The 226,027-nt window shown below is 73.3% G+C and carries 186 protein-coding genes, 1 tRNA gene, 1 rRNA gene, 4 pseudogenes and 4 riboswitches; of the genes and pseudogenes, 105 read left to right on the top strand and 87 right to left on the bottom strand.

Annotated elements, in window-relative coordinates; all coding sequences use genetic code 11:
• The first annotated feature begins 266 nt into the window (after nt 1-266).
• Nucleotides 267-390, top strand: a riboswitch (cyclic di-AMP (ydaO/yuaA leader).
• A gap of 1 nt (nt 391) precedes the next feature.
• A complete protein-coding gene (locus ACZ3TI_RS03595; RefSeq protein ID WP_465722852.1) occupies nt 392-1,636 on the top strand; it encodes a glycoside hydrolase family 16 protein in 1,245 nt (414 codons plus the stop codon).
• A gap of 88 nt (nt 1,637-1,724) precedes the next feature.
• Here ACZ3TI_RS03595 and ACZ3TI_RS03590 read toward each other — a convergent pair whose 3' ends face one another.
• Both ACZ3TI_RS03590 and ACZ3TI_RS03585 read right to left on the bottom strand, forming a co-directional pair.
• Entirely contained in the window at nt 1,725-2,315 is a 591-nt protein-coding gene (locus tag ACZ3TI_RS03590) for a hypothetical protein (protein WP_465722850.1), read from the bottom strand.
• Between the two features lie 283 nt (nt 2,316-2,598).
• Complete coding sequence (locus tag ACZ3TI_RS03585; protein ID WP_465722848.1) at nt 2,599-3,396, bottom strand: IclR family transcriptional regulator; 798 nt, start codon at nt 3,394-3,396, stop codon at nt 2,599-2,601.
• A gap of 213 nt (nt 3,397-3,609) precedes the next feature.
• On the opposite strand from ACZ3TI_RS03585, the gene aceB reads away from it, so the two are divergent.
• Together aceB and ACZ3TI_RS03575 are read left to right on the top strand one after the other, a co-directional pair.
• A complete protein-coding gene (gene aceB / locus ACZ3TI_RS03580; RefSeq protein WP_465722846.1) occupies nt 3,610-5,262 on the top strand; it encodes a malate synthase A in 1,653 nt (550 codons plus the stop codon).
• Between the two features lie 144 nt (nt 5,263-5,406).
• Nucleotides 5,407-5,808 (top strand): allophanate hydrolase-related protein, encoded by a 402-nt coding sequence (locus tag ACZ3TI_RS03575; RefSeq protein WP_465722844.1) that lies wholly within the window; start codon nt 5,407-5,409, stop codon nt 5,806-5,808.
• Between the two features lie 274 nt (nt 5,809-6,082).
• On the opposite strand, the gene ACZ3TI_RS03570 is transcribed toward ACZ3TI_RS03575, so the two are convergent.
• The 7 genes from ACZ3TI_RS03570 to ACZ3TI_RS03540 form a co-directional block, all read right to left on the bottom strand.
• Nucleotides 6,083-7,468 carry an 8-oxoguanine deaminase gene (locus ACZ3TI_RS03570; protein ID WP_465722842.1) on the bottom strand — a complete coding sequence of 462 codons (1,386 nt, stop codon included), beginning with the start codon at nt 7,466-7,468 and terminating at the stop codon, nt 6,083-6,085.
• A 69-nt stretch (nt 7,469-7,537) separates the two neighbouring features.
• A complete protein-coding gene (locus ACZ3TI_RS03565; protein ID WP_465722840.1) occupies nt 7,538-8,998 on the bottom strand; it encodes a nucleobase:cation symporter-2 family protein in 1,461 nt (486 codons plus the stop codon).
• A 329-nt stretch (nt 8,999-9,327) separates the two neighbouring features.
• Nucleotides 9,328-10,248, bottom strand: coding sequence for a factor-independent urate hydroxylase (gene pucL, locus ACZ3TI_RS03560; protein WP_465722838.1), 921 nt, complete (start codon nt 10,246-10,248; stop codon nt 9,328-9,330).
• Nucleotides 10,249-10,280: 32 nt separating this feature from the next.
• Nucleotides 10,281-10,616 carry a hydroxyisourate hydrolase gene (gene uraH, locus ACZ3TI_RS03555; protein WP_465722837.1) on the bottom strand — a complete coding sequence of 112 codons (336 nt, stop codon included), beginning with the start codon at nt 10,614-10,616 and terminating at the stop codon, nt 10,281-10,283.
• A gap of 133 nt (nt 10,617-10,749) precedes the next feature.
• Nucleotides 10,750-11,253 (bottom strand): 2-oxo-4-hydroxy-4-carboxy-5-ureidoimidazoline decarboxylase, encoded by a 504-nt coding sequence (gene uraD, locus ACZ3TI_RS03550; protein WP_465722836.1) that lies wholly within the window; start codon nt 11,251-11,253, stop codon nt 10,750-10,752.
• Nucleotides 11,254-11,481: 228 nt separating this feature from the next.
• Nucleotides 11,482-11,862, bottom strand: coding sequence for a helix-turn-helix domain-containing protein (locus ACZ3TI_RS03545; RefSeq protein ID WP_465722835.1), 381 nt, complete (start codon nt 11,860-11,862; stop codon nt 11,482-11,484).
• Nucleotides 11,859-12,104, bottom strand: a complete 246-nt coding sequence (locus ACZ3TI_RS03540) for a thiamine-binding protein (protein ID WP_465723328.1) — start codon at nt 12,102-12,104, stop codon at nt 11,859-11,861. The genes ACZ3TI_RS03545 and ACZ3TI_RS03540 overlap by 4 nt, the downstream gene beginning before the upstream one ends.
• Nucleotides 12,105-12,319: 215 nt before the next feature.
• Here ACZ3TI_RS03540 and ACZ3TI_RS03535 point away from each other — a divergent pair, with 215 nt between their 5' ends.
• The 11 genes and pseudogenes from ACZ3TI_RS03535 to ACZ3TI_RS03485 all read left to right on the top strand — a co-directional run bounded on the left by ACZ3TI_RS03535 (nt 12,320) and on the right by ACZ3TI_RS03485 (nt 26,155).
• Nucleotides 12,320-13,165 carry a TIM barrel protein gene (locus ACZ3TI_RS03535; protein WP_465722834.1) on the top strand — a complete coding sequence of 282 codons (846 nt, stop codon included), beginning with the start codon at nt 12,320-12,322 and terminating at the stop codon, nt 13,163-13,165.
• Between the two features lie 51 nt (nt 13,166-13,216).
• Entirely contained in the window at nt 13,217-14,104 is an 888-nt protein-coding gene (locus tag ACZ3TI_RS03530) for a 2-hydroxy-3-oxopropionate reductase (protein ID WP_465722833.1), read from the top strand.
• Nucleotides 14,105-14,454: 350 nt separating this feature from the next.
• Nucleotides 14,455-15,597: a glycerate kinase gene (locus ACZ3TI_RS03525; protein WP_465722832.1), complete on the top strand. Its 1,143-nt coding sequence runs from the start codon at nt 14,455-14,457 to the stop codon at nt 15,595-15,597.
• A 134-nt stretch (nt 15,598-15,731) separates the two neighbouring features.
• Nucleotides 15,732-17,111, top strand: coding sequence for an allantoinase AllB (gene allB / locus ACZ3TI_RS03520; RefSeq protein WP_465722830.1), 1,380 nt, complete (start codon nt 15,732-15,734; stop codon nt 17,109-17,111).
• A gap of 9 nt (nt 17,112-17,120) precedes the next feature.
• Nucleotides 17,121-18,167, top strand: a pseudogene (gene alc, locus ACZ3TI_RS03515) (allantoicase); the annotation flags it as partial.
• A 266-nt stretch (nt 18,168-18,433) separates the two neighbouring features.
• Nucleotides 18,434-19,894, top strand: a complete 1,461-nt coding sequence (locus ACZ3TI_RS03510; protein ID WP_465722828.1) for a catalase — start codon at nt 18,434-18,436, stop codon at nt 19,892-19,894.
• Between the two features lie 344 nt (nt 19,895-20,238).
• The gene (locus ACZ3TI_RS03505; RefSeq protein WP_465722826.1) at nt 20,239-21,018 is read left to right on the top strand and encodes an IclR family transcriptional regulator; all 780 of its coding nucleotides are present in this window, start codon (nt 20,239-20,241) and stop codon (nt 21,016-21,018) included.
• Nucleotides 21,019-21,224: 206 nt separating this feature from the next.
• Nucleotides 21,225-22,139 (top strand): metal-dependent hydrolase, encoded by a 915-nt coding sequence (locus ACZ3TI_RS03500; protein ID WP_465722824.1) that lies wholly within the window; start codon nt 21,225-21,227, stop codon nt 22,137-22,139.
• Nucleotides 22,140-22,176: 37 nt separating this feature from the next.
• Nucleotides 22,177-23,283: a PDR/VanB family oxidoreductase gene (locus tag ACZ3TI_RS03495; RefSeq protein ID WP_465722822.1), complete on the top strand. Its 1,107-nt coding sequence runs from the start codon at nt 22,177-22,179 to the stop codon at nt 23,281-23,283.
• Between the two features lie 191 nt (nt 23,284-23,474).
• Entirely contained in the window at nt 23,475-24,380 is a 906-nt protein-coding gene (locus tag ACZ3TI_RS03490) for a M24 family metallopeptidase (protein WP_465722820.1), read from the top strand.
• On the top strand, nt 24,377-26,155 hold the full coding sequence (locus tag ACZ3TI_RS03485) for an SDR family oxidoreductase (RefSeq protein WP_465722818.1): 1,779 nt from the start codon (nt 24,377-24,379) through the stop codon (nt 26,153-26,155). Before ACZ3TI_RS03490 ends, ACZ3TI_RS03485 begins: the two co-directional genes overlap by 4 nt.
• Before the next feature lie 19 nt (nt 26,156-26,174).
• On the opposite strand, the gene ACZ3TI_RS03480 is transcribed toward ACZ3TI_RS03485, so the two are convergent.
• The 6 genes from ACZ3TI_RS03480 to ACZ3TI_RS03455 form a co-directional block, all read right to left on the bottom strand.
• Nucleotides 26,175-26,468 (bottom strand): hypothetical protein, encoded by a 294-nt coding sequence (locus tag ACZ3TI_RS03480; RefSeq protein WP_465722816.1) that lies wholly within the window; start codon nt 26,466-26,468, stop codon nt 26,175-26,177.
• A gap of 89 nt (nt 26,469-26,557) precedes the next feature.
• Entirely contained in the window at nt 26,558-27,766 is a 1,209-nt protein-coding gene (locus ACZ3TI_RS03475) for an XdhC family protein (RefSeq protein ID WP_465722814.1), read from the bottom strand.
• 101 nt (nt 27,767-27,867) lie between these two features.
• Nucleotides 27,868-29,349: an NCS2 family permease gene (locus ACZ3TI_RS03470; RefSeq protein ID WP_465722812.1), complete on the bottom strand. Its 1,482-nt coding sequence runs from the start codon at nt 29,347-29,349 to the stop codon at nt 27,868-27,870.
• Nucleotides 29,350-29,634: 285 nt separating this feature from the next.
• Nucleotides 29,635-32,001, bottom strand: coding sequence for a xanthine dehydrogenase subunit D (pucD, locus tag ACZ3TI_RS03465; RefSeq protein ID WP_465722810.1), 2,367 nt, complete (start codon nt 31,999-32,001; stop codon nt 29,635-29,637).
• 100 nt (nt 32,002-32,101) lie between these two features.
• A complete protein-coding gene (locus tag ACZ3TI_RS03460; RefSeq protein ID WP_465722808.1) occupies nt 32,102-32,587 on the bottom strand; it encodes a (2Fe-2S)-binding protein in 486 nt (161 codons plus the stop codon).
• Nucleotides 32,584-33,471, bottom strand: a complete 888-nt coding sequence (locus ACZ3TI_RS03455) for an FAD binding domain-containing protein (RefSeq protein ID WP_465722806.1) — start codon at nt 33,469-33,471, stop codon at nt 32,584-32,586. Before ACZ3TI_RS03455 ends, ACZ3TI_RS03460 begins: the two co-directional genes overlap by 4 nt.
• 374 nt (nt 33,472-33,845) lie before the next feature.
• Between ACZ3TI_RS03455 and ACZ3TI_RS03450 the strand changes: the two genes are divergently transcribed.
• Nucleotides 33,846-35,438: a helix-turn-helix domain-containing protein gene (locus ACZ3TI_RS03450; protein ID WP_465722804.1), complete on the top strand. Its 1,593-nt coding sequence runs from the start codon at nt 33,846-33,848 to the stop codon at nt 35,436-35,438.
• A 166-nt stretch (nt 35,439-35,604) separates the two neighbouring features.
• On the opposite strand, the gene ACZ3TI_RS03445 is transcribed toward ACZ3TI_RS03450, so the two are convergent.
• Nucleotides 35,605-36,684: an alpha/beta hydrolase gene (locus ACZ3TI_RS03445; protein WP_465722802.1), complete on the bottom strand. Its 1,080-nt coding sequence runs from the start codon at nt 36,682-36,684 to the stop codon at nt 35,605-35,607.
• A gap of 361 nt (nt 36,685-37,045) precedes the next feature.
• Here ACZ3TI_RS03445 and ACZ3TI_RS03440 point away from each other — a divergent pair, with 361 nt between their 5' ends.
• The 8 genes from ACZ3TI_RS03440 to ACZ3TI_RS03405 all read left to right on the top strand — a co-directional run bounded on the left by ACZ3TI_RS03440 (nt 37,046) and on the right by ACZ3TI_RS03405 (nt 46,119).
• Nucleotides 37,046-38,065, top strand: coding sequence for a sugar ABC transporter substrate-binding protein (locus ACZ3TI_RS03440; protein WP_465722800.1), 1,020 nt, complete (start codon nt 37,046-37,048; stop codon nt 38,063-38,065).
• On the top strand, nt 38,062-39,108 hold the full coding sequence (locus ACZ3TI_RS03435; protein WP_465722798.1) for an ABC transporter permease: 1,047 nt from the start codon (nt 38,062-38,064) through the stop codon (nt 39,106-39,108). The genes ACZ3TI_RS03440 and ACZ3TI_RS03435 overlap by 4 nt, the downstream gene beginning before the upstream one ends.
• An 11-nt stretch (nt 39,109-39,119) precedes the next feature.
• Nucleotides 39,120-40,010 carry an ATP-binding cassette domain-containing protein gene (locus ACZ3TI_RS03430; RefSeq protein ID WP_465722796.1) on the top strand — a complete coding sequence of 297 codons (891 nt, stop codon included), beginning with the start codon at nt 39,120-39,122 and terminating at the stop codon, nt 40,008-40,010.
• A complete protein-coding gene (locus ACZ3TI_RS03425) occupies nt 40,007-41,113 on the top strand; it encodes an ROK family glucokinase (protein WP_465722794.1) in 1,107 nt (368 codons plus the stop codon). Before ACZ3TI_RS03430 ends, ACZ3TI_RS03425 begins: the two co-directional genes overlap by 4 nt.
• Nucleotides 41,114-41,338: 225 nt before the next feature.
• Nucleotides 41,339-42,352, top strand: a complete 1,014-nt coding sequence (locus tag ACZ3TI_RS03420; protein WP_465722792.1) for a hypothetical protein — start codon at nt 41,339-41,341, stop codon at nt 42,350-42,352.
• A gap of 256 nt (nt 42,353-42,608) precedes the next feature.
• Nucleotides 42,609-44,399: a gamma-glutamyltransferase gene (gene ggt / locus ACZ3TI_RS03415; RefSeq protein ID WP_465722790.1), complete on the top strand. Its 1,791-nt coding sequence runs from the start codon at nt 42,609-42,611 to the stop codon at nt 44,397-44,399.
• A gap of 147 nt (nt 44,400-44,546) precedes the next feature.
• Nucleotides 44,547-45,350, top strand: a complete 804-nt coding sequence (locus tag ACZ3TI_RS03410) for an exodeoxyribonuclease III (RefSeq protein ID WP_465722788.1) — start codon at nt 44,547-44,549, stop codon at nt 45,348-45,350.
• Between the two features lie 181 nt (nt 45,351-45,531).
• Complete coding sequence (locus ACZ3TI_RS03405; protein ID WP_465722786.1) at nt 45,532-46,119, top strand: hypothetical protein; 588 nt, start codon at nt 45,532-45,534, stop codon at nt 46,117-46,119.
• Between the two features lie 73 nt (nt 46,120-46,192).
• Here the strand turns inward: ACZ3TI_RS03405 and ACZ3TI_RS03400 are convergent, their stop codons facing one another.
• Nucleotides 46,193-46,906, bottom strand: coding sequence for a lysoplasmalogenase (locus ACZ3TI_RS03400; protein WP_465722784.1), 714 nt, complete (start codon nt 46,904-46,906; stop codon nt 46,193-46,195).
• Between the two features lie 246 nt (nt 46,907-47,152).
• Here ACZ3TI_RS03400 and ACZ3TI_RS03395 point away from each other — a divergent pair, with 246 nt between their 5' ends.
• Nucleotides 47,153-48,970 carry a DUF2398 family protein gene (locus ACZ3TI_RS03395; protein ID WP_465722783.1) on the top strand — a complete coding sequence of 606 codons (1,818 nt, stop codon included), beginning with the start codon at nt 47,153-47,155 and terminating at the stop codon, nt 48,968-48,970.
• Between the two features lie 89 nt (nt 48,971-49,059).
• On the opposite strand, the gene ACZ3TI_RS03390 is transcribed toward ACZ3TI_RS03395, so the two are convergent.
• From ACZ3TI_RS03390 to ACZ3TI_RS03380, 3 genes are all read right to left on the bottom strand, one after another.
• Nucleotides 49,060-49,239 (bottom strand): hypothetical protein, encoded by a 180-nt coding sequence (locus ACZ3TI_RS03390; RefSeq protein ID WP_465722782.1) that lies wholly within the window; start codon nt 49,237-49,239, stop codon nt 49,060-49,062.
• A gap of 219 nt (nt 49,240-49,458) precedes the next feature.
• A complete protein-coding gene (locus ACZ3TI_RS03385; protein ID WP_465722781.1) occupies nt 49,459-49,830 on the bottom strand; it encodes a MerR family transcriptional regulator in 372 nt (123 codons plus the stop codon).
• Nucleotides 49,831-49,873: 43 nt separating this feature from the next.
• Nucleotides 49,874-50,650 (bottom strand): alpha/beta fold hydrolase, encoded by a 777-nt coding sequence (locus ACZ3TI_RS03380; RefSeq protein WP_465722780.1) that lies wholly within the window; start codon nt 50,648-50,650, stop codon nt 49,874-49,876.
• Nucleotides 50,651-50,938: 288 nt separating this feature from the next.
• On the opposite strand from ACZ3TI_RS03380, the gene ACZ3TI_RS03375 reads away from it, so the two are divergent.
• Nucleotides 50,939-52,144, top strand: coding sequence for a sulfite oxidase (locus tag ACZ3TI_RS03375; RefSeq protein ID WP_465723326.1), 1,206 nt, complete (start codon nt 50,939-50,941; stop codon nt 52,142-52,144).
• Between the two features lie 116 nt (nt 52,145-52,260).
• On the opposite strand, the gene ACZ3TI_RS03370 is transcribed toward ACZ3TI_RS03375, so the two are convergent.
• From ACZ3TI_RS03370 to ACZ3TI_RS03350, 5 genes are all read right to left on the bottom strand, one after another.
• A complete protein-coding gene (locus tag ACZ3TI_RS03370; RefSeq protein WP_465722778.1) occupies nt 52,261-52,911 on the bottom strand; it encodes a TetR/AcrR family transcriptional regulator in 651 nt (216 codons plus the stop codon).
• Between the two features lie 90 nt (nt 52,912-53,001).
• Complete coding sequence (locus ACZ3TI_RS03365; RefSeq protein WP_465722776.1) at nt 53,002-53,910, bottom strand: acyl-CoA thioesterase; 909 nt, start codon at nt 53,908-53,910, stop codon at nt 53,002-53,004.
• A gap of 220 nt (nt 53,911-54,130) precedes the next feature.
• Entirely contained in the window at nt 54,131-55,315 is a 1,185-nt protein-coding gene (locus ACZ3TI_RS03360; protein ID WP_465723324.1) for an MBL fold metallo-hydrolase, read from the bottom strand.
• Between the two features lie 307 nt (nt 55,316-55,622).
• Nucleotides 55,623-56,075, bottom strand: coding sequence for a MaoC family dehydratase (locus ACZ3TI_RS03355; protein WP_465722774.1), 453 nt, complete (start codon nt 56,073-56,075; stop codon nt 55,623-55,625).
• 176 nt (nt 56,076-56,251) lie between these two features.
• A complete protein-coding gene (locus tag ACZ3TI_RS03350) occupies nt 56,252-56,695 on the bottom strand; it encodes a pyridoxamine 5'-phosphate oxidase family protein (protein ID WP_465722772.1) in 444 nt (147 codons plus the stop codon).
• Nucleotides 56,696-56,959: 264 nt separating this feature from the next.
• Between ACZ3TI_RS03350 and ACZ3TI_RS03345 the strand changes: the two genes are divergently transcribed.
• The 14 genes from ACZ3TI_RS03345 (at nt 56,960) to ACZ3TI_RS03280 (ending at nt 71,371) form a co-directional block, all read left to right on the top strand.
• The gene (locus ACZ3TI_RS03345) at nt 56,960-57,811 is read left to right on the top strand and encodes a hypothetical protein (RefSeq protein ID WP_465722770.1); all 852 of its coding nucleotides are present in this window, start codon (nt 56,960-56,962) and stop codon (nt 57,809-57,811) included.
• A gap of 137 nt (nt 57,812-57,948) precedes the next feature.
• A complete protein-coding gene (locus ACZ3TI_RS03340) occupies nt 57,949-58,572 on the top strand; it encodes a hypothetical protein (RefSeq protein WP_465722768.1) in 624 nt (207 codons plus the stop codon).
• A gap of 68 nt (nt 58,573-58,640) precedes the next feature.
• On the top strand, nt 58,641-59,537 hold the full coding sequence (locus tag ACZ3TI_RS03335) for a hypothetical protein (protein WP_465722766.1): 897 nt from the start codon (nt 58,641-58,643) through the stop codon (nt 59,535-59,537).
• A 64-nt stretch (nt 59,538-59,601) separates the two neighbouring features.
• Nucleotides 59,602-60,465 (top strand): SAF domain-containing protein, encoded by an 864-nt coding sequence (locus tag ACZ3TI_RS03330; RefSeq protein ID WP_465722764.1) that lies wholly within the window; start codon nt 59,602-59,604, stop codon nt 60,463-60,465.
• Nucleotides 60,465-61,832, top strand: a complete 1,368-nt coding sequence (locus ACZ3TI_RS03325) for a CpaE-like family protein (protein ID WP_465722762.1) — start codon at nt 60,465-60,467, stop codon at nt 61,830-61,832. The genes ACZ3TI_RS03330 and ACZ3TI_RS03325 overlap by 1 nt, the downstream gene beginning before the upstream one ends.
• Nucleotides 61,822-63,435 (top strand): CpaF family protein, encoded by a 1,614-nt coding sequence (locus tag ACZ3TI_RS03320; RefSeq protein ID WP_465722760.1) that lies wholly within the window; start codon nt 61,822-61,824, stop codon nt 63,433-63,435. The genes ACZ3TI_RS03325 and ACZ3TI_RS03320 overlap by 11 nt, the downstream gene beginning before the upstream one ends.
• The gene (locus ACZ3TI_RS03315) at nt 63,435-64,397 is read left to right on the top strand and encodes a type II secretion system F family protein (RefSeq protein ID WP_465722758.1); all 963 of its coding nucleotides are present in this window, start codon (nt 63,435-63,437) and stop codon (nt 64,395-64,397) included. The genes ACZ3TI_RS03320 and ACZ3TI_RS03315 overlap by 1 nt, the downstream gene beginning before the upstream one ends.
• On the top strand, nt 64,394-65,272 hold the full coding sequence (locus tag ACZ3TI_RS03310; RefSeq protein ID WP_465722756.1) for a hypothetical protein: 879 nt from the start codon (nt 64,394-64,396) through the stop codon (nt 65,270-65,272). The genes ACZ3TI_RS03315 and ACZ3TI_RS03310 overlap by 4 nt, the downstream gene beginning before the upstream one ends.
• 88 nt (nt 65,273-65,360) lie before the next feature.
• A complete protein-coding gene (locus ACZ3TI_RS03305; RefSeq protein WP_465722754.1) occupies nt 65,361-65,648 on the top strand; it encodes a hypothetical protein in 288 nt (95 codons plus the stop codon).
• Nucleotides 65,649-65,683: 35 nt separating this feature from the next.
• On the top strand, nt 65,684-66,058 hold the full coding sequence (locus ACZ3TI_RS03300) for a TadE/TadG family type IV pilus assembly protein (protein WP_465722747.1): 375 nt from the start codon (nt 65,684-65,686) through the stop codon (nt 66,056-66,058).
• The gene (locus ACZ3TI_RS03295; protein ID WP_465722745.1) at nt 66,055-66,537 is read left to right on the top strand and encodes a TadE/TadG family type IV pilus assembly protein; all 483 of its coding nucleotides are present in this window, start codon (nt 66,055-66,057) and stop codon (nt 66,535-66,537) included. Before ACZ3TI_RS03300 ends, ACZ3TI_RS03295 begins: the two co-directional genes overlap by 4 nt.
• A 228-nt stretch (nt 66,538-66,765) precedes the next feature.
• Nucleotides 66,766-67,161 (top strand): hypothetical protein, encoded by a 396-nt coding sequence (locus ACZ3TI_RS03290; protein WP_465722743.1) that lies wholly within the window; start codon nt 66,766-66,768, stop codon nt 67,159-67,161.
• Nucleotides 67,161-71,090: a LysM peptidoglycan-binding domain-containing protein gene (locus ACZ3TI_RS03285; protein ID WP_465722741.1), complete on the top strand. Its 3,930-nt coding sequence runs from the start codon at nt 67,161-67,163 to the stop codon at nt 71,088-71,090. The genes ACZ3TI_RS03290 and ACZ3TI_RS03285 overlap by 1 nt, the downstream gene beginning before the upstream one ends.
• A 38-nt stretch (nt 71,091-71,128) precedes the next feature.
• Nucleotides 71,129-71,371: a hypothetical protein gene (locus tag ACZ3TI_RS03280; RefSeq protein ID WP_465722739.1), complete on the top strand. Its 243-nt coding sequence runs from the start codon at nt 71,129-71,131 to the stop codon at nt 71,369-71,371.
• A gap of 19 nt (nt 71,372-71,390) precedes the next feature.
• Here the strand turns inward: ACZ3TI_RS03280 and ACZ3TI_RS03275 are convergent, their stop codons facing one another.
• Entirely contained in the window at nt 71,391-71,903 is a 513-nt protein-coding gene (locus ACZ3TI_RS03275) for an HAD domain-containing protein (RefSeq protein ID WP_465722737.1), read from the bottom strand.
• Between the two features lie 172 nt (nt 71,904-72,075).
• Here ACZ3TI_RS03275 and ACZ3TI_RS03270 point away from each other — a divergent pair, with 172 nt between their 5' ends.
• Nucleotides 72,076-74,142 carry a hypothetical protein gene (locus ACZ3TI_RS03270; RefSeq protein WP_465722735.1) on the top strand — a complete coding sequence of 689 codons (2,067 nt, stop codon included), beginning with the start codon at nt 72,076-72,078 and terminating at the stop codon, nt 74,140-74,142.
• A 187-nt stretch (nt 74,143-74,329) separates the two neighbouring features.
• Here the strand turns inward: ACZ3TI_RS03270 and ACZ3TI_RS03265 are convergent, their stop codons facing one another.
• From ACZ3TI_RS03265 to ACZ3TI_RS03250, 4 genes are all read right to left on the bottom strand, one after another.
• Nucleotides 74,330-75,700, bottom strand: coding sequence for a S53 family peptidase (locus tag ACZ3TI_RS03265; RefSeq protein WP_465722733.1), 1,371 nt, complete (start codon nt 75,698-75,700; stop codon nt 74,330-74,332).
• A gap of 252 nt (nt 75,701-75,952) precedes the next feature.
• Nucleotides 75,953-76,711: a 3-oxoacyl-ACP reductase FabG gene (fabG, locus tag ACZ3TI_RS03260; RefSeq protein WP_465722730.1), complete on the bottom strand. Its 759-nt coding sequence runs from the start codon at nt 76,709-76,711 to the stop codon at nt 75,953-75,955.
• 100 nt (nt 76,712-76,811) lie between these two features.
• Complete coding sequence (locus ACZ3TI_RS03255; protein WP_465722728.1) at nt 76,812-78,011, bottom strand: thiolase family protein; 1,200 nt, start codon at nt 78,009-78,011, stop codon at nt 76,812-76,814.
• Nucleotides 78,012-78,040: 29 nt separating this feature from the next.
• Nucleotides 78,041-79,201, bottom strand: coding sequence for an acyl-CoA dehydrogenase family protein (locus tag ACZ3TI_RS03250; RefSeq protein WP_465722726.1), 1,161 nt, complete (start codon nt 79,199-79,201; stop codon nt 78,041-78,043).
• A 137-nt stretch (nt 79,202-79,338) separates the two neighbouring features.
• Here ACZ3TI_RS03250 and ACZ3TI_RS03245 point away from each other — a divergent pair, with 137 nt between their 5' ends.
• Entirely contained in the window at nt 79,339-80,004 is a 666-nt protein-coding gene (locus tag ACZ3TI_RS03245) for a TetR/AcrR family transcriptional regulator (RefSeq protein WP_465722724.1), read from the top strand.
• Nucleotides 80,005-80,148: 144 nt separating this feature from the next.
• Here ACZ3TI_RS03245 and ACZ3TI_RS03240 read toward each other — a convergent pair whose 3' ends face one another.
• From ACZ3TI_RS03240 to ACZ3TI_RS03200, 9 genes are all read right to left on the bottom strand, one after another.
• Complete coding sequence (locus ACZ3TI_RS03240; protein ID WP_465723322.1) at nt 80,149-81,249, bottom strand: nitric oxide synthase oxygenase; 1,101 nt, start codon at nt 81,247-81,249, stop codon at nt 80,149-80,151.
• A 347-nt stretch (nt 81,250-81,596) separates the two neighbouring features.
• Nucleotides 81,597-83,021 (bottom strand): sugar porter family MFS transporter, encoded by a 1,425-nt coding sequence (locus ACZ3TI_RS03235; protein WP_465722722.1) that lies wholly within the window; start codon nt 83,019-83,021, stop codon nt 81,597-81,599.
• Nucleotides 83,022-83,217: 196 nt separating this feature from the next.
• Entirely contained in the window at nt 83,218-84,189 is a 972-nt protein-coding gene (gene egtD, locus ACZ3TI_RS03230) for an L-histidine N(alpha)-methyltransferase (protein ID WP_465722720.1), read from the bottom strand.
• 45 nt (nt 84,190-84,234) lie between these two features.
• Nucleotides 84,235-84,984 (bottom strand): ergothioneine biosynthesis protein EgtC, encoded by a 750-nt coding sequence (egtC, locus tag ACZ3TI_RS03225; RefSeq protein WP_465722718.1) that lies wholly within the window; start codon nt 84,982-84,984, stop codon nt 84,235-84,237.
• The gene (gene egtB / locus ACZ3TI_RS03220; protein ID WP_465722716.1) at nt 84,984-86,444 is read right to left on the bottom strand and encodes an ergothioneine biosynthesis protein EgtB; all 1,461 of its coding nucleotides are present in this window, start codon (nt 86,442-86,444) and stop codon (nt 84,984-84,986) included. Before egtB ends, egtC begins: the two co-directional genes overlap by 1 nt.
• Complete coding sequence (gene egtA / locus ACZ3TI_RS03215; protein ID WP_465723320.1) at nt 86,441-87,730, bottom strand: ergothioneine biosynthesis glutamate--cysteine ligase EgtA; 1,290 nt, start codon at nt 87,728-87,730, stop codon at nt 86,441-86,443. Before egtA ends, egtB begins: the two co-directional genes overlap by 4 nt.
• A 266-nt stretch (nt 87,731-87,996) precedes the next feature.
• Nucleotides 87,997-89,190: an aminotransferase class I/II-fold pyridoxal phosphate-dependent enzyme gene (locus ACZ3TI_RS03210; protein ID WP_465722714.1), complete on the bottom strand. Its 1,194-nt coding sequence runs from the start codon at nt 89,188-89,190 to the stop codon at nt 87,997-87,999.
• Between the two features lie 200 nt (nt 89,191-89,390).
• Nucleotides 89,391-89,870: an SRPBCC family protein gene (locus tag ACZ3TI_RS03205; protein ID WP_465722712.1), complete on the bottom strand. Its 480-nt coding sequence runs from the start codon at nt 89,868-89,870 to the stop codon at nt 89,391-89,393.
• A 106-nt stretch (nt 89,871-89,976) separates the two neighbouring features.
• Nucleotides 89,977-91,758 carry a glycoside hydrolase family 15 protein gene (locus ACZ3TI_RS03200; protein ID WP_465722710.1) on the bottom strand — a complete coding sequence of 594 codons (1,782 nt, stop codon included), beginning with the start codon at nt 91,756-91,758 and terminating at the stop codon, nt 89,977-89,979.
• A 348-nt stretch (nt 91,759-92,106) separates the two neighbouring features.
• On the opposite strand from ACZ3TI_RS03200, the gene ACZ3TI_RS03195 reads away from it, so the two are divergent.
• The 7 genes from ACZ3TI_RS03195 (at nt 92,107) to ACZ3TI_RS03165 (ending at nt 100,833) form a co-directional block, all read left to right on the top strand.
• Nucleotides 92,107-92,913, top strand: coding sequence for an SAM-dependent methyltransferase (locus ACZ3TI_RS03195; protein WP_465722708.1), 807 nt, complete (start codon nt 92,107-92,109; stop codon nt 92,911-92,913).
• A gap of 37 nt (nt 92,914-92,950) precedes the next feature.
• Nucleotides 92,951-95,056 (top strand): putative bifunctional diguanylate cyclase/phosphodiesterase, encoded by a 2,106-nt coding sequence (locus tag ACZ3TI_RS03190; protein ID WP_465722706.1) that lies wholly within the window; start codon nt 92,951-92,953, stop codon nt 95,054-95,056.
• A gap of 374 nt (nt 95,057-95,430) precedes the next feature.
• Entirely contained in the window at nt 95,431-96,285 is an 855-nt protein-coding gene (locus ACZ3TI_RS03185; RefSeq protein ID WP_465722704.1) for a glycosyltransferase family 2 protein, read from the top strand.
• Nucleotides 96,285-97,601, top strand: coding sequence for a glycosyltransferase family 2 protein (locus tag ACZ3TI_RS03180; RefSeq protein ID WP_465722702.1), 1,317 nt, complete (start codon nt 96,285-96,287; stop codon nt 97,599-97,601). Before ACZ3TI_RS03185 ends, ACZ3TI_RS03180 begins: the two co-directional genes overlap by 1 nt.
• 6 nt (nt 97,602-97,607) lie before the next feature.
• The gene (locus tag ACZ3TI_RS03175) at nt 97,608-98,966 is read left to right on the top strand and encodes a lipopolysaccharide biosynthesis protein (RefSeq protein ID WP_465722700.1); all 1,359 of its coding nucleotides are present in this window, start codon (nt 97,608-97,610) and stop codon (nt 98,964-98,966) included.
• Nucleotides 98,963-100,030, top strand: coding sequence for a glycosyltransferase family 2 protein (locus ACZ3TI_RS03170; protein ID WP_465722698.1), 1,068 nt, complete (start codon nt 98,963-98,965; stop codon nt 100,028-100,030). Before ACZ3TI_RS03175 ends, ACZ3TI_RS03170 begins: the two co-directional genes overlap by 4 nt.
• Nucleotides 100,027-100,833, top strand: a complete 807-nt coding sequence (locus tag ACZ3TI_RS03165) for a polysaccharide deacetylase family protein (RefSeq protein ID WP_465722696.1) — start codon at nt 100,027-100,029, stop codon at nt 100,831-100,833. The genes ACZ3TI_RS03170 and ACZ3TI_RS03165 overlap by 4 nt, the downstream gene beginning before the upstream one ends.
• A gap of 64 nt (nt 100,834-100,897) precedes the next feature.
• On the opposite strand, the gene ACZ3TI_RS03160 is transcribed toward ACZ3TI_RS03165, so the two are convergent.
• The 4 genes from ACZ3TI_RS03160 to ACZ3TI_RS03145 are packed head-to-tail and all read right to left on the bottom strand — an operon-like array spanning nt 100,898 to nt 108,232.
• Nucleotides 100,898-102,301 (bottom strand): glycoside hydrolase family 16 protein, encoded by a 1,404-nt coding sequence (locus ACZ3TI_RS03160; RefSeq protein WP_465722694.1) that lies wholly within the window; start codon nt 102,299-102,301, stop codon nt 100,898-100,900.
• Entirely contained in the window at nt 102,298-104,244 is a 1,947-nt protein-coding gene (locus ACZ3TI_RS03155) for a glycosyltransferase (protein WP_465722692.1), read from the bottom strand. The genes ACZ3TI_RS03160 and ACZ3TI_RS03155 overlap by 4 nt, the downstream gene beginning before the upstream one ends.
• On the bottom strand, nt 104,223-105,410 hold the full coding sequence (locus ACZ3TI_RS03150; RefSeq protein WP_465722690.1) for a phosphotransferase family protein: 1,188 nt from the start codon (nt 105,408-105,410) through the stop codon (nt 104,223-104,225). The genes ACZ3TI_RS03155 and ACZ3TI_RS03150 overlap by 22 nt, the downstream gene beginning before the upstream one ends.
• Nucleotides 105,407-108,232 (bottom strand): hypothetical protein, encoded by a 2,826-nt coding sequence (locus tag ACZ3TI_RS03145; protein ID WP_465722688.1) that lies wholly within the window; start codon nt 108,230-108,232, stop codon nt 105,407-105,409. The genes ACZ3TI_RS03150 and ACZ3TI_RS03145 overlap by 4 nt, the downstream gene beginning before the upstream one ends.
• A gap of 427 nt (nt 108,233-108,659) precedes the next feature.
• On the opposite strand from ACZ3TI_RS03145, the gene ACZ3TI_RS03140 reads away from it, so the two are divergent.
• Nucleotides 108,660-111,812 carry a protein kinase domain-containing protein gene (locus tag ACZ3TI_RS03140; RefSeq protein ID WP_465722686.1) on the top strand — a complete coding sequence of 1,051 codons (3,153 nt, stop codon included), beginning with the start codon at nt 108,660-108,662 and terminating at the stop codon, nt 111,810-111,812.
• A gap of 103 nt (nt 111,813-111,915) precedes the next feature.
• Here the strand turns inward: ACZ3TI_RS03140 and ACZ3TI_RS03135 are convergent, their stop codons facing one another.
• Nucleotides 111,916-113,238, bottom strand: coding sequence for a lipopolysaccharide biosynthesis protein (locus ACZ3TI_RS03135; protein WP_465722684.1), 1,323 nt, complete (start codon nt 113,236-113,238; stop codon nt 111,916-111,918).
• A 222-nt stretch (nt 113,239-113,460) separates the two neighbouring features.
• On the opposite strand from ACZ3TI_RS03135, the gene ACZ3TI_RS03130 reads away from it, so the two are divergent.
• Nucleotides 113,461-114,525, top strand: a complete 1,065-nt coding sequence (locus ACZ3TI_RS03130) for a GNAT family N-acetyltransferase (RefSeq protein WP_465722682.1) — start codon at nt 113,461-113,463, stop codon at nt 114,523-114,525.
• 51 nt (nt 114,526-114,576) lie between these two features.
• On the opposite strand, the gene ACZ3TI_RS03125 is transcribed toward ACZ3TI_RS03130, so the two are convergent.
• Nucleotides 114,577-115,206 (bottom strand): GTP cyclohydrolase II, encoded by a 630-nt coding sequence (locus tag ACZ3TI_RS03125; protein ID WP_465722680.1) that lies wholly within the window; start codon nt 115,204-115,206, stop codon nt 114,577-114,579.
• A gap of 194 nt (nt 115,207-115,400) precedes the next feature.
• Here ACZ3TI_RS03125 and ACZ3TI_RS03120 point away from each other — a divergent pair, with 194 nt between their 5' ends.
• The gene (locus tag ACZ3TI_RS03120) at nt 115,401-116,276 is read left to right on the top strand and encodes an AraC family transcriptional regulator (RefSeq protein ID WP_465722679.1); all 876 of its coding nucleotides are present in this window, start codon (nt 115,401-115,403) and stop codon (nt 116,274-116,276) included.
• Nucleotides 116,277-116,531: 255 nt separating this feature from the next.
• The gene (locus ACZ3TI_RS03115) at nt 116,532-117,296 is read left to right on the top strand and encodes a VOC family protein (protein ID WP_465722678.1); all 765 of its coding nucleotides are present in this window, start codon (nt 116,532-116,534) and stop codon (nt 117,294-117,296) included.
• On the opposite strand, the gene lnt is transcribed toward ACZ3TI_RS03115, so the two are convergent.
• The gene (lnt, locus tag ACZ3TI_RS03110; protein WP_465722676.1) at nt 117,272-118,879 is read right to left on the bottom strand and encodes an apolipoprotein N-acyltransferase; all 1,608 of its coding nucleotides are present in this window, start codon (nt 118,877-118,879) and stop codon (nt 117,272-117,274) included. The genes ACZ3TI_RS03115 and lnt overlap by 25 nt on opposite strands.
• 170 nt (nt 118,880-119,049) lie before the next feature.
• On the bottom strand, nt 119,050-122,688 hold the full coding sequence (gene cobN / locus ACZ3TI_RS03105; RefSeq protein ID WP_465722674.1) for a cobaltochelatase subunit CobN: 3,639 nt from the start codon (nt 122,686-122,688) through the stop codon (nt 119,050-119,052).
• Nucleotides 122,689-122,911: 223 nt separating this feature from the next.
• Nucleotides 122,912-122,997, bottom strand: a riboswitch (cobalamin riboswitch).
• Nucleotides 122,998-123,210: 213 nt separating this feature from the next.
• On the opposite strand from cobN, the gene ACZ3TI_RS03100 reads away from it, so the two are divergent.
• The 3 genes from ACZ3TI_RS03100 to ACZ3TI_RS03090 are packed head-to-tail and all read left to right on the top strand — an operon-like array spanning nt 123,211 to nt 126,715.
• The gene (locus tag ACZ3TI_RS03100; RefSeq protein WP_465722672.1) at nt 123,211-124,575 is read left to right on the top strand and encodes a hypothetical protein; all 1,365 of its coding nucleotides are present in this window, start codon (nt 123,211-123,213) and stop codon (nt 124,573-124,575) included.
• Nucleotides 124,572-125,198: a precorrin-8X methylmutase gene (locus ACZ3TI_RS03095; RefSeq protein ID WP_465722670.1), complete on the top strand. Its 627-nt coding sequence runs from the start codon at nt 124,572-124,574 to the stop codon at nt 125,196-125,198. The genes ACZ3TI_RS03100 and ACZ3TI_RS03095 overlap by 4 nt, the downstream gene beginning before the upstream one ends.
• Nucleotides 125,195-126,715, top strand: coding sequence for a precorrin-2 C(20)-methyltransferase (locus tag ACZ3TI_RS03090; protein WP_465722668.1), 1,521 nt, complete (start codon nt 125,195-125,197; stop codon nt 126,713-126,715). Before ACZ3TI_RS03095 ends, ACZ3TI_RS03090 begins: the two co-directional genes overlap by 4 nt.
• A 181-nt stretch (nt 126,716-126,896) precedes the next feature.
• Here ACZ3TI_RS03090 and ACZ3TI_RS03085 read toward each other — a convergent pair whose 3' ends face one another.
• Nucleotides 126,897-128,636 carry a TIGR03767 family metallophosphoesterase gene (locus tag ACZ3TI_RS03085; RefSeq protein WP_465722666.1) on the bottom strand — a complete coding sequence of 580 codons (1,740 nt, stop codon included), beginning with the start codon at nt 128,634-128,636 and terminating at the stop codon, nt 126,897-126,899.
• A 297-nt stretch (nt 128,637-128,933) separates the two neighbouring features.
• Between ACZ3TI_RS03085 and ACZ3TI_RS03080 the strand changes: the two genes are divergently transcribed.
• A complete protein-coding gene (locus tag ACZ3TI_RS03080) occupies nt 128,934-130,124 on the top strand; it encodes a cobalt-precorrin-5B (C(1))-methyltransferase (protein WP_465722664.1) in 1,191 nt (396 codons plus the stop codon).
• Nucleotides 130,125-130,304: 180 nt separating this feature from the next.
• Nucleotides 130,305-131,834: a UDP-N-acetylglucosamine 1-carboxyvinyltransferase gene (locus ACZ3TI_RS03075; protein WP_465722662.1), complete on the top strand. Its 1,530-nt coding sequence runs from the start codon at nt 130,305-130,307 to the stop codon at nt 131,832-131,834.
• Nucleotides 131,835-131,879: 45 nt separating this feature from the next.
• Here the strand turns inward: ACZ3TI_RS03075 and ACZ3TI_RS03070 are convergent, their stop codons facing one another.
• The 6 genes from ACZ3TI_RS03070 to ACZ3TI_RS03045 all read right to left on the bottom strand — a co-directional run bounded on the left by ACZ3TI_RS03070 (nt 131,880) and on the right by ACZ3TI_RS03045 (nt 136,234).
• Nucleotides 131,880-132,386: a protein-tyrosine phosphatase family protein gene (locus ACZ3TI_RS03070; protein WP_465722658.1), complete on the bottom strand. Its 507-nt coding sequence runs from the start codon at nt 132,384-132,386 to the stop codon at nt 131,880-131,882.
• Nucleotides 132,387-132,523: 137 nt separating this feature from the next.
• A complete protein-coding gene (locus tag ACZ3TI_RS03065) occupies nt 132,524-132,829 on the bottom strand; it encodes a mycothiol transferase (RefSeq protein WP_465722656.1) in 306 nt (101 codons plus the stop codon).
• A gap of 47 nt (nt 132,830-132,876) precedes the next feature.
• Nucleotides 132,877-133,617 (bottom strand): cobalt-precorrin-6A reductase, encoded by a 741-nt coding sequence (locus ACZ3TI_RS03060; protein ID WP_465723318.1) that lies wholly within the window; start codon nt 133,615-133,617, stop codon nt 132,877-132,879.
• The gene (gene cobM / locus ACZ3TI_RS03055; RefSeq protein ID WP_465722654.1) at nt 133,617-134,378 is read right to left on the bottom strand and encodes a precorrin-4 C(11)-methyltransferase; all 762 of its coding nucleotides are present in this window, start codon (nt 134,376-134,378) and stop codon (nt 133,617-133,619) included. Before cobM ends, ACZ3TI_RS03060 begins: the two co-directional genes overlap by 1 nt.
• Nucleotides 134,375-135,613, bottom strand: coding sequence for a precorrin-6y C5,15-methyltransferase (decarboxylating) subunit CbiE (gene cbiE / locus ACZ3TI_RS03050; protein ID WP_465722652.1), 1,239 nt, complete (start codon nt 135,611-135,613; stop codon nt 134,375-134,377). The genes cobM and cbiE overlap by 4 nt, the downstream gene beginning before the upstream one ends.
• A gap of 192 nt (nt 135,614-135,805) precedes the next feature.
• Nucleotides 135,806-136,234, bottom strand: coding sequence for a gamma-glutamylcyclotransferase family protein (locus ACZ3TI_RS03045; protein WP_465722650.1), 429 nt, complete (start codon nt 136,232-136,234; stop codon nt 135,806-135,808).
• Nucleotides 136,235-136,366: 132 nt separating this feature from the next.
• Between ACZ3TI_RS03045 and ACZ3TI_RS03040 the strand changes: the two genes are divergently transcribed.
• On the top strand, nt 136,367-137,416 hold the full coding sequence (locus ACZ3TI_RS03040) for an EamA family transporter (protein ID WP_465722648.1): 1,050 nt from the start codon (nt 136,367-136,369) through the stop codon (nt 137,414-137,416).
• Here ACZ3TI_RS03040 and ACZ3TI_RS03035 read toward each other — a convergent pair.
• A complete protein-coding gene (locus tag ACZ3TI_RS03035) occupies nt 137,331-137,975 on the bottom strand; it encodes a dihydrofolate reductase family protein (RefSeq protein WP_465722646.1) in 645 nt (214 codons plus the stop codon). The two genes, ACZ3TI_RS03040 and ACZ3TI_RS03035, sit on opposite strands and share 86 nt — an antisense overlap.
• Before the next feature lie 178 nt (nt 137,976-138,153).
• On the opposite strand from ACZ3TI_RS03035, the gene ACZ3TI_RS03030 reads away from it, so the two are divergent.
• Complete coding sequence (locus ACZ3TI_RS03030; protein WP_465722644.1) at nt 138,154-138,729, top strand: TetR/AcrR family transcriptional regulator; 576 nt, start codon at nt 138,154-138,156, stop codon at nt 138,727-138,729.
• Here the strand turns inward: ACZ3TI_RS03030 and ACZ3TI_RS03025 are convergent.
• The 6 genes from ACZ3TI_RS03025 to ACZ3TI_RS03000 form a co-directional block, all read right to left on the bottom strand.
• Nucleotides 138,647-139,459, bottom strand: a complete 813-nt coding sequence (locus ACZ3TI_RS03025) for an EF-hand domain-containing protein (RefSeq protein ID WP_465722642.1) — start codon at nt 139,457-139,459, stop codon at nt 138,647-138,649. The genes ACZ3TI_RS03030 and ACZ3TI_RS03025 overlap by 83 nt on opposite strands.
• Before the next feature lie 133 nt (nt 139,460-139,592).
• Nucleotides 139,593-140,003 (bottom strand): cytidine deaminase family protein, encoded by a 411-nt coding sequence (locus ACZ3TI_RS03020; RefSeq protein WP_465722640.1) that lies wholly within the window; start codon nt 140,001-140,003, stop codon nt 139,593-139,595.
• Nucleotides 140,004-140,108: 105 nt separating this feature from the next.
• Entirely contained in the window at nt 140,109-141,749 is a 1,641-nt protein-coding gene (locus tag ACZ3TI_RS03015) for a dipeptide ABC transporter ATP-binding protein (protein WP_465722638.1), read from the bottom strand.
• Between the two features lie 91 nt (nt 141,750-141,840).
• Nucleotides 141,841-142,833, bottom strand: a complete 993-nt coding sequence (locus ACZ3TI_RS03010; RefSeq protein WP_465722636.1) for an ABC transporter permease — start codon at nt 142,831-142,833, stop codon at nt 141,841-141,843.
• A gap of 127 nt (nt 142,834-142,960) precedes the next feature.
• A complete protein-coding gene (locus tag ACZ3TI_RS03005; protein ID WP_465722634.1) occupies nt 142,961-144,715 on the bottom strand; it encodes an ABC transporter substrate-binding protein in 1,755 nt (584 codons plus the stop codon).
• Between the two features lie 90 nt (nt 144,716-144,805).
• The gene (locus tag ACZ3TI_RS03000; RefSeq protein WP_465722632.1) at nt 144,806-145,783 is read right to left on the bottom strand and encodes an ABC transporter permease; all 978 of its coding nucleotides are present in this window, start codon (nt 145,781-145,783) and stop codon (nt 144,806-144,808) included.
• Nucleotides 145,784-146,084: 301 nt separating this feature from the next.
• Nucleotides 146,085-146,181: riboswitch (ZMP/ZTP riboswitch) on the top strand.
• Nucleotides 146,182-146,201: 20 nt separating this feature from the next.
• Here ACZ3TI_RS03000 and ACZ3TI_RS02995 point away from each other — a divergent pair.
• Nucleotides 146,202-147,665, top strand: coding sequence for a glycine hydroxymethyltransferase (locus tag ACZ3TI_RS02995; protein WP_465722630.1), 1,464 nt, complete (start codon nt 146,202-146,204; stop codon nt 147,663-147,665).
• A 111-nt stretch (nt 147,666-147,776) separates the two neighbouring features.
• Here ACZ3TI_RS02995 and ACZ3TI_RS02990 read toward each other — a convergent pair whose 3' ends face one another.
• Entirely contained in the window at nt 147,777-149,204 is a 1,428-nt protein-coding gene (locus ACZ3TI_RS02990; RefSeq protein ID WP_465722628.1) for an aldehyde dehydrogenase family protein, read from the bottom strand.
• Between the two features lie 446 nt (nt 149,205-149,650).
• Between ACZ3TI_RS02990 and ACZ3TI_RS02985 the strand changes: the two genes are divergently transcribed.
• Complete coding sequence (locus tag ACZ3TI_RS02985; RefSeq protein ID WP_465722626.1) at nt 149,651-150,640, top strand: class I SAM-dependent methyltransferase; 990 nt, start codon at nt 149,651-149,653, stop codon at nt 150,638-150,640.
• A gap of 132 nt (nt 150,641-150,772) precedes the next feature.
• Here ACZ3TI_RS02985 and ACZ3TI_RS02980 read toward each other — a convergent pair whose 3' ends face one another.
• Both ACZ3TI_RS02980 and ACZ3TI_RS02975 read right to left on the bottom strand, forming a co-directional pair.
• Nucleotides 150,773-152,431, bottom strand: a complete 1,659-nt coding sequence (locus ACZ3TI_RS02980) for an APC family permease (RefSeq protein WP_465722624.1) — start codon at nt 152,429-152,431, stop codon at nt 150,773-150,775.
• Between the two features lie 276 nt (nt 152,432-152,707).
• Nucleotides 152,708-152,792, bottom strand: a tRNA-Leu gene (locus ACZ3TI_RS02975).
• Nucleotides 152,793-153,137: 345 nt separating this feature from the next.
• Here ACZ3TI_RS02975 and ACZ3TI_RS02970 point away from each other — a divergent pair.
• Nucleotides 153,138-153,776 (top strand): ATP-binding protein, encoded by a 639-nt coding sequence (locus tag ACZ3TI_RS02970; protein WP_465722622.1) that lies wholly within the window; start codon nt 153,138-153,140, stop codon nt 153,774-153,776.
• 16 nt (nt 153,777-153,792) lie between these two features.
• Here ACZ3TI_RS02970 and idi read toward each other — a convergent pair whose 3' ends face one another.
• On the bottom strand, nt 153,793-154,365 hold the full coding sequence (idi, locus tag ACZ3TI_RS02965; RefSeq protein WP_465723316.1) for an isopentenyl-diphosphate Delta-isomerase: 573 nt from the start codon (nt 154,363-154,365) through the stop codon (nt 153,793-153,795).
• A gap of 618 nt (nt 154,366-154,983) precedes the next feature.
• Between idi and ACZ3TI_RS02960 the strand changes: the two genes are divergently transcribed.
• From ACZ3TI_RS02960 to ACZ3TI_RS02890, 15 genes are all read left to right on the top strand, one after another.
• Nucleotides 154,984-155,739 (top strand): phosphocholine cytidylyltransferase family protein, encoded by a 756-nt coding sequence (locus ACZ3TI_RS02960; protein WP_465722620.1) that lies wholly within the window; start codon nt 154,984-154,986, stop codon nt 155,737-155,739.
• On the top strand, nt 155,727-156,788 hold the full coding sequence (locus tag ACZ3TI_RS02955) for an iron-containing alcohol dehydrogenase family protein (protein ID WP_465722618.1): 1,062 nt from the start codon (nt 155,727-155,729) through the stop codon (nt 156,786-156,788). The genes ACZ3TI_RS02960 and ACZ3TI_RS02955 overlap by 13 nt, the downstream gene beginning before the upstream one ends.
• Nucleotides 156,789-156,879: 91 nt before the next feature.
• On the top strand, nt 156,880-157,617 hold the full coding sequence (locus tag ACZ3TI_RS02950) for a CDP-alcohol phosphatidyltransferase family protein (RefSeq protein WP_465723314.1): 738 nt from the start codon (nt 156,880-156,882) through the stop codon (nt 157,615-157,617).
• The gene (locus tag ACZ3TI_RS02945; RefSeq protein WP_465722616.1) at nt 157,614-158,513 is read left to right on the top strand and encodes a glycosyltransferase family 2 protein; all 900 of its coding nucleotides are present in this window, start codon (nt 157,614-157,616) and stop codon (nt 158,511-158,513) included. Before ACZ3TI_RS02950 ends, ACZ3TI_RS02945 begins: the two co-directional genes overlap by 4 nt.
• 141 nt (nt 158,514-158,654) lie before the next feature.
• The gene (locus tag ACZ3TI_RS02940) at nt 158,655-159,596 is read left to right on the top strand and encodes an ABC transporter permease (protein ID WP_465722614.1); all 942 of its coding nucleotides are present in this window, start codon (nt 158,655-158,657) and stop codon (nt 159,594-159,596) included.
• Entirely contained in the window at nt 159,589-160,398 is an 810-nt protein-coding gene (locus ACZ3TI_RS02935; RefSeq protein WP_465722612.1) for an ABC transporter ATP-binding protein, read from the top strand. The genes ACZ3TI_RS02940 and ACZ3TI_RS02935 overlap by 8 nt, the downstream gene beginning before the upstream one ends.
• Before the next feature lie 284 nt (nt 160,399-160,682).
• The gene (gene hpnC, locus ACZ3TI_RS02930) at nt 160,683-161,630 is read left to right on the top strand and encodes a squalene synthase HpnC (protein ID WP_465722610.1); all 948 of its coding nucleotides are present in this window, start codon (nt 160,683-160,685) and stop codon (nt 161,628-161,630) included.
• A 41-nt stretch (nt 161,631-161,671) separates the two neighbouring features.
• Nucleotides 161,672-162,529: a presqualene diphosphate synthase HpnD gene (hpnD, locus tag ACZ3TI_RS02925; RefSeq protein WP_465723312.1), complete on the top strand. Its 858-nt coding sequence runs from the start codon at nt 161,672-161,674 to the stop codon at nt 162,527-162,529.
• A gap of 127 nt (nt 162,530-162,656) precedes the next feature.
• Nucleotides 162,657-164,090 (top strand): hydroxysqualene dehydroxylase HpnE, encoded by a 1,434-nt coding sequence (hpnE, locus tag ACZ3TI_RS02920; RefSeq protein WP_465722608.1) that lies wholly within the window; start codon nt 162,657-162,659, stop codon nt 164,088-164,090.
• 203 nt (nt 164,091-164,293) lie between these two features.
• On the top strand, nt 164,294-165,382 hold the full coding sequence (locus ACZ3TI_RS02915; RefSeq protein ID WP_465723310.1) for a polyprenyl synthetase family protein: 1,089 nt from the start codon (nt 164,294-164,296) through the stop codon (nt 165,380-165,382).
• 7 nt (nt 165,383-165,389) lie between these two features.
• Complete coding sequence (shc, locus tag ACZ3TI_RS02910; protein ID WP_465722606.1) at nt 165,390-167,468, top strand: squalene--hopene cyclase; 2,079 nt, start codon at nt 165,390-165,392, stop codon at nt 167,466-167,468.
• Nucleotides 167,465-168,145 (top strand): phosphorylase family protein, encoded by a 681-nt coding sequence (locus ACZ3TI_RS02905; RefSeq protein ID WP_465722604.1) that lies wholly within the window; start codon nt 167,465-167,467, stop codon nt 168,143-168,145. Before shc ends, ACZ3TI_RS02905 begins: the two co-directional genes overlap by 4 nt.
• A gap of 2 nt (nt 168,146-168,147) precedes the next feature.
• On the top strand, nt 168,148-169,176 hold the full coding sequence (gene hpnH / locus ACZ3TI_RS02900) for an adenosyl-hopene transferase HpnH (protein ID WP_465722602.1): 1,029 nt from the start codon (nt 168,148-168,150) through the stop codon (nt 169,174-169,176).
• Nucleotides 169,177-169,288: 112 nt separating this feature from the next.
• On the top strand, nt 169,289-171,199 hold the full coding sequence (gene dxs, locus ACZ3TI_RS02895; RefSeq protein WP_465722600.1) for a 1-deoxy-D-xylulose-5-phosphate synthase: 1,911 nt from the start codon (nt 169,289-169,291) through the stop codon (nt 171,197-171,199).
• The gene (locus ACZ3TI_RS02890; protein ID WP_465722598.1) at nt 171,189-172,634 is read left to right on the top strand and encodes an aspartate aminotransferase family protein; all 1,446 of its coding nucleotides are present in this window, start codon (nt 171,189-171,191) and stop codon (nt 172,632-172,634) included. Before dxs ends, ACZ3TI_RS02890 begins: the two co-directional genes overlap by 11 nt.
• Nucleotides 172,635-172,728: 94 nt before the next feature.
• Here the strand turns inward: ACZ3TI_RS02890 and ACZ3TI_RS02885 are convergent, their stop codons facing one another.
• A complete protein-coding gene (locus tag ACZ3TI_RS02885; protein WP_465722596.1) occupies nt 172,729-173,001 on the bottom strand; it encodes a DUF6343 family protein in 273 nt (90 codons plus the stop codon).
• A gap of 75 nt (nt 173,002-173,076) precedes the next feature.
• On the opposite strand from ACZ3TI_RS02885, the gene ACZ3TI_RS02880 reads away from it, so the two are divergent.
• Nucleotides 173,077-173,295 carry an I78 family peptidase inhibitor gene (locus tag ACZ3TI_RS02880; RefSeq protein ID WP_465722594.1) on the top strand — a complete coding sequence of 73 codons (219 nt, stop codon included), beginning with the start codon at nt 173,077-173,079 and terminating at the stop codon, nt 173,293-173,295.
• Here ACZ3TI_RS02880 and ACZ3TI_RS02875 read toward each other — a convergent pair.
• Complete coding sequence (locus ACZ3TI_RS02875) at nt 173,246-173,992, bottom strand: phosphatase PAP2 family protein (RefSeq protein ID WP_465722592.1); 747 nt, start codon at nt 173,990-173,992, stop codon at nt 173,246-173,248. The genes ACZ3TI_RS02880 and ACZ3TI_RS02875 overlap by 50 nt on opposite strands.
• Nucleotides 173,993-174,389: 397 nt before the next feature.
• Entirely contained in the window at nt 174,390-175,157 is a 768-nt protein-coding gene (gene fabG, locus ACZ3TI_RS02870) for a 3-oxoacyl-ACP reductase FabG (RefSeq protein ID WP_465722590.1), read from the bottom strand.
• A gap of 374 nt (nt 175,158-175,531) precedes the next feature.
• Between fabG (ACZ3TI_RS02870) and ACZ3TI_RS02865 the strand changes: the two genes are divergently transcribed.
• A complete protein-coding gene (locus ACZ3TI_RS02865) occupies nt 175,532-176,428 on the top strand; it encodes a MarR family winged helix-turn-helix transcriptional regulator (RefSeq protein ID WP_465722588.1) in 897 nt (298 codons plus the stop codon).
• A gap of 162 nt (nt 176,429-176,590) precedes the next feature.
• On the opposite strand, the gene ACZ3TI_RS02860 is transcribed toward ACZ3TI_RS02865, so the two are convergent.
• Entirely contained in the window at nt 176,591-177,454 is an 864-nt protein-coding gene (locus ACZ3TI_RS02860; RefSeq protein WP_465722586.1) for an aldo/keto reductase, read from the bottom strand.
• A 466-nt stretch (nt 177,455-177,920) separates the two neighbouring features.
• On the opposite strand from ACZ3TI_RS02860, the gene ACZ3TI_RS02855 reads away from it, so the two are divergent.
• From ACZ3TI_RS02855 to ACZ3TI_RS02810, 10 genes and pseudogenes are all read left to right on the top strand, one after another.
• Nucleotides 177,921-179,696 carry an ABC transporter transmembrane domain-containing protein gene (locus ACZ3TI_RS02855; RefSeq protein ID WP_465722584.1) on the top strand — a complete coding sequence of 592 codons (1,776 nt, stop codon included), beginning with the start codon at nt 177,921-177,923 and terminating at the stop codon, nt 179,694-179,696.
• Between the two features lie 55 nt (nt 179,697-179,751).
• On the top strand, nt 179,752-181,524 hold the full coding sequence (locus ACZ3TI_RS02850; protein ID WP_465722582.1) for an ABC transporter ATP-binding protein: 1,773 nt from the start codon (nt 179,752-179,754) through the stop codon (nt 181,522-181,524).
• A gap of 135 nt (nt 181,525-181,659) precedes the next feature.
• On the top strand, nt 181,660-181,905 hold the full coding sequence (locus ACZ3TI_RS02845; protein ID WP_465722580.1) for a lipopolysaccharide assembly protein LapA domain-containing protein: 246 nt from the start codon (nt 181,660-181,662) through the stop codon (nt 181,903-181,905).
• Nucleotides 181,906-181,928: 23 nt separating this feature from the next.
• Nucleotides 181,929-182,213 (top strand): annotated as a pseudogene (locus ACZ3TI_RS02840) (ATP-binding cassette domain-containing protein); the annotation flags it as partial.
• A 150-nt stretch (nt 182,214-182,363) separates the two neighbouring features.
• The gene (locus ACZ3TI_RS02835) at nt 182,364-183,113 is read left to right on the top strand and encodes an amino acid ABC transporter permease (RefSeq protein WP_465722578.1); all 750 of its coding nucleotides are present in this window, start codon (nt 182,364-182,366) and stop codon (nt 183,111-183,113) included.
• A gap of 133 nt (nt 183,114-183,246) precedes the next feature.
• Nucleotides 183,247-184,161 carry a LysR family transcriptional regulator gene (locus tag ACZ3TI_RS02830; protein WP_465722576.1) on the top strand — a complete coding sequence of 305 codons (915 nt, stop codon included), beginning with the start codon at nt 183,247-183,249 and terminating at the stop codon, nt 184,159-184,161.
• Nucleotides 184,162-184,237: 76 nt separating this feature from the next.
• On the top strand, nt 184,238-184,819 hold the full coding sequence (locus ACZ3TI_RS02825) for a cysteine dioxygenase family protein (RefSeq protein WP_465722574.1): 582 nt from the start codon (nt 184,238-184,240) through the stop codon (nt 184,817-184,819).
• A 59-nt stretch (nt 184,820-184,878) separates the two neighbouring features.
• A complete protein-coding gene (locus tag ACZ3TI_RS02820) occupies nt 184,879-186,000 on the top strand; it encodes a YeiH family protein (RefSeq protein ID WP_465723308.1) in 1,122 nt (373 codons plus the stop codon).
• 159 nt (nt 186,001-186,159) lie between these two features.
• Nucleotides 186,160-186,870 (top strand): spermidine synthase family protein, encoded by a 711-nt coding sequence (locus tag ACZ3TI_RS02815; protein WP_465722572.1) that lies wholly within the window; start codon nt 186,160-186,162, stop codon nt 186,868-186,870.
• Between the two features lie 105 nt (nt 186,871-186,975).
• Nucleotides 186,976-187,344 (top strand): GntR family transcriptional regulator, encoded by a 369-nt coding sequence (locus ACZ3TI_RS02810; RefSeq protein ID WP_465722570.1) that lies wholly within the window; start codon nt 186,976-186,978, stop codon nt 187,342-187,344.
• Between the two features lie 114 nt (nt 187,345-187,458).
• Here the strand turns inward: ACZ3TI_RS02810 and ACZ3TI_RS02805 are convergent, their stop codons facing one another.
• The 3 genes and pseudogenes from ACZ3TI_RS02805 to ACZ3TI_RS02795 all read right to left on the bottom strand — a co-directional run.
• Nucleotides 187,459-189,318 carry a hypothetical protein gene (locus ACZ3TI_RS02805; protein ID WP_465722568.1) on the bottom strand — a complete coding sequence of 620 codons (1,860 nt, stop codon included), beginning with the start codon at nt 189,316-189,318 and terminating at the stop codon, nt 187,459-187,461.
• A gap of 228 nt (nt 189,319-189,546) precedes the next feature.
• On the bottom strand, nt 189,547-190,383 hold the full coding sequence (locus ACZ3TI_RS02800; protein WP_465722566.1) for a TetR/AcrR family transcriptional regulator: 837 nt from the start codon (nt 190,381-190,383) through the stop codon (nt 189,547-189,549).
• 128 nt (nt 190,384-190,511) lie between these two features.
• Nucleotides 190,512-191,000, bottom strand: a pseudogene (locus ACZ3TI_RS02795) (NUDIX hydrolase); the annotation flags it as partial.
• Nucleotides 191,001-191,102: 102 nt separating this feature from the next.
• On the opposite strand from ACZ3TI_RS02795, the gene ACZ3TI_RS02790 reads away from it, so the two are divergent.
• Complete coding sequence (locus ACZ3TI_RS02790) at nt 191,103-192,323, top strand: serine hydrolase domain-containing protein (protein WP_465722564.1); 1,221 nt, start codon at nt 191,103-191,105, stop codon at nt 192,321-192,323.
• A 68-nt stretch (nt 192,324-192,391) separates the two neighbouring features.
• Here the strand turns inward: ACZ3TI_RS02790 and ACZ3TI_RS02785 are convergent, their stop codons facing one another.
• The 3 genes from ACZ3TI_RS02785 to ACZ3TI_RS02775 form a co-directional block, all read right to left on the bottom strand.
• Nucleotides 192,392-192,715, bottom strand: a complete 324-nt coding sequence (locus ACZ3TI_RS02785) for a nuclear transport factor 2-like protein (protein ID WP_465722562.1) — start codon at nt 192,713-192,715, stop codon at nt 192,392-192,394.
• A 214-nt stretch (nt 192,716-192,929) separates the two neighbouring features.
• Nucleotides 192,930-194,453 carry an acetaldehyde dehydrogenase ExaC gene (gene exaC, locus ACZ3TI_RS02780; RefSeq protein WP_465722560.1) on the bottom strand — a complete coding sequence of 508 codons (1,524 nt, stop codon included), beginning with the start codon at nt 194,451-194,453 and terminating at the stop codon, nt 192,930-192,932.
• A 353-nt stretch (nt 194,454-194,806) separates the two neighbouring features.
• Complete coding sequence (locus ACZ3TI_RS02775) at nt 194,807-195,754, bottom strand: terpene synthase family protein (RefSeq protein WP_465722558.1); 948 nt, start codon at nt 195,752-195,754, stop codon at nt 194,807-194,809.
• Between the two features lie 309 nt (nt 195,755-196,063).
• On the opposite strand from ACZ3TI_RS02775, the gene ACZ3TI_RS02770 reads away from it, so the two are divergent.
• The 3 genes from ACZ3TI_RS02770 to ACZ3TI_RS02760 all read left to right on the top strand — a co-directional run bounded on the left by ACZ3TI_RS02770 (nt 196,064) and on the right by ACZ3TI_RS02760 (nt 200,424).
• On the top strand, nt 196,064-196,801 hold the full coding sequence (locus ACZ3TI_RS02770) for an AAA family ATPase (RefSeq protein ID WP_465722556.1): 738 nt from the start codon (nt 196,064-196,066) through the stop codon (nt 196,799-196,801).
• The gene (locus ACZ3TI_RS02765; protein ID WP_465722554.1) at nt 196,798-199,074 is read left to right on the top strand and encodes an ATP-binding protein; all 2,277 of its coding nucleotides are present in this window, start codon (nt 196,798-196,800) and stop codon (nt 199,072-199,074) included. The genes ACZ3TI_RS02770 and ACZ3TI_RS02765 overlap by 4 nt, the downstream gene beginning before the upstream one ends.
• A gap of 285 nt (nt 199,075-199,359) precedes the next feature.
• On the top strand, nt 199,360-200,424 hold the full coding sequence (locus tag ACZ3TI_RS02760) for an aldose epimerase family protein (protein ID WP_465722552.1): 1,065 nt from the start codon (nt 199,360-199,362) through the stop codon (nt 200,422-200,424).
• Between the two features lie 18 nt (nt 200,425-200,442).
• Here the strand turns inward: ACZ3TI_RS02760 and ACZ3TI_RS02755 are convergent, their stop codons facing one another.
• Nucleotides 200,443-200,946, bottom strand: coding sequence for a GNAT family N-acetyltransferase (locus ACZ3TI_RS02755; protein WP_465722550.1), 504 nt, complete (start codon nt 200,944-200,946; stop codon nt 200,443-200,445).
• Nucleotides 200,947-201,253: 307 nt separating this feature from the next.
• On the opposite strand from ACZ3TI_RS02755, the gene ACZ3TI_RS02750 reads away from it, so the two are divergent.
• The 5 genes from ACZ3TI_RS02750 (at nt 201,254) to ACZ3TI_RS02730 (ending at nt 207,385) form a co-directional block, all read left to right on the top strand.
• Nucleotides 201,254-202,531, top strand: a complete 1,278-nt coding sequence (locus tag ACZ3TI_RS02750) for an extracellular solute-binding protein (RefSeq protein WP_465722548.1) — start codon at nt 201,254-201,256, stop codon at nt 202,529-202,531.
• 80 nt (nt 202,532-202,611) lie between these two features.
• Nucleotides 202,612-203,613 (top strand): carbohydrate ABC transporter permease, encoded by a 1,002-nt coding sequence (locus ACZ3TI_RS02745; RefSeq protein ID WP_465722546.1) that lies wholly within the window; start codon nt 202,612-202,614, stop codon nt 203,611-203,613.
• Nucleotides 203,614-203,653: 40 nt separating this feature from the next.
• Entirely contained in the window at nt 203,654-204,559 is a 906-nt protein-coding gene (locus ACZ3TI_RS02740) for a sugar ABC transporter permease (protein ID WP_465722544.1), read from the top strand.
• Between the two features lie 65 nt (nt 204,560-204,624).
• Nucleotides 204,625-206,340 (top strand): glycoside hydrolase family 13 protein, encoded by a 1,716-nt coding sequence (locus tag ACZ3TI_RS02735; protein WP_465722542.1) that lies wholly within the window; start codon nt 204,625-204,627, stop codon nt 206,338-206,340.
• Nucleotides 206,341-206,365: 25 nt separating this feature from the next.
• Nucleotides 206,366-207,385 (top strand): LacI family DNA-binding transcriptional regulator, encoded by a 1,020-nt coding sequence (locus tag ACZ3TI_RS02730; RefSeq protein WP_465722540.1) that lies wholly within the window; start codon nt 206,366-206,368, stop codon nt 207,383-207,385.
• A 178-nt stretch (nt 207,386-207,563) separates the two neighbouring features.
• Here the strand turns inward: ACZ3TI_RS02730 and ACZ3TI_RS02725 are convergent, their stop codons facing one another.
• The 3 genes from ACZ3TI_RS02725 to ACZ3TI_RS02715 all read right to left on the bottom strand — a co-directional run bounded on the left by ACZ3TI_RS02725 (nt 207,564) and on the right by ACZ3TI_RS02715 (nt 210,862).
• Complete coding sequence (locus tag ACZ3TI_RS02725; RefSeq protein ID WP_465722538.1) at nt 207,564-207,764, bottom strand: hypothetical protein; 201 nt, start codon at nt 207,762-207,764, stop codon at nt 207,564-207,566.
• A 194-nt stretch (nt 207,765-207,958) separates the two neighbouring features.
• Nucleotides 207,959-209,227: a transglycosylase family protein gene (locus tag ACZ3TI_RS02720; RefSeq protein ID WP_465723306.1), complete on the bottom strand. Its 1,269-nt coding sequence runs from the start codon at nt 209,225-209,227 to the stop codon at nt 207,959-207,961.
• A gap of 7 nt (nt 209,228-209,234) precedes the next feature.
• A riboswitch (cyclic di-AMP (ydaO/yuaA leader) is annotated at nt 209,235-209,404 on the bottom strand.
• A gap of 498 nt (nt 209,405-209,902) precedes the next feature.
• Complete coding sequence (locus ACZ3TI_RS02715; protein WP_465722536.1) at nt 209,903-210,862, bottom strand: sirohydrochlorin chelatase family protein; 960 nt, start codon at nt 210,860-210,862, stop codon at nt 209,903-209,905.
• A 558-nt stretch (nt 210,863-211,420) separates the two neighbouring features.
• On the opposite strand from ACZ3TI_RS02715, the gene ACZ3TI_RS02710 reads away from it, so the two are divergent.
• Entirely contained in the window at nt 211,421-211,684 is a 264-nt protein-coding gene (locus tag ACZ3TI_RS02710; RefSeq protein WP_465722534.1) for a DUF397 domain-containing protein, read from the top strand.
• Between the two features lie 490 nt (nt 211,685-212,174).
• Here ACZ3TI_RS02710 and ACZ3TI_RS02705 read toward each other — a convergent pair.
• Nucleotides 212,175-212,645: pseudogene (locus ACZ3TI_RS02705) on the bottom strand (ATP-binding protein); the annotation flags it as partial.
• Between the two features lie 416 nt (nt 212,646-213,061).
• Between ACZ3TI_RS02705 and ACZ3TI_RS02700 the strand changes: the two are divergent.
• Nucleotides 213,062-213,928, top strand: coding sequence for a helix-turn-helix domain-containing protein (locus ACZ3TI_RS02700; RefSeq protein WP_465722532.1), 867 nt, complete (start codon nt 213,062-213,064; stop codon nt 213,926-213,928).
• 184 nt (nt 213,929-214,112) lie between these two features.
• On the opposite strand, the gene ACZ3TI_RS02695 is transcribed toward ACZ3TI_RS02700, so the two are convergent.
• Both ACZ3TI_RS02695 and ACZ3TI_RS02690 read right to left on the bottom strand, forming a co-directional pair.
• Nucleotides 214,113-214,718 carry a TetR/AcrR family transcriptional regulator gene (locus ACZ3TI_RS02695; protein ID WP_465722530.1) on the bottom strand — a complete coding sequence of 202 codons (606 nt, stop codon included), beginning with the start codon at nt 214,716-214,718 and terminating at the stop codon, nt 214,113-214,115.
• A gap of 231 nt (nt 214,719-214,949) precedes the next feature.
• Nucleotides 214,950-216,464 carry an MFS transporter gene (locus tag ACZ3TI_RS02690; RefSeq protein ID WP_465722528.1) on the bottom strand — a complete coding sequence of 505 codons (1,515 nt, stop codon included), beginning with the start codon at nt 216,462-216,464 and terminating at the stop codon, nt 214,950-214,952.
• An 87-nt stretch (nt 216,465-216,551) separates the two neighbouring features.
• On the opposite strand from ACZ3TI_RS02690, the gene ACZ3TI_RS02685 reads away from it, so the two are divergent.
• Nucleotides 216,552-216,989 (top strand): MarR family winged helix-turn-helix transcriptional regulator, encoded by a 438-nt coding sequence (locus ACZ3TI_RS02685; RefSeq protein WP_465722526.1) that lies wholly within the window; start codon nt 216,552-216,554, stop codon nt 216,987-216,989.
• 94 nt (nt 216,990-217,083) lie between these two features.
• Here ACZ3TI_RS02685 and ACZ3TI_RS02680 read toward each other — a convergent pair whose 3' ends face one another.
• From ACZ3TI_RS02680 to ACZ3TI_RS02660, 5 genes are all read right to left on the bottom strand, one after another.
• Nucleotides 217,084-218,031: a M56 family metallopeptidase gene (locus ACZ3TI_RS02680; RefSeq protein ID WP_465722524.1), complete on the bottom strand. Its 948-nt coding sequence runs from the start codon at nt 218,029-218,031 to the stop codon at nt 217,084-217,086.
• Nucleotides 218,032-218,246: 215 nt separating this feature from the next.
• The gene (locus tag ACZ3TI_RS02675) at nt 218,247-218,801 is read right to left on the bottom strand and encodes a DUF5134 domain-containing protein (RefSeq protein WP_465722522.1); all 555 of its coding nucleotides are present in this window, start codon (nt 218,799-218,801) and stop codon (nt 218,247-218,249) included.
• A 287-nt stretch (nt 218,802-219,088) separates the two neighbouring features.
• The gene (locus ACZ3TI_RS02670; protein ID WP_465722520.1) at nt 219,089-219,844 is read right to left on the bottom strand and encodes an amino acid ABC transporter ATP-binding protein; all 756 of its coding nucleotides are present in this window, start codon (nt 219,842-219,844) and stop codon (nt 219,089-219,091) included.
• On the bottom strand, nt 219,841-220,809 hold the full coding sequence (locus ACZ3TI_RS02665; RefSeq protein ID WP_465722518.1) for an amino acid ABC transporter permease: 969 nt from the start codon (nt 220,807-220,809) through the stop codon (nt 219,841-219,843). The genes ACZ3TI_RS02670 and ACZ3TI_RS02665 overlap by 4 nt, the downstream gene beginning before the upstream one ends.
• Nucleotides 220,810-220,817: 8 nt before the next feature.
• Nucleotides 220,818-221,717 (bottom strand): ABC transporter substrate-binding protein, encoded by a 900-nt coding sequence (locus tag ACZ3TI_RS02660; RefSeq protein ID WP_465722516.1) that lies wholly within the window; start codon nt 221,715-221,717, stop codon nt 220,818-220,820.
• Nucleotides 221,718-222,283: 566 nt separating this feature from the next.
• Here ACZ3TI_RS02660 and ACZ3TI_RS02655 point away from each other — a divergent pair.
• The 4 genes from ACZ3TI_RS02655 to ACZ3TI_RS02640 form a co-directional block, all read left to right on the top strand.
• The gene (locus tag ACZ3TI_RS02655) at nt 222,284-223,684 is read left to right on the top strand and encodes a DUF6421 family protein (protein ID WP_465722514.1); all 1,401 of its coding nucleotides are present in this window, start codon (nt 222,284-222,286) and stop codon (nt 223,682-223,684) included.
• The gene (locus tag ACZ3TI_RS02650; RefSeq protein ID WP_465722512.1) at nt 223,681-224,439 is read left to right on the top strand and encodes an SDR family NAD(P)-dependent oxidoreductase; all 759 of its coding nucleotides are present in this window, start codon (nt 223,681-223,683) and stop codon (nt 224,437-224,439) included. Before ACZ3TI_RS02655 ends, ACZ3TI_RS02650 begins: the two co-directional genes overlap by 4 nt.
• A complete protein-coding gene (locus ACZ3TI_RS02645; RefSeq protein WP_465723304.1) occupies nt 224,436-225,512 on the top strand; it encodes a threonine aldolase family protein in 1,077 nt (358 codons plus the stop codon). Before ACZ3TI_RS02650 ends, ACZ3TI_RS02645 begins: the two co-directional genes overlap by 4 nt.
• A 422-nt stretch (nt 225,513-225,934) precedes the next feature.
• A 16S ribosomal RNA gene (locus ACZ3TI_RS02640) occupies nt 225,935-226,027 on the top strand; the annotation flags it as partial.

The raw sequence follows: 226,027 nt of genomic DNA, 5'->3' as shown, positions 1-226,027 counted from the left end.
GACACCCCGCACACCCCTCGCGGGACACCCGGCCGGGCATCCTGCCAAGCCACGTGAGTGATCAACTCGACCACCACACAGCGTCGTTGATCGACACCACTGTGAGCTACACGACAACCGGCCCGGGGGAGTTGTCCGTTCACGCACAGCCTGCCTAGCCTGCAACGGTCGTCCGCCGACGCGGACCCCGCCGCCGGGACGCCGAGTCCTGTCCACCCGCCGGCGGGTCACCGAGCACCACAGCGGACAGGAGCGGGGGATCCAAGGTCGGCGCCCGGCCCGTGCGCTCGCGCGTACGGGGCTGGGCTAGGGGTGAAGCCGCTCCACAGCGGCCGGGCAACTGCAGCCCGAACCCGACAGCTAACCTCGCAGGCGTCGCAGAGGTCACCTCATGCCCAAGCCTGCTGCCCAGCGTCGCGCGCCGCGCCACGCCCGCCCGTCCCGCCGCGGCCGCAACGCCGCCTTCGCCGCCACCGGGGCGCTCGCCATCAGCGGGGCCGGCCTGCTCGGACTGCCGGCCGTCGCCGGTGCCCAGGCCGCCACCCTCCCGACCGTCACCCAGGACCGCCTCGCCCCCGCCACCATGGTCGCGGGCAAGGCCACCACCGCCTCGCTCAGCCTGCACTCCTCGGCCTGCTTCACCGCGAAGACCGTGGGCGTGGGCGTGCGCGACGCGCGCGGTACCAACCTGGACTTCCCCGGCAACGCCTCCAACGTGCAGATCTGCCCGAGCGGCGTGAACTTCACCAGCGCGGCGCGCACCCTGCCCGCCGGGACGTACACCCAGTTCGGCTTCTGGCAGGACCTCGGCGGCGCCTGGCACAACCTGCCCTCGCAGCAGCTGGTCGTCTCGACCACCGCGACCGCCACCCCCACCCCGGCGCCGACCGCCACCTCGACCCCCACCGCCACGTCGAGCGCGACCACCCCCGCGCCGTCCTCCCCGGTCGCCGGCAAGTCGCTGACCTGGTCCGACGAGTTCAACGGCTCGATCTCCTGGGGCCAGCGCTGGGTCGGCGACAAGAGCACCGCCTACAAGTACGGGAACCGCAACCCGGACGACAACAAGCTGGACTGGCTGAACAAGAACAACGTCAGCGTCGCGAACGGGGTCGCCACCTTCACCGCCACCGCCGGCGGTCCGGCCCTGGAGAACGGCAAGCAGTCCTGGAACACCGGTTTCCTGACCACCGAGGGCTCCAGCGAGGGCTTCCAGGTCAAGACCGGCGACTACGCCGAGACCCGGGTCAAGCTGCCCGCGGGCACCGGCGCCTGGCCGGCCCTGTGGACCTGGAAGAACGGCAACGGGGAGATCGACTCCTTCGAGTACCACCCCGACAACCCGAACCTGCTGGAGCTGACCAACCACGTCAACCCCGGCAACCCAAAGTACTACACCGACGCGAGCGCCATCGCGAAGGACCAGTGGGTGACCATCGGCACCTACTACGGCGCCACCTCGGTGGACTGGTACGTCAACGGTGTCAAGGTCTTCTCGGACGGCAAGGGCGTCGGCGCCAACTGGTCGGCGTACCTGATCCTCAACCTCTCGGTGTGCGCCGGGCAGTACCACCCCGCGCCGCAGGGGACCGCCCCGATCACCATGGCGGCGGACTACGTCCGCGTCTACCGGTAAACGGGTAGGACGTCCCACCGGCGGCCGGACGCCGACAGCCGCTCGTCGGCGCCCGGCACCCGGTGGGACGGACGTGGTTCAGGAACCGTCAGGTCGTCTCGACCACCTCGAGGTCGAAGGGCTCCCGGTTGTTGCCCTCGTGCCGGTCGTCCGCGCTGCGCACCGCGACCCACCCCTGGTACGTGCCCAGCGGCAGGTCGGGGGAGAGCCGCACCCGGATGAGCGCGGTCGCGCTGCGCTCCTCCGGCAGCCCGGCGCCGAAGACGCAGCGCACCCGGTGGCCGTTCTGGAGGACCTCGCAGTCCGTGGGGAAGGTCAGGCCCTCCGGTGTGACGCCCTCCGGCAGCGTGACCACGACCGTGAACGGGGAGGCGGTGGTGTCCGGGCCGCGGTTGGCGACGAAGGCGTGGATGGTCGTGGTGCCGCCGGGCGTCGCCGGGTCCGGGTCGAGCCGGACCACCTCGAGGTCGGAGTTCGACAGTTGGGCGACCACGGCGGGCAGGGTGGACACCTCGGGGACGGCGGACGCGCTCGGCGCGCCGGGAGCGACGACCTCCACCGCCGGACGGGGCTCCGGTCGGCGCAGCGCCCAGGACGGACTGGTGGCCAGCGTCGCCACCGCGCAGCCCGCCGCCACGGTCGCGACCAGCCCCGTCCGGCTGAGAACCCTGCGCCCCACGCCACCGCGCGGCTCCGCGCCACCCCGTACATCCCGGTGCTTCATCCCGGTCACCCTGCTCTCGCGCTCCGGCGCCCCGCGCCGTCGCGGGCCGCGTCCGCACCAGGGTGGCCGAGCCGCCGTCGCGACCGGGGAGTAACCCGACCCGCCCCGCTCGCCGTCCGCCCGAATGGAGGACGTCCGGTCTCCCGTACCGAGGACGTCCGGTCGCCCGTTCCAAGGGCGTCCGGTCTCCCGTACCGGGCCGGGGTGTGGGGTTGACGAGGCGTCGGGTCGAGGCCGGTCAGGGGGCGAGGACCTGCCCGAGCCGGGTCGCGATCTGCTGCATCACCGGTACCAGCGAGGCGGCCCCGGCCTGTTCCTCCAGGGCGCGGATGCGGGCCTCCGGTCCGGAGACCGAGAGCGCGGTGGGCGTCGGCGCGCCCGGGACGGCGAGGGCGATGCAGCGGACGCCGATCTCCTGCTCCTGGTCGTCGACCACGTAGCCGCGCTCGCGCGCCTCGGCGAGCTGGCGCATCAGCTCCTGCGGGTCGGTGACCGTGAACTCCGTGTGCGCGGGCAGCGGGTTGGGGCCGAGGACGGCGCGCGCCTCGTCTTCGGGGAGCTGGGCGAGCAGTGCCTTGCCGACGCCGGTGCAGTGCGGCTGCACCCGCCGCCCGACCTCGGTGAACATCCGCATCGAGCGCCGCGACTGCACCTGCCCGACGTAGACCACCTCGCCGCCCTCCAGCACCGCCAGGTTGGCGGTCTCGCCGGTGGCCTCCATGAGTTCGGCCAGGTAGGGGCGGGCCCAGCTGCCGAGCAGGCGGCCGGCGGTCTCGCCGAGGCGGATCAGCCGGGGGCCGAGGGTGTAGCGGCGCGCCGTGTCCTGGCGGACATAGCCCTGCTGGACGAGGGTACGAACCAGTCGGTGGATGGTCGGCATCGGGAGGCCGGAACTGGTGGAGAGCTCGCTGAGCGTGGCCACGCCGCCGGAGTCGGCCAGCGCCTCCAGGAGTTGGAAGGCCCGCTCGACGGACTGCACACCGCCGCTCGCGCGGTCGGCGCCTGTCGTCGATGCTGTGTCGGGGGTCGCAACCACCGGCGTTCCCTTCGCTGTCGGGGAGGAGTAGAGTCCCGGCGACCTCTTCAACAAGCCGTTGAAATTCTGTATCGCGGAAACTAGTCTCCACTTTACAGAATCGAACTCGCCGACAGGCGGGTAACGATCGAGGAAGTTCCAGAGGAAGTTCCCGAGGAGGCTCCCATCGGAGCTCCCTTCGCCAGGCTCAACCGTCTTAGGAGTGTCCTGCTCATGGCTGCAGATCAGGGGCCCGTCGGCGCCTCCCCCGCCGCTCCGGTCGTCACTGTCGCCGGTCCGCGCGTCCACCGGGCGGAGGAGGTGCTCACTCCGGAGGCGGTCGCCTTCGTCGTCGGCCTCCATCGCGCCTTCGAGGACCGCAGGCAGGAGCTCCTGGCCAGGCGGAAGGTCCGCCGCGCCGAGATCGCGGCGGCCGGCACGCTGGACTTCCTCCCCGAGACCGCCGACATCCGGGCCGGTGACTGGAAGGTCGCCGAGGCGCCCCGCGCCCTCCGGGACCGCCGGGTCGAGATCACCGGACCCACCGACCGCAAGATGGTCATCAACGCCCTCAACTCCGGGGCGAAGGTCTGGCTCGCCGACTTCGAGGACGCCACCTCCCCGACCTGGGAGAACGTGGTCAGCGGCCAGGTCAACCTGATCGACGCCTTCGAGGGCCGGATCGACTTCACCAGCTCGGCCGGCAAGGCCTACACCCTCAAGCCCGCCGCCGAACTCGCCACCGTCGTGGTCCGCCCGCGCGGCTGGCACCTGGACGAGAACCACCTGCTGGTCGACGGCACCCCGGTGGCCGGCGCCTTCGTCGACTTCGGCCTCTACTTCTTCCACAACGCCGCCCGGCTGCTCGCCAAGGGCGCCGAGGACCCCAACTCGGGGCCGTACTTCTACCTCCCGAAGACCGAGAGCCACCTCGAGGCCCGGCTCTGGAACGACGTGTTCACCCACACCCAGGACCGCCTCGGCATCCCGCGCGGCACCATCCGCGCCACCGTCCTGATCGAGACCATCACCGCCGCGTTCGAGATGGACGAGATCCTGTACGAGCTGCGGGACCACGCGGCCGGACTCAACGCCGGACGCTGGGACTACCTGTTCTCGATCGTCAAGAACTTCCGCGACGCCGGTGAGCACTACATCCTGCCGGACCGCAACAGCGTCACCATGGCCTCGCCCTTCATGGCCGCCTACACCCGCCTGCTGGTGCAGACCTGCCACCGGCGCGGCGCCCACGCGATCGGCGGCATGGCCGCGTTCATCCCCAGCCGCAAGGACCCGGAGGTCAACGCTGCCGCGCTGGAGAAGGTCAAGGCCGACAAGGACCGCGAGGCCGGCAACGGCTTCGACGGCTCCTGGGTCGCCCACCCGGACCTGGTGCCGGTCGCCCGGGCGTCCTTCGACGCGGTGCTCGGCGAGCGGCCCAACCAGAAGGACAACCCCGGCCCGTCCGAGCCGGTCACCGCAGCCCAGCTGCTCGACATCGCCGGCGCCGGCGGCACCTGCACCCACGCGGGGCTGCACAACGCCGTCCAGGTCGGCATCCGCTACATCGAGGCCTGGCTGCGCGGCTTGGGCGCGGTCGGCATCTTCAACATGATGGAGGACGCCGCCACCGCCGAGATCTCGCGCTCGCAGATCTGGCAGTGGATCCACAACGGGGTCGTGCTCTCCGACACCGGGGAGAAGGCCACCGCCGAGCTGGTCCGCACCCTCGTCGCCACCGAACTCGCCGAACTCCTCGCCGAGTCGGGCGAGGAGGCCTACAACGCCGGCCGCTGGCGCGAGGCCGCCCAACTCTTCGAACAGGTCGCCCTGGCCGAGGAGTTCGCGGACTTCCTGACCCTCCCCGCGCTTCCCCTGCTGGGCTGAGCCCAATCTATCCGCCGGCGCCACCGCTGACGCCTGCCAGGCTGTAGCACTCCGGCGGCCCGTTACTCCGTTCCGTACGGCGACGAATCCACCTGTCCTCTCGTCGCCGTGCGGAACGGTCTTTTTCCCGTAAGGAGTTCACCCATGCCGCGCATCTTCTTCAACGGCCAGGCGATGGTCGGCGGTCCCTTCCACGCCAAGGTCGCCGACGCACTGGTCGGGCCCGCCCGGACCGCCCCCGGCTACCGCTTCTTCTCCATCGACCACAGCGGCGGGACGGACGTCTGCCCCGGACTGCTGCCCGACCCGGGCGCCGACACGGCCATCGAGGGCGAGCTGTACGACATCAGCCTGGAGCTGCTGCGGGACGAGATCCTGCCCGGCGAGCCGCGCGAGCTGGAGCTGGGCGTGATCGAGCTGGAGGACGGCTCCGCCTGCCTCTCCATGCTGCTCGCCCGGGGCGAGGTCGAGCGCGGCGTCCACCGCGAAATCACCCACCACGGCGGCTGGCGCGCATACCTGGCGACGCTGGGGCGCGAGGCCTGACGGCCGGCGGCCGACACCCGGCAGCCGGCCGCTGTCAACGAACAACCGACAGAGAACAGATAACAGCGAACAGATGACAGATGACAACTTTCGTCATCTGTCATCTGTTCGCTGTCGTCCGTCGTCCGTAGTCCGTCCGCTGAAAGCTGCCCGCTGAACGCCGCGGCCCCGAACCCTCGCCGTGGGTTCGGGACCGCAGTCCGTGGGCCCTGCCGGGCCCGCGGGGTCCGGGGCGCGCACCGTCCCTGGGCGCGCCCCGGAGTCCGAGGAGGCGTCAGACTGGTCGGGCTGCCAGCTCCCTGGCGGCGCGGGCACAGTCGCGCGCGATCCGGTCCTCGTTGACGGTGGTCAGCTGCCCCTTCTCGACCACCGCGTTGCCGTTGACGAACAGCACCGACAGCGGCGGCAGCGCGCCGAAGGTGAGCGCGGCGACCGGGTCGGCGATGGAGGAGTGCATGACCCCGTCGATCTTCCACAGGGCCAGGTCGGCGAGCTTGCCGACCTCGATCGAGCCGATCTCGTCCTGCCGGCCGAGCACCCGGGCGCCGCCCATGGTGCCGAGGCGCAGCGCCTGCCGTCCGGTGAGGGCGGTCGGGGAGCCGTGCAGCCGGTTGATCAGCAGGGCGTTGCGCAGCTCGGTGCCGAGCTCGCCGGACTCGTTGGAGGCGGTGCCGTCCACGCCGAGGCCGACCGGGACGCCGGCCCGGAGCATGTCGGGTACCCGGGCGATGCCGGCGGCCAGGCGGGCGTTGGAGGACGGGCAGTGGGCGACGCCGGTGCCGGTCTCGGCGAACTTGGCGATGTCGGAGTCGTTCATGTGGACGCAGTGCGCCATCCAGACGTCCTCGCCGAGCCAGCCCACCGACTCGAAGTAGTCGGTCGGGCCCATGCCGAACAGCTCCTTGCAGAACTGCTCCTCCTCGGCGGTCTCCGAGCCGTGGGTGTGCAGCCGGACGCCCTTGCGGCGGGCGAGTTCGGCGGACTGGCGGAGCAGGTCGGTGGAGACCGAGAAGGGCGAGCAGGGCGCGATGGCGACGTGCAGCATCGAGCCGAAGGAGGAGTCGTGGTAGCGGTCGACGGCGGCCTCGGAGGCGGCCAGGATGTCGTCCAGCTCCTCGACGGCGTGGTCCGGCGGCAGTCCGCCGTCCTTCTTGCTGCGGTCCATCGAGCCGCGCAGCGCGGTGAAGCGCAGCCCGAGCTCCTGGACGGCCTCGATGGAGGCCCCGAGGACGTCGCCGCCGTCCTCGGGGAAGACGTAGTGGTGGTCCGAGGCAGTGGTGCAGCCGGACTTGAGCAGTGCGGCGGCGGAGCCCTGGCTGGCGGCGTGGACGAGCTTCTCGTCGATCCGGGCCCAGGTCGGGTAGAGGGCGACCAGCCAGTCGAAGAGGATGTCGTCCTGGGCGAGGCCGCGGGTGATCCACTGGTAGAAGTGGTGGTGGGTGTTGACCAGGCCGGGGGTGATCAGGTGGCCCTCGCCGTTGATCCGGCGCACCACGTTGTCCAGCCACGCGGGGGCCGGGCCGTCGCCGACCGCCTCGATCGTGTTGCCGAGGATGACCACGTGCCCGCGGGCGTACTCGGTGTCGTTCGCGTCCACGGTGGCGATCGCGACGTTCTCGATCACGATCCGCTGGTCGGCGGGTGGGGGCTGGACTGCCATGGTGTCACTCCTATGGGGGAGGGCCGGGAGGAGAGCACGTCAGGGCGAGGTGCGCTCCTCCCGGGCCGGTCAGGACGGTGTCGCCGTCGGCACCGTCGCGCCGGAGCCCTGGCCGGATCGGCGCCGGCGGGGGGCTCTGACGTGGTGGAAGAGCAGGTTGAGCAGGACGGCCATCACGCAGCCGGCCGAGATCCCCGAGTGCATCAGGGTCCGGACGGCCTCCGGGAAGGCGTCGTAGAACGTCGGCACGGCGATCGGGATGATGCCGACACCGAGTGAGACCGACACCAGGATGGTGTGGGAGCTGGATTCCATGCCGGCCTCCGCGAGGGTGCGGATGCCGCTCGCCGCGACCGTGCCGAAGAGCACGATCCCGGCGCCGCCGAGGACGGACTGCGGTACCAGGGAGACGACCGAGCCCAGCACGGGGAACAGCCCCAGCAGGACCAGGATGCCTCCGCCGGCCGCGACCACGTAGCGGCTGCGGATCTTCGTCAGCGCCACCAGCCCGATGTTCTGGGCGAAGGCGCTGGCGGCGAAGCCGTTGAAGACGGGGCTGAGCGCGGTGGCCAGGCCGTCGGCGCGCAGGCCGGCGGCGAGCGTGGGCTCGTCGGCCTCGCGGTCGACGATCTTGCCGAGCGCGAGCATGTCGGCGGTGGACTCGGTCATCGAGACCACCATGACGATGCAGAGCGAGACGATCGCGGCCGCGTCGAACTCGGGCGCGCCGAAGTGGAACGGGGAGGGGAGCGCGAAGACCTTCGCGTCCCGGACCGCGCCGAAGTCGGCCAGCCCCAGCGGAAAGGCGATCAGGGCGCCGAACGCCAGGCCGACGAGCAGGGACAGCTGCTGCCAGAAGCCGCGCAGCAGCCGGTTGCAGAGCACCACCGCGACGAGGGTGATCGCGGCGAGGCCGATGGCCCGCATGGAGCCGTACCCGGGGGCGCTCGGCGAGCCGCCGCGCGCCCAGTTGACCGCCACCGGGAGCAGGGACACCCCGATGAGGGTGATCACGGTGCCCTGGACGACCGGGGGGAAGAACCGGATGAGCTTGCAGAAGTACGGCGCCGCGAGGAAGCACAGGAGCCCCGCGACGATCACCGCTCCGAAGATCACCGGGAGGGCGTGCTTCGGACCGTGCTCCTTGGCGATGGCGATCATGGGCGCGACCCCCGCGAAGGAGACGCCGTTGACGAACGGCAGTCGCGCGCCGATCTTCCAGACGCCGAGGGTCTGGAGGAGGGTGGCCAGTCCGGCGGTGAACAGGCTGGCCGATATGAGCAGGGCGAGTTCGGCGGGGGAGAGCCCGACGCCGGCGCCGACGATGAGCGGGGGTGCGACGACTCCCGCGTACATCGCGGCGACGTGCTGGAGGCCGGTGGAGAACAGCTTCACCGGGGGCAGCAACTCGTCCACGGGGTGGATTCCCGGCCCGGACGCGGTGCCGGGGAGGCTGGTGGACGTGTCCGGGCCAGGAGGTCTTGCTTGGGTGGAACCGCCGTCTGTACTGCTGGTGTTGCTGGGTGCCATGTCGAGCCCCTCTTGTGCCCGTGGCTCCCGGCGCGCCCGTGGCGCTGGAGACCCCCCGAGGACGGGACGGCGGAGCAAGGATTCCTCGGAGCGCTTCTCCAGTGCCCCGGGCCGGCCGCCGTGAGGCAGACACGAACTCCGGTTGGTGGGGGTGGAGAAACAGGTGGTGCGGGTGGAGACACAGGTGGTGCGGGTGGAGACACAGGTGGTGCGGGTGGTGAAAGAGGTGGTGCGGGTGGTGCGGATGGACCGGCCCGCCCGGACTCGACCGGCCGACGAGGGCCGGAGGGTGCGGCGATTCCGGGCGCAGTCCACGGATGCGGGGGAGGTCAGACGACCGGGATGACCGGGACGACGCCCTCGCGGTGCACGGTGCCCTCGATCAGGCCGTACATGCGGTCCGCGGCGTAGTAGACCTCGTTGTCGTTCTTGAGGCCGAAGGGCTCGAGGTCGACGAGGAAGTGGTGCTTGTTGGGCAGTTCGAGGCGTACCTCGTCCACCTCGGCGCGGTTGTTGAGGACCCGGGTGCCCATCGCGTGCAGGGTCTGCTGCAGCGAGTAGGAGTAGGTCTCGGCGAACGCCTCCAGCAGGTGCCGCTTCACGTGGGCGTAGGAGCGGTTCCAGTTGGGCTGGGCCTCGCCGTCCTTGCCGCTGTAGCCGTACTTCCAGCGGGCGGTCACCTGGGTGGCGAGGATGCGGTCGTACGCCTCCTGCAGGGTGGTGTACTTGTCCTTGATGTAGCCCCAGAACTCCGAGTTGGTGGAGTTCATCACCACGAGGTCCTTCAGGCCGGAGATGACCTGGACGGTCTCGCCGTCGTAGAAGACCTCGGTGGTGCGGGTCTCCTGGCCGTTGCGGACGAACGAGTGGCCGACCTCCTCCGAGCCGATGAAGCGGGCCGAGCTGTCCGGCGTCCTGATCCGGTCCCAGGCGTACTCCTCGATCCGGATCCGGGCGCCGTGCACGACGCCGCGCTCGGTGTCGTCGACGAAGTGGCGGGCCAGGACGATGCCGAAGGCCTCGGCCGACTCGATGCCGTACTCCTTGGCGAAGGCGTACACGGTGTTCTTGGTGGTGTCGGTGGGGAGGCAGTTGGCGTTGGACCCGGTGAGGTGGACGTCCTCGAACTCACCCTGGAGGGAGACCGAGACGTTCAGGTCCTTGATCTCGTGCCGGGTGGAGTCGCGGTAGATCCGGACGATCCGGTTCTCCGCCTTGCCGTACTGGTTCTGACCGAGCACGTGGGCCATGACGTGGCTCCTAGAGCTTCCAGGTCGGTCTACTAGCTTCCGCGGTAGACCGAGTATCCGAACGGGTTGAGCAGCAGCGGCACGTGGTAGTGGTGCTGTTCGGGCGCGACCGTGAAGACGATCGAGACCTCGGGGAAGAACGGCGGCTCGGTCGACTTGAGCGCGTAGTGGGCGCCGGTGTCGAAGAGCAGCCGGACGACCGAGCCCGCCTCCACGGCCGGCAGGTCCTTGACCCGGCCGTCGGAGTCCGTGGCGGAGGTGCCGAGCACCTGCCAGCCACCCTCGGTGTGCAGTGCGAGCTCGACCGGGACACCCTCGGCCGGGCGGCCGAGGCTGGTGTCGAGCACGTGGGTGGAGATGCCAGTCATGGGTGAAGTGACCTTACTGATGGCAGATGTGATGGAGCGTCATGTTTCGAGCGACATGCATGCCCGGTGCGCGAGCGCGGCGAACCCGACACGAACAAATCTGACAGTACGTCAGGAATGTTTCGGTGCTGGGTCAGGAGCCGTCGAGCAGGCGCCCGAGGCGAATGTCGTTGATCTTGCGCAGCTCCTCGCGGACGATCTCCGCCTCGGTGGCGGCGTCGTTGGGGTGACGCTCGCGCAGGGCGGCGAGCATGCCGACCGCGGTGCGGCCGGTCGCGCAGATCAGGAACACGTGGCCGAACTTCGCCTCGTAGGCGGCGTTGGCCTCGCGCAGTTCGTCGAGGACCGCTTGGTCCACGCCCTGGATCCCGGCCTGCTCGCGCTCGGAGGTGGCGTCGCCCGCCTTGGGCGTGCCGATCCGGGCGTGGCCGGCCATCGCGTCGCGCAGGTCCTCGGTCGTCAGCGACGCCATGGCGGCCGCGTTGGCGGCGAACAGGGCCTCGCGGTCGGACCAGGGCTTGGCCTCCGCGACCGCGGCGGCCCAACGGGGGCTGGAGCATACCTCCAGCAGGATCGCTTCCAGCTCCGCGGCATCGGCCGCGGCCAGGGCGTCAAGGGCGTGGGGGTGGTTGGTCACGAGTGGACCTCCTGAAGAGTGGTGCCACCCGCAAAAGCTAGATCGACCCCACCCGGCCGTCAACACTTTGTTGAACGGTTGGTGGTTACGTTTTGAACCGGCCCGGGGTGCCGGGCCCTTTCGTGTGCGATTCGCCAAGTGTGCCCCGCCGCGTGCCGGTCCAGACTGGCCGCACCGGCGGGGTCACCCGTTCGGGGGCCTCCTGCGCGAACCCCGCGCAGGGGGCTCTCAGGAGGTCTTCGAGCCGTCCTGGCGGTTCAGGTAGTTGTACACCGTGAACCGGCTGACGCCCAGGGCCGAGGCGACCGTCTCGACCCCGTGGCGGACGGTGAAGGCGCCGCGCTCCTCCAGCAGGGCGACGACCCGCTGCTTCTCCAGTCGGTCCAGCTCGGCCAGCGGGCGGCCGTCGAACTGGCGGGTCATCTCGGCCAGCAGCCGGTCCAGCGCGCTGCTCAGGTGCGGCAGCCGGACGGCCAGGGCCGGCGCGCCCTCCCACTCCAGGATGACGTCCTCGGCCCTCGCCTCGTCCAGCGGGACGGGCGTCGCGCCGACCGCGTCCAGCAGCGGCTTCACCGCCGCGGCGAGCGGGTGTTCCACGTGCTCGGTCACGGCGCACCGCCCTCCTCGTCCAGGACGCTGACCTGGACCGAGATGCGGGTCGCCCCGGCGTCCAGGGTCTCCCGGAGCAGCTTGGTCACCGCGGTGAGGACCTGATCGGCCTCGCCTTCGGCGCCGGTCCCGAAGGGGCCGACCGACACGGCCAGGCCGGCCTCGTCGACGACCTTGCGGGCCGCCGAGGCGTGCTCCGGGAACGTGTCCAGTTCGAACGGTTCTGTCGTGAACTCCACCATCAATCGCACGGGATCACTGTATCGAGCGGGCGTGCGGGCGGGCAGGGGCTGGGTGATCGAACAGGCGGATCCCCGACGTCGGAGCACCCGGCGAGCGTCTTCAACAAAATGTTGCGACTCCCTTGACGCTCGCCCCGTCGGACGGAGATGCTTCCACCACACAGAATCCCTCTTCCGGATCGTGGAAGTTGCGGATGACGGAAGAGAGATGAGAGGTGATTGACGTGACGGCTGCTGCCGAGCACCACTTCACGGTCAACCTGTCGATCCTGTTCGGCGAGCTGCCGCTCCTGGAGCGTCCCGCCGCGGCCGCCGCGGCCGGCTTCACCGCCGCCGAGCTCTGGTGGCCCTTCGGTGAGGAGCACGACCCCTCCGCGGCCGAACTGGACGCGCTGCGCAAGGCGTTCACCGACGCCGGGGTACGGCTCACCGGCCTCAACTTCCTGGACGACCTGAGCCGGGGCGCCCGCGGTACCGTCTCGGTGCCGTCCGAGCGGGACCGCTTCCGGGCGAACGTCCCGGTCGCGGCGGAGCTCGCCGCCTCGCTCGGCACCAAGGCGCTCAACGCGCTGTACGGCAACCGGGTCGAGGGCGTCGAGGCGGCCGAGCAGGACGCGCTCGCACTGGAGAACCTGGTGCTCGCCGCGAAGGCCGCGCACGAGGTCGGCGCGATCCTGCTGGTCGAGGCCCTGAACCGGGCCGAGTCCCCGGACTACCCGCTGGTCTCGGCCGCCGCCGCCGTCGAGGTGGTCGACAAGGTCAACGCCGCCACCGGCCTGGGCAACGCCCGGTTCCTGTGCGACCTGTACCACCTGGCCAAGAACGGCGAGGACCTGGCGCAGGTCATCGACTCCTACGCCGACCGCATCGGCCACGTGCAGATCGCCGACAACCCGGGCCGCAACGAGCCCGGCACCGGCGGACTGGACTTCGAGGACCTGTTCGCCCGGCTCACCGCCGCCGGCTACACCGGCCCGATCGGCCTGGAGTACCGCCCCTCCGGCGGCGTCAGCGCCGACAGCTTCGGGTGGCTGCCGCGCGAGCTGCGCGCCGCCGAGTAAGCGCCCGTCCACCAGCCTCCCCACCCCACGAACGACGTAAGGAACGACGCGATGAGCCGCAAGATCGCCTTCATCGGCCTCGGCATCATGGGCAGCCCGATGGCCGCCAACCTGGTCAAAGCCGGCCACCACGTCACCGGCTTCAACCTCACCCAGCCGCAGATCGACGCCCTGGTCGCGGTTGGCGGCCACGGTGCCGCCTCGATCGCGGACGCGGTGCGGGACGCCGAGGTCGTCATCACGATGGTCCCGGCCGACCCGCAGGTCGAGCAGGTCATCCTGGGCGAGGGCGGCGTCCTGGAGAACGCCAGGCCCGGCAGCCTGGTGATCGACATGTCCTCGATCACCCCGCAGACCTCGATCAAGGTCGAGGCGGCCGCCAGGGAGAAGGGCATCCGCACCCTGGACGCCCCGGTCTCCGGCGGCGAGGCCGGCGCCGTCGAGGCGGTCCTGTCGATCATGGTCGGCGGTGCCGCCGAGGACTTCGCCGAGGCGAAGCCGCTGTTCGACGCGCTCGGCACCACGGTCATCCACGTCGGCCCGGCCGGCGCCGGCCAGACCGTCAAGGCCGCCAACCAGCTGATCGTCGCCGTCAACATCCAGGTGCTCGCCGAGGCCGTGGTGTTCCTGGAGAACGCCGGGGTCGACCTGCAGGCCGCGCTGGACGTGCTCGGCGGCGGCCTGGCCGGCTCGACCGTGCTCAACCGCAAGAAGGCGAACATGCTGAACCGCGAGTTCGCCCCCGGCTTCCGGATCGACCTGCACCACAAGGACATGGGCATCGTCACCGACGCCGCCCGCGCGGTGGGTGCCGCGCTGCCGGTCGGCGCCGTGGTGGCCCAGCTGGTCGCCTCGGCCCGGGCCAACGGCGACGGCTCGCTCGACCACTCGGCGCTGCTGCGCGGCGTCGAGCGGCTCTCCGGCCGCGAAATCAACTGACACCCCCGGGGGCTCCCGCGCGGAGCCCCCGCCCCGAGCTCCTCCTGGCGGCGTGTACCCATCCGGTCGTGCCCGCGCCGCCAGGAGGTACGACCCGACCGGCGCGCGGGCCGGGGCTCATCCGCCCGCCCGCCGGTCGATCCAGCCGGTGATGCGCAACCCCTCCCGAGGGGGCACTTCGGTCGTGCCTGCGCGTCGCCTGGCCCCCTCCCCGCCGAGGGGAGCCCCCGTACGTCGGAAGCGGGACGGGGGAACGGCGGGGAGGGGGTCGCACCCCCGGACCTCCGGGCACATGCTGGACGCACTCCGCAAGAACCACGCCACACCCGTACGGAAGCGAGGACCGCACCATGCCCCCCACCCCCCGCCAGGGCCATGTGGTCGTCGCCCCCGACAAGTTCAAGGGCACCCTGGAGGGCGCCGAGGTGGCCGCCCGGATCGCGGCCGGCATCCGCCGCGTCGCGCCCGGCACCGAGGTGCGCGAGCTGCCCGTCGCCGACGGCGGCGAGGGCACCCTGGCCGCCGCGCTGGCAGCCGGCTTCGAGCGCGTCCCGGCGAAGGTGGCTGGCCCGACCGGCCTGCCGGTGGACGCCGCGCTCGCCGTCCGGGGCGACACCGCCGTGGTCGAGCTGGCGCAGGCCTCAGGCCTCGCCCGGCTGCCCGGAGGCAGGACCGCCCCGCTGGCGGCCGGCTCCTACGGGGTGGGCCAGCTGATCGCCCGGGCCGTCTCGCTCGGCGTCAAGCGGATCGTGCTGGGCCTGGGCGGCAGCGCCTCCACGGACGGCGGCGCGGGCATGGTGCAGGCGCTCGGGGTCCGCCTGCACGACGCCGACGGCGCCGAACTCCCGCCCGGCGGGGCGGCGTTGCGCCGGCTGGCGGAGATCGACCCGGGTCCGCCGGCGGACGTGCTGGGCGGTGTCGAGATCGTGGTCGCCTGCGACGTGGACAACCCGCTGCTCGGGCCGCGCGGCGCCACCGCCGTCTACGGCCCGCAGAAGGGCGCCGACGGCGACGACCTGGTGGTCCTGGAGGAAGGGCTGACCCGGTTCGCCGACCTGGTCGCCGAGGCCACCGGCCGGGACCTCCGCGAGGCCCCCGGCGCCGGGGCCGCGGGCGGGGTGGGCTTCGCCGCCCTCGCCCTGCTCGGCGCCACCATGCGACCCGGCATCGAGCTGCTGCTCGACCTGCTGGGTTTCGACGAGGCCGTGCGTGGGGCACGCCTCGTCGTGACCGGCGAGGGCTGCCTGGACGCGCAGACGCTCCACGGCAAGGCCCCCGCCGGAGTTGCCGCGGCAGCCGCCCGGGCGGGGGTTCGGGTGGCTGCCGTGGCGGGTCGACTGGAGCTCTCCGAGCCCGAGTGGCGGGCGGCCGGTTTCGCCGCCGCGATCGCGCTGACCGACCTGGCCGAGCAGCCGGGGGACAGCATGACCAGGGCCGCCGAGCTGGCCGAGGTCGCCGGGGAGAAGCTGGCCGGGGAGCTGCTGTCGGGCTGAGGCCCGGAGGTTCATCGTAGGTTCATCCATTGACGTTTTGTTGAAGGCGGGCCTAGGCTCCCGGCAATCCCTCGCCTCCCCCGTGCTCCGGCACCCCCAAACCAGCCCCAACTCCCAGGTTTCGGAGGTCTCCCATGCCTTTCAGCCAACCGACGGTGATCCGCTCCCGGCGGGTGGTCCTGCCCGACGGCGAGGGCCCCGCGGACGTGCTGATCCGGGACGGGAGGATCGAGCAGGTCGTCGCGCACGGCGAACTCACCGTCGGCGACCGCGAGCTCGCCGACCTCGGAGACGCCGCCCTGCTGCCCGGCCTGGTCGACACCCACGTGCACGTCAACGAACCCGGCCGCACCGAGTGGGAGGGCTTCGCCACCGCCACCCGGGCCGCCGCGGCCGGCGGCGTCACCACGATCATCGACATGCCGCTCAACTCGATCCCGCCCACCACCACGGTGGAGGGACTGGCGGTCAAGCGGAAGACCGCCGAGGGTCAGGCCTGGGTCGACCTCGGCTTCTGGGGCGGCGCCGTCCCCGGCAACGTCGCGGACCTCGAACCCCTGCACCGCGAGGGCGTGTTCGGCTTCAAGAGCTTCCTCGCCCCCTCCGGGGTGGACGAGTTCCCGCACGTCGAGGCCGCCGACCTGGAGGCCGCGCTGGCCGAGCAGGCACGGATCGGGGCGCTGGCGATCATCCACGCCGAGGACCCGACCGTCCTCGCCGCCGCCCCGCAGCAACCCGGCGTCCACTACCGGGACTTCCTGGCCTCCCGCCCCGCCGACGCGGAGACCGCGGCCGTCGCCCGGCTGCTCGACACCGCCCGGCGCACCGGCGCCCGGGTCCACATCCTGCACGTGTCCTCCGCCGCCGTCCTGCCGCTGCTGCGCCGGGCGCGCGAGGACGGCGTCCGGGTGACCGCCGAGACCTGTCCGCACTACCTGACCCTCACGGCCGAGCAGGTGCCCGACGGTGACACCGCCTTCAAGTGCTGCCCGCCGATCCGCGACGAGTCCAACCGGGACGCGCTCTGGGAGGCCCTGGCGAACGGTGAGTTCATCGCCGTCGTCTCCGACCACTCGCCGTCCACCCCCGACCTCAAGCTGCTGCCCGAGTACGGCGGCAGCGGGGACTTCGCGCAGGCCTGGGGCGGGATCGCCTCGCTGCAGCTCGGCCTGCCGGCCGTCTGGACCGAGGCCCGCCGCCGCGGCCACACCCTGTCCGACGTCGTGCGCTGGATGTCCGCCGGACCGGCCGAACTGGTCGGCCTCACCGACACCAAGGGCGCCATCGCGCCCGGCCGCGACGCCGACCTGGTCGCCTTCGACCCCGACGGCGAATTCGCCGTCCGGGCGAGCGGCCTGCACCACCGCAACCCGGTGACCCCGTACGCGGGCCGGACCCTCACCGGCGCGGTGCGCCGCACCTGGCTGCGCGGCCGCGAGGTGGACACCGCCGGCCGGCCCTTCGGCCGCCAGCTCGCCCGTCCCACCAACTCCCTTGTCAACAGCGTCTCCTGAGGAGAGTCAGTGACCACTGCCGAGACCCCGAGTGCTCCCTTCACCGAGCTGGTCAACCTGGCCTCCCGGCTGCTCGGCGCGGGCGTCGTCGCCACCAACGAGGACACCTTCGCGGACGCCGAGAACCTGCTGGTCGCCAAGCCGGCCGAGTTCCGCCCGCACACCTTCGGCCACAAGGGCCAGATCATGGACGGCTGGGAGTCCAAGCGCCGCCGCGGCGTCTCCGCCGAGCAGCCGCACCCCACCGACCAGGACCACGACTGGGCGATCGTCCGGCTCGGCGCCGCGGGCGTGATCCGCGGCGTGATCGTGGACACCGCCCACTTCACCGGCAACTACCCGGAGTCCGGCTCCGTCGAGGCCGCGTCCGTCCCCGGCCGGCCCTCGCCCGAGGAGCTGCAGACCGCCGAGTGGACCACGATCGTGCCGCGCACCCCGCTGCGGGGGGACACCGCCCACGAGTTCGCCGTCGAGGACGCCACCCGCTACACCCACGTACGGCTGAACATCTTCCCGGACGGCGGCGTCGCCCGGCTGCGCGTGCACGGCGAGGTGCTGCCCGACCCGCGCGAGCTGGACGGCCTCACCTTCGACCTGGCCGCCCAGGAGTACGGCGGCGTGGCCGAGGCGGCGTCCGACCGCTACTTCTCCTCCCCGCACAACCTGAACGCTCCCGGCCGCGCCTCCGTCATGGGCGAGGGTTGGGAGACCCGGCGTCGGCGCGACAAGGCCAACGACTGGGTACAGATCGCCCTGGCCGGGGGCGGCGAGGTCCTGGCCGCCGAGGTGGACACCACCCACTTCGTCGCCAACGCTCCCGGCTGGGCCGACCTGATCGGCTTCGACGCCTCGACCGGGACCGACCCGGCCGACGGCGAGTGGTTCGAGCTGCTGCCCCGCACCCGCCTGCAGCCCGACACCCGGCACCGCTTCCGGCTCGACACCGGCCGCCCGGTGACCCACGTGCGGATCAACGTCTATCCGGACGGCGGGCTCGCCCGCCTGCGGCTCACCGGCCGCCTCACCGAGGCCGGCCGCGCCGCCCTCGCGCTGCGCTGGTTCGACGCCGTCCCGGCCGCCGAGGCCGCCGCGGCCCTCACCGAGGCCGGACTGACCGCCGACGAGGCCGCCGCGCTCACCGCCGCCCGCCCGCTGGCGGACCCGGCCGCGGCCGGAGCCGCCGTCGCCGCGCTGCAGCCGGCCGACGGCCCCGACGGCGAGCACTCCTCCCGCCGCCGCTCGGCCGTCTGGCGCCTGCTCGGCGTCTGAACCGGTCCCACCCCCTCTCCGCACCGCCTTTTTCGACACCTGAAGGACCCTCCATGTCCAAGATCCTGACCACGGAGTCCGGCGCCCCGATCGCCGACAACCAGAACTCGGCCTCGGCCGGCGAGTACGGCCCGCTGCTGATCCAGGACCAGCAGCTGCTGGAGAAGCTGGCCCGGTTCAACCGCGAACGCATCCCGGAGCGCGTCGTGCACGCCCGCGGCTCCGGCGCGTACGGCTACTTCGAGGTCACCGACGAGGTCTCGCAGTACACCCGGGCGGCCTTCCTCTCCGAGGTCGGCAAGCGCACCGAGGTCTTCCTGCGCTTCTCCACCGTGGCCGGCAACCTGGGCGCCAGCGACGCGGTGCGCGACCCGCGCGGCTTCGCGCTGAAGTTCTACACCGAGCAGGGCAACTACGACCTGGTCGGCAACAACACCCCGGTGTTCTTCATCAAGGACCCGGTCAAGTTCCCCGACTTCATCCACTCGCAGAAGCGCGACCCGTACACCGGCGTGCAGGAGGCGGACAACGTCTGGGACTTCTGGGCCCACTCGCCCGCCTCGACCCACCAGATCACCTGGCTGTTCGGCGACCGCGGCATCCCGGCCTCCTACCGCCACATGAACGGCTACGGCTCGCACACCTACCAGTGGGTCAACGCCGAGGGCGACGCCTACTGGGTGAAGTACCACTTCAAGACCAACCAGGGCATCCGCTCCCTGGACGGCGACCAGGCCGCCGAGGTGGTCGGCGCCGACGCCGACTCGCACCAGCGCGACCTGCACCAGGCCATCGAGCGCGGGGTGTTCCCGTCCTGGACCCTCTACGTCCAGCTGATGCCGGTCGCCGAGGCCGCGGACTACCGCTTCAACCCCTTCGACCTCACCAAGGTGTGGCCGCACGCCGACTACCCGCTGGTCAAGGTCGGCCGCCTGGTGCTCAACCGGAACCCGGAGAACGTCTTCGCCGAGGTCGAGCAGTCCGCGTTCTCGCCGAACAACTTCGTGCCCGGCATCGGCCCGTCCCCGGACAAGATGCTCCAGGGCCGGCTGTTCGCCTACGCGGACGCCCAGCGCTACCGCCTCGGCGTCAACCACACCCAGCTGCCGGTGAACGCCCCGCGCGCCACCGAGGCCGCCAACTACGGCCGGGACGGCCTGATGGCCGCCAACACCGCCGGCCGCGCCAGGAACTACGAGCCCAACTCGTACGACGGCCCGGCCCAGACCGGCGACGCGCTCGCCGCGCCGGTCAAGGTCGACGGCCACACCGGCACCTACACCACCCCGGCCCACAGCAAGGACGACGACTTCTTCCAGGCCGGCGAGCTCTACCGGCTGATGTCGGCCGCGGAGAAGACCCGCCTGATCGACAACATCGCGGGCTTCCTGGCGCAGGTGACCCGCGACGACATCGTCGAGAAGAACCTCGCCCACTTCCACGCCGCGGACGAGGAGTACGGCGCCCGCCTGGCCGCCGCCGTCGCCAAGCTGCGCGCCGGCGACGAGGGCTGACGGCTCCGGCGACCCGACCGACCAACCCTCCCCGACCGACCAACCCTCCCCGACCGACCAACCCTCCCCGACCGACCAACCCTCCCCGGCCGCCGGGCCCGCACCCGGGCGGCCGCAGGACGGGCCCCTCCCCCAGGGCAGTGGGGGAGAGGCCCGCCGTGGTTCCCGCGCGGGTTCCGGTTCCGGTCCGGGCTCCGGGTTCCGTCGGGTTCCCGGCCGGTAACCGGCAGCGGCTCCACGGAATGTTCACGGATATTCACGGACAGCAGTCGCCGGAGCCGCCGGGTCGATAGGCTGACGTGTGCCCGCGGTCGCTCCGTGGGGGGACATCGGAAGGGGACGACATGTCGACACCAGCCCCGGGTCGTCACGCCGCGCTGGACCAGGGCCTGACGGGCCCGTTCACCTCCCTGCAGCACGCCCTCAGACTGCTGGAGGCGGTCGACCGCCACCCCGACGGCGCCACCCTGGTGGGCCTCGCGCGGGAGACCTCACTCGGGCTGCCCACCGTGCGGCGGCTCGCGGAGATCCTCGAGATCGAGGGCTACCTCCAGTGCCAGGACGGCGGTTGGGTGCTCGGCGGCACCTTCGCCCTGCTCGGGCAGCACAACCGGGAACAGCTGGTCAAGGCCCGGCTGGACCGCAAACTCGCCGAACTCCGGGACGAGTTGGGCGCCGCGGTGTACTTCACCCGGTACCACGACGGCGAGTTGTCGGTGGAGGCGGTCTCGGCCGCCGACTATGCGCCGGCGGTGCAGGAGTGGGTGGACTTCCGGGCCACCGCGCACGCCAGTGCGATCGGCAAGTGCCTGCTCGGCCAGCTCGACGCGGACGCCCGGCGCGACCACCTCTCCCGGCACCCGGTCGCCCGGCTCACCTCCCGTACCGTCACCGACGCCGACCAGTTGATGCACCGGCTGGAGCGGCAGCCCGCCACGGTGCCGGTGCTGGACATCCAGGAGTACGCGCTGGGCACGGTGTGCGCGGCGGTGCCGATCACGGCGGGCAGCACGGTCGGCTGCCTGGCCACCTCGATGCCGGTGGACAACATCCACAAGCTGAAGGCCGCCGCCGAGCTGCTGGCGGCCCGGGCGGCGCCGCTGATGCTGGCGATGGCGGTCTGACGGAGGCCTGCGGTCGCGTACGCGAGTTCGAGGAAGCCCCACCGGGAAGCCGGTGGGGCTTCCCGCGTTTCCCGTGGTGTCCGGCGGTGCACATCACTTATTAGACTCGATGTCGATAAGAGTCGCCGAACCCCTTGTCCCGGCCGCTACCCGCGAGTACGTTTCCCTGAGCCGAGCCGCCGCCCCCAAGGTCAGGAGGGCCTGCCATGCCCCGCCCCACTCCCGTCCCCGCCCTCGCCGCCCCCGCCGTGCGCGTGCACGAAAGCCTCGTCCTGGAGCCCCGGGACGTCCGTTTCGACTGGGCCCAGCTGCCGCTGCACTGGGTCCCGGACGAGCCGATGGCCACCCACATCCTCAACGTGCTGCACCTGCTCCTGCCCGAGGGCGAGCGCTGGTTCGTCAAGGTGTTCAAGGAGGCCGTGCCGCTCATCCGGGACGAGCAGTTGCGCGAGGAGGTCCTCGGCTTCATCGGGCAGGAGGCGATCCACGCCGAGGCCCACCAGGAGGTCCTCGACCACCTGCTCGGCCAGGGGCTGGACCCGCGGCCGTACGTGCGCCAGGTCGCCTGGGTCTTCCAGCGCGTGCTGGGGGAGCGGCCCGGGCTGTCCCCCGCGCGGCGGCGCGAGGCCCTCATCGAGCGGGTGGCCGCGATCGCGGCGATCGAGCACTTCACCGCCTTCCTCGGCAACTGGATCCTCAACTCCCCGGGACTGGACCGGGCCCAGGCCGACCCGACGATGCTCGACCTGCTGCGCTGGCACGGCGCGGAGGAGGTCGAGCACCGGAGCGTGGCCTTCGACCTGCTGGTCCACCTGGACCCGGGGTACGCCCGCAGAGTGCGCACCATGGCGATGGCCGGCCCGCTGCTGGTCCACCTCTGGGTGCGCGGCGTGCGTTTCCTGCTGGCCGCGGACCCGACCCTGGCCGGCCGGCTGCGCCCGAGCTGGCGCGAGGCCTACCGGATCACCCGGCGCGGCCTGCTGCCCGACCCGGTCAAGTCGATCCGCTCCGGCCTGCGGTACCTCAGGCCCGGCTACCACCCGACCCAGGAGGGGTCCTCCAGCCAGGCCCTCGGCTACCTCGCCACCTCCCCGGCCGCCCGTGCGGCCGCGGGACGCTGAGCCCACGCCCCCTCCCTCCCCTCAAGGACCCCGCCGGATGGACCTGCTCACCCCGCCCCCCGACCTCTACGGCCGCCCCCGCGCGGACCGCTTCCTGCGCCGCCTCACCGCGATGCAGGACCGGTACGTCGAGGCCCTCGGCGGCCCGCTGCTGCGCCGCAACCCCCGCCGCCCGTTCAGCCGCCCCACCCCGCCGCTCCAGCTGGTCGTCACCGCTCGCCGTCAACTGGCCTCTGACGTCGTCGAGTTGCGGCTCGCCGACCCCTCCGGCGGCCCGCTGCCGGCCTGGCAGCCCGGCGCCCACCTGCGCCTCGCCCTGCCCTCCGGCCGCGAACGCCACTACTCCCTCAGCGGCGACCCGGCCGACCGCACCGGCTACCGCATCGCTGTCCGGCGGCTGCCCGGGGGCGGCGGCGGGTCCGTCGAGATCCACGACACCCTGCACCCCGGAGCCCGCCTCACCGCCCGCCGCCCGCGCAACGGCTTCGCCTTCTGCGCCGAGCCCGCCGTCCTCCTGCTGGCGGGCGGCATCGGCATCACCCCCCTCCTCCCGATGGCCCGGGAGGCGCAGCGGCACGGCCTGGACTGGCGCCTGGTGCACGTCGGCCGCAGCGCCGACACCCTCCCGTACGCGCAGGAGCTGCGCGCCCTCGACCCGCACCGCGTGGTGCTGCGCACCGACGACGAGCACGGCGGCGTCCCGACCGGCGCCGAGCTGCTCGCCCACGCCCCGCGCGGCGCCGCCGTGTACTGCTGCGGCCCGGCCCCGATGCTCACCGCCGTGCAGCGGGCCCTGGACGACGGCCCGGTCGGGTCCGGCGGGGCGGCCGGCGCCCTGCACTTCGAGCGCTTCGGCGCCGTCCCGATCACCGACGGCGCGCCCTTCGCCGTCCGGCTCGGCGGCGACGGCCCGACCCTCGACGTCCCCGCCGACCGGTCCGCCCTGGACGTGCTGCGCGAGGCCCGCCCGGACCTCCCGTACTCCTGCCACCAGGGCTTCTGCGGCACCTGCGAGCTCCGGGTGCTGGCCGGCTCGCCCGACCACCGGGACCGCCGCCTCACCCCCGAGCAGCGCGCCGCCGGCGCCCTGCTGCCCTGCGTCTCCCGGGCCGCCGAGGGTGAGACCCTCGTGCTCGACGTCTAGGGCGTGTCTTGCGGATCTTTGCCGGGTCCGCAACGCCAGGGCACGCACCTCGCCGCGTTGTCGTCAGTCGCCGATGGCCCCCAGCCTTCGGCCGGGAGGTGCCCCCATCCTCCGCCTTGCGATGCACGCACCCTGACGCCGCGGCCTGATCCGACAAGATCTACAAGACACGCCCTAGAAGGAGCTCCGCCATGGCGAAAGCGACCCCCGCCTTCCGCTACACCGAGCGCGACCTCGCCCGCTTCCGCGAGACCCAGCAACTCGCCTACCACTGCGCCGAGCAGGTCGCCGGCTGGATCGAGCCCGGCGTCACCGAGCGGCAGGCCACCGCCGAGCTGCGCCGTCGCCTGGTCGCCGCCGGGGTGCAGGACTTCTTCCACGTCCCCTTCGCCTGGTTCGGCGACCGTACGGCGTTCCGGCACTTCCACACCCCGCTGCAGTTCTTCGCCGGCAACCGCCGCCTCGAGGAGGGCATGCCGTACGTGCTGGACTGCGCGCCCGTCGTGGACGGCTACACCGCCGACATCGGCTACGGTGGCAAGGTCGGCGAGAACCGGGTCTGGGACCGGCTCGCCGCCGACCTGAAGGTCTACCGGGAGCTGATCCTCGCCGAGGTGCGGGCCCGCAAGCCGCTGGACGAGGTGTACGCGGCGGTGGACGCGCAGCTCGCCGCGCACGGCTACGACAACCGCCACCAGGTCTACCCGGGTCGGGTGATCGGCCACCAGGTCACCCGCACCGTGACCCGCGGTCCGGCCGGGGTGAACGTCTTCGGCTTCGGCGTGCGCACCCTGCAGACCCTCGGCCGCGAGCTCATCTCCGAGCGCCTGCACGGCCGTTCGCCACTCTGGGCGGACGGCAGGTCGTCCCGGCACGCGCCCACCCCGGGCCTGTGGGCGGTCGAGCCGCACATCGGCTTCCGCGGTGTGGGCATCAAGTTCGAGGAGCTGCTGGTGGTCACCGAGGACGACGCCTACTGGCTGGACGACGACCTGCCCCACGTCCGCCGCTGGACCACGACCGCCGCAGCCACCGCGAGCACCGAGCGGGCTGCCGAACCGACCGCCGAGCCGACCACCCTGGAGGCCACCCGATGACGCCCCCGCTGACGCCCCCGGCACCGACCCCGGCAACGACCCCGCCCCGCCGCCGGACGGTCCACTCCGGCGGCCTGCCGCTCGCCGTCTTCGAGCAGGGCGACCCGACCGCTCCCACCGTCCTGCTCGTCCACGGCTACCCCGACACCCACGCCGTCTGGGACGACATCGCCGCCGATCTTGCCCGCGACCACCACGTGGTCCGCTACGACGTGCGCGGCGCCGGCGAGTCCGGTGTCCCCGCGGACCGCGACGGCTACCGGCTGGAGCGGCTCGCCGAGGACCTGTTCGCCGTCGCCGACGCAGTCAGCCCGGACCGCCCGGTCCACCTGGTCGCCCACGACTGGGGGTCGATCCAGTCCTGGGAGGCCGTCACCGCCCCCGGCGCCGAGCAGCGGATCGCCTCGTACACCACGATGTCCGGCCCCAGCCTGGACCACATGGGCCACTGGCTGCGCCACCGGCTGCGCCGCCCCACCCCGCGCCACCTGAAGCAGCTGCTCCACCAGGGCCTGCACTCCTGGTACATCACCGCCTTCCACCTGCCCTACCTCGCCCCCGGCGTCTGGCGCCTCGGCCTCGCCCGGGCCTGGCCGCGGGTGCTGCGCGACCTGGAGCACGTCACCCCGCGCGCCGACCACCCGCAGCGCAGCCTGCGCCGCGACGCCGTGCGCGGCATCGAGCTGTACCGGGCCAACTTCCGCCCCACCATGGGCAGTCCGCGCGAGCGGACGACGCGGGTGCCGGTGCAGCTGGTCACCCTCACCCGGGACCGCTACGTCGGCACGTACCTCTCCGAGGGCCTGGAGCGCTGGGTGCCCGATCTGACCCGCAGGACGCTGCACGCAGGCCACTGGTCGGCGCTGCTGGAGAAGGGAGTCGTCGTGGCCGGCCTGGTCCGCGAGTTCACCGCCCGCAACGAGCCCGGTCGCGCCGGTGCGGCCGCCGCCGACCGGCCCGCCCTGGACGACGGCCGGCTGGTGGTCGTCACCGGCGGCGGCAGCGGCATCGGACGGGCCACCGCGCTCGCCTTCGCCGAGGAGGGCGCCCGGGTGGTGGTCTGCGACCTTGACCTCGCGGCCGCGGAGCGCACCGCCGAACTCGCCTCCCTCATCGGCCCGCCGGCGCACGCCTACCGGGTGGACGTCTCCGACGGAGCGGCGGTGGACGCCTTCGCGCAGACCGTCGCCGCCGAGCACGGGGTGCCCGACGTGGTGGTCAACAACGCGGGCATCGGCCACTCCGGGACCTTCCTGCAGACCACCGAGAAGGAGTGGCAGCGGGTCCTGGACGTCAACCTCTGGGGCGTGATCCACGGTTGCCGCGCCTTCGGCACGCTGATGGCCGACCGCGGCCAGGGCGGCCACATCGTCAACGTCTCCTCGGCCGCCGCCTACCTGCCCTCCAAGGCACTCACGGCCTACGCCACCAGCAAGGCGGCGGTGTTCATGCTCTCCGACTGCCTGCGCGCCGAGTTCGTGGGCCACGGCATCGGCGTCTCCACCATCTGCCCCGGGATCGTCAACACCAACATCACCCGCACGTCGACCTTCTCCGCCACCTCCGCCGCCGAACAGGCGGCCAAGCAGGCCCGCGCCGCCAGGCTCTACGCCCGCCGCGGGTTCCCGCCGGAGAAGGTCGCCACCGCGATCGTCACCGCCGTCCGCACCGGAAAGCCCGTCGTCCCGGTCACCCCCGAGGCCAAGGCCGCCCGCTTCCTCTCCCGGCTCAGCCCCGGCCTCCTCCGCCTCGCCGCCCGCCTCAACGTCACCTGAGCCCCCGTGGCCTGGGGCCTCAGGAGCTCAGCCGCCCCAGGCCTTCGAGGAGCTCGTCGGCGTTCATGCAGATGTGGATGTCGACCTTGGCGTTCGTCTGCACCCAGAAGGGCTCGGCGATGGACGGCAGCGCGGCCTCGTCCCGGACGTCGACGACGATGATCATGGTGCGGCGCCCGTTGCGCGCCAGGAAGTAGGCGGCCTCCGGTTTGAGTTCGGCCAGCGACCGCTTGATGCCCTCGACCATCGATCCGTCCTTGACGGCCTGGTTGGCGGTCGGGGTGTCGAGTTCGATTTCCAGCAGGGCGCGCATGGTCCCGCTCCTTCCCCGGGCTCGGGGTGAGTCCGCAACTCCAGCGTCCCGCTGCCCCGGTGGGCACGCAACGTGACGCTCGGTCGTGCTCAGGCGGCGTCGGTGCGCCGCGGCCGCGCCTCCTGCGGATCGGCGGGTGCGCCGCTCTCCGCCGCCACCGCCGACACGTCGTGGTGGATCGGTCCGTCCCCGGCGCTCAGCGGCAGGCAGCTGCCGCCGCGCCGGTGGGCGATGATCTCCGCGGCGACCGAGACCGCCGTCTCCTCGGGGGTGCGCGAGCCCAGGTCGAGGCCGATGGGGGAGCGCAGCCGGGACAGTTCGGCGGTGGTGAGCCCCGCCTCGCGCAGCTTCGCCTCGCGGTCCCGGTGGGTGCGGCGCGAGCCCATCGCGCCGACGTAGCCGACTGGCAGCCGCAGGGCGCGCTCCAGCAGCGGGATGTCGAACTTGGCGTCGTGGGTGAGCACGCAGAGCACGGTGCGCCCGTCGATCCGGCCGAGCTGCGAGTCCAGGTAGCGGTGCGGCCAGTCGACCACGACCTCGTCGGCCTCCGGGAAGCGACGGACGGTGGCGAAGACAGGCCGGGCGTCACAGACGGTGACGTGGTAGCCGAGGAACTTGCCGATCCGCACCACCGCGGCGGCGAAGTCGATCGCCCCGAACACCAGCATCCGCGGCGCGGGCACGTAGGACTCGACGAAGCAGGTGACGGTGCCCCGCTCGTCCTCGTCGCAGGGGCGCCCGTCCAGGCCGAGGACGAGCCGGCCGGTGCGTCCGGCCTCCAGCATCGCCCGGGCCTGCGCGACGATCGCCCGCTCCAGCCCGCCGACCGTGGACGGCCCGACCGAGAGCGCCCCGCCGACCCCGTCGGCGGTGACCGCGAGGGTGGCGCCGAGCAGCCCGCCCGGCCCGGCGATCACCCGCACCAGGGCGACCGGCGTACCGGCGGCGATGTGCGCGATCCCCGCGTCCAGCCCGGCGTCGGCGCCCGGCACGACCGGCTGGACGAACACGTCCAGGACCCCGCCGCAGGTCAGCCCGACCGCGAAGGCGTCCTCGTCGCTGAACCCGAAGCGCTCCAGCACCGGCTCGCCGCTCTCGATCGCGGCCTGGCACAGCTCGTACACCGCGCCCTCGACGCACCCGCCGGAGACGCTGCCGACCGCCTCGCCGTCCGCGTCCACGGCCAGGGCCGCTCCCGGGTCGCGCGGAGCGCTGCCGGAGACCCCGACCACCGTGGCCACGGCGAAGGTCCGCCCGGCCGCGTGCCAGGCCTGCAGCTGCTCGGCGATGTCCTGCATGGCGGAGGCTCCTTACACGGTTCGACAGTAGCGGGGGACGCCGCCGTACGGGAAACGATCCCGTACGGCGGCGGTGTTTCGGGAGGGCCGTGCGGGACCGGCTAGTGCACGCCGAGCCAGGACTTGATCGGCGTGAGCGCGAAGTAGAGCACGAACACCCCGGTGAGGATCCACATCAGCACCCCGGGCTCGCGCCAGCGCCCGACCCCGGCCTTGATGACCGTGTACGAGATGACGCCGGCCGCGACGCCCGCGGTGATGCTGTACGTGAACGGCATCAGCGCGCAGGTGAGGAAGGCCGGGATGGCCACCTCGCGGTCGGACCAGTCGATGTGCCGGGCCTGGCTCATCATCATCGAACCGATCACGACCAGGGCGGCGGAGGCCACCTCGACCGGGACGACGCCGGCGATCGGCGAGAAGAACAGCATGAGTGCGAACAGTCCGCCGGTGACGGTGGAGGCGAGCCCGGTGCGGGCGCCGTCGCCGACGCCGGTGGCCGACTCGACGAAGACGGTCTGTCCGGAGGCGCCGGCCAGGCCGCCGACCGCGCCGCCGGCGCCGTCGATGAACAGGGCCTTGGAGAGCCCGGGCATCCGGCCCTGCCTGTCGGCCAGCCCGGCCTCGGTGCCGACGCCGATGATGGTGGCCATCGCGTCGAAGAAGCCGGCCAGCACCAGGGTGAACACCGCGACCGAGGCGCTGATCGCGCCCATGCCCTTGCCGCCGAAGGCGCCGAACAGGTCGACGTGGCCGAACAGTCCGAAGTCGGGGGCGGAGACCGGGCTGCCGGGCCACACCGGGACGGAGTTCTTCCAGGCGGAGGCCGGCACGTCGGCGGCCTTGTTGACGATCACCGCGAGCACGGTGCCGCCGGCGATGCCGATCAGGATCGCGCCGCGGATGCCGCGGGCCGTCAGCACGAAGATCGCCAGCAGGGTGACGCAGAAGACCAGGACCGGCCAGCCGGCCAGCTCCCCGGTCGGGCCGAGCGACAGCGGGGTGGGGCCGCCGGTGTGCATGAACCCGGCCTTGTAGAGGCCGATCACGGTGACGAACAGGCCGATGCCGATGGTGATGGCGTGCTTGAGCGGCAGCGGGATGCCGTTCATGATCTTCTCGCGCAGTCCGGAGACCACCAGCAGCACGATCAGCAGGCCGTAGATCACGCACAGGCCCATGGCCTGTGCCCAGGTGGTGTGGGGGACGACGAGCGCGGAGACCGCGCCGGAGACCGAGAGGCCGGCGGCGAGGGCGAGCGGCGCGTTGCCGACCAGGCCCATCAGGATGGTGGTGACGGCGGCCGCCAGGGCGGTGGCGGTGGTCAGCGCGGCGTGGTCCAGCTTGACGCCGGTGACGTCCGCGCCGCTCAGGATGAGCGGGTTGAGCAGGATGATGTACGCCATCGCCATGAAGGTGGTGAGACCACCGCGCAGTTCGTTGGCGAGCGTCGAGCCCCGGGCGGAGATCTTGAAGTAGGCGTCCAGTGCGCTCTGCGGGCTGGGGGCCGGGGCCGACGCGTGGGTGTCGTCCTCGGCGGGTCTTTCTTCGGTGGTGCCGGGCTCCGTGGGGATCCTGGTCATGTCCACTCCCAAGTGTCAAAGGGGGTTGGGGTGGGCGAGCCGACCTGACTGCCGGTCAACGAAGCGGCGTAGGGGGACGTATCGACTCACTTCGGGCACTCGATGAGGGGGGAGTGCCGGGCGGTGCATTTCGAGGGTGGTGCGCACCGCTGCTGTGCCCCGGCGTGGGTGGGGCAGCGGGTGTGGGGGTGGAGCCCCCGGGGCGGCGGGGAAGACTGTCGCCGCCCCGGGGAAGCGTGAACCGCCGGGATCAGTCGGCCTGTTCGGTGGATCGGCCGGCTGTCGTCAGCCGGGCTGCTCGGTGGTCAGGTGCTCCGGCCGGACGGGGATCCGGTTGAGCGCGAGACCGGTGGCGTTGCGGATGGCGGCCACGATGGACGGCGTCGCCGAGACGGTCGGCGCCTCGCCGACCCCGCGCAGCCCGTACGGCGCGTTGGGGTCGGGCAGTTCGAGGATCTCCACCGGGATCGGCGGGGTGTCCAGGATGGTGGGGATGAGGTAGTCGGTGAAGGAGGCGTTGCGGACCTTGCCGTCCCGGACGATGATCTCCTCCATCACCGCGAGGCCGAGCGCCTGCGTGCAGCCGCCCTGGATCTGGCCGACCACGGAGAGCGGGTTGAGCGCCTTGCCGACGTCCTGGACGGCGGTGAGCTCGACCACCTTGACCAGGCCCAGCTCCACGTCCACGTCCACCACCGCGCGGTTGGCGCAGAAGGTGTACTGGACGTGGCCGAAGCCCTGGCCGGTCTCCTTGTCGAAGGGCTGGGTGGGCCGGTGGTGGTGCTCGCGGGTGAGGTCGATGGCCTCGTCGCCGAGCAGGTCCACCATGGGGACCAGCACGCCGGCGCTCTCCGAGACGACCTTGCCGCCGGCCAGCGTGATGTCCTTGTGGGCCCAGCCGTAGCGGCGGCGGCCCTTCTCGATCAGCTCCCGCCGGACCGCCTCGGCGGCCAGCTTCACCGCACCGCCGGTCATGTACGTCTGGCGCGACGCGGAGGTCGAACCGGCCGACCCCACCTCGGTGTTGGCCGGGTGGATGGTGACCTGCTCGACGCCCAGCTCGGTGCGGGCGATCTGGGCGTGCACGGTGACGCCGCCCTGGCCGACCTCGGCCATCGCGGTGTGCACCATGGCGACCGGCTCGCCGCCGATGACCTCCAGCCGCACCCGGGCGGTGGAGTAGTCGTCGAAGCCCTCGGAGAAGCCGACGTTCTTGATGCCGACCGAGTAGCCGACGCCGCGCACGATCCCCTCGCCGTGCGAGGTGTTGGACAGCGCGCCGGGCAGCTGGCGCACGTCCAGGTGCTCGGTGTCCAGCGGCGGCGGCAGCGGCATGTCCTTGGCCCGCTGCAGCAGTTCGGCCACCGGCGCGGGCGAGTCGATCTGCTGGCCGGTGGGCATGAAGTCGCCCTCCGACATCGCGTTGAGCTGCCGGAACTCCACCGGGTCCATGCCCAGTTCGGCCGCCAGCTTGTCCATCTGCGACTCGTAGCCGAACGCGGCCTGCACCGCGCCGAAGCCGCGCATCGCCCCGCAGGACGGGTTGTTGCTGTAGAGCGCGATGGCGTGCATCCCGACGTTCGGGATCACGTATGGACCGTGCCCGAGCGAGGCCGCGTTGCCGACCACGGCGGGCGAGGCGGAGGCGTACGCGCCGCCGTCCAGCACGATCCGGCAGTCGGCGAAGACCAGCTTGCCGTCGCGGGTGGCGCCGTGCTCGTAGTGCATCCTCGCCGGGTGGCGGTGCACGTGGCCGTAGAAGGACTCGTCCCGGGAGTAGACGATCTTGACCGGCTTGCCGGTGTGCTGGGCCAGCAGGCAGGCGTGGATCTGCATCGAGATGTCCTCGCGGCCGCCGAAGGCGCCCCCGACGCCGGCCAGCGTGAGCCGGACCTTCTCCTCGGGCAGGTCGAGCACCGGGGCCATCTGCTCGCGGTCCACGTGCAGCCACTGGGTGGCGATGTAGAGGTCGATGCCGCCGTCCTCGGCAGGCACCGCCAGGCCGGACTCCGGGCCGAGGAAGGCCTGGTCCTGCATGCCGACCTCGTAGTCGCCGCTGACGATGACGTCCGCCAGCGCCCGCACCTCGTCGGTCACGCCGAGGCCCGAGACCAGCTTCTGCTCGTGGCAGATGTTGCCGTACGCGTGCGACTTGTACTCGTGCGGCTCGTGGACGTAGCCGTACGTCTCCGGGTCGAGGCACTGCTCCTCGGTGACGATCGGGGTGAGCACCTCGTACTCGACCGCGATCTTCTTCACCGCGCGGCGGGCCGTCTCCGGGTGGTCGGCGGCGACCAGCGCGATCGCCTCGCCGTGGTACCGAATCTTGTCGATGGCCAGGGCCGGCTGGTCCTGGATCTCCAGGCCGTAGTACTTCGAGCCGGGGATGTCCTCGTGCGTCAGCACCGCGTACACGCCGGGCACCTTGAGCGCCTCGGAGATGTCCACCGAGAGGATGTTGGCGCGGGGGTGCGGCGAGCGCAGCGCCATACCCCACAGCATGTCCTCGTGCCACATGTCGGAGGAGTACGCGAACTCGCCCTTGACCTTCAGGTTGCCGTCCGGGCGCAGCGGCGAGCCGCCGATGCCGTCCTTGGACACCTGGTTGATGTTCTGCAGGTTCTTCTGGCCCTGGATCGTCCGCGTGCTCACGCGACCGCCTCGCTTCGCTCGGCGGGCGCTCCGCACAACCCGCGCCTCTTGATGATTCTCCCCCAGCCTCCGGCCGGGGGGACCCCCATGCTCCGCTCGCTCATGCCGAACCCCTCCCGGCGCACTTGCGGGCCGAGGCGAGCCGCACCGCGTCCATGATCTTCTCGTAGCCGGTGCAGCGGCACAGGTTGCCGGACAGCGCCTCGCGGATGTCGTTGTCGCTCGGCTGGGCGTCCTGCTCCAGCAGGGCGTCGGTCTGCACCAGCAGGCCGGGGGTGCAGAAGCCGCACTGGACGGCGCCGGCGTCGATGAACGCCTGCTGGACCAGGCCCAGTTCGCCCTCCTCGCCGCTCAGGCCCTCGACCGTGCGGACCTCGCGGTCCTGCACCTGGCCGGCCGCGACCAGGCAGGAACAGACCGGGACGCCGTCCAGGTACACCGTGCAGGAGCCGCACTCGCCCTGCTCACAGGCGTTCTTCGAGCCCGGCAGGCCGACCCGCTCGCGCAGCACGTAGAGCAGGCTCTCGCCCTCCCACACGTCGTCGGCCTCGACCGGCTTGCCGTTGGCGGTGAACGTGACCCTCATGCCGCACTCCTGATCTGCTTGCTGTAGTCGTTCCAGGTCCAGGTGAGGGTGCGGCGGGCCATCACGGCGAGCGCGTGCCGGCGGTAGTCGGCGGTGCCCCGGACGTCGTCGATCGGCGAGGCCGCGGCCTTCACCAGCTCGCCGAACCGCTGGACCACCTCGGCGCCCAGCAGCTCGCCGGACTCCCAGAGCCCGCGCTCGGCCAGGACGCCCTGCAGGTACTCCTCGGCCTCGACGGCGCGGCGCGGCGTGGGGGCGGCCGAACCGATACCGGTGCCGACGGTTCCGTTCTTCGGGTGGAGGGCGAAGCCGAACGCGCAGACCGCGATCACCATCGCGTTGCGGGTGCCGATCTTCGAGAACTGCTGCGGCCCGTCCGCCACCGGAATGTGCACGGCCCGGATCAGCTCGTCGGCCTCCAGGCTGTTGCGCTTCACCCCGACGTAGAAGTCGTCGATCGGGATCAGCCGGGTGCCGCGCACCGAGGCCGCCTCCACGAACACGTCCCGTCCGGCCGCCAGCAGCGCCGGGTGGGAGTCGCCGGCCGGGGAGGCCGCGCCGAGGTTGCCGCCGACGCTGCCGCGGTTGCGGATCTGCGGCGAGCCGACGGTGTGGGCCGCCAGCGCGAGCCCGGGAAGCGGAGCGGACAGCTCCGCGATGATCCGGGCGTACGGCACCGAGGCGCCGAGCCTGACGACGCTGCCGTCGTTCGACCATTCGGTGAGCTCGGTGATGCGGTTCAGGTCGAGAATCGCGGATGGCCGATGCACGTCGAAGTTCAGCTCGACCATGACGTCCGTGCCGCCCGAGACGGGCAGCGCGGTCGGGTACTCAGCCTTCGCCGCGAGCGCCTCGTCCCAGGTGGCGGGCCGAAGGAACTCCATGCGGGTGTCTCCTCAAGTCGTCGCCAGCCGGGTGTCCGGCGGCGTGTCGCCCAGTGAACTCCTGTGACGCGGCCCACTGGCAGTCACCGATGGCATGAAGCCCCGGCTGTGGTCCCGCCCGGCATCCTGTACGTTCCTCTAAGGAGCAGAATTTCGCAGCCCAGGTGTTCGCCGGGTGCTATCTACGACCGTAATCCGGCCGTGACTGACGGTCCACGGGCCCGTAATCCGGCCGCCCGATGGTACGTAACACCGAGCACGGATGTTCGGGCACACTGTGACCCCGGCCGAAGGACCGGTCACCCCCTCCCTCTCCTCGATTCCCTTCCCCACCCCACGATCTTCCCCCGATCCCGTCCCTAAGGAGTCCGCGGATGCGTGTCCGTGACCTGCTCGCCCCCGGAGCCCCGCGACTGCGCCTGCTCGCGGCCGAGGAAGAGCTGGACCGGCAGGTCAGCGGCGTGATGACGACGGACCTGCAGGACCCCGGCCGCTACCTGCACGGCGGCGAACTGGTGCTCACCGGCATGCTGTGGCGCACCGTCCCGGCCGACTCCGAGCGCTTCGTGCGCACCCTCGCGGCCGGCGGCGCGGTCGCCCTCGCGGCCGGCGAGGCCGAGGTCGGCCCGGTGCCCGCGGACCTGGTCGAGGCCTGCAGCCGGCACCGGATGCCGCTGCTCGCCGTCCCCGACGACATCGCCTTCGGCACCGTCACCGAGTTCATCGGCCGTCAGGTCTCCGCCGACCGCGCCGCCGACCTCGCCGCCCTGGTCGACCGGCACCGGCTGCTGGTCTCGGCGGCCGGCGGCGGCGGGCTGGACGCGGTGCTGGACCTGCTCGGCGGCGACCTCGACCTGGACTGCTGGGTGCTCGCCCCCACCGGCGCGGTGATCGCCGGCCCCGCCGACCGGCTCTCCGCCGAGGACCGCGACCAGCTGGTCCGCGCCCACCTCGCCGCCCAGCGCCAGCGCCGCCGTCCCCCGCACCGGGCCCGCCTGGCGGCCGGCTCCTACTCGCTGCTGCCCGCCGCGGCCTCCGCCGAGCACGAGGTGCCGCTCGCGGACTGGATGCTCGCGGTGGCCGGCGACATCACCGAGTGGACCACCAAGCGCCAGCAGCTCGCCGAGAACCTCGCCCGCCTGGTCGCCGCCGAGCGCCAGCGCCGCGACGAGGGCCGCCGGCTGCGCCGCCGCCTCGCCGACGAGGTGCTCGCCCTGCTGCGCCGCGACGCCGACCCGGCCGAGATCAGCCGCACCCTGTTCGCCTCCTCGGCGATGGCCGCCCGCTTCGAGTCCCCCGAGCCCAAGTCCCCGGCCGAGGAAGGCTCCTGGCTGGTGCTCAGCGCCGAGGGCACCGGCCTGCCCGAGGGCACCGTCCGGGCCGTCCTGGAGGAGGCGCTCGGCGCCACCAGCGACCGCGCCCTGGTCGCCGGGACGGGCGCCGGCGCCGTGGTGGTGCTGCCCGTCCTGGACAACCCGGTGCCCGCCGACGCCCTGCGCGACCTGCTCGCCCCGCTGGAGGCCGGGCTCGGCTCCGAGGGCCGGATCACCCTCGGAGTCTCCGCCCCCGCCTCCGAGGCCGGCGGCCTGCGCGGCGCCCTGGAGGAGGCCCGGCACGCCCGCCGGATCGCCGCCTCCCGGGTCGGCCGGGTCTGCGTCGCGGGCCCCGAGGAGCTCGCCTCGCACGTCCTGCTGCTGGCCGCCGTCCCGGACGAGGTCCGCCGCGCGTTCCGCGGCCGGCTGCTGGACAAGGTCATCGCGTACGACATCGAGCACCAGGCGGACCTGGTCCGCACCCTGGAGGCCTTCCTGCGCTCGGACGGCTCCTGGACCCGCTGCGCCGCGCAGCTGCACGTCCACGTCAACACCCTGCGCTACCGGATCGGCCGGATCGAGGAGCTGACCGGGCGTGACCTCTCCCGGCTGGAGGACCGGGTGGACTTCTACCTGGCGCTCGAACTGGCCTGACGGGGCCTCGGGCAGGGACCCGGGCAGGAGCTCGGGCAGGACCTCGAGGCATGCTTCGGGCAGGTTTCGAGCAGACGGAAGGGCCCGCCGCGATGCGTTCGCGGCGGGCCCTTCGTCGTGCTCCGGTCCGTTCCTGCGCTTACTGCGCTTACTGCGCTTACTGCACCTACTGCGCCGGGATGATCGAGGTCAGCCAGGTGAAGGCCCCCGGGACCATCTTCTTCCACATCTCGGTGGTGTGCGGGCCGGTGCCCTCCTCGACCTGGACGGTGGTCGGGGCCTTGGCGAGGGCGCGGATCGCCTCGCCGTCCTCGTAGCCGTCGCCCTTGGAGCCGCTGATGAGCATCGCGACCTTCGGCGGCTGCTGGGCGGACTTCAGGATGTTGACCGGGTTGTTGGCCTCGCGCAGCTTCGGGTCCTTGCCGACCAGCGAGTCCTTCTCGGTCGCCGGGTCGTTGTAGCCGGACATCGCGATGGCGGCCCGGTACCGGTTGGGGTGGGCCAGCGACAGCTTGGCCGCGCAGTGCGCGCCCGCCGAGTAGCCGGCGATCGCCCAGCGGTCCGGGGACGGGTCGGCGCGGAAGTTGTCCAGCACCATCTGCGGGACGTCCCGGGTGATCCAGGCGTCGGCGTTGATCTTGCCGGCGATGTCGGTGCAGCCGGCGTCCTGGCTGCTGCCGAGCAGCAGGGTGCGCGGCGAGACCAGGATGAACGGGGCGACCTTGCCCTGCTGCATCAGCGGCTTGAGCTGCTCGGAGACCTTGAGCGTGCCGTACCAGGTGGAGGAGGAGCCCGGGAAGCCCGGGATCAGCTCGACCACGGGGAACTTCTTGTCCTTGTACGCCGGGTCGTTGTACTGCGGCGGCGTCCAGACCAGCACCTCGCCGTCGACGCCGGACACCTGGCCCTTGAGCTCGGTCTTCTGCACGTCGTTGGGCACCGCCGGGTCGTTCACGCCGCCGAAGCTCTGCTTCACCTTCGGCGGCTCCTTGGCGGAGTCACCGCTCCCACCCGGGTTGCCGGCCGGGTCCGCCGGCGGCACCGAGGGCACCGCGCGGACGTGGTTGCCGGTGCCGAGCAGGTCGTCCCAGTTGCCGTAGATCAGGTTGGCGTTGTTGACCATCACGAAGACCATCAGGACGGCCGTGACCTGGCAGAACATGATCATGACGATCCGGGTGAGGGTCTTCACCGGCGGGGGGCCGCCGACCTTCCCCCAGAACAGCAGCGCCACTGTGATGGACACCGGCACAAGAATGACGGTGAGGATGAAGAATGGCGTACCTGTCAGTTCCATCGAGTTCTCGTATCCGGGTCGCTCGCCGCCCGGGCCCCAGTCGCCCGAACGCACGTCAATGGCATCAGACGGCCGATAACTGATGATCGGTTGCCGTCCGAATCTGTGCGGAACCTGAGAGGAACATCACGTTAGCGTGATGAACCCCCTTCGGATCGGCGCCCAGTCTGTCACCCGGACGATTGTCGTCCGGACAGATGTTCAGCGAACTTCCAGGAAAGGTCCCCCGGGGCACCTTACCTTCCGCCGCGTTCCCGCCGCTGGGCGAGGCGGTGTGATCCCGTGCGGCGCGGCCAGGGAGACTATGGGGATGAGCATCACCCGCTTTCGCATGTCCCGCCGCTTCTGGCCCGTGTGCGCCGTCCTGGCGCTCGCGGTCACCGCGGCCGGTTGCAGCAGTACCGGAGGAAGACGTGCCGAGGAGGCGCGCGCCAAGGCCGCCGCAGCCGGCGGCAGCGCCGTCACCACCCCGCGCTGGAAGGTCGCCATGGTGACCCACTCCGGTGCCGGCGACGCCTTCTGGGACACCGTGCGCAAGGGCGCCGAGCAGGCCGCGGCCAAGGACAACATCACGTTCCTGTACTCCAACGACGCGCAGACCCAGAACCAGGTCCAGCTCGTCCAGGCCGCCATCGACCAGAAGGTCGACGGACTGCTGGTCACCCTCGCCAAGGGCGACGCCATGGCCGACGTCCTGGCCAAGGCCAAGGCGGCGGGCATCCCCGTGATCACCATCAACTCCGGCCAGGACTTCTCGCAGAAGTTCGGCGCTCTCACCCACATCGGCCAGGACGAGTCCACCGCCGGCCAGGCGGCCGGTGCCGAGCTGTCCGCCCGCGGCCGCAAGAACGTGCTCTGCGTCATCCACGAGCAGGGCAACGTCGGCCAGGAGCAGCGCTGCTCCGGCGCCCAGTCCAAGGCCGGCGGGTCCTTCCAGGTGCTCTACGTCAACGGCGTCGACATGCCCGACGCCCGCGCCGCGATCTCCGCCAAGCTCCAGGCCGACCCGGCGATCGACACCGTGCTCACCCTCTCCGGGTCGATGGCCGCCACCGGACTGCAGGCGGTCCAGGACACCCGCCGACCGGTCGAGCTGGACACCTTCGACCTGGGCCCGCAGGTGGTGGCCGGGCTCAAGTCCGGCAGCGTCGGCTTCGCCGTCGACCAGCAGCCCTACCTCCAGGGCTACGAGGGCGTCGACCTGCTCTGGCTGTACAAGTCCAACCTGGACATGCTCGGCGGCGGCAAGCCGGTCGAGACCGGCCCGCAGATCCTCACCAGGGAGAACGCCGACGCGCTCGCCGAGTACGTCGCGAGGGGGACCAGGTGAGCAGTCCCGACCTCCTCGCCCGGGACGGCCTCCTCGAGGACCGTCCGGCGGCCCTGCGGCGGCTCCTCGCCCGCCCGGAGCTGGGCTCGCTGATCGCCGCCGGCGCCGTGTTCCTGGTCTTCGCCGTCGTCGCCGAACCGTTCCTGCGGGTCTCCTCGCTGGGCACCGTGCTCTACGCGGCGTCCACCATCGGGATCATGGCGGTGCCGGTCTCGCTGCTGATGATCGGCGGCGAGTTCGACCTCTCGGCCGGTGTGATGGTCACCACCGCCGCGCTGACCTCCTCGATGGTCTCGTACCAGTTCACCGCGGTGACCTGGGTCGGCGTGCTGGTCTCGCTCGCGACCACACTGGCGATCGGCTGGTTCAACGGCTGGATGCTCGGCCGCACCAAGCTGCCCAGCTTCATCGTCACCCTCGGCACCTTCCTGATGCTGACCGGTGCCAACCTGGGCGTCACCAAGGCGATCTCCGGGACGGTCTCCACCAAGTCGATCGCCGACATGGAGGGCTTCGAGACCTGCCGCCGGCTGTTCGCCTCCGAGCTCACCGTCGGCGGGCTGACGATCAAGGCCACCGTCTGGTGGTGGCTCGGCCTGCTGGTGGTCGGCAGCTGGGTGCTGCTGCGCACCCGCTTCGGCAACTGGATCTTCGCCGTCGGCGGTGACGCGGACGCCGCCCGCGCGGTCGGCGTGCCGGTCGCCCGGACCAAGACCGTGCTCTACCTGGGCGTGGGCTTCGGCGCCTGGGTGCTCGGCCAGCACCTGCTGTTCTCCTTCGACACCGTGCAGTCCGGCGAGGGCGTCGGCAACGAGCTGATCTACATCGTCGCGGCCGTCATCGGCGGCTGCCTGATCACCGGCGGCTACGGCTCGGTGGTCGGCTCGGCGCTCGGCGCGCTGATCTTCGGCATGGCGAGCAAGGGGATCATCTACGCGCAGTGGAACCCCGACTGGTTCAAGTTCTTCCTCGGCGCGATGCTGTTGCTCGCCGCACTGCTGAACGCCTACGTCAAGCGCCGGGCCGAGCGGGGGCCGCGATGAGCGACGAACCGATGGCTGAAGAGCTGCTCTCCCTCGCGGGTGTCGGCAAAAGCTACGGCACCGTCCGGGCGCTCCAGGACGTCTCGCTGACCCTGCGGTCCGGCGAGATCAGCTGTGTGCTCGGCGACAACGGCGCCGGAAAGTCCACCCTGATCAAGATCATCGCGGGGCTGCACCGGCACGACGCGGGCAGTTACACGGTGGGCGGCGAGGAAGTCCGCTTCACCTCCCCGCGCGAGGCCCTGGACCGCGGCATCGCCACCGTCTACCAGGACCTCGCGGTCGTCCCGCTGATGCCGGTCTGGCGCAACTTCTTCCTCGGCTCCGAGCAGGGCATGCGCCGCTGGGGCGGCCTGCGCCTGGACGCCGACGGCATGCGCGCCACCACCCGCGAGGCGCTCGCGAAGCTGGGCATCGACCTCCACGACGTCGACCGGCCGATCGGCACCCTCTCCGGCGGCCAGCGCCAGTGCGTGGCGATCGCCCGCGCGGTGCACTTCGGCGCCAAGGTGCTGGTCCTGGACGAGCCCACCGCCGCGCTCGGCGTCAAGCAGTCCGGCGTGGTGCTCAAGTACGTCACCGCCGCCCGCGACGCCGGGCTCGGGGTCGTGCTGATCACCCACAACCCGCACCACGCGTACCTGGTCGGCGACCACTTCACCCTGCTCAAGCGGGGCCGGATGGCGGGCAGCCACCCGCGCGCCGAGATCGGCCTGGAACAGCTCACCACCGAGATGGCAGGCGGCTCCGACCTCGCCGAGCTGTCGCACGAGCTGGCCCGTCCCACGCTCGCCGACCCCGAATCCCGTTCCGAATCCCCTTCCGAGCCCCGTTCCGACGCCCCTTCCGAATCCCCTTCCGACTCCAGTTCCGACTCCCGTGAGGAGCGTTCGCAGCCGTGACCAGCCCTCAAGGCAGCACCCGGCCGCCCGTCCTGCCCGCGCTGCTCGGCCTCGGCCCGCGCGCCGAGCGCCGCCGCCGCGCCCTGCCCGCAGGGATACTGCGACTGCCCACCATCGGCGTCGACATCGGCGGCACCAAGGTGGTCGCCGGGGTGGTGGACGGCGAGGGCAAGGTGCTGGAGAAGCTGCGCACCGACACGCCGGACAAGAGCAAGAGCCCCAAGGTGGTCGAGGACGTCATCGTCGACCTGGTGCTGCAGCTCGCCGACCGGCACGACGTCCACGCCGTCGGCATCGGCGCGGCCGGCTGGGTCGACGCCGAACGCTCCCGGGTGCTGTTCGCCCCGCACCTCAACTGGCGCAACGAGCCGCTCCAGCAGGCGCTCAGCGAGCGGCTGCGGTTCCCGGTGATCGTGGAGAACGACGCCAACGCGGCCGCCTGGGCCGAGTGGCGCTTCGGCGCCGGGCGCGGCGAGGACCACATGGTGATGCTCACCCTGGGCACCGGCATCGGCGGCGCGGTGGTCCGCGACGGCTACGTCGACCGGGGCAAGTACGGCCTGGCGGGCGAGTTCGGGCACATGCAGGTGCTGCCCGGCGGTCACCGCTGCCCGTGCGGCAACCGCGGCTGCTGGGAGCAGTACTCCTCCGGCAACGCGCTGGTGCGTGACGCCCGCGAGCTGGTCGCCGAGGAGTCCCCGGTGGTGCAGCCGCTGCTGGCCCGGGCGGGCGGGACGGTCGAGGGCATCACCGGACCGCTGGTCACCGAGGCCGCGAAGGACGGCGACCCGACCGCCATCGAGCTGCTGTACGAGGTCGGCACCTGGCTGGGCGTCGGCATCGCCAACCTGGCCGCCGGGCTGGACCCGGGCCGCTTCGTCATCGGCGGCGGCGTCTCCGAGGCCGGCGACCTGCTGCTCGGCCCGGCCCGGGACACCTTCCGCCGCACCCTCACCGGTCGCGGCTTCCGGCCCGAGGCCGCCATCGTGCACGCCGCCCTCGGCAACGAGGCCGGCCTGGTCGGCGCCGCCGACCTCGCCCGCCAGGTGGCCCGGCGCTTCCGCACCATCAAGCGGCGGCGGGTGGAGCGCAGCGCGCTGTAACGGTGGCTTCCGCAGGGTGCCCGTCCGGCGGCTGCCGCCGGACGGGCCGCGGTCTGACGGACCTTGGTCCAACGGGCCGTGGGTCTGCCGGGCCGTGGGCCTGACGGGCCGTGGGCCGATCGGGCGGAATCCGGTGGGCCGATCGGGCAAGGTTCGTGCGTGGCTGCTTGAGGGTGGACGTGATTGGTGACTCTCGGTGCCAGGGGGCTCACGAGAGGAAACCGAATGTCGAACTCATCGCTCCGCCGTGGCGCACGGATCGCGGCCATAGCCGCGCTCGCCTGCGCGACCACCTTCACCACCGCCGGCGTCGCCACCGCCGGCGGAGACGACAGGGGGGGCCACGGGCACCACGGGCGCGGCCACGAACGCGGCCACGAACGCGGACACGAACGCGGACACCACCACCGGCACCACCAGCGGAACGTCGTCGACATCGACGTGCAGAAGGGCAAGATCGACGTCCAGGACGAGGCAGAGGGCGGTTTGGTCACCTTCGCGGTGGAGACCGACGACCCGGCTGGCCGGCAGATCCAGCTGATCCGTCCGCACGAGGGGGTCTCGCACACCACCTTGTTCGCGTCCTTGACCAAGGCCATCAGCGAGAAGGCCCCGGCGGCCGCGGCCCAGGGCATCAAGGCCATCGCGGCCGAGGCCGACGCACTGGGCGGCGCCTTCGTCTCGCCGGACGTCCCGGCGCGGTTCACCGAGGAGGTCGACGAAGGGGAGGTGTTGGTACTGGACTTCACCGCCTTCCTCAAGGACCCGGCGCACCCGCTCTTCGCGACCATCGAGTTCGAGGGACACAACGGGCGCCACCGGCACCACGGGCACAACCGGCACCATCGCGGGGCCGAGGAGCACGCCACCGTGGTCGAGGAGGAGACGCCGGCCGGCCCCCGGTTCGACGTCGAGGACCTGGACGACGCGGACGCCCCGATCGTGGTGCGCAACGAGAGCGACGAACTGCACGAGATGGTGCTCCAGCCGGTCAAACCGGGCACCACCGACGCGGAGGTCCAAGCCTTCTTCGACGCCACCGCCAAGGGTCAGCACCCGACCCCGCCGTTCACCGGCGTGCCGTCCGGCCTCAGCGCGATCTCTCCCGGGGACACCGTGAAGTTCGAGGCGGAGGACCTCAAGCCCGGCACGTACGTCCTGCTCTGCTTCATCCCGGACGAAAAGACCGGCGTCCCGCACGCCTTCCTCGGGATGCACAAGGTCGTCGAGCTGCACTGAGCGGTGGGTGGAGCGGGGGTCACCGGCGGGGCTGCGAACAGCTGACAACTTTCAGTCGACAGAGTTCAGCGAACAGATGACGAAATCTGTTCGCTGAACTCTGTCGGCTGTCGGCTCGGTTCTTCGGCTGTCGGTTGTTCCCGCCCCTCCATCTGCTTCCGCCTCGTCAACTACCCATCGGTAGCGGCTCAATGTGGTTGTCGGATCATCCCGGCTGTGGAACAACTGAGTTGACGTCGACTCAGGAGGACTCAGGATGAGGGTTCTGACCCGTCTGGCACCACCACTGCTGCTCACCACCGCACTGGTCTGGTCCACCGCGCTGCCGGCCGGGGCCGCGGCCCCGCCGCCGAAGGTGCCCGAGGCGGTGGGCTGGGGCGGAGCGGTCGCCACCGTCGACGCCGACGCCACCGCCGCCGGGATCGAGGTGCTGCGCAAGGGCGGCAACGCCGTGGACGCGGCGGTCGCCGCCGCGGCGACCCTCGGGGTCACCGAACCGTACTCGTCCGGCATCGGCGGCGGCGGGTACTTCGTCTACTACGACCACGCCTCCGGTCGGGTGCACACCATCGACGGCCGCGAGACCGCCGGCCGCGGCGCCGACGCCGGGCTGTTCCTGGAGGACGGCAAGCCGCTGGCCTTCGCCGACGCCGTCACCAGCGGCCTGTCGGTCGGCGTCCCCGGCACCCCCGCCACCTGGGGCGCGGCCCTCGACAAGTGGGGCACCCGCTCGCTCGCCCGGAACCTCGAACCCGCCATCCGGGTCGCCGACAACGGCTTCGTCGTGGACGAGACCTTCCGCCGCCAGACCGCCGACAACCAGGCCAGGTTCAAGGACTTCCCGGCCACCGCCAAGATCTACCTGCCCGACGGCAAGCCCCCCGAGGTCGGCAGCGTCCTGCGCAACCCCGACCTCGCCGCCACCTACCGGCTGCTCGGAAAGGACGGCGTCAAGGCCTTCTACCAGGGGCAGTTGGCGCAGGACCTGGTCAACACCGTGCAGCACCCGCCGGTCGACCCGGCCTCCGGCCGCAACGCCCGCCCCGGCAAGGTCGACACCGCGGACCTCGCCGCCTACCGGGTCCGCGACCAGGCGCCCACCCACGTCTCCCACGGCGCCTACGACGTCTACTCGATCGCCCCCTCCAGCTCCGGCGGCACCACCGTCGGCGAGGCGCTCAACATCCTGGAGGACGGCGGCGACGTCTCGACGTACAGCGGCACGCAGTACTACCACCACTTCCTGGAGGCCTCCCGGATCGCCTTCGCCGACCGCAACCGCTGGGTCGGCGACCCGGCCGCCGTCGACGTGCCCACCAGGCAGCTGCTCTCCGAGCGCTACGCCGCCTCCCGGGCCTGCCTGATCAGCCCTGACCACGCCCTTACCAGCCCGCTCGCCCCCGGCGACCCGAGCCACCCGGCGGACTGCGCCGACACCGGCCAGGCCGTCGCCGAGCCGTACGAGGGCCCCAACACCACCCACCTGACGGTCGCCGACCGCTGGGGCAACATCGTCTCCTACACGTTCTCCATCGAGCAGACCGGCGGCAGCGGCATCACCGTCCCCGGCCGGGGCTTCCTGCTCAACAACGAGCTGACCGACTTCGACTTCGCCCCGCTCGCCCCCGGCGTCCCCGACCCCAACCTGGCGGGCCCGGGCAAGCGGCCGCGCTCCTCGATGTCCCCGACCGTCGTGCTGCGCGACGGCGAGCCCTTCCTCGCCACCGGCAGCCCCGGCGGCGCGACCATCATCACCACCACCCTGCAGGTGCTGCTCGGACGGCTGGACCGCGGCCTGAGCCTGGAGCAGGCCATCGCCGCGCCGCGCGCCAGCCAGCGCAACACGGCCGCGACCCAGGCCGAGCCCGCCTTCCTGGCGCTGCCCGAGCGCGCCGGGCTGGAGGGGCTGGGGCACGTCTTCGCCGGTGTGGCCGAGATCGGTGCCGCCACGGGCGTGGAACGGCTGCCGGACGGGCGCTGGGTGGCCGCCGCAGAACCGGTGCGGCGCGGCGGCGGCTCGGCCGCGGTGGTCCGGCCCGCGCGCTGAGCCGTCCGGATTGTCAGTGCCGGGCGGTATGTTCGGGGTGGGTCTCCCTCGAGAGGGGCGGCCCACCCCGTCGGTACGCCGTCCGTACCGACACCCCGTCTGTACCGAAGCCCCGTCCGTACCGAACCACCGGGAAGGCCGCCCGCCGTGACCGTCCGCATCGCCACCTGGAACATCAACTCCGTCACCGCGCGGCTGCCCAAGCTCCTGGAGTGGCTGGAGAGCGCCAAGCCCGACGTGCTCTGCCTCCAGGAGCTCAAGTGCGCGGCCGACGCCTTCCCGTACGACGAGGTCCGCGAGCTCGGCTACGAGACGGCCGCGCACGGCACCGGCCGGTGGAACGGCGTCGCCATCGTCTCCCGGCTCGGCCTGGAGGACGTCGTGCGCGACCTGCCCGGCCAGCCCGGCTACCTCGCCGACGGCGCCCTGCTGCCGGACGTCGAGCCGCGCGCCATCGGCGCCACCTGCGGCCCGGTCCGGGTCTGGTCGGTGTACGTGCCCAACGGCCGCGAGGTCGGCCACGCGCACTACCACTACAAGCTGGAGTGGCTGGAGGCACTGCGCGAGGCCTCCGTCGAGGACGCCGCCGGCTCCCGCCCGTTCGCCGTCCTCGGGGACTTCAACATCGCCCCGACCGACGAGGACGTCTTCGACGTCGCCGCCTTCGAGGGCCTCACCCACGTCACCCCGGTCGAGCGCGCCGCGCTGGAGGCCCTCGGCGGGATCGGCCTGCAGGACGTGGTGCCGCGCCCGCTGAAGTACGACCGCCCCTACACCTACTGGGACTACCGCCAGCTGGCCTTCCCCAAGAACCGGGGCATGCGGATCGACCTCACCTACGCGAACAAGGCCTTCGCCGACGCCGTCACCGACAGCTACGTCGACCGCGAGGCCCGCAAGGGCAAGGGCACCTCGGACCACGCGCCGGTCGTGGTGGACCTCGACCTGTGAGATCCCGCCGGGAGCCGCCACGGCGCGGGTGACCCGGGTAGCGGGCCGTAACCCGAACGGTCCTGAGCGCTCGCTGAGCGCGGGGCGCGTGCCTACCGTCGGTGAGTGACCGGGTGCAGTCGATCGACCACGTGGACATGGGAGTCCCCCGGCTGCGCCCGAGAATCCCGGAGGTTCCGGCATGCGCACCATGCGTACGGCCGCCGCCGCTCTGATCGGCGCGACGGCGCTGACCGGCCTGACGGCCCCCCTCGCTTCCGCCAGGGACGGCGCGGCCTCGGTCAGCCCGTCCCAGGCCGCACCGGGCCAGACCGTGACGGTCACGGTCTCCTGCGAGAAGTCGGACAAGCCCGACGCCAAGACCATCACCGCCCGCTCCGCCGCCTTCGAGGGCGGTCCCGCGACCCTCACCCTGGGCTCTGACGGCAAGCACACCGGCTCCGCCCGGCTGGCCTCCCAGTACTCCGGGGACAGCAAGGTCGACGGCACCTGCCCGGACGGCGGCGCCTTCTCCACCACCGTGACGGTCACCACCGTCACCGCCACCACCCCCGAGAAGAGCCTCGGCGACTGGGGCAAGGCGGCGGGGGAGTGGGCGGGCTCGCTCGGGCAGTCGGGTGCCGGCAGCCAGCAGGTCGCCCCGCACGGTTCCGTGGAGACCGGCCTCGGCGGCTCGGTCGCGGCGAACCCGGCGGAGCTGGCGGGCGGACTCGCACTGGTCGCGGGCGGTGTCGGCGGCTTCTGGCTGCTGCGGAGGCGCGGTGCCTGACGGTCCCCGCTCCGCCGCGCCCCACGCCTCCGCGCCGCCGGACCCCTGACGGGACCGGCGGCGCGGAGGCGTGTCAGACGGTCCGGGGCTCCGGCTGGTCGAGCCCGTCCTCGTGCGCGAGCATGCCGCTGGCCAGCAGGTACTGGGCCAGCACATAGGTCGCCATGATCCAGAACTGATGCCCCGGCAGCTCCCGCCACTTCGCCAGCTGGGTGGCGATCAGCGTGTCGGAGAGCAGGAACAGCGCCCCGCCCAGCCCGGTCCGCCAGCCCAGCCCGGCCGAGGTGACGGCCGTCGAGGCGAGCAGCAGGCTGTAGCCGGCCACCGGCACCCGCAGGTCCCCGAGGTCCGGCCAGAGCCGACCGACCAGGGTCACCCAGGCCGTCGCGTACGCGGCCGCGACCACCAGGGCCCGGCGGCGGTCGGTGAGCGCCCCTCGCCGGACGAACATCGTCACGTAGCAGACGTGCGCCGCCGCGAAGGAGCCCATGCCGGCGAGGAACGCCGGGTCGTTCTTCAGCTGGAGCAGCACGTCCCCGCCCGCGCTCAGCAGCAGCGCCGGCGCCAGCAGCTTCGGCGCCTCCCGCCCCGCCGCCCTGGCCGCCGCCACGCTGTGCCCGGCCAGCAGCGGCATCAGCGCGGGCTTGGTGGCGTTCCGCAGCACCGAAGCGCCGGACAGGATCGAGCCCAGGTGCGCCGCCGAGGTGGCCGCGTACCCGCCCAGCAGACCACCGGCCGAACGCAGGCGCGAACCGAGGACGGCACGGGTGGTCGTACGAATGCTCATGCTTCCGAAGCCTCCGACGGTCGGACGGTGAGGGATCCGCACCGGCCGTGGGAGCCGAACGTGCGGTGGAAGGACAGGTTACCGGTGCGTAACCCGGGCGGGGCCCGGCGGGTGACGACGCGGCCGGGGTGAGCCTGACCGGAGAGCGGAGGGCGGGCGGCCGATTCGAGGGCTCTTGCGGAGACTTCCTCAGGAGGACGGTTGCTGCCACCGGGTGACCCGGCACCGTCTACTCTGGACCCCGACATGGATCAGCAGGAGTACGCGGTCGGTGCCACCCGGGTGGCCGCCGGCAGGCCGGACGGACGTGCGGGCGGGGCAGGTCGGGGAACCGCCGACGCCGTCCTCGCCGTACGCGAAGCCGTGCGGACCGAGGCCGTCGATGGTGCTGACGGTGTCGCCGATGCCGTTGACCCTGTCGACAGGCCGGCCGGGGTCGCTCCCGCACGTGGTGCTGACGATGCGCAGGGCGCCGAATCCGCCCAGGCCGACCTCTCGCCCGACCCGGGGCTGCTGCGGCTGGCCCGCTGGTTCGCCGCCGCCGCCCCGGGCACCGCCGACGACCTCTGCGCCGCCTCCTTCGGCCTCTACCCCGCCCGCCACCTCGGCGCGCCCGCCGAGTCCGCCGACCCCGACGTCAGCTGGTGGCACGGCCCCACCGCGCACGCCACCGCGTCCCCCCGCTCCCGTGCGGCCCGCTCCGACGGCGGACTGCGCCGTGCCCGGCGCGACTCCGCCGAACTGCCCGTCGTCCGGTCAGGCGCCAAGCCGGGCAGGCCCGGCAGGCACCGCAAGCCCGAGCGCAGCCGGGTGGCGTCGGGGGCAGCCGCGTCCGCGTCCGTACAGCTCGATCTCCCCCCGGTCACGCAGGATCGTTCCGACGAGGAGCTCCCGGCAGCCGAGCGCCGGATCGCGGCCCGGCTGCTGCTCGCCCACCCGCTGGTGACGGCCTCCGGCCCGCACGCCGACGGCTTCCCGCTGATCCGCCGTCACCGCGACTGGCTCGCCGAACGCTTCGACACCCTGCTCGGCTACCGCCTCGACGTCGGGCCCTGGCACGCCCGGCTCTGCAAGGCCGGCCTCGGCCCCGACGCCGCCCGCCGCCTCGAACACCCCGTCACCGGCGCGCCGTTCACCCCGGGCGGCTACGCCCGACTCGCCCTCGCCCTGGCCCTGCTGGTCGACGCCCCTGAGCGGCTCGAGTACCGGCGGCTGCTCGACGCGATGCACGCCGCCGCGCCCGAGCTGACCGCCGACCCGGCCGCTGAGCGGGCCGACCTCGGCATGGCGCTGGCCACGCTGGCCGAGTGGCAGGTGCTCGGGGACCTGCCGACCGACCCCGCCGACGGCGCCTTCGTCCTCACCGTGGACCGCGAGCTCGCCCGCGCCGTCCCGGCCGGCCCGCCCGCCCTCGCCGACGACGCCGCCGACCTCATCCGCCGCGCCGCCGAGGCCGAGCCCGCCACCGCCGTACGCCGCCTGCTCGCCGAGACGCCCGCCGTCCTCGCCGCCGACCTCCCCGAGGACCGCCGCGCCTGGCTGCACGAGCACCGCCTCAGCGGACCGGCCGCGCTCGCCGAGTTCCTCGGCCTGGAGACCGAACTGCGCGCCGAGGGCGTCGCCCTGCTCGACCCGGCCTCCGAACTCACCGACCTCGCCCTCCCCGGCGCCGGCACCCTCGCCCAGGCCACCCTGCTGCTGGTCGAGCGCCTCGTCGAGGAGGTCCGCCCGCTGCCCGGCGAGCCCACCGTGGGCGATGTCCCGATCGCCGACGCGCTGATAGACGGCGTCCTCGGCGACATCACCGACGAGTACGGCCTCCCGGCCCGCTACCTCTCCGACCGCACCGCCCTGCGCCGCGACGCCCTGGACCTCCTGCACCGGCTCGGCCTGATCACCCCCACCCCCCAGCCCAAGCGCCCCCCGACCTGGCACCTCCGCCCCCACGCGGCCCGCTTCGCCCCGACCCTCGACCTCCACCCCACCCCCGGCACCGGCCGCCACTCCCGCCCGACCCCCTTCACCCCACCCCCACCCGCCCCCCGCACGGAGCAGCGCGCATAGCGCCCCGCCCGCCCCGACGCCGGAAAGGCAGGAGCACCACGTCCGTAGGCGGGACGGCGGTGCCGGGGGGAGTGGAGGGCCGGGTGGGGCTATCTGCCGGCGGTGGCGCTGGTCAGGGGGCCGTGGTCGACGGTCTCCACGGTGGCGCCGACGCCGAGGGTGCCGAGGGCGACGGAGGCGAGGACGGCGATGCAGGCGAGGAGACGGCGGTGCCGCTGGGGGAGGGGGAAGCGCGGTTCCTGGTAGGGCGCCTGAGGGCTGGCGTTCATGTCAGGGAGGCTTCCAGGGCGTCATGAACGGTCGGTACGCACGGGTGAAGTCCGGGCGGGGGTTGGGCGTCGGTTGGCCGCGTACACCCCACCCGGCCTGGGGGGCGTACGCGCAGGTCAGCGCTGTGCGGTCGGGTCGGTGGCCCGGTCGCCGACGGCGACCTGCAGCGAGCGCGGCAGTTCGAACAGCGAGGCCTCCGCGACGGGACGTGCGTCGCGTCAGGCCGCCCGCTCCCCGCCCGGGGCGTGCGCGGTGGCGAGGTAGTGGGAGAGCGCCCGGCGGCTGCGGCTGAGGTCGTCGATCCGGGCGTCCAGGTCGGCGAGTTCGCCGCGCAGGGTGGCCAGCAGGTCCGGACAGGCCTCCAGGACGGGGACGGGGCCGGTGGCGCAGGGCAGCAGCTCGGCGATGATCCGGGTGCTCAGGCCGGCCGCGAGCAGGCTGCGGATCTGCCACACCCGGACGGTGTCCTCCTCGCCGTACTCGCGGTAGCCGGCCGCGGTCCGGGCAGGCCGGAGCAGGCCCTGCTCCTCGTAGTAGCGGAGCAGCCGGGTGGACACCCCGGTCAGGCGGGCGAGTTCTCCGATGCGCATGACCGGGTGAACGCGGCGGTCCGCCGGGGTGTTCCCCCGCCGGTCAGTGCGCTCCGGAGTGCTTCACGAACTCCAGCATCACGTCCCGCAGTTCGGGCAGCGCCTCGACCATCGGCAGGTGCCCGCAGGCGAGTTGGACGAAGCGCGCGCCGGGGATGCCCTCGGCCAGCAGGCGGTGCTGGGAGGGCGGCACGAGCATGTCCTCGGCGGTGCCGACCACCAGCGTCGGTACGGCGGTTCGGGCCAGTTCCGCGCGCACGTCGGCCCGGCCGGCGAGCCGGAACTGCTGCCGGAAGCCGGCCGGCTGCGGGGACCCGAGCGCCTCCCGTAGCCCCGCGAGCCGCTCGGCGGGCAGTGCGTCCACCCAGCTGCCGCCGAACACGACGGTGAGCATCAGCCGGGCGAGGTCCTCGGGCCGGGACTCCAGGTCGACCAGCAGTTCGCCGAGCATCCGCATCCGCGCCGAGCCGCCGGCCACGCCCGCGAGCAGCAGCAGCGAGCGGACCCGCTCGGGGTGGCGGGTGGCGATCCGGACGGCGACGGCCGCACCCAGTGAGTAGCCGGCCAAGTCGAAGGTGTCCAGGCCCTCCTCGTCGGCGGTGGCGACCAGCCGCTCGGCCAGCTCGTCCAGGGTGGGCTCGCCGGGCTCGTACGGGCTGTCGCCGGAGCCGGGGTAGTCCGGGGCGACCACGGTGCGGTGGACGGCGAGGTCGGGCAGCAGCGGGCCCCAGTTGTCCCGGGCGCTGCCGCCGGCGCCGTGCGCGAGCAGCAGCCCGGGGCCGGAGCCCTGGACGGTCCGGGCGAGCGGGGTGGCTGACATGGGGTGCTCCTCTGCGGGCTGGGGTTTCGCCGACAACGGGAACGGTAGGAGTTCACACCGGTGAGAAGGTCAAGCCGGCAAGGCGAGGAGCCCGTCCCGGGCAGAGCCCCGGGCCCCGGCCCTGGTCGCGCGCACCGTCGAACCGCCTACGCTGAGACGGAAGGAGTTCCGCTGATGGACGACGAGGTCCGCATCCGGAACGAGGCAGCCCCGGAGCAGGTCGCGGGGCCCGACGCCGCCGGGCCCGAGACCGGTGCCGGCGGCGTGGACCGCCGGACGCTGCTGCGGATGGCCTCCGCCGCCGGGGCGCTCGCCGCGCCCGCACTGGCCGCCCCGGTGCTCGCCCCGGGCCGGGCGGCCGCCGAGGAGGTGCCCAGGCCCGTGCCCGGAATCGTCAAACCGCTGCCCGCCGAGTGGTTCGTCCCGCGCGGCACCAACGCCGAGATGCGCTGGGACGCCTTCCGTGACGCCGACGGCGGGTCCGTCGTCGGCCGGCACGTGCCGGTGGAGCGGTTCTTCGTCCGCAACCACACCGCCACTCCGCTGGTCGACCCCGACACCTGGAGCCTCAAGCTGTTCGGCAGCGGCCTGCGCGGCGCGCCGACGGCGCAGGATCCGGTCGAGTTCGGCCTGGACGAGCTGCGGGAGCTGCCGTCCACCCGGATCAGCGCGCTGATCGAGTGCGCCGGCAACGGCCGCAACTACTACCTCAGCCAGCAGAACCAGCCCGTCCCGGGCACGCCGTGGACGCTCGGCGGCGTCGGCTCGGCCAGCTGGCGGGGCGTGCGGCTGGCCGAGGTGCTGCGGGCCGCCGGGCTGACCGCGGCGGCGGTGGACGTGCTGCCCACCGGCCTCGACCCGGACTACGTCGTGGGCGGCACCAACTACGGCCCGGTGCGCCGGCCGCTGCCGATCGCCAAGGCGCTGGACGACACCCTGCTGGCGTACGAGATGAACGGCGAGCCGCTGACGCCCGACCACGGAGCCCCGGCCCGGCTGGTGGTGCCCGGCTGGGTGGGCATCGCCTCGATCAAGTGGGTGGGCAGCATCGAGGTCGCCGACCGTCCGCTGCACTCGCCGTGGAACACCGACTTCTACCGGATGTTCGGTCCGGACTACCCGCCCGGCGGCGGCGAACCGCTCACCGCGCAGGTGGTGAAGTGCGCCTTCGAGCTCGCCGCGGGCGCGCAGCTGCAGGCGGGCCGCGAGCACCGGCTGCACGGGCGCTCGTGGTCCGGCACGGCGGCGGTGCGCCGGGTCGAGGTGAGCACCGACGGCGGCCGGAGCTGGCGTCCCGCCGAACTGCACGGCGCTTCGCACGCCGACGACTGGACGCGCTGGAGCGTCGACTGGCGGCCCGAGCGGCCCGGCCGGTACGAGCTGCGCGCCCGTGCGACGGACCGCCGGGGCAACAGCCAGCCAGAGCGGGCGGTGTTCAACCGGGAGGGCTACCTGTTCGGCGCGGTGGTGGCCCACCCGGTGACGGTGGTCTGAACCCGGGGGCGGTGCTTCGGACCCCGGGGACGGTGGTCCGAGCCCGCCCCGGCGACCGGCCGTGCGGCGGACCCGCCTGAGGGTCAGCCGACGGTCCGGCCCGGGCCGGGAGGCGTTCAGCCGGTGGACTGGACCTCGTACGGGGCCGGGTACCGCGTCTCGTACGGGGTCAGCACCAGCCGCACCACGTCCTCGAGCCGCCGCCGGGCGTCCCCGAGGGTGGTGCGGCCGGTCACCCAGGCGGTCAGCTCGCCCTGCCAGGCGTGGGCGACGATGTGCCGCACCAGCTCGCTGGACGCGGCCGGCACCTCGGCCGTCACCGCCTGCAGGGCGGTGCTGTCGGCCCGGGCCATGCCCTGCAGGGCCTCGCTGGCGAAGGGGTCGGTCGAGGCGGCCACGGCCACCCGTAGCCGGGCGAGTTCGGGCTGCCGCTGGTAGGCCCGCATCCCGCCCCGGACGAACCGGACCGCCCGGTCGGTGTCCCCCAGCCCGGCCCTGGGCCCGCGCAGCTCGGCCACCAGGTCGGCCAGCAGCAGGCGGTGCCAGTCGGCGATCGCCGCTGCCAGGAGGTGGTCCTTGGAGGAGAAGTAGCGGTACGCCGTCCCCAGGGCGACTCCGGACCGCTCGCAGACCTGCTTCATCTGCAGCCGCTCGACGCCGATCTCGTTCACCAGGGCGAGCGCGGCCGCGATCAGGCTTTCGCGGCGTTCGAGCTGACGCGGAGACATCGCCTCCACCGGCCGTGGTGACAGGTCAACCTTGGTCACCCGCACCATGATACGGGGCGGGGCCGCTCAGGAGTATGACGCCGACCGGCCCCCTTCCGTTCGCCCGGCGGTCACCGGGGTGGGGCAGCCCTACGGCTGGCGGCGGATCAGCGCCTCCTGGACGGCCGAGGCGACCAGTCGGCCGTCCCGGTCGTAGAACTCGCCGAGCGCCAGGCCGCGGCCGTCCGAGGAGGACGGGCTGCGTTGGGCGAACAGCAGCCACTCGTCGGCCCGGAAGGGGCGGTGGAACCACATCGCGTGGTCCAGCGAGGCCATCAGCAGGGTGGGCGGCTCGGTGCGCTGGAAGAAGTTCGCCTGCTCGTCCAGCCCGGCGGTGGAGGCCAAGGTGAGGTCGGACAGGTAGGCGAGCGCGGCGGCGTGCAGCAGCGGGTCGCCGTCCGGCAGCCGGGAGGCGGTGCGCATCCAGACGAACTGCTGGAGCAGCCCGGGGACGGCCGGCGGCAGCCCCGGGGTGCCCGGCGGGACGAAGCGCACGTCGAGGTCCTGGAAGCCCCCGGTCGCCGCGACCATCCGGCGGACCTCCTCGGGCGCCTGGGCGACCGCGTCGGGCAGCGACTCCGGGGCAGGCAGCGACGGCATCTCGCGGTGGCGGTCGGTGCCCGGCTCGGGGTGCTTGAGGGAGACGGAGAGCGAGAAGATCTCGTTCCGCTCCTGCACCGCCGTCACCCGGCGGGTGGTGTACGAGATGCCCTCGCGCACCCGCTCGACCACGTAGTCGATCGGCCGGGTCGGGGTGCCCGGCAGCAGGAAGTACCCGTGCAGCGAGTGCACCGGGCGACGGTCCTCGCAGGTGCGCCCGGCGGCGACGAGCGCCTGCGCGGCGACGTGGCCGCCGAAGGCGCGCATCGGGGCGCCGGCGTGGCAGCAGCCCCGGAACGTGTTCTCGTCCAGCTGCTCCAGCTGCAGCAGCTCGGCGAACGGTGAGGTCGGGCGGGCGCCCAGGACGGCCGGGGTGGGCGTTACGGTCAGGTCGGTCACGAGGTCATAGTGGCAGAAGCCAACCGTGCGGCGGTGTGACATGGGTAACTCGCCGGGCCCCGGCTGTCTGTAGAACACGTTTCAGTCCCGGCTTGGCGGCCGGGCGACCGGGCTGTGGGGCGCCGTGCAGTCGACAGGTGACAGCCGACAACTTTCAGCGAACAGATGTTGAAATCTGTTTGCTGAAATCTGTTCGCTGAAAGTTGTCGGCTGAACCCCGTCAGCTGAACTCCGTCACCTCTTCGCGCACCTCCGCCGCCCCCGCCGGATCCCCCGTCGCGGGCTCCGGCTTGCCGGCCGGTGGCTGGGTGCCGGGCGGGGCGGCGGCGACGGCGCGCCACCACAGGCGCAGGGTGGGCGGGTCGACTGGTTCGAAGGGTTTGCCGGGGCGGGGCACCGCGAGGCGGGCGCCGAGCGCCTGGGCGGCTGCGACCACCCGCTCGGCAGGCTCCTCCCACGGGTGCAGCGCCAGGTTGAAGGTGCACCAGTGGATCGGCAGCATCAACCCGCCGCCCAGGTCCAGGTGCGCCCGCACGCCCTCCTCGGGCGTCATGTGCACCTCGGGCCAGAAGTCGCTGTACGCGCCGACCTGCACCATCGTCGCGTCGAAGGGCCCGAGTCGGTGGCCGATCTCGGCGAACCCGGGGAAGTAGCCGGTGTCCCCGCTGTGGAAGATCCGGTGCCCGCCGCCGGACACCACCCAGGAGGCCCACAGGAACAGCGAGCTGGTGCGCGGGCCGCGGCTGCAGTAGTGACGGGCCGGCGTGGCGGTCAGGGTCAGCCCGGCGACCTCCGCCGACTCCCACCAGTCCAGCTCGACGATCCGCGCGGCCGGTACGCCCCAGTGCTCCAGGTGCGCCCCGACCCCGAGCGGGACCGCGAACACCGCGTCCGTCCCGAGCAGTGCCCGGACGGTGGCCATGTCCAGGTGGTCGTAGTGGTCGTGGGAGACCACGACGACGTCCACCGGTCCGAGTTCGGACAGCGGCAGCGGCACCGGGTGCAGCCGCTTGGGGCCGGTCCAGGCGAACGGGGAACAGCGCTCGCCCCAGACCGGGTCGAGCAGGACGCGCCGCCCGCCGATCTCGGCGAGCACGGTGGCGTGGCCCAGCCAGGTCAGCCGCAGCCCGGACTCCGGCGGTGCGGCCAGGTCGGCCGGGAGCAGCCGGTGCACCGGTACGGCGGCGGCCGGGAGCCGGCGGGTCTTGTCCCCGGTCAGCTGGGCGCGGGTGATCTCCAGCGGGCTGCGCTCGTACACCAGGCGGCGGGTCGGGACCGGGTTGCGGAAGGCGCCGTCGGCGAACTGCGGGGAGCGGCGGATCCGGGCCAGCCGTTCGCCGCGGGGCTCGGCGCCGAAGGCGTCGGTCCTGACCCGGTGCCAGGCGGCCCGGGGCAGCCCGGCCAGCCCGGGGACGGCGCGGTCGGCGGCGGGGCCGGCGGACGGCGGGGCGAACTGCGAGGACAGACCGACAAGGCGGGAGAACCACGAGACGGGGCGGGGCACGGCTCCTCCAAGGACGGTCACGGCTACCGGGCGTGCCGGGGCGCGCACCGCGGCTTCGGCCGAGGTCACTGCGGTACGACAACCATCTCGTCGGAGGTTACTCGCCGTGGGCCGTCCGGACCTGGTGGAGGGCTCGGTGCGGTCCAATCGGCGTACCCGGCCGGCCCCGGGTCCGGTGCGGCCCCGGGACCGGCCGGGTAGGGCCCGGTCAGGCGTAGAAGCGGGTGATCGTCTCCGCGACGCAGTGCGGCTTGGCGCTCTGCTCGCTGGTGATGGTGAACCGCACCACCGCCTGGACCCCGCCCGGCACCTCGGTGGCGGAGACCAGCACGGCGGTGGCCCGGATCGCCGTGCCCACCGGCACCGGCGCCGGGAAGCGCACCTTCTCGGAGCCGTAGTTCAGTGCCATCCGCACGCCCTCGACCGCGTAGCACTCCTTCGCCAGGACCGGGATCATCGACTGGGTCAGGTAGCCGTGCGCGATGGTCGAGCCGAACTGGCTCTCCTTGGCGCGCTCCGGGTCGACGTGGATCCACTGGTGGTCGCCGGTCGCCTCGGCGAACAGGTCGATCTGCCGCTGCTCGATGGTGTGCCACTCGCTGGTGCCCAGCTCGGTGCCGACGGCGGAGGTCAGCTCGGCGAGGGAGGCGAAGGTCGTCACGGTGCGCTCCTGGAGGGGGGGACAGGCCCGGGGAGGGGTCAGGACGCCGGAAGCGTATGCCTACCCACCGGTATCTGTCAGGAGCCCGAGTCCGTCAGGAAGCCGACACCGTCGGGAGCCGACCCGGTCGGGAGGCCGCGTCCGTCAGGAAGCCGGGGTTCGGACGGTGCGGCTGCTCAGGGCCGCAGCATCGCCCGCCCCGGGGTGCCCCGCCCGGTCGGGAACAGCCGGCGGCCGCTGACCAGCTCCGGCACCAGGGCGACGAACAGCGGCTCCGGGTCGCCCACCCACGCCCGCAGACCGGAGCGCAGCACCCGCCGCACCTGCTCGGGGTCGCGCACCGCATCGGCCCGTCCGTGCACCAGCACGCTCCACCCGGTGCGGGTGACCGGGTCCAGCAGATCGGCCTGGAAGGCCACCACCGTGCCGTCAAGCCCGCGCGCGGTGGCACTTCCCCGGCGCACGGCGAGCACCAGCCGCCCGTCCAGGACCTCGAAGGAGACCGGCAGGACGGCCGGCAGTGCGTGCTCGGTGTACACCACGCGCCCGACGGGCACGGTGCTGAGCAGCCGCAGGCACTCGGCCTCGCTCAGGGTCTCCACACGGTCCTCACGCTCCATGCGTCCGATCGTCCTCGGTCGGCGCGTGCGTCGATAGGGCCCATGGTCCCTGAGCGGACGGGCCGGGAGCCCCGTCGGCGGCCGCCCGGGGCGGTAGCCTGCCCGGCGGCAGGACGGTGCGGCGAGCGGTGCGGCGAGCGGTGGCGCGAGCGGTGACGCGAACGGCGGCGTGAACCGGCACGGCACGGCACGGCGGCGCGGCGAGCGGACCACAGCGGCGGGCGGCGGCTCCGGGGCGTCGGGGCCGACCAGGAGGGGGGAGCGATGGCGGGCGGGGTCGATCTGGTGGTGATCGGGGCGGACGGCGGCCCCGACCGGGCCTTCGGCGGTGCGGCGTCCGCGCCGGAGGGCGCCCGGTTGCTCGCCGAGGTGCTGCCCGGGATGTGCTTCGACGCCGGCGCGGCCGGCTGCCGGGTCACCACGGCCGCGCCGGACGCGGACGCCAACGCGATGCTCACCGCCGTCCGGGACGCGGCCCAGCACCCCGGCCGCTGGCTGGTGGTCTGCCTGGTCGGCCAGTTGGTCGCCGACCCGCGCGGGCGCCGGCTCGCCCTGGTCACCGGCGGCAGCACCCCCGACAACGCCTACCGCCGGGGACTGGCCTGGGACTGGGTGGTCAGCGCGATGGTGCACGGTGACCAGGAGGAGGCGCTGCTGCTGGTCGACGCGGTGGCCGACCGGGACACCTGGGCGGCCCTGGAGCGCGGCGGCGAGGATAGCGCGGGCGAACTGCTGAGCTACCCGCGCGTCCCGCTGTGGGGCCGGATCGGCCGCTACGCCCCGGGCAGACGCGGCCGGGACGCCGTACTGCCGGGCGGTGAGGGCTCGTTCAGCCGGGCCCTGACCACCGTCCTGCGCCAGGGCGTTCCGGGTGCCCCTGCGGCCGTCGCCCCGCTGGACCTCCAGCCCGCCGTGGCGGCGCTGACGGACGGTGGGGAGTCGGCGGGTAGTTCGGGTGCGCCGGGCGCGCGCCTGCTCGTTCCGCCGCACGGCGGGCGCCTGTTGATGCGCAATCGGGCCGCGGTTCGGGGCGCATTGGCCGGATTGTCGCTTTCCGAAGAACTGTTGGCCGTTCTGTGGCGGGAAAGTGCCCCGACGGAACCGCCTTCCGCGTAAGGTCAGGGGGCCTGAGGTGTTGCCGTGATGGGGTGGGTTGGCGAAGAATCGATCCCCAGCGGAAACACCGGCGGGACGGCGGAATTCTTCTGGCGGCCGTGGATCACGGATCGGTTCGGTCGCGACGAGGTGGGGCGATGCGGCAGCGCGGAAATGTGTTGCGCCCTGGGGCGGTTGGGGTCTGCGGGGCGGTTCTGGTGTTGCTGCTCGGCGCTTGTGCGAGCGGTGGCGCCGACGGTTCCGTCGATCACCTCGGGACGGCGGCGCCCACCGTTGCGGGAGTGGCCCCGGTAACTCCTTCGAGTGGTTCCGTAAACGCCTCGATCGCGCCGACCGACGGCCCGGAAGGGGCGATGGGCCGACTGGCCCTGAAGACCTATCAGGACTGGTGGCAGGCCCAGACCGAGGCTTTCGCACGCACGGATTCGGACGGATTCTCGCTGGAGTCGTACTCCTCCGGTCGCGCACTGTCGGACACCCTGGTCGGCCTGCGTCAACTCCGCGACGCCAAACTGGTGATGACCGGAACGCCGCGCAATTCCGCGGTGGTCAAGGCCATTGACCTCAAAGCCGATCCGCAGACCGCCGTGATCGAGGACTGCGTCGACGTGACCGACTGGCATCGTGTCGATGCCGTCACCCGGGCCGCGAAAGATCCGGCCCAGCGGCTGAATCGCTACCTGGCGACGGCTTCCCTGCACTGGTTCCAAGCACGTTGGCTGATCTACGACTTCAAGCGGGAGGTGGACCGGACATGCTGACCGTGCCGACAGTGTCGACCATGCCGAACAGGCGTCATCGGGCCCGGCGATTCGTGATCCTCGCACCGTTGTCCGTCGGATTGCTGCTCTCCACGGCGCTGCCGGCGTCGGCAGACGAACCACCGAGCGGGGGCGGCGCCACCCAATGCGCCCCCGACAAGATCTGCTCGGACGTCCATACCGGTGGCACCCCCAAGCCCGGGTCCACCCAGCCGGGCGGCGGCGGTGGCGGCGGGTCGGACGACGGCCCGATGGTGTGCAGCTACCACGGCGTGGAATGGGCCTGCCACGACCCGGAGCGCGGCTGGTTCAACAGCGACGTGGGCTGCTACTTCAAGGTGCAGGACCCGCAGCCCCCCGAGGGCGCGACCGAGTGGGGCGGGCACAAGCCCTCGGAGGGCGCGATCTACACCAAGGTCTGCCCGCAGACGGGCGGTGGCACGGACGGCATCGAGAGCGTGTTCGAGTCCGGTTCGCCGGCCGGGCCCCCGGTGCTCGACCTGCGGGCCGTCGGCCTCAGCCTCGCCCACGAGATGAGGTTCCCCAAGCCCGCCGCGGGCGTCGCGCCCAAGGGCACCGCCGTGGTCAAGGCGCCCGTCTGGCTCTGGCTGGACGACGTCAAGGCGCCTGAGCCGAAGACGCTGTCGGTGCCCGGCGCCTCGGTCACCGTCACGCCCGTGCTGAGGAACGTGACCTGGATCTTCGACCGGGGCGTCGAGAAGACCTGTGACAAGCCCGGGACGCCGTACGACCCGAAGTACGGCGCCGCCCAGTCCCCGGACTGCGGGTACGAGTTCGCCGTCGGCTCGGGCACCAGGAAGGACGGCGTCTTCGCCGGCACCGTGACGGCGAACTGGCAGGGCCACGTCGTCGTGACCGGACCGCAGGCCAAGGTCTTCGACGTCGACATCCCGCAGTCCTCGAAGTTCACGCTCCGGGTCGCCGAGATGCAGGTCCTCAACTGACCGCGCCACGACGGCGATTCGACTACTGACGATCCGGCAACGTACGAGGGAAGGGCGGAACCCGGTGGAGAACCGTACATTCGCGACGCCGGGATCCGGCACACCCGCGGGCGCCGGGGCCTCCGTGGCGCTCCCGGAGCAGCAGGAGCAGTCCGGCGGGCATCCGGGCAAGGGCCCGGGCAAGGGCGGGGGCCGGGGACGGGCGGTGCCGCACGCGCCCGGACGGACCATGCGGGCGAGGCGGCGGCGCCCGGCGGTGCTGGCGATGGCGGTCGCGCTGATCGCGGCCGGCGGGCTGGGCGGGGCCGTCCTCTACAACAGCACCGGCCAGCGGGTCGCGGTGCTGGCGCTCGCCCGGGACGTGCCGTGGGGTCAGGTGATCACCGAGGACGACCTGGTGGTGGCCCGGATCGCGGGCGACCCGGCGCTGCACCCGGTGTCGGCCCAGGACCGGACGAAGGCGATCGGCATGCGGGCCGCCACCGACCTCAAGCGCGGCGCGATGCTCACCAGCGGCGACCTCGCCCAGGGCCTCACCGTGCAGCCCGGGCAGATCGTGGTCGGCGTCTCCGCCAAGCGCAGCCAGCTGCCCGCCAGCCGGCTCCAGCCCGGGGTGCAGCTCGTCGTGGTCTACACGCCCGACAACGGCCGGGCCGACTCGCTGCCGGCGACGGTGATCACCGTCGGTCGGGTGGACACCGACGGCAGCCAGGTGATCGACGTCGCGGTCGGCACGGCGGACGGGCCCCGGCTGGCGCAGTGGGTGGCGAGCGGGCGGATCCAGGTGCTGCTGGCGCCGCGCGGCGCCGCGACCGGGGGAGCCGTGCCCGGCCCGGCGCCGAGCGGCGCGCCCGCGACCGGGGCGCCGTCCGCCGGTGCGTCCGCGTCCGGTGCGTCCGTGGCCCCGGCCGCGACCGGGGGCGCCTGATGGCGGTGATCGCGGTGGTCGGCGGTCCGGGCGCGCCCGGCGCGACCACGACCGCGCTGGCGCTGCTGCTGGCCTGGCCGCTCCAGCCCGGTCGGCGGATCCTGCTGGTCGAGGCCGACCCGGACGGCGGCGCGGTGCTCGCGGGCGCCCTGGAGGGCCGGGTCGAGGCGGTGTACGGGCTGCGCAACCTGGCCGTCGCCGACCGGCGCGGGCTGCTCGCGCAGACCATCTGGGAGCAGCTGATCGACCTCTCGCCGGACGGCGAGGCCGAACGCCTGCTGCTGCCCGGGCTGACCGACCCCACCCAGGCCCCCGGCCTCGCCTACACCTGGGAGCCGCTCGCCGAACTGCTGCACGGCATCGAACAGCAGGGCTACGACGTCATCGTGGACCTCGGCCGCTCCGGCGCCACCGGCGCGAGCGCGGTGCTGGCCCGCCGGGCGGACGTGGTCGCGGTGACCGTCCGGACCACGCTGCGCGGGCTGAGCGCGATCCGGCCCCGGCTGTCCGCCCTCGCCGAGGACCTGGCCTCGGCCGGCACCGGAGCGGACGCGCTCGGGCTGCTGCTGGTCGCCGAAGGACCGTACGCGCGGGCCGAGGTGTCCCGCGAGCTCGGACTGCCGGTGCTCGGGGTGCTGCCGCACGCCACCCGGACGGCGAAGGTGCTCTCCGACGGCGGCGACACCACCGACCGGCGGTTCATCCGCTCCGAGCTGATGCGGACGGCACGCTCGGCGGCGGACGAGGTGCAGCTGCTGGTCCGCCGCCGTCGGCAGCGGCTGGCGCCGGGCGCGGTGGCTGCGGCTCCGGCGGCCGTGGCTCCGGTGGCGGCAGCGGTGCCGTCGCCGGTGCCGGGCCCGACGGTGCCCGTGGTGCCCGTGCCTCCGGCGCCGAGCCGGCCGACCCCGACGCCGACGCCCGCGCCGACCGGGTACGGGCAGGTGGCCTACGGGCAATCCCCGTACGGTCAGGACGCGTATGGGCAGAGCGTGTCCGGGCAGGCGCCGTACTCGCAGACTTCGTACTCGCAGACTCCGTACGGTCAGACGGCGTACGGCTCGGCTCCGTACGGTCAGGCTCCGTACGACGCGGAGCCGCCGTCGTACACGCCGCCGCAGCCGGTCCCGCCGGTGATCGTCACCGGTCCGGTGGCGCCGCTGGCCGGGCTGGCGCCGCAGCCGGCCGCGCCGGCGCCGTTCCCGGCGCACGTGCAGTCGCCGCCGCAGGCCGACCAGGGCGGCGACCGGGCCGACCAGGGCGATCGGGACGACCAGTACCCGCTCCAGCAACCGACGGTGACGGATGGTCAGGTGCAGGTGAACGGGCAGTACCCGCACAACCCCGGGGAGGTGCTCCGTGCGCGGTAGCCCCCTGCACCAGCGGCCCGCGGCCGATCCCGCCGCGCTGCCCTGGGCCGCGTCGGCGCCCGTGCCCACGGCCGGCCCGGTCGCGCCGCAGCCCGTCGCGCCCGGTCCGGTCGCGGGTGGCCCCGTCGGGCCCGGTCCCGTCGCGCCCGGCTCGGGTTCGCCCACCGCCGTGCCCTCCCAGCTGCCCTCGCTGGACCTGCGCGGCGCCGCCACCCGGCCCGCCGTCGACCCGCAGGTCGCCCGCGAGCTCAAGCGCCAGGTCGCAGCCGAACTGCACCAGCAGATCAGCCGGTTGACGTCCGCTTCCGGCTCGGAGCCGGACCGCGCCACCCGCCGCCAGCGCGGCCGGGCGCTGATCGAGGAGTCGGTCGCCCGCTGGTCCGACGCCTACGCGCAGACCCACGGCATCCCGCCCACCCGGGAGCAGGACCGCGCCCTCGCCGAGGCCGTCTTCGACCTGCTCTTCCGGGCCGGGCGGCTCCAGCCCTACCTGGACGACCCGGAGATCGAGAACATCCTGATCAACGGCTGCGACGACGTCTGGGTCTCCAAGGTGCACCAACCCCTGCGCCAGGTCCCGCCGGTGGCCGACAGCGACGCCGAACTCATCGAACTGCTGCAGGACCTGGCCCGTCAGCACGGCGGCGGCGAGCGCAGCCTGTCCACCGCCAGCCCGACCCTCGCGCTGCGGCTCGAGGGCGGCATGCGCCTGCAGGCGCTCACCGAGGTGACGCCCCGCCCGTACGTCGCGATCCGCCGCCACCGGGTGGCCTCCGCGACGCTGCCCGAGATGGTCGAACTCGGCACCCTGGACGGCACCTTGGCCGCCTTCCTGGCCGCCGCGATCCGGGCCCGGAAGAACGTGATGATCACCGGCACGCAGGGCGTCGGCAAGACCAGCCTGCTGCGCGCGATGGCCGCCGAGATCCCGCCGGATGAGCGGATCGGCACCCTGGAGTCGGAGTTCGAGCTCTGGCTGCACACCCTCGGCCACCTGCGCCAGGTCGTCCCGATGGAGGCCCGCGAGGGCAACGGCGAGCGCGTCGAGGGGCGGCTGGCAGGGGAGTTGACGATCGGCGACCTCATTCCGGCCGCGCTGCGCATGACGCTGTCCCGGATCATCGTCGGCGAGGTCCGCTCCGGCGAGGTCGTCCCGATGCTGCGGGTGATGACCAACGGCGAGGGCGGCTCGATGTGCACCCTGCACGCCCGCGGCCCGCACATGGTGGTCGACCGCATCGCCGAACTCTGCCTGGAGTACGGCTCGCACATGACCGACTCGCTCGCCTACCGGCTCACCGCCAACGCCCTGGACCTCATCGTGCACGTCAGCATGGTCGACGAGACCGCCGTCGGCGGCCGCCGGCACCGCTTCGTCTCCCACGTCCTGGAGGTCACCGGCCTCGGCGAGAGCGGACGGCCCGCGCTGAACACCGTCTTCGGCCCCCGGCCGGAGCTCGGCGAGCCGCGGGCCGTGCCGCACACCCCGCCGCAGTGCCTGGACGACCTGCGCCGGGCCGGCTTCGACGCCGGCCTGCTCGGCTCCCGGTACGGGAGTTGGGCCAGCCCGCTGCAGCTGCGGATCGGCGGTGGCGCGCGGTGATGCTGCTGTTCGCCCTGTGCGGGCTGGCGGTCGCGGGCGGCCTGGTCGCCCTGGTGGCCTGGGCCCGCGGCAGCGAGCCCGGCGACGAGGACGAGGCGGCGCGGTCCAACCCGCTGGCCGGCCGCGCCCACGTGTTCTGGTACGGCGCCCCGGGGACGGCCGCGCCCCGGATGGTGCGGCTGCGGAGGGTCCAGCTGCCGCTCGCGCTCGCCGGCGCGCCGCTGGCCTGGCTGTTCACCGGCATCCCGCTGACCGCGCTGCTGGTGCCGCTGGCCGTCTTCGGCCTGCCCTGGCTGTTCGACACCACCCGCCCGGACACCCACCGGATCGAGCGGCTCGAAGCGCTGTCCGAATGGACCCAGCGGATCGCCGACGTGCTGCTGCTCGGCGTCGGCCTCAACCAGGCCATCGTCACCAGCCGCCGCACCGCCCCCGCCGCCCTGGAGGACGAGATCGGCGAGCTGGCCGCCCGGCTGCAGGCCCGCTGGCGGCCCGAGGAGGCGCTGCACGCCTTCGCCGACAGCCTGGCCGACGCCACCGCCGACAAGGTGCTCGCCGCGCTCGTGCTGCGGGCCGGGGACAGCGGCCCCGGCCTGGCCCGCACGCTGTCCGACATGGCCGACTCGGTGCGCGAGGAGGTCCGCCAGCGCCGCGTCATCGAGGCCGACCGGGCCAAGCACCGGACCACCATCCGCTGGCTCGTCGGCATCATCGTGCTGGTCGTCACGATCGGCTCCTTCAACACCGAGTACACCCGGCCGTACGGGACCTTCCTCGGCCAGCTGGTCCTCGCCGTGGTCGCCGCCCTGTTCGTCGCGATCATCGCCTGGATGCGGGCGCTGGCCTCCCACCCGCCGGTGCCCCGGCTGCTCACGCCGGACCGGCGCAGCAGGAACGGACGGCGGACGGGCGCGCAGGCACCCGAGGCGCAGCAGACCGAGCAGCTCGGGGAGGTCCGGTGATCTCCCCCTGGTCCGTGCTGGCCGGCGCCGTCGCGGCCGGCGGCCTCGCCCTGTTGGTCGCCGAACTGCGGCCCGCGCCCCCGGACCTACACCAGGCGCTGGACCGGCTGCACGCCGTTCCCGCCGACCGCGAGCAGGACCCGGACGAACGGCCGCGCTGGTACGACCGGATCGGCGAGCGCTCCGTCCAGCTGCGGGGGGTCTCCGTCCCGCGCCGCGAACTCGCCCTGATCGGCCGCACCCCGGCCCGGTTCATGGTGCACAAGCTGCTGTTCGCCGCGCTCGGCCTGGTGCTGCCCGCCTACCTGGGCGCGATGGCCGTGGTGATGGACATCGGCCTGCCCTTCGCCCTGCCGCTGGTCGCCGGACCGCTGCTGGCCGGGCTGCTCTGGTTCGTCCCGGACGCCATCGTGCGCGGCGAGGCCAAGGAGGCGCGCACCGAGTACCTGCACGGCATCGCCGCCTACCTGGAACTCGTCGCACTGGAGCGGGCCGCCGACTGCGGCCCCGCCGAGGCGCTGCGCCGGGCCGCCTCGGTCGGGCAGGGCGCGGTGTTCCGGCGGATCCGCGACGCGCTGGAGCGCGCGGCCACCGACCGGCTCCCGCCGTGGGCCGGACTCGACGCACTGGCCGCCGAGTTGGGCCTCAGCCCGCTGCAGGACGTGGCCGACATCATGCGGCTGTCCGGCACCGACGGCGCCGCCGTGTACGACACCCTGCGGGCCCGGGCCAAGGGCCTGCGCGGCGAACTGCTCGCCGAGGACCTTGCCCGCGCCAACGCCGACAGCGAGCGGATGGTCGCGCCGGGAGCCGCGCTGACGCTGCTGATGACCGTCCTGATCGTCTTCCCGGCGCTCCACCAGATGCTCAACTGACACCCGGATGAAGGTTGTCGCAGATGCAGAGCCCGTTCCGGAGCAGCCCGCACCACCACCACACCGCCACATCCCCCGGGAGAACCCGATGACCGTACGACTCGTCCACCTGGCCGGCCGGGCGCTGCGGCCCGTCCTGCTGCCGGTGCAGTTCGCCCTGCTGCTGTTCACGCTGCGGCTCGGCCGGCTGCGAGCCGCTCGCGCGCGCGGCGACCGCGGCGCGATCAGCATCGAACTCGCCCTCGCCATCATCGCGTTGGTGTTCGTCGCGGGAGCCGTCGCGACCGCGCTGTACCTGCTGAAGGACAAGGTCGTCCAGAAGGTGCAGCAGGACCCGAACATGCCCGGCGGCGCGGGCGGCGGCGCCACCAAGTGATGCGCCGCGTCCGTCGCCGCGGCGACCGGGGGTCGATGAGCGTCAGTCTCGCCATCGTCTTCCCGGTCGTCCTGCTGCTCCTGCTGCTCGTCGTCCAAGCCGCGCTGTGGTGGTACGACCGGCAGGTCGCGCTCAGCGCCGCCCGTGAGGGCGTGGACGCCGGGCGGGTGCAGGGCAACGCGACGGACGAGGCAAAGAACGAGGCGGCGCAGCGGCAGGCCCGGGACTTCCTCGACCGGCAGGGCGCGCACGACTACTCGGTGCGCACCGACGGCAGCACGCCCACGACCATCCGGGTCACCGTGGAGCTGCGGCCACCACTGCTGATACCCGGTCTCTCGGCGCCCGTCATCACGCAGTTCGCCGAGGCGCCGCGCGAGCGCTTCGTACCGCCGGTGGTGAAGCCGTGAGACGGGGGCTGCCCGGTGCGCGCCCGCCCGGTTCGCGCCTGCGCCGGTGGCGCCCGCGGCGGCGGGACCGGGGCGGGGTCGCGATCGAGGCGGCGATCGTGGTGCCGCCGGTGGTCGGGCTGGTCCTGGTGGCCATCGCCGCCGGGCGGGTGCAGACCACGGCCGGCAGCGTCGAGGCCGCCGCCCGGGCCGGGGCCCGCACCGCCTCGCTGCAGCGCAGCGTCGACGGGATGGACCAGCCGGCCAGGGACTCCGCCTTCGCGTCGCTGCGCCAGCAGGGCGTGTCCTGCCGGAACGGCGACGTCCAGGTGGTCAAGGGCGAGCTGAACCTACCCGGCGGCCCGGTCACCACCGTCACGGTCAGGGTGGTCTGTGACGTCGAACTGGCCGACCTGCTCGGCGGACCGTCCGGTGTCCCCGTGACGAAGCACCTCGTCGGCGAGTTCACCTCGGTGGTGGACCGCTACCGGGGCACGTGACGGCGCGCGCCGCCGCCACCGCGGCTTCCGCCACGGAGGAGCGGGGGGATTGGAGGCGGCCCGTGCGGGGGAGACGCAAGCGGAGAGCGCTCGGGGAATGACAGAACGGTACCGAGCGGCGCCCGGTGCGGCCGGTGGGGAGAGCGGCATGCGGATCGCGGGGAGGGGATGCGGGTGTTGAGTCGTCTGCGGCGACCGGCGCGGGCGCGTCGGTCCGACCGGGGCGCGGTGGCCCTCTTCGTCGCGATCTGCGCGGCCTACGTCGTGCTCGTCATCGCCCTGGTGATCGACGCGGGCGGCCGACTGCGGGTCGCCGAGCGCACCGACGCCTACGCCCAGGAAGCCGCGCGGGTCGGCGGCCAGCAGCTCGACCGGGCCGCCGTCCTGCAGGGGGCGGGCTTCAAGGTCGAGGAGAAGTACGTCCGGGACGCCGCCGACGCCTACCTCGGCCTCTACGGTCTGAGGGCCGGTGACATCGCGTTCTCCGGTGACGGCAAGGTCGTCACCGTCACCGTGCAGGCCGACTACCGGCCGGTCCTGCTGGGCGCCCTCGGGGAGCGGAAGGTAACGGGCAAGGGCAGTGCGACCCTCGTCCACGGAGTCGAGAAAGCGGAGACCGACTGATGGCCGCGCCACGTGCCAAGGACCAGGCCCGAACCGCCCAGGCCCGCAACGGCCGGGCCGGGGCCGCGCATCGCGCCGGCGGGGGCGCACGACGGCCCGCCGCCCCGGCGCCCCGACCGCCGCGCGGACGCGGCCGCGGCGGCGCCCTGATCACCGCGCTCGCCGCGCTGGTCACCCTGCTCGTCCTGCTGTTCGGCGTGCCCGCGCTGCTGCTGTACGGCACCCAGGCGGTCGCCGGGATGGGCGAGGTCGCGCCGGGCGGTGTGGGCGAGGCGCTCACCAGCCCGGACGACGGACGGCTTTTCCTGTGGGCGCTGGTGGTCGTCGGCTGGCTCGCCTGGGCGTGCTTCGCGCTCTCCGTCCTGCTGGAGATCCCCGCCCAGCTGCGCGGCCGGATCGCCCGCCGGATCCCCGCCTTCGGCTGGAGCCAGCGGCTCGCGGCCGGGCTGGTCGGCTCGGTGCTCGCCCTGCTGCCGGTGGCCGGCTCGGCCTTCGCGGCTGTCCCCGAACTGGCCCACACCCCGGCGGCCCAGGCGCAGTTGACCCCCGGCGTGCAGCGTGCCGCGCTGCCCGCCGCGCAGTCCGTGCCCGCGCCGGTGCCCGCCGCCGAGCAGCAACCCACGTACACCGTGCGGGACAGCCGGCCCGCCGACAGCCTGTGGTCCATCGCCGAGCGCCAACTGGACTCGGGCGAACGATGGGTGGAGATCGCCAAGCTCAACGACGGCCGGGTGATGGACGATTCCGGCATCCGCTTCGACGCCGACCGGCCGATCCAGCCCGGCTGGGAACTGCTGATGCCGGCCGACGCCAAGCCGGACGAGGCGAAGAGCCCGGCTTCGGCGCCTGCTCCGGCTCCGGCGCCCGCTCCGGCGCCCTCGGGCGGTGCGGCGCAGGGCGCGCCACAGGGGACTCCGCAGGGGACGACGCCGCAGGCCGGGACGGAGCCGGGTGCGGGTACAGGCGGGCAGCGGACCGTCACCGTCCAGGCCGGGGACAGCCTGTCGGCCATCGCCCAGCGGGAGTTGGGGGACGGCGAGGAATGGCCGAAGCTCTTCGAGGCGAACAAGGGGGTGCAGGCACCGGACGGGGAGCAGCTGACCGACCCGGACGTGGTGGTGCCGGGCATGGTGCTCACGGTGCCGGGGGCTGCCGCCACGCCGGCGCCGGCTCCGGCTCCCGCGCCGGCTCCCGCGCCGGCGCCTGCTCCGGCGCCCGCGCCTGCTCCCGCGCCTGTTCCGGCGCCGTCGCAGGGTGCGCCGCAGTCGGCCCCGACCCAGGCCCCGGCGACGACGCATGCGCCCGCCCCCGCCGCGCACGCCGACCCGGCTCCCAGTGACGACTACACCATCGCCCTCACGACCTCCACCGTCGGTGTCCTGCTCGCCGCCATCATGGTCGGCACCGTCGCCCACAAGCGCGGCACCCAGCAGCGCGCCCGCCGCCCCCGGCATCGCATCGCGATGCCCGCCGTCGAGGCCGCCGCCTTCGAGAACGAGCTGATGGCCCGGCAGGACCAGGCCGGGCTCGAACTGCTGGACCGCGCCCTGCGCACCCTGGCCCGCAACACCGTGCGCGGCGGCAAGCGCCTGCCCGCTATCGTCGCCGCCCGGATCACCCCCGACCACACCATCGAGCTGCACCTGTCCGGCCCGGCCACGCCGATCGCGCCGTTCCGCGCCGCGCACGCCGCCAACGTCTGGTGGTGCAGCCCCGAATCCGGCGACATGCTCAGCGCCGCCCAGGCCCGCAAGACCGCCGCGCCGTACCCCGCGCTGGTCACCCTCGGCACCTCGCCCGACGGCTCGGTGGTCCTCGCCGACCTGGAGGCCGTCCGGCTGCTCCACCTCTCCGGCCACCCGGACGACGCCCGCGACGTGCTGCGCACCCTCGCCATCGAGCTCGCCCACAGCCCGCTCGCCGACCGGCTCCACCTGCACCTGGTCGACCTCGCCGAGGAGGTGCCGATCAGCGGCCCGGCCGCCGAACGCGTCCACCGCCACGCCACCCTGGAGGCCGCGCTCGCCGCCCTCGGCCCGCGCACCGCCAAGGCCCGCGCCACCCTGGTCGCCGCCGAGGCCGCCAGCCCGCGCGACGCCCGCAGCCGGGGCCAGGCCGACGAGTCGTGGACCCCCGAAATCGTGCTCTGCGCCCAGCAGCCCGGCGGCGGCATCCCCGCCGAACTCGGCCGGCTGCTCGACGGCCGCCCGCGCACCTGCGTCGCCGTCATCACCCGCGCCCCCGAACGCGGCACCGGCCCGGTCGCCCGCTGGACCCTCCCGACCACCGGTCAGGCCGCCATCCCGGGCCTGCACCTCACCGTCGAGCTGCAGCGGCTCAGCGGGCACCAGTACGAGCAGGTCGCCGAGCTGCTCCGGGTCGCCGACGACACCACCCAGCACCCCGCCCCCGCCTGGACCCTGGACGGTCCGGAGGACACCGACACCACCGAACTGCCCGCCGCCGTACCGGTGCTGGCGGCCGTCGGCGCCTCGGGCGGCGGGGCGGAGCACGGCGCGGACTCCGCCGCAGGCCCGCGGCTGCTGGCCCGGGTCATCGGCACCGGCGCCAGCCCGTTCGCGGGCACCGACCCGGTGACACCGGCTCCGGCTCCGGTGCCGGGTGGTCCGTCCGCGGGTGGTCCGGCGGCTGTCCCGGCCGGTCCGGCGCGGTTCGCGGTCAACGGACAGGGACGGCAGGCGACGGGCGACGAGACCACCCGCGACCTGCGGCGGCCGAATGTGCCGGAGTCCGAGGAGCCCGCCGCCGGGACGGGCGAGGAGGCTGTCGAGGCGGCGGACGCTCCGACCGGGGCCGCTCCGACGGTCGTCCTCGCCGTCCAGCCGGTCGTACCGGTTGCGCCCGTCGCGCCGGTCGCGCCCGTCGTGCGGGAGCCCGCGCCGGAAACCGTCGAGGAGCCGGAGTCGTCCGTCGACCCCGCTACCGAAGCCGTCGCCGTCGCCGTCGCCGAGGCCGAAGCCGAAGCCGTACGGACCGGGGACGCCGGGGACACGGAGGCCTCAGCCTCCGAGCCCGGCCCCGCCGCCGTCGCCCAGGTGGCCCCGGTCGCCGCCGCCCCCGCTGCCGCCGTCGCTCGGACCACGTCCGGCCGCAGCGACAGCGACGACCTGCTCGCCATCCTGCGCTCCCCGGAGGCGCACGCCCCGCGCAACGCCCCCCGGATCCGGCTGCTCGGACCGGTGGACGTCGCGGGCGTCCTCGGCAGCGCCGAAACCGGCGCGCTGCCCCGGCTCACCGAGCTCGCCGTCTACCTCGCTCTGCGCCCCGGCTCCGACCACCACGCCCTCGACCACGATCTGCACCCCGGCGCCGCGCACCTCGACCCGCACCCGACCTCGGCCGAAGCGAAGAGCCCGCTGCCGGGCAAACTCGCCGATCTGGCAGCCTGGTTCGGCACCTCGCCCGAGGGCCGCGCCTTCCTGCCGACCGACACCACCGACGGCTACTCCTTCGCCCCGGCGGTCACCTGCGACTGGGACGAGTTCCGCAGCCTCTACCGGCGCGGCATGCGCAGCACCAGCGCCACCGCCGACGCCGCCCTGGCGCACGCGCTCGCCCTGGTCCGCGGCGCGCCGTTCGCCGAGGCACCGCCCGCCTCGTACGGCTGGGCCGAGGCGGAGCGCCAGGACATGATCGCGGCGATCGTCGACACCGCGCACGAACTGGCTGCCCGCCGCCTGCAGTACGGCGACCACCGCAGCGCCGAGGCCGCCGTCTTCCGCGGCCTCGCCGTCGCCCCGGACGTCGAACTCCTGCACCGGGACCTGTTCTACGCCTACGCCTCGGCCGGCGCCCGTGACCAGCTGCTGCGCGCCGTCAACCGGCTGGACGCTCTCAGCCGCCGCACCGGCCGCGACCTCGACTCCGACACCGTCACCCTGCTGCGGGACCTGCTCGCCGGCTCCTGAGCTCACCGTCCTGAACCGGGGAAGCCGTCCTCGGCCGTGTGGCATCCGACGAGGCCGACCGGCTGGGCGCGTCGGCCGAGACGGCGCGGTTCCGGCTGCAGCTGCTGTCGGGTCGGCCCGAGCCGCTCGCGGACGCCGCGTTCGCCTGCGTGGGGATGCTGCGCGATGCCGCCGACATATATGAACTCAAGGCCCGGGAAGCCGAGTTCGAGGGCGCGGTCGCGGCGTTCATCGCGGACGCCGCGGCACGCCTCGCGGTCGCGCACCGCCCGCTGCGGTAGATCGGGTCGGATCTCGCGCTCAGACGGTGCGCAGCCAGGCGCCCAGTGTGGTGAAGTCGGCCTCGGTGAGGCCGCGTTGGGGGTCCACCCGGTGGAGGAGGGTGCGGGCGGGGGAGTGGGCCGCGACCCACCGGCGGTCCGCCTCGCCGATCTCGTCGTCCACCCAGGCGAAGGGGCGGCCGGCCGCCCAGGCGACCAGCGTGCGGGTCTTCCAGTGCACGCCGTCCGTCCCGTCCTCTTCGCCCTCCAGCGGCCATGGCACGACGGGGAGTTGCGGCAGTCCGAGCCACGGCGCGAGGCACTCGTTGGCGTCCTCCAGCCAGGTGGTCGCCCACACCGGTTCGCACGGCAGGCTGAGCAGGCGCGGCCCCAGCGCCGGGTCGGCACGGGTCACCAGCGGGTTCCCGCCCGGTGCCGAGCCGGAGCCGTACGGGCTGCGGTAGGTGGGGTAGCCGCCCGGCGGAGGGGCACCGAAGGGGATGAGCGGTCCGTCGACGTCGAGGAAGAGCAAGGGGCGGTCGGCACCGGTCATGACGGCACGATAGCGGGCAGCTCGGACGGTGTGGCGCGCCGATCGGAGACCCGGCCTGGATCGGGTGCGGCGGGATCTCGTAGGGTGGCGCGCACGGAGTGTGGTGGCAGGCACCACGCAGTCAAGGGCATCAGACGCCGCGGGAGCGGCGGGGCGGGGCGGTGACCAGGAGATGACGGAGACGACAGCGGTTTCCGGAGGCCCCGACCCGGCAGCGGACTCGGGCCCCTGGGAGGCCGTACCGCCGCCCCCGCGCCTCCCGTCCGAGGAGCACCCGCCCGGGCCCGCCGCGCTCTACGAGCCGCCGCCCGCGCCCCCGGCGCCGGTCACGCCACCGGCGCCGCCCGCGGCGCCTCCTGCCGCGCCGCCCGTCCCGCCGACCGGATGGACGCTCACCGGCCTGCCCGCCGCGGGCGTGGCGTCCTCGGCCACTCCGCCGCCGTTCCCGGCCGCGGGCGGGACACCGGTCGGCGTCCCGGGTACGGCAGTCGCGACCCCGGGCGGGCTCGGTGCCGCGCCGCGCGGGCGGATCCTGGTGGTCGAGGGCGGGTACGGCAATTCCGGCCGCCGCACCTGGGGCCGGGGCGGCCCGACCCAGGCGCCGGTGCTCTCGGCGATGCTCGCCGCCGTGTCGCCGCAGGTACTGCTGGCCGCCGACGCGGTGGACGCCGTCCACCTCCCCGGCGCCAGCGACCCGCACACCGTCCTCGCCCACCTGCGGGCCGCCTCCCGGCACCCCGGTCCGCTGCTGGTGCACGTGGGAGGCCACGTCGTCGCCGACAAGCGCGGCGGCCAGCTCCAGCTGACCCTGCGCGACGCCAAGCAGGACGGCCTGCCCTGGCAGGCCATCGCCGCCGAGCTGAGCCACCGTCCGGCCGAGTGGCAGACCCTCGTCATCGCCGACCTGAGTGCCGACCAGAACGCCTGGCCGTACCTCCAGGGCACCGTTTCGCCGCTCAGCGAGGGCATCCCGCTGTGGGCGGTCGTCAGCCCGGACCCGGAGCAGATCGGCACCTTCACCCGCGCCCTGATCGAGGCGCTGCACGGCGGCCGGCCCGGCGCGGGCGAGGTGCTCGCGCCCGAGCAGCTGCGGCAGCAGGTGTACTCGGTGCTGCGGCCCGATGTGGTCATCCTGGCCACGCACGCCCCGGACCGCCCGTTCTTCCGCAACACAGCGCGGCGCGGCGACGGCCCGGTGGCCGACCTGCCGCCGGTGACGGACGCGGTGCCCGTCTCGGACGCCGTGCCCGCGGGGTTCCCGCCGCCCCCGGCGCCGCTGCTGCCGCGCCCGGCGGAGCCGCAGGAGGACGCTGCCACCCCGCCGGTGCCCACCCTGCCCGCCGCTCCGGTGACCGTCGGCGGCCCGGTGAGCCTGGTCAAGCCGGGCGTGCCGCCGACCCCGCCCCGCCCGGCGCGTCCGGTCAGCCTGCTGAAGGCGGGCGAGTTCTCCGCGTCCGCCGCGTCCGGCGAGGCCGACGAGTTCGTCGAACCCGGCGTGGCACCGGGTGTGACCCTGCGCAAGCCCGTCCCGGCCGATGCCGTGACCGAGGGCGGTGCGCCCGAGGAGAACGCCACCCCGGCGGGTGTCACGCTCCTCAAGGGCGGGCCGGAGGCTGCGAAGGTCGTGGAGGCCGCCGTGGTCGCGGAGGTCGCGGAGGTCGCCGAGGTCGCGGAGGTCGTGGAGGAGTCCCAGGACGCGGTTCCGGCCGAGGCCGAGCCGACGGGCGCGGTGCCCGCTGCCGAGGCCCCGACCGACGAAGTCCCGACCGGCCCGGCCCCTGTCGACGCTCAGCCGGCCGGCCGCCCGCGGGCGGACTACCGCGAGGTCATCGGGCGGATCGTCCGCAGCGCCGACGCGGGGGACCACGCCGCCGCGACCGACCTGGCCTTCGCCCTCGAGCTGGAGGCGATCGCCGAGCACGGCGCCGTCTCCGAACCGGTCCTCCAGGTGCGTCAGGTCCGGGCGCACGTCTGTCGGCTCGCCGGCCGACCGGCCGAGGCTGCGGACATCTACCGCGAGGTGGCCCTGACGCTGCTCCGCTCCCAGGGCCCGGACCACCCGGAGACCCAGCAGGCGGCCACCAACGCCGAGGCCTGCTGGCGCTCGATCACCGATCGCGCGGAGGCCATCCGCATCGCGCCGGAGATCATCGAGCTGCGCGCCTTCCTCCCGGGCCCCGAGGGCCGCAAGCTCCGCGCCGCCGAGCGCTACCTCGCCCAACTGGCCGCTACCGGCTGACGGCTGACGGGCAGCGGAAGACCGCCAACAGAGGTCAGCGAACAGAGGTCAGCGAACAGAAGACAGAAAACAGCGGACAGATGACAGATTTCGAAATCTGTCATCTGTCCGCTGTCGTTCGTCAGCCGTCAGCCGTCAGCCGTCAGCCGTCAGCTGCCAGTCGTGCGACCCGCTGCCCGGGCCCCGGTCACCGACCGGCGATCGCGTGGACGAACTTGGCGCCGTCGACGGTGCCCAGGCCGCTGGCGAGGTCGTAGCCCTCGGTGGCGTTGTAGCCGGTGACGCCGTTCCAGCCGTTGTCGCCCTGCTTCACGTCCTTGATGCCGCTCCACTGGCTCGGGAGCAGGCTCAGGCCGTACAGCCGCCAGTTGATCTGGCCGAGGCGGTAGCCCGCGAGCTGGTCGGCGAGGGCGACGACACCCGAGAAGATCGGGGTGGCCTCGCTGGTGCCGCCGGTGAGGTGCCAGCCGACCGCGGTCGGGTCGTAGGACTCGTAGGTCCAGGCCCCGCCGTCCACGGCCGCGCTCATGCTGATGTCCGGAGTGCCGCGGTGGTTGCCGGTGACGTTGGCGACGCCGGCCTGGTACCACGGGCGCTCGAAGATGCCGGAGACGCCACCGCCGCCGGCGCCGGACTTGTCGTGCCACACCTTGTCGTCAGCGGTGCGCTTGCCGCTGTCGTCCAGGGTGAGCTGGGTGCCGCCGATGGAGGTGACCAGCGGGTCCGAGGACGGCCAGGAGTTGACCTTGTACGGGTACAGGTCGCTGCCGTTCTCCTTCGCGTCGGTGGCGCCGTTGTCGCCGGAGGCGGCGAGCACGGTCACGTTGCGGTCGGCGGCGGCCTTGAAGGCGTAGCGCAGGTCGGTGAGCGACTTGAAGTCGCCCTTCTCGAAGCCGGGGAAGGTGTTCTCGGTGGCGCCGAAGCTCTGCGAGATGACGTCGCCCCGACCGGCCTTGATGAGGGACTTCTCGGCGTCCATCATCTCGGGCAGGCCGGTGGTGCCCTCGGTCTCGGCGACGCCGGTCTCGACCAGGATGATGTGCGCGTCGGGGGCGACCGCGTGGGCGTACTCGACGTCCAGGGTGGTCTCGCCGGCCCAGCCGGTGTGGTCGGGGTTCTTCGGGTCGAAGTCGGGGACGTTGCCCCACTTGACCACCTCGACCTGGGTGTCCGGGATGCCCCACTGCTTGTCGAAGACCTCCAGGTCGTGCTGGATGGTCGGCGAGCCGAAGGAGTCGACGATGACGATCGTGCGGCCCTTGCCGGTGATGCCCTCCTGGTACAGCGGGTTGAGGTTGTACGCCTCGCGGTACTGCAGCGGGGAGTAGCAGTGGAGGCCGATCTGGCTGACGCACTGGGTGGTGGTCAGCGGCGCGGGGCGCGCCTGGACGTTGTGGTGCCCGAAGGAGGCGGGGCGGACGTGGACGCCCGCGAGGTTGTGCGAGGGGGCGGCGGTCGCGGTGCCGGCCGCCGGTACGGCGACGGTGCCGGCCGTGAGGGCGGTGGCCCCCACGGCGAGCAGAGCCAGGGCGCGGCGGAGGGTAGCGGGGCTGCCCATGGGACTCCTTGGGACGCAGGGCCCGACCTGGTCCGGTCGGGTCGGTTCGGCCATCCCATCGAGTGCTGCATGATCATGCCATAGTCAATTGGTGGGGTCATGTGATCAAGGTCGTGGTCATGCTCGGCCACGCGAAAAGGTAAAGACCGCCCCAGGGGAAAGTAACCTCGCACCTGGGGCGGTCTTCTGATGACCCGTCAGTAGGAGTTCCCGGACCTGCCGGGAACCGCCTACTCGGGCAGCCCCTCCGGACTACCGGGCGCCGCCGTTGACGTACAGTGTCTGCCCGCTGACGTACGAGGCGTCCTCGCTCGCCAGGAAGGCGACCACCGAGGCGACCTCCTCCGGCTGCCCGACCCGGCGCAGCGGCGTACGGGCGGCGACCTCGGTCTGGTGCTCCTCGGCCGAGCTGCCGACCCGCTCGGCGGTGGCCGCGGTCATCGCGGTGGCGATGTAGCCCGGGGCAACGGCGTTGACGTTGATGTTGAACGGGCCGAGCTCGATCGCCAGGGTCGCGGTGAGGCCCTGGATGCCGGCCTTCGCGGCAGCGTAGTTGGCCTGGCCCCGGTTGCCGAGGGCGGAGCGCGAGCTGAGCGAGACGATCTTCCCGTACTTCTGCGCCACCATGTACTTCTGCGCGACGTGGCTGCAGTTGTACGCGCTGGTCAGGTTGACGGTCAGCACCGCGTCCCAGTCGGACTTGGGCATCTTGAAGAACAGGTTGTCCCGGGTGATCCCGGCGTTGTTGACCAGGATGTGCACCCCGCCGAGGTCGGCGGCGATCTGCGCGAACACCGCCTCGACGGCGTCGTAGTCGGCCACGTCGCAACCGTACGCCCGGGCGGTGCCGCCCTTGGCGGTGATCTCGGCGACCGTCCCGGCCGCCCGCTCGGCGCTGAGGTCGACCACGGCGACCGCCGCGCCCTCCTCCGCCAGCAGCCGGGCGGTGGCCGCCCCGATGCCCTGCGCAGCGCCGGTCACCACGGCGACCTTCCCGGTGAAACGGGCCATCTCATCTCCTCCGATCACGGAAAACTCAGGAACCACAGGAACCACAGGAACCACAGGAACCACAGGAACCACAGGCACCACGGAACTCACGGAAACCCCGTCAGACGTTCTCGACCAGCACGGCCGTACCCTGCCCCACGCCCACGCACATGGTGGCCAGGCCGCGCCGGGCGCCGGTACGGCGCATCCGGTGCAGCAGGGTGGTGAGGATGCGGGCGCCGGAGCCGCCCAGCGGGTGGCCGAGGGCGATCGCCCCGCCGCTGGGGTTGACCAGCTCGTCGGCCCGCTCCGGGTCGAACCCGATGCCGTCGGCGGAGGCCAGCGCCTGGGCGGCGAAGGCCTCGTTGAGCTCGGCGGTGTCCAGGTCGGCGAGCGACCAGCCGGCCCGTCCGAGCACCTTCGCCGTCGCCGGCACCGGCCCGATGCCCATGACGTCCGGGTGCACCCCGGCGGAGGCGCCCGCCACGTACCGGCCGAGCGGCTGCAGTCCGAGGTCGCGCAGGGCCTCCTCGCTGACCAGGACCAACCCGGCCGCGCCGTCGTTCATCGGCGAGGCGTTCCCGGCGGTGACGGTGCCCCCGGGGCGGAAGACCGGCTTGAGTCCGGCGAGCTTCGCCAGGCTGGTGTCCTCGCGGATGCCCTCGTCCTGGCTCACCGTCACGCCGTCCGGCCGCTCGACCGGGATCAGCTCGGCGTCGAAGTGCCCGTCCTTGCGGGCGGCGGCGGCCCGCTGGTGGCTGCGCAGCGCGAAGGCGTCCTGGCGCTCCCGGGTGATGCCGTAGCGGGTGGCGACCTCCTCGGCGGTCTCGCCCATGCTGAGCACGCCGTGCAGTTCGGCCATCCGGGGGTTGGTGAGCCGCCAGCCGAGCCGGGTGTCGTAGGTCTCCATCCGGTGCGGCAGCGCCTCGTCGGGGCGGGGCAGGACGAAGGGGGCGCGGGTCATCGACTCGCAGCCGCCGGCCAGCACCACCTCGGCCTCGCCGGAGCCGATGGCCCGGGCGGCGAGCGTGACGGCCTCCAGGCCGGAGGCGCAGAGCCGGTTGACGGTGGCTCCGGGGACGCTCTCCGGCAGGCCGGCCAGCAGGACGGCCATCCGGGCGGCGTTGCGGTTGTCCTCGCCGGCCTGGTTGGCGGCGCCCCAGTAGACGTCGTCGATCCGGGCCGGGTCGAGGGCGGGTACGTCGGCGAGCAGGGCGCGCAGCACGGTGGCCGAGAGGTCGTCCGGGCGGACGGTGGCGAACGCTCCGCGCAGGCGGCCGATGGGTGTGCGGCGGGCTGCGGCGAAGTAGACGGGACGCACGTCGTCGGGCTCCTTGTCCGAGGGGTGGTTCAGAAGGCGTTGACGCCGGTGAGGGCACGCCCGATGAGCAGTTGGTGGATCTGGCTGGTGCCCTCGTAGAGGGTCATCACCCGCGCGTCGCGCAGGTACTTGCCGACCGGGTACTCGTCGATGAACCCGTACCCGCCGAACACCTGCAGCGCGTTGTTGGCGGCGCGGACGGCGGCCTCGCTCGCGTAGAGCTTGGCGACGGAGGACTCGGTGGCGAACGGCAGGCCGCGCTCGATGTGGTCGGCGACCTTCCAGGTGAGCAGCCGGGCGGCCTCGACGTCCACGGCGATGCCGGCCAGCAGCTCCTGGACGAGCTGGTGCGAGGCGATCGGCCGGCCGAACTGCTCGCGCTCGCCCGCGTAGCGGACCGCGGCCTCCAGGCAGGCCCGGGCGATGCCGACGCAGCCCGCCGCGACCGACATCCGGCCCTTGGCGAGCGCGGCCATCGCCACCGTGAAGCCCTTGCCGACCTCGCCGAGCCGGGCGCTGTCCGGCACGCGGACGTCCTCGAAGGAGAGCTCGGCGGTGGCCTGGCCGCGCAGGCCGAGCTTGCCGTGGATCTCGGTGCGGGTGAAGCCGGGCAGGTCGGTGGGGACCAGGAAGGCGGTGATGCCCCGGTGGCCCTGCTGCTCGGGCTCGCCGCCGGTGCGGGCGAAGACCAGGGCGACGTCGGCCCAGGTGCCGTTGGTGATGAACATCTTGCTGCCGCTGATCAGCCAGTCCGCGCCGTCCCGCACCGCGCGGGTGGTGAGGTTGGCGGCGTCCGAGCCGGTGCCGGGCTCGGTGAGCGCGAAGCAGGCGAGCGCTTCGCCCGAGGTCAGCCGGGGCAGCCAGTGCCGCTTCTGCTCCTCGGTGCCGAAGCTGTTGATCGACTTGCCGACCAGGCCGAGCGAGACCGAGACGATGCCGCGCACGGCCGAGTCGCCGCGCCCGAGCTCCTCCAGGACGAGGCAGTACGCGAGGTGGTCGCCGCCGCTGCCGCCGTACTCCTCGGGGATGGTCAGGCCGAGGAAGCCGACCTTCGCCAGCTTGCCGACGATCGCGCGGTCGACGGATTCGGCGCGGTCCCACTCGGTGGCGTACGGGACGATCTCGCGGTCGGTGAAGGCGGCGGCGAGGTCCCGGACGGCGCTCTGCTCCTCCGACAACTCCAGGTCCACGGCGGCTCCTCACCAATAAACTAGCGCTGCAAGTTTTATGGTGGGACTGTAGCCCTGACCGGCCCGCGCTGGGAAGAGGCGCCTGACAGAATCGGTCCTCACCCACCCGACCGGCGGAACCGGAGGAAAACGCCACGATGGCCCGTCCACGCACCCCGTTGCTCAGCCGCGAGCGCATCGTCGCCGCTGCTTTGCGGCTGATCGACGACGAGGGGTTGGACGCCCTCTCCACCCGCCGCCTTGCCACCGAGCTGTCGGTGAGCGGGCCCTCGCTCTACAACCACTTCGCCACCAAGGACGAGCTCCTGGACGCGGTGGTGGACAGCGTCATCGGCGAAGTCGACCTGTCGATGTTCGGAGCCGTCGACGGGCAGGCCGGTACCGAGGGGACCCCCTGGCCGGAGGCGCTGCGCGACTGGGCCCGCTCCTACCGCGCCGCGCTGGCCGCGCACCCCAACATCGTCCCGGTCCTCGCCCAGGGCCCGGGGCGGCGGCCCAACGCGCTGCGCCTGGCCGACGCGGTCTTCGGCCACCTGGTCGAGTCCGGGTGGCCGCGCGGCCAGGCGACCCGGATCGGCGCGCTGATGCGCTACTTCGTCACCGGCTCCGCCCTGGCCTCCTTCGCGGCCGGCTTCCCGGCGGACGCCGGGGTCTACGACGCGGCCGACTACCCGCACCTCGGCGAGGCGCACCGGCTGGCCGGGCACCGGGGGACGGTCGACGAGGGCGCCTTCGAGACCGGCCTGGAGGCGCTGCTCGACGGGCTCGCACTGCGCTTCGAGCGACTCGCGCCGCGTTCGTGAGCGGAAGGTTCGCCATCCGGACGTTCGTTGTCGATGCTTTCGTCGCCGATGGGTTCGTCGCCGACGCGTTCGTCGCCGTGACGCCCCGCAGTCCGAGCGTTCGCAGTCCGAACGCTCGTGATCGACACGTTCGTCGGTCCGGAGCTACCAGGCCTCGCGCGGGACGAAGGCCGGCCGCTGCGCCGGGTCCACCGGGTCGTAGTACCGGTGGTAGACCGGCGTCAGCCCGCCCGAGACCGGGGGCACGATCCAGCTCCAGTCCGCCGGGGTCGGGCGGCCGAGCCGCTCCTCCTGGGCGACGTGCTTGAGGAAGCGCTCCGACTCGGTGTGGTGGTCGGCGATGGTCACCCCCGCCTCCTGGAAGGAGTGCAGCACCGCGACGTTGAGCTCGATCAGCGCGCGGTCGCGCCAGAGCGTGCGGTCGCTGGAGGTGTCCAGGCCCAGCCGTTCGGCGACGGTGCCGAGCATGTCGTAGCGGTCGGCGTCGGCGAGGTTGCGGGCGCCGATCTCGGTGCCCATGTACCAGCCGTTGAACGGCGCGGTCGGGTAGCGGACGCCGCCGATCTCCAGCGTCATGTCGCTGATCGCGGGCACCGCGTACCAGCGCAGCCCGAGCTCGGCGAACCAGTCGTGCTCGGGGTGGCTCAGCGGCACCTCCAAGGTGGTGTCGTCCGGCAGTTCGTACCAGGCGGGGGGCTCGCCCGGGCGTTCCTGGACCAGCAGCGGCAGCGCCTCGAAGCGGTCCTCGGCGCACTTCCAGCCCAGCTCGCGGGCCAAGGCGGCGAGCACGGCGCCGGCCGGGTCGCCGACGACCTCCTCGCCGACCCGGTGGCCGGCGTAGCGGACCAGCTGCTGGTTGAGGATGCGGGCGGCTGGGCGGCCCGGACGGTCGGGGGCGAAGACCGAGACCACCGGGCGGATCCGCCCGCCGTTGCCCGCCAGCCGCAGGTGCTCGAAGCACTCGGCGGCGATCTCGTCGGCGAAGGCGAGGTGGCGCAGGTCGCGGACCACCAGGCTGCGCCAGTACAGCCGGCCGATGCAGCGGGCGGCGTTGCGCCAGGCGAGCTTGGCGCCGTAGGTGAGTTCGGCGGGGGTGTGCCGGTAGCCGCCGGTGCGCTCGATCTCGTCGAGGACGGCGCGCAGCCGCGGCTCGGGGTCACCGGCGGCGGGCTGCTCGTGGTGGAACTGCCGGATGAAGTCGGCTGCCTGGTCCGGGTCGGTGAACGGCGCCGACGCGGGCGGCAGTTGCGCGTCCGACGGCGGTACCTCCGCTGTCGCTGCTTCCGACGGCGGTACCTCCGGCGACGGTGCCTCCGGCGTCGGAGCCTCCGGCCGACGGGGCGGGCCGGCGTGGGCCTGCGGGTGCGCGTGGGTGTGGGCGTACGGGCAGCCGCCGGTCGGGGCGGCGGCCGTGGTTCTGCGGGTGCGAAGCCGGTTGAAGATCAAGGACACATCCCTCCTGTCGCACAGGAGTACCGGAGGTGCCCGGTCCGCCGCAGGGAGTGAACGATTCGGCCCCCGCCCCCGCGCGGATCGCGCTAGGGTGCGGGGGCCGAAGGTCCGACCGTCGGATCAGCCGATGTTTCGGCTGGTCAGCCCATGTCCTCCAGCCGGACGCCCTTGGTCTCCTTCAGGTACTTCGCCACGAAGGGGACGGACAGCGCCGCGAAGGCGGCGTAGATCAGGTAGGTCGCCGACAGGTTCCACCGCGACATGGACGGGAACGAGACGGTGATCACCCAGTTGGCGATCCACTGCGCCGAGGCGGCGACGGAGAGTGCGGCGGCGCGGATCCGGTTCGGGAACATCTCGCCGAGCATCACCCAGACGACCACGCCCCAGGACATCGCGAAGAACAGCACGAAGGCGTTGGCGGCGATCAGGGCGACGGTGCCCTGCAGGTCGGGCAGGGTGAGGTTGTCGCCGCTGCCGGTGGCCGAGGAGAACGCCCAGCCGGCCGCGCCGAGCGCGACCGCCATGCCGACCGAGCCGATCAGCGCGAGCGGCTTGCGGCCGACCCGGTCGACCAGCACGATCGCGATCACGGTGCCGAGGATGTTGATGACCGAGCCGATGAAGCTGATCAGCAGCGAGTTGCTCTGGTCGATGCCGACCGACTGCCACAGGATCGACGAGTAGTAGAAGATCACGTTGATGCCGACCAGCTGCTGGAAGACCGACAGGCCGATGCCGACCCAGACGATCGGGAGCAGGCCGAAGCGGCCGCCGAGCAGGTCGCGGAAGCGCGGGCGGTGGTCGGAGTCGATCAGCGCCCGGATCTCGGCGATCCGGGCGTCGGTGTCCACGCCCTCGCCCTCGACCTCGGTGAGCACCTTGCGGGCGTCCTCCAGGCGGTCGGCCTGGATCAGGAAGCGCGGGGACTCGGGGATGACCGAGGAGAGCACGAAGTAGACGACGGCCGGCACGACGCAGATGCCGAGCATCCACTGCCAGGCCTCCAGGCCGAGCAGCTGCCCGCGGGTGTCGCCGCCGGCGGCGTCCGCCAGCACCCAGTTGACCAGCTGGGAGATCGCGATGCCGAGCACGATCGCGGCCTGCTGGAAGGAGGCGAGGCGGCCGCGGTACTTGGTCGGCGCGACCTCGGCGATGTAGGTCGGGGCGATCACCGAGGCGATGCCGATGGCCGCGCCGCCGAGGACGCGCCAGAGGGCGAGGTCCCAGGCGGAGAAGGGCAGCATCGAGCCGACGGCGCTGACCGCGAAGAGCAGCGCGCCCGCCTTCATGACCTTGATGCGGCCGTACCGGTCGGCGAACCGGCCGGCCAGCGCGGCGCCGACCGCCGAGCCCAGCAGGGCCGAGGAGACGATCAGGCCGGTCACGCCGTCACCGACGCCGAACTTCGCCTGGATGCCGGATACGGCGCCGTTGATCACGGAGCTGTCGTAGCCGAACAGGAAGCCGCCGAGGGCAGCGGCGGCGGTGATGAAGACGACGAAGCCGAGGCGGCCGGGCGCGGGGGCCTCGACCGCCCCGGAGGGCTTCTGGGTGACGCTCACGATCTCTGACTCCTGGTACTCAACACTGAGCTCGGTAGTCGCGATCGTAACCCCTGTTCGTTTAACTCTTGTACACCGGGATCCTCATTTCGGACTCATGGAATTCGTAAGGTGAACAACCAAATTGAGCTGTTCCCGCCGGGGTGTACCTCGCGCCCGACGCGGCGGACCCCGCGCCCGACGGGGCGGACCCCGCTCACGCCGGAGCGGAGAGCGAGAGCCCGAACCGGCCCTCCGGGTCCGTCCACCAGTGGGTCAGCCGCAGTCCGGCCGCCGCCAGCTCCCCGGTGACCCGCTCGCGGCGGAACTTGGCCGACACTTCGGTGCGCAGCTCCTCCCCGCGGGCGAAGTGCACCGGCAGGTCCAGCGCCGGGATCTTGACGGTCTGCGAGCGCAGCGAGCGCAACCGCATCTCGATCCACTCCTGCTCGGCGTCCCAGTGCGCGACGTGCTCGAAGGCGTCCGGGTCGAAGTCGGCGTCCAGCTCGCGGTTGAGCACGTTGAGCACGTTGCGGTTGAACTCGGCGGTCACCCCGGCGGAGTCGTCGTAGGCGGCGACCAGCACCGCCGGGTCCTTGACCAGGTCGGTGCCGAGCAGCAGGAAGTCGCCCGGGTCGAGGGCGGTGCGCAGCCTGCGCAGGAAGGCCGCGCGCTCCTCGGGCAGCAGGTTGCCCAGGGTGCCGCCGAGGAAGGCGACCAGGCGGGGGCCGCCGTCCGGGGGCAGGCCCAGCCGGGCGGTGAAGTCGGCGAGCACGCCGTGCACCGCCAGTCCCGGGTACTCGGCGGCGAGCGCCGTGCCGGCCGCGGTCAGCGCGCTCTCGCTGACGTCCACCGGGACGTACGTCTCCAGGGTGTCGAGCGCGCGCAGGGCGTCCAGCAGCAGCCGGGTCTTCTCGGAGGAGCCGGAGCCCAGCTCGACCAGGGTGCGGGCCCGGCTGGCGGCGGCGATCTCGCCGGCCCGGGCGGTCAGGATGGCCCGCTCGGCGCGGGTCGGGTAGTACTCGGGCAGCCGGGTGATCTCCTCGAACAGCTCGCTGCCCCGCGCGTCGTAGAACCACTTCGGCGGCAGCCACTTCGGTTCGGAGGTCAGGCCGTGCTGCACGTCCTGGCGCAGCGTGGTGCTGAAGTGGTCGGCGGGCAGCAGTCGGGTGAGATCGAAGGTGTCCATGACAGGGTGGTTCCTCTGTTCAGAAGATGAAGGGAGAGCAGGGGATCAGTAGTGGCTGGGGAGAGGGCGGACGGTGACGCCTCGCCCGTCGGCCAGCAGCAGCGAGCCGTCCGGGACGGGCGTCCAGCCCGGTGCGTCGTCGTACGGCTCGGAGGCCACCACCGTGCCGAGGCCCGGCAAGGAGCGGTGGTGCAGGGTGTCGCCCCAGGTGGTCGCAGCGATCGCGGTGCCGTCGGTGAGCAGCAGGTTGAGCCGCCCGGTGGCGTGCGCGGCGACGTCCGCGACGGTGCCGGCCAGCGCGTCGTCGAGCCCGGCGCCGGCCCGCAGCCGGTGCAGGGTGAGGGCCCACAGCAGGGCCGAGTCGGTGCGCGCCTCCAGCTCCAGCAACTCGGCGGGCGGGAGCAGCGCCGCCAGGGCGTCCAGCTTGCCCGGCCAGCCGGCCACCGCGCCGTTGTGGCTGAACAGCCAGCGCCCGGAGGCGAACGGCGCGGACGCGGTCTCGCCCGCCGCGCAGCCCTCGGTGGCCGAGCGCACGGCCGCCAGCAGGGCCCGGGTGCGGACCACCCGGGCGAGGTCGGCGAAGGTCTCGTCCGCCCAGATCGGCCCGGTCCGGCGGTAGCGGGCGGGCACCTCGTCGCCGTCCGCGTACCAGCCGAGGCCGAAGCCGTCCACGTTGACCGTGCCGTGCTGCTGCGTCCGGGGCGCCCAGGACTGCCGGTAGAGCCCGTGCGGCGGGTGCACCAGCAGCTCCAGTGGCGCCAACGGTGCTCCAAAGTAGGCGATGTGACGGCACATCAGGCATCCCCCAGGTCGCGGGCGGTGCGGAACCCGGCGAAGATCTGCCGCCGGATCGGGTAGTCCCAGTTGCGGAAGGTGCCGCGGCAGGCGACCGGCGCCACCGCGAAGCAGCCGCCGCGCAGCACCTTGTACTCGGGGCCGAAGAAGACCTCCGAGTACTCCCGGTACGGCCACGCCCGGAAGCCCGGGTACGAGCGGAAGTCGCTGGCCGTCCACTCCCACACGTCGCCGATCAACTGCCGTACGCCGTAAGGGGACTGGCCCGCCGGGTAGCTGCCGGCCCCGGCCGGGCGCAGATGGCGCTGGCCGAGGTTGGCGTGCTCCGGGCCGGGAGCGCCGTCGCCCCAGGGGTAGCGGCGGGAGCGGCCGGTGGCCGGGTCGTGCCGGGCCGCCTTCTCCCACTCCGCCTCGGTCGGCAGCCGCCGCCCGGCCCACCGGGCGTACGCGTCCGCCTCGTACCAGCTGACGTGCAGCACCGGCTCGTCCGGCGTCACCGGCTCGACGGTGCCGAAGCGGCGGCGCAGCCACTCGCCGTCCCGGTGCTGCCAGAACAGCGGGGCGGTGAGGTCGGCGCGCTGCCTGTGCTCCCACCCCTCGGGCGTCCACCAGCGTGGGTCGTCGTAGCCGCCGTCGGCGATGAAGCGCTGGTAGGCGGCGTTGGTGACGGGGGTGGTGTCGAGCAGGAAGGCCGGCAGGTCGACGCGGTGCGCCGGGCGCTCGTTGTCCAGCGCCCAGGGTTCGGTGTCCGTGCCCATGGTGAACGGGCCTGCCGGGATGAGGACTTCGGCGGGCAGCGTGGCCGCGTCGGCGGGCACGGGCGGCGGCGGGGGAGCGGCCAGGGCCGGCTCGCCCTTGCGGAGCTGATGTGTGATCAGCATCGTTTCGTCGTGCTGCTGTTCGTGCTGCGCGATCATTCCGAACGCGAACCCGGCCTCCAGCAGCGGCGCGCCCTCCAGCGGACTGGCGGCGAGCAGGTCCAGTACCCGGCCGCGCACCTCGTGGGAGTACGCGCGGGCCTCGGCGGGCGGCAGCAGCGGCAGGCTGGGGCGCTCGGCCCGGGGGTGCTGGAACGCGTCGTACAGCCCGTCGATCTCCGGGTGCATCGGGTCGCGACCGCCGACGTTGCGCAGCAGCCAGAGCTCCTCCTGGTTGCCGATGTGCGCGAGGTCCCAGACCAGCGGGGACATCAGCGGGGAGTGCTGGGCGGTGAGGTCGCCGTCCTCGACGCAGTCGGTCAGTGCGGCGGTCCGGGCGCGGGCGGCCGACAGCTCGGCGACGATGGTCTCGCGCAGGTCCTCGATGCCGCGGGCCGCCGTGAGGTCGCGGGTTGCATCGATGCCGCGGGCCGCCGTGAGGTCGCGCGCCGCGTCGATGTCGCGGGCTGCCGCCGTGCCGGGTGCTGCCCCGACTCCCGTGGCGGGAGCCGCGGTCGGGCCGTTCGGTCGGACGTCGGTCATGGTGCGGCCTCCTCCGGAGGAGTGCGTCGGGTACCGGAGCGCAGGGCGTCCAGCTGGTCGTCGGCCGGGCAGCGGCCGCGCGCGGGGTAGCGCTCGGCGAACTCGGCGACGGCGGTGCGCAGCCGCCCGGCACCGGGCAGGCGGCCCAGTGCGGCGTCGGCGGCGGCGAAGCAGGAGAGGGCGGCGCGGCGCAGCTCGGGGTCGGCGACCGCCAGGGTGGCGGCGCGGCGCCAGACGTCGCTGCGCGGCGGGCGCGGACCGCCCTGGCATTCCAGCGGCTCCAGCGCGGCACGCGCGGTGTCGGCGGCCACCGGGTCGTCCAGCAGCGCGGTGACCAGCGCGGCGACCACCGTCCAGCCGTCCCCGGGCTGGGCGTCGATCATCCGCAGCTCCAGGTGGCCGCGCGGGCGCACCGGCGGGAAGAGCGTCGTGCGGTGGTAGTCCAAGTCGGCGAGCGTGGGCGGGCGTTCGCCGCCTCCGCGGATCCAGTCACGGAAGGTCAGCCCGGCCGGGGCCGTCCACGGCAGCCCCTCCGGTCGTCGTACGCACAGCACTTCGGCGTCCAGCACGTACTGCGCCCAGGCGTCGCGCGGGTCGCCGTGGTCAGGCTCCGGGGCCAGCGTGCGGGTCGGGTCCATCCGGGACCAGACGGTCTGTCGGGTGGACCGGTGGCCGGTCGGTCTGCCGTCCAGGAGCGGGGAGTTGGCGAAGGCGGCGACCAGCACCGGGCCCAGCCGGTGGACCAGCTGCCAGCGGCGCTCCACCGCCTGCGGGCCGTCCGCGTCGCCGGCGTCCAGGCACACCTGCACCGACGCGGTACCGGTCATCATGATCCGGCCCCAGGGCCCGGCGGAGTCGAAGAAGCGCTCCATCGCGACGTAGCGGGGGTGGTCCAGCACCATCCGTCGGGGGCGGGCCAGCGGGTCCGTCCCGGTGCCGGTGAGACGCAGGCCCTGCGCCGCGAAGGCGGCCCGCAGGGCGGTCAGATCGCGTCGGGTGTCCTCGGCGCAGGCCACGAGGCCGGTGGCGGGCGGGGAGCTGAGCTCGACCTGTCCGCCGGGTTCGAGCGTGAGGCGCGAACCGGAGGGGAGCGAGGTGCCGTCGGCGCCGCCGAGGGGCAGCGACTCCAGTGCGGCGTGGAGGAGTTCCGGCCGTACGGGCCGGGTGGGACATCGATCGTCATGGACGAACCACTCGACCTCGACACCCACCAGTCGAGGCGGTCCGATCTTGAAGCAGACGCCCGACACGTGGCTGCGCGCCCCCGATTCGGTCAACGGGGCCACCCCCGTCGGGGGCGGTGCTGCGCTCTGCCGGTCGGGCGGAGTGGTGCGGGATGTCGGTATCACCGGACTCACCATCCTCGGGATCACGATTGCGGCCCGGTCTACCTTGCCCAGTCTGCTACGGAGCATGCCGGGACGCTTCGCAAAAATCGCGTGAACGTTCGTTTCCGCAGGTCAGGGGCGTGGCGAACGGGTGAGGACGGGGGATTGGGGAGGCCTGCGCGCAGGTGCGCACGCGGTGTGAACGACCCGGGCACATACCGCGATCACCAGAGGTCGAGCAGCTCCAGCCGCGCCAGGACGGTGTCCAGCACCGGGCCCGGCAGGGCGTAGTTCAACCGCAGCGAACCGTGGCCGCCCGGGCCGAACTCGGCGCCGTCGGCGGCCTCCAGGCCGCAGCGCTCCAGTAGCGCCCGCCGGGCGTCCGCGGGCGGCAGACCGAGGGCGGCGGCGTCCAGCCAGAGCAGGTAGGAGGCCTGCGGAGCCGAGCGGACGGCGGAACCGAGCCGGTCGGTCAGCCCGGTGCGGGCGGCGGCGAGGTGGACGAGCAGCGCGTCCAGCCACGGACCGCCCTCGCGCAGCGCCGCCTTCTGCACGGTCTGCTCCAGCAGTCCGCCCTCCCACAGCCCGTAGCCGGCCAGGGCGTCGGCGAACCGGGTGCGCAGCGCGGCATCGGGCACGAGGGCGAAACTGCTCGGGATGCCCGAGCAGTTGAAGGTCTTGCCGACGGAGTTGAGGGTGACGACGAGGTGGCGGTGCGCCGGGTCGACGGTGGCGACGGCGACGGGGTGCACCCGACCCGGGTGGGTGAGGTCGCCGTGCACCTCGTCCGAGACCAGCAGCGCGCCCGCCTCCGCCGCCCGCTCGGCCAGCGCGCGCAAGCGGTCGACGGGCCAGACCCGGCCGGAGGGGTTGTGCGGGCTGCTGAGCAGCACGGCGGCGGCCGGAGCGGGGAGCGGGCCGTCCGGGAGCCGGTAGCCGTCGGGTCCGACGGGCAGCGGCAGCTCCCGGTACGGGATGCGCGCGGCGCGGCAGAGCTGGGCGAAGCCGCCCCACTCGGGGGTCGGGAAGAGCACGGGCGGCTGCGGGCACGCGGCCGGCGTCTCGGTCCGGACGACGGCCTCCAGCAGGACGCGCAGCGCGGTGCGCGGGCCGCAGGGCAGCAGCAGGACCCAGTCCGGATCCACCTCGACGCCGTGCCGGGCGCGGTACCAGCCGGCCACCAGGGTTCGGCCGGCCGGGTCGCAGACCGTGTAGCCGTACGCGCGGTGGCGGGCGCGCCGCTGCAGGGCCTCGGCGATCGCGGGCGGGCCGGGGAGGTCCATGTCGGCGAGGCCCATCGGGATCACCCCGGGGGCCTCCGCCCTGGCCCACTTGCTGCTGCCGGTGCCGGCGCGGTCGAAGGGGGCGTCGAAGCCGTGGTCGAAGCGGCCGGCGGGCGTGGCGGGCGTGGCAGTCATGGCGGGCCTCCGGTGCGGCGGGACGCTCCGGACAGACCCTAGCCCCGGCGGCGCCGCCGCGTCCCAGGGTTCGGGCACGGGTGGGCGGATCACCAGGCGGCCCGTAGGCTGCCCGGCGGCCCGCGGCCGAGGCGACAGCGAACAGACGACAGATTTCGAAATCTGTTATCTGTTCGCTGAAAGTTGTCACCTGAAAGCTGTCAGTCGTCCGCCGTCGCCAGGAAAGCCGCCAGCCCGCGCCGCCCGCGGCGCATCATCACCGCGTGGTTGACCCGGAAGAGCGGGTGCAGCGGCAGGGCGAGGCGGCGCAATAACGCCTTCCCGGGCCGGGTGTCCTCCTCGAACAGCACCCGGCTCCACGCACCATCCGGACCGCCCCCGCCGCCCGAACCGTCCGGCAGAACGGTGAACCGCGACCACCCGGTGAGGTCCCCGCACATGGCGACCTCCAGCACCCCGGCCGCCGGGTCGCGCCGACTCACCTCCAGGCCGATCACCAGCCGGTACGGCAGCAGCGCGCGCACCACCACCTGCCCGGAGCCCTCTCCGGTGGGCCGGGCCTCGAGGATCTCCGGCCACCAGCGGGGGTAGTTCCGGACGTCCTCCAGCGCCGCGTACACGGCGGGCGCCGGCGCCGCGAGCCGCCACACGCCCCGGAAGCGGTAGTGGTTGGGGTCCACGGGCTTCACCCTAGCCGCGCACCACGCCGCCCCGGCCGTACACCGGTGGCAGTACCGCAGTGGCAGTACACCGACGGCAGTACACCGGCCCGACCCGACCCCGCCGCTACCCCGGCTCGGCCAGGGTGAAGGCGGTGTTGACCAGTGCCACGTGGGTGAACGCCTGTGGCGTGTTGCCGAGTTGGCGTCCGGCGTGCGGGTCCCACTGCTCGGAGAGCAGCCCGAGGTCGTTGGCGAGCCCGACCACCCGCGCGAACAGCGCCCGCGCCTCGTCCGTCCGCCCGGTCGCGGCGAGCGCGTCGGCGAGCCAGAACGAGCAGGCCAGGAAGGCTCCTTCGCCGCCCGGCAGCCCGTCGCCGTGGGTCCCGGCGTGGTAGCGGCGCACCAGCCCGCCGTGGTCGAGCCCGTCCCGGACGGCGTCCACGGTGCGGACGACCCGGGGGTCGTCCGGCGGCAGGAAGCCGCTCTTGACCACGAACAGGGTGGCCGCGTCCAGCCCGCGCCCGCCGTAGTGCTGGACGAACACGCCGCGCCGGCGGTCGTAGCCGTGCGTGCAGACGTCGGCGTGGACGGTGTCGCGCAGCTCGCGCCAGCGGTCGACCGGCGCGGGCAGCCCGGTGGCCTCGGCGAGCCGGACGGCGCGGTCGGCGGCGACCCAGCACATCACCTTGGAGTGGACGAAGTGCCGCCGCCCGCCGCGCACTTCCCACAGCCCCTCGTCCGGCTCGCGCCAGTGCCGCTCGAGGTGGTCCATCAGCGAGCGCAGCAGCGACCAGACGTGCCGTTCCATCGGCAGCCCCGCCAGCAGCGCGAGGTGGAGGGTGTCCACCACCTCGCCGTAGACGTCGAGTTGGAGCTGGTCGACGGCGGCGTTGCCGAACCGGACCGGCCGCGAGCCCTCGTACCCGGGCAGCCAGTCGGCGGTGCTCTCGCCGAGCATCCGCTCCCCGGCGACCCCGTACACGGCCTGGAGGTGCCGGGGGCCTCCGGCGATGGCGCGCAGCAGCCAGCGGCGCCAGGCGGCGGCCTCCTCCCGGAACCCCCCGCGCAGCAGGGCGGAGAGCGTCATCGAGGAGTCGCGCAGCCAGCAGAAGCGGTAGTCCCAGTTGCGCGCGCCGCCGATCCGCTCCGGCAGGGAGGCGGTGGCGGCGGCGACGATCCCGCCGGTGGGGGCGTAGGCGAGCGCCTTCAGGGTGAGCAGCGAGCGCAGCACGGCCGACTGCCACTCGCCCCGGTACCGGCAGCCGGACGCCCAGTGCTGCCACCGGTCGAGGGTGGCGAGCAGCGCCTGCTCGGGGTCGGTGCGCGGGGCGGAGGCCAGGTGGGAGGGCTGCCAGGTGAGCACGAAGGGGACGCGCAGCCCGGCGGTGACGGTGAACTCCGAGGTGGTGACGCCGTCCAGTCCGTATGTGTGGACCCCCGGGGGCACCCGCAGCCACGCGGAGTCGGGCCCGGCGACGGCGACCCGGTGGTGCCCGGTGCGCCGGACCCACGGGTCGATCCGTCCGTAGTTGAAGCGCAGTCGCAGGGTGCCGCGCACCGGAACGGTGCCCTCCAGGCCCTCGACGATCCGGATCAGCTGCGGGTCGCGCTGCCCGCCCTGGCCGCGCTGCGGCATGAAGTCCGTGACCCGCACCCGCCCGTCGGAGGCCTGCCACTCGCTCTCCAGCACGAGGCTGTCGCCCCGGTAGCGGCGGACGTGGCACTCGGCGGCGCCCGTCGGAGCGATCTGCCAGGCGCCGTGGTGCTCGTCGCCGAGCAGCCTGGCGAAACAGCTGGGGGAGTCGAAGCGGGGCAGGCACAGCCAGTCGACCGATCCGTCCCGGCCCACCAGGGCGGCGGTCTGCAGGTCGCCGATGAGGGCGTAGTCCTCGATGCCTCCGGTCATCACGCCCATTGTGGGACGCGCCCCGGCCACCCCGCACCGCAGGAACCGTAAGGCACGCCCCCGGGCCCCCGCCACCCCGCACCGCAGGAACCGCGGCACCCGCCCCCGGGCCCCCGCCACCCCGCACCGCAGGAACCGCGGCACCCGCCCCCGGGCCCCCGCCACCCCGCACCGCAGGAACCGCGGCACCCGCCCCCGGGCCCCCGCCGGCCGGCCTCCGGGAGCCGCTCACTCCGCTTGCACCCGTTCGGGGTGCGGAGGAGGATCTTCTGTGCTTGTAGTCTCAGCTGTCACAGCAGTGTCCTGGCGGCACTGCCGCCCCGCCACCGGAGTGAAGGAGTCACAGGCATGCGGCGACCGAGCTGGGTACCGGAGGGTATGGACCTGGACAAACCGAACGCCGCGCGGGTCTACGACTACTACCTGGGGGGCTCCCACAACTTCGAGGTCGACCGGGAGATGGCCCGCAAGGCCATGGCCCTGTGGCCGGAGCTGCCCCAGATCATGCGGTCCAACCGCGCCTTCCTGCGCCGCGCCGTGACCTTCCTCGCCGAGCGGGGCATCAGCCGCTTCCTGGACATCGGCTCCGGCATCCCGACCTTCGGCGCGGTGCACGAGATCGCCCGCGCGATCCGGCCCGAGGCGAAGGTCGTCTACGTGGACCGCGACCCGGTCGCCGTCGCGCACAGCCGCCTGCTGCTCGAAGGGGACCCGGCCAGCGAGGTCATCCAGGCGGACCTCCGGGACGTCGACGACCTGCTGGCCCGCCCCGAGGTGGCCGGGCTGCTGGCCGAGGGCGAGCCGGTGGCCGTGCTGCTGGTGGCCGTGGCGCACTTCGTCAGCGACGCCGAGGACCCGTGGAAGCTGATCGGCGCGATCCGGGACGTGCTGCCCCCCGGCAGCGCCCTGGTCCTCTCCCACGCCTCGCTGGAGGGTCGCCCGGACCAGGCGGAGAACCACCAGAAGTTGTACCGGATGACGCCGACCCCGCTGACCATGCGCACTCACGAGCAGATCACCGCGATGTTCGACGGCTTCGAGCTGGTCGAGCCGGGCGTGGTCTACCTGCCGCAGTGGCGCCCGGACCAGCCGGAGTCGGTCGGTGAGCACCCCGAGCGGATGACCGGGGTGGCGGGCGTGGGGTTCCGTCCTTGAGCGGAGCAGAGGTCCCGGAGCGGGCAGGGGTGCGGAGATGAGCGCCACCCCCGCCGCCGGCCGGTTCCACGGGGACTGGGCCCGGCTGCTGTCGGCCGACCACGGCATCGTCGTCCACCCCGGCCTGCTCAACCGGCTGGTCTCGCGCACCGCCGCGCTGCTGCACCGCGCCCAGGAGGGCGAGCCCTTCGAGCCGCGGCTGGCCGCGCAGGCCGGCGCCGAGCTGGTCGACGCGCACTTCACCGACCCGGTGCTGCTGGCGAGGGCCGTCGAGCTGCTCCAGGCGCAGCCGCTCACCGACGGCCGCGGCCCCGCCCTGACCGGTGCCTTCGCGGCCGGCTGGGCCGCCGCCCTGCGCGAGCGGACGCTGCGCGAGCAGGAGGCGATCCGCACCGCCGCCGACACCGCCCGCAAGGAGGCCGAGCGGGCGCTGCGCGCCTCCGAGGCCCGGTTCCGCGCGCTGTTCGAGAGCGCCGCGATCGGCATCGGCATCGGCGACACGAACGGCAACATTCTGGCGGTCAACAAGGCACTGCAGGAGCTGTTCGGCGCGGGCCCCGCGGACATGATCGGCCGCCGGGTCGGCGACCTCGTGCACCCCGAGGACACCCCGGGCGTGTGGGAGGCGTACGAGGAGCTGATCAGCGGCAAGCGCGAGTACTTCCAGTTCGACAAGCCGTACTACCGCCAGGACGGCGAGGTGGTCTGGACCCACCTGACCGTCTCGCTGATCCGCGACGACGACGGCACCCCGCAGTACCAGGTCGCGATGCTGGAGGACGTCACCGACCGCTACCGGCTCCAGGAGCGGCTGCGCCACCAGGCCACCCACGACCCGCTGACCGGCCTGCCCAACCGCGCGGCCTTCTTCGAGCGACTGGAGAAGCTGTTCGAGGACCCGGAGCCGGGAGCCCGCTTCGGCCTCTGCTACGTCGACCTCGACGGCTTCAAGGTGGTCAACGACAGCCTGGGCCACGACATGGGCGACCAGCTGCTGGGCGCGGTCGCCGCCCGGCTGAAGGCCGCCCTCACCCCGCTCGGCCACCTGGTCGCCCGGCTCGGCGGCGACGAGTTCGTCGTCCTGCTGGAGAAGTGCCGCGGCGAGCAGGAGGCGGTGGCTGCCGCGAAGACGGTGCTCAAGGCGCTGTCCGGGCCGGTGCTGATCGGCGATCACAAGCTGGCCGTGGGCGCGAGCGTGGGCGTACTGGAGCGGCGGGTGTCCACGACCACCCCGGGCGCCGCCGTCCGGGCCGCCGACCTGACGCTCTACCGGGCCAAGGAGGCCGGCCGCGGCCGCTGGACGCTGTTCGACCCCAAGGAGAACGCCCGCGCGGTCAGCCGCTACGCGGTGTCGGTGCGGATGCCCGCCGCCCTGGACCGCGGTGAGTTCTTCATCGACTACCAGCCGCTGTACCGGCTGTCGGACGGCCGGCTCGCCGCCGTGGAGGCGCTGGTGCGCTGGCGCCACCCGCAGCTCGGCGTGCTCGGCCCGGACGAGTTCGTCACCACCGCGGAGCAGACCGGGCTGATCATGCCGCTCGGCCGCTGGGTGCTGGAACAGGCCTGCGGCCAGGCGGCGGACTGGAGCAAGCGCTTCGGTGACGCCGCGCCGCAACTGAACGTCAACCTGGCGGTCCGCCAGGCCCGCAGCACCGCACTGGTCTCCGACCTCGGCCGGATCCTCGACGGCACCGGCCTGGACCCGGCCCTGCTCCAGCTGGAGATCACCGAGTCGACCGTGGTCGGGCCGGAGGACGAGGCGCTGCGCACCCTGCACGGGCTGGTCGACCTCGGAGTGTCGCTGGCCGTGGACGACTTCGGCACCGGCTGGTCCAACCTCTCCTACCTGCGCGACCTGCCGGTCTCCGGGCTGAAGATCGCCGGGTCCTTCGTGGGCGACCTGCACGAACCGGGCAAGGACGAGTCCACCGGCTGGCGGATCGTCAGCGGCCTGGTGTCGATGGCGCACGCGCTCGGACTGAACGTCACCGCCGAAGGGGTGGAGACCGCCAAGGACGCCGAGCGGCTGCGCACCATCGGCTGCGACTGGGCGCAGGGTTGGCACTTCGGGCGCCCGGTGCGGCCGGCCGAGATCGCCCGCCGGATCGCGGAGGAGCCGCAGGGCCGCCCCGTCGACGGCTGAGCTCGACGGCCGCGAGGGGGGTGGTGACGCGGCGTTGCCAGACGTCATGCGAAGTTACGGTAAAAATCGGACAAAAGCCCCTTGACGTGACTGTCCGTACCGATGGACTATGAGGCCCTGGCACAGCCCGCACCCGTAGGTGCGGTAGAGCATAAGCCAGTTCGTACGACCGGCGCCCCCGGCGCCGGGAGAGCCCGGCGGTGCGCACCCCACATCCGGCCGCCACAGTGCTCTCGACGTTCGGCAGCCCCCAGCGGGCTTCCCTTCCGGGCTCCCTGCGCGTATCCGTCCGCGCCCGCCGCCCGTTCGCCATACACCAAGGGGCCGCGCCGTGTCCGGCGCCCGCCCGCCGCCTCCCTCCGAGAGGCCGCTCCATGAGCACCACCCTGCCCCCCGACATCGTCCGGTACCCCTATGCCGGACGCATCCCCGACCACGACGGGGACCGCCACCCGCACCGCCGCGCCGCCGACCGCGTCACCGTGCACCGTCCGATGCGCCGCGCCGGCGACGGCATCGCCACCACCCACACGGTCAGCCTGATCGTCCCCGCCCAGAACGAGGCCCCCAACATCGCCTGGGTCTTCGAGCAGATCCCGCGCTGCGTCGACGAGGTCATCCTGGTCGACGGCGCATCCAGCGACGCGACCGTCCCGATGGCCCGGCAGTGCCTGCCGACCGTCCGCAGCGTCCAGCAGAGCGCCCCCGGCAAGGGCAACGCGCTGCGCACCGGGTTCGCCGCGGCCACCGGCGAGTACCTCGTCATGATGGACGCCGACGGCTCCATGTGGCCCGGCGAGATCCCCCACTACCTGCACTTCCTCGACCACGGGTTCGACTTCGTCAAGGGATCGCGCTGCATCGCCGGCGGCGGCTCGCTCGACCTCACCCGGGTCCGCTCGCTCGGCAACCGGGCCCTGCTCGCCGTCGTCAACCGCCTGTACGACGCACGCCTCACCGACCTGTGCTACGGCTACTGCGCCTTCCGACGCTCCTTCCTGGATACGCTCGACCTGCGTTCCACCGGTTTCGAGATCGAGGCCGAGATGATCGCGCACGCGCTGCGCTCGGGGCTGCGGATCGCCGAAGTGCCGAGCCTGGAACTCCCCCGCCGAAGTGGTCGCTCCCACCTGCACGCGGTCTCCGACGGCCGCCGGGTGCTGAGGACCCTGATCGCCGAGCGTCCCCGCGCCCGGTCCTCGGCGTCCGCCCCCGTGGGGGAGCACTGATGAATGGCACCGACCGGCGCACCGCAGCCGCCTGCCCGCGCCCCGCCGCACGCAACTCGCTCCACACCCCCGTCCGCGTCGTCGACCTGGACCTGGACGAGCCGAGCGAGTTGCGCTCGCCCGGCGGTCTCGGTACGGCCGCCCCGGACGGACGCGTGTTGGCGTTGGTGCGGCTGCACGGACACCCGCTCGGATTGGTCACGGCCACCGGGACAGCCGGCCAGAGCGCCGCGCTGCGCCGGGCGCTGGTCGACGCCGCCCACCGGGAACTGCGCGTTCCCGCACTGTCCACCGCGACACCCGCGGCCCGCCCTGGCCGGGCAGGCCGGGCCCGGGTGCCCGCGGACCCGGTCACGGTCAGCGTGGTCGTCGCCACCCACAACCGGGCGGGCTTGTTGCGACCCTGCCTCGACTCCCTGCTGCGGAACGGCTATCCGCGGTTCGAGGTCATCGTCGTGGACAACGCCCCCGCCGACGACACCGCCGAACGGCTGATCAGTGACCGGTACCGGGGCCGGGTCCGCTACCTGCGCGAGCCGGTAGCGGGCCTGGCCCGGGCCCACAACGCCGGGCTCGCCGCGGCCCGCGGCGAGATCACCGCCTTCACCGACGACGACACCCTCGCCGACCCCGGCTGGATCGCCGCCCTCGCCCAGACCTTCGCCGAGGACCGCGCGATCGGGTGCGTCACCGGCCTGATCCTGCCCGCCGAGCTCGAAACCCCCGCCCAGGCCGCCCTCGAGTTCCACGGCAACTTCGCGAAGGGCTTCGCCGCCCGCACCTGGACCCTCGCCGACGGACCCGCCGACCCGCTCTTCCCCTTCGCGGCGGGCCGCTTCGGCTCCGGCGCCAACATGGCCTTCCGCACCGCCCGGCTGCGCGCCCTCGGTGGCTTCGACCCCGCCACCGGCACCGGCACCCCGGCCCGCGGCGGCGACGACCTGCTCGCCTTCTTCCGCATCCTGGTCGCCGGACACGCCCTCGCCTACGCGCCGGACGCCATCGTCTGGCACCGCCACCGGCGCTCCATGGACGCCGTCCCCGCCCAGGCCTTCGGCTACGGCGCCGGCTTCGGCGCCTACCTCGCCGCCGCCCTGCACCACGAACCCGCCATGCTGCCCGCCCTGTTGCGCCGCCTCCCGAGCGGCATCCGCTACGCGGTCCGCCGCGCCCGCACCCAGCCGGACCCGGGTGTGGCGGACCGTTGCCCCAGCAGGCGCCTGGCCCGGCTCGAACTCCAGGGCCTGGTCTACGGGCCGGTCGGCTACGCGCGCAGCCTGTGCCTCGCCCACGCCGCGACCCGGACGGCGGGGTGAACCCGCATGGCCACCCGCACGGCACCCGCCCGGGCCCGCCCCGGCTGCTCCTGCCCGCTGCCGCTGCCCTGCGAGTGCTCGTACGCCACCCTGCTGCGGGCCCGCGCGCGTGCCGCCCTCGCCGGTGAACCGCTGCTGCGCAACGGGCACGTGCTGACCGCCAGTTCGATCCTCACCGCGGTCTTCGGCATGGTCTTCTGGATGCTCGCCACCCGCTGGTACAGCGCGGAGTTCGTCGGGCTTAGCTACGCCGTGCTCACCGCGGCGGCCCTGATCTCCGAGATCGGCCAGCTCAACCTCGCCGACGTCCTGATCCGCTTCGTGCCCGCGGTCGGCCGCGACGCCCGGAGCCTGCTGATCCGCTGCTACCTGGTCGCCACGGCCGCCAACGTGGTGGTCGGCGGCCTCTTCCTGATCTTCGTCCCGGCGATCGCACCGGACCTCGGCTTCCTGCGCAGCCCGCCCATCGCCATCGCTTTCATCGCCATGACCGCGGGCTACACGCTCTTCGTCCTCCAGGACGGCGCGCTGACCGGCCTGCGCCGCCCGGGCTGGGTGCTCGGCGAGAACGCCCTGTTCGCCACCGTCAAGACCGTGCTGCTGGCCGCGCTGGCGGGCTGGGCGCTGCACGCCGGGATCCTGATCTCCTGGGCCGGAGCCCTGCTGGTCGCCGTGGTCACCGCCAACGTGCTGCTGTTCCGCCGGATCCTGCCGGCCCGCGCCCGCGGCCGGGACGCCGCCGCCGCCTCCCCGCGGCTCGCCCGTTACGCCACCGCGGACTACGTCGGCGCGCTGCTGCGGCTGACCGCCGCGACCGTCGTCCCGCTGTTCGTCCTGAACACCCTCGGTCCGGAACAGATCGCCTACTACTCGCTCGCCTGGGTGATCGCGTACACCTTCTACCTCGTCGCCCTCAACATGGGCAGCTCGCTCATCGTCGAGGCCGCCGGGGCGCCCGGACGGCTCGCCGAGCACGGCCGCCGGGTGCTGCGGCACGCCGGCGCCGTGGTCGCGGCCGGCGCGCTCGCCACCATCGTGGCCGCGCCGTGGGTGCTGTCGCTGTTCGGCTCCGCCTACGCGGACCACGGCACCACCCTGCTACGGGTGCTGGCCCTGTCCGCCGTGCCGCACCTGGTGGTCAGCGTCGCCGTCGACACCGCCCGGGCCCGGCAGCGACTGGCCCCGATCGTCGCCCTACAGGGGGCCTACTGCGCCCTCGTCCTCGGCCTGACGGTCTGGCTGCTGCCGCCGTTCGGCCTTGTCGGCGTCGGCCTGGCCTGGCTGATCGCCGCCACCGTCCTCGCCGTCCCGCTGCTGTGCACCGTGCCGCTGTGGCTCCCGACAACCGAACGGAGACGGCCGTGAACACCCCGGGCCTGTCCGTCATCGTCTGCGCCTACACGCTCGAACGCTGGGACGACCTGTGCGCGGCGATCGGCTCCCTGCGGGCCCAGCGGCAACCGCCCGAAGAGATCCTGCTGGTGGTCGACCACTGCCCGGACCTCGCCCGCCGGGCCGCGACGGCCTTCCCCGACGTGCGCGTCCTCGCCAACCGGGAGCGGCGCGGGCTGTCCGGCGCCCGCAACACCGGGGTGCGCGCCGCCCGCCGCGAGGTGGTCGCCTTCCTCGACGACGACGCGGCCGCCGAGCCCGACTGGGCGGCCCGCCTGCGCGCGCCCTACCGGGACCCGGACGTGTACGGCGTCGGCGGCCTGGTCGTCGCCCGCTGGGAGGACGGCACCCGGCCGGACTGGTTCCCTCCCGAGTTCGACTGGGTGGTCGGCTGCTCCTACCGCGGGCTGCCCGTCCAGCGCAGCGCCGTACGGAACTTCATCGGTGCCAACATGTCCTTCCGCCGTGGCGCGGTGATCGCCCTCGGCGGCTTCCGCACCGACCTCGGCCGCGTCGGCACCCGCCCGCTCGGCTGCGAGGAGACCGAGTTCTGCCTCCGCCTCGCCGAGCACCACCCCGGGGCCGTCCTGCTCCACGAACCAGCCGCCGTCGTCCACCACCACGTACCGCCCGGCCGGGCCGCCTTCTCCTACTTCCGCTCCCGCTGCTACGCCGAGGGCTGGTCCAAGGCGGCCGTCGCCCGTCACCGCGGGGCCGCCGCCGCGCTCTCCAGCGAGCGGCGCTACCTGCGCTCGACCATCCCGCGCGCCCTCGCCGGCTGCCTGCGCCCCGGCGGCGCCGGACCGCGGCGCGCGGGCGCGCTGGCCGCCGGAGTGGCGCTCACCGTGGCCGGGTACGCGCTCGGCCGCATCGGGGCCCTCGTCGCGCCCCGCTCCGGCGAGCCCGGCGGAGCGGCCGGGACAGCCCCGGCCGCCGCGGCGCCCCGGGCCGCGCACACCCCGTCGACGGTGCCGACCGTGCCCGCCGCGTCCAGGAGCGCCGACGAGGCGCCGGGACCGCCGGGAGGCGTGCCATGACACCGGTCGTCCCGGTGCTCCTCTATCACTCGGTCCACGACGACCCGCCCGAGTGGATCGCCCCGTTCGCCGTCACGCCGCGGGTCTTCGCCGAGCACCTCGACCGCCTCGCCGCCGCCGGGCGGATGGTGGTCCCGCTGCACCGGCTGGTCACCGCCCTGCGCGGCGGACCGCCCATGCCCGACCACTGCGTGGTGCTCACCTTCGACGACGGCTTCGCCGACTTCTACTGGACCGTCGCCCCCCTGCTCGCCGATCGCGACCTGCCCGCCACCCTGTTCGTCACCACCGGCGCCCTGCACAGCCCCGGCCACGCCGCCGAGGGCAGCCTGCTGCCGCCCGCCGACATGCTCAGCTGGCGCCAGCTCGCCAACCTCGACGCGCTCGGCATCGAGATCGGCGGGCACTCCCGCACCCACCCCCAGCTCGACACCCTCTCCGGGCGGCGGCTGCGCGAGGAAGTGCTCGGCTGCAAGGACCAGTTGGAGGACCTGCTGGGCCACCCCGTCGACTCCTTCGCTTACCCGCACGGCTACTCCAGCCCGGCCGTGCGCCGCTGCGTCCAGAAGGCCGGCTGGACCAGCGCCTGCACCGTCGCCAACGCCTTCAGCTCCTCGGCCGACGAACCGCTGCGCATCGCCCGGCTGATGGTGCGCCGGGACACCCCGCGCCGACTGTTCGGGCAGTGGGTCGAAGGCACCGGCGCACCCGTCTCCCCGTTCCCGGAACACCTGGGGACCAAGGGCTGGCGCGCCTACCGCCGACTGCGGGCGCGCCTCGGCAGCCCGGTCGGCGGGCCGTGAACGGGCCGACGGGCTTGAACGGGCCGACGGGCTTGAACGGGTCGGCGGGGCTCGAACGGGGGGCTCAGTGCTGCCAGACCTGCACCCAGTCCACCGTCATCCGGGCCGAGTCGACGTCCTTCGGCGGTGAACTCGGGTACCCGACGGCCAGGTTGAGCAGTACCTCCATCGGCTGGTGCGGGATCTTCTCCGGGTCCGTCACCCGGTAGCGCTGCACGCCGTCGACGTACCAGGTGAGGGAGTCGTTCTCCCAGTCGAGCGCGAACACGTGGTAGCCCGCCGGGAAGTCCTGCGGGCCGTAGCGCTCCCACTGGTCCTTGTCCTCGCCGTTCGGCCCGGTGTAGTGCAGCGTCATCTGGACGTACTGGGGGGTGGAGATGAACTCCGCGACGTCGAGCTCCGGCGGGGTGGTGCGGGACTCGGGGAGGAGCCAGAACGCGGGGAACATGCCGGCCTCCGGGGGAATGCGCACCGCGGCGGCGAAGTACCCGTACGTGAAGGTGTGCCGCGGCTGCGCGTTCCAGGAGTCCCGGCCGGTGGAGACCATGCCCGAGGTCCACGGGTAGCTCTTGCCGTCGCTGCCTGTGGTGGTCGACCGGTTCGCGGTCAGCGTCAGCGCGCCGCCGCCCACCGAGACCTGCTGCGGGCGGTACCACTCCAGCTCGTGGTTGCCGGAGTTGGTGCAGCCGTCCTGGTTCCAGTCGTAGCAGGTGGTCCAATTGGAGCGGTTGAGGCGGTTGCCGTCGAAGAGGTCGTGGAAGGCCAGGTGCCAGGAGCCGGGGGCCGCGGGGGCCTGGTCGGGGCCGTTCGACCCGGCGGCACTGCCCGAGGCCGACGGCGAGGTGGACGCCTCGCCCCCGCCGCCCCCGCCGCCGCCGGCGCACCCGGCGACCAGCAGCAGAGCCGCCGCCAGCGCGGCTCCGCCCGCCCCGCGCCGCCGTCGCCGGTGCGCGTGCCGGGAGGCGCCCTCTCCGCCGTCGCCCTTTCCGCCGTCGTCCGCCGCACCCTCGTCCGCCACACCCTCGCCCGCCGTACCGTCGACCGCCCCGCCGCCGTCCGGTCCCCGGGCCCGCGAGCCGCCGTCCGGACCGCGTGGACGCCGACGGCGCGGGAGGCACAGCGGCAGCGCCAGCAACGTGGTGGCGCCGGCCACCGCGGCCAGCGGCCAGCCGCTGATGAACCCGCCGGTCAGGTAGTAGGCCACGATGACCACCGTGTCGATGGCCAGGCTCAGGCCCACCGCCATCACCCAGGACTCCAGCCGCCCCATCGGCGCGCCGCTCGCCGCCAGGCGCGGACGGGCCGAGCGCACCGCCGCCAGTCCCGGGCAGCAGAGCAGGAACACGGCGGCCACGGCCACCCGGACGGGGTTGGCGTCGGCGAGTGCGTAGACCGCGAGCGCCACCCAGCCGGAGACGGCGAGCGCCCAGCCGAGCCGGAGGTCGTTCGCGGACGGGTCACTGTTCACGGGCCGCCTCCCGGTTCGAGGAAGGACTGCGCCGGCGGCTGGACGGCCGGCGGAACGGACGGGGCGACCTGGCCGGGCAGCGGGTTGGGGATGAACCGGTAGACCACGGCGTCGGCGTTGGCGTAGACGAGCTCGAAGCCCTGGGTCCGGGAGACCACTTCGGCCAGCCGGCTCACCGTGTCCGGCGGCAGCACGCCGGTCAGGGAGGCCTCGGCGGCCTGCGCCCGGCTCAGGACCAGGTACGCGGGCACCCCCGGATGGGTGAAGCCGACGGCGGCCTCCAGCCCGCCCAGCGGGTCCTGCGTCAACAGCTTCCGGGTCGGCTCCGACGTCTCCGCGAGCCGCACCTGGGGGTGGTCCTCGTAGTGGTCGTAGATCCCCGGCACGCTCCCGGTCACGGACACCACCACCGAGTACGGCGGCGCCGTCGCGAACAGCTGCCGCGTCGCGGTGACCTCGGCGCCGGTGTACCGGTTCATCTGCTCCTTGCTGTCGTAGCCGAAGAACAGCCCGCCCAGCAGGGCCAGCAGCAGGACCAGCGAGCCGGCCGCGCGCAGCCGCGGCCGCGGGGTGGGCCGCAGGAGGAGCGCGGCGACCAGGAACGCGAGGGCGGGCAGCGCGAACAGGTAGGTGCGGAAGAGCATCTCGCCGCCGTAGCTGTTGGCCGCCAGCAGCGGCACCGGGGCCAGCGCGAGGTAGGGCAGCGGGGTGCGCCGCACCCACGGACGGCGGACGAAGGCGATCAGCGCCAGCAGGACCACCGCCGCCGACAGCCCCCGGTCGATCCAGTCGACCATCACCTGGTCCGCCGAGGCGGTCCCGAGGTTGGCGAAGCCGGAGGTGATGTTGGAGTCCGGCGTGGTCAGCGCCCGGACGAACTGTCCGAGGTTGGTGGCCAGGTACGGCCGTGCCACCGTGGAGTCCCACACCGCCGTCATCGCGACCGCGGCCAGCAGCGGGGGCAGGACCACCCGGCGGTTGCGGCGCGGCACCGCCAGCACGGCCAGCGAGCTGATCAGCATCAGCGGGGTGAGCTGGTGCGAGCAGACGATCGCGGCCTCCAGCACCAGGACCATCGGCAGCCGCAGCGGCCCCCACCCGCCGGCGTGGCTGTTGCCCGCCACGGGCGCCGCGGACCGGTGCGCCCCGCCCGGTGGCGCCCCGCCCGGTGGCGCCCGGCCGGGCGCGCGGCGGCCGGTCCGGTCGGGCAGCCGGCGGACCACCGAGGCGATCACCGTGACGTACAGCACCAGGGCGAAGGCCTGCGGGGAGAAGTAGTCCTGGCCCACCCAGGAGCAGGAGAAGTAGACCCAGACGGCGCCCCACACCACCATCCGGTCGGAGCTGATCGCCCGGTAGAGCAGCAGCAGCGGGGCGAGCAGCAGCGCGTTGAACAGCGGCGGCCCCCAGCTCGCGTACCCGAGCGCCGAGTGCAGGCCGGTGGCCCGCATCAGCAGGCCGTTGAGGACGAAGAACCCGGGCCACTGGTTGTACGGGTCCAGCAGACCGGCCCGCGGCACCGGCCCGCCGTGGCGCAGCATCGCGTCGATCACCGCCACGTGCTTCCAGGCCCAGGAGTACCGCAGGTTCGCGTAGAGCAGGGTCGGCGTGGCGTGGACGACGGCGATCAGGCCCAGGACGTAGCCGGCGAGCCACCACTGGCTGAGGCTGCGGATCCGCAGGGCGAGCACGAAGCCCGCGGTCAGCAGGCCCGCCGCGACCCAGTACAGGACGGGGAGCACCTGCAGCAGGCCGAGGTCGCCCATCCGGCTCAGGTCGACGCGGCGCAGCGCCAGGAGCCAGAGCACCAGGGAGACCGGCAGCAGCGCGCGGGCCGCCTGCGCGGGCAGCCGCGCCGACCGTCCGGGGCGGCTGCGGATCGTCCCGGTGGTCGGGTGCGGCCTCTGCGCCGACAGCGGCGTCACAGCCGGGTCGCCGGCCATGTGGCGGCCTCCTCCAGGAGCGGGGTCACGTTGCGGGTCACCCACCAGTGGCTGCGCGCGTAGCGGGGTGACTTGGTCACGTTCGACACGACGTGCCACAGCCAGGTCAGCAGTGGCAGTACGGCGCCGTCCGGCGGTCCGACCGGGCCGTCCCGGCGCAGGTCCACCAGGTCGGTGCGGGTGCTGTCGATCAGGGCGAGGTCCGGGCCGGGCAGCGTGCCGTGGCGCACCATCTCCCGTACGGTGCTGCCGAGCTGGCGGCCCTCGCGGCGGCAGGCCAGCGTGATCACGAAGGTGTAGGCGTCGATGGCGCAGGGGCCGTCCGGACGGGCGCCGCCCCAGTCGATCACGCCGGTGACGCGGTCGGCCCGCTCGTCGAGCAGCACGTTGCCGGCGTGGAAGTCGCCGTGGGTCCAGGCGACGGTGGTCTCGGCACCGGCCAGTCCGGCGCGTAGCCGGGCGCGGACGCCGGCCAGCCCGGCGGCCCCGGTTCCGGTCCGGCACCAGGGGATGCCGGCCCGGAGCGCGTCGAGCGGCTCGTCGACCCAGGCAACCAGCCGACCGGTGGCGGTCTCGGTGCGCCCGGTGGCCCGGTGCAGTCCGGCGATGGTCGTCAGGGCGTGCTCGGTGACCGTGCCGTCCCGGCCGGGGCCGTCCCGCAGCAACCGGTCGGCGGTGGTCCCGGGCAGCCAGCTCTCGGTGATCAGCGGCAGCGGTCCGGCCAGCTCCCGGCGGACGGGGGCGGGCACGAGGGCGCGCCAGGTGCCGAGCCGGTCGTCGGCGGACAGTGCTTCCAGTACCTGCCACTCGTGGTCGAGTGCGGCGGCGGCGTGGCCGTTGCGGGCGTGCTTGACCGCCAGCCGGGCCCCGCCCGGGGTGTCGAGCGAGAGCACCAGGACGTCGGTCAGCCCGGGGCCGGTGGGCCGCAGCGCGCGGGTGGCGTCCAGTCCCAGCCGGCGGGCGATCCGGTGGACCTTCAGGCTGTCGGCGGGGCCGTAGAGCAGCGGCGGGCGGCGCAGCGGCAGCAGCGCCCGGGGAGAGAGCGGCAGCCGGGCGGAGTGCCGTCCGCGCGGGTCGTACCGGTGGACGGCGGCCCGCAGCAGGTCCCGTGCCCGCGAGCCCTGCGGCCCGGGGGTGCGGTCCCGCCGCTGCGCCGCCGGGGTCATCCGCCCGGGCCCCGTCGAGTCGGTGCGGACGCCGCGGTGAGCGCGGCCTGCCCGGCGAGACGGGCGAGGCGCAGCGGCGCGCCCGGCCGGCCGGCCTCCGGGACCGCCAGCAGGGCCAGCAGTGCGCGGGCGTCGGCGGGCGGTCGCGGTGCCCGGCAGCGCGGGCAGCCGCCCGGGCGGTGACCGATCAGTCGGCCCACCGCGTCGGCGAGCCCGGCCTGGTAGGCGCGGCGGGTCACGGGCACGCCGGACGCCCCGACCGGCGGTTCCGCGTTGGCGGGGGCGGCGGCGGTCGCGGCCCAGCCGAGCAGCTCCACGTCGGCGACGCCGTCGCCGACGGCGAGCGCGGGCGGGCCGCCATCCCCGAGCCGGTTCAGCAGGGCGCGGGTTCCGGCGAGCTTCCCGGTGCCGCGCGGGACGAAGTCGGTCTGGGCCCGGCCCGGGACGGTCTCGAAGAGCTCCCCGAGCGGTGCCTCGCCGAGGAGGGCGCGGACGGTCTCCGGGTCCAGGGCATGCCGTCGGCCGTCCTGCGGCGCGCGGACGGAGGCGCGCACGCACCAGCGGGCGAGCGGGTCGGTGACGGCGGGCGGGTCCAGGGCGCCCAGCCGGTCGCGCAGCCCGCCGTCGCCGGCCCGGCGGCGTCCTTCGTCGAGCAGGACCTCGGTGCCGCCGGTCGCCGCGTCGACCAGGACCGCCCCGTACTCGGCGATCCCGCCGGGCAGCCGGTAGGCGGCGCAGCGGTCCGCGACCTCGGGGGCGGAGCGTCCGGTGGCGATCACCGTGCGGTAGCCGTGGGCGCGCAGCGCGCGCAGCGCGAGCATGCCGGCGGGGGAGGAGGCGGGGAAGCCGAGGACATCGGACTCCAGGACGCCGTCCACGTCGAGGACGCAGTACGGGCCCCGGGGCTCCTCGTCCAGGTCCGTGAGGTAGACGGTGGCAAGGAAGCGTTGCACCGCCCGGGCCTGGGCCCGCCGGGCGTCGGCGCGGGTGCGTTCGGAGGGCGTCAGCCCGTCCTGGACGGCGGCGTGCCGGGCCTGGACGAGCCGCAGCAGGCACCACCGGGCGGCGGAGACCTCCTCCCCGGCGGCTCGACGGTACGCGGTGAGCAGCTCGGCGTCCTCGTCCACCCGCGCCCGGTCGGACCCGTCGTGCGGGCTTGCCGCGCCGGCGAGGTCGTAGGCGGCGTCGTAGCTGGTGAGGTTGAGGTGGCCGAAGGCGCCGTCGGCGTACGCGGTCTTGTGCCAGCCGCCGGCGCCGTCGGCCGTCCAGCGGTGACGCGCGGTCAGTCCGTCGGTCACGCAGGGGCGGTCGGAGGCCAGCAGCGTGCGGGTCAGCGGGTCGAGCAGGAGCGGGCGCAGCACGGTGTGCAGGCGTCCGAAGACCGGGGCCAGCTGGCGGGCGGAGGCCTCCCAGACGGGGTCGCGCCCGGCCAGCCGCAGGCTCCGGTCGGCGGGTACGGCCAGCAGGCGCTGCCGGGCGGCGACGTACCGGGCGACCTCGGCGGGCGGGACGCGCCGCCCGTCGGTCGCGGCGAACTCGGGCACGGTGCGGACGAGCACCCCGTCGGCGAAGCCGAGCGGGCGCGGGACGAGCCCGGCGAGCGCCCCGGCAACGGTGGGCGCGTACGCCCCGAAGTAGCCGACGCCGGTCCACTCGGCGAGCAGCGGCAGGCTCCGCACCGCGCCGTCCGGGGCGGCGGTCCGGGCCGAGCAGGCGACCGCCAGGTGCGAGCGGCGGGAGAGCGGGCCCTGCGGGCCGACCGACAGGTCGAGCAGCCGCCGGCCGGGCGGCAGCAGAGCGGGCAGCAGGGCGCTCAGCAGGGTGGTCAGGGGCGCGGGGGAGAGCAGCGTCCGGACGTGCCAGTCACGGCCCGGCAGGGTCACGCACGGCAGGCGGCGCAGGGCGGGCGGCAGCGTTCCCGCGTCGTCGAGGGTTGCGAGGACCGGGACGACCGCCGCCGGGTCGAAGCCGCTGCGGACCGCCAGCGCGGCGAGGCCCGCCAGGGACCCTCCGGTCACCGGCGGGTCGTCGACGAGCAGCACCAGCGCGCTCCGGCGCCGGAGGTCGCGCACCACCGCCGCCCGTCCCGGCAGCAGCGCGGCGCCCGGACGCGTGGTGCCGACCGTCACCGCCCGGTGGCCGAGCAGGCGCAGCTGCGCCGCGAGCAGCGGGGCGAGGTAGCTGCCCGAGGTGCGCACGCCCAGGACCAGCACCGGGCGGTGACGGTCCGGATGGCGGGCGTCGACCAGCCGGGCCAGCGCGACGCAGTCCCGCGGGTGCTGGTCGAAGCTGCGGAAGCAGGCCGGAGGGCGCTGCACCGCCCCGGAGAGCAGCCCGCGCGCCCCGGGCAGCCGGGCCAACCCGGCCACCGCGGCGGCCAGTTCGGCGGGCAGGTCGACGCCCGGGTCGTTCGTGCCCGAACCCTCCGGTGACGGGTCCTCGGACCCCGGGTCAGCCTGCAGCGCGCGCAGCGCGAGGCGGTCGCGCAGGGCCCCCATCCGCCCGCACCACGCGTGCAGACCGCGGGCCGGCGGCGCGGCCAGCCACAGCCCCGTGGTGGCCCGCAGCCCGGCCCGGGCCGCCCCGACCGCGCCGGGCCGACCGCTCTTCGCCAGGTGCTCCACCAGGCGCCGGGGTCGCCACGCCGTGCCCTCCAGCACGTCTTCGACCGCCTGGACCAGCCCGGCGCTCAGCAGGAAGGCGTCCAGCCACTGTCCACCGGCGGCACGTCCGAGCAGGCGGGCGGTCAGCTCCGGCACGACGAGGTGCAGGTCCACCGGTGCTCGCGCACCGTCGGCCGCCGCGGTCTGCGCATCGTTCATTCGTGGACTCCCGTGAGCTCCCGAAGGAGGGGACAGCGCCCGCGGAGCCGTGCAGCCGCTGTGCCTTCCTAACTCTAGGCACCCGGCGCCCCACCTGCTTCCCCAGCCGATCGGCACAGGCATCGGGCGCCTCCTCCTCGCCCCCCGTTCCGTCCAGGGTGCACCCGTCCCGGTGGGGAACGACAGCCCTGATCCGTGTCCGCCCGGCCGCGCTGCGTGTGCGCCCGCCACCGCCCGCCACCGCCCGCCACCGCCCGCCACCGCCGGGCGGCGCCGTCGCGGCCCCGGCGTGCGATGCGGGCCGCGGTCGCGGGGTGCGTAACGGCTTGGCCACGGGTCGGCCCTAAACCGGCCGAAGTGCGCAACCGCTGTCAGTGGCCTGCGACATGATGATGCGTCAAGGTGCCGGTGGAAGGAGAACCGCAGGATGGCCGACGGTGCGCCGACGGGATCGGAACCGCGCACGCGGGTGGACCGGCGGCCCTGGGGCCGCCGGGAGGACGCCCCGATACCCGGCCCGCCCTCGAGGCTCAGGCGGTTCCGCGTCGACCCGGACGCGCCGACCAGGGTCCCCCCGCCGCGCGACGCCGCCCCGAGGACCGTCACCCGGCGTCCGGCACCCGCCCGCGGCGGCCACTTCGGTGGCGCCTTCCCGGCGGCCCTGCTGGACCGGTACGTGCCGTACGAGGTCGCCGGCTCGGGCACCGAGGGCACCGTCTGGCACGTCCGGCGCGTGGACGGCGGCGGGGACGCCGCGGTCAAGGTGGCGCGGGCGGGCCAGGCCATGGACGCCGACCTGCTGCGGCACCTGCGCACCGAGGCCTACCGGCGGCACGTCCCCGGGATCATCGACTTCGGGCAGGTCGAGCACGCCGGGGTGGACTGCGCCTGGGTCGCGATGGAGTACCTGCCGGTCACCCTCGCCGACCACATCGCCGCCCTGCACCGCGAGCGCCGGCACACCGACCCGCGGGAGACCGACCGCATCATCCGCGAACTCGTCGCCATGCTCGACTTCTGGCAGCGGCGGATCGAGCGCAATCCGGTGGACTTCAAGCCCTCCAACATCCTGGTGCGCCCCGGAGGCGGCCCCGGGGAGTTCGTGATCGCGGACTTCGGCGGCGTCGCCCGCCTCACCGCCAGCCGGAGCTTCTCGCCCGAGATGCAGGTCACCATCGCCTACATGGCCCCCGAACAGCTCGCCGGGGCCAACCACCCGGCCGGGCCGTGGTGGGGCCTGGGCAACGTGCTGTACGAGCTGTTCTCCGGCCGCCCGCACTACCTGGACGCGGACGGCCTGCTGGTCAGCGACGAGGTGCTGCAGTACGACCTGGTCTTCGGGGAGGAGGCGGACCTCTCCGCCGTCACCGACCCGCGCCGGCTCCTGCTGCTCCAGGGCCTGCTGACCAGGAACCCCGCCCACCGCTGGCGGGCCGCGCAGGTCACCGGCTGGCTGGAGGGCGCGAGCCCCGCGGTCGTGCGCCCCCAGGGCGCGCCCGCGGGCGCCGCGGGCGGCCACGCCCACCGGCCCGTCACCTTCCTGGGCGATCCGTACCACGCCCCGTCCGTCCTCGCCTGGAACATGCTCAACCGCGCCGCGGAGGCGGCGGAGTGGCTCGTCGACGGCGGGGCGCAGCAGCTGCTGGCCTGGCTGCGCGACGAGGTCAAGGACACCCTCTTCGACCTGCACTACCTCCGGGCCGTGGACAGCGCCCGGGGCGCCCGGCGGGCCGACGCCGCCGCGCTCGCCGTCCTCGCCTTCGGCGCCGCGTTCGCGCCCTCGGCGACCCCGGTCTACCGCGATCGCCCGATCGACTCGGCGGGCCTCACCCGGGCCGCCGCCATGCCGGACGCCGTCGCCTTCTTCGACGGACTGCTCGCCGACTCGGTGCCGACCGTCGCCGCCCGCTACGACTGCGACCACCCGGAGTGCCACGGCGAGCACTGCGGGCGGCTGCTCGCGCTCGCCCGGGTGCCGGAGGTCGTGGCCGGCGCCGACCGGGCCGCCCGGGAGCTCGGCGGCGGCCCGGGCCACGGAGACGGGCTGAGCACCGAGGAGCGGGCCGAGTCCTACCGCCTGGCGGTCTGGCTGACCCTCCAGCCCGAGGAGCACGCCCGGCTGCTGGGCCGCCTCTCCCCGCTGCCCACCGCGCTGCACCGGCTGCCGCTGCCCGCGCGGGTGTCGGCCGTCCTGGCGGTGGTGGCCGCCGTCGTGGCGGACCTGCTGTCGGCCGCCTGGACCGCGGCCACCGCCGTCACCGGCCGGGGCACGGCGGACGAGGTGCGACGCCGCTGGTCCGCCCTGCGCCGCCGCGCGGTGCGCGCCGACCCCGGGACACCGGCCGGCTGCGCGACCCTGGTCGCGGCCGAGGCGCTGCGGGCCCGGCGCGCCGCCGGCGCGGCGCACGCACCCGGACGGGAGGAGGGCCGGGAACCGGTCGTACGGCGCCTGCGGGCCCACCTGGCACCCCGGGCCCGCGCCTGGTGGGCGAACGCCCGGACCGCCCTGCCGCGCCAGATCGCCGCGGCCCTGCTGGTGTTCGTGTCCCTGGCCCTGCTGCTCTGGGCCGGCGCGCTCGCCCGGATCAGCGTCGACGCCGGCAACGGGCTCGCGATCCTGCCGAACGGCCCGTTCGGCGACCGGCTGCGCACCGCCGGCGACCTGGCGGCCCGGACGGTGGCGCCGCAGCTGGGAGCGGCCTTCGCGGCCGCCGTCATCCTGGTGGTGTTTCCCGCCAGGGTCGGCCGCGGGACGCTGACGCTGACCGCGGTCGGCACCGGGGCGATCGGCTACCTGCGGCTGGGGCCGCCGATGACGGTGCTCAAGCCGCCGCCCGCCGTGGTCGACCGGGTGGTGGTGTTCGAGGGCGGCATGGGCAGCTGGGCCGGGGTGGCGGCGGCCGTCGGGGTCGTCGTGGCCCTGGTGCTGGCCGAGCGGACCGCCCGGTTGCTGAGGACGGCCCACGACGCCCGGCAGCGGACCGCCGAGCAGTGGCGGCGGCTGGGGCAGCCCTCCGAAGGCTCCCGGTCCTCCGGCGCGTCCCGGCCGTCCGCGACCGGCCGGCCGTCCGCGACGGGCCGGCCTTCCACGGCCGGCCGGAGCGGGACGGCGGCCGCGGCGCGGGACTGGAGCCCGGGCGGCGCCGGTGCGCGGGAGCGCGCCCGCTTCGCGCTCGGCGGCACCTTCGTCCTGGTCGTCCTGCTCTGGGCCACCGTCGAGGTGAGGCTGGCTGCCACCGGGCACCACCCGACCCCGGAGTCCTGGGGGACCGGCCAGGTCGGCGCCGACTACCAGTCCGGCTTCACCGTGCTGCTGGCCGCGGTGTCGATCGCCGGCACCCTGGCCGGGCCCCGCACCGCGCGCCGGCTGTTCGCCCTCTGGCTGCTCGGCACCCTGCTGCTCGGCGCCCTGCCGCCGCCGCTCGGCCCGATGGAGGCGCTGCGCATTCCGGTGGCCGGGCCGGTCTACCGCGGCATCGCCGAGCTCTGGGGCCACAGCGCGTTCTGGGCCGCCGTCCTGATCGCCCTCCCGCTGGTCTGCCTCGGCATCCAGCGCACCGTCCTGCGTGCCGGCCGCTGAGGGCGGCACGGGGGAGGAGCGGGACGGGGGAGGAGGGGCCTGGGAGGCGCGACCGGGGAGCGGCCCTGCCGAGGGGCGGCGCTCCCCGGTCCGGTGGGACCCGTCACCGCGGCGGGGCGGGCAGCCACCAGGAGCGGCGCCAGAGCAGCACGGCCGCCACGACGGTCTGCCCGATCAGCCACGCCGCGCCCGCGCCGGTGATGCCGAGCGGCGGCAGCAGCAGCGCGGTCAGCGCCAGCACGAGGAGCGAGAGCCCCCCGAGCACGCCCACCACGACGCCCATCCGGCGCCGGGCCCGGGACAGCGCGACGACCGTGGTGTTGAGCAGGTTCGGCAGCGCGGAGAGGGCGAGCAGCCACAGGACGACCGTGCCGTGGTCGGCGTAGTCGTGGCCGAACAGCCGCAGCGCCCACGGCGCGACGGCGACCAGCAGCACGACCGCCGCCACGAGCACCCGGCCGGAGTGCCGCAGCACCCGCCGGTAGTCCTCGAGCCTGGCGATGTCCCGCGCGGACTCCACGACCAGCGAGTAGCCCATGTTGGAGCTGAAGCAGTACAGCGCGAACGGCACCATCCAGGCCAGCGAGAAGTACGCGCTGTCGGCGGCGCCGAGGCGGTTGAGCACCATCACGGGGGGTAGGTTGACCGCCGCCAGCCAGCACATCGCGCCCACGTAGTCCGCGGCGAGGTAGCCGAAGGTCGGTGCCGAGGTGTCCGCGCGGGCCTTGGGCGGGATCCGTTCGTGCCGGGGCAGGGCGCGGCCGAAGACGTAGGTGTTCGTGACCGCGAGCGCGAGCGCCAGCCCGACCATCCAGGAGGCGAGGATCCCGTTCTGCGCGCCGACGGCGGCGAACAGCACCAGCAGCCCGGTCTTCTCGAGCGAAAAGAGCCCGTTCTCCAGAGCCACCCAGTCCGCCCGGCGGAGGCCGGTGAGGACGCCGTCCTGCAGGTTGAAGAGGGCGTAGCCGGCGGTGGCGATGACGAAGACCGGGCCCAGCGCCCAGGAGTGCAGGAAGTCGAGCCCGGGCGAGACCACGGGGATCAGCAGCACCAGCCCGGCGGCGAACACCAGGGTGACCGTCGTGGCCGTGAGGTACGCCAGCCCCACCAGCCGCCCGGTGCGCTTACCGGCGGAGGGCAGGAAACGCACCATGGCGTTGGCGAGGTTGAGCTGGCCCACCCCCCCGAGGAACATCATCGCGGCGACGGCGGCGAAGTTCCGGCCGACGGTGGCCGGGCTGTACCAGTGCGCGGCCAGCGCCCAGTACAGGGCGCCGATGGCGGAGGTCAGGAGCGAACTGAGGGTCAGCAGGTGCGCGTTGCGCAGCAGCGGGTCGTAGCCCTTGGCGGAGCTGAGGAGCGCCCTGCCCTTCGTCCGCACCGACCGGAGGACGGCGGCGGACGTACCGGCCCCGTTGCTCACCACCAGCAGCTCCCGTCCCCACCCCGGTTCGGACGCGGCCCGCAGCCGGTACGGGCCGGCCTGCCCATTTTATGACCCGACCCGCGCTCGACGCCCGGCTGCGCTGCCCCCGCCGGGCGGGCCTAGCCTGGGAGTCGGGACCTCGGCGGATCGGCCATCGGCGATCGGCGATCGGCGATCGGCCGTCGGCGGATCGGCCATCGACCGGAGAGGAGCCGGCGCACGATGCCCAGGACGCTTCCGGGCGGTGTCGAGGTGACCAGTCCGGCGCCGCGCGAGCTGTGGTGGGAGCTGGTCGAGCGCGACGGCGGTGCGCTGGTGACGCAGACGCCGACCTGGCTCGACTGCCTCTGCGAGGCCTGGCCGTGGGAGGACGCGAGCCGGCTGTACCGCTTCCCCGACGGTCGGCAGGTCCTCGTCCCGCTGGTCCGGCACCGGCGCTGGGCGACGCGGCTGCTGACCGAGGAGTCCTGGCCCGGGTGGGGCGTGGGGGGTGCCGTCGTGCCGGACGGCGCACCGGACGCGCGGCAGGCCCGGCTCGTCCTCGACGACCTCGCGGACCGGCCCGCCCTGCGGGTGGCCGTGCGGTTCGGCCCCGGGGCCGAACCGGTCTGGGACGAGGCCCTGCCGGGCTCCTTCGTGCCGGTCGACCGTACGACCTACGTGCTCGACCTGGAGGGCGGATTCGAGGAGGTCTGGGCCCACCGCTTCCGCCAGCAGGTGCGCCGGGGCGTGCGGCGGGCCGAACGCGAGGGGGTCGAGGTGGAGGTGGACCGGACCGGGCGGCTGGTGCCGCAGTTCCAGCGCCTCTACCAGGAGTCGGTGGCCCGCTGGGCCGAGCAACAGCACGAGCCGCTGGCCCTGGCCCGGTGGCGCCGTCGGCGCGAGGAGCCACCGCGCCTGCTGGAGGCGGTCGCCGAGCGCTTCGGCACCTCCTGCGCGATCTGGCTGGCCCGTTGCGGCGGGGAGCCGGCCGCCGCGATCGTCGTGCTGCGGCACGGCACCCACACCAAGTACTGGCGCGGAGCGATGGATCGGCGCCTGGCACACCCGGCGCATGCCAACCACCTGCTGCACCGGCTCGCCGTCGAGGACGCGTGCGCGGCCGGGAGCCGCTGCTACGACATGGGCGACGCCAGGCCCGACTCCTCGCTGGCCGGGTTCAAGCAGAGCTTCGGCGCGCGCCCGGTGGCCTGCCCGGCGTACTACCGCGAGCGGCTTCCGCTGACGGCGGCGGACCGCCGGCTGCGCGGCGCGGTCAAACGGCTCATCGGCTTCCGGGACGCCTAGGGCGTGTCTGTCAGACACCCCTAGGGCCCGGGAGCCTCTCCGGTAGGAAACTCAGCCGACCAGCCGGGAGAGTTCGATCGAGTGCCCCGTCCGCTCCACCTTCGCCTTCAGGTACCGGATGTTGCTCGCCGACAGGTGCACGCCCGTCGGCACCCGGTGCCGCACGGTGATCCCGAGGTCGCCCAACTGCGCCGCCTTGTCCGGGTTGTTGCTCAGCAGGTCGATGCCCGTGGTGCCGAGTGCGGCGAGCATCTGGGCGGCGGCGGTGTAGTCCCGGCCGTCCTCGGGCAGGCCGAGCGCGGTGTTGGCGTCGTACGTGTCGAGCCCGGAGTCCTGCAGGGCGTACGCGTCGAGCTTGTTGTAGAGCCCGATGCCCCGGCCCTCCTGGCGCAGGTAGAGCAGGTACCCGCCGGCCTCGCCGATCCGCTCCACCGACTCGCGCAGCTGCGGCCCGCAGTCGCAGCGGTCCGAGCCGAAGACGTCGCCGGTCAGGCACTCGGAGTGCAGCCGGACCAGCGGCGTCCCGCCCTCGGGGACCGTACCGAGCGCGAGCGCCAGGTGTTCGGCGCCGTCGGCGAGGCCGTGGAAGGTGAAGACCTCCGCGTCGGCGTGGTAGCCGTCGGGGAAGGTCAGCGGGATGCGCACGCGCGAGCGCACCGTGGCGGAGCCGGGTTGAGGCATGGGCGGGCCTTCGTCGATCAGAGGTGGACCGAGATCCGGATGGATCGGGTGTCGACCGTACTCGGTTGTTCCAATTTGAACAACTGGGGGGCGTGAGCGGTGATCACCACCCGACCGGAGCGGGCACCGATTGTCGGGTACGGCAAGGTGGATCCTTCCTACGGTGGTGATCAACGAGGAAGGGCGGGGACGGCGTGCTGGAGCACCTGAACCGGGCGATGGAGCACATCGAGCGGCACCTGGACGGCGAGGTCGACGCGGCCGAGCTGGCGCGGATCGCGATGACGTCGGAGTACCACTTCCGGCGGCTGTTCTCGATGCTCGCGGGGATGCCGCTGTCGGAGTACGTGCGGCGCCGGCGGCTGACCGTCGCGGGGGCCGAAGTCCTCGACGGCGAGCGGACGTTGCTCGACGTCGCGGTCCGGTACGGGTACACCTCGGGCGAGGCGTTCGCCCGGGCGTTCCGGGCGATGCACGGGGTCGGGCCGGGGGAGGCCCGGCGCGACGGCGCGGTGCTCGTCTCCCAGCCCCGGATGTCCTTCCGGCTCGTCGTGAAAGGGAGCAGTAGCATGGAATACCGCCTCGTCGAGAAGCCGGACTTCCGGATCGTCGGCAAGAAGGCCAGGGTCACCCTGATCTACCAGGGGATCAACCCGGAGATCGCGGAGTTCATCAAGGGGCTCGGCAAGGAGACCGTCGAGCGGATCGCGGCCCTCACCGGCAAGGACCCGGTCGGCATCGTGTCGGTGAGCGACGACTTCTCGCCCAACCGCGAGGAAGGGTCCCAACTCACCTACTGGCACGCGGTGGTGGCGCGGGAGGACGCCGTCGTCCCGGAGGACCTGGACGTCCTGGAGGTGCCGGCCGGCACCTGGGCGGTGTTCAGCAACAAGGGTCCGTTCCCGCAGGCGCTGCAGGCGATGTGGGGGGACGTGGCCAGCCAGTGGTTCCCGTCCAACCCGTACGAGGCCCGCCCGGGCCCGGAGATCCTGAAGACCCGCTTCGTCCCGGGGACGGGCGACGCCGAGGCGGAGCTCTGGATCCCGGTGACGCGGGCTCTGCGGAGCTGACGGTCGCCCGCTGCCGGCCGGCAGCGAACGGCTGACGGCTGACGGCCTGACGGCCTGACGGCCTGACGCTGACGGATGACAGCGAACAGATGACAGCGAACAGCTGACGGATGACAGATTTCGAAATCTGTCATCCGTCAGCTGTCATCTGTTCGCCCCCCGTTCGGCCCACCAGCGCCCGCCCCCGGTCCATCCCGCCCCGCATCCTGGGCGGGGAGGGCGCGGGGGTCGAGAACGAGCGGGAGAACCGAAGCCATGAAGCAGACCTCCGTGACCACTGGCGCCCCCTGCTGGGTCGAGCTGGGCACCTCCGATCCGGCCGCCGCCCGGGCCTTCTACCGCGAGCTGTTCGGCTGGCGCGAGGACGACAGCGCGCGCCCCGAGGGCGGCGACTACGCGCAGATGCTCCTGGCGGACACCCCGGTCTCCGCGATCACCCCGCGCTACGGGCCGCAGCAGCCGACGGCCTGGACGGTCTGCTTCGCGGTCGCCGACGCCGACGCCACCGCGGCCAGGATCGAGCAAGCCGGCGGCAGCCTGCTGAAGGAGCCCACCGACGTACTCGACCACGGCCGCTTCGCGGTCGCCGCGGACCGCTCCCACGCGGTCTTCATCCTCTGGCAGGCCCGCGCCTTCCGGGGCGCCGGGGTGTTCAACGAGCCCGGGTCGCTGGGCTGGGTGGAGCTGCTCACCCGCGACCCGGCCGGCTCCGCCGAGTTCTACCCGGCGGTCTTCGGCTGGTCCGTCGCCCCGTCCGAGCACTACACCCAGTGGGGCCTGGCCGGGCAGGACTTCGGCGGCATGCTGACGATGGACGACGGCTTCCCGCCGGAGGTGCCGCCGCACTGGCTGCCGTATTTCTCGTGCGCGGACGTCGACAACACCGTCGACCGGGCGGTCGCCCTGGGCGGGGGCGTGCTGATGCCCGCCTACTCCATGCCGGGCGGTCGACGGATCGCCGTTCTGCGCGACCCGCAGGGCGCCGCGTTCGGCATCTACCGGGCCCCCGCGGAGGACTGAGCCGCGCGCCGCCGCGCCACCACCGCCGCCACCCCGGCTCCCGCCGCGACCAGCAGCGCCCCCGCCGGCACCACGTCGCCGACGCGGTCGTACCAGGTCAGCGTCCCGGGCGCGGTGAGCGGCAGGCGGACGGTCAGCGCTCCGGTGCCGTCGGTGCCGAGCCGGGCGAGCTCCCGGCCCTGCGCGTCGAAGGCGGCCGAGACGCCGGTGAGCGAAGCCTGGACGGCCGGCCGCCCGGTCTCGGCGGCCCGGATCGCCGCCAGCGAGACGTGCTGCTCGGGCGCCCAGGTGCGCTGGAAGGTCGAGGTCGACGACTGGTAGACCAGCACCCGGGCGCCGTCCCGCGCGGCGGTGCGGGCCATGTCGGGGAAGGCCGACTCGAAGCAGATCAGCGCCCCGACCGGCAGCGGCGCGCCCGTTCGGTCGGTGGCCGGAAGCAGGTGGAACGCGGTGCCGGGCGCCCGGTTCTCGCCCGCCGCCCGGCTGACCCCGGCGATCCAGCCGAGCGCCGGCCGCAGCGGGATGTACTCGCCGAACGGCACCAGCCGGATCTTGCGGTAGCGGTCCAGCACGCCCGTCGGGGAGATCAGCACCGCGTCCTTGGAGATCCGCCCGTCCGCCTTGCGCGCGTCCTCCCCGGCGATGATCCGGGCACCGGTGGTCGCGGCGAGTGTGCGCAGCGCGTCCAGCGCGGCCGGGTCGTGGTCGAGGTCGGCGGTGGTGCTGCTCTCGCCCCAGACCACCAGGTCCACCGGCTGTCCGACCAGCGCGGCGGTGGCCCGCGCGCTCGCGTCGAACCGGGCCTGCGGGTCCTCGACGATGCCGGGCTGGACCAGCGCCACCGTGACGGCTCCCGCCCCGACGGGCGCCTCGCGCAACGCGAACAGTGCCGGACCGGAGGCCAGCGCCAGCACCGCCGCCGACGCGGCGACGGCCCGGGGCCGCCAGTGCGCCGCGGTCAGCGCGATCAGCACCCCGGTGTTCACCGCCGCCACCGCCGCGCTGACCAGCCAGATCCCGCCCGTCGAGGCCAGCCCGAGGATCGCTGGGTGCTGCCACTGGGTGGCGCCGAGCAGTGCCCACGGTCCGCCCAGCGCCGGCCAGGAGCGCGCGTACTCGGCGGACACCCAGACCGCGGGGACGACCAGCAGCGCGAGCAGTGCCCGACGGGCGGTCAGCGGCGGGCGCAGCAGCTGGTGCACGGCGTACCCGACGGCGCCCTGCAGCGCCCCGAACAGCACGGCGAGCACCGGCAGTCCGGGCCCGATGGACGGCACCAGCCAGTACATCGCGGTCAGGATGAACCCGGCCCCGAACCACCACCCGCGCACCGCCGCCTCCCGCCCGCCGGGGGCCCGCTGCATCAGCAGCAGCCCGGGGACGAGCGCGACCCACGCCAGCCAGGCCTGCCCGGGCGCCGGGAACGCGAGCACCGGCACCGCCCCGGCCGCCAGCGCCCCGCACCGCGCCCGGTACCGGTGCGGCGCGTGCGCCTCCCGTTGCCGGGCTTGCGCCGGTTCCCCCGCCCGGTCCGCGGGGGTCGTGCTCAGGGCTGGGCTGGTGGGAGCGATGCGGCGCGGCATGCCCCGTATTGTCCGCTTGGACGGCCTGCGCCACCAGTGCGCCCGTCACCCGAATGGACGACGGGTGCACCAACAGTGAGGTGGCGACCCACCTTTCGAACGGCCGCCCGAACGGCCGCCCGAACAGCCGCCTGAGCGGCTGCCCGAACGGCTGTCCGAGCGCTGGACCCTCAGCCCTCGCCGCCCTCCAGGTCCCCTTCCGTCTCCAGGAACGCGGCCTGCAGCTGCGCGATCAGCTCCGGGTCAGGCTGCTCCCACAGCCCGCGGCTCGCCGCCTCCAGCAGGCGCTCGCTGATCCCGTGCAGCGCCCACGGGTTGGCGCCCGCGAGGAACTCCCGGTTGACCGGGTCGAGCACGTACTCCTGGGTCAGCTTCTCGTACATCCAGTCCGCGACCACGCCCGTCGTGGCGTCGTAGCCGAACAGGTAGTCGACCGTCGCGGCCATCTCGAAGGCGCCCTTGTAGCCGTGGCGGCGCATCGCCTCGATCCAGCGCGGGTTGACCACACGGGCGCGGAAGACGCGGGCGGCTTCCTCGGTCAGCGTCCGGGTGCGGACCGTCTCCGGGCGGGTGGAGTCGCCGATGTAGGCGGTCGGCGCCTTGCCGGTGAGGGCACGGACGGTGGCCACCATGCCGCCGTGGTACTGGAAGTAGTCGTCCGAGTCGGCGATGTCGTGCTCGCGGGTGTCGGTGTTCTTGGCGGCGACGGTGATCCGCTTGTACGCGGTCTCCATCTCCTCGCGGGCCGGCCGCCCGTCCAGCCCGCGGCCGTACGCGTAGCCGCCCCAGACCGTGTACACCTCGGCGAGGTCGGCGTCGGTGCGCCAGTCGCGGCTGTCGATCAGCTGGAGCAGGCCCGCCCCGTACGTGCCCGGGCGGGAGCCGAAGACGCGGACCGTGGCCTTGCGCTCGTCGCCGTGGACCGCGAGGTCGGCCTGGACGTGCGCCCGCACGAAGTTGTCCGCGTCGGCCTCCTCCTGGGCGGCGGCCAGGCGCACCGCGTCGTCCAGCAGGGCGACCACGTGCGGGAAGGCGTCACGGAAGAAGCCGGAGATGCGCAGCGTCACGTCGATGCGCGGGCGGCCCAGCTCGGCGAGCGGGATCGGCTCCAGACCGGTGACCCGGCGCGAGGCGTCGTCCCAGACCGGGCGCACGCCCAGCAGGGCGAAGGCCTCGGCGATGTCGTCGCCGGCGGTGCGCATCGCGCTGGTGCCCCAGAGCGAGAGCCCGACCGAGGGCGGGTAGGCGCCGTCGTTGTCGGCGGTGTACCGCTCGATCAGCGAGGCGGCGAGCGCCTGCCCGGTCTCCCAGGCGAGCTTGCTGGGGACGGCCTTCGGGTCGACGGAGTAGAAGTTGCGGCCGGTCGGCAGCACGTTGACCAGACCGCGCAGCGGGGAGCCGGAGGGCCCGGCGGGGACGAAGCCGCCCTGCAGCGCGTGCAGCACGGCGTCCAGCTCGTCGGTGGTCGCGGCCAGGCGCGGCACCACCTGGGTGGCGGCGAAGGCCAGCACGTCGTGGACGGCCTCCGGCAGCCCGGCGGCGACCTTCTCGACCGCCTCGGGCGCCCAGTCCTCCGCCTCCATCGCCTCGACCAGGGCGCGGGCCTTGGCCTCGGCGGCGTCGGTGGCGCCGAGGGTCAGCGCAGCCTCGTCCAGGCCGAGCGCCTCGCGCAGGCCGGGCAGGGCGCTGACGCCGCCCCAGATCTGTCGGGCGCGCAGGATGGCGAGCACGATGTTGACCCGGTCGGTGCCGGTCGGCGCCTGGCCGAGGACGTGCAGGCCGTCGCGGATCTGGGCGTCCTTGACCTCGCAGAGCCAGCCGTCGACGTGCAGCAGGAAGTCGTCGAAGCCGTCGTCCTCGGGGCGCTCGTCCAGACCGAGGTCGTGGTCGAGCTTGGCGGCCTGGATCAGGGTCCAGATCTGCGCGCGGATGGCGGGCAGCTTGGCCGGGTCCATCGCGGCGATGTTGGAGTGCTCGTCCAGCAGCTGCTCCAGGCGCGCGATGTCGCCGTAGGAGTCGGCGCGGGCCATCGGCGGCACGAGGTGGTCGACCAGGGTGGCGTGGGCGCGGCGCTTGGCCTGGGTGCCCTCGCCCGGGTCGTTGACCAGGAAGGGGTAGACCAGCGGGAGGTTGCCGAGGACGGCGTCCGGGCCGCACTCGGCGGACAGCGCGGCCGTCTTGCCGGGCAGCCACTCCAGGTTGCCGTGCTTGCCGAGGTGGATCACGGCGTGGGCGCCGAAGCCGCCGTCCTCCTGCGCGGCCTCGATCCAGCGGTAGGCGGCCAGGTAGTGGTGGCTCGGCGGCAGGTCGGGGTCGTGGTAGATGGCGACCGGGTTCTCGCCGAAGCCGCGCGGCGGCTGGATCAGGACCAGCAGGTTGCCGGAGCGGATCGCGGCCAGCACGATGTCGCCGTCCGGGTTCTGCGAGCGGTCGACGTACAGCTCGCCGGGCGCCGGACCCCAGTGCTCCTCGACCTGCTCGCGCAGCGCCTGCGGGAGGGTGGCGTACCAGCGGCGGTAGTCGGCGGCGGGGATGCGCACCGGGTTGCGGGCCAACTGGTCCTCGGTGAGCCAGTCCTGGTCGTAGCCGCCGGCCGCGATCAGGGCGTGGATGATCGCGTCGCCCTCGTGTCCGCCCCCGGGTCCGTCCTCGGACCCGTCCCCGGCGGCGTCGTCCAGGCCGGGCAGGTCGTCGCCGAGGTCCATGCCCTCCTCGCGCAGCCGGTGCAGCAGGCGGACGGCGCTCGCGGGGGTGTCCAGGCCGACGGCGTTGCCGACCCGGGCGTGCTTCGTCGGGTACGCGGACAGCACGAGCGCGAGGCGGCGCTCGGCGGCCGGGACGTACCGCAGCCGGGCGTGGCTGACGGCGGTGCCGGCGACGCGGGCGGCGCGCTCCGGGTCGGCGGCGTAGACGGTCAGGCCGTCCTCGTCCAGCTCCTTGAAGGAGAACGGGACGGTGATCAGGCGGCCGTCGAACTCCGGCACGGCGACCTGGGTGGCGGTGTCCAGCGGGGACAGGCCGTCGTCGCTGGCCTCCCACTGCGCGCGCGACCAGGTCAGGCAGAGCGCCTGCAGGATCGGGCGGTCCAGCGCGGCCAGCGCGCCCGCGTCCCAGGCCTCCTCGTCGCCGCCGGCCTGCGCGTCGGCCGGGCGGGTGCCGCCGGCCGCGAGCACGGTGGTGACGATCGCGTCGGCCTCGCCCAGCGCGGCCAGCAGCTCCGGCTCGGCGCCGCGCAGCGAGGCGCAGTAGTAGGCCTTGGCCCGGGCGCCCTCGTCCTCGACGGCCCGGCAGAGCGTCTCCACGAAGGCGGTGTTGCCGCTCATGTGGTGGGCGCGGTAGTAGAGCACCGCGACCGTCGGGCCCTCGGTCGTACGGGCTTCGCGCTCCAGCGGACCCCAGGCGGGCGCGGAGGCGGGCGGGGCGAAGCCGTGGCCGGTCAGCAGCACGGTGTCGGAGAGGAAGGCGCCCAGCTCGGCCAGGTTGGCCGCGCCGCCGTGGGCGAGGTAGGCGTGCGCCTCGGCGGCGATGCCGGCCGGGACGGTGGACAGCTCCATCAGCTGGGCGTCGGGGGCTTGCTCACCGGTCAGCACCACCACCGGGCGGGGGCCGGCCAGCAGCGCGTCCAGGCCCTCCTGCCAGGCGCGGCGCCCGCCGAGCAGGCGGACCACGACGAGGTCGGTGCCCTCCAGCAGCGCGGGCAGGTCCTCGGGGGTGAGCCGGGCCGGGTTGCCGAGCCGGTAGCGCACCGGGCCCTCGGAAGCGCGGGCACTGAGCAGGTCGGTGTCGGACGTCGACAGCAGCAGGATCATGCGAAGGCCCTCCCGGCCTCGTCGGTGGCCGGGACGGCCGTGGAATCGGCCTGAGCGGCCGTCGTTCGGGCCCGGTGGGCCGTGGTGCGGGCCGGGTCGGCCGTCGTTCGGGCCGGGTCGGCCGTGGTGCCGACGGCCGTGGACGCGTGCGCGGGCATGCGACAGCGCTGGTGCATTTCTGCCTTCCTCGGGGTCCGCGCCCCGGGCCGGTGGAGGACGGCAGGAGTTCCTGGCTCCCGCGGCCGACCGGCTTCCCGGTGAACCGCGGTCACAGTGGCGGGACCGCACCGGGCTTGCACCGGTTTCCTCCCCTGCGCCGTCGCTGGCGTGCGGACGGTCCGCCGGGACCGTCCGCCCAGCATCGTACGGGGTGCGGCTGACCTGGGGGAGAGTGAGCTTTCGGCCGCGCGCTCCGGCTGCTCGGTGCACGGGCTCCGCCGCCCCGGGACGCCCGCCCGGCGCGTGCGGCGGGTGCGCCGGAGTGTGATGCAGCGGACGGAGGCAACCGATCGGATCATCTGTATGCTCGCCGCCATGCCACCGACACCCGACGCCACCGCGCCGGGCGCCGCCGTGCCCGACCGGGAGGTGCCCGACCGGGGGCGCGCGGACGCCTGCCCCGGGGCACTGCGTCTGCACCCCGCCGACGACGGCGCCCTGGCCCGGATCCGCCTGCCCGGAGGGCTGCTGACGGACCGTCAGGCGCTCGCACTGGCCGAGGCCGCCGAGGCCCTGGGCGACGGGGAGTTGGAGACCACTTCGCGCGGCAACGTCCAACTGCGCGGCCTGGCCGCGCAGTGCGGGGCGGAACTCGCCGAGCGGCTGCGCGCCGTCGGCCTGCTGCCCTCGGACACCCATGAGCGGGTCCGCAACATCGTCGCCTCGCCGCTGGCGGGGCTGGACGGCGCCCCCTCCGCCGATGTCCAGGCCTGGGTACGGGAACTGGACGCGCGGCTGTGCGCGAGCGACTGGGCGGCCGGGCTCTCCGGCAAGTTCCTGTTCGCGCTGGACGACGGGCGGGGCGACGTCGCCGCGCTCGACGCCGATGTGACATTGATCGCAGGCTCACCTTCACGGGGCGCCACCGCCGCTGACCCGGACCGGCCCGCCGTGCTGCGCCTCGGGCGCTCCGGCCATGGGCACCCGGTCGAGGCCGGACGGGAGGTGACGGCCGTGCTGGAGGCGGCCCGCTCCTTCCTGGACGCGCTGCGGACCAGCGGGCGCAAGGCCTGGCACCTGCGCGAGGTGCCCGACCTGCTGCCGGACGGCCCGGTGCCGCTGCCCGCCTTCACCGGTGCGGCGCCCGCCGTGGGCGTGCTGCCCGGCGGGCTCTCGGTGGGCCTGCGCTTCGGGCGCGCGAGCGCCGCGCAGTGGCGGGCGCTGGTCGCCGCGTCGGCTGCTTCCGGTACTTCCGCTGATTCCGGGGGTCCCGGTACTTCCGGCGGTTCCGGTGCTTCCGCTGGTGGGCTGCGGCTGACGCCCTGGCGCGGTGTGGTCCTGCCGGGTGCGCCGGCCGACCGGCTGCCCGGGCTCGCCGAGGCCGGATTCCGTACCGAGCCGGGCTCGCCCTGGGAGCGGGCCACCGCCTGCACCGGGCTGCCAGGGTGTGCCAGGTCGCTCGCCGACGTCCGCTCGGACGCGGCCCGGGCGCTGGACGCCGTCGGCGGTAGCCCGGGCGACGGGGCGTCCGGCGTGCTGCTGCCCGTCCACTGGTCGGGCTGTGAACGGCGCTGCGGCCACCCGGCCGGGCGATGGGTGGACGTGCTCGCCACGGGGCACGGCTACCGCGTGACGGTGAACGGACCGGCGGCCGCGCCCACGGCCGCCGAGGTGACGAACGAGGAGATGGCCGAGGCGGTCGCCGAGGCCAGGAGGACCACGAAGTGATCGAGTACGAGAAGGACGGCGCGTCCATCTACCGCCAGTCCTTTGCCACCATCCGTGCGGAGGCCGATCTGGCCGCCCTTCCGGCGGACGTCTCCCAGGTCGCGGTGCGGATGATCCACGCCTGCGGGATGGTCGACCTGGTCGAGGACCTGGTGTACTCGCCCGGCGTGGTCGCCTCCGCGCGCGCCGCGCTGCACGCCGGTGCGCCGATTCTCTGCGACGTCAACATGGTCGCGAGCGGCGTGACCCGCAAGCGGCTGCCCGCCGACAACGAGGTGGTCTGCACCCTCACCGACCCGTCGGTGCCCGAGCTCGCCCGCGCGATGGGCAACACCCGCAGCGCCGCCGCCATGGAGCTGTGGCTGCCCCGGCTGGGGGGCGCGGTGGTCGCCGTCGGCAACGCGCCGACCTCGCTGTTCCGGCTGCTGGAGATGATCGAGGCGGGCGCGCCGCGGCCTGCCGCGGTGATCGGCGTCCCGGTCGGCTTCATCGGTGCCGCCGAGTCCAAGCAGGCCCTGGCCGAGCACCCGTCCGGCCTGGAGCACCTGGTGGTGCGCGGCCGGCGAGGCGGCAGCGCGATGGCCGCCGCCGCCATCAACGCGATTGCGAGCGAAGAAGAGTGACCGTTCATCAGGAATCCCCGGTCGGACGGCTGTACGGCGTCGGGCTTGGCCCGGGAGATCCGTCGCTGGTGACCGTCCGCGCCGCCGAACTCATCGGCAAAGCCGACGTGGTGGCGTACCACAGTGCCCGGCACGGCCGCTCCATCGCGCGCTCCATCGCCGAGCGGTATCTGACGGGTGGCCAGATCGAGGAGAAGCTGGTCTACCCGCTCACCGTCGAGACCACCGACCACCCCGGCGGCTACCGGGGCGCGCTGGACGACTTCTACGAGGAGGCCGCCGCCCGGCTGGCCGCCCACCTGGACGCCGGGCGCGACGTCGTCGTCCTTGCCGAGGGGGACCCGCTCTTCTACGGCTCCTACCAGCACATGCACAAGCGGCTCGCGCACCGCTACCCGACCGAGGTGGTGCCCGGCGTGACCTCGGTCAGCGCTGCGGCAGCCCGGCTCGGACAGCCGCTGACCGAGGCCGAGGAGACGCTCACCGTCATCCCCGGCACGCTGCCCGAGGAGGAGCTGACGGCGCGGATCGCGGCAGCGGACTCCGCCGTGATCATGAAGCTGGGTCGCACCTTCCCGACCGTCCGCCGGGCCCTGGAGCGGGCCGGGCGGCTGGCCGACGCCCAGTACGTCGAGCGGGCCTTCATGGCGGGGGAGCGCATCGCGCCGCTCGCCGAGGTCGACGGCGAGACGGTGCCGTACTTCTCGGTGGCGGTGCTGCCGAGCAAGGTCGCGCCGCTGGAGCCCGAGGTGCGGCTGTCGGACGGCATGGGCAGCGTGACCGTCGTCGGCACCGGACCGGCCGGACCGCTCTGGCTCACCCCCGAGGCGCGCGGCGCCCTGGCCGAGGCCACCGACCTGGTCGGCTACACCACCTACCTGGCCCGGGTGCCGGAGCGCCCGGGGCAGCGGCGGCACGGCTCGGACAACAAGGTGGAGTCGGAGCGCGCCGAGTACGCGCTGGACCTCGCCCGGCGCGGGCACCGGGTCGCGGTGGTCTCCTCCGGTGACCCGGGCGTGTTCGCGATGGCCACCGCCGTGCTGGAGGTCGCCTGCGAGGAGGCCTACCGGGACGTCCCGGTGCGGGTCCTGCCGGGGATGACCGCCGCGCACGCGGCCGCCTCCCGGGCCGGCGCCCCGCTCGGGCACGACTACGCGACGGTGTCGCTCTCGGACCGGCTCAAGCCCTGGGACGCGGTGGCCACGCGGCTGCGCGCCGCCGCCGAGGCGGACCTGGTGCTGGCGCTGTACAACCCCGGCTCGCAGTCCCGCACCACCCAGGTCGGCCTCGCCCGGGACCTGCTGCTGGAGTACCGGGCGCCGGAGACTCCGGTGGTCATGGCGCGCGACGTCGGCGGCCCGACCGAGCGGGTGCGGATCGTCCGGCTCGGCGAGCTGGACCCGTCGCTGGTCGACATGCGGACGATCCTGCTGATCGGCTCCTCGCAGACCCGGGCGGTCGAGCGCGGCGGCGGCGTGGAGGTCGTCTGGACGCCCCGCCGGTACCCGGAGGCGTGACGGTGGGCGACTGACGACCGACAGCTGATGGATGACAGATGACAGCTGACAGATTACGAAATCTGTCAGCTGTCATCTGTCTTTTGTTTCCTGTTCGCGGCGGTCGGCTGTTGTCCGTCAGCCGTCAGCCGTCAGCCGTCAGCGGTCAGCTGCCGCCAGCCGGCAGCCGGCCGCCGGCCCGTCACCGGGTCGGCTTGGCGATGACCAGCTCCGTGTTGTGGTCCTCGCCCGCGCCGAGCAGGGCCGTCACCCGCCCGTTCGGGTCGTTGTACGACAGCTCGCGGTAGAGCGCCGCGAGGTTGGCGTCTGAGGTGCTGCCGAAGTCCGTCCCGTACGGCGCGGAGGACTCGATCAGCGTGGTGAACAGGGAGAGCGTGCCGTCCCCGTTGTCCACGACCTCGATGATCCGGCCGTGCTGCGGGTAGTCGATGTGCGAGGCGGTGTTGATCTCCCAGAACGCCCGCTCCGGCACCGCGTGGCCGTGCGGCGTGATCTTGTTCATGTGGGTGTGCCCGTTCACCCACGCGACCACGTTCGGGTAGCGCTGCAGCAGCGTCACCAGCTCGTTGCCGTCGTGCCGCTTCTCGAAGATGTTCCGCGGGTCCGGCAGCAGGTTGCCCATCGAGGTGCTGGTGTGGTGGCTGAAGAGCAGGATCACGTCGTCCGTGCTGCCACCCGTCACCCGGTTCCCGTTGGTGTCGTACCAGTGCCCGCTGTGCGCCTTCAACTGCTGCTCCAGCCAGCGCAGTTGCGCGGTGCCCAGCGAACCGTCGGCGAACCCGGCCTGGTTGGTGGTGTCCAGGCTGATGCCGACCACCTTCTCCGAGATGCGGAAGGTGTAGTAGAGCTTGCCGCTGCTCACCATGTCCGAGGTGAAGCCGTGCCCGTACGGGCCCGCGCCGGTGACCGTCGGGTCCAGGTGGGCCTTGGCGAACTCCTTGAGCGTGAACGGCTTGCGGCGCTCGTCCGGGGTGATCCGGCGCACCGCCTCGCCGTCGGCTATCAGCTTGGCGAGCAGCAGCACGGCGCCCGCCGGGTCGCGGCGCAGCGAGTCCATCAGCTGGGCGGCGGTGGCGTCGTCGCAGCCCTCCAGCTTGTACTGGCCGGTGTAGAGGTCGTTGAGCAGCCCGAGGTCGGGCAGCGAGCCCTCGATGCTGTCGTCGTGGTTGCCGACCGTCGTGTACCAGGGCGTGCGCAGGCCCGGCGCGTCGAAGGGGCGCCCGGCGGCGGAGAGGAACCCGGGGACCTGCGGGAAGCCCAGCGTCTTGTAGCCGTCGTTGTAGGAGAGTTCGGGGTTCCAATAAGCCGAGTTGCCGGAGTTCTGGACGCCCTCGTAGCGGGTCGGGTCGCCGGTGTTCTGGGCGAGCCGGCCGCCGCCCATGACCTTGAGGTACCAGTCGAGTTCGGCGAGCTCGTGGTTGTCGGTGTTGTCACCGGTGGCCATCACCATGCTGAACGGCATCCCGGTGTAGGGGCCGCCGTCGAGCGAGTTGACCCGCTCGACGAGGGCCGAGACGCCGCGGGCGTTCAGGGCCTCCTGCGGCCGGTACGCGCTGCCGTTGAACCGGGCCAGGTACTCGAAGCGCACCGGGGACTCGGTGTCCACCAGGTGCAGGTCGCTGAACTGGACGAAGCTGGCCAGTCCGGTACGGCGGTCGTCCCGTCCGGCGCTCGGCGCGGCCAGCTCGCCGCGCACCACCAACGGCCAGCCCGGACCGGCCGTCAGTCGCTTGTAGCCGCCGGTGCCGACCGGCGTGGCCACCTGCTCCAGCGTGGTCCCGGTGACCTTGACCGCCCGCGCGGCCGTGGTCGCCAGCGCCTGGTCGCGCGTCGCGGCCGAGGCGAACTGCGCGCCGCCCAACGACAAGGCCGACCACGCGGCGGCCACCGACGTACCGGTGAGGAAGGTGCGCCGACTCATTCCTGCCACAGAAAACCCCCACATACTGATGGCCCGGCCGGGTGTCCCGGTTGCCGGACCACGTCATGAACCCGCTAAGTAACGGAGCGACAGATTACTCGTTGGTAGCCATGTTGCGGGAGAGCGGTGCATGGAACAGTTCGAGAACTCCGGCCGCAGTCCCGTCGGCGGCCCGTGCGCAGCGCCCCCGCGCTCCTCCCCGGTCGCGGCGCGGTGGGGCGGATGGGGGAGAATCTGCAGGTACGGCCGGGGTGGCCGGGTCGGGCGTGTTCGGACGTGGTCGGGAGTGAGGCGCAGGTGGCCGCAGCGGGAGCCGAGGCGGGAGGCCGGGCCGGCCAGCTGAAGAGCAGCGGTCTGCGGCACGGCTGGACCACGGGCGCCTGCGCCACCGCCGCCACCAAGGCCGCCTACACCGCGCTGCTCACCGGCGAGTTCCCCGACCCGGTGGTCATCACCCTGCCCAAGGGCCAGCAGCCCGCCTTCGCGCTCGCCGCCGAGGGGCTCGCCGCCGAGGGGCTGGGCGCCGAGGGGCTGGGCGCCGAGGGGCTGGGCGCCGAGGGGCGCCGGCCGGTCAGCGCCATGGCCGGGGTGGTCAAGGACGCCGGCGACGACCCCGACGTCACCCACGGCGCGCTGATCCGCTCGACCGTGCGGCCAGGCGAGCCCGGTGCCGGGGTGGTGTTCCGGGCCGGTCCCGGAGTGGGGACGGTCACCAAGGCCGGTCTGCCGCTGCCCGTCGGCGAGCCCGCGATCAACCCGGTGCCCCGGCAGATGATCCGGGACGCGGTCGCCGAGGTGGCCGCCGAGCACGGCGGCAGCGGGGACGTGGTGGTCGAGATCTCCGTCGACCACGGCGAGGAGATCGCCCGCTCGACCTGGAACCCGCGGCTCGGCATCCTCGGCGGCCTGTCGATCCTCGGCACCACCGGGATCGTCGTCCCCTACTCCTGCTCGGCCTGGATCGACTCCATCCGCCGCGGCGTGGACGTGGCCCGGGCGGCGGGACGCACGCACGTGGCCGGCTGCACCGGTTCGACCTCGGAGAAGGTCGCGATCGCGGTGCACGGGCTGCCCGAGGACGCGCTGCTGGACATGGGCGACTTCGCCGGTGCCGTGCTCAAATACCTGAAGCGCCACCCGGTGCCCCGGCTGACCATCGCGGGCGGCTTCGCCAAGCTCTCCAAGCTCGCGGCCGGCCACCTGGACCTGCACTCGGCGCGCTCCCAGGTGGACAAGGGGTATCTGGCGGGACTGGCCCGGCAGGGCGGGGCGGACGAGGCGCTGGTCGCGGCGGTGGCGGCGGCCAACACCGGCCTGGAGGCGGTGCAGCTGTGCCGCGCGGCGGGTGTTCCGCTCGGGGACCTGGTGGCCGAGGCGGCCCGGGCGACGGCGCTCGGCGTGCTGCTGGGCTCGCCGGTCGCGGTGGACGTCATCTGCATCGACCGCGCGGGCACCATCGTCGGCCGGGCCGAACCGCTGGGGCCCTGAGGGAACTGCTCGCCCCCGGGGGGCGTCGAGTCGGGTGCCGCGCCCGTACAGCGGAAGCTCAGTAATATCGCGCGGTGATGTGAAGATCTGACTCCCATACGGGGTGAGAAACGGACAAAGATGGCGCCGCGCCCGGTCTTGATTCTTTCGCCATCTCAACCATGAGATATGGTCTGCCGGGTGACAGGCGACTACCTCACCCGTATCGGCACCCTCATCCGTACCGCGCGCCAGCACCGCGGCTGGTCCCAGGCGCAGCTCGGCGAGGCACTCGGCACCAGCCAGAGCGCGGTCAACCGCATCGAACAGGGCAAGCAGAACGTCAGCCTTGAGATGATCGCCCGCATCGGCGAAGCCCTCGACAGCGAGATCGTCTCCCTCGGCTACTCCGGCCCGATGCACCTGCGCGTGGCCGGCGGCACCCGCCTCTCCGGCGCGATCGACGTCCGCAGCAGCAAGAACGCCTGCGTCGCGATCCTCTGCGCCTCGCTGCTGACCACCGGCCGCACCACGATCCGCAGCGTCGCCCGGATCGAGGAGGTCTACCGCATCCTCGAGGTGCTCACCAGCATCGGCGTCAAGAGCCGCTGGATCAACGACGGCCGCGACCTCGAACTCACCCCGCCGGTCGAGCTGGACCTCGCCGCGATGGACGTCGAGGCCGCCCGCCGCACCCGCAGCGTGCTGATGTTCCTCGGCCCGCTGATGCACCGCGCCGAGCACTTCGCCATCCCGTACGCGGGCGGTTGCGACCTCGGCACCCGCACCGTCCAGCCGCACCTGACCGCGCTGCGGCGCTTCGGCCTGGAGGTCGCCACCACCGGCGGCGCCTACCACGCCTCGGTCGAGCCGGGCGCCCCGCTGGACCGCCCGATCGTGCTGACCGAGCGCGGGGACACCGTCACCGAGAACGCCCTGCTGGCCGCCGCCCGCCACGACGGCGTGAGCGTCATCCGCAACGCCTCGCCCAACTACATGGTCCAGGACCTCTGCTTCTTCCTGGAGGAGCTGGGCGTCAAGATCGAGGGCATCGGCACCACCACCCTCACCGTGCACGGCGTCCCGGAGATCACCTGCGACGTCGACTACACCCCGGCCGAGGACCCGGTGGAGGCGATGAGCCTGCTCGCCGCCGCCGTCGTCACCTCCTCCGAGCTGACGATCCGCCGGGTGCCGATCGAGTTCCTGGAGATCGAGCTCGCGGTGCTCGAGGGCATGGGCCTCGACTACGACCGCACCCCCGAGTACCGGGCCCACAACGGCCACACCCGGCTGGTCGACCTCACCGTGCGGCCCTCCAAGCTGACCGCGCCGATCGACACCATCCACCCGATGCCGTTCCCCGGCATCAACATCGACAACGTGCCGTTCTTCGCCGCCATCGCCGCGGCCGCGCACGGCACCACGATGATCCACGACTGGGTCTACGACAACCGCGCGATCTACCTCACCGAGCTGACCCGGCTCGGCGCGGACGTCAAGCTCCTCGACCCGCACCGCGTCCTGGTCCAGGGGCCCACCCGCTGGCGCGCCGCCGAGATGATGTGCCCGCCGGCCCTGCGCCCGGCCGTCGTCATCCTCCTCGCGATGCTCGCCGCCCAGGGCACCTCGGTCCTGCGCAACGTCTACGTCATCAACCGCGGCTACGAGGACCTCGCCGAGCGCCTCAACTCGATCGGCGCCCAGATCGAGACCTTCCGCGACATCTGATCGGGCGCGCCCACAGCTGACGGCACGTCATCCTGCTGACCAGCCTCACTCGTTGAGCCCGGCCAGCAGGATGGCGGCGTCCAACCCGGTGTTCAGGTACTCCACGAACACCGGGTTGTTCAGCGCCCAGGGCGACCGCCGCTCCCGCACCAGCCGAACCGCCTCGCCGGTCTCCCGGCCGAGGCCGACCAGCGCCTGTGTCACCACCAGGCCCGAGCGGTTGTAACCCGAGTGGCAGCGCACCAGCGTCCGGCGGCCCCCGCGGACGGCCGCCGCCGTGAGCTCCGCGGCCTCCTGCACGGCCCGGAGCCGGTCGGGGGACAGCCGGTCGTCGGGCACCTCGCGGACGACATGCTCCACTCCCGCCGCCGGACCGTGGCCCCGGAGTGTGAACAGGCTGACCACCAGGTCGAACTCGTCGCGGACGACGGCGAGTTCCCGCCCGCCGCCGGGCGGGGTGTAGTAGTGCCCGCCCATCCACAACCCGGGGACGATCTCGTTCCAGGGAGCCGACGGCCCCGGGGTGCCGCTTTCCTTCTGGCCGGTGCGCATCCTGCTCCCTCCGGTGCCGCCGCGCCCTTCCGGTGCCGACCTGCCGCTCCGGTGCCGTCCCGGTCCCGGTGGCGCTACTCGCCGACGGTGCCGTCGAGGTGTTCGCGCAGGAGGTCGGCGTGGCCGTTGCGGCGGGCCTACTCCTCGATCATGTGGGTGAGGATCCAGCGCAGCGAGTAGACCTCCTCGCCGTAGTGGCCCCGGACGTCCAACGACTCTGCGGCAGCGACGAGTTCCCGGGCGTGGGCGCACTCGCGGCGCCAGGTCGCGAAGGCCTCCTCCGGGTCGGCGGTCTCGACGTCGAACTCGGCGAAGGAGCCGTCGGGGTTCTTCCGGAAGCCGGGCACGCCCTCGTCGGCGAAGATGTTGCGGAACCAGCTGCGCTCCACCTCGGCGAGGTGCCGGACCAGACCGAGCAGGGAGAGCCCGGAGGGTGCCAGCACACGGAGCGCACGGACCCCACGGAGCGCATGGCCCGGACGGGCCGCACTCAGCCCGACCGCTCCAGCCAGCGCACCGCGCCCCCGACGTCCGGTACGACCGGCAGGCCGTCCGGTACCGGCGGACGCTCCACGATGATGACGGGCAGCCGCAGTCCGCGGGCGGCGGTCAGCTTGGGCGCGGTCGCGGCGCCGCCGCTGTCCTTGGTGACCAGGATGTCGATGTCGTGCGCGCGCAGCAGTTTCTCCTCCCCGTGGACCGTGAACGGGCCGCGGTCCAGCAGGACTTCGAAGGAGGGCGGCAGCGGCGGCTCGGGCGGGTCGACCGAGCGGGAGACGAAGTGGACCCCGTCGACGTGGGCGAAGGCGGCGACGCTCTGCCGGCCGGTGGTGAGGAACACCCGCTCCCCGCGCCGCGGCAGCAGGTCGGCCGCGGCGGCGAGCGAGGGGACGGGCAGCCAGCGGTCCCCGTCGACGGGTGTGAAGCCCGGGCGGCGCAGGACCAGCAGCGGCACGCCGGTGGCGGCGGCCGCGAGGGCGGCGTTCTGCGAGATGCCGGCGGCGAACGGGTGGGTGGCGTCCACGACGGCGTCCACCCGTTCGCCGCGCAGCCACTCGGCCAGGCCGTCCGGGCCGCCGAAGCCGCCGATCCTCACCTCCCCGGCGGGCAGCCGGGGTCGGGCGACCCGGCCGGCCAGCGAGCTGGTGACCCGCAGGCCGGGGCGGCCGTCGAGCGCGGCGGCCAGCTCCCGGCCCTCCGTCGTCCCGCCGAGGATGAGCAGGTGGCGCATCACGCCCCGCAGGACTCGTGCGGGCGCTCGCGGTCCGCCGAGTAGAGGTGGCTGTCGCGGAACTGCTCGGCGGCGAGCGTGCGGCCGACGATGATGACGGCGGTGCGGACCACACCCGCCGCCTTGACCTGCTCGGCGATGTCGCCGACGGTGCCGCGCAGCACCAGCTCGTCGGGGCGGCTGGCCATCGCGACGACGGCGGCCGGGCAGTCGGCGCCGTAGTGCGGGAGCAGCTGCTCGACGACGTCGTCCACGTACCCGGCGGCCAGGTGCAGCACCAGCAGGGCGCCACTGCGGCCGAGGGTGGCGAGGTCCTCGCCCTCGGGCATCGGGGTGGCGCGCTTGGCGATCCGGGTGAGGATGACGGTCTGGCCGACGGTCGGCACGGTCAGCTCCCGCTTCAGCGCGGCCGCGGCGGCGGCGAAGGCGGGCACGCCGGGGACGACCTCGTACGGGATGCCCGCCGCGTCCAGCCGGCGCATCTGCTCGGCGACGGCGGAGAACACCGACGGGTCGCCGGAGTGCAGCCGGGCGACGTCCTTGCCCTCGCGGTGGGCGGCGACCGTCTCGGCGATGATCTGGTCCAGGTTGAGCTGCGCGGTGTCGATCAGGCGGGCCCCGGCCGGGCACTCCTCCAACAGCTCCTGCGGGACGAGGCTGCCGGCGTACAGGCAGACCTCGGCGCGGGCCAGGATCCGCTGGCCGCGCAGGGTGATCAGGTCGGCGGCACCCGGGCCGGCTCCGATGAAGTAGACGGTCACGAGGCGTCCTCCTGGGGGGTGTCGGGCTTGACGGCGGACCACTGGGTGACCGGCATGGCCTGGCGCCACCCGGTGAAGCCGCCCACCGGGACGGCGTGGGCGACGGCCAGCTTGACGAGCTCGCCGCCGTGGCGCCGGTACCACTCGGTGAGCAGGGCCTCGGACTCCAGGGTCACGGTATTGGCGACCAGCCGGCCGCCCGGGCGCAGTGCGGCCCAGCAACTGTCCAGCAGGCCGGGCGCGGTGAGGCCGCCGCCGATGAACACGGCGTCGGGGGTGGGGAGTTCGGCGAGTGCGGCGGGGGCGGGGCCGGTCACCACGCGCAGCCGGGGCACGCCGAGCGCGGCGGCGTTGCGGGCGATCCGCTCGGCGCGGACCGGGTCGCGCTCGACGCTGACGGCCCGGCAGTCGCGGTGCGCGCGCAGCCACTCGATGGCGATCGAGCCCGAGCCGCCGCCGACGTCCCAGAGCAGCTCGCCGGGGCAGGGGGCGAGCGTGGCGAGGGTGGCGGCGCGGATGTGGCGCTTGGTGAGCTGGCCGTCGCTCTCGTACGCGGCGTCGGGAAGGCCGGGGACGAGGGAGCCGCGGGGGCCGTCGCCGAGTTCGACGGCGATGAGGTTCAGTGCGTCGCCGGGCGGGTGCGGCCAGCCGTCGGCGGAGCCGTGGAGCTGCCGCTCGCGGGCGTGGCCGAGCTTCTCGAGCACACGCAGCCGGGTGGTGCCGTAGCCGCGCTCGGTGAGCAGTGCGGCGACGGCGGCGGGGGTGGCGGCGTCGGCGCTGAGCACCAGCAGGCGGCGGCCGGGGTGGAGGGCGAGCGCGAGGGTGTCCAGCGGACGGCCGACCAGGCTGACCACCTCGGTGGCCTCCAGCGGCCAGCCGAGCCGGGCGCAGGCGATGGAGACGGAGGAGGGGTGCGGCAGGACGCGCAGCCGGTCGGCGCCGACGGTCTCGGCGAGGGTGCGGCCGATGCCGTAGAACATCGGGTCGCCGCTGGCCAGGACGGTGACGCGGCGCTCGGCGTGGGCGGCGAGCAGCCCGGGGACGGCCGGGCGCAGCGGGGACGGCCAGGGGACGCGCTCGGCGGTGACCTCGTCGTGGGGGAGCAGGTCCAGCTGGCGGGGGCCGCCGACGACCACCTCGGCGTCGCGCAGCGCGGCCCGGGAGGTGGCGGCGAGGCCGGGCCAGCCGTCGGCCCCGATCCCGACGACGGTGATCGTGGGTGGCAGCTCGGGCACCGGGTGGCTCCTCGTCGTTCGGTCCAGCGTTCCTGCAGGCCGGGGCAGCCTACCTGGCGGTTCGGGGCGGGTAGCGGGGAGGTGACGGGCAACGGCTTTCGGTTGACAGTGTTCAGCGGACAACTGTCGGCCGACAACATTCAACTGACAACATTCAACTGACAACTTTCAGCGTTCAGATTTTGAAATCTGTCACCTGTCCGCCCAGTCCCCCGACTCGATCAGCGCCGGCCGCTCGCGCAGCCGCGCCTCGGCATCCGGCCCGGCGAGGTAGACCCAGGCGTCCCGGAGCCCGCCGTCCGGCGCCGTCCGTACCGCCATCCGCCGCCGCACGTACAGCCCGGTCCCGTCCGCCCGGCACTCCTCCAGCAGGTCCAGGGCCGCCAGCGCGCCGTCGTACGCGCCCGGGCGTACCGTGATGAGCTCGCCCACGATCCGGCGCCCGGGCGTCACGTCGGGCACCGCGTACGGGAAGCCGGGGCCCTCGTGCAGCGCGGCGCCGTCCAGGGCCGCCGGGCGGATGTCGGCGCAGCGCCCGGCGAGGTGCACGGCGTGGTTGCGGCCGCCGCTGCGCAGGGTTCCGTAGACGAAGAAGGGCAGCTCCTCCTCGGATGCGGACACGGGTTCGACCTCCTCGCCGGGGAGCGCCCACGGTACGTCCTCCGGTCCGCTTCGTGATACCGACTGGCGCAGTGGGGTGTCGATGCGCTGTCATATCGGATGTTCGGCCAGCACCGTCCAAGGGGGACACACATGACACCGCCCGCCTCCTCGCAACCGGCCACCAGCGCCGGTTCCACTCCCACCGCCCCCACCCCGCCTGCGCTCGCCGACGCCCGCCCCGCCACCCGCCTCGGCGGCACGGTCTGGCTGGCCCTCGCCGTGGTCTACGTCGTCTGGGGATCGACCTACCTGGCGATCCGGATCGCCGTGGAGACGATGCCCTCCTTCCTCTCCGCCGCCGCCCGCTTCCTCACCGCGGGCCTGCTGCTGGTCGGCTTCCTGCTGGTGCGCCAGGGCCCGGCCGGACTGAAGGTGAGCGGGCGCCAGCTGGCCTCCTCCGCCCTGGTCGGCGTGCTGCTGCTGACCGGCGGCAACGGACTGGTGGTCCTGGGCGAGACCTCCGTCCCCTCCGGACTGGCCGCCCTGCTGGTGGCCGCCGTCCCGCTGTGGATGGTGGTGCTGACGGCCTTCGGCGGCGAGCGCCCGAAGCCCGCCGAGCTCGCCGGGGTGGCGCTCGGACTGGTCGGCCTCGGCGTGCTGTCGGCCCCGGCGATCGGCGGGTCGATCGAGCCGCTCGGCGTGGTCCTGATCATCTGTGCCACTCTGCTCTGGGCGGTCGGCTCGTTCGCGAGCAAGAGGATCCCGATGCCGGGCAACGTGCTCGCTGCGAGCGCGTACCAGATGCTGGCCGGCGGCCTCGGCGACCTGCTGATCGGACTGGTCCGCGGCGAGCAGCACGGGCTGGACCTCGACGCCGTCTCCGGACGGTCCTGGCTGGCCCTGGGCTACCTGGTGCTGTTCGGCTCGCTGCTCGCCTTCACCGCGTACGCCTGGCTGCTGCGCTCCGCCCCGCTGACGCTGGTCGCCACGTACGCGTACGTGAACCCGGTGGTCGCGGTGTTGCTGGGCTGGCTGATCCTCGCCGAGCCGCTGACCGGCCCCACCCTGGCGGGCGGGGCGATCGTGGTCGCGGGTGTCTGCCTCGTGGTGAGCGTCAGCCGGAAGCCGGGGAGTCCTGCACGGCCGGGGGGTCCTGCACGGCCGGGGCGTCCGGCGAAGGGGACGTCCGCTCGTAGGTGAGCACGACGTTCCCGCGCTCGAAGACCCGGCTGTCGGTGAGCGTGAAGGCGCGCGGCGCGAAGTCCGCGGTGAACAGCGGGATGCCCGAACCGGCCACCAGCGGGTACTGCTTGATGATCAGCTCGTCGATCTCGGGCAGCAGCTGACCGGCCAGGTCGCTGCCGCCGCAGAGCCAGATGCCGAGCCCGTCCTCCTGCTTCAGGCGGCGGACGACGCTCAGCGGGTCCTCCGCGGTGACCTCGACCGCGGGGTCCGGGCTGGTGCCGAGCGTGCGGGAGAAGACGATCTGCCGCAGGTGGGCGTAGGGGCTGGGGCAGCCGACCGCCAGCCCCGGCTCGTAGGTGCCGCGGCCCATGAGCACGGTGTCGAAGCGCTTGTTGGGGGCCTCGGCGATGCCGACCGCCGCGCGGGCGGGGGTGAAGACGGTCTCCGGGTACTCCGTGAAGAGCACCGGGGCGAAGTCCTCGGTGACGTACGGCATGAAGAACTCGAAGTCACCGTCCGGGGCGGCGATGAAGCCGTCGATGGTGGCGCCGATGAAGTAGCTGAGCTTGCGCATTCAGGTCCTTGGGGTAAAGGGACGGGATCGGTCGTCGGGGCGGGCCGGTGCGGCCTGCCCCGCAAACCACGACGACTATAGTACTCCAGGCGTAGTGGTTGCCAGAGGTTTCCTGGAACCGGCCTCCCGTGCCGGTACCGCCCCGAGTGCCCGCAGTGGCAGGAGAGAGAATCGGCCCATGGTCCAGAACCCCGCCCGCCGCACCGCCCTCGCCGACGCCGCCATCGAGGTCCTCGCCCGCGAGGGCGCCCGCGGCCTCACCTTCCGCGCGGTCGACGTCCAGGCCGGCGTCCCCAACGGCACGGCCTCCAACTACTTCGCCAACCGGGACCACCTGCTCCACCAGACCGCCCGGCACATCCACCACCGGCTCATCCCCGACGCGGCGATCCTCGACGAGCTGCTGCGCGCCCCGCGCGACCGCGCGTTGGTCACGGCCCTGATGCACGACCTGATCCGCCGCATCACCGCCGACCGGGCCGGCTACCTCGCGATGCTCGAACTGCGCTTGGAGGCCACCCGCCGCCCCGACCTGCGGTCCCAGCTCACCGGCACCATCCGGGACGACCTGGAGGCCAACATCGCCTTCCACCTGGACGAGGGCTTCCCCGGCGACCGGGAGACGGTCCTCGTGCTCTACCTCGCCATGACCGGCCTGATCCTCGAACACCTCACCCTGCCCGAGGTGTTGGGCGTCGACGGCCTCGCGGCACTGATCGACACCGTCGTGGAGCGGATCGTCCCGGCCGCCTGACCCAACGGTCTTCCGGTGCGCAGCGGCGGGGCTCCGACCGGTCCGTGCCGGCCGGAGGCGACGGGGGCCGGCCGGCTGGGAGCGACAGGGGCCGTCCCCGCGCTTCCGGCTCGCGGGGACGGCCCCCCGGGGCCCCGTGGGAGCCCGGTGTGGTCGGGAATCCTGCCCAGAGGGAGTGCGGGGGCTTGCCCGTCCACCAGTTGCCGGGGGCGTCCGGGTCGCGGCTGGTCCAGTACTCGATGATCGCGTCGGTGAACTCGGCCGCGGACAGCACGCCGTCGCCGTCGGTGTCCAGGTGGCGGAAGGCCTCGTCGGCGTCGTCGCGGCAGAGGCCGGCGAAGTGGCCGCGCTGGAAGACGAAGAACTCGCCGGCGTCCACGGTCCCGCTGTGGTCGGCGTCGGCGATGGCGAGGAAGGCCTCGGCGAGCGCGCCGAGGCTGTCCCGGGCGGCGTCGGGGTCGTCGGCGAGCGAGCCGGTGGAGGCGAGGAACTGCTCGCGGGTGATCGCCTCGGTACCGGCGGGCAGTCGGGCCAGGTGGAGGTCGTGCCAGATCGTCAGGTAGGCGCGGACGATGACGGCCTCCGCCTCCGAGCCCTCCTGGTGACCGAGCGAGCGGGCCACCGAGTGGCCCATCAGGACGTGGTCCCGTTCGGTGATCATGCCGTCGCCGTCGGCGTCGAGGTGATCGAAACCGTGGTTGATCTTTGCGAAGAGCAGGTCGTCCGACAATGTGTCCCCTCAGCTGGCGAATCCCGGGTTTCCGTACGTCACATCGCCTGCACGCTAACGCCTTGAGCCGTGCTCGCGCAGCCGAACGAAGGGCGAACGGCGGTGTCGGTTCGTCCCGGCACCGCCGGGCCGGTCAGTCGATCTGATGGTCGGCCCGGATGTACGCCTCCGGCAGCAGGTCCACCACCGGTACGCTGCGCAGTTCGGACCCCCGCCCGACGATGATCCGCAGCTCCGGGAAGTAGTCCAGCAGCACCTGACGGCAGCGCCCGCACGGCGGGATCACCCCACGCTCCCGGTCGCCGACCGCCACGACGGTGGTGAGCTCGTACGCGCCCTGCCCGGCCGCCGCCCCGATCAGCACCAGCTCGGCGCAGGGCCCGCCGGTGAAGTGGTAGGCGTTGAGGGCGGTGACGATCCGCCCGTCGGCATTGCGCCCGGCGGCCGCCACCGTGTGGTCGTCGCCCCGCGCGTACCGCCGGGCCACCTCCCGGGCCGCCTCGACGAGCTCCTCGTCCACGGGCCCCCGCGTGCTGGTCGACATGTCTGCCGCTCCTCTCCGATCGGTCCTGGCGGTGGTTCGATCATGATCCACCCGTCCCCGGTCGGGCCGGCCCGTTCCACCGGCCCGCGTCCGCGCCGTACCCCCTCAGTGCACCGCCGCCAGCAGCTCCCGGGTGTACTCGGTGTGCGGTGCCTCGAACAGCCGGTCCCGGTCGGTGGACTCGACCAGCCGGCCCCGGTGCATCACCGCCACCCGGTCGCAGAAGTGCCGGACCACGGCGAGGTCGTGCGACACGAACAGGAAGGCCACGCCGAGGCGTTCGCGCAGCTCCATCAGCAGATTGAGCACCTGTGCCTGCACCGACACGTCGAGCGCCGAGACCGGCTCGTCCGCGATGATCAGCCGAGGCTGCGGGGCCAGGGCCCGGGCGATGCCGATCCGCTGGCGCTGCCCGCCGGAGAACTCGTGCGGGTAGCGGTCCAGGTGCCCGGCCTCCAGCCCGACCTGTTCCAGCAGCTCGGCGGCGCGCTCCCGCCGCTCGGGCGCGGTCAGCGGGGTGTGCAGACGCAGCGGGGTGTCGAGGGTCTGGGCGACGGTGCGGCGCGGGTTGAGCGAGGCGTACGGGTCCTGGAAGACCAGCTGGATCTCGCGGCTGAGCCGGCGCCGCAGCTCCCGGTCCGGGCGGGTGACGTCCTGGCCGTCGTACAATACCCGCCCGCTGCTGGGGCTTTGCAGGCCGGCGAGGACCCGCGAGGTGGTGGACTTGCCGGAGCCGGACTCGCCGACCAGCCCGACCGTCTCCCCGGGCGCGATCCGCAGGCCCACGCCCTCGACCGCCCGGACCGGCTCGGCGCGGAGGCCGGGGAAGCGCCGCCGTCCGGGGAAGTGCACGCTGAGGGCGTCCACCTCGAACAGCCACCGTTCGGGCCGCTCCACGACCCTCGGTCGGAACGTTCGATCCGGTGAGGGATCGTCAACTGTCGGCAGGGCAGCGCCCGGCGTGGAGTCCAGGCGCAGTGCGGCCCCGACCAGGGCCCGGGTGTACGGCTCGCGCGGCGCGGCGAGCAGGTCGGCGGTCGGCGCGGACTCGACCTGGACGCCGCCGCGCAGCACCAGTGTGCGGTCGGTCGTCCCCGCGACCACGCCCAGGTCGTGGCTGACCAGCAGCACCGCCGTGCCGTGCTCGCGCTGCAACTCGCCGAGCAGGTCCAGGACGTGCCGCTGGACGCGGGCGTCCAGGGCGGTGGTCGGCTCGTCGGCGATCAGCAGCTGCGGGTCGTTCATCAGTGCCATCGCGATCATCACGCGCTGCCGCATCCCGCCGGAGAACCGGTGCGGGTAGTCGCGCGCCCGGGCCGCCGGGATGCCGACCCGGTCGAGCATCGCGACCGCCCGTCGGCGGGCCTCGGTACGGTTCGTCCCCGGGTGGTGCAGCCGGTACATCTCGGCGAGTTGGGCGCCGACGCCGTGGAAGGGGCTGAGCGAGGTGAGAGCGTCCTGGAAGACCAGCGCGGCCCGGCCGCCCCGCACCTCGCGCAGTACGGACTCCCCGGCGCCCACCAGCTCCTGCCCGCCCAGCCGGATCGAGCCGGTGACGGTGGTGGTGCGCGGGTCGTGCAGGCCGAGGACGGCGAGGCCGACCGTCGACTTGCCGGAGCCCGACTCTCCGACCAGGCCCAGGACTTCACCCGGTGCGAGGTCGAAGGAGAGCCCCCGGACGGCGGTCACGGGCGCGCCGCCGCGCGGATCGGCGAAGGTGACGGTCAGGTCGCGCACACTCAGCACCGGCCCCGCACCGTGAACGTCGGCACCGCCCACCGGCCCGGCACCACCCACACCGGCACCCGTAGCATCGGACGTCATCACAGGAATCCCCTCAGTTCAGCCGGACACGAGGATCGAGCCAGGCCACCGCGAGGTCGGCCAGCGCGACGAACAGCACCACGAAGCAAGCGGCCAGCAGCACCGCGCCGACCACGGCGGGCAGGTCCTGCCCGGCGACGGCCTGCGCGGCGAACCGCCCGACCCCGTTCAGCCCGAACACCGTCTCGGTGATCACCGCCCCGCCGAGCAGCGCCCCGGCCTCCAGCCCGAGCAACTGCACCAGCGGTCCGGCGGCGCCGCGCGAGGTGTACTTGAGGTGGGCGCGCAGCCGTCCGAGCCCCTTGGCGCGGGCCGTGCGGACGTACTCCTCGTTCATCGTCTCCAGCAGCTGCGAACGCGAAAGCCGGGCGAAAACCGCCGAGTTGACGAAGCCGAGGACGAGCCAGGGGAGCAGCATCCCGCCCGCCCAGGCCGCCGGGTCCTCGGCCGGCGGGGTGTACGAGGGCAGCGGCAGCAGGCCGGTGGAGTAGACCAGCGCCCACTGGGCGATGTAGCCGAGGAAGTAGATCTGCACGCTGGCGCCGACCAGGGTGAAGCCGGACAGCAGCCGGTCGGTCCGCCGTCCGTGCCGCAGCGCGGAGACGAACCCGGTGCCGAGGCCGAGCACCAGTAGGACGGCGAGCGCCCCGGCGGTCAGCGAGAAGGTCACCGGCAGGTGGTCGGCGAGCGCCTCGCTGACGGGCTGGTGCAGCCGGTAGGAGTAGCCGAGGCAGGGCGCGGCGCAGTGGATGGTCGAGCCGTCCACGTCGTTGATGTCCCGCCCGGCGAGGACCCCGCTCAGGTAGTCGGTGTACTGGGCGAGCAGCGGCTGGTCCAGGCCCATGCTCTGGCGCACCGCCGCGACCTGACCGCTGTCGCAGCGCGGGCCGCAGGCGGCGCGGGCCGGGTCGGCGGGCGCGGCGTAGAAGAGGGCGAAGGCGGCGGCGGAGACCGCGACCAGGACGGCGAGGGCCTGGACGGTCCGCCGCAGGGCGAAGGAGAGCATGGCCGATCCGGGGTCGACGAGGCGGGGGCAGGGGGTGGGGGTGGGAGACGGCAGGGACGGCAGGACCGCCGGGCCCGCCCCGCCCACCGGGCAGGAGGCGAAGGCGACCCGAGGGACCCTCAGTGCGTCAGGACTTCAGATACAGCCACGCCAGCGAGACCGTCCCGTAGATCGGGTGGACGAACGCCCCGCCGACGTTGCTGCCGCGCAGCTGACTGGTGGTCGGGTAGGCGAACGGCAGCACCGGCAGCTCCTTCATCACGGTCTGCTCCAGCGCGTACAGCTCCTTGGCCTTGGCACGCGGCTCGCCGATCTGGTTGATCCGGTCGATCTCCTTGTCCACCTCCGGGTTGCGGTAGCGCGCGGAGTTGAGGTCGCTGCCGGCGCGGCCGTCGAAGGAGAACGGGATCAGCGTGGACGGGGTCGGCCAGTCGACCGAGGACGTCTCCTCGAACAGGTCGTACGGGGAGTCGGCGCGGTGCACCTCGTCCAGGAAGGCCTTGGGGTCGACCGGCTTGGGCACGATGGTGATCCCGGCCTTGCCGAAGCCGTCCACCAGCACCTGCGCGACGCGCTGCCCGTTCGGCGTGTTCTTGTACGCGTAGGTCAGGCTGCCCGGCGCCTGCTTGGCCTTGGCGAGCTGGGCCTTGGCGGCCTCCGGGTCGCCCTCCGGCTTGGCGGGGTGGAGGTCGTACTTCTGCCAGTCGATCAGCGCGGGCGAGCTGAGCGTGGTGGCGAGTTCGCCGGTCCGGGCACCGCCCTGGACCTGGCGGGCCTGCTGGCGCGGGTAGGCCAGGTTCAGCGCCTTGCGGACCTCGACGTCCGGCACCCGCTCGTCGTTGATCACCAGCTGGGTGACGAAGGCCCCCTGGCGGCCGGAGACGACGAGTTCCCGGGCCTTGGGGTCGGTGTCGGTGGTCTGGTACAGCTCGGGGGAGAGGGTGTCGGCGGCGGTGGTGGCGTTGGCGCCGCCGTCCCGCCCGGAGAGGATCTCCTGGTTGAGGTTGAGCGCCTCCTTGCCGTACGTGAAGACGAACTTCTCGGGGTACTGGTTGCGGATCGGGTCGGTCTCGGGCTTCCACGCCGGGTTGCGCTCCAGCACCATCCGGGTGTTCTGGACGTGCTCGACGATCCGGTACGGGCCGGTGGCGAACGGCTGCCGGTCGTACTCCGTCCCGGTGTCCTTGTCCCGGCGCACCGGCGAGGAGGAGGACTGCGCGGCCATGTACGGCACGTCGGCCTGCGGCTGCGGGAAGTGGAAGACGATGGTGCGCTCGTCCGGCGTCTCGATCGCGGCGAGGTCGCCGTCCTGCGGGCCCGCGTACTTGGCGCGTGCCGCCTCGTAGCTCGGCTCGCCGGTGAGCCACTGCGGCCAGTACGGCGGGCCGACCTCGTAGCCCTTGCCGAAGGTGCGCTCGATGCCGTACCTGACGTCCTGGGCGGTGATCGGCTTGCCGTCCTCCCAGGCCACGCCCTGCTTGAGCCGGTAGGTCCAGGTACGTCCGCCGTCGGCCGGGGTGCCGGTGTCGGTGGCCAGGTCGCCGACCAACTTGGCCTTACCGTCGACGACCTGATACTGCGTCAGCTGACGCCCCCAGAGCAGCGAGGCGTTGTAGGTGGCGCCCGCGTAGACCTTCTGCGGGTCGAGGTGGCGGAACTCGACGCTGTTGTACACGTTCACGGTGCCGCCCGCGCGGGCGCCCGGGACGGCCGGGGCCGGGCCGGCGCTCTCCTGCTCGGTGCCGAGCGCGGCGGTCAGCGGGGAGGTCTCCTTGGCGGAGGCCCCGGCGCCGGCGGAGCCGGTGCTGCCCGCGCCGGCCGAGCAGGAGGTCGCCAGCAGGGCAGTGGCGATGACGGCGAGGGACGGTCTGGTCCAGCGCATGGCGAATCTCTCCTCGCCCCGGCGGATCGCGCCGGGGAGGGCTCGGGGACGGAAAAGGGGTTTGTCGGAAGCGAGAGGGGCGGCGGTGGCTCAGCGGCCGCCGGAGCGCGGGTCCAGCGCGTCCCGGACGGCGTCGCCGAGCAGGTTGAAGGCGATCACGAACAGCAGCAGCGCCACCCCGGGAAAGACCAGGTAGGTGGGGTCGGCCTGGAAGACCTCGGAGCCGCGCGAGATCATCCGTCCCCAGTCCGGGACCGGCTCGGTGATGCCGACGCCGAGGAAGGACAGCGCGGCCTCGGAGGCGACGTAGGTCGGCACCGCCATGGTGGCGTGCACCAGCAGCTGCGAGCGCACATTCGGGAGCAGTTCGTGGACGACGACATGGAACCGGCTCGCCCCCTGGGCCCGGGCGGACTGCACGAAATCCCTTTCCCGGAGCGAGCGCACGGTGGCCCGTAGGGAAAGCGCGAGCGGAATCCAGCCGAACGCGGAGAAAACCAGGATCAGCACCAGGAACTGCATCCACTCCGGTTCCGCGGCGCCCGGGTCGACCAGTCGGGACTGGATGATCGGGCTGAGCGCGAGCAGTAGGAGCAGGGTCGGAAAGGCCAGCAGCACATTGGCGAGGAACCCGAACAGCCGGTCCGCGATTCCGCCGAGATAGCCGACCGCGACGCCGGCCAGCACGCCCAGCGCGGTCGTCGCGGTGGCGGCGGCGAAGGCGATCAGCAGCGAGGTGCGGATGCCGTACAACAACTGGGTGAACACGTCCCGGCCGAGGCCGGGCTCGAGGCCGAACCAGAACTCGCCGGAGATCCCGCCGTTCGGCAGCATCGGCAGGCCGCCGTCGCTGAGCAGGCCGGGGGTGTTCTGGCCGTAGTGCTCGGCCGGATTCTTCCCGTACAGCGCGGCGATCAGCGGGGCCGAAAGGGCGAGCAGCAGGAACAGCGCCACGACGGCGAGGGCTGCGGCGCCGACCCGGTCCCGCAGGATCCGGTGGAGCGGGCTCGGGGCCGTGGCGGGCGGGGGGCCGGCCGCGGGGACTGGGACTGGGTCGACCACTGCCATGAGGCGTAACCCCCGAATTCTCCGCCGCCCATGGTTGTGGGTGCGCTGGTGTGCATTTCCGGTACGGCCTCCGGGGGTTTCCCGTGAGCCGTTCGAGCGACATTTGATCGGATGCGTTCGAGGTTCCGCAAATCTCGTTCGACGGTCTCCGGGGAATTCCTGCGGCACTGTTTCGGGAAATGTGGCGGCTTCATTTCACCGCAACACCGGTGTTGCAGAAGAACGGACATAAGCCACACAACGGGCGTCGCGTTCCGCATTCTGAGACCTCCGCCACAGTCCGTTCGGTGTTGGTACGATCCCGGTGGGCTGCGACTGGCGCGTAGGGATGGAATCAACCATCGGGAAGCGGCCCCGTGAATCCTCACGAGAAGTTGCCGAGCGCCTGGGCCATCCGCATCCCCACCAGGAGACCGCCTTGGCCCCGCAGCAGCAGCCCCACACCCTCGCGACCCCCGCCGCCGACACCGCCTTCCGCAGCGCCCTCGACGTGGTCGCCGGCGTCGAACCGCGGATCGCCGCCGCCATCGGCCGGGAGCTCGCCGACCAGCGCGCCTCGCTCAAGCTGATCGCCAGCGAGAACTACGCCTCCCCGGCCGTCCTGCTGGCCATGGGCAACTGGCTCAGCGACAAGTACGCCGAGGGCACCGCCGGCCGCCGCTTCTACGCGGGCTGCCGCAACGTCGACACCGTCGAGACCATCGCCGCCGAGCACGCCCGCGAGCTGTTCGGCGCCGACCACGCCTACGTCCAGCCGCACTCCGGCATCGACGCCAACCTCACCGCCTTCTGGGCCGTCCTCTCCCAGCGGGTCGAGAGCCCGGCCCTGGAGCGGGCCGAGGTCCGCAACGTCAACGACCTCACCGAGGAGGACTGGGCGCAGCTGCGCCACGAGCTCGGCAACCAGCGCATGCTCGGCATGTCCCTGGACACCGGCGGCCACCTCACCCACGGCTTCCGCCCCAACATCTCCGGCAAGATGTTCGAGCAGCGCAGCTACGGCACCGACCCGGTCACCGGCTTGATCGACTACGACGCGCTGCGCGAGACCGCCCGCGAGTTCCGCCCGCTGATCATCGTGGCGGGCTACTCCGCCTACCCGCGGCTGGTGAACTTCCGCACGATGCGCGAGATCGCGGACGAGGTCGGCGCCACCCTCATGGTCGACATGGCGCACTTCGCCGGCCTGGTCGCGGGCAGGGTACTCACCGGCGACCACGACCCCGTCCCGCACGCCCACATCGTCACCTCGACCACTCACAAGTCGCTGCGCGGTCCGCGCGGCGGCATGGTCCTCTGCACCGCCGAGCTGGCCGAACACGTCGACCGTGGCTGCCCGTTGGTGCTCGGCGGCCCGCTCTCGCACGTGATGGCCGCCAAGGCCGTCGCCTTCGCCGAGGCCCGCCGCCCCGAGTTCCGGGCCTACGCCCGCGCCGTGGTCGACAACGCCCAGGCGCTCGCCGAGGGCCTGCTGCGCCGCGGCGGCAAGCTGGTCACCGGCGGCACCGACAACCACCTCGTCCTCGCCGACGTCTCCGGCTACGGCCTGACCGGCCGCCAGGCCGAGGCGGCGCTGCTGGACTCGGGCATCGTCACCAACCGCAACTCCGTCCCGCAGGACCCGAACGGCGCCTGGTACACCTCCGGCGTGCGCCTCGGCACCCCGGCCCTCACCACCCGCGGCCTCGGCGTCGCCGAGATGGACGAGATCGCCGAACTGATCGACACCGTCCTGCGCGCCACCGTCCCCACCACCGCCGCCAACGGCACCCCGTCGAAGGCCAATTACGCCCTCGACCCCGCCCTCCGCGACGCCACCGCCAAGCGCGCCGCCGACCTCCTCGCCCCCCACCCCCTCTACCCGGGCGTCGACCTCGTCTGACCACCCGTCCGACCACCGGCTCCACGGGTACGCCCGGGGGCGTCGAGCCCGTCCTCGACGCCCCCGGGCGGTCCCCGATTCCGTTACCGCGGCACCCCGCGGCGCCGCCCGCTAGTACTGCAGCGACTTGTACTGCAGGAACTCCTCCAGCCCGTGGCGGCCCAGTTCGCGCCCGAGGCCGGAGTCCTTGTAACCGCCGAAGGGCGCAAGGGGGTTGAAGCGGCCGCCGTTGAGGTCGACCTGTCCGGTGTCGAGACGGCGGGCGAAGGCGGCGGCGGTGTCGGTGTCACGGGCCCAGACGCCGCCGCCCAGGCCGTACGGGGTGTCGTTGGCGAGCTCGACGGCGTGGTCCTCGTCGCGGTACGCGAGGATGACCAGGACGGGGCCGAAGACCTCCTCCCGGGCCACCGCCATCCCCGGCGTGACGTCGGCGAGTACGGTCGGGCGGACGTAGTAGCCGGTGGGCAGGTCGGCGACGGGCTCCGAGCCGCCGACGACCAGGCGGGCGCCCTCGGCCAGCGCGCCGTCGATGTAGCCGCGCACCCTGGCCAGCTGCCCGGCGTTGACCACCGGACCGATCCTGGTCCGCGGGTCGGTCGGGTCGCCCGGCAGATACGGGGCGGCGGCCTTGGCGGCGAGCGTGACCGCCTCCTCGTACTGGTCCTCGTGCACCAGCAGCCGGGTCCAAGCGCTGCAGGTCTGGCCCGAGTTGGCGAAGACCCCGGCGACGTTGGCCTTCACCGCGCGGGTGAGGTCGGCCCCCGGCAGCACCACGTTGGCCGACTTGCCGCCCAGTTCCAGGGCGACCCGCTTGAGGTCGCGGCCGGCCGTCGCGGCGACCTGCCGCCCGACGGCGGTGGAGCCGGTGAACGAGACCACGTCCACCTCCGGGTGGGCGACGAGGGCCGTGCCCGCCGACTCCCCGCTGCCGGTGACCAGGTTGAACACCCCTGCGGGGAAGCCGGCTTCGTGCACCAGCCGGGCGAACAGCCGCGCCACCAGCGGGGTGTCCTCGGCCGGCTTGAGGACCACCGGGCAGCCGGCGGCCAGCGCCGGGACGACCTTGGCCACGATCTGGTGCAGCGGGTAGTTCCACGGCGTGATCGCCGCGACCACGCCGGCCGGCTCGGCGTGCACCACCGAGTTGCCGATCCGCTCCTCGAAGGAGTGCTCGGCGAGCAGGGTCAGGTAGGAGGTCGCGACGGTCAGCGGCAGCCCGGCGTGCACGGCCGCGGTGAAGCCGACCGGGGCGCCAAGCTCGGCGACCACGGTCTCGGTGATCTCGTTCTGCGCGGCCTCGAGCCCGTCCCGCAGCCGGGTCAGCAGGTCCAGCCGCTCCTCGCGGGTGGTGGCGGCCCAGCTCCGGGCCGCGCGCCGGGCCGCTGCCACCGCCGCGTCGACATCGGTCCTGCCGCCGGCCGGCACCGTGGCGAGCACCTGCTCCGTCGCCGGGTTCAGCACGGCGATCGAGCCGGGGTCCGCGGAGGGCCGCCAAGAGCCGTCGATGTACTGGTCGCCGTACTCCGCGTACTGCTTCACCGGTTGTCCTCTCATCAGCTCGTCCGCTTGACCAGCGCGCTGGTCGGAGGCCAGTCAAAGCGGCCCGGGCGGCCGCGCGCAAGAGCCGATCCGGCCGGGCGGACGCCACGCAGCGACCCCGTCCCCGTCCCCGGCCCCGTCCCCGCCCCCGTCCCCGGCCGAGCCCCGAACGGGACCTCATCGGATTCACGCCCGGGCCCTGCCGTGTTCATGCTCCGATGGCCCGGTGAGGATTCCGGAAACTCCCCACGCGAAGTCCTCCACACCGTGGTCGGTACGCGGGTACATTGCAGTGAACTCAGCGGCAGGGAGATACTGCTGACGACGCTTCGACGTGCTGTGCGCGGTCGGTGCCGGCGCGTTCCGCGACCGGCGGGCCCGGAACGCCACCCCTGCTGAGGTCCGGTTCGAGATCCACAGGCCACCCGCGCCCAGAAGGAGCTTCCATGACCGACGCCACGTTGTCCGGTGACTCGCAGCATGCTGCCGAGCCGGCGATCCTGGACGACGTCCCGGGGTGGTTCTGGGACCACGACCGGCACTCCTTCGACTGGTTCATGGGGCGGCAGGAGAAGACCGGCGTCACCGGTGACCTGCTGGAGATGGGGGCCTACCTCGGCCGCAGCGCCATCGTGATCGGCGAGCACCTCCAGCCCGGCGAGACGTTCACCGTCTGCGACCTGTTCGACTCGGACGCGCCCGACGACGAGAACGCGGCCGAGATGGACTTCTCCTACCGGAAGACGCTGACCCGCTCGGCCTTCGAGTCCAACTACCTCGCCTTCCACGACGAGCTGCCGGAGATCATCCAGGCACCGACCTCGGTCCTCTCCGACGGGCACATCCCCGTCGGCACCTTCCGCTTCATCCACATCGACGCCTCCCACCTGTACGAGCACGTCGTGGGGGACCTCCAGGTGGCCCGGGTCGCGCTGCAGGAGCAGGGCGTCGTGGTGCTGGACGACTACCGCTCCCAGCACACCCCGGGCGTGGCGGCGGCGACCTGGGAGGCCGTGTTCAACCACGGGCTCAAGCCGATACTGCTCACCGAGTGCAAGTTCTACGGCACCTGGGGCGACCCGGAGCCGTTCCAGCGCGACCTGCTCGACCGGGTCGACCTCGCGCCCGGCTGTCAGCTGAGCGCCGAGACCCTCAACGGGCGCCAGGTGCTGCGGATGACCGGGTCCTCGGAGGGCATCGGCCCGTTCCGCGGCTCGCGCCACCAGGGGCGACTGGCCGCCGAGTCGGCCCGCCGCGAGGCCGCGCAGTCCGCGGACCAGGCCCGCCGGGCCCGCGACGAGGCCGCCGTCGACCTCGCCGCCCGCAGGGCCCGCGCCGCCGAGGCGCGCCGCCCCGCCAACGTGGCCAAGCGCGCCGCCCGGGACCTCCTCCCGCCGGTCGTCACCTCCGCGATCCGCCGCGCCCGCCGCGGCTGACCGGCGGCCCGGGCACCTGCAGCCGCAGGACCCGGAAGCCCCGGAAGCCGCACCACCCCGCAGCCGTACGCCCCGGGGAACACCGAAGGGCCGGTCGGAAGATCCGACCGGCCCTTCGGCACGAACGCGAGGTCAGACCCGCGAAGGCTCGCCCGCCTCGACGGCAGCCGCGGCGGCCTCGGCGCGCTCCTCCTCGGCCAGCTCCTGCCGGACGGCGGCCAGCGAGGGGTTGGCCCAGGCGCTCGCGACGCCCCAGTAGTAGAACGCGAGCCCGATCGCGGCGACGATCAGCAGGTCCCAGCCCTCCGGCAGGTAGCCGTGGCCGCCGAAGTCGCTGCTGCCGGCCCAGGAGACACCGGCCATCACGAACAGGTAGGCGACCATCCAGGCGCCCGCCACGAGGTGCGGCTTCAGCTCGGCGAACGGCTTGCGCAGCTCGTACCAGGCCCAGATCGGCAGACCGGCGGCCATCAGCAGGATGACCTTGCCGGTGAGCGGCCAGCGGGCCCAGTACAGCACCAGCGAGCCGAAGACCATCGCGACCGGGGCGATGACCGGCATGGCGCGCAGCCGGACCGGCCGCGGCAGGTCCGGGGCGAGGCGGCGCAGCGCCATCACGGCGACCGGGCCGGTGATGTACGAGATCACGGTGGCCACCGAGACGATCTCGGCCAGCGAGCCCCAGCCGCGGAAGACCGCGAGGAACAGGAACGCGACCACCAGGTTGAGCAGCAGCGCCGGGCGCGGGATGCCGGTCTTGGCGTCGACCTTGCCGAAGACCTTCGGCAGGTGGCCGTTCTCCTGCACGCCGTGGATCATGCGCGAGGTGGTGGCGGCGTAGATCATGCCGGTGCCGGACGGCGAGATGAAGGCGTCCGCGTACAGCAGGATCGCGAGCCAGTTGAGGCCCCAGGCGATCGCCAGGTCGGCCAGCGGAGAGGTGTAGCCGAGACCGCTCCAGCCCTTCGAGAGGTCGCCGCTCGGGATGGCGCCCAGGAAGGCGATCTGCAGGGCGACGTAGATCACCAGGGCGATCAGGATCGAGCCGATGACGGCCTTCGGCAGCGACTTGCCGGGGTTCTTGGCCTCACCGGCCAGGTTGAGCGGGGACTGGAAGCCGTTGAAGGCCCAGACGATGCCGGAGACCGCGACGGCGGTGAACACCGCACTCCAGCCGTTCGGCGCGAAGCCGCCGTGGTCGGTGATGTGGGCGGAGTCGAAGTGCGCGAGGAGCAGGGCGCCGGCGGTCAGCGTCGGCACGACGACCTTGAACACGGTGATCGCCGTGTTGGTCTTGGCGAACAGCGTGATCGCGAACCAGTTCAGCACGAAGTAGACGATCAGCAGCACGCTGGCGAGCGCCACACCGCTGAGGGTGAGTTCCTGCCCGTCGTAGAGCCCCTTGGCCCAGCCGAAGTGCCAGGAGCTCATGTACTGGACGGAGGCGGTGGCCTCACCCGGGATGACCGAGACGATGGCTATCCAGTTGGCCCAGGCGGCCAGGTAGCCGGCCAGCGAGCCGTGCGAGTACTGGCCGTACCGGACCATGCCGCCGGCCTTGGGGAACATCGAGCCGAGCTCGCTGTAGGTGAGGGCGATGGTCAGCGCCACCGCGGCACCGATCACCCAGGCGAGGATCGAGGCCGGTCCGGCGAGCCTGGCGGCCCGCTCGGCACCGAACAACCACCCGGAACCGATGATCGACCCCAGCCCGACCGCGGTCAGGCTGATGGTGCCGAGCGATCGGCGGTAGTTCTGGTGAGACGCCGTCGAGGATTCGGGCTCACTCAACGTATCGGTCCTTTCGCTCGGGGTTCATCGGTGGTGTCGGTGTTTTTACGGTTTTGAGTCCGCATTCCGGACAAACGCACAGCAGCTTATGGTCCGAAAACGGGCGAATACCTCAGAGGAAGCTCAAACCGTTCGATCGTTGCCATCTCGTGTCCGGTTTCCGGACCGGCGAGCTCCCTGCGGAGAGACCGGCGTCGCGCCGCTACGGGGGCGGCAGCCGGGGGAAAAACGAAATTCCCCGTGGGTTCCTTTCGGATCCCACGGGGAATTCGGCTGTGTCCGAGGGGGGACTTGAACCCCCACGCCCGATAAAGGGCACTAGCACCTCAAGCTAGCGCGTCTGCCATTCCGCCACCCGGACGGGGTGTGTGCTTCGGGGGCTTTTCTCTCGCCCCCTCGGCGACAGAGAGAACATTACCAGGGTTCTGGAGTGCTTCTCACCTGCGGTTCCTCGGGCCCCGGCCGTGCGGGCCTCCCCGGGGCTCCGCGGGGCCGGCCCCGGCCTCCTCCCGGGGGCCCGCACAGGTTGGTACGGCTGGCGAACGCGCTCGAACCCCACGCGAACCGATGACGACCGCGAAGGAACCGGTCGACTTCACCACCGCCCGCGATCGTTTCCGGCCGGAACCGATCCGACACGGGCAAGTTGTCGACGGTGCCACGGCGTCCGCGACCGCTCTCCTAGCCTCTGTGGACCGAGGGCGCCATGAGCGGATCGCCTGATTCCCGGGTCGCGGACGAAGGGCGGCTGGACGTGGAGCAGATCAGCGGGACGGCGGAGGCCGAACCGAGACACGGCGGGCCGGGCGGCGGGCAGGGCGGCGGCGCCGCGGCGCCGAACCGGACCGACCGCCCGGCGACCGCTCCGGAGCACGGCCCGGCGAACGGTCCGGCAACCGGTGCGCCGTCCGGCCCCGCCGAGGGCGTGTGGCGCTTCCCGGTGCCCGCCGCCGAGGCCTCGGTGCCGCGCACCCGGCACGCCGTGCGTGACCGGCTGCTGGCCCAGGGCATGGCGGGGGTGCGCTACCAGGAGCTGGTGGACGACCTGCTGCTGATCGTCTCGGAGCTGGTCAGCAACGCGGTGACGCACGCGGCCGAGCTGTCGCCCGAGGTGGTCACCGAACTGTCGGTGCGCGGGGGCTGGGTGCGGGTGTCGGTCGAGGACGGCGACCCGTACCGTCCGAAGGCGCTGGAGAACGACACCGGCCGCACCGGCGGGCGCGGCCTGCTGCTGGTGAAGAGCGTCACGCTGCAGGCCGGCGGGGTGTGTGACGTCGAGCGGACGGGGGAGGGCGGCAAGGTCATCTGGGCCTCGCTGCCCGTCCCGCCGGAGCCCGACCGCTGAGCTTCGGCCAGGCCGGCTACCAGTCCCGCCCGGCGATCTCCCGGATCCCCGGCAGCGCCGCCTCGAAGACCGTCTCGAACCAGACCGAGAAGGGCCGCTCGGCCCGCAGCTCCCGCAGCTCCTGCGCGGTCACGAAGGCGAAGTCGTCCACCTCGTCCGGGTCCGGCTCGACCGGCGCGGTGACCAGTCCCACGAAGAGGTGGTTCCACTCCCGCTCGATCAGCCCGGAGGCCTCGTCCGGAAGGTCGTAGCGGACGGTGCCGGCCTCGCAGAGCAGCGCCGGGGCGACGCCCAGCTCCTCCGCGGTGCGCCGGGCGGCGGCGACGAAGGGCTGCTCGTCCGGGTACGGGTGGCCGCAGCAGGTGTTCGACCAGACACCGGGGGAGTGGTACTTGCCGAGAGCCCGGCGCTGGAGGAGCAGACGGCCCTGGCGGTCGAAGAGGAACACCGAGAACGCGCGGTGCAGCCGCCCCGGCTGCTGGTGGGCCCAGAGCTTCTCGGCGGTGCCGATCGTGACGCCCTCGTCGTCGACCAGCTCCAGCAGGATCTCGGTACCGGCGGCCGCGGCGGTCTGTGGCGGGACCGTCACATCGGTCTCCACGTCGAGACCGGTGTCGATCTCGGCGGCGAAGTGTGTGGGATCGGTCGGCAGACTCTGGGGCATGGGGCGGGGCCTCTTTCCGGGGGCGGGAGCAGCGGGAGCATCGGGCGCGTCCGGCGCACCGGGTGGCGCGCGGCGGACGCAGCGGGGGCACCGGCGCCGGCGTCGGGCTCCAGTCTGCCGTATGGGTGGCGCGGGGTAGGGGTCCCACGCACAACCGGACGGATCATGGCTCGGAGGAGTCGGAATCCGGGCAGAGAAGGGTTCGGGAGGCCCTCGAAAGGGTCACGATCCTCGCAGAATCGTTCGATGTCCGTTCGGCGGCCGTTCGACCGGTCCGGCCTGACCGGACGCCGATCCCGGCACCGGTCCCGGCCCCGAACCCCCGTGCGACCACCCCGGTTCACCCCTCCGTCACCGCCCCGTCTCAGGGCGCGTTCGGGCCGGTCGTCCAAGTCGCCTACCATCACATACGACACGGTGCCCGGATCTGTGCCGGTACCGGCGCGCCGCTGGCCGGTCCGGTCGCACACCGGTCCGGCGGAGCAGCGCCACCTCCTTTCGGCACGGCCCGCGCGCACAGCACGACGGATCAGGAGACCCCGCATGATCGGCCTCGTTCTGGCAGCCGGCGCCGGCCGCCGGCTGCGCCCGTACACCGACACCCTGCCCAAGGCGCTGGTGCCGGTCGACGGGGAGCGGACCGTCCTGGACCTCACCCTCGGCAACTTCGCCGAGGTCGGACTGCGCGAGGCCGCGATCGTCGTCGGCTACCGCAAGGAGGCGGTGTACGACCGCAAGGACGCCCTGGAGAGCAAGTACGGCGTCAAGCTCCACCTGGTCGAGAACGACAAGGCCGAGGAGTGGAACAACGCCTACTCGCTCTGGTGCGCCCGCGAGCTGTTCGGCGAGGGCCTGCTGCTCGCCAACGGCGACACCGTCCACCCGGCCTCCGTCCAGCGCACCATGCTGGAGGGCAACGCCCGCCTGACGGCCGAGGGCAACGCCCCCGGCATCCTGCTCGCCCTCGACACGGTGAAGAAGCTCGCCGACGAGGAGATGAAGGTCGTCGTCGACCCGGCCGCCGGCATGCGCCGCATCACCAAGCTGATGGACCCGGTCGAGGCGACCGGCGAGTACATCGGCGTCACCGTGATCAACCCGTCCGCCGCCGCCGACCTCACCGACGCGCTGCGCGCCACCTACGAGCGTGACCCGCAGCTGTACTACGAGGACGGCTACCAGGAGATGGTGAACCGCGGCCTGCGCATCGACGTGCAGCCGATCGGCGAGGTCTCCTGGGTCGAGGTCGACAACCACGACGACCTGGCGAAGGCGCGGGAGATCGCGTGCCGGTACTGACCCGACTGGTCCCGTCGCCGCTGTTCGTGGAGATCCGCTCGGGCGCGCTGGACGCGCTCGGCGGGATCCTCGCGGACCAGCGGCTGTCGGCCTCGGGCCGGATCGCGGTGGCGATCAGCAACGGCTCCGGCGCGGCCATGCGCCGCCGCCTGGAGCCGGCCCTGCCCGGGGCCGACTGGTACAACGTGGACGACGGCAGCCTGGACAGCGCGGTGCGCCTGGCCGAGGCGATGCGCGGCGGGCACTACGACGCGATCGTCGGCCTCGGCGGCGGCAAGATCATCGACGCCGCCAAGTACGCCGCGGCCCGGGTCGGCCTGCCGCTGGTCGCGGTCGCCACCAACCTGGCCCACGACGGCATCTGCTCGCCGGTCTCGACCCTCGACAACGACGCCGGCCGGGGCTCCTACGGGGTGCCCAGCCCGATCGGCATCATCGTCGACCTGGACGTGATCCGGCAGGCCCCGCAGCGCTTCGTGGCGGCCGGCATCGGCGACGTCGTCTCCAACATCTCGGCATGCGCCGACTGGGAGTTGTCCCAGGCCGTGACCGGTGAACCGGTGGACGGACTGGCCGTCGCGATGGCCCGCTCGGCGGGCGAGAACCTGCTGCGACACCCAGGAAACACTCAGGATCAGGACCTCCTGACAGCCCTCGCCGAAGCCCTGGTACTGTCCGGCATCGCGATGAACATCGCGGGCAGCACCCGGCCCTCGTCGGGCGCCTGCCACGAGATCTCGCATGCCCTGGACGTGCTGTATCCCAAGCGGTCCGCCCAGCACGGCGAACAGGTCGGCCTCGGCGCCGCGTTCGCCAGCTTCCTGCGGGGCGAGCGCGAGCTGACCGGTCTGATCGTGGAGCGCCTGGCGAGCCACGGGCTGCCGGTGACCGCAGCTCAGATCGGCTTCACCGAGGCGGAGTTCACCGAAGCGGTGCACTACGCTCCGAACACCCGACCGGGGCGCTTCACCATCCTCGAGCACCTCGACCTCTCCCCTTCCGCAATCAGGGACGCGTACGCCGACTATGTCCAAGCCGTCAACAGCTGACCCCTCCACCGCGGGCGCCGAACGGCCCCCGGTGGACCTGACCCGCCGGCCCTCGATCGAGGAGCTGCGCGCGGTGATCCACCCGGAGGGCATGCTCCAGCGCCGCAGCGCCGAGCACTGGGCCGGGCGCCTGTACATGCGGAAGATCTCGCTGCGGATCACCCGCGTGCTCTCCACCGTGACGGCGATCACGCCCAACGGCCTGACGTACCTGATGATGTTCACCGGCATCCTGGCCGGTGCCGCGCTGGTCGTGCCGGGCCTCGCGGGCGCGGTCCTGGGCGCCCTGCTGATCCAGGTCTACCTGCTGCTGGACTGCGTGGACGGCGAGGTGGCCCGCTGGCGCCGGCAGACCTCGCTCACCGGCGTCTACCTGGACCGGGTCGGCCACTACATGTCCGAGGCGGCGCTGCTGACCGGCCTCGGCCTGCGCGCCACCGACCTGCTGCACCGCCAGGGCGGCGGCTCGCACTGGGAGTGGGCCTTCCTCGGCACGCTGGCCGCGCTCGGCGCGATCCTGATCAAGTCCGAGACGGACCTGGTGGACGTGGCCCGCGCCCGCAGCGGCCTGACGGCCGTCGAGGACAGCGCCTCGGTGCCGCGCTCGGCCACCGTCGCCAAGGCCCGCCGGGCGGCCTCGCTGCTGAAGTTCCACCGGCTGGTCGGCGCGGTCGAGGCCTCGCTGTTCATCCTCGCCGCCGGGATCGCCGACGCCGTGCACGGCGGGCTCTCCTTCACCCGGCTCGCGGTCGTCGTCCTGGCGGCGATCGCCATGCTGCAGACCGTGCTGCACCTGCTGAGCATCGTCCTCTCGAGCAGGCTGCGATGACCGACGTGACCAACGCGGAGGACTTCCGCCTCGGCGCCGTGATCATCACCATGGGCAACCGGCCCGCCGAGCTCAACGCCCTGATCGAGTCCGTCCGCACCCAGGAGGGCCCGAAGGTCGAGCTGGCCGTGGTCGCCAACGGCGCCCCGCTGCCCCCGCTGCCGGAGGGCGTGCGCACCGTCGAGCTGTCGGAGAACCTCGGCATCCCCGGCGGCCGCAACGTCGGCATCGAGCTGTTCGGCCGGGACGGCAAGGACGTGGACGCCGTCCTCTTCCTGGACGACGACGGCCACCTGCCGCGCGCCGACTCCGCCCGGCTGCTGCGCGAGGCCTTCACCGCCGACCCGGAGCTGGGCATCGTCTCCTTCCGGATCGCCGACCCGGACACCGGTGTCACCCAGCGCCGGCACGTCCCCCGGCTGCGCGCCAGCGACCCGCTGCGCTCGTCCCGGGTGACCACCTTCCTGGGCGGCGCGAGCGCGGTGCGCTGCAAGGTGTTCGAGGAGGCCGGCCAGCTGCCCGCCGAGTTCTTCTACGCCCACGAGGAGACCGACCTCGCGTGGCGCGCGGTGGACGCCGGCTGGGCCATCGACTACCGGGCCGACGTGGTGCTGCACCACCCCACGACCTCGCCCGCCCGGCACGCCACCTACTTCCACAACGTGGCCCGCAACCGGGTCTGGCTCGCGAGGCGGAACCTTCCGGCCCTGTTGGTGCCTCTCTATCTGGGAACCTGGCTTCTGCTCACCCTGGCCCGTCGCCCCTCCCCCGAGGCGCTGAAGGCCTGGTGGGGCGGATTCCGGGCGGGCTGGCGCGAACCCTGCGGTCCGCGGCGGCCCATGCGATGGCGTACCGTGTGGCGACTGACCAGGCTGGGCCGACCACCGATCATCTGATCTGATCGAATGATCGATCGCCGTGGCCGGTGACCACACACCGGCCGGCTCCCCCGAGATCCCAGTGGATCCCCATCGGCGCACCGCCGGCGGACCCCCCGTCGACCGGCCGCCCCGACCGATCCCGCGTGAAGGACGAATGTGTCGACAGTGAGTGAACCCGTCAGCCTCTCGACCCCCAGGGGGGTGGACGCGGGCCTGACCCCCAAGCAGCTTGCGGACAAGTACGGACTGTCGGTGAGCGGCGCCCGGCCGGGCCTGGTCTCCTACACCAAGCAGCTCTGGGCCCGGCGCCACTTCATCTGGGCCTTCGCCACCGCCCGACTGGTGGCCCAGTACACCGACGCCAAGCTCGGCCAGCTTTGGCAGGTCGTGACCCCGCTGCTCAACTGCGCCGTGTTCTACCTGGTCTTCGGCGTCATCCTGGAGAACAAGGACGGCTTCCCGCCGGGCACCTACATCGCCTGGCTCTGCATCGGTGTCTTCGTCTTCCAGTTCACCCAGAACGCGGTGCAGTCCGGCACCCGGGCGATCTCCGACAACCTCGGCCTGATCCGGGCGCTGCACTTCCCCCGTGCCAGCCTCCCGATCGCCTTCACCGTGATCCAGCTCCAGCAGCTGCTGATCTCGATGGTCGTGCTGGTCGTCACCGTCCTCGTCAGCGGCATCGCCCCGGGCAGGACCTGGCTGCTGATCATCCCGGCGCTGATCCTGCAGACGATGTTCAACACCGGCATCTCGCTGATCATGGCCCGGATCGGCTCCAAGACCAGTGACATCTCCCAGCTGATCCCGTTCGTGATGCGGGCCTGGATGTTCCTGTCCGGCGTGATGTTCAGCATCCAGGACCGCGTCCACAAGTGGCCGCACTACATCCAGGTGATCTGCGCCATCAACCCGGCCTCGGTCTACATGGACCTGCTGCGGCACGCCTTCGCGCCGATCATCTACAACCCGCACCAGGACCCCCACCAGTCCCTGCCGCCGCACCAGTGGGCGTTCGGCATCGCCTGGGGCGTCGGCCTGTTCGTCATCGGATACGTCTTCTTCTGGAAGGCCGAGGAGGAGTACGGCCGTGGCTGACACCGACCTGAGCAAGAACGACATCGTCCGGGACACGGACGTGGCCCGCGAGCCCACCGTTGTCGTCGACGACGTGCACATCGTCTACCGGGTGCACGGCGCCGGCTCCGGCAAGGGCAGCGCCACCTCGGCGCTGAGCCGCATCATCAGCCGCAAGCGCGCCGCCGGCGTGCGCGAGGTGCACGCAGTGAAGGGCATCAGCTTCACCGCGTACAAGGGCGAGGCGATCGGCCTGATCGGCTCCAACGGCTCCGGCAAGTCGACCATGCTGGCGGCCATCGCCGGTCTGCTGCCGACCGAGAAGGGCGGCATCTACACCAACGGCCAGCCCTCGCTGCTGGGCGTCAACGCCGCGCTGATGAACGAGCTCACCGGCGAGCGCAACGTCGTCCTGGGCTGCCTGGCGATGGGGATGTCCCCGGCCGACGTGCGGGCGCGCTACCAGGAGATCGTCGACTTCTCCGGCATCAACGACAAGGGCGACTTCATCTCCCTGCCGATGCGCACCTACTCCTCCGGCATGGGCGCCCGCCTGCGCTTCTCGATCGCCGCCGCGAAGACCCACGACGTGCTGCTGATCGACGAGGCCCTGGCCACCGGTGACCAGGCCTTCCAGCAGCGCAGCAAGCGCCGCATCGACGAGCTGCGCGGCTCCGCCGGCACGGTCTTCCTGGTCAGCCACGACAACAACTCGATCCGCGAGGTCTGCGAGCGGACGATCTGGATCGAGGCGGGCGAGCTGGTCATGGACGGCCCGACCGACGAGGTCGTCGGCCGCTACGAGCGCGGCGAGCGCCCGTAGCACCCCCGCCACCAGGGCCGGTTCCGGAACCTCCGGGACCGGCCCTTAGGCTTGCCCGCGCCGTTGCGCCGGGTGGCCGACGCCGCAGGGGTGAGCGGCCGACCCGGCGGGCGGGGCGCCCTTCTCCGACGCGGCCCGCGGTGTCAGGCTGGTGGGCGCGGGGGCGCTTGCCGGACGTGGCGCCCGCGCTCGGACGCGTGTCCGAGTCGGGCCGGTGGTACCCAGCGGTGTAGAACGGGGGAGTGACAGCAGTGTCGGCTTCGGCCCAGCCCAGTGATACGCCGGTGAACCGTTCCGCGGGCCAGACCCTGGAGAAGGCGGGTGCGGAGAACTTCCCGGTCGCCCCGTTCTTCCTGCCCGCGGCCTGGCGCGACGACCTGATGGCGGTGTACGGCTTCGCCCGCCTCGTCGACGACGCCGGCGACGGCGACCTGGCCGACCCGGCCGCCACCGCCGCACTGCTCGGGGTCGAGCCGACACCCCCGGCCACCCCTTCGGGCCAGTCCGGCCCGCCGACCCCGCAGGAGACCGCCTTCCGGCTCGCCCTGCTCGACGGGCTGGAGCATGACCTCGACCGGGTCTTCGAGTCCGCACTGCATCCCTCGGGCGCCGACCGCCCCCGCCACCCGCTGATGCGCGCCCTCGTCCCACTGGTCGACCGGCGTGGCCTGACCCCCGAGCCGTTCCGCCGTCTGATCGAGGCCAACCGGGTGGACCAGACCACCGCCCGCTACGCCACCTACGACGATCTGATCGGCTACTGCACGCTCTCCGCCGACCCGGTCGGCCGTCTCGTCCTGGCCATCGCCGGCGTCTCCACCCCCGAGCGGATCGAGCTCTCCGACGCCGTCTGCAGCGGCCTCCAGGTGGTCGAACACCTGCAGGACGTCGCCGAGGACCTCCGCCGGGGCCGGATCTACCTCCCCACCGAGGACCTCGAACGCTTCGGCGTCAGCGAGGCCGACCTCGCCGCCCCCTCCGCCGACGGCGCGGTGCGCGAGCTGATCGCCTTCGAGGCGGAACGGGCCCGCACCCTGCTCGATCGCGGCGCACCATTGGTAGGTACGGTTCGGGGGAGGCTTCGACTGCTCCTGGCGGGATTCACCGCCGGCGGGTACGCGGCCCTGGCGGCCATCGAGGACGCCGGGTACGACGTGCTCGCCCGGCAGGCGAAGCCGGACAAGCGCCGCCTCGCAGCGAAGGCGGCGGCCATCTTCGCGAAGGGAAGGTGAACGCCCGAGTGGCGGCATCACCACTGGCGTCGGCCCAGGTCATGGCGGCGTACCGGTACTGCGAGGCAGTCACCGGGCTGCAGGCGCGCAACTTCAGCTACGGCATCCGCCTGCTGCCCGAGCCCAAGCGACTGGCCATGTCGGCCCTGTACGCTCTGGCGCGCCGGGTGGACGACATCGGCGACGGCGACCTCCCGGCCGACCGCAAGGCCGAGGCGCTGCTGCGCACCCGGGAACTGGTGGACGAGGTCCGCTCCGGCGTGGTCGCCGAGGACGACACCGACCCGATCAAGGTCGCCCTGGCCGACACGGCCCGGCGCTTCCCCGTCCCGCTCGGCGGCTTCGACGAGCTGATCGACGGCGTCGAGATGGACCTCAAGGGCGCCGAGTACCAGACCTACGAGGAGCTGAAGGTCTACTGCCGGTGCGTGGCCGGCGCGATCGGCCGGCTCTCGCTGGGCGTCTACGGCTGCGACGACCCCGAGCTCGGCGCACGGTACGCGGACACCCTGGGCCTGGCGCTGCAGCTCACCAACATCCTGCGCGACCTGCGCGAGGACGCCCTGAACGGCCGCACCTACCTGCCCACCGAGGACCTGGTCCGGTTCGGCTGCGAGCAGGGGTTCGCGCTGGCCAAGCCGCCGGTCGGCGCGGACTTCACCGGCCTGGTGGCCTTCGAGGCCGCCCGCGCCCAGGCCGCCTTCGAGGAGGGCCTGCGGCTGCTGCCGATGCTCGACCGCCGCAGCCGCGCCTGCACCGCCGCGATGGCCGGGATCTACCACCGGCTGCTCGGCCGGATCGCCGCCGACCCCGAGTCGGTGCTGCGCGGCCGGGTCTCGCTGCCGGGCTGGGAGAAGGCGTACGTGGCGCTTTCCGGGCTCGCCGGGGGGCGTTCTTGATTCTCACCGCAGTTCTGTCACGCTGTGTCAGCGGGGAATCACGTGCGGGTAGTTCCGTGTTGACCGAACCAGTACCGGCTTCAGCGACCGCCTCCCGGCGGTCCAGCGACTGCGAGGGGGAGGGCCGATGACCGGGCGAGCCGATGCCGCGCGCCCGGCCGCCATCGTGGTCGGCGGCGGTCTGGCCGGGATCACCACCGCGCTGCGTCTGGCCGAGGCGGGCCACCGGGTCACCCTCGCCGAGGGGCGGCCCCGGCTCGGTGGCCTGGCGTTCTCCTTCCGCCGCGGCGACCTCACCGTCGACAACGGCCAGCACGTCTACCTGCGCTGCTGCACCGCCTACCGCGGTCTGCTCGAGCGGCTCAGCGCCACCCGGCTGGTCCACCTGCAGGACCGCCTGGACGTCCCGGTGCTCTCCGTCACCGGCCCCGCCACCGCCCCGGTGCGCACCCTCGGGCGGCTGCAGCGGGCCGGCCTGCCCGTCCCGCTGCACCTGGCCGCCAGCCTCGCCCGCTACCCGCACCTGTCCCCGGCCGACCGCGCCCGGGTGGTCCGCGGCGCGCTCGCCCTGAAGGGGCTGGACCTCGCCGACCCGGCGCTGGACCGGATCTCCTTCGGGGAGTGGCTGCGCCGCAACGGGCAGAACGCCGCCACCCAGGCCGCCCTGTGGGACCTGGTCGGCGTCGCCACCCTGAACGGCCGGGCCGACCAGGTGTCGATGGCGCTCGCGGCGAAGGTCTTCCAGACCGGCCTGCTCTCCGACCCGGGTGCCGCCGACATCGGCATCGCCGCCGCCCCGCTGGGCGCGATCCACCACGACCGGGCGCTCGCCGAACTGGAACGCGCCGGCGTGAACGTGTTGCTGCGCGCCCGGGTGGCGGAACTCAAGCCGGCCGCGCCGCAGCACGCCGTCCTGCTGGAGGGCGGGGAGCTGCTCACCGCCGACACCGTCGTCCTGGCGGGTGCCCAGGACAGCGCGGCCGCCCTGCTGCCGCCGAACGCGATCCCGGGGCAGGAGCGGCTGGCGGACTTCGGTACCGCGCCGATCCTCAACGTGCACGTGATCTACGACCGCAAGCTGGTCCGCCGCCCGTTCTTCGCCGCGCTCGGCTCCCCGGTGCAGTGGGTCTTCGACCGCACCACGCACTCCGGCCTGGCCGCCACCGAGCTCGGCCGGGCCCACCCGGGCGCCCAGTACCTGGCGCTCTCGCAGTCCGCCGCGCAGGACGAGATCGACCTGCCGGTCGCCGAGCTGCGCCGCCGCTACCTGCCCGAGCTGGAGCGGCTGCTGCCGGCCGCGGCCGGCGCCGAGGTGCTGGACTTCTTCGTCACCCGGGAGCGCACCGCGACCTTCGACCCGGCCCCGGGCAACGCGGCGCTGCGCCCGTCGGCCAGGACCGAGGTCCCCGGCCTGCTGCTGGCCGGCTCGTGGACGGCCACCGGCTGGCCCGCGACCATGGAGGGCGCCGTGCGCAGCGGCCACGCCGCCGCCGACGCCGCGCTCGCCGCGGCCGGCACCCGGGTGCCGCTTGACCGCGACGACGGGAGGTGGCCCAGGTGACGGCGGGCCCCGCCGCCGGAGAGCCCGCCAGAGCCGACGGGCGTACCGTCGAGCGCATCAGCGGAATCGACGGAATCAACGGGACCGGCCGGACCGGCCGTACCGGCGCCTCCGGCACCGGCACCACCCGAATCGACACCAGCCGCACCGACGGCACCCGGCCGCCCCATGCGGTCCGGCACCACGAGGGAGAGGGAACGCACGTGGAGTCACGCACCGGCTTCGCCGTCGGAGGCACGGCGCAGGCCGAACCGGTCTCGGTGCCGGAGCTGCTCGCCCGCAGCCGTACGCTCTGCACCCCGCCGCTACGGGCCGCCGTCGCCCGTTTGGCCGCACCGATGGACACCGTCGCGGCCTACCACTTCGGCTGGATCGACCGGGACGGCACGCCGGTCGCGGGGGACGGCGGCAAGGCCGTGCGCCCGGCGCTGGCGCTGCTGTCCGCGCAGGCCGCCGGCGCGGCGGCGGAGGCGGGGGTGCCCGGCGGGGTGGCTGTTGAACTGGTGCACAACTTTTCCCTCCTTCATGATGATCTGATGGACGGTGACGAGACCCGGCGGCACCGGGCCACCGCCTGGACGGTCTTCGGGCCGGCCCAGGCGATCCTGGTCGGCGACGCCCTGGCGACGCTCGGCACGGAGGTGCTGCTCGACGCCGCGGTGACCGGTGGCGCGAGCCCCACCGACGCCGCGCGCGCCGTCCGACTGCTCACCACGGCGACCCGCCGGCTGATCGACGGCCAGGCCAGGGACGTCGCCTTCGAACAGCGCGACAGCGTGACCGTCGCGGAGTGCCTGGAGATGGAGGGCGGGAAGACGGCGGCCCTGCTGGCCGCCGCCTCGGCGATCGGCGCGGTCCTGGCCGGGGCCGACGACAAGGTCTCCGACTCCCTCGAGCGCTACGGCCACCACCTGGGGCTGGCCTTCCAGGCGGTGGACGACCTGCTCGGCATCTGGGGTGCCACCGAGATCACCGGCAAGCCGCACTGGGGCGACCTGCGCCAGCGCAAGAAGTCCCTGCCGGTCGCCGCCGCGCTGGCCGAGGGCGGCAAGGCCTCGCGCCGGCTCGCCGAGCAACTGGCCGACCCGAAGGGACGCGGGGAGGAGAGCGAGCCCGAGCTCGCCGCCCGGGCCGCGCTGATCGAGGAGGCCGGCGGCCGCGCCTGGACCCAGGAGGAGGCCCGCCGCCAGCACACGACTGCCCTCGCCGCCCTGGACGAGGTGCCCATGTCCGACGAGGTGCGCGAGCACTTCGTCGCACTCGCCGAATTCGTGGTGGTACGAGAGAGGTGACGTTACGTTGACAGCAACCGCGGACGGCCGGCTCGACCCTGAGTACGATTCCGAGCCGGTCGCGGTGGGCGACCGCCCCCCGGCCCTGCTGGGCACGGGGCGGTGGCAGCCCGAGGACACCGACCGGCTCCCGGCCGGTGAGGCGGACCACGGACCGGCTGACGCGCGGGAGGCCCTGGCCCGCGCCACCACCCACCTGCTCTCCCTGCAGTCCTCCGAGGGCTGGTGGAAGGGCGACCTGGAGACCAACGTCACCATGGACGCCGAGGATTTACTGCTCCGGCAGTTCCTCGGGATCCGCACCGAGGAGCAGACGAACGCCACCGCCGACTGGATCCGCTCCCAGCAGCGTGAGGACGGCACCTGGGCCACCTTCCACGGCGGGCCGCCCGAACTGTCCACCACCGTCGAGGCCTACGTCGCGCTCAAGCTGGCCGGCGACGACCCGAACGCCCCGCACATGCTGGCCGCCGCACGGTACGTCCGCTCCGCGGGCGGCATCGCCGCCGCCCGGGTGTTCACCCGGATCTGGCTCGCGCTGTTCGGCTGGTGGCCCTGGGCGCGGCTGCCCGAGATGCCGCCCGAGATCATCTTCCTGCCCAAGTGGCTGCCGCTGAACATCTACGCCTTCGGCTGCTGGGCCCGCCAGACCATCGTCCCGCTGACCGTCGTCTCCTCCCACCGGCCCGTCCGGCCGGCGCCCTTCCCGCTCACCGAGCTGCACACCGACCCGGACAACCCCTACCCCGAACGGCCGCTCGCCCCCGCCAACACCTGGGACGGCCTCTTCGAGCGCCTCGACAAGGTGCTGCACGCCTACCACCGCCGGGCCTTCCGCCCGCTGCGCCGACTCGCCGTCTCCCAGGCCTGCCGCTGGATCGTCGAACGGCAGGAGGCCGACGGCTGCTGGGGCGGCATCCAGCCGCCCGCCGTCTACTCGCTGATCGCCCTGCACCTGGAGGGCTACGAGCTGGAGCACCCGGTGGTGCAGGCCGGGCTCTCCTCCTTCGACCGCTTCACCGTGCACACCGAGGACGGCAAGCGCTGGCTGGAGGCCTGCCAGTCCCCGGTCTGGGACACCTGCCTGGCCACCATCGCGCTGGCCGACGCCGGGGTGCCGGGCGACCACCCGGCGCTGGTCTCCGCCGTCGACTGGATGCTCGGCGAGGAGATCCGCAAGCGCGGCGACTGGGCCGTCCAGCGGCCCGGGCTCGCCGCCGGAGGCTGGGCCTTCGAGTTCGAGAACGACACCTACCCCGACATCGACGACACCGCCGAGGTCGTCCTGGCGCTGCGCCGGGTGACCCACCCCGACCAGGCCAAGGTCGACGCGGCGGTGGACCGCGGCGTGCTGTGGAACCTCGGCATGCAGTCCAAGAACGGCGCCTGGGGCGCCTTCGACGTCGACAACACCAGCACGCTGCCCAACAAGCTGCCGTTCTGCGACTTCGGCGAGGTGGTCGACCCGCCCTCCGCCGACGTCACCGCCCACGTGGTGGAGATGCTCGCGGAGACCGGCCGCGCCCGCGACCCCCGGACCAGGCGCGGCATCGAGTGGCTGCTGCGCAACCAGGAGGCGGACGGCTCCTGGTTCGGCCGCTGGGGCACCAACTACATCTACGGGACCGGCTCGGTGCTGCCCGCCCTGGTCGCGGCCGGCGTCCCGGATGAGCACCCGGCGATCCGCCGGGCGGTGCGCTGGCTGGAGGACCGGCAGAACGCCGACGGCGGCTGGGGCGAGGACATGCGCTCCTACGACGACCCGGCGCGCTGGGCCGGGCGCGGCGACTCCACCGCCTCGCAGACCGCCTGGGCGCTGATGGCGCTGCTCGCGGCCGGCGAGGGCCCGGAGGGCCGGGCCAACCCGGCGGTGGAACGCGGCGTGGACTGGCTGGTCCGCACCCAGCTGCCCGAGGGCACCTGGGACGAGCCGCAGTTCACCGGCACCGGCTTCCCGTGGGACTTCTCCATCAACTACCACCTGTACCGGCTGGTCTTCCCGGTCACCGCGCTCGGCCGCTACCTCAACGGAAGCCGGGGGGCCGCCAAGCCGAGCGGCACCCCGGCGATCGGGGCGGCGCGGTGACCACCGCCCCCCTGCTGGTGCTCTGCGCACTGGGCCCCGAGGTCTGGGCCCTGCGCGGCGGCGACTGGCGCGGCACGGTCGGCGGACCCCCGGTGCTGGTGCGCACCGGGGTCGGCCGGCGGCGCGCCGGGCTGACCGTCCGACGGCTGCTCGGCTCCGCCCCCGGCGCCTACGGGGCCGTGGTGGTGGCCGGCTTCGGCGCCGCGCTCGGCCCCGGCGTGCTGCCCGGCGACGTCGTCGTGGCCGACGGGGTGCGCGACGCCGAGGGCCACCTCTACCCGGTCGACTCCGGGCCGGAGCTCACCCGGGCGCTGAAGGAGCGCGGCCTGACCACGCACACCGGGGTGCACCACACCGCCGACCACGTGGTGCGCGGCATCGAGCGGCGGGCGCTGCACCTGCAGGGCGCGCTCGCCGTCGACATGGAGGCCGCCGCCGTGCTCGCCGCCCTGCGGGAGGTGCGGCCGACGCTGCCCGCCGCCGTCCTGCGGGTAGTGGTCGACACCCCCGAGCACGAGTTGCTGCGGCCCGGCACCCTCCCGGCCGGGGTACGGGCCTGGCGGACCCTGCGGGCGACGGTACCCGCCCTGGTCGACTGGTACCGGCCGGAGCGCGCGCCCCGCTCCGGCGACCTGAACCACCCCACAACCGCGACGCTCCCACAGGAGGCGAGCTAGCCATGGCCATGCCGTTGCGCCAGACCGTGCGGGTCGGCACCTACCTCATGCAGCAGAAGCTGCTCAAACGGCGGGACAAGTTCCCGCTGATCGTGGAGCTGGAACCGCTGTTCGCCTGCAACCTCGCCTGCGAGGGCTGCGGCAAGATCCAGCACCCGGCAGGCGTCCTGAAGCAGCGGATGCCCGTCGCCCAGGCGGTCGGCGCGGTCCTCGAGTCGGGCGCCCCGATGGTCTCGATCGCCGGCGGCGAGCCGCTGATGCACCCGCAGATCGACGAGATCGTCCGCCAGCTGGTCGAGCGCCGCAAGTACGTGTTCCTGTGCACCAACGCGCTGCTGCTGCGCAAGAAGATCGACAAGTTCAAGCCCTCGCCGTACTTCACCTTCGCCGTGCACATCGACGGCCTGCGCGAGCGGCACGACCAGTCGGTGGCCAAGGAGGGCACCTTCGACGAGGCGGTGGCCGCGATCAAGGAGGCCAAGCGGCGTGGCTTCCGGGTCACCACCAACAGCACCTTCTTCAACACCGACACCCCGCAGACCGTCATCGAGGTACTGGACTTCCTCAACGACGAGCTGAAGGTGGACGAGATGATGATCTCGCCTGCCTACGCCTACGAGAAGGCCCCCGACCAGGAGCACTTCCTCGGCGTCGAGCAGACCCGGGACCTCTTCCGCAAGGCCTTCGCCGGCGGCAACCGCAGGCGCTGGCGGCTCAACCACAGCCCGCTCTTCCTGGACTTCCTGGAAGGCAAGGCCGACTTCGAGTGCACCCCCTGGGGCATCCCCAACTACTCGCTGTTCGGCTGGCAGCGCCCCTGCTACCTGATGGCCGACGGCTACGTGCCGACCTACCGCGAGCTGGTCGAGAAGACCGACTGGAGCAAGTACGGCCGCGGCAAGGACCCACGCTGCGAGAACTGCATGGCGCACTGCGGCTACGAACCGACGGCCGTCCTCGCGACCATGGGCTCGCTGCAGCAGTCGCTGCGCGCCATCACCGAGACGGTCAGCGGCAACCACGGCCGCTGAGACGGGAGTTGACCTCCAGGTCGGCACCCTGGCCCGGGCCCCGCGCCCGGGCCGGCTCCGCCCCCGCCGGGCGGAGGCACCACCGCACCGCTCCGAGTCGTGAGGTGTACCCATGTCACTGCTCTCCCGCGTCACGTCGCCGGCCGAGCTGCGCAAGCTCCCGGCGGCCGAACTCCCGCTGCTCGCCGACGAGATCCGCGACTTCCTGATCGACGCCGTCACCCGCACCGGCGGACACCTCGGGCCCAACCTCGGTGTGGTCGAGCTGACCATCGCGCTGCACCGGGTCTTCGACTCGCCGTACGACCGGATCGTCTTCGACACCGGCCACCAGAGCTACGTCCACAAGCTGCTCACCGGCCGCCAGGACTTCTCGAAGCTGCGGATGCGCGGCGGACTCTCCGGCTACCCCTCGCGCTCCGAGTCCGAGCACGACCTGGTCGAGAACTCGCACGCCTCCACCGCACTCTCCTACGCCGACGGCCTCGCCAAGGCCGCCCGGCTGCTCGGGCAGCACGACCGGCACACCGTCGCGGTGATCGGCGACGGAGCGCTCACCGGCGGGCTCGCCTGGGAGGCGCTCAACAACATCGCCGAGGCCCGCGACCGGCCGCTGGTCATCGTCGTCAACGACAACGAGCGCTCCTACGCCAGGACCATCGGCGGCCTGGCCAACCACCTCGCCACCCTGCGCACCACCCAGGGCTACGAGCGCTTCCTCGCCCTCGGCAAGGGGGCGCTGCAGCGCACCCCGTTGGTCGGCCAGCCGATCTTCGACGCGCTGCACGGCGCCAAGAAGGGGTTCAAGGACGCCTTCGCCCCGCAGGGCATGTTCGAGGACCTCGGCCTCAAGTACCTCGGGCCGATCGACGGGCACGACCTGGGCGCGGTCGAACAGGCGCTGCGCCAGGCCCGCAACTTCGGCGGACCGGTCATCGTGCACTGCCTGACCGTCAAGGGGCGCGGCTACCGGCCCGCCGAGCAGGACGAGGCCGACCGCTTCCACGCCGTCAACCCGATCGACCCGTACACCTGCCTGCCGATCTCGCCCAGCAGCGGGGTCTCCTGGACCTCGGTGTTCGGCGAGGAACTGCTCGAACTCGGCGCCGAGCGGCCGGACCTGGTGGCGATCACCGCGGCGATGCTGCAGCCGGTGGGCCTGGCGCCGTTCGCCAAGGCGTACCCCGCACGGACCTTCGACGTCGGGATCGCCGAGCAGCACGCCGTCACCAGCGCCGCGGGGCTGGCGACGGGCGGGCTGCACCCGGTGGTCGCGGTGTACGCGACCTTCCTCAACCGGGCCTTCGACCAGGTGCTGATGGACGTCGCCCTGCACCGGCTGGGCGTCACCTTCGTCCTCGACCGCTCCGGCGTCACCGGACCGGACGGCGCCTCGCACAACGGCATGTGGGACATGTCGATCCTGCAGGTCGTCCCGGGCCTGCGGCTCGCCGCGCCGCGCGACGCCGACCAGCTGCGCGCCCAGCTGCGCGAGGCCGTCGAGGTCGGGGACGCGCCCACGGTCGTGCGCTTCCCGAAGGGGAACGTCGGACCGGCGGTGCCGGCCGTCGAACGGATCGGCGGAGTGGACGTGCTGCTGCGCACCGGGCGGCCGGCCGAGATCCTGCTGGTCGCCGTCGGCACCACCGCCCCGGCCTGCCTGGACGCTGCCCGGCTGCTGCTCGCCGAGGGCTTCACCGCCACCGTGGTCGACCCGCGCTGGGTCAAGCCGGTCGACCCGGCGCTGCCCGAACTGGCCGCCGCCCACCGGATGGTGGTCACCGTCGAGGACAACGGCCGTACCGGCGGGGTCGGTTCGGCGATCGCCCAGGCGCTGCGCGACGCCGACGTGGACGTGCCGGTGCGGGTGCTCGGCCTGCCGCAGGAGTTCCTCGGGCACGCCTCGCGCGGGGAGATCCTCGAGGAGGCCGGGCTGACCGGGACCGGGGTCGCCGCCCAGACCGCCGTCTTCGCCAAGAACCTGCTACCGACCAGAGGAGCGAAACAGCGCCATGCCGGCTGACCCAGACCGCCCTGCCGCCGACCGCCCTGCCGCCGGTCGACCCGGCGCCGATCGTCCCGCCTTCGACATCGCCGCCCTTCTCGCCGAACGCGGCGGTGAGCGCTACGAGTTGAACAGCCGCTACCTCAACCCGCAGCTGTCCCGGATGCTCCACACCATCGGCTTCGACAAGTACTACGAGCGCGCCGAGGGCCCGTACTTCTACGACGCCGAGGGCAACGAATACCTCGACATGCTGGCCGGCTTCGGCATCTTCGCGCTCGGCCGCCACCACCCGGTGGTGCGCTCGGCGATCCAGCAGGTGATGGACCTGGACCTGCCGGACCTGGTCCGCTTCGACTGCTCGCCGCTGCCCGGGCTGCTGGCCGAGCGGCTGCTGTCGTACGCGCCCGGGCTGGACCGGGTGTTCTTCGGCAACAGCGGGACGGAAGCGGTGGAGACCGCGCTGAAGTTCGCCCGGTACGCCACTGGGCGCCGCCGGATCCTCTACGCCGACCACGCCTTCCACGGGCTGACGACCGGCTCGCTGTCGGTCAACGGGGAGAGCGGCTTCCGCAAGGGCTTCGAGCCGCTGCTCCCGGACACCGCCATCCCGCTCGGCGATCTCGGCGCGCTGGCGAAGGAGTTGAAGCGCGGCGACGTCGCGGCGCTGATCGTCGAACCGATCCAGGGCAAGGGCGTCCAGGCACCCCCGCCGGGCTGGCTGCGCGCCGCCCAGGCGCTGCTGCACGAGCACAGGGCGCTGCTGATCTGCGACGAGGTGCAGACCGGGATCGGCCGCACCGGCGAGTTCTTCGCCTACCAGCACGAGGACGGCGTGCTGCCCGACCTGGTCTGCGCGGCCAAGGCGCTCTCCGGCGGGTACGTGCCGGTCGGGGCGACGCTCGGCAAGGGCTGGATCTTCGAGAAGGTCTACTCCTCGATGGACCGGGTGCTGGTGCACTCGGCCAGCTTCGGCTCGAACGCCCAGGCGATGGCGGCCGGGCTGGCGACGCTGGAGGTGATGCGGGACGAGAAGGTGGTGGAGAACGCCCGCAAGGTCGGCGACCAGTTCCGCGAGCGGCTGACGGCGCTGGTCGACGAGTACGAGCTGCTCGCCGAGGTGCGCGGGCGCGGGCTGATGATCGGGATCGAGTTCGGGCGGCCCAAGTCGCTCAAGCTGCGCACCGGGTGGACGGCCCTGCAGGCGGCGCGCAAGGGGCTGTTCGCGCAGATGGTCGTGGTACCGCTGCTGCAGCGGCACCGGATCCTGACCCAGGTGTCCGGGGACCACCTGGAAGTGATCAAGCTGATTCCGCCGCTGATCATCACCGAACGGGATGTGGACCGGTTCATGGACGCCTTCACCGACATCATGGACGAGGCGCACCGCGGCACCGGCCTGATGTGGGACTTCGGGCGGACGCTGGTGAAGCAGGCGGTAGGCAGCCGCTGAGCTGCTCGGGGCCGGGTGCGGGGACCGGGTTGCGTGGGACGCGTGGAGTGGGAAGTCGGCGGGGCCGACTTCCCACTCCGTTGGAGACACCGCGTCAGAGCTCGGTCCGGCGACGCCGGATGACCACCACGAGATCGACGACGGCGAACAGGGAGAGCAGGCCGCAGGCGATGGCGAAACCGGTGAGCGTGCCCCGGCTGGGTGCGCCGTTGACCGGGGAGGCGGCCGCCCAGAGCGCGAAGCCCACCGTGGCCAGCACGAACAGCGGCGTGAAGGTGAGCGACAGCAGGTAGCGGAGCTTGAGGTCGCTGCGCGCGGTGGCCGGCTCGGTGCCGCTGCGCCACCGACGCGGGGTGGTGGTGCGCATGGCCTTCACCTCCGGACCGCGCGGGTCGGGCTACGATTCCAGCGTACGTCCGAGGGGGCTGGCCGGGGAGGCGCGATGTCGGGGTCGGACGCGGTGGGGTCGGGTGCGGCGGGGCCGGACGCCGAGGGGTACGCGGGGCTGAAGGTCGAGCGGGCCCGGGAGCTGGCCCGGCGGCACGGCTGGGCCTCGGTCCGGGTGCTGGAGCCGGGGGAGCTGATGACCATGGAGTTCCGGCAGGGGCGGCTCAACCTCGCGGTGCGGGACGGCGTGGTCGAGCGGAGCTGGGAGGGGTAGCGCCCGCTCCCGTGGAGTCCCAGTACGGGAGCGGGCGGCGGCCGAAGCGGCGGTGGAGCCGCTGCTCGGCGGCGGCGACCAGGGGTTCCAGCAGCGGCAGCGAGAGCAGGACGAGCAGTCCGGCGGCCCAGCCGGCCAGGACGTCGGTGACCCAGTGGGTGCCCAGGTAGACCGTGGTCAGGCCGATCGAGCAGGCGGTCGCGGCGGCGATCACCGCGCCGGTGCGGCGCCAGCGGACGGCGAGGTAGGCGAGCACGCCCCAGGTGACGACGGCGTTGGCGGTGTGGCCGGACGGGAAGATGGTGCCGCCGGAGAACAGCTCGGGCGAGCCGACGTACTGGGCGTAGTGCGGGCCGAGCCGACCGGTGACGATCTTGACCGCGCCGACCGTGATGTTGAGCAGCAGCAGCGCGATGCCCATGACCAGTAGCGGGCGCAGCCGGCCGAGGCGGCGGGCGCGCCAGGCGAGCCAGGCGAAGGCAGCGATCGCCGAGGGGCCGCGCTGCCCGACGACCACCCAGGTGTCGAGCAGCGGCTCCAGCCGGGGCCACCGCTCGTACGGGCGCAGCAGGCGGACCGACCAGTCGAGGTCGACCAGGGCGGTGTTGAGCAGGACGCCGGCCAGCACCAGCAGGTAGCCGACGAGGGTGGCGGCGAGCAGGGCGGCCTGCCGTCGGCTCAGCGGTGGCCAGCCCATCGGCGGTGGGCCCATCGGCAGCGGGCCCATCGGTGGTGGGCACGGTTCGTGGGGAGCGAGGCCGCGGGCGCCGACGGGGGTGGTGGGTCGCTCCCGGCCGGTGGTGGCGGTGCGGTGTTCCGGTCCCTGGCGCGGAATGGGAGCGTGGGTACTTCTGGATTGCACGGAGTGACCTTACCCATCCGGACACGGCTATTCCGGGGATAATTGTCATTTTCCCGGGAAAGCGACAATTGGGGGTGTCCCCGGATGGTCCGGGGAGTGATTTCCGCTATTTCTGCGTCGAATGCCAGTGTGGTCTTCGAATGATTCTGCAAAAGCGCCGGTAAAGGAAACGGAGCGGGAGGCCGGTCCGCCCGGCTTCCCACTCCGTGGTAACCCTGTGTAGGTTCCGTGCTCAGTCGAGGGGGCCGCCCGCGACGTAGATCACCTGTCCGGAGACGAAGCCGGCGCCCTCGCTCGCCAGGAACGAGATGGTGTGGGCGACGTCCTCAGGCAGACCGACCCGCTGGACCGGGATCTGAGAGGCCGCAGCCCGCTTGAAGTCTTCGAAGTCCATGCCGACCCGGGCCGCGGTGGCCGCCGTCATGTCCGTGGCGATGAAGCCGGGGGCGACGGCATTGGCGGTGATGCCGAACTTGCCCAGCTCGATGGCCAAAGTCTTGGTGAAGCCCTGGAGGCCGGCCTTGGCCGCCGAGTAGTTGGCCTGGCCGCGGTTGCCCTGGGCGGAGGAGGAGGACAGGTTGACGATGCGACCGAAGCCGGCGTCGACCATGTGCTTCTGAACCGCGCGGGTCATCAGGAAGGCGCCGCGGAGGTGAACGTTCATGACCGTGTCCCAGTCGGACTCGGACATCTTGAAGAGCAGGTTGTCGCGGAGCACGCCCGCGTTGTTGACCAGGACGACGGGGGTGCCGAGCTCGGCGACCACGCGGTCGACGGCGGCCTGGACCTGCTCGGCGTCGGAGACGTCGGCGCCGACGGCCAGGGCCTTGCCGCCGGCGGCGGTGATCCGGTCGACGGTTTCCTTGCCGGCCGCCTCGTCCAGGTCCAGGACGGCGACCGCGTAGCCGTCGGCGGCCAGCCGGACGGCGGTGGCGGCGCCCAGGCCGCGGGCGGCGCCGGTGACGACGGCGACCCGGGGGGCGGTGCTCTGCTCGGTCATGCTCGCTCTCGTCTCTCTCGGGGGTGCCTCCCGGGGAGAGCCCCCGGAGAGGGGTGGCCATACCCTACCGGCGAGTAGGGAGGGCGGCCAGGGTGGAGAGGCGCAGGTGACGGTCGGTAAGGACCGACCGGTCGGCTTTCTGCTGAGAACGGGTTACTGCAACGGTGTGGCAGCGCGTAAATATGCCAATGTTGCCGAACCTGCGTCTACTATCCGCCCCTGCCTGCCAGCAGGGGCCTGCCGTTTGTATAGTGTCCGCCAGCAGCCACCGGCTGCACGGCTGGAGCGCCCTCCCTCATAGCTGGACGCCCACTCGCCGTTACTGCCCCACCCGGGTGTCCCACACACACCGGGTGTGACATCGGGACGGATACATGGTGCTGGGGGAGATCCCGACAACCCGCGTGTCCGCGCGACTGCAGCAGTCGCCCGGTCACCTGATTCGTGTTGCACAGCAGGTTCACACCCGTCTGTGGTCCGAGCACGTCGGAGCCGATCTCACGGCTCCACAGTTCGCCGTGCTGCTGGTCCTGGCCCTCGAACCGGGCGCGGACCAGCGGACGGTCGGCGAGCGCGCCTCGCTGGACAAGGCCACGATGGCGGAGATGGTCGCGCGGCTGGTCCGGCGCGGCCTGGTGCTGCGCAGGCGTGACCCGGCCGACGGCCGGCGCAAGCTGCTCGCTCTCTCGCAGAGCGGTGCCCAGGCGGTGCGCGAGGCCACCGGTGGTGTGGTCCGCGTGCAGCGCGTCCTGTTCGAGCCGCTCTCGGCGGACGAGCAGGTCGAGGTCGTCCGGGTGATGGCCAAGATAGCCAGGCTGGAGCCTGCGGCGGTCGCCGTCTTCTCGGACGCGCGGCCGATACTGGACGCCCAGCGGGCGATCGGCTACCTGATCAGGGTGAGCCAGCAGGTGCACACCAAGCTCTGGTCGGAGCACGTCGGCTCCGAGCTGACGGCCCCGCAGTACGCGGTGCTGGACGCGCTGGAGCTGGAACCGGGCGCGGACCAGCGCACGGTCGGCGAGCTGGCCTCGCTGGACAAGGCCACCATGGCCGAGATGGTCAGCCGACTGGTGCGCCGCGGTCTGGTGCAGCGCCGGCGCGACCCCTCGGACGGGCGGCGCAACCTGCTCTCGCTCTCACCGGCGGGGCAGGACCTGCTGCACCGCTCGGCCGCCGGAGTCGCCGAGGTCCAGCGGCTGCTGCTGGCCCCGCTGGAGAACGGTGAGCACGAGGCTGCACTCGCGCTCATCGCCAAGGCGGCCAGGCTTTAGGCCAAGCATTGGTAACAGCAGCCAAAACGATTCGCCAACGTACTGAGGGTCCCTGCCCGTTGGTGCCGTGAATCGCGCATATCGGAGACCGCCCGCCCTGTTCGAGGGCGGGCGGTCTCCGCTGTGACCGGCTGTCCGGCCTCGTGGAGGCCTCGGGGCGGGTCAGTTCCAGTCGAAGCCCTGCGGGTCCGGGCCGATGCGCTTGCCGGTGGCGACGGTGGCGATCGCCGTGAGGTCCTCGGCGTCCAGCTCGAAGCCGGCGACGTCCAGGTTCTCCCGGATCCGGGCCGGGGTGACCGACTTCGGGATGGCGATCACGCCGCTCTGCAGGTGCCAGCGGAGGACCACCTGGGCGACCGTGCGGCCGTGCTTCTCGGCGATCTTCACCAGGGCCGGCTCGGCGAGCAGCTCCTTGCCCTGGCCCAGCGGGCTCCACGCCTCGGTGGCGATGCCGTGCCGGGCGTGGAAGGCGCGCAGCTCCTCCTGCGGGAAGTACGGGTGCAGCTCGACCTGGTTCAGTACCGGGACGACCGAGGTCTCGTCGATCAGGTGGGTCAGCTGCTCCTCGCCGAAGTTGGAGACGCCGATCGACTTGACCCGGCCGTCCTCCTTCAGCTGCTCGAAGGCCTTCCAGATGTTGAGGTAGCTGCCGTGCATCGGGCGCGGCCAGTGGATCAGGTAGAGGTCGACGTAGTCGAGGCCGAGCTTGGCCAGCGAGTCGTCGAACTCGCGCAGCACCGCGTCGCGGCCCTGCTTGCCGGACCAGTCGCGGGTGCCCGAGTTCCACAGCTTGGTGGTGATGTAGAGGTCCTCGCGGGCGACGCCGCCCGCCAGTGCCTCGGTGATCGCCGCGCCGGTGCCGGCCTCGTTCTCGTAGATGGCGGCGGTGTCGATCGAGCGGTAGCCCGCGTCGATCGCGGAGCGGACGGCGGCGGTGGCCTCGGCGTCCGGGACCTGCCACACGCCGAAGCCGAGCTGCGGGATCTGCGCGCCGTCGTTGAGAGTGATGCTGGGGATGGTGCTCACGGGAAGGAGTGCCCTCCTGGTCGTTGGTGTTTCCAACGGTGGGCAACTGGCACCGGAACGTCATTGTTCCCGCCAAACGGGTGAATTTCAGGTGGAGGTTTGCAGGGCTCGAGCGCGAGCGGAAGGGCGTCGGGGCGGGGCGCCGGCGGGTCCGCGGGGGGCGGGCGGACGGCCGGGTGGTCGCGGGGGCGGAAAACCTGTTGCGCGGGTCACACCGGGGTTGGCAGGCTCGCGGACATGACCTCCTGAGATCCGGGCCCTTCGTGCCCCTCCTCTGTCCGTCCGGCGCTCCCACCGGACGTGTCGACGTCGCCGTGCCGGTGCGCCGCGCGGCCTGCTGTCCGCTCGGGCGCCGGTCCCCGCGGTTCCCCGTCCCCGCGGTTCCCCGTCCCCGCGGTTCCCCGTCCCCGCGGTTCCCCGCTTCTCGCGTTCCCCCGTACCTCCGCACCGTTCGCATCGGAGTGTCATGCCGCTCACCCCCTTGCCGCTGGCCGATCCCGGCAGTCCCGACCTCTCCTCGCCCCTGTCCTTCCTGCGCTGGCTGCAGCGCAGCCAGCGGCGCGGTCAACTGCGCGCCACCTGTTGGAACCTGCTCGAGATGGGGGGCCAGGCGGCCCTGCCGATACCGGTCGGGATGGGTGTGCAGGCCGCCGTCGACGGTGACGCCGGCGGGATCTGGCGGGCCGGCGGGCTCGCCCTGCTGCTCGCCGCGGTCGCCGCGCTGGGCACCGTCCTGACGCACCGCCAGGCGGTCTGGAACTGGATCCACGCCGCTTGCCAGGTACGGCAGTTGGTGTCCCGGCAGGCCTCGCACCTCGGCGCCGGGCTGTCCCGCCGGATCGCCACCGGCGAGGTCGTCGCGGTCGGCAGCGGGGACGTCGAGCGGATCGGCTGGTACGTCGAGCTGATCGCCCGGGTCCGGTCCGCGGTGATCGTCTGGCTGGCCGTCAGCTCGGTGGTACTCGTGGTCGAGCCGGTGCTGGGCATCGGTGTGCTGCTCGGCGTCCCGGTGCTGGCGGCCTCCGTCTGGCCGCTGATCGGGCCGTTCGAACGGCGCTTCGAGCAGCAGCGCGCGCTCGGCGGCAAGGCCACCGAGCTGGCCGCCGACACGGTGGCGGGGCTGCGGGTGCTGCGAGGCATCGGCGGTGAGGAGCTGTTCCTGGAGCGGTACCGGGCCGCCTCCCAGAAGGTCCGGGCGGCCGCCGTCCGCTCGGCCCGGATCTGGTCGCTGATGCAGGCCCAACAGGTGCTGCTGCCAGGGCTGTTCGTGGTCGGCGTCACCTGGTACGGCGCCCGGCTGGCGGCCTCCGGCGAGCTCGCCGTCGGCACCCTGGTCGCGGTGTACGGCGCGACCGCCTTCCTGGCGGCGCCGCTGCGGATCCTGGGCGAGGCGGCGCACGCCTGGAGCGTCGCCCGGGTCTCGGCCGGCCGGGCCGTGCGGGTGCTGTCCCTCAGCCGGACCGGCGGCACCGCCGAGACCGTGCTGACGAAGCCGGCCAAGGCCGACCTGTACGACCCGGCCAGCGGGCTGACCGCGCGGGCTGGCGAGCTGACCGCGGTGGTCTGCGGGGACCCGGACTTCGCCGGGGCGCTCGCCGAGCGGCTCGGCGGGCACGTCCCGTCGGCCGAGGGCGAGCCGGAGCAGCCCTCCGTACGGCTCGGTGGGACGGCGCTGGACGCGGTGCCGCTGGCCGAGGCCCGGGCGGCGGTGCTGGTCCACGACAAGGAGCCGGTGCTGCTCTCCGGCACGCTGGCCGAGCTGTTCGACATCCCGTCCTCGGGCCGGGTCCCGGCGGCCGAGGCGCTGGCGGCCGCCCGGTCGGACGACGTGCTGGAGGCGCTGGTGGACGGCTCGCCGGAGTGCGCGGGCGATCCGATGCGCGCCCGGATCACCGAGCGCGGGCGCTCGCTGTCCGGCGGGCAGCGCCAGCGGCTCGCCCTGGCCCGCGCGCTGCTGGCGGACCCGCCGGTCCTGGTGCTGGACGAGCCCACCAGCGCGGTGGACGCCCACACCGAGTCGAGGATCGCCACCGGGCTGCGGGACGTCCGGGCCGGTCGCACCACCGTGGTGTTCGCGACCAGCCCGCTGCTGCTCGACCGGGCGGACCGGGTGGTGCTGCTGCAGGACGGCCGGGTGGTCGCGGCAGGGCGCCACCGCGAGCTGATGCGGTCCGAGCCGGCCTACCGGGCCGTGGTCACCCGCGAGGAAGAGGCCGCCCAGCCGCTGGGTGAGGCGGTGTGAACAGAGCCCCGGACCGATTCGTCAACTGCCGTGCCACGCACACGAGGAGTACGTCATGAAGCCCCCCGTCCATGAGGAACAGGGGCCGGCCACCACCCTGCCGGTCGGCTCCCCGGCCGCCGTGCGCGGATACCTGCGCCTGCTCGCGCGGCGGCACCGCGCAGGGTTCTCCGCGGTGGTGGCGCTGCACTCGGTGGCCACCCTGGCCGGGCTGGTCGGGCCCTGGGTGCTCGGCAGCCTGGTGGAGTCGCTGGCCACCGGCACCGCCGGGTCCGCCATCGCGGTGGCGGTCGCCTGGTACCTGCTGGCGCTCGTGGCGCAGGCCGCGTTCACCGGTTGGTCGAGGATGCGCGGCGCGGTGCTCGGCGAGCGGGTGCTCGCCGACCTGCGCGAGGACTTCCTGGTCCGCTCGGTCGCGCTGCCGACCGGCGTCCTGGAACGGGCCGGCACCGGGGACCTGGTCTCCCGGGGCACCACCGACGTCGACCGGCTGGACAAGTCGGTGCGCGAGGCGGTGCCCGAACTCGCCGTCGCCGTCGTGTCGCTGCTGCTGGTGCTCGGCGCCCTGCTGGTCACCTCGCCGCTGCTCGCGCTGACCTCGCTGATCGGGCTGCCGCTGCTGCTGGCCACCTCCCGCTGGTACTTCCGGCGCGCGCCGCAGTCCTACCGCAACGAGTCGGCCGGGTACGCCGCGGTGAACACCGTCCTCGCCGAGACCGTGGACGCCGGGCGGACGGTCGAGGCGCTGCGCCTGGGCGACCGGCGGATCGCGCTGACCGACCGCAAGCTGCGCGAGTGGCTGGCCTGGGAGCGCTACACCCTGTGGTTGCGCTCGGTCTGGTTCCCGACCATCGACGCGGTCTACGCCGCGGCGGTGCTCGCCACCCTGGTGCTCGGCGGGGTGTTCACCCTCAAGGGCTGGATCACCGTCGGCCAGTTGACCACCGGCGTGCTGTACGCGCAGATGCTGACCGGTCCGGTGGACCTGATCCTGCGCTGGTACGACGAGCTGCAGATCGGGCAGGCCTCGCTGGCCCGGCTGGTCGGCGTGCGCGAGGTGCCGGAGCACGAGGGCGACGAGTCCGCCCGCCCGGACGGCCGCCGGGTGGAGGCCCGGGACGTCCGGTTCGGCTACCGCGAGGGCGCGGACGTCCTGCACGGGATCAGTCTGGACGTCGCCCCGGGCAGCCGGGTCGCGCTGGTCGGGCCGTCCGGAGCGGGCAAGTCCACGCTCGGGCGGCTGCTGGCCGGGATCTACGCCCCCGGCCGCGGGAGCGTGACCCTCGGCGGGGCGGCGCTGTCCCGGATGCCGGCCGAGCGGGTGCGCGCGGAGGTGGCCCTGGTGAACCAGGAGCACCACGTCTTCGTCGGCACCCTGCGGGACAACCTGCGGCTGGCCGCGCCCGACGCGGACGACACCGAGCTGCGCGCCGCGCTGGACGCGGTGGACGCCGGCGCCTGGGTGGACGCCCTGCCGGAGGGACTGGACACCGAGGTCGGCTCCGGCGGCACCTCGCTCACGCCGCCGCAGGCGCAGCAACTGGCCCTGGCCCGGCTGGTGCTGGCCGATCCGCACACGCTGGTGCTGGACGAGGCCACCTCGCTGCTGGACCCGCGCGCCGCCCGGCACCTGGAGCGGTCGCTCTCCCGGGTGCTGGAGGGCCGGACGGTCATCGCCATCGCCCACCGGTTGCACACCGCGCACGACGCCGACGTGATCGCGGTGGTCGAGGGCGGGCGGATCAGCGAGTACGGCAGCCACCCGGAGCTGGTCGCGGCCGGCGGCCCGTACGCGGCGCTCTGGCGCTCCTGGCGGGACGAGCGGTAGCGCCGCGGGAGTCCGGAAGGCAGCCGGGTGGATCGGTAAACCCGCACGGGGTCGGATTGCCCCGTGCGGGTTACTCCCCGGCCCGCAAGGGCGCGTAACCGGGCAAAACGGCCGCGCGGCCCGCAGACTGCTCCGGTGACCAACACTTCGGACCGCTCGTCCCGTTCCCCGCGCGGTGAGATCGGCGGGATCCCCACCCGGTACATCGGAATCGGCGTCATCGTCATCCTCGCGGTGTGGTTCCTGTTCGCCAACCTCGACAAGGTGAAGATCCAGTTCTGGGTGTTCACCGTCACCGCGCCGCTATGGATCGCACTGCTGGCCACGCTGATCGCGGGCGGCGTGCTCGGCTGGCTGCTGAAGGGGCGCCGCAGTCGGTGACCTCGGCTCCCGAACCGGCCCCGATCGGCACCTCCTCCTTCACCCCGCTGATCGAGCTGCGCGGGGTCAACAAGCACTTCGGCGAGCTGCACGTGCTGCAGACATCGGGCTGACGGTGGGCCGCGGCGAGGTCGTCGTCGTCATCGGACCGTCCGGCTCCGGCAAGTCCACGCTCTGCCGGGCGATCAACCGGCTGGAGCCGATCGAGGACGGCGCCATCCTGATCGACGGCGAACCGCTGCCGGAGGAGGGCAAGGGGCTCGCCCGGCTGCGCGCCGAGGTCGGCATGGTGTTCCAGTCCTTCGAGGCGACCCTCGGCCTCTCCGGGGAAGCCGCGCCGACCCCGCCGCCGATCGGCGCTGTACGACATCCCCGGCCCGAGGGCACTCGCCCGCCACCGGCTGTACGGCGGGATCGCGCTGCTGCTGATCGCGGCGGCGGTCGGCTGGGTGGTCTACATGCTGTTCCACACCGGCCAGTTCACGTACGAGAAGTGGATGGCCTTCGAGTACCGGGGCGTGCAGGAGCTGCTGCTGCGCGGGCTCGGGAACACCCTGAAGGCCTTCGGCTGGACGGTGCTGTTCGCCCTGCCCTTCGGCGCACTGTTCGCCGCCGGGCGGCTGTCCGACCACCGGGTGGCGCGCTGGGTCGCCACGCTGCTGGTGGAGTTCTTCCGGGCCATGCCGCTGCTGGTGATGATCTTCTTCGTCTTCGTCGCGCTCAAGGTGCAGCCGCTCTGGGGGCTGGTGACCGGACTGGTGCTCTACAACGGCTCGGTGCTGGCCGAGGTGTTCCGGGCGGGCGTGCTCGCGGTGCCCCGGGGGCAGCGGGAGGCGGCGTACGCGCTGGGCATGCGCAAGACCCAGGTGATGGCGTACGTGCTGGTGCCGCAGGCCAACCGGGCGATGCTGCCGGCCATCATCAGCCAGCTGGTGGTCGCGCTCAAGGACACCTCGCTGGGCTTCCTGATCACCTACGAGGAGTTCCTGCACGCGGGCAAGCTGATCGCCACCAACCTGGACTACGACCTGCCGTTCATCCCGGTGGTGATCGTGATCGCGCCGATCTACATCGGCATGTGCCTGCTGCTCTCCTGGCTCGCCCGCTTCGTCGAGAAGCGCAGCCGGCGCAGCCCGAGCACGCGGGGCGGGGCACCGGTGGTCAAGGCCGGGGTGGCGATGGGGCTGCCGCCGTCGGCGCAGCAGTGAGAAGCCTGGTTCGGGGCTGAACCATAGGTGCGCATGGGGTCGGGCTCGAGAACTCCAATTTCCTCTTATGATTGCGAGGCTGGACGGGACCGTCTGATCGGTCCGGACGACGACGACCCCGGCTGGAGGGGCCATGGAGCCGGTCTTCGACTCGCGGCACATCAGGACGTTCCACGAGGTCGTCCGGGCCGGATCCTACTCGGCCGCCGCCCGCGAACTCGGCTACACCCAGCCCGCCATCACCCAGCAGATGAAGGCACTCGAACGCACCGTCGGCGTCCCGCTGTTCACCCGTGCCGGGCGCGGACTGCGGCTCACCGAGGCGGGCGAGGCGCTCTCCCGGCACGCCGAACTGATCCTCGGCAGCATGTCCGCCGCGCAGCAGCAGCTCGCCGCGCTCGCCCGGCTGCGCGCCGGGCGGGTGCGGGTCTGCGCCTTCCCCAGCGCCAACGCCACCCTGATACCCGAGACGATGGCCCGACTGCTGGCCGATCACCCCGGCGTACGGGTCGAGCTGCTGGAAGCCGAGCCGCCCGACTCCGTCCAGCGGCTGCTGCGCGGGGAGTGCGACATCGCGCTGGCGTTCCGCTACCCGGGCTCCGCCACCGAGGTGCCCGACGGGCTGGACGAGATCCCGCTGATGGAGGACCTGCTCACGGTGCTGCTGCCGGTCGGGCACCCGCTCGGCCGCCGGCACGCCGTACGGCTCGCCGACCTCGACGGCGAGCGGTGGATCGCCGGCTGTCCGCGATGTCGGGCCAACCTGCTGCACGTCTGCGCGGAGGAGGGCTTCGCGCCGGACATCGTCTTCTCCACGGACGACAACCTCGCGGTGCAGTCGCTCGTCGCCGCCGGGGTCGGCATCGCGCTGATGCCCGCGCTGGTGCTCTCCTTCATGTGCCACCGCAAGGTCACCGGACGGGCCGTCGAACCGCACCTGCGGCGGCAGGTGAGCGCGTACGTGCTGAGCGAGCACCGCCGGATCCCCGCCACCGGGCTGGTGCTGGACCACCTGCGGCAGGCGGCGGCGAGCCGGGTGGGGTGCTGAACCATAAGGACGGGTAAGGGTATTGCTTACGAACCCTCCTTGGACGTGATAGGTCGGTAGGGTCGAACCTGCTGGCATGACACCCCCAGCCATGGTCGGCAGCGACCGACTCACCGAGCGGATGACCGCGCTGATCAGTGAGATCCGCGCCGTCGTGGACCGCGGACTGCCCCCGGAGCTCACCGCCTACCTGGTCGGCGAACGCCTCGCCCCGCACCTGCACGCCGACGAGGACGGACCCGACGCGCTGCTCACCCCCGCCCAGCGCGAGGGCGACCCGCAGCGCTACCGCCAGCACGTCCTGCACGCCGAGGAGGACGGCAGCTTCTCCGTCGTCGCCCTGGTCTGGCTGCCCGGGCAGCAGACCCCGATCCACGACCACGTCTCGTGGTGCGTGGCCGGCGTCCACCGGGGCCAGGAGAGCGAGACCCGCTACCGGCTGGTCTCCGACGGCCGCACCGCCCGGCTGGTCGAGACCGAGCACGTGGCCGGACCGGCCGGCACCGTCGCCGCCTTCGCCCCGCCCGGCGACATCCACCTGGTGCGCAACTCCTGTAGCACCACGGCCATCTCCATCCACGTGTACGGCGCGGACGTCTCGCGACTCGGCACCAGCATCCGGCGGGTCTACCGGCTGCCCGCCGACCGGGAGCAGTGAGCGGCGACGTGGCACTGACCCTCCGGGAGCGCGCCGCCCGTACCCACTCGCTGCCCCCGATGCGCGGGGACGCCCCCGGGCTGCTGCTCGCAGCCCTCGGTGTCGCCGCCGCGCTGGGCGTCCACGCGGTGGTGCCGGCCGTGCCCAAGCTCACCGCCGCCGTCGTGCTCGGCATGGCGGCGGCCCACCTGCCCGGGCTGCGCCCGGTGGTCCGCGGGGCCGCCCGGCCGGGGCTGTCCACGGCCGGGAAACGGCTGATGCGGATCGGGATCGTGCTGCTCGGGCTCAAGCTCAGCCTGGGGGACGTGCTCGGTCTCGGCTGGGCGACCGCCGCCATGGTGCTCGCGGTGGTCGCGGCCACCTTCGCGGGCACGCTCTGGCTGGGGCGGCGGCTCGGTCTGCCCGGGGACCAGCCGCTGCTGGTCGCCACCGGGTACTCGATCTGCGGGGCCTCGGCGATCGGCGCGGTCAGCCAGGCGGCGGGCAGCGAGGAGGAGGACGTCGCGGCCTCGGTGGCGCTGGTCACCCTGTGCGGGACGCTGGCGATCGCGGTGCTGCCGCTGCTGCAGCACCCGCTCGGGCTCGGCGAGGTGGAGTTCGGGCGCTGGGTCGGCGCGAGCGTGCACGACGTCGGGCAGGTGGTCGCCACCGCGCAGACCGGCGGGGCGGGGGCGCTGCGCGAGGCGGTGCTGGTCAAGCTGATGCGCGTGGTGCTGCTGGCGCCGCTGGTCGCGGGGGTGGCCGTCGTGGTGCGGCGGAACCTGCGGGAGGCGAAGGCTGCGGGTGCTGTGGGGGCTTCCGCTGCTTCTGGTGCGTCGGGGGTTCCGGGCTCGGTCGGGGACTCGGGCTCGGGCGGGGGCTCGGGCTCGGGCTCTGGCTCGGGGGAGGGGGCGGCTGCGAATGCCGTGAAGACCGGGAGCCGTCCGCCGATCGTGCCGCTGTTCGTGGCGGGGTTCCTCGCGATGGTCCTCCTGCGGACCACCGGGGTGCTACCCGAGCGGGCGCTCGGACTGGCCGGGGACGCCCAAGAGCTGCTGCTGGCGGCCGCGTTGTTCGGCCTCGGCAGCGCGGTGCACCTGCCGACCATGGTCCGTACCGGCGGGCGGATCGCCCTGCTCGGGCTCGGCTCCTGGGTGGTGGTGGCGGGCGTGTCCTACGCGGGGGTACTGATCACGACCTGACGGGTTCGGCCGCGGACTCGGCTATTGTCGGGCGGGTACTCGTCGGCACCGGTACGGTCCAGTGATCCCACCGGTGCGTTTCCGCAGCCGAGTTCGCTCGGGTGTGTTCGAGTGCGTTCGAGTGCCTTCGAGTTCGCCCGCGTTCGTCGAGGAGGACGGATGACCACCGCACTGCCCGAACGGGGCGGCCCCGAGGCCGTCGTCACGCTCGACCGGCGGGAGGGCCCGTACGGCGAGGTGGTGCTGAGGCAGCACGGTCGGCACTTCGAGATCATCGCGAACGGCTGCTTCCTGATGGACACCGTCGACGGGCGCTCGGAGCGGCTGCTGATCCAAGCGGCGCTGGACGAGCTGGACCGTACCGGCAACCGGGTCGAGCGGCCGGCGGTGCTGATCGGCGGCCTCGGGGTCGGCTTCTCGCTCGCGTACGCGGCGGCCGAGCCGCGCTGGGGGCGGATCGCCGTCGTCGAGCGGGAGACCGCGATCATCGACTGGCACCGGAGCGGCCCGCTCGGCGCCGTCTCGGGCGGCGCGTTGGAGGACGAGCGGGTCGTGGTGCTCCACACCGACCTGCTGGAGTACCTCGCGGCAGCGGACGGCGAGCGCTACGACGCGCTGTGCCTGGACATCGACAACGGGCCGGACTGGACCGTCACCGACTCCAACAACGTGCTGTACGGTGCGGACGGGCTCGCGGTGCTCTGGCACCGGCTGCGGCCGGGCGGGGTGCTGGCGGTGTGGAGCGCGCAGCCCTCGTCGGCCTTCGAGGAAGCGCTGCGTGCGGCGGGCTTCTCCGACGTGGTGACGCACGAGATCCCGGTGGCCAGAGGGGTGCCGGACGTGGTGCACCTGGCTCGGCGCGCGGACTGAGGGCGAGGGCGAACTCGGCAGTCGTGCCGGGCGGTTGGCGCTGAGCGTCCGGGTGGGTTTCTTCTCGGGGTTGTCCCCCGGGGCAGTTGAGGGTTCGGCGGGCGGATGTGGGTGGTGGCTGAGATCGGGACTCTCTCGGAGCAGATCGCGGCAGAGCTTCGACGGCGCATCGTGGCGGGGGAGTTGGCGCCGGGGGCGCGGGTGCCGTCGGCCCGTCGGATCACCCCGGAGTGGGGCGTGGCGATGGCCGCGGCGACAAAAGCCGCCGACGAGTGGATGGAGCGCCTGGCGGACGAGGACCACGACCGGCTGATGGCGGATCCGGAGCGGTTCCCGATGTTCGACGCGATGAACCGGGGACCGGAGATCGACCTGAGCCTGGAGACGCTGTTCGAGTTCGGGATGGCGCGGATGCTGGACGGGATCGAGACGGTGGTCCAGTGGCGGGCGGGACGGGTGATAGGTGATGGGTGACAGCTGACAGCGAACAGGTGACAGCCGACAGATTTCAGATTTCAGCGAACGAAATCTGAAATCTGTCACCTGTCGCCTGTCACCTCGTTCGTTCGCACGGCTTCCCTGCGCTGCTCAGCCGAACGGGCGGTGCTCCGGCGGCGAGTCCGCCGTCGCCGTCGCCTCGGGTGCCTCCGCCGGTGCGGAGGGGAGGTCGGGCATGGCGAAGGGATCGAAGTCCGGCGGGGGGACCATGACCGGGGTGCCCTTGGGCCGGCTCTCCTCCCCGTCCGCAGCCTCCGTCTCGACCGGCGCCGGGACGACGGACGCCGGGACGACGGGCGGGGTCGAGGGCGGCGGTGGGACGGCCGGGCCCTGAGCGGCGAGGGTGGTGCCGAACGGGTCGCTCTTCTGCTCGGACGCGACCGTGGTGCCGAAGGGGTCGGCGGCCGCGGGCGCCCCGGTGGGCCGGGTGACGGGGGCCACCGCCGGTGCGGAGGCGAGGTCGGGCATGGCGAAGGGGTCGAAGTCCGGCGGCGGGACCATGACCGGGGTGCCCTTCGGCCGGTCGTCCGCGGCCGGCTCGACCTCGGCGGCGGTCGACTCGGCGACCGGGGCGAAGGGGTTGAAGTCCGCGGGCGGCACGCGCACCGGCGTGCCGCGCAGGTGGACGGGAACCTCCTTCGGCTCCTCCTCCGCCACCCTCACCGGGACGCTCTCCTCTGCCCGGGCCTCTGCCCGGGCCTCTGCCCGAGCCTCCGCCCCGGTCTCCGCGACCGGAGCCGGAGCAGGGGCCTGCGGGGAAGCCGACGCGGCGGCGGCCGCAGCCGACTCGCCGTCCCAGCCGAACTGGATGCTCTTCAGCAGCTCCGCGAACACCTCGGTGTACAGCTCCCAGTCCTCCGGCCGCGGCGTGGACAGCTGGGCGCACAGCACCGTCCCGCCGTCCGGCAGCGGCACGAAGGCCTGGACGGCGGAGGTGACCACCCAGCGCCGCTGGCCGTCGGCGGCCAGCGGTCCGGGCACCGGGACGGTCCGTCCCTCGACCAGGACGGCGGCCGGGCCGGCCGGCAGCAGGACCGTCCACACTTCGGCGTGCCGCCGGACGGTGGCGAGTTCGGTGGCGAGCGCGGTGATCGGCAGCGGGTGCCGAGCGAGCGAGATGACGAGGGCGGCGTCCGAGGCGCGGTCGTCGAGCTCCAGGGCGCAGACGCCCGCGTAGACGACGCCCGCGTCGTGGATCAGGTCGGCCAGGGTGGCGGAGACGACCGCGAAGTCGCGGCGCGGCTCGAGGCCGGTGGCGCCGAACAGTTCCTCGGCGACCTCGGCCAGGTGGCCGGTCAGCTCCGCGGCGGCCGCCACGGTGGCCGCGGAGATGCCGTCGGCCGGGTCCGCGTCGGCGGGCAGCGGCGGCACCGTACGGGCGGAGACCCCGGGGGCACCGCCGGGGGAGGTCAGCGGGTGGAAGCCGGGCGGCACGACCAGCCGGACCTCGGCGCCCGCGCCGGTGGGCAGTTCGAACGGCTGCCGGGTCTGCTGTCCGGCTGCCAGCGCGGCCAGCGCCGGGGCGAACGGCGGGCGCAGCTTGGCGTCGGCGAACTCGCCGGTGACCGGCAGCTGGAACAGTGCGGCCGAGGTGGTGCCCCGGTCGGCGATGGCGCCGCGCACCGCCCCGCCGCCGTAGCGGGACTGCAGCGCGCCGATCACCCGGTCGGCGATCCGCGCGCCGGTGCCGGGACGGGCGGTGCCGGCGGTGACCACCGTGCCGAGCCGGTCGAAGGCGGTGTACACCGGGCCGTTGGGGGCCAGCGGCAGGCCGAACAGTGCCTCGGCGGCGGGGTGTCCGGCGGCCCGAAGGGCACTCAGCGAGGCCGCCGGGTGGCGCGAGGTGTGCTCGTCGAAGAGGGCGTCGGTGAGCGTGCCGAGGGTCGCGCAGACCTGCTCGGCTGCCGCGAAGGGGTTGGCCTGCGCGCTGAATTGGACGTCCTGGGTCAACTGGTGAGCCCCCCGCTCTGCTCCGTCTGCCGTCGGTGGTTCGGGTGGGACCGGGCCCGCCGCGTCGGCGAGCCGTCAAATCCCTGCCCATTCCTATCAGAGCCCACCGTCCTGACCGAACCGCAGGATGACCCGATGATCACCCGGGCCAGCGTGGTGACCAGCCCTCCGGCGAGCCCGATGCGGCCGGAGCCGGCCCCGAGGCGGTCCTCAGCGCCTGCCCGGCGGTCACTCGGCGGCGGCCCCGGCGGCCGGTTCGCCCGGGGTCCCGGTGGCGAGCGCGGTGATCGCGTCGAGGATCCCCGGGACGGCCAGCAGCCCGGCGAGGTCCTGCACCAGGCGCCCGGTCGGGCCCTCCGGGCGTTCGTCGGCGAAGAAGGAGGACAGTTCGGCGGCGAGCGCCGGCTCCCGGGCGGCTGTGAGGGTGAGCGCCGCGACGAACTCCTGCACCAGGTGCAGCTGCAGCTCCTCCAGCGGCACCGAGCGCTCGCCGAGCCACTCCAGCGAGGTGATCTCGGCGTTGGCGATCCAGGCGCGGACGGTCAGCCGCAGCCCGGGACTGGGCGAGGGCAGCGCCAGGTGGGCCAGGATCTGCTCCTGCGCGGCCCGGCGGACCTCGTCGATCACCGCCGAGGTGCCCGCGCTGGCCGCCACCGAACCGCCGCGCAGCAGGGCCGCGAAGCCCGGACCATGGCTCTGCACGAAGTCCAGGTAGCGGCCCATCACCCGGTACAGCCGCTCCGACAGCGGCCCCTCCATGGGCTCCTCGAAGCGGGCCGACAGCTCCTGGCCGGCCCGCCGCAGCGACTCCTCGTACAGCGCCTGCTTGCCGGGGAAGTAGTGGTAGACCAGCGGCCTGGAGGCGCCCGCGGCGGCGGCGATGTCGTCGATCGACACCTCCTCCGGCGGCCGCCGGCTGAACAGCTCCAGCGCCACGGCGATCAGCTGCTCCCGCCGCTCGTCCACGCTCAGCCGCCGACGGGGCCGCTCACCCGCCGCCGCCCGGTCGGGTGCGGAGGTCCGTGCTGCGCGGTCGGCCGTCGGGGACGGCGTACGGGAGGCCATGCCCGCCAGCCTATCCGGCGGCCGTCCGGCAGCCCATGCGGCCCGAGAGCGCGTGAACCCGTGCGGCGCGTGAGTGCGGCGGGGGTCGAGGACGCGCCCCACACGGCCTTGAGGTCCAGGTAGCGGCGGTAGGCCTCGAGGCCGTCGGCGACGAAGGTGTCGCGGGTGAGGCGTTCGGCGAGCTCGTCGGGGGTGAGCCAGGCGTGCCAGGCGACTTCGGACTCCTGCGGGGAGACCGGGCCGTCCCACTCCGCCTCGTACATGTCGCACCACCAGCTGAGCTTGCCGCCGTCGGGCTCCCGGAAGAGGAACTTGAACAGCGGGCGCGGGGCGATCCCGTGGACGCCGAGCTCCTCCTCGGCCTCGCGGACGGCCGCCTCGGCGTAGCTCTCGCCGGAGCCGACGACGCCGCCGACGAACATGTCGTACGCGCCGGGGGCGAACAGCTTGGTGTCGGTGCGGCGGTGGACGAAGATCCGTCCGGCCGGGTCGCGGACCAGGACGAAGACGCAGCGGTGGATCAGACCGCGCCGGTAGACCTCGGCCCGCAGGGCGGTCCCGATCACCCGGTCGTGCTCGTCGACGACGTCCAGAAGTTCCTCGGAAGGGTTGGTCATGACCGACAGGTTAGGGTTTCGGGGCCCGGTTCGAACGGACTTCCACGAATCGTCGAAAGCGGGCAGGTCAGGCAGGTCGGGACGGGCTGAAGGCGGCACGCGGTGGTGGAGATCTGGGGCGAGACGGCCGAGGGGTTCGAGCCCGTACGGGAGGCCTTCGCGCGCAACTTCGCCGAGTTCGGCGAACTCGGCGCGGCCTTCGCGCTGTACGTGCACGGCCGCAAGGTGGTCGACCTGTGGGGCGGCGACGCCCGGCCCGAGGTCGGTGGGCGGCCCGCGCCCGCGGTGCCGTGGACGGCGGACACCGCGCAGGTGCTGCGCTCGGTCACCAAGGGCCTGACCGCGACCACCGCGCTGCTGGCCGCCGAGCGCGGCCTGCTGGACCTGGACGCACCGGTGGCCTCGTACTGGCCGGAGTTCGCGGCGGGCGGCAAGGGCGGGGTGCCGGTGCGCTGGCTGCTCTCGCACCAGGCCGGGGTGCCCGCGCTGGATGTGCCGCTGCGGCTGGAGGACGTGCTCACCTGGGAGCGCGCGGCGGCCGCGGTCGCCGCGCAGGAGCCCGCCTGGGAGCCCGGCACGGCGCACGGCTACCACCCGTACACCTTCGGCTGGCTGGTCGGCGAGGTGGTGCGGCGGGTGAGCGATCGGACCATCGGACAGTACTTCGCCGAGGAGATAGCCCGCCCGCTCGGGCTGGACCTGTGGATCGGGCTGCCGGCCGGGGCCGCGCCGCGGGTCGGCAAGCTGGTCGACCTGCCCGCCCCGGAGGCGGCCCGGACCGGACCGAGCGGGCTGCGGCTGCGGCCCAAGCAGAACGTCCGGGACGCCTACCAGGACCCGACCTCGCTGACCGCGCGGGCCTTCGCCTCGGTGCGTCCCGGGGTCGACCTCAACGACCCGGCGGTGCAGGCCGCCGAGATCCCCGGCGCCGGCGGCATCGGCACCGCCCGTTCGCTGGCCCGGTTCTACGCGGCGCTGATCGGCGCGGCCGACCGCCCGGACGGCTCGGGAGCGCTGCTGCCGCCGCTGCTCGGCCCGGAGGTGCTGAGCCGCGCGGTCGGTCCGGCGGTGAGCGGGCCGGACCGGGTGCTGATCGTCAACTCCACGTTCGGCCTGGGCTTCTGGCGGCACGGCCCGACCGCGCCGATGGCCTCTCCGGCGAGCTTCGGGCACCCGGGGCGGGGCGGCTCGCTGGGCTTCGCCGACCCGGAGCTGGGGCTGGGCTTCGGCTACGTCACCAACGGCATGCAGCCCGGTGTCACCGGGGACGTCCGCTCGCGGAACCTGATCCGCGCGGTGCGGGGGTGCCTGGGGCTGTCCTGAGCTCCGGCTTCCGGTCCGGGCCCGGCCGGTCTCCCCGGCCCGGCCGGTCTCGTTCCTGGCCCGGTCGGTCAGGCCTGGCCGGTCTCGAAGCGGCTGATCCTCCCGCCGTCGACGGTGAAGCGCCAGGCGGTGCGCATCTCGCCCCAGGTGTCGTTGGTGAAGGTGGCGACCAGCGCGCGGCCGCCGTCCGACTCGGTCTGGACGGCCATCCGCCCGCCGGCGCCGAAGATCTCCCGTTCCGTCCAGTCCGCCAGGTCGCGGTCGGAGCCGTCGTCGGACATGGTCGCGCCGGGGGCGAGGATGGCGTCGAAGGCGTCGCGGTCGCCCGTGTTGATCGCGGTGACGAAGTCGCGGACGGCCGGGTCGGAGAGCTTGGAGACGGCGATGGTCATGCGGGACTCCCGGAGGGGGCGAGGGTTGGGGAGTCCTGTTTACGGCGTCCGCGCGGGCCGTCCGGGCATGTCGGCGGCGCGTCGGGAAAATGTCGGGATTCATGTGCTTAGATCCCGAAACAGGCGATTCGCCCGATAAGCCCGCCACGGGGAGTGGCGGTGGAGCGGGAGGCCCGGTCCGGCCTCCCGCTCCACTCCTGTCCAGCCTGTCGGCCTAGAAGAAGCCGACCGCGTCGGGGGAGTAGCTGACCAGCAGGTTCTTGGTCTGCTGGTAGTGCTCCAGCAGCGACTTGTGGGTCTCCCGCCCGATGCCGGAGTTCTTGTAGCCGCCGAAGGCCGCGTGGGCGGGGTACGCGTGGTAGCAGTTCGTCCACACGCGGCCCGCCTGGATGGCGCGTCCGGCCCGGTGGGCGGTGTTGAGGCTGCGGGTCCACACGCCGGCGCCGAGCCCGTACTGGGTGTCGTTGGCGAGGGCGACGGCCTGGTCGAAGCCGTCGAAGCGGGTCACCGAGACGACCGGGCCGAAGATCTCCTCCTGGAAGACCCGCATCGAGTTGTCGCCCTCGAACACCGTCGGCGTCACGTAGTACCCGCCGGCCAGGGCGCCGCCGAGGTCGGCGCGCTCGCCGCCGGTCAGCACCTTGGCGCCCTCGGCCTGGCCGATCTCGAAGTAGGAGAGGATCTTCTTCAGCTGCTCCACGCTGGCCTGCGCGCCGACCTGGGTGTCGGTGTCCAGCGGGTCGCCCTGGCGCATCGCCCGCACCCGCTGCAGGCCGTCGGCGAGCAGCCGCTCGTAGATCGGGGCCTCGATCAGCGCGCGGCTGGGGCAGGTGCAGACCTCGCCCTGGTTGAGGGCGAACATCGCGAAGCCCTCGACGGCCTTGTCGTAGAACGCGTCCGAGGTGGCGGCGACGTCCGCGAAGAACACGTTGGGGCTCTTGCCGCCGAGCTCCAGGGTGACCGGGATCAGGTTGTCGGCCGCGGCGCGGGAGATCAGTCGGCCAGTGGAGGTCTCGCCGGTGAAGGCGAGCTTGCGGATCCGGGTGCTGGCGGAGAGCGGGGCGCCGGCCTCCTCGCCGAAGCCGGTGACGATGTTCAGCACGCCGGGCGGCAGCAGGTCGGCGGTCAGCTCGGCGAGCAGCAGCACGGAGGCCGGGGTCTGCTCGGCGGGCTTGAGGACCACCGCGTTGCCGGCCGCGAGCGCCGGGGCGAGCTTCCAGATCGCCATCAGGATCGGGAAGTTCCACGGGATGATCTGGCCGACCACGCCCAGCGGCTCGTGGAAGTGGTACGCCACGGTGTCCTCGTCCAGCTGGGAGAGGCTGCCCTGCTGGGCGCGCAGCGCGCCGGCGAAGTAGCGCAGGTGGTCGACGGCGAGCGGGAGGTCGGCGGCCAGCGTCTCGCGCACCGGCTTGCCGTTCTCCCAGCTCTCCGCGACGGCCAGCTGCTCCAGGTTGGCCTCGATCCGGTCGGCGAGCCGCAGCAGCACCTGGGCCCGCTCGGCGGCCGGGGTGCGGCCCCAGGCGGGGGCGGCGGCGTGGGCCGCGTCCAGGGCGGCCTCGATGTCCTCGGCGGTGCCCCGGGCGACCTCGGTGAACACCTCACCGGTGACGGGGGTCGGGTTGCCGAAGTACTCGCCGCGCACCGGGGGCGTCCATCCGCCGCCGATCCAGTGCTCGTACCGGGAGCGGTAGGCGACGATGCTGCCGGGCGTGCCGGGGGGCTGGTAGACCGTCATGCTCTGGTGTCTCCTCGCGACGTCGGGCGCCACCCGGGCCGTCCGGCCGGAGGCGGCGCGCCGGACCGCCCGGGCGGGGTCGGTCCGGCGGGAGGGTTCAGGACACGCACACGGGCCGGACGCCCCCCTCGGGGCGCCCGCCGCGAGCACGATAGCCGCCGGGCGCGCGCCGCGGCTACGGTCCGTACGCCCGTTCCGTACGGACGGTGCGCGTTCCGGCCGGTCGCACAGGCGCGGGTCGGTCTCGCGGTCGGTCGTAGGGTCGGTCGCACGGTCGTTCGCGCGGGCGCGGGCGGCTGCCCCGGCCGGCTGCCCCGGTCGGTGCCGTCGCGGCCGGATGGCCGGGCGGGGCGTCAGACCGCGTGGTACCGGCCGGTGCGGGCCTCCCAGCTGAGGTAGCCCGCCAGCCAGGTGAGCAGCCCGTCCGCGTACCGCTGGGCGATCGTGCGTTCTATCCGGGACAGGCCCAACTCGCGGTAGACGTCGGGGAGTCGCTCGTGCAGCTCGGCGCAGCGCTCGACCATCAGCTGGGCCTCGGCGATGACCGCCGAGCAGGCCTCCTCGGCCGAGCAGCGGCGCTCGCGCTGGACGATCATCACCAGGTTGTTGACGTCGCCGCGCGGCGCCTCCAGCGGGTACGAGCGCACGTCGTTGCTGAGTGACGGTATGTCGGCTGCCAGCTGCCGGAGTTGACGCAGCACCGGGTGGTGCAGGACGGCGGCGGGGACCTCGAACTGGCCGAGCCGTTCGACCATGTCGAAGATGGTCTCCATCGCCGCGGTGCCCCGTCTGAGCTCCAGGTAGCCGTCCCGGTCCGGAGGCCGGGCGGAGATCCGGCCGGCCGCCTCGGCCGGGTGGCTGGCCAGGTAGTACTCCCAGTTGTACGCGGCACGGGCCTGCCAGCGCGCGGGCATGCCGCGCGCGCTGCGGTTCCAGAGGTCGGCGAACGCGGTCTCGACCGCGGAGCCCTGGTCGGGGCGGGCACCGTGCAGGACGGCGATCAACCGTTCGCAGATCGGCGCCACTTCCGAAGGGCGGCGGCCGAGCGGGCCGTCGAACTGGTCGTCGAAGAGGAAGTAGAAGCCCATCAGGTCGGCCGCCAGGGCGAGTTCGTCCGGCCCCGCGTCCGGGTAGCCCAGCGCGGCGAGGTCCACCACCTCCCAGTGCGCGTAGCCGGGGTGGTCGGCGTCGGGGAGCATCGGGTGACGGATCAGCCAGTCGCGGTGCAGCGCCGTGGCGTACGGGCCGTACGGACTGCGGCGGTGCGGGAACGGAATCTGAAGTGAGGTGTCGTCAGACATCGGACTCCCGGTGCAGCGGAGGGTGGGGGCGCTTGTGGTTCGAGCACTGAGTGTGGGGGGGAGTTGACACGGCGAGGCCGAGAAGGTGAGGGTGGTTTCGCAAGATCATCTGCGCCTCAGGGGCCGTAGGGTATCTGATGTAATGATCGGACGTTAGGGATATAGGGCAATTGCCCTTGGCAAGTCGCCCGAACCCTCACCGTCCGCCCCAGCCTGCACGAATGCCGCACAGTGAGGCCCACGCAGCGCTACTCTCGGCTCCACGCAGTGGTGGAGCTGAGAGCGATCGGGCAAGGCGGAGGCGCGACGGTGACCGAGCAGGAGAACGAACTTCGGACGGGGACCGGTTCCAGCCGGGACGGCGACGGCACCGCGCCCCGCGTCCGACTGCGCGACCGCGACGCCGAACTGCGCTCGGTGGAAGCCGCCGTCGACCGGCTCTGCCGCGAATTCGCCGCCGGCGGCACCGAGATCGGCGACCTGCTCGCCTTCTCCGGACGCCCCGGCATCGGCAAGACCAGCCTGCTGCACGAGGTCCGGCGGATCGCCAAGCTGCGCGAGGGCGCCACCGTGCTGTTCGCCCGGGGTGGCGAACGGCAGTTCAAGGAGCCCTACCACGTGCTGCGCCAGCTGCTCCAGCCCGTGCTCAGCGACCTGCAGCCTGATGTCTTCCGCCAGGTCATGGGCACCTGGGAGGAGGTCGTCGGGCCGGCCATGGGCCTCAAGCAGCCCAAGGCCGGCGCCCGCCGCCTCGACCCGCAGGGCGTGCGCGACGGCCTCGACTACGTCCTCACCCAGCTCGCACCGCGTCGCGCGCCGATGGTGATGATCGTCGACGACCTGCACTGGGCCGACGCCGAATCCCTGTCCTGGCTCGCCAAGTTCGCCGTCCGTTCCGGCGAACTGCCCGTCCTGCTGGTCTTCGCCTTCCGCGAGGACGAGAACGACTGGCCTGCCGAGACCCAGGAGTTCCGCCGGGACGTCGTCGGCTCAAGGGCCGTAAGCACGAGCTCAACCGGCTCAACCTCAGCTCCGTCACCGACATGATCCGCGCCGAACTCGGCGACAAGGCCGAGGACGCCTTCTGCTACGAGTTCTGGAACGTCGTCAACGGCAACCCCTTCGAGGCCGGTCGCCTGCTCGACCAGGTCCGCGACCAGGAGCTCGAACCGGTCGAGGAGAACTCCCGGCAACTGCGCGAACTCGCCGTCGATGCCACCGGGATGACCCTCAAGAGCTGGCTGGACCAGCTCGGAGCCAGCACCCTGCGCTTCGCCTGGGCCTGCGCCATGCTCGGCACCGACATCCGGGTCGACCTCGCCACCCGGATCTCCACCCAGAGCACCGAGGGCGCCCGCGACTCCATCAAGCAGCTGCGCAAGCAACGCGTGCTCACCCAAGCCCCCAACGGGAACCTCGAGTTCGTCCACCCGCTGATCGCCAGCTCGATCTACAACACCATGCCGGACGCCACCCGACTCGGCATGCACGGCATCGCCGCCGTCGAGATCGAGAACGCCGGACTCGGCCTGCTCGCCGCCTCCCGCCACCTGGTCGAGACCCACTCCGGCGAGGGCGACGACCGGATCGTCAAGAAGCTGCGCCGCGCCGCCGTCGAGCACCAGCTGATCGGCGCCCCCGAGGCCGCCCAGCGCTGCCTCAACCGTGCGCTCAACGAGCCGCCCGCCGATGAGATCAAGGCCGAGGTGCTGTACGAACTCGGCTGCTCCGCCCTGCTCACCGACCCCGTGGCCACCGTCAACCAGCTCAAGCTCGCCCTCGACCCCGACGAGGTGCCGCTGCGCCCCGAACTGCGGGTGGACGCCACCTTCCGGCTCTCCGAGGTGCTCGCGCACAGCGGCGAGCTGCGCCAGGCCGCGCTGGTCTGCCAGGAGGAGGCGCAGCAGACCGACGACCCGGCCGGGCGGCAGCGCCTCCAGGCCGCCTCGTTCATGTGGCACGCCTTCCGCAAGTCCGAGGAGGACGGACCGGGCCGCTCCGCCCGGCTCGGCGAGATGTGTGACGGCCTGACCGGCCGGGAGGCCGCCGACCGGGCCGTGCTCGCCATGCGGGCCTGGGACCTCACCCTGCGCGGCGCCTCCTCCGCCGACGCGCTCGCTCTCGCCGACAACGTCCTGGACGGCGAGCGGCTGCCCAAGGGCCTCGGCTGGACCGACACCACCTGGGGCTTCGAACTGCCCTCCATGCTCGCCCTGACCTACATCTACAACGACCGCGTCGCCCAGGCCGAGCGGCTGGCCGCGGACGCCATCATCCAGTTCGAGGTGGCCGGTTGGAGCGGCGCCCACCGGGGCTTCGCGTACTTCCTGATGGGGCTGGCCCGGTTCCGCCGCGGCCTGCTCGCCGAGGCCGAGGACTTCCTGCGCCGGGCGTACCGGATCTCCGAGCGGATCGCGCCGAAGCTGCCGCTGGCCTGGGACGCGGTCGGCGTGCTGGTGGACACCCTGATCGCCCGCGGCCGGATCGAGGAGGCCTGGGAGCTCGCCAACGACTTCGGCTTCCACCCGCCGTACCACGCGACCGCGATGGTGCTGCCGGACGCGGCCTCGCTGTACGGCAAGCTCCTGATCGCCAAGGGCCGGCACGCGGGCGCCGCCGCCGCGCTCACCGAGGCCGGCGCCCAGCTGGAGGTCCGCGGCTGGCGCAACACGGTCTGGGCGCCCTGGGCGGGCCACCTCGCCATCGCGATCGCGGACGACGAGCCCGAGCGCGCCCGCGAGTACGCCCGGAGGGCCGTCCGGTACGCGCACGACTCCGGCACCGCCTCGGCGATCGGCACCGCGCTGCGGCTGCGGGCGCAGGTCGAGGACGGGCAGCAGGCGGTCGAGCTGCTGGAGCAGGCCGTGACGCACCTCGGGCAGTCCCCGGCCGGCTACGAGCACGCCGTCGCGCTGGTCGACCTCGGCGCCGCGCTGCGCCGGGTCGGACGCCTGGAGGACGCCCAGGAGTACCTGTACCAGGGCATCGAGCTGGCCCAGGACTGCTCGGCGGAGGGGCTGGTCGACCGGGCCCGGCGGGAGCTGGCCAACTACGGCCTGCGGCCCAACCGGCTCGGGCTGCGCGACTTCCGGGAGACGCTGGACACGCTCAGCGGCCCGGAGATGGAGGTCGCCCGGCGGGCGGTGCAGGGCCTGCCGCCGCAGCGGATCGCCGAGGAGCTCGGTCTGCACATCGGCCTGGTCAACCGGCGGCTGGCGGCGGTCTACCGCAAGGCGGGCAGCGGGCCGGACGGGCTGGCCTCGGCGCTCGGACTGCCGCCGCAGCAGCGGGACGCGACCCTGCCGGACGACGAGGAGTAGCGGTCGGCCTCCGGACATGGCGGCGACGGTCGGTCAGGGCGACGGTCGGTCAGGGCGGCTGCTGCGTACGGGCGACCGAAGCGGCCAGGCAGCCGTGACCAACGGGCGGCCGAAGGGTACGAGCAGCCGTGACGGACGGACGGGCGGCGCGCGCTGGCGCGGAAGCGCCCCCGCCGTCGCCGCCGTCGCTAGGCTGACGGACTACGGGGCCGCCGCGGCGACCTCCCCGGTGGACCAGGAAGCGGGCGGTCGCGGTGCGCCGCGGCCGACAGTGAGGAGCAGGCCATGGCGAGCGAGGCCACCAGCGTTCGGCACGAACCCCTCGACCCCTCGGGCGCGGGTGCCGCGATCGGGCGCTGGACGCTCACGGCCGGCCCGTACGAGGCGAGCGTGCTCACCCTCGGCGCCACCCTGCACACCCTGAGCGCGCCGGACCGCTCCGGCCGCTCGGCCCAACTGCTGCTCGCCAGCGACGAATTGGCCCAGATCCTGGGCCCGGCCCGGCACTACGGAACGGTGGTGGGCCGGTACGCCAACCGGATCGACCACTCGTCGGTCACCATCGACGGCGAGGAGCACCGGCTCGCCCCGACCGGTGGCGGCATGACGATCCACGGCGGGCCGGACGGCTTCGCGCACCGGATGTGGGCGGCCGAGCCGGTCGAGGGCGGGGTGCGGCTGCGACTGCACAGCCCGGACGGGGACCAGGGCTTCCCGGGAGGGCTGGACGTCTCCGTCGACTACACGCTGGACGCCTCGGGCGAGCTGGTGATCGCCTACCGCGCGGTCACCAACAAGCCGACCGTCGTCAACCTGACCAACCACGCGTACATCAACCTCGCGGGTGAAGGCAGCGGCGACGTCCTCGGGCACCTGCTCACCCTGGACGCCGACGAGTACACCCCGGCCGACGAGCGGCAGATCCCGTACGGGCGGACCGAGCCGGTGGCCGGCACGCCGTTCGACTTCACGGTGGCCACGCCGATCGGCAAGTCGGTGCACGACCCGCACCCGCAGCTGGTCGGTCCGGGCGGCTTCGACCACAACTGGGTGCTGCGCGCCCGGCCGGCGGACGGCAGCCCGGCGCGGGCGGCGCTGCTGGAGGACCCGGCGAGCGGACGCACCCTGGAGGTGCTGACCACCGAGCCGGGCATCCAGGTCTACACGGCGAACAAGTTCCAGGGCGCGGTCACCGGCGCGAGCGGCGTCCCGTACGGTCCGTTCGCCGGGATCGCGCTGGAGACCCAGCACTTCCCGGACTCCCCGCACCACCCGGCGTTCCCCAGCACGGTGCTGCGGCCGGGGGAGGAGTTCCGCTCGACCACCGTGCTGCGGCTGGGGACGAACTAGCGGGTCGCGCTCAGCGGGTCACCGGCGCAGGTCCCGGCGCATGCAGAGCCGGGGCCAGCGGTCCAGGCCGTGCTCGGCCTCCCTGAGGCGGATCTCGCGCAGGCCCGGGGTGACCTCGGCGTCGGTCAGCGGGCGGAAGCCGCAGCGCGCGTAGTAGGGGGCGTTCCAGGGCACCTCGGCGAAGGTGGTGAGGGTGAGCGCGGGGGCGTCGGCGGTCCTCGCGAGGTGCTCGATCAGCGCCCGGCCGATGCCGCGGCGGGCGTGGTCGGGGTGGACCGAGACCTGCTCGATGTGCAGCGCGCCGTCGACCGGCTCGGCCAGCAGGTAGGCGGCGATCGCGCCGTCGGGGGCCTCGGCGGCGAGGGCGACGCCGTGGTCGAGGTAGTGCGCCAGCTCCTCCGGCGCCGGGGGCTCGTCCTCGGCGATCTCCGGCATGCCGATCGCGGCGAAGGGGGCTCCGGCGGCCCGTTCCAGCTCGGCGAGCAGGGGAAGTTCGTCCCCGGTGACGGCTCTGATGCGCATGCGTCCAGTCTCCTGGAGACGGCTTTCAGCCACGGACGGTGGTCCTGTCGGCCACTCCGGGAGGGGCGAATCGGTCAATCCGGGGCAATGGCCGCGCGAATCAACTACCGTGCGGCAACGCCCAGGACACGCGGTTGTAACGATCCCCGTTTCTTGCAGAAACTTGCTGCAAGGACTTTCCGTTGATCTTTCACCGCTGTTAACTTCCTTCCAGCCCGACGGCAGCAAGGATGCGGTCGGCACGAGGCAGCCATTATGCGCCTGTCTCCGAACATCTCGGGCACCCCCACCCTCCCAAGGAGTTCTCATGCGGCGTGGCATCGCGGCCTCTGCCCTCGTTGTGGCCCTCGCGGTCTCGATGGCTGCCTGTGGCAGCAGCGGCTCCAGCTCGGACGGCAAGGCCGACGGGCCGGTCACCCTCACGTACTGGGACACTTCGAACGCCACCAACGAGGCGCCGAACTACCAGGAGCTCGTCAAGAAGTTCGAGGCCGCCAACCCGAACATCAAGGTCGACTTCGTCAACGTCCCGTTCGACCAGGCGCAGAACAAGCTCCAGACCGCCATGGGGGCCAAGGGCGCTCCGGACGTGTTCCGCTCCGAGGTCGGCTGGACCGCCGCCTTCGCCAAGGCCGGCTACCTGGAGCCGCTGGACGGCACCCCGGCCGCCGCCGACACCTCCGCCTTCCAGCCGAGCCTGATCCAGCAGGCCAAGTACGAGGGCAAGCTGTACGGCGTCCCGCTGGTGACCGACACCCTGGGCCTGCTCTACAACAAGGAGCTGTTCACCAAGGCCGGCATCACCGCGGCGCCGAAGACCTGGGACGAGCTGAAGGCCGACGCCGCCGCCGTCAAGGACAAGGCCGGCGTGGACGGCTTCTGGCTGAAGGCCGCCGACGGCTACTACGCGATGCCGTTCCTGTTCGGCGAGGGCACCGACACCGTCGACGCCGCCGGCAAGAAGATCACCGTCACCTCGCCGGAGGCCGTCAAGGCCGTCGAGACCTACAAGACGATGTTCACCGCGCCCGGCACCGCCAAGGCCGACATCACCACCGACGCCTACGCGCACATGATGGACGCCTTCAACAGCGGCAAGGTCGCGGCGATCATCCAGGGTCCCTGGGAGATCACCAACATCTACAAGGGCTCGGCCTTCGCCGACAAGAACAACCTCGGCATCGCGGCCGTCCCCGGCGGCTCCGCGGGCAAGGCCGGCGCCCCCACCGGCGGCCACAACATCTCGGTCTACGCCGGTGCCGACAAGGCCCACAAGGCCGCCGCCGAGAAGTTCGCCGCCTTCATGACCTCGGCCGAGAGCCAGGCGTTCATCGCGCAGAAGAACTCCACCCTGCCCACCCGCTCCGACGCCTTCACGGCCGACGTCAAGGCCGACCCGGGCATCGCCGGCTTCCAGTCCATCCTGACCAGCGCCAAGCCGCGCCCCGAACTGCCCGAGTACAGCTCGCTGTTCGCCTCGCTCAGCACCAACCTGGGCAAGGCCGTCCAGGGCACCGGCACCCAGGACGCGCTGAACACCGTCGCCACCGACTACGCCAAGCTCCTGCCGGGCTTCGCCAAGTAGTCCCCGTGCCCGGCCTGCCACCCCTCCCGGCAGGCCGGGCCGTCGGCTCCCCCGAGACTCCCCCCGAGAAGGTGCAAACGATGTCAGTCGCCGTGCAGGGCGCCACCGGCAAGGGCAGCCGGGAGCGCGAGCAGCGTCCGGGCCTGCTGGAACGCCTCAAGCGCTCCTACGCCAAGCACTGGTACGCCTACGCGATGATCGCCCCGGTCGTGCTGGTGCTCGGCGTGCTGGTGCTCTACCCGCTCGGCCAGGGCATCTGGCTCACCCTCACCGACGCCAACAGCCTCAACGTCGCCCGCAAGATCGGCGTCAACGAGATCCCGGCCGGCTACAGCTTCGTCGGCTTCGACAACTACGCCGACATCCTGTGGGGCCCCGGCTCGTACGACCGCTTCTGGTCGCACTTCGTCTGGACCATCGCCTGGACCGCCGTCTGCGTCTTCCTGCACTACACCCTCGGCCTCGGCCTCGCCCTGCTGCTCAACAAGAAGCTGCGTGGGCGCGCCTTCTACCGGATGATGCTCATCCTGCCCTGGGCCGTGCCGACCTTCGTCACCGTCTTCTCCTGGCGCCTGATGCTCTCCGACGGCGGCGTCGTCAACGGCATCCTCTCCGCCCTGCACCTGCCCGAGCCCGGCTGGCTCACCGACCCGTGGGCGCAGAAGGCGTCCGCGATCCTGGTGAACACCTGGGCCGGCGTGCCGTTCATGATGATCTCGCTGCTCGGCGGCCTGCAGTCCATCCCGGCCGAGCTGTACGAGGCCGCCGAGATGGACGGCGCCACCCCCTGGCAGCGCTTCCGGCACGTCACCATGCCCGGACTGCGCACCGTCTCCTCCACCGTCGTGCTGCTCGGCGTGATCTGGACCTTCAACCAGTTCAACGTCATCTTCCTGCTGTTCGGCAACGGCGCGCCCGACGCCCAGCTGCTGGTCACCTGGGCCTACCGCCTCGGCTTCGGCCAGATCCCCCGGGACTACGCGCAGTCCGCCGCGTACGGCGTGATCCTGCTGTCCATCCTGATCGTCTTCACCGCCTTCTACCGGCGCTGGCTCGCCCGCAACGAGCAGGCCAACGGCTGAGGCCCCGGACCCAGTTGACCCACGAAGGCAGGTAACCCCGATGAGCACCACCACCGAACGCCCGGCCCCCGCGGCGACCGCGGCCCCGGCCGCCCGGCCGGCCAAGGTCCGCCGCCGCGGCGAGAGCAGCCCGCTGGCCCGGGCGCTGTCCCACGGCACCCTGATCGTGGCCAGCCTGATCGCGCTGTTCCCGGTCGGGTGGATCTTCTTCGTCTCGCTCGGCCCGGACAAGACCGACTACCTCCACCCCGGCCAGATCCTCGACAAGCTCACGCTGTCGAACTACCAGCACGTGCTGTCCGACACCGACTTCTTCACCTGGTTCGGCAACGCCCTGCTGGTCTCCGGCATCACCACCGTCTTCGGCGTCATGCTCGCCGCCACCACCGGCTACGCCGTCTCCCGGATGAAGTTCCCCGGGCACAAGCCGCTGATGTGGTCGCTGCTGGTCACCCAGATGTTCCCGATCGCGGTGCTGATCGTGCCGATGTACACGATGCTCTCCGAACTCGGCCTGCTGGACAGCTACACCGGTCTGATCCTGGTCTACTCGACCACCACCGTGCCGTACTGCGCCTGGCTGCTGAAGGGCTACTTCGACACCATCCCGGTCGAGATCGACGAGGCCGGCCGGGTCGACGGGCTCACCCCGTTCGGCACCTTCTGGCGGCTGGTGCTGCCGCTCGCCCGCCCGGGCCTGGCGGTCGCCGCCTTCTACTCCTTCCTCACCTACTGGGCCGAGGTCCCGTTCGCCTCGACGTTCATGCTCAGCTCCGACAAGTACACGCTGGCCGTCGGCCTGCAGACCTTCGTCAGCGAGCACGACGCCCAGTGGAACCTGATGGCCGCGACCGCCGTACTGATCGCCATCCCGTCCGCGGCCTTCTTCTACCTGGTGCAGCGCCACCTGGTCACCGGCCTGACCGCCGGTGCCTCCAAGTCGTGACGCCTGACGCGGCACACCTCGCGCGCAAGGCTCCCCGCTCCTCCGATCCCCAAGGGATACCGTCCATGACCCAGAACCTGGCCGACACCTCCCGGCCTGCCGCCGACACCGCTCACGAGGCGGCCGCCCCGGCTCCTGTGGCCGGCGGCGCGCACAGAGGCTGGTGGCGGGACGCGGTCATCTACCAGGTGTACCCGCGCAGCTTCGCCGACTCCAACGGCGACGGCATGGGCGACCTCCCCGGCATCCGCAGCCGCCTGCCCTACCTGCGCGACCTCGGCGTGGACGCGGTCTGGCTCTCGCCGTTCTACGCCTCGCCGCAGGCGGACGCCGGCTACGACGTCGCCGACTACCGCGCCGTGGACCCGATGTTCGGCACCCTGCTGGACGCCGACGCCCTCATCCGGGACGCCCACCAGCTGGGCATGCGGATCATCGTCGACCTGGTCCCCAACCACTCCTCGGACCAGCACGAGTGGTTCCAGCGCGCCCTGCGCGAGGGCCCCGGCTCCCCGCTGCGCGAGCGCTACCACTTCCGCCCCGGCAAGGGCGAGAAGGGCGAACTGCCCCCCAACGACTGGGAGTCCATCTTCGGTGGCCCGGCCTGGACCCGCACCGAGAACCCGGACGGCACCCCCGGCGACTGGTACCTGCACCTGTTCGCCCCCGAGCAGCCCGACTTCAACTGGGAGAACCGGGCCGTCGCCGACGAGTTCCGCTCGATCCTGCGGTTCTGGCTCGACATGGGCGTGGACGGCTTCCGCATCGACGTCGCCCACGGCCTGGTCAAGGCCCCCGGGCTGCCCGACCTCGGCGGCTCCGACCAGCTCAAGCTGCTCGGCAACGACGTCATGCCGTTCTTCGACCAGGACGGCGTGCACGAGATCTACCGCAGCTGGCGCAAGATCCTCGACGAGTACCCGGGCCAGCGGATCGGCGTCGCCGAGGCCTGGACCCCGACCGTCCAGCGCACCGCCAACTACGTCCGCCCCGACGAGCTGCACCAGGCCTTCAACTTCCAGTACCTGGGCACCGATTGGGACGCCGCCGCGCTGCGCGAGGTGATCGACCTCTCGCTCGACTCGATGCGCCCGGTCGACGCCCCCACCACCTGGGTGCTGTCCAACCACGACGTCACCCGGCACGCCACCCGCTTCGCCAACGAGCCCGGCCTCGGCACCCAGATCCGCACCCCCGGCGACCGCGAACTCGGCCTGCGCCGCGCCCGCGCCGCCACCCTGCTGATGCTCGCGCTGCCCGGCTCCGCGTACATCTACCAGGGCGAGGAGCTCGGCCTGCCGGACGTCACCGACCTGCCCGACGAGGTCCGCCAGGACCCGTCGTTCTTCCGTCAGGCCGGACAGGACGGCTACCGCGACGGCTGCCGCGTCCCGATCCCGTGGTCCGGCACCGAGGCCCCGTACGGCTTCGGACCGGTGGCCGGCGGCCCGTCCTGGCTGCCGCAGCCGGCCGCCTGGGCCGAACTGAGCGTCGAGGCGCAGACCGGCGACCCGTCCTCCACCCTGGAGCTCTACCGCAGCGCACTGGCCGTCCGCCGGGCGCAGGCCGACCTCGGCGCCGGCACCGGGGTCGAGTGGCTGGACGGCCCCGAGGGCACCCTCGCCTTCCGCCGCGGCTCCTTCGTCTGCACCGTGAACACCACCGGCGAGCCGGTGCGGATCGCGGCCCCGGGCAGGCTGCTGCTCGCATCGACCGGCCTCGTGGTGGACGGCGGCGAGACGGTGCTCGCTCCGGACAGCACCGGCTGGTGGGCGGTCTGACGTGGTTGCAATAGGCTCTGGGACCGTGACTACGGCGCGACTCTCAGACATCGCGGCACAGGCGGGGGTCAGCGAAGCCACCGTCTCCCGCGTGCTCAACGGCAAGGCGAACGTCTCCGCCGCCACCCGGCAGACGGTGCTGGCCGCACTCGACGTGCTCGGGTACGAGCGGCCGACCCGGCTGCGGCAGCGCAGCGCCGGGCTGATCGGGCTGATCACGCCGGAGCTGAGCAACCCGATCTTCCCCGCGCTGGCGCAGGTGATCGAGCAGGTGCTCAGCCGGCACGGCTTCACGCCGGTGCTGTGCACCCAGACCCCGGGCGGATCCACCGAGGACGAACTGGTGGAGATGCTGGTGGACCGGGGCGTGGCGGGCATCGTCTTCGTCTCCGGGTTGCACGCCGACACCACGGCCGACCACGACCGGTACGCGCGGTTGGCCGGGCGCGGGGTGCCGTTCGTGCTGATCAACGGCTACAGCGAGAAGATCGACGCGCCGTTCATCTCGCCGGACGACCGGGCCGCGATGTGGATGGCCGTCCAGCACCTCGCCGAGCTCGGACACGAGCGGATCGGGCTGGCGGTCGGGCAGCGCAGGTACGTGCCCGTGCTGCGCAAGATAGAAGGCTTCACGGCGGCGATGAGGGAGGTGCTCGGGCGCACCCAGGAGGAGGCCGAGGACCTCGTCCACCACACGCTGTTCAGCGTGGAGGGCGGACACGCGGCGGCCGGCGCGCTGCTCGACAAGGGCTGCACGGCGATCGTCTGCGGGAGCGACATGATGGCGCTCGGAGCGATCCGGGCGGTGCGGCAGCGCGGGCTTTCGGTGCCGCAGGACGTGTCGGTGGTCGGCTTCGACGACTCGCCGCTGATCGCCTTCACTGAGCCGCCGTTGACCACGATCCGCCAGCCGGTCGAGGCGATGGCCACCGCGGCGGTGGACGCGCTGCTGGAGGAGGTCGGCGGGAACGCCGTCCAGCGCGGCGAGTTCATGTTCCAGCCGGAGCTGGTGATGCGCGGGTCCACCGGGGCCTGCGCGCGCTGAGCGGCGGCAGCCGGGGCCGACGTGCCGAGGCACCGAGAGGCCGAGGTGCCGACGTGCCGAGGTGCCGACGTGCCGAGGTGCCGAGAGGCCAACGTGCCGACGCGCCGAGGCGCCGAGAGGCCAAGGGAAGGGCCCCGGAGGGCAGTTGACCTCCGGGGCCCTTCGGCGTGCGCCGGGATCAGCCCTCCTGGGCGGTCGGGCGCTCGACGGTGAGGCGGTGGCCGTCGGCCGCTTCGCCGGTACGGGTCTCGGTACGGCGGCCGCGGGCCAGGTAGTCGCGCAGGACCAGTTCGACGGCGTCCTGCGGGTTCTTGGTACCGGAGAGCATCATCGCGTCGATCGCGAGGTTCGCGTCGAGCGTGACGGTGACCTGGGCCATGTGACTCCTCCTCGGGTGCAGAGCAGCAGCATGCCCGTCGGAGCGGGGTTTCACCACGGAATGCGCCGGAACCCCCGGGTACGTGCCGGGATCGTCCACAGGCCGCCCGCGGGTACGCCGGAACCCCCGGGGAGGAGCGACCAGACTCTCCCCGGGGGCGGCTCGGTGCTGAGGGCTTGGGCTGCCCGCCGTCCTCAGACGCGGCCGGCGAAGTCCGGGGCCCAGTTGGCGATGGTCTGCTCGCGCACGCCCGAGCTCGGGTTGGCGGCCTCGACGTACTTGCCGCCGCCGACGTAGATCGCGACGTGGTAGACGCCCGAGTCCTTGCCGTTGTTGGACCAGAACAGCAGGTCGCCCGGCTGCAGGCTGTCCAGCGAGACGTGGGTGCTGGCGGCGGCCTGGTCGGCGGCGACGCGCGGGACGGAGATGCCCGCGGCGCGCAGCGCGGCCTGGGTCAGGCCGGAGCAGTCCCAGCCGCCGTTGCCGGTGCCGCCGTAGACGTACGCCTGGCCGACCTTGGACTCGGCGAAGGCGACCGCGGCGGCCATGCTGCCGGTGGCGGCCTGGGCGGGGGCCTGGGCCTGCGCCGGGGCGGCCGGCTTGGCGGCGGGGGTCTGGGCGACCGGCTGGGCGTTCACGGAACCACCGTTCGCGGACTGACCGGACTTCTGCGAGCGGTTGAACCAGGTGAAGTCCGAGCCGGACTTGTCCGCGGAGCCCGACTGCTGGGCCTGGCCGCTGTCGCCGAAGGACAGGTGCTGGCCCGGGTAGATGCTGTCCGGACCCTCGGTCAGGGTGCTGCGGTTGAGCTCGTACAGCCGCTGCCAGCCGCCCTGGACGTTGTGCTTGTCGGCGATCGAGGACAGCCAGTCGCCCTCGACGACGGTGTAGTCGTCGCCCTGGGCCCACTGGTGGCTCTTCTGGGCCCAAGAGCCGGTGGCGTCCTGCGCGGCGTCCTGGGCGGGCGCGGCGGGCTTGGCCGGCTTCGCAGCCGGGGCCGGGGCCTGGGCCGGCGCGGCGGGCTTGGCGGCCGGGGCGGCGGGCGCGGCCGGCTTGGCGGCGGCCGAGGTGTCGACGGCCGCCGGGGCGCCGCCCTTGGTCAGGCCGGCCTGGACCGAGCACACCGGCCAGGCGCCGGGGCCCTGCGAGGCGAGCACCTTCTCGGCGACGGCGATCTGCTGGTCCTTGGTGGCCAGGTCGGCGCGCGAGGCGTAGGCGGTGCCGCCGAAGGCGGACCAGGTGCTCTGGGTGAACTGGAGGCCGCCGTAGAAGCCGTTGCCGGTGTTGATGCTCCAGTTGCCGCTGCTCTCGCACTGGGCGACCTTGTCCCAGGTCGCGACGGAGGCGGCGGAGGCGGTGCCGGTGACGAGGCACGGAACGGTGAGGCCGACGCCCGCGACGCCGATGGCGGCGATCACGCGACGGGTGCGGCTGGACAGGCGAGAGCCGTTGGTGGGCAGCATGAAGACGCGGTCCTCTCCCACGCCTGCGAGGTGAGCTGTCGGATTCGGGCTGGAGTTGCCCGGCCGCGCGTTGGCGCGGCTTCACCCCTAGCCCTGGACCGTTCCGGAGAGCGGTCCGGGGCGACTTACCTGTGGGTCCCCCGCTCCTGCCGTGGTGCGTTTTCGCGCTGCCAGGACATCCGACGGCAGGACTCGGCGTTGCGGATGAACTGGGTCCGTGTGGTCACGAACGGGGAGCACGTTAAGCAGACTTAAGTTCAAACTGCAAACAGCTGTGACGCTCATCACGGTTTAGTGAGAACTGCCAAACTGGCTGGCAATCATGATCGTAAATGATCGTTTTTCGGCAATTCTGTTGCGGATGCCCACAACTGTCATTGCCTCAGGAGCGCTGTGACGGTGTGTCGAAGCGTAAAGCGGCGCAGCCGTCGAAGCGGGGGAGTGGGGGTAATTCGAGCGCCGGGAAGTGCGCTCGCCATTTCCTGGCAAAATGCGTCAGAACGGACATTACGTTTCATTGCCCGCTTAACTCTCGTACGGCGCAAGCCCGTACGGTGCCGGTTCCTACGGTGCATGCCCGTGCGGCGCGGGCGGGCAAAGCGAAGGGCCCGGAACGAAAGCCGTTCCGGGCCCTGTGTGCGCGCCGACGGGCGCGGTGTCCAGCTTGGTTTCCGACTACTGCCCGGCGGGCCCCTCGGAGGCCGCGTGGGCGCCCCGGGCGCCCTCCACGCCACCCTCGACCTCGGCGGCGGCCGCAGCCTCCGCCTCGGCCCGTGCCAGGTCCTCCGGGGACGGCGCGGGCAGCGCGGCGAGGTAGGTGGAGGCGATCAGCTGGCCGACGGTCGGGTACGCGCCCAGCGGCGCCGCCGACGGGCAGCCGGTCTCCTCGGCGGCCGCGGCGAGCAGCTCGGAGTCGGCCTCCGGCCCGATCACCAGCGGGGCCAGTGCCGGGCGCTGCGAGCCGGTCTCCTTGAGGTGGTCGACGGCGGCGGCGACCGAGCCGGGCACGTCGAGCGCGGCGGCCACGACCGGGACGGCCAGACGGGCGGCCAGCAGCACGCCGGTGATGCCCGCGGCGGCGGCCGCGTCCTCGCCGCCGACGGTGGTCAGGACCACGCCGTCGGCGGCGGTCGCGATGGCGAACAGCCGGGCGCGGTCGGCGCGGGCCAGCCCGGCCTCGGACAGCCGGACGTGCACGGCCTCGGCCAGCAGCGGGTGCGGGCCCAGGGTGTCGGTGACGGGCGCGCCGTACTCGGCGGCCAGCGCGTGGAGTTCGGTCAGGAAGCCGTGCGGGCCGGGCACCAGCGGCACCAGGACGGGCATCGGCAGCCCGGCCTCGGCGGCCAGCGCCAGGAGTTCGGCGACGGTGCGGTCCTCGCCGCCCTCGCCCTCGGCGGAGTCGCCGGCGAGGTAGCCGACCGCGGCCTGGACGCCGTTCTGCTCACTGCGGACGATCGAGAGCAGTTCCTCGACGACCGAGCGGGACTCGGGCCCGGCGGTCGCGGGCACGGCAAGCACCAGGGCCGGGGAGCCGGAGGGGATCTCGGGGCGCTCGGGACGACGGTGGCGCCCCCGCGCACGGGAGCCTGGAGTGCGGACGGGCAGTGGCGCGCCCGGGATGGCTGCGGTGCTCATGCCGGAGATCGTAGGACATCTGCCCGTCCGGCCTGCAGTCGGCTGCCGTACGGGTTTCGCGCGGTGGTGGTGCGGACCCGGTGTGTCCTCCGGGCCGGTCCGGGAGGTTTGCCTACAATCCGGACATTCCTCACCCAACCCCCGCGCGGGTGCGGGTCATTGCCATGACGTGCCCGGCGGGGTGTGGCGTTGCAGGTGCGGCGCGTGAGATGTCTCACAGTCCAGAGGTCGCCTGACGGAGGGTCACAGCGGTGCGACTCCCGGCATTCGAAGATCAACATTCAGCGGGGAGCCGCTCACGGCCGGTTATCGGAAACCCGGTGATTCAGTCGGCTATGTCCGTTTACGTACCGTCAGGAGAAGGCCCCGTGAAAAGTTCGAGGCCGCGGATAAAAGGCCTCGTGCACCTGCAACGTCCCGTGCTGATGCACGTGCACTGCAGCTATCATCGCGTCAAGTGAGGCGTTGTGCCGGACCGGTACGGGGCCGGTCCGTTCGTTTCGGCGGTGCCGGGGGCGCCGCGCGGACGACAACTCCGGAGCTCTTCGGGAGACTTCTATGCACGACTCGCAGAACACGCACGGCTCGCACGACACCTACAACGGGATGGCCGCCGCCGATCTCCAGGGGGTGGTCTGGCAGAAGAGCCGGCACAGCAACTCCCAGGGCAACTGCGTCGAGTTCGCGGCCCTGCCGGGCGGTGACGTGGCGATGCGCAACTCGCGCTTCCCGGACGGTCCGGCGCTCATCTACACCCGCGCCGAGATCGCCGCCCTGCTGCTGGGGGCCAAGGACGGGGAGTTCGACCACCTGGCGGTCTGACCGACCGCCGTGCTCCACCATCGGGGGGCCGTCGCGGGTGCCGACACCGCGACGGCCTTTGTCTTTTGCGCCTCCGCCCGCGGGGCCGCTGCGCTCGGGGCCTCCGCCTTCGGGGCCGCTGCGCTCGGGGCCTCCGCCCGCGGAGCCGCTGCGCGCGGGGTCCCTGCTGTCGGGCCGCAGGCCTCGGGGCCCTTGCCCTCGGGGACTCGGGGAACGGCCGGGGGTGTGGTCCTCCCGGGGCTCCCCTCGACCTGCACACGAACCCGTACATAAGGGTGCAGATCGATCTGTGCATCGACCGGAACCTCGACCTGTGCCTGGACCGGGCACCGGGCCGACCACGTGCTGTGCCGCGCCGGCGCTAGGCCGAGCGCCGGTGCCGCCCACCGGCGTCGACCGGTCCGCCGAGCGCGTCGAGCGCCGAGCGTCCGCCGAGTTCCTGGCACGTGCCGATCCCGGGGTGTCCGTCGAGCGCACCGTCCGCCGGCTCCGCCTCGAACATGGCCCAGACCACCTTGCCGCTGCCCAGCGGGTGCCAGCCCCAGGAGCGGCTGAAGGACTCCACCAGGTGCAGTCCGCGGCCGGATTCGGCGACGAAGTCCGCCTCCCGGGCCACCGGGCCGACGCTGCTCGGGTCGCTCACCGCGCAGACCACCTGGGGTGCGCGGTGCACCAGGCTTATTCGGATCGGCAGCCGCCCGTCCGGGGTGGGCTGTGTGGGAAAGTCGTACTCGCCCAGGGCGCCGCCCGCAGGGTCGGGCCGTGCGCCGATCGCATGCCGGAGCGCATTGGTCACGAGTTCCGAGGCCACCAGCGCGACGTCGTCGAACAGCTCCGTCAGTCCCCAGCGCTGGAGCGTGGTCCGGGCGAAGTCGCGCGCGGTTCTGACGGCTTCGAAGCGAGGAGCGAGCGTACAGGTGACCACATGGGGGTCAACCGCCAAAGCCGTACCGGTGCTCATGAAGAGCTCCTCCCATAAGGGGGCGGACACGGCTGGACCCGCCGGGGTCATGCCGGTCACCTCCGACTCGCTCGGCCGCTCGGCCGCCCTCGACCAGACGCGCGCGCACTCGAACGCCCGATGGCGCGGGGGACGCCGTCGAGCCGGTGCACGGAGTCGCGCGTGGGGTCGACGCGGAGCCCGCGGGATTGCCAGGGGTGTGCAGGTGCACGTGCACCATGGTGGTGTGCGCTCACTGCAGATGCAAGAGTCGATTCACGTGCAGTCGCACTATTGGCATATGCAAGCGCCGAATGCACGTGCATCCTGGTGTGTGGAGTGTGGAACTGATAGGAACATCCGTCAGTATCGGCACCGTGAGCGCTCAACTGATGGCAGACTGTGCGCTGTTTGCCCTAGGTGGAGGTTTCGACCGCATGACCACAGTTCAGCCGGGCGGCGGCTCGATGGTCCGCCGGATCCTCCTCGGCTCGCAGCTGCGTCGCCTGCGTGAGGCGCGCGGCATCACCCGCGAGGACGCGGGCTACGCGATCCGGGCGTCCGAGTCCAAGATCAGCCGCATGGAACTCGGTCGTGTCAGCTTCAAGGAGCGCGACGTCGCCGACCTGCTCAGCCTGTACGGCGTCGACGACGGCATCGAGCGGGAAGCCCTGCTCGGCCTGGTCCGCGAGGCCAACAAGTCCGGCTGGTGGCACAGCTTCAACGACGTGCTGCCGGGCTGGTTCCAGACCTACGTCGGCCTGGAGGAGGCCGCCCAGCTGATCCGCACCTACGAGGTGCAGTTCATCCCCGGTCTGCTGCAGTCCGAGGAGTACGCACGGGCCGTTTTCGGCCAGAGTCGGCCGGTCATCAGCGAGGAGGAGGTCGAACGGCGGGTCAGTCTCCGCCTGCGCCGCCAGAAGCTGCTGACCGAGGGCACCAACCCGCGCCTGTGGGCGGTCATCGACGAGGCCGCGCTGCGCCGGCCGGTCGGCGGGCCCAAGGTGATGCGCGGTCAGGTGCAGTACTTGATCGACGTCGCCGAGCAGGCCAACGTGGTGATCCAGGTCATGCCGTTCCGCTTCGGCGCGCACGCGGGCGAGTCCGGGGCGTTCACGATCCTGCGCTTCCCGGAGCAGGACCTCGCGGACGTGGTCTACCTGGAGCAGCTCACCAGTGCGCTCTACCTGGACAAGCGCGACGACGTCGACGCGTACATCCAGGTCATGGAGCGGCTCTGCGTGGACAGCCTCACGCCGGAGCGCACCATAGACCTGCTCGCCTCGATCCTCAAGGAACGCTGAGCACCTGCAGGACCGCTGAGCACCTGCAGGAACACTGAGCACCTGCAGGAACACTGAACAACGGGCACGACCGCTGAGCACCTGAAGGAACAACGCCGAGCCGCTGCCGTCCGGGGTCTGTGAGCACCCTCCCTCGCGGGGCCCCTCGACAGCAGGTCGCCACTGGCAGGCCGCCCACCCGTCGTCAACCGCGGGCCGGCGGCCTTTCGCGCTCCGGCGGGTGGGGCTGCGGCGGGCGGCCGAGGTGCCAGGCCAGGTCGTAACGGCGGAAGAGGTCGGCCCGGATCGGCGCCAGTGGGAGCTCGGCGCCGGGTAGCAGCACCCCGATGCAGCCGCCCATCAGCGCGCTGCGCAGCACCGCGTGCTCGGCGACCGGGTCCGGCGCGCCCCAGTCGCGCAGCAGACCCTGCAGGATGGCGCCGAGTTGCTGCTGCTCGGGATCCTGGACGAAGGCGCCGGCGTCCGGGTCGAGGATCAGCGCCAGGTGCGAGCGCATCACCCGGGGGTGGTCCATGGCGAGTGCGAGGACGGCGTCGATGGCGCGGGCCAGCCGGTCCTCGGGGGTGGAGCCGGGCGCCAGTTCCTCCAGTGCGCTGGAGAGCGACTGGTGCATCATCCGGTGCGTCGCGGACTGCATCAGCAGCCGTTTGCCGTCGAAGTAGTACGAGAGCAGCCCGCGGGCGAGCCCGGCCCGCTCGGCGATGTCGGTCAGGGTGGTGCCCGCGTAACCTCGCTGGTCAACCAGCTCGACGGTGGCTCGCATGATGCGGCGGCGGGAGCGTTGCCGCATCTCCTCATTGACCGAATCCGCGCGAGGTGCCATCGTGTCTGCTCCGAACGTTCGTTGGCTGCGGGCCAATATACTTGCGAAGCCGACAGCCGCCCGGGGCCGTGCCCCGACGGGCGCCGCCCGAGCGGCCGGTACGAAGACGGCCGGCTCCACCAACACGGGGGTTTGGTGGAGCCGGCGCCACTGCCCGACCGGCCGGGGGTCGGCCCGCGGGCAGGGCAGACGCTGGGGTCAGTGCTCGCTGAGGACTTCGGTCCGGGCCGTCGTCGACCCGACTGACGGATAATCATAATCAGGCACCGATACGGGAGCTGCATTCCGGCGCCGGTCCACCAGGGCTCCGACCGCCGCGACCACCAGCCCGAGCAGCGCGACCGCCGTGACGAACACCAGCGCCGGGCGGTAGCCGTCCAGCTGGGCCTGCGGGCTGTCCCCGCCCGCGCTGCCGGCGGTGATCATCGCGGTCGCCCCGGCCAGCACCACCGCGGTGCCGACCTGGATCGCGGTGTTCACCAGACCGGAGGCCAGGCCCTGCTCCTCGTCGGCCACGCCGTCGGTGGCGGCGATGTTCACCGAGGGGAAGGCGAGCGCGAAGCCGACGCCGAGCAGCAGCATCGAGGGCAGCACCAGGGCGACGTAGGAGCTGTGCTCGTCCAGCCGCAGGAAGAGGGCGAAGGCGCCGACCAGGGCCAGCAGGCCGATCGGCAGCAGCCGACCGGTGCCGAAGCGGTCCACGATCGGGCCCATGAACGGTGCCGAGAGGGCGATGAACGCGCCGGCGGGCAGCAGCCCGAGGGCCATCTGCAGGGCCGACCAGCCGAGCAGGTGCTGCAGGTAGAGCGTGACCACGAACTGGAAGCCGCCGTACGCGCCGGTCATCGCGAAGGCGACCAGGTTGGCCCGGGCGACCGAGCCGTTGCGGAAGATGCCGAGCCGGACCAGCGGGTGCGCGGTGCGGCTCTCCACCAGGAGGAAGGCGGCGGCCAGCGCGGCGACCACGAGCAGCGAGCCGAGCGTGCGCAGGCTCAGCCAGCCCGCGCCCTGCGCTTCGGTGACGGTGAACACCAGCAGCAGCACGGTCGCGGTGCCGGTGATCGCGCCCAGCACGTCGTAGCCGCCCTTGGCGGGCTCCTCGACCGGGCGGGGGAGCAGGCGGATCGCGAAGACCAGGGCGAGCAGCGCGACCGGGACGGGCATCAGGAAGGTCCAGCGCCAGCCGACCGAGGTGAGCAGGCCGCTCAGCACCAGCCCGAGCGAGAAGCCGCTGGCGCCGCAGGTGGTGTAGATCGACAGCGCCCGGTTGCGGGCCGGGCCCTCGGCGAAGGTCGTGGTGATGATCGACAGCCCGGCCGGGGCGGTGAAGGCGGCGCTGACGCCCTTGAGGAAACGGGCCGCGATCAGCAGGCCGCCGTCGTCGACCAGGCCGCCGACCAGCGAGGCGGCGGCGAAGGCGGCCAGGGCGACCAGGAAGACCCGGCGGCGGCCGAGCAGGTCGGCGGCACGGCCGCCGAGCAGCAGCAGGCCGCCGTAGCCGAGGACGTAGCCGGAGACCACCCACTGCAGGGTGGAGGTGGAGAGGTGGAGCTCGGAGCCGATGGAGGGGAGGGCGACGCCCACCATCGAGACGTCCAGGGCGTCCAGGAACATGGCGGCGCAGAGCACGATCAGGGTGCCCCAGAGGCGGGGTGTCCAGTGCAGCCCGCTGGTTGACGGGGCGTCGGGTGACGTGACGGTCGCGGTGGTCATAGGGAGGACAGTACATGCATGTGCATTCAATGCAAATGAATTAGATGTGAACGCAATAATTTACGATGCGGGTGCTAGGGTTGCGGCGTGGCTGAACTCGACTCCCCGGCGGAGGCCGGTCTCGTCGCGCAGTGGCGCGAGCTGCTGGCCCGGCACGCTGCGGCCGCCTGCATGCTCGACCGCGAGCTGGGCGACCGGTTCGGGCTGGGCATGAGCGAGTTCGAGGTGCTGGAACGCCTCGTCGAGGGATGCACCGCGGGCGGCGGGCACGCGCTGCGGGTGACCGAGCTGGCCCCCACCGTCCACCTGAGCCAGAGCGCGCTCTCCCGGCTGATCGCCCGCCTGGAGAAGGCCGGACTGGTCACCCGGGCGATGTGCGAGAGTGACCGGCGAGGCATCGTGCTCACCCTCACCGAGGCCGGTCGGGAGCGCTATGAGCAGGCCAGGCCGCTCCACCGCGAGGTGCTGGAGCTGACCCTCGGTGGTGAGGTCGGCAAGATCTGCGAGGCTCCGGCGTCCGACTGACGGGCGTGCGTGACCGGCGGGGTGTCACGTTCTGTCGGCCCCGGGCGGGTCGGCGCGGGTCGGCGCGGGTCGGAGGGTGTCGGCGCGGGTCGGCTCAGCGGAGTGAGTTCAGGCCCGGGGCGGCGGCCAGCAGGACGGCCGCGGCGGGCGCGGCGAGGGCCGCGACGGTGAGCCGCAGCCGGTGCGGGACGGAGAGCCGCGGGCGGCCCGCGAGCAGCCGGTCCACCCGCTTCGGGGACTGTGCCAGGCCCGGCGGACAGGAGCCGAACACCCCGCGGTCCAGGTTGAGTTCGGCCAGTGCGAGGGCGGTGGTGTGCCGGCCGTGCCGACGCGCGGCGCGGTCGTCGGCCGCCAACTCCACCAGCTCCGCCACCTGGTTCCGGAAAGCGCTGAACACGCCCACGCCGGGGAAGCCGGTGGCGAGCGCCTGGGAGAACTGCTGCAGCCAGTGGTGCCGGGCCCGGACGTGGCCGCGCTCATGGCTCAGCACGGCCGCCAGCTCCCGGTCGGTCAGCTGCTGGAGGGCGCCGGTGGTGACCACCAGGCGGGAGTTCGGGCCGGGCAGCGACCATGCCTCCGGGCGGACGTTCTCCAGCACCACCAGCCGCTCCCGGCGGGTCCGGTCGGTCTCGATCGAGTCGGGCAACTCCGGCGCGCGGGTCGCCAGTTGGGCGTGGCGGCGATCGCGCAGCGCCTTGGCCGTACGGACCTCGCGGGTGAGCGCCAGCACCGTCTGCACCGCGCCGGCGGCCAGCACCGCGGCGCACAGCCGGCCCCAGCCCTCCGCGTCCTGCAGGCCGTACGCGGCCTCCACGCCGTGCGGGGCGCCCGTGAACACCAGGGACCGCAGCTCGGGCAGGGCGGCGGAGGCGGCCAGCAGCAGTCCCAGCGCGCAGCAGAGCAGCACCGCCACCACGAGGCACTGCCACACCAGCAGTGCCAGCACCGGTTCGCGCTCCACCCAGCGGGCCCGGGCCAACAGCCGGGGCGCGACGGTCGAGAGCAGCAGTCCGAGCAGCAGCAGGCCGATCAGGGCAGGCATCGCATGGGCTCCCCGAGTACGCACGGAACGCGACAACGCGCTCCCTGCCAACCTATGCGCCGGCGACGCCCGGTGGAACGGCTTTCGACCGGCCAGTGACCAACGCCACGCGCACGGCGGGCCCTTGGCGCGTGCGCTGGCGCGTGAGCAGGTGTGTGACGAGGGGCGTGAACAGGGGCGTGAACAGCGGCGTGAACTGTCGCTGAACAGGGGCGTCACATGGTGAGGAGCATGGCGAACATGCCGATGCCCATGGTGAGTCGGCAGGCCTGCGGCAGCCCGGCGGTGCCGACCGCGAGGGTGCCGGCCGGGGTGCGCAGCAGGCGGCTGCCGGCCCAGAGCGTGTACCCGCCGAAGTAGAGGAGGAGGGTGCCGGTCAGCAGCGGGACGCCCAGACCGGGTGCGTGGTGCTGGTGGCCGGGGGCTGCCGCCATGGCGAGGGCCATGTACGTCATGGCGAGCGCGCCGACCGCGTGGTGCAGCCGGTGGGCCCGGCCGGCGGGGGCGTGGACGGCGGCGAGCAGGAAGGCGGCGGCCGGGAGGCCGAACAGCCCGGCCCAGACGGCTGCCGGGACGGTGGCACCGCTGACGGCCATCGCGGCCATGCCGAGTCCCATCAGGGCCTCGGCGGCGTCCGACTCCCGGGCGAGCGGGCGCTGCGGGCCCGGCGCCGACGCGCAAGGGGTGTGCCGCAGGCGGATCAGGCAGGTGGCGCCGGCCGTGGCGGTGAGGAGGGCGAGCAGCCAGTTGACGAGGATCGGTCCGTGCAACGGCGGCCTCCCGGGGCGGCGGCGGGCGACGGGGGGCGGCGAACGGCGGACAACGGTCAGCGGACAGATGACAGCTGACAGATGTTGAAATCTGTCAGCTGTCATCTGTCCGCCGTCTGCTGCCCCGTCGGCCGGCCCCCGTCCGCGGTGACGGTCGTGCGCGGTGACGGTCGTCCCGTCCACGATCACGGCTGCCACCGCGGTGCGGCCAGAGCGCGCACGGGGGCGCACGGTAGTGACCGTCGTCGCGAAGCTCCCCGCCGCACACCCCCTGCCGCCGCTGGGCCTCAGCCCTGGAGCCGCCCCGAGGCCATCACCCGGCTGAGGAACTGCCGGGTCCGCTCCTCCCGCGGATCGCCGAACACCTGCTCCGGTGGCCCCTGTTCGAGCACCACTCCGCCGTCCAGGAAGCAGACCCGGTCGGCGACCTCGCGCGCGAAGCCCATCTCGTGAGTGGAGAGGACCATCGTCATCCCCTGCTCCTTGAGGTCCCGCACCACCGACAGCACCTCCCCGACCAGCACCGGGTCCAGCGCCGCGGTGATCTCGTCCAGGAGCAGCAGCCGCGGACCGGTGGCCAGCGCCCGCACGATGGCGACCCGCTGCTGCTGCCCGCCGGAGAGCCGGTCCGGGTACTCCTTCGCCTTGGCCGCGAGCCCGAGCCGGTCGAGCAGCTCCAGCGCCCGCGCCTCCGCCTCAGCCCGCGTGACGCCGTGCACCCGGCGCGGCGCGAGCGTGATGTTCTCCAGCACGGTCATGTGCGGGAACAGGTTGTACGACTGGAACACCACCCCGATCCGGCGCCGTACCGCGTCCTCGTCCGCGCGCGGATCGGTGATCTCCTCGCCGTCCAGGAAGATCGCGCCGTCGTCGATGCCCTCCAGCAGGTTGACGCACCGCATCAGCGTGGACTTCCCGGAGCCGGACGCCCCGATCAGTGCGGTCACCGAGTGCTCGGGCACGGCGAGGTCCACGTCGCGCAGCACCACCTGAGCGCCGAAGGTCTTGCGCACCGACTCAAGCCGGAGCACCTCTGCGGTCACACCGCACCTCCCTGGACCTGCCGACGGTTCATCCGTGCGGTCAGCCAGTCGGCGAACCGGGTCAGCGGAATGGTCAGCACGATGAACACCAGACCCGCGAGCAGGTACGGCGTGAAGTTGAAGGACCGGGAGGCGATGATCTTCGCCGCGTACACCGCGTCGATCGCGCCGCCGATCGAGACCAGCCCGGTGTCCTTTTGCAGGCTCACCAGGTTGTTGAGCAGCGGCGGCACCACCCGCCGGACGGCCTGCGGCAGCACCACGTACCGCATCGCCTGCGCGTTGGTCAGCCCCAGCGACCGCGCCGCGGCCCGCTGGCTCGGGTGCACCGACTCGATGCCGGAGCGGAACACCTCCGACACGTACGCCGAATACGTCAGCACCAGCGCGGCCCCGCCCAGCAGCAGCGGATCGGTGGTCACCCCCGTCAGCCGCAGCGCCGGCACCCCGGTGATCATCACCAGCAGGCAGATGATCATCGGCAGCCCGAGGAAGAAGTCCACGTACGCGGTGGCCAGCAGCCGCACCGGCAGGAACACCGGTCCGCGCAGCGTCCGCAGCATCGCGAGCAGCAGGCCGAACACCAGGATCAGCACCCCGCAGCCCAGCATCAGCTCCAGGTTGAGCCGCAGCCCCTTCAGCACCTCGGGCAGCGCCTGGCGGGCGTAGTCGAGGTTGAAGAAGGTCCGCCGAGTCACCTCCCAGCCGGGGGAGTTGACGATCAGCAGGTAGAGCGCGACCGCCGTCGCCAGGGTCGAAGCGCCGGCGATCAGCGCCGAGCGGCGGGCCCGGGCGCGCCGGTACGCCTCGTGCGCCAGCCGTCGTTCGGACGGGCGGTAGCCGTCGTCCTCCTCCGCGCCCTTCGTGAGCCCCGCCGAGGCGGCTCCCGCCGTTGGAGCCGCCGCCGTCGCTGCTGCTCCCGTCGCTGGCGCTGCCGTCGGGTCCCCGCCCATGCCGGGGCTCATGTCAGCACTCACTTCAGCACCGGTGCCGAGACGGCGTCGGAGAGCCACTGCTTCTCCAGCTTGGCGAGCGTGCCGTCCGAGCGCAGCGCGTCCACCGCCTGCGACACGCAGCCGGTCAGCTTGGAGCCCTTGTCCAGCACCAGGCCGAACTGCTCGCCCTGCGCTGCCGCCTCGAACTGGCCGACCACCTGGGCCTCGGGCACCTCGGCGCCGGTGATGTAGAAGGCGGTCGGCAGGTCCACCACCAGGGCCTCGATCTGGCCGTTCTTCAGCGCGGCCTTGGCCAGGTCGTTGGAGTCGAACACGGCGGGTTGGCCGCTCGGCTTGATGGTGTCGGTGATGGTGTTCAGGCTGGTGGTGCCGACCTGCGCGCCGAGCTTGGCGCCCTTGAGGTCGGCGATGCTCTTCGCGCCCGCCGCCTTGGAGTTCTTCAGCGCGATGACGGCCTGGCGCACGTCGTAGTAGCCGGAGGAGAAGTCCACCGCCTGCTTGCGCTCGGCGCTGATGGACACCTGGTTGATGTCGAAGTCGAAGTCCTTGGCGCCCGGCGCGGTCGCCTTGCCGAAGGGCGCGACCACCCAGCTGACCTTGGACTTCGGGTAGCCCAGCTTCTCCGCCACCGCGTAGGCCACGGCCGACTCGAAGCCCTTGCCGTTCTCCGGCTTGTCCTCGGAGAACCAGGGGTCGTACGCGGGCTTGTCGGTGCCGATGGTCAGCGTCCCGGCCGTGCGCGTCGCCAGCGCCCCCGGCGCGCAGTCCGCCGCCGAGCCGGCCGCGCCCGAGGCGCCGGAAGCGGCGCCGGAAGCGGCGTCGGACTTCGCGTCCTGCGGTGCGCACGCGCTCAGCGCGGCCGCGGCGGCGACCAGCGCGGCGAGGGACAGTACGGCGGACGGCTTGCGGAGGGTCATGGCGAGGCTCCAGAGGAAGGACCGTGCGGGACGAGGGGGTGGGACGGAAGGGCGCGGAGGGGCGGGCCGGGTCCCGGCGGGTCACTTCCCCCCGGTGGCGGCGCCGGAACACACGCGGCATGGTCGGCGTACGGGCCCATGTCCGCGTGCCCCCCGAGCCGGATCGGCAGCAGCCGGGTCGACGGCGGCCGGGCAGCGGCCGGTGGCCGAATCAACAACAGCGGCAACAGCGGCAACAGCGGCCGTAGAGACCGCGCACACCGCGCGCGCGACAGCGACTGCAGGGGCAGGCCTGCCGACGGGAGGGCACCCGGAACGGGCTGTCGTGGCGTACGGCCACCGTGATCACCGTCGGGAGCATGCCGGGAGGTTCGCATCACAACGGCGCGTCTGTCCAGAACATCCAGATTACTGTCCACATGCCGGACAAGAGGCCTCCGGGCGCAGGTTTTCGGGCCGGAGCGGCGGCACGCCGCAGTTTTGCCCGTCCGGACCCCCTTGAACGGGAGAACCTTTCGTACTTATGGTGTCCTCGTTGAAATAACTCCTGTCGAAGTGAGTCCACGATGCAGAATCTTTCGCCAAGGCTCGCTGCGGCGGCCGACGCCCCGGTCTCGACCCTCGCCGGTCACCCGGCCTGGCTCCGCCTGAAGGAGGCCGTCGAGTCGCTGCGCCCGCTGCAGTCCAAGGACGGCTCGATCGACCTGGCCGCCGTCCAGCGGCACACCGTCGACCCGCTGGTGGCCACCGTCCGCGCCGCCGTCGAGGAGCTCGCCCCGCACTTCCCGCACGACGCCGCCTACCTGGCCGCCGTCGACGCCGACCTCGCCAAGTGGGCCGACACCGGCTACCGCGAGCCCGACTTCCTGGACTCGCTGCTCGCCTTCCAGCCCGCCGACCAGCGTGAGGACGGCCTGGAGCACCTGGTCGTCTTCCCGATGTACACCCAGAACGGCAACCCCGACCGCAACCTGGAAGCCGTCCTGCTGCGCGTCGTGTGGCCCGACTGGCTGGCCGAGCTGGAGCGCACCCGCTTCGACAACCCGATGTTCGTGCCGATCACCTTCACGGACTTCACGGCCGGCTACGACACCAACTCCGCCGTGCTCTTCCCCGAGACCGTCTCCGTGCGCAAGGCGCCGGAACGTTTCACCTGGGGTGGCATCTTCTGCGACCGCGAGGCCGCCCGCTTCCGCGCCGTCACCACCAGCGCCGTCCAGCAGCTCGGCCTGGAGATCCCCGCCGACGCCGAGGGCCTGCTCCAGGACCAGCAGCGCGCGCAGGAGACCTTCGTCCTGTGGGACCTCGTCCACGACCGCACCCACAGCCACGGCGACCTGCCGTTCGACCCCTTCATGATCAAGCAGCGCAGCCCGTTCTGGATGTACGGCCTGGAGGAGCTGCGCTGCGACCTCACCACCTTCAAGGAGGCGGTGCAGCTCGAGGCCGAGGGCAACCCGCACGCCCGCGACGTCCAGTACGCGATCCTCTTCGACCGCATGTTCCGCTTCCCGGTCAGCGGCGACCGCGTGCGCAACTACGACGGCCTCGGCGGCCAGCTGCTCTTCGCCTACCTGCACAAGCACGACGCCCTGCGCTGGCGGGACAACCGCCTCAGCATCGACTGGGACCGCGCCCCGCAGGTCACCAACGGGCTCTGCGCCGAGATCGAGAAGCTGTACCGCGACGGCATCGACCGGCCCAAGCCGGCCCACTGGATCGCCGCCTACGAGCTGGTCTCCCGGTACCTCACCCCGCACCCCGCCTCCACCTGGGCGAAGGGCTCCGAGGCCCTGCCGCTCGACATCACCGACGGCAAGGCCCTCAACAAGGCCCTGTGCGACGCCGTGCTCCCGGACGAGTTCCCGCTGAGCATGTTCTACGAGGCCCTCAACAAGAAGCTGAGCGGCGTCATCGCCTCCACCACCGGCATCACCGGTAACGGCATCCAGGGAGTCGCCGCGTGACCACCTCCACCAACGCCCCGCTGGCCGGCAAGGTCATCGCCGTCGCCGGAGCCAGCGGCCCGGCCGGCCGCGCGGTGCTGCGCCGCCTCGCCGCCGACGGCGCCACCGTGATCGGCGCCGACATCGACCCCCAGCGCCTGGAGTCCGCCCTGGACGCCACCCGCGTGGCGGTGCGCGGTGCGAAGATCAGCGGCCAGGTCATCGACCTGCTCGACCCGCAGGAGGTCCACGACTGGGCCGACCACCTGGAGTCCGAGCACGGCCACGTCGACGGCCTCATCCACCTGGTCGGCGGCTGGCGCGGCAGCAAGACCTTCTTCGACAGCCGACTGGACGACTGGGACTTCCTGCACGACACCGTCGTGCGGACCCTCCAGCACACCTCGCTGGCCTTCCAGCCCGCGCTGCTCCGCAGCGAGTCCGGCCGCTACGCGATGATCTCCGCCGCTGCCGCGCACAAGCCCACCGCCGGCGGCGCGGCCTACGCGGCCGCGAAGGCCGCCACCGAGGCGTGGACCCTCGCCATGGCCGACTCCTTCAAGAAGGAGACCACCGCCCCGGACGGCGAGCCCACCGCGGCGGCTGCCATCCTGGTGATCAAGGCACTGGTCAGCCCCGAAATGCGGGCCGAGAAGCCGGAGGCGAAGTTCGCCGGCTTCACCGACACCGCTGACCTCGCCGATCACCTGGCGGGCCTCTGGGACCGCCCCGCAGCAGAACTGAACGGACAGCACCTGTGGCTGACAGCCCGATGACCGAGCTCACCCGTACGGACGCGGTACGGCGGCACGACCCCGCCGTCCGCGGCTTCGCCAGCGACAACTACGCCGGCGTGCACCCCGAGGTCCTCGCCGCGGTCGCCCTCGCCAACGGCGGCCACCAGGTCGCCTACGGCGAGGACGACTACACGGCCCACCTCCAGGACGTCTTCCGTCGCCACTTCGGCGAGAAGGCCGAGGCCTACCCCGTCTTCAACGGCACCGGCGCCAACGTGGTCGCCCTGCAGTCGCTGCTCCCGCGCTGGGGTGCCGTGGTCTGCGCCGAGACCGCCCACATTCACGTGGACGAGGGCGGCGCGCCGGAGAAGATGGGCGGCATCAAGCTGCTCACCATCCCCACCCCGGACGGCAAGCTCACCCCCGAGCTGCTCGACCAGCAGGCCTGGGGCTACGGCGACGAGCACCGCGCGCAGCCGCTCGCGGTCTCCATCACCCAGAGCACCGAGCTCGGCACCCTCTACACCGTCGACGAGATCCGCGCGATCACCGAGCACGCCCACCAGCTGGGCATGCTCGTCCACGTCGACGGCTCCCGCCTGGCCAACGCCGCAGCCTCGCTCGGCCAGCCGCTGCGCGCCTTCACCACCGACGTCGGTGTGGACGTGCTCTCCTTCGGCGGGACGAAGAACGGCCTGCTGTTCGGCGAGGTCGTGGTGGTGCTCAACCCGGAGCGGGTCCGCAACATCAAGTACCTGCGCAAGACCTCGATGCAGCTGGCCTCGAAGATGCGCTTCGTCTCGGTCCAGTTCGAGGCCCTGCTCTCCGGCGACCTCTACCTGCGCAACGCCGGCCACGCCAACGCGATGGCCAGCCGCCTGGAGGCCGCGGTCCGGAAGATCGACGGGGTCGAGGTGGTCCGCCCGGTCCAGGCGAACGCGGTGTTCGCGATCCTCCCGCGCGAGGTGAGCGAGCGGCTGCAGAAGCGTTACCGCTTCTACTTCTGGAACGAGCACACCGGTGAGGTGCGCTGGATGTGCGCCTTCGACACCACGGAGGCCGACATCGACGCCTTCGCGGCGGCCATCGCCGAGGAGATGGGCCGCGCCTGACGGTGCTCGAACAACGAATCGTCCCTGCCCGGATCCCGGGCAGGGACGATTTGCATGTGGCGGGTCGGTGCCCGTACAGTTCCGGAGTCGCCGCGGGAGACCGGGGCGGCAAAGCGGAAAGCGAATCCGATGAATGAAGTTCCGGAAAACGGAGCGGAAAACATCTGATAAGCTGGAAACACGAAAGAACGAAGCCCGGAGGGTCCGCTGGAAGGCGGTCCGAAGGAAGCGTCCGTTCCTTGAGAACTCAACAGCGTGCCAAAAGTCAACGCCAGATATGTTGACATCCCCGGCCTCAGGGTTTCCTGGGGTTGGAGATTCCTTTTGAAATAACACTAGCGAGGACGCAGTGCGCGGGGCCGCCCTATTCCGGTGGTTGCCGTGCCGCTCAACGCGGGTGTGAACCCGATTACGGGTAAACATTCACGGAGAGTTTGATCCTGGCTCAGGACGAACGCTGGCGGCGTGCTTAACACATGCAAGTCGAACGGTGAAGCCCTTCGGGGTGGATCAGT

The organism is Kitasatospora sp. NPDC023120 (assembly GCF_055560835.1).
Note: the sequence above shows the minus strand (reverse complement) of the source record. Positions and strands in the feature narration are given on the sequence as shown.

What these genes read in the sequence shown, in the direction of transcription:
- ACZ3TI_RS03195 (WP_465722708.1), top strand. Translation starts at nt 92,107, where the DNA reads ATGCGGCGACCGAGCTGGGTACCGGAGGGTATGGACCTGGACAAACCG.
- ACZ3TI_RS03115 (WP_465722678.1), top strand. Translation starts at nt 116,532, where the DNA reads ATGAAGCAGACCTCCGTGACCACTGGCGCCCCCTGCTGGGTCGAGCTG.
- fabG (WP_465722590.1), bottom strand. Translation starts at nt 175,157, where the DNA reads ATGACCGAGCAGAGCACCGCCCCCCGGGTCGCCGTCGTCACCGGCGCC.
- ACZ3TI_RS02645 (WP_465723304.1), top strand. Translation starts at nt 224,436, where the DNA reads ATGACCGAGCTCACCCGTACGGACGCGGTACGGCGGCACGACCCCGCC.
- ACZ3TI_RS03125 (WP_465722680.1), bottom strand. Translation starts at nt 115,206, where the DNA reads ATGCCTCAACCCGGCTCCGCCACGGTGCGCTCGCGCGTGCGCATCCCG.
- ACZ3TI_RS02655 (WP_465722514.1), top strand. Translation starts at nt 222,284, where the DNA reads ATGCAGAATCTTTCGCCAAGGCTCGCTGCGGCGGCCGACGCCCCGGTC.
- ACZ3TI_RS03150 (WP_465722690.1), bottom strand. Translation starts at nt 105,410, where the DNA reads ATGACCCCGGCGGCGCAGCGGCGGGACCGCACCCCCGGGCCGCAGGGC.
- ACZ3TI_RS03180 (WP_465722702.1), top strand. Translation starts at nt 96,285, where the DNA reads ATGAATGGCACCGACCGGCGCACCGCAGCCGCCTGCCCGCGCCCCGCC.
- ACZ3TI_RS03490 (WP_465722820.1), top strand. Translation starts at nt 23,475, where the DNA reads ATGGCGAAAGCGACCCCCGCCTTCCGCTACACCGAGCGCGACCTCGCC.
- ACZ3TI_RS02750 (WP_465722548.1), top strand. Translation starts at nt 201,254, where the DNA reads ATGCGGCGTGGCATCGCGGCCTCTGCCCTCGTTGTGGCCCTCGCGGTC.
- egtD (WP_465722720.1), bottom strand. Translation starts at nt 84,189, where the DNA reads ATGGACACCTTCGATCTCACCCGACTGCTGCCCGCCGACCACTTCAGC.
- dxs (WP_465722600.1), top strand. Translation starts at nt 169,289, where the DNA reads ATGTCACTGCTCTCCCGCGTCACGTCGCCGGCCGAGCTGCGCAAGCTC.
- ACZ3TI_RS03420 (WP_465722792.1), top strand. Translation starts at nt 41,339, where the DNA reads ATGTCGAACTCATCGCTCCGCCGTGGCGCACGGATCGCGGCCATAGCC.
- ACZ3TI_RS03190 (WP_465722706.1), top strand. Translation starts at nt 92,951, where the DNA reads ATGAGCGCCACCCCCGCCGCCGGCCGGTTCCACGGGGACTGGGCCCGG.
- ACZ3TI_RS02715 (WP_465722536.1), bottom strand. Translation starts at nt 210,862, where the DNA reads ATGAGCACCGCAGCCATCCCGGGCGCGCCACTGCCCGTCCGCACTCCA.
- ACZ3TI_RS03270 (WP_465722735.1), top strand. Translation starts at nt 72,076, where the DNA reads ATGACGGAGACGACAGCGGTTTCCGGAGGCCCCGACCCGGCAGCGGAC.
- ACZ3TI_RS03350 (WP_465722772.1), bottom strand. Translation starts at nt 56,695, where the DNA reads ATGGAGCGTGAGGACCGTGTGGAGACCCTGAGCGAGGCCGAGTGCCTG.
- ACZ3TI_RS03155 (WP_465722692.1), bottom strand. Translation starts at nt 104,244, where the DNA reads ATGGCCGGCGACCCGGCTGTGACGCCGCTGTCGGCGCAGAGGCCGCAC.
- ACZ3TI_RS03475 (WP_465722814.1), bottom strand. Translation starts at nt 27,766, where the DNA reads ATGCAGGACATCGCCGAGCAGCTGCAGGCCTGGCACGCGGCCGGGCGG.
- ACZ3TI_RS02865 (WP_465722588.1), top strand. Translation starts at nt 175,532, where the DNA reads ATGGTGCTGGGGGAGATCCCGACAACCCGCGTGTCCGCGCGACTGCAG.
- ACZ3TI_RS02890 (WP_465722598.1), top strand. Translation starts at nt 171,189, where the DNA reads ATGCCGGCTGACCCAGACCGCCCTGCCGCCGACCGCCCTGCCGCCGGT.
- ACZ3TI_RS02695 (WP_465722530.1), bottom strand. Translation starts at nt 214,718, where the DNA reads ATGCGGCAACGCTCCCGCCGCCGCATCATGCGAGCCACCGTCGAGCTG.
- ACZ3TI_RS03440 (WP_465722800.1), top strand. Translation starts at nt 37,046, where the DNA reads ATGAGCATCACCCGCTTTCGCATGTCCCGCCGCTTCTGGCCCGTGTGC.
- allB (WP_465722830.1), top strand. Translation starts at nt 15,732, where the DNA reads ATGCCTTTCAGCCAACCGACGGTGATCCGCTCCCGGCGGGTGGTCCTG.
- ACZ3TI_RS03085 (WP_465722666.1), bottom strand. Translation starts at nt 128,636, where the DNA reads ATGAGTCGGCGCACCTTCCTCACCGGTACGTCGGTGGCCGCCGCGTGG.
- ACZ3TI_RS03040 (WP_465722648.1), top strand. Translation starts at nt 136,367, where the DNA reads ATGACACCGCCCGCCTCCTCGCAACCGGCCACCAGCGCCGGTTCCACT.
- ACZ3TI_RS03385 (WP_465722781.1), bottom strand. Translation starts at nt 49,830, where the DNA reads ATGCGCATCGGAGAACTCGCCCGCCTGACCGGGGTGTCCACCCGGCTG.
- ACZ3TI_RS02950 (WP_465723314.1), top strand. Translation starts at nt 156,880, where the DNA reads ATGCTCCAGCGCCGCAGCGCCGAGCACTGGGCCGGGCGCCTGTACATG.
- ACZ3TI_RS03185 (WP_465722704.1), top strand. Translation starts at nt 95,431, where the DNA reads ATGAGCACCACCCTGCCCCCCGACATCGTCCGGTACCCCTATGCCGGA.
- ACZ3TI_RS02985 (WP_465722626.1), top strand. Translation starts at nt 149,651, where the DNA reads ATGACCGACGCCACGTTGTCCGGTGACTCGCAGCATGCTGCCGAGCCG.
- ACZ3TI_RS02700 (WP_465722532.1), top strand. Translation starts at nt 213,062, where the DNA reads ATGACCACAGTTCAGCCGGGCGGCGGCTCGATGGTCCGCCGGATCCTC.
- ACZ3TI_RS03450 (WP_465722804.1), top strand. Translation starts at nt 33,846, where the DNA reads ATGCGTGTCCGTGACCTGCTCGCCCCCGGAGCCCCGCGACTGCGCCTG.
- uraH (WP_465722837.1), bottom strand. Translation starts at nt 10,616, where the DNA reads ATGACTGGCATCTCCACCCACGTGCTCGACACCAGCCTCGGCCGCCCG.
- pucL (WP_465722838.1), bottom strand. Translation starts at nt 10,248, where the DNA reads ATGGCCCACGTGCTCGGTCAGAACCAGTACGGCAAGGCGGAGAACCGG.
- egtC (WP_465722718.1), bottom strand. Translation starts at nt 84,984, where the DNA reads ATGTGCCGTCACATCGCCTACTTTGGAGCACCGTTGGCGCCACTGGAG.
- lnt (WP_465722676.1), bottom strand. Translation starts at nt 118,879, where the DNA reads ATGCCGCGCCGCATCGCTCCCACCAGCCCAGCCCTGAGCACGACCCCC.
- ACZ3TI_RS03470 (WP_465722812.1), bottom strand. Translation starts at nt 29,349, where the DNA reads ATGACCAGGATCCCCACGGAGCCCGGCACCACCGAAGAAAGACCCGCC.
- ACZ3TI_RS02690 (WP_465722528.1), bottom strand. Translation starts at nt 216,464, where the DNA reads ATGACCACCGCGACCGTCACGTCACCCGACGCCCCGTCAACCAGCGGG.
- ACZ3TI_RS02710 (WP_465722534.1), top strand. Translation starts at nt 211,421, where the DNA reads ATGCACGACTCGCAGAACACGCACGGCTCGCACGACACCTACAACGGG.
- ACZ3TI_RS03030 (WP_465722644.1), top strand. Translation starts at nt 138,154, where the DNA reads ATGGTCCAGAACCCCGCCCGCCGCACCGCCCTCGCCGACGCCGCCATC.
- ACZ3TI_RS03140 (WP_465722686.1), top strand. Translation starts at nt 108,660, where the DNA reads ATGGCCGACGGTGCGCCGACGGGATCGGAACCGCGCACGCGGGTGGAC.
- ACZ3TI_RS03200 (WP_465722710.1), bottom strand. Translation starts at nt 91,758, where the DNA reads ATGACCGGAGGCATCGAGGACTACGCCCTCATCGGCGACCTGCAGACC.
- ACZ3TI_RS02875 (WP_465722592.1), bottom strand. Translation starts at nt 173,992, where the DNA reads ATGGGCTGGCCACCGCTGAGCCGACGGCAGGCCGCCCTGCTCGCCGCC.
- ACZ3TI_RS02775 (WP_465722558.1), bottom strand. Translation starts at nt 195,754, where the DNA reads ATGTCTGACGACACCTCACTTCAGATTCCGTTCCCGCACCGCCGCAGT.
- ACZ3TI_RS02785 (WP_465722562.1), bottom strand. Translation starts at nt 192,715, where the DNA reads ATGACCATCGCCGTCTCCAAGCTCTCCGACCCGGCCGTCCGCGACTTC.
- ACZ3TI_RS03430 (WP_465722796.1), top strand. Translation starts at nt 39,120, where the DNA reads ATGGCTGAAGAGCTGCTCTCCCTCGCGGGTGTCGGCAAAAGCTACGGC.
- ACZ3TI_RS03510 (WP_465722828.1), top strand. Translation starts at nt 18,434, where the DNA reads ATGTCCAAGATCCTGACCACGGAGTCCGGCGCCCCGATCGCCGACAAC.
- ACZ3TI_RS03570 (WP_465722842.1), bottom strand. Translation starts at nt 7,468, where the DNA reads ATGGCAGTCCAGCCCCCACCCGCCGACCAGCGGATCGTGATCGAGAAC.
- ACZ3TI_RS03405 (WP_465722786.1), top strand. Translation starts at nt 45,532, where the DNA reads ATGCGCACCATGCGTACGGCCGCCGCCGCTCTGATCGGCGCGACGGCG.
- ACZ3TI_RS02820 (WP_465723308.1), top strand. Translation starts at nt 184,879, where the DNA reads ATGCGCGGGGACGCCCCCGGGCTGCTGCTCGCAGCCCTCGGTGTCGCC.
- ACZ3TI_RS03565 (WP_465722840.1), bottom strand. Translation starts at nt 8,998, where the DNA reads ATGGCACCCAGCAACACCAGCAGTACAGACGGCGGTTCCACCCAAGCA.
- ACZ3TI_RS02960 (WP_465722620.1), top strand. Translation starts at nt 154,984, where the DNA reads ATGATCGGCCTCGTTCTGGCAGCCGGCGCCGGCCGCCGGCTGCGCCCG.
- ACZ3TI_RS02880 (WP_465722594.1), top strand. Translation starts at nt 173,077, where the DNA reads ATGTCGGGGTCGGACGCGGTGGGGTCGGGTGCGGCGGGGCCGGACGCC.
- ACZ3TI_RS03175 (WP_465722700.1), top strand. Translation starts at nt 97,608, where the DNA reads ATGGCCACCCGCACGGCACCCGCCCGGGCCCGCCCCGGCTGCTCCTGC.
- ACZ3TI_RS03480 (WP_465722816.1), bottom strand. Translation starts at nt 26,468, where the DNA reads ATGCGCGCCCTGCTGGAAATCGAACTCGACACCCCGACCGCCAACCAG.
- ACZ3TI_RS03400 (WP_465722784.1), bottom strand. Translation starts at nt 46,906, where the DNA reads ATGAGCATTCGTACGACCACCCGTGCCGTCCTCGGTTCGCGCCTGCGT.
- ACZ3TI_RS03340 (WP_465722768.1), top strand. Translation starts at nt 57,949, where the DNA reads ATGCGGCAGCGCGGAAATGTGTTGCGCCCTGGGGCGGTTGGGGTCTGC.
- ACZ3TI_RS03315 (WP_465722758.1), top strand. Translation starts at nt 63,435, where the DNA reads ATGCTGCTGTTCGCCCTGTGCGGGCTGGCGGTCGCGGGCGGCCTGGTC.
- ACZ3TI_RS03345 (WP_465722770.1), top strand. Translation starts at nt 56,960, where the DNA reads ATGGCGGGCGGGGTCGATCTGGTGGTGATCGGGGCGGACGGCGGCCCC.
- ACZ3TI_RS03540 (WP_465723328.1), bottom strand. Translation starts at nt 12,104, where the DNA reads ATGGTGGAGTTCACGACAGAACCGTTCGAACTGGACACGTTCCCGGAG.
- cobN (WP_465722674.1), bottom strand. Translation starts at nt 122,688, where the DNA reads ATGATCCTGCTGCTGTCGACGTCCGACACCGACCTGCTCAGTGCCCGC.
- ACZ3TI_RS03395 (WP_465722783.1), top strand. Translation starts at nt 47,153, where the DNA reads ATGGATCAGCAGGAGTACGCGGTCGGTGCCACCCGGGTGGCCGCCGGC.
- ACZ3TI_RS02725 (WP_465722538.1), bottom strand. Translation starts at nt 207,764, where the DNA reads ATGGCCCAGGTCACCGTCACGCTCGACGCGAACCTCGCGATCGACGCG.
- ACZ3TI_RS03165 (WP_465722696.1), top strand. Translation starts at nt 100,027, where the DNA reads ATGACACCGGTCGTCCCGGTGCTCCTCTATCACTCGGTCCACGACGAC.
- ACZ3TI_RS02745 (WP_465722546.1), top strand. Translation starts at nt 202,612, where the DNA reads ATGTCAGTCGCCGTGCAGGGCGCCACCGGCAAGGGCAGCCGGGAGCGC.
- ACZ3TI_RS03010 (WP_465722636.1), bottom strand. Translation starts at nt 142,833, where the DNA reads ATGCTCTCCTTCGCCCTGCGGCGGACCGTCCAGGCCCTCGCCGTCCTG.
- exaC (WP_465722560.1), bottom strand. Translation starts at nt 194,453, where the DNA reads ATGACGGTCTACCAGCCCCCCGGCACGCCCGGCAGCATCGTCGCCTAC.
- ACZ3TI_RS02850 (WP_465722582.1), top strand. Translation starts at nt 179,752, where the DNA reads ATGAAGCCCCCCGTCCATGAGGAACAGGGGCCGGCCACCACCCTGCCG.
- ACZ3TI_RS03455 (WP_465722806.1), bottom strand. Translation starts at nt 33,471, where the DNA reads ATGGAGTTCCTTCGGCCCGCCACCTGGGACGAGGCGCTCGCGGCGAAG.
- ACZ3TI_RS02660 (WP_465722516.1), bottom strand. Translation starts at nt 221,717, where the DNA reads ATGACCCTCCGCAAGCCGTCCGCCGTACTGTCCCTCGCCGCGCTGGTC.
- ACZ3TI_RS02755 (WP_465722550.1), bottom strand. Translation starts at nt 200,946, where the DNA reads ATGCGCATCAGAGCCGTCACCGGGGACGAACTTCCCCTGCTCGCCGAG.
- ACZ3TI_RS02720 (WP_465723306.1), bottom strand. Translation starts at nt 209,227, where the DNA reads ATGCTGCCCACCAACGGCTCTCGCCTGTCCAGCCGCACCCGTCGCGTG.
- ACZ3TI_RS02970 (WP_465722622.1), top strand. Translation starts at nt 153,138, where the DNA reads ATGAGCGGATCGCCTGATTCCCGGGTCGCGGACGAAGGGCGGCTGGAC.
- ACZ3TI_RS03485 (WP_465722818.1), top strand. Translation starts at nt 24,377, where the DNA reads ATGACGCCCCCGCTGACGCCCCCGGCACCGACCCCGGCAACGACCCCG.
- egtB (WP_465722716.1), bottom strand. Translation starts at nt 86,444, where the DNA reads ATGACCGACGTCCGACCGAACGGCCCGACCGCGGCTCCCGCCACGGGA.
- ggt (WP_465722790.1), top strand. Translation starts at nt 42,609, where the DNA reads ATGAGGGTTCTGACCCGTCTGGCACCACCACTGCTGCTCACCACCGCA.
- ACZ3TI_RS02735 (WP_465722542.1), top strand. Translation starts at nt 204,625, where the DNA reads ATGACCCAGAACCTGGCCGACACCTCCCGGCCTGCCGCCGACACCGCT.
- ACZ3TI_RS03375 (WP_465723326.1), top strand. Translation starts at nt 50,939, where the DNA reads ATGGCCTCCGCCGCCGGGGCGCTCGCCGCGCCCGCACTGGCCGCCCCG.
- ACZ3TI_RS03575 (WP_465722844.1), top strand. Translation starts at nt 5,407, where the DNA reads ATGCCGCGCATCTTCTTCAACGGCCAGGCGATGGTCGGCGGTCCCTTC.
- ACZ3TI_RS02835 (WP_465722578.1), top strand. Translation starts at nt 182,364, where the DNA reads ATGCTGTTCCACACCGGCCAGTTCACGTACGAGAAGTGGATGGCCTTC.
- ACZ3TI_RS03275 (WP_465722737.1), bottom strand. Translation starts at nt 71,903, where the DNA reads ATGACCGGTGCCGACCGCCCCTTGCTCTTCCTCGACGTCGACGGACCG.
- ACZ3TI_RS03210 (WP_465722714.1), bottom strand. Translation starts at nt 89,190, where the DNA reads ATGACTGCCACGCCCGCCACGCCCGCCGGCCGCTTCGACCACGGCTTC.
- ACZ3TI_RS02740 (WP_465722544.1), top strand. Translation starts at nt 203,654, where the DNA reads ATGAGCACCACCACCGAACGCCCGGCCCCCGCGGCGACCGCGGCCCCG.
- ACZ3TI_RS03530 (WP_465722833.1), top strand. Translation starts at nt 13,217, where the DNA reads ATGAGCCGCAAGATCGCCTTCATCGGCCTCGGCATCATGGGCAGCCCG.
- ACZ3TI_RS03300 (WP_465722747.1), top strand. Translation starts at nt 65,684, where the DNA reads ATGAGCGTCAGTCTCGCCATCGTCTTCCCGGTCGTCCTGCTGCTCCTG.
- ACZ3TI_RS03380 (WP_465722780.1), bottom strand. Translation starts at nt 50,650, where the DNA reads ATGTCAGCCACCCCGCTCGCCCGGACCGTCCAGGGCTCCGGCCCCGGG.
- hpnH (WP_465722602.1), top strand. Translation starts at nt 168,148, where the DNA reads ATGGCCATGCCGTTGCGCCAGACCGTGCGGGTCGGCACCTACCTCATG.
- ACZ3TI_RS03245 (WP_465722724.1), top strand. Translation starts at nt 79,339, where the DNA reads ATGGCCCGTCCACGCACCCCGTTGCTCAGCCGCGAGCGCATCGTCGCC.
- ACZ3TI_RS03070 (WP_465722658.1), bottom strand. Translation starts at nt 132,386, where the DNA reads ATGCGCACCGGCCAGAAGGAAAGCGGCACCCCGGGGCCGTCGGCTCCC.
- ACZ3TI_RS02855 (WP_465722584.1), top strand. Translation starts at nt 177,921, where the DNA reads ATGCCGCTCACCCCCTTGCCGCTGGCCGATCCCGGCAGTCCCGACCTC.
- ACZ3TI_RS03130 (WP_465722682.1), top strand. Translation starts at nt 113,461, where the DNA reads ATGCCCAGGACGCTTCCGGGCGGTGTCGAGGTGACCAGTCCGGCGCCG.
- ACZ3TI_RS03460 (WP_465722808.1), bottom strand. Translation starts at nt 32,587, where the DNA reads ATGAGGGTCACGTTCACCGCCAACGGCAAGCCGGTCGAGGCCGACGAC.
- hpnE (WP_465722608.1), top strand. Translation starts at nt 162,657, where the DNA reads ATGACCGGGCGAGCCGATGCCGCGCGCCCGGCCGCCATCGTGGTCGGC.
- ACZ3TI_RS03305 (WP_465722754.1), top strand. Translation starts at nt 65,361, where the DNA reads ATGACCGTACGACTCGTCCACCTGGCCGGCCGGGCGCTGCGGCCCGTC.
- ACZ3TI_RS03495 (WP_465722822.1), top strand. Translation starts at nt 22,177, where the DNA reads ATGGACCTGCTCACCCCGCCCCCCGACCTCTACGGCCGCCCCCGCGCG.
- ACZ3TI_RS03325 (WP_465722762.1), top strand. Translation starts at nt 60,465, where the DNA reads ATGGCGGTGATCGCGGTGGTCGGCGGTCCGGGCGCGCCCGGCGCGACC.
- ACZ3TI_RS02825 (WP_465722574.1), top strand. Translation starts at nt 184,238, where the DNA reads ATGACACCCCCAGCCATGGTCGGCAGCGACCGACTCACCGAGCGGATG.
- ACZ3TI_RS02815 (WP_465722572.1), top strand. Translation starts at nt 186,160, where the DNA reads ATGACCACCGCACTGCCCGAACGGGGCGGCCCCGAGGCCGTCGTCACG.
- ACZ3TI_RS02765 (WP_465722554.1), top strand. Translation starts at nt 196,798, where the DNA reads ATGATCCGCGCCGAACTCGGCGACAAGGCCGAGGACGCCTTCTGCTAC.
- ACZ3TI_RS03145 (WP_465722688.1), bottom strand. Translation starts at nt 108,232, where the DNA reads ATGAACGATGCGCAGACCGCGGCGGCCGACGGTGCGCGAGCACCGGTG.
- ACZ3TI_RS02760 (WP_465722552.1), top strand. Translation starts at nt 199,360, where the DNA reads ATGGCGAGCGAGGCCACCAGCGTTCGGCACGAACCCCTCGACCCCTCG.
- ACZ3TI_RS02830 (WP_465722576.1), top strand. Translation starts at nt 183,247, where the DNA reads ATGGAGCCGGTCTTCGACTCGCGGCACATCAGGACGTTCCACGAGGTC.
- ACZ3TI_RS02885 (WP_465722596.1), bottom strand. Translation starts at nt 173,001, where the DNA reads ATGCGCACCACCACCCCGCGTCGGTGGCGCAGCGGCACCGAGCCGGCC.
- ACZ3TI_RS03100 (WP_465722672.1), top strand. Translation starts at nt 123,211, where the DNA reads ATGCTCGCCGCCATGCCACCGACACCCGACGCCACCGCGCCGGGCGCC.
- ACZ3TI_RS03500 (WP_465722824.1), top strand. Translation starts at nt 21,225, where the DNA reads ATGCCCCGCCCCACTCCCGTCCCCGCCCTCGCCGCCCCCGCCGTGCGC.
- ACZ3TI_RS03005 (WP_465722634.1), bottom strand. Translation starts at nt 144,715, where the DNA reads ATGCGCTGGACCAGACCGTCCCTCGCCGTCATCGCCACTGCCCTGCTG.
- ACZ3TI_RS03285 (WP_465722741.1), top strand. Translation starts at nt 67,161, where the DNA reads ATGGCCGCGCCACGTGCCAAGGACCAGGCCCGAACCGCCCAGGCCCGC.
- ACZ3TI_RS03525 (WP_465722832.1), top strand. Translation starts at nt 14,455, where the DNA reads ATGCCCCCCACCCCCCGCCAGGGCCATGTGGTCGTCGCCCCCGACAAG.
- ACZ3TI_RS03595 (WP_465722852.1), top strand. Translation starts at nt 392, where the DNA reads ATGCCCAAGCCTGCTGCCCAGCGTCGCGCGCCGCGCCACGCCCGCCCG.
- ACZ3TI_RS03035 (WP_465722646.1), bottom strand. Translation starts at nt 137,975, where the DNA reads ATGCGCAAGCTCAGCTACTTCATCGGCGCCACCATCGACGGCTTCATC.
- fabG (WP_465722730.1), bottom strand. Translation starts at nt 76,711, where the DNA reads ATGGCCCGTTTCACCGGGAAGGTCGCCGTGGTGACCGGCGCTGCGCAG.
- ACZ3TI_RS03265 (WP_465722733.1), bottom strand. Translation starts at nt 75,700, where the DNA reads ATGGGCAGCCCCGCTACCCTCCGCCGCGCCCTGGCTCTGCTCGCCGTG.
- ACZ3TI_RS02810 (WP_465722570.1), top strand. Translation starts at nt 186,976, where the DNA reads ATGTGGGTGGTGGCTGAGATCGGGACTCTCTCGGAGCAGATCGCGGCA.
- aceB (WP_465722846.1), top strand. Translation starts at nt 3,610, where the DNA reads ATGGCTGCAGATCAGGGGCCCGTCGGCGCCTCCCCCGCCGCTCCGGTC.
- ACZ3TI_RS03020 (WP_465722640.1), bottom strand. Translation starts at nt 140,003, where the DNA reads ATGTCGACCAGCACGCGGGGGCCCGTGGACGAGGAGCTCGTCGAGGCG.
- ACZ3TI_RS03060 (WP_465723318.1), bottom strand. Translation starts at nt 133,617, where the DNA reads ATGCGCCACCTGCTCATCCTCGGCGGGACGACGGAGGGCCGGGAGCTG.
- ACZ3TI_RS02800 (WP_465722566.1), bottom strand. Translation starts at nt 190,383, where the DNA reads ATGGCCTCCCGTACGCCGTCCCCGACGGCCGACCGCGCAGCACGGACC.
- ACZ3TI_RS03390 (WP_465722782.1), bottom strand. Translation starts at nt 49,239, where the DNA reads ATGAACGCCAGCCCTCAGGCGCCCTACCAGGAACCGCGCTTCCCCCTC.
- ACZ3TI_RS02945 (WP_465722616.1), top strand. Translation starts at nt 157,614, where the DNA reads ATGACCGACGTGACCAACGCGGAGGACTTCCGCCTCGGCGCCGTGATC.
- ACZ3TI_RS02665 (WP_465722518.1), bottom strand. Translation starts at nt 220,809, where the DNA reads ATGAGCCCCGGCATGGGCGGGGACCCGACGGCAGCGCCAGCGACGGGA.
- ACZ3TI_RS03505 (WP_465722826.1), top strand. Translation starts at nt 20,239, where the DNA reads ATGTCGACACCAGCCCCGGGTCGTCACGCCGCGCTGGACCAGGGCCTG.
- hpnD (WP_465723312.1), top strand. Translation starts at nt 161,672, where the DNA reads ATGGCGGCGTACCGGTACTGCGAGGCAGTCACCGGGCTGCAGGCGCGC.
- ACZ3TI_RS02680 (WP_465722524.1), bottom strand. Translation starts at nt 218,031, where the DNA reads ATGCCTGCCCTGATCGGCCTGCTGCTGCTCGGACTGCTGCTCTCGACC.
- ACZ3TI_RS03000 (WP_465722632.1), bottom strand. Translation starts at nt 145,783, where the DNA reads ATGGCAGTGGTCGACCCAGTCCCAGTCCCCGCGGCCGGCCCCCCGCCC.